The sequence below is a fragment of the Streptomyces sp. NPDC093071 genome, assembly GCF_044754545.1.
Taxonomy (GTDB): Bacteria; Actinomycetota; Actinomycetes; order Streptomycetales; family Streptomycetaceae; genus Streptomyces.
The window spans coordinates 1-225,403 of the sequence record NZ_JBIVPH010000004.1 but is presented as its reverse complement, the minus strand read 5'-3'; the positions used below and the strand labels follow the sequence as shown (position 1 = coordinate 225,403).

Below are 225,403 nucleotides of genomic sequence, written 5' to 3'. Positions count from 1 at the left end.
CAGGTGGTCCGGCCCGAGCTGCCCCTGGAGCTGGTCGCCCGGCGCGGCCCGGTCGGCCGCACGATCGTCAGCTTCCCGTCCACGGTCGTGCACACCCTGCCGCTGGCCCTGGCCGGCACGGGCGTGAAGGTCGCCGTCTGCGAGGTGGCGCCCGAGTGGCTGCGGGCCACGGCCTCGCCCCGCGCGCAGGGCTTCCTGTCCGGGGTGACGGGGACGGCGGCCCACGAGGTCGACCGGCTCACGGCGCGCAGGACCCCCTCCGTCGACCGGCTGGGATTCGGATGAGGTTTCCCGCCGCGAGGGCGGGGCAATCGGGTGAGGATACCCACATGGAGTGGTCCTTAAGCCCGGAAAATCGAGGTTCTTTCCCCTAACGGACTGAACTTTTCGTGATCAACGGGCAGTTGACCACCCTGAAGGCCTACCCTTCAAAAGGTGAACCAGTTGATGTCCCGTGAGCCAGGCTCCGCCACTCTGCCCGGAAAGCTGCCCGCAACCCTGCGCGACGAACTGATCATGTTCCGCAGGGACTTGCACATGCACCCCGAGCTCGGGAAGCAGGAGTTCCGTACGACCGCCGCGCTGAAGGCCCGCCTGGAGGCGGCCGGCCTCGCGCCGGAGGTCCTTCCGGCCGGCACCGGACTCCTCTGTGACATCGGCACGCCGGACCCGGACCGGCCCATGCTGGCGATCCGCGCCGACCTCGACGCGCTCCCCATCCCCGACGTCAAGACCGTCGCCTACCGCTCCACCGTGGCCAACCGGGCCCACGCCTGCGGACACGACGTCCACACCACCTCCGTCCTCGGCGCGGGCCTCGTCCTCGCCGAGCTCGACCGGCAGGGCCTCCTGCCCAATGCCGTGCGGCTGATCTTCCAGCCCGCCGAGGAGGTCCTCCCCGGCGGCGCCGCCGACGCCGTCGAGGCCGGCGTCCTGAACGGCGTCGGCCGGATCATCGCCGTCCACTGCGACCCGAGGGTCGACGCGGGCAAGATCGGCCTGCGCGCCGGTCCCATCACCTCCGCCTGCGACCGGCTCGAAGTCACCCTGGACGGCCCCGGCGGCCACACCGCCCGGCCGCACCTGACCACCGACCTGGTCACCGCCGCCGCCCGCGTCGCCACCGACGTCCCCGCCGTCCTGGCCCGCCGCGTCGACGCCCGCTCGGGCCTCTCGGTCACCTGGGGCCGCATCGAGTCCGGCCACGCCCCCAACGTCATCCCGCAGCACGCCGAGCTCTCCGGCACCGTCCGCTGCCTCGACCTGCCGGCCTGGCGCGACGCGCCCGACCTGGTGCACGCGGCGATCGACGAGATCGCGGCCCTGCACCGGGCCAAGTCGACCGTCACCTACGTCCGGGGCGTCCCGCCGGTCGTCAACGACGCGACCGTCGCCGAGCTGCTCCGCGACGCCATGACCGCCCGGCGCGGGGTCCACTCGATCGAGGACACCGAGCAGAGCCTCGGCGGCGAGGACTTCTCCTGGTACCTGGAGCACGTCCCCGGCGCCATGGCCCGCCTCGGCGTCCGCACGCCCGGCGACACCCGCGTCCGCGACCTGCACGCCGGCGACTTCGACGTCGACGAGGACTCCATCGAGACGGCCGTGGAACTCTTCACGGCGGCGGCGCTGCTCACCGACGTCGTCCCGGAGGCCTGAACCCGGCCGCGCCCGGGTCCGTTCGTATACCCGAGCGACGTTTTCCGGCCGGACGGCCCCCTTCAGCCGTCCGGCCCACCCCGTCCCCCGTCCGGCCCAGCGCCCGGCGTGTCAGGCGTACGCCCCCTGTCGCACCGGGCGCCCCCGCCGGTATAACCGGCGGTACCGGGCCGAACGCCCTCGGTCGCCCCGCGCGGCCGGTTCGCGACGATCCGATAACGACTCATGAACGGGTCTTTAACTGACATCTACGCGCGTTACGATCGCCGCGAAACCAGCGCCGGAAGAGGCGCTTTCGGTCAGTCTTGAAGGGACCCTCCTCTTGCGCCGGATCACCAGGATCACGACCGTGGGCATCGCCTCCGCGGCGCTCGCCCTCTCCGCCACCGCGTGTGGCAAGTCCTCGACGGACACCGGTTCCAGCTCCGCCACGGACTCGAAGAACATCACGGCCGCCATCGCGTACGACATCGGCGGCCGCGGCGACCAGTCCTTCAACGACGCCGCCTACGCGGGCCTGAAGAAGGCCGAGGACGAGCTCGGCGTCAAGGGCAAGGAGGCCGAGCCGTCGGAGGGTGAGGGCGACGCCGACAAGGTGCAGCGCCTCACCGCCCTCGCCCGCGCCGGGAACAACCCGGTCATCGGTGTCGGCTTCGCCTACGCCCCGGCGATCGCCAAGGTCGCCAAGGCCTACCCGAAGACCACCTTCGGCCTCATCGACGACACCTCGGTGACCGCCCCGAACATCGCCAACCTGGTCTTCAACGAGGAGCAGGGCTCCTACCTGGCCGGCGTCGCCGCCGCCAAGACGTCGAAGACCGGCACGGTCGGCTTCATCGGCGGCGTCGAGGTCCCGCTGATCAAGAAGTTCCAGGCGGGCTTCGAGCAGGGCGTCAAGGACACCAACCCCAAGGCGAAGGTGCTCGTCCAGTACCTGACCCAGCCGCCGAACTTCGACGGCTTCTCCAAGCCCGACCTCGGCAAGGCCGCCGCGCAGGGCCAGCTCGACAAGGGCGCCGACGTGATCTACGCCGCCGCCGGTCTGGCCGGCTCGGGCTCGATCGAGGCCGCCGCCGCCGCGGACAAGTGGGCCATCGGCGTCGACTCCGACCAGTACAACCAGGCGGGTCTGGCCTCCTACAAGGACCACATCCTGACCTCGGTCACCAAGGACGTCTCGGACTCCGTCTTCAACCTGATCAAGTCGGTCAAGGACGGCAAGCCGCAGAGCGGCGAGGTCCGCTACGGCCTGGCCCAGGACGGCGTCGGCCTGGCCGACTCCAACCCGGCGTACAAGAAGATGACCGACGTCATCGCCGCCGTGGACGAGGCGAAGAAGAACATCGTCGACGGCAAGATCACGGTCAAGACCGCTCCGTAAGGAACCGCAGGTCACCGACCTCAGGGCCCGGCGACGGTGGGACCCCCACCGGAGCCGGGCCCCGTTCCCGTACGGATTTTCACTTTCCGGCAGCGCTACGCGTGTAGATGTCTCCCTGGCACGATAGCTTCGCCCCGCCCTGCCCTCCCGCTCCCACTCCTTCCGGCCAAGGAGAGTGCGTCATCAACGCGTCCAGCCCCCCTGCCGTAGAACTGCACGGCATCACCAAGCGATTCCCCGGCGTCGTCGCCAACAAGGACATCGCCATCACGGTCCGCAAGGGCACCGTGCACGCCCTCATCGGCGAGAACGGCGCCGGCAAGTCGACCCTCATGAAGATCCTGTACGGGATGCAGAAGCCTGACGAGGGCACCATCGCCGTCGACGGCGAGCAGGTCGCCTTCTCCAGCCCCGGTGACGCCATCGCGCGCGGCATCGGCATGGTGCACCAGCACTTCATGCTCGCCGACAACCTCACCGTCCTGGAGAACGTCGTCCTCGGCGGCGAGAAGCTCTACGGCATCGGCGCCAAGGCCCGGAAGAAGATCCGCGAGATCTCCGACCAGTACGGCCTCGGGGTCCGCCCGGACGTCCTCGTCGAGGACCTCGGCGTCGCCGACCGGCAGCGCGTGGAGATCCTCAAGGTCCTCTACCGCGGCGCCCGGATCCTCATCCTCGACGAGCCCACCGCCGTCCTGGTCCCGCAGGAGGTCGACGCGCTCTTCGACAACCTGCGCGAGCTCAAGTCCGAGGGCCTGACCGTCATCTTCATCTCGCACAAGCTGGGCGAGGTCCTGAAGGTCGCCGACGACATCACCGTCATCCGCCGGGGCACCACGGTCGGCACCGCCGACCCGAAGACCGCCACCACCAAGCAGCTCGCCGAGCTGATGGTCGGCAGCGAGCTGCCCTCCCCGGAGACCCGCGAGTCGACCGTCACCGACGTGCCGATGCTCCAGGTCCGCAACCTGACCCTGTCCGAGGCCGGCGCCGTCGCCCCGCTCACCAGCGCGGCCCCGCCGGACCCGTCCAGGGCCGCCAGCGTCCCGGAGGAGGGCACCGAGGGCCGCAAGCTCCTCGACGACGTCTCCCTCACCATCCACAAGGGCGAGATCCTGGGCATCGCGGGCGTCGAGGGCAACGGCCAGACCGAGCTCATCGAGGCCCTCATGGGCATGGCCACCCCGGACTCCGGCGTGATCACCCTCGACGGGCAGGACATCTCCAGGGTCTCCGTGCGCAAGCGCCGCGAGGGCGGCATCGGCTACATCCCCGAGGACCGGCACCGCCACGGCCTGCTCCTGGAGGCCCCCCTCTGGGAGAACCGCATCCTCGGCCACGTCACCGAGGCCCCCAACTCCAAGCGCGGCATCCTCGACCCGAAGGCCGCCCGCAAGGACACCGAGCGGATCGTCCGCGAGTACGACGTGCGCACCCCCGGCATCGACGTCACCGCGGCCTCCCTCTCCGGCGGCAACCAGCAGAAGCTGATCGTCGGCCGCGAGATGAGCCACGCCCCCAAGTTCCTGATCGCCGCCCACCCCACCCGCGGCGTGGACGTCGGCGCGCAGGCGCAGATCTGGGACGCGATCAGGGACGCCCGCCGCGAGGGCCTGGCGGTGCTGCTGATCTCCGCCGACCTCGACGAGCTGATCGGCCTCTCCGACACCCTCCGGGTCATGTACCGCGGCAAGCTGGTCGCCGACGCCGACCCCGCCACCATCACGCCCGAGGAGCTGGGCTCCGCCATGACCGGCGCGGCCTCCGGCCACCTCGAAGGCACCGAAGAGCAGTCCGAAGACGGTGACGCCCGATGATGAAATTCGACAAGGACCGGCTGATCCTGGGCGCGGCGGGACCGGTGCTCGCGCTGGTCTCCTCGTTCGTGCTCACCGTGCTGGTGCTGCTCGCGACCGGACTCGACCCGATCGAGCCGATCCGGATCATGATCGAGAACGCCGGTTACGCCGACATCCAGGTCCTGATCGTCAACCAGACCGGGATCTACTACCTCGCGGCCCTCGCCGTGGCGGTCGGCTTCCGGATGAACCTCTTCAACATCGGCGTCGACGGCCAGTACCGGCTCGCCGCGATGGTCTCCGCCCTCGTGGGCGCCTCCGTCGAGCTGCCGGGCCCGCTGCACATCCTGCTCATCGTGCTCGTCGCCATGCTGACCGGCGCCTTCTGGTCCGGCATCGCCGGCATCCTCAAGACGACCCGCGGGGTCTCCGAGGTCGTCTCGACGATCATGCTCAACGCCATCGCGACCTCCCTGGTGGCCTGGCTGATCCTGCCGAAGAACTTCGGCGTCCAGCCCGAGGGCTCGAACAACCTCACCACCGGTGAGATCGCCGAGTCCGGCTGGTTCCCCGGCATCGACATGGGCCAGGGCAACGGCGTCATCTACGGCTTCACGTTCGTGGCGCTCGCGCTCGGCGTCGTCTACTGGTTCGTCCTCAACCGCACCCGGTTCGGCTTCGACCTGCGCGCCACCGGCGCCAGCGAGTCCGCCGCCCAGGCCAGCGGCGTCGACGCCAAGAAGATGATCCTCACCTCGATGCTGCTCTCGGGCGCGCTCGCCGGCCTCTCCGGCATGCCGACGCTGCTCGGCGAGTCCCACACGTACAGCCTCGACTTCCCGGTCGGCGTCGGCTTCACCGCCATCACCATCGCGCTGCTCGGCCGCAACCACCCGGTCGGCATCCTCTTCGCCGCCCTCCTCTTCGCCTTCCTCGACAAGGCGTCCTCGTCGCTCGACACCTTCGGTTACCCGAAGGAGATCACCAAGATCATGCAGGGCATCATCGTGATCGCCGTGGTCGTCTCCTACGAGCTCGTCCGCCGTTACGGCCTCCGCCGCCAGCAGCAGAAGGTCGGCGAGGAACTCGCCGCCGGCGGCGCCCTCAAGACCGACAAGGAGGTCTCGGCATGAGCACCGCCGCTGCCACCAAGCCGAGCGCCGCGCCCAAGGGCGGCGGACGCCGTAAGCTCACCCTGCCGTGGATCATGCTGATCGTCGCGGCCGGCCTCGTGCTCTTCTCCCTGGTCCGGGCCGTCTCCGGGGCCAACGACCTCACCTCCGTGGGCCAGGTCTCCGGCGCGCTCCAGCTCGCCGTCCCGATCGGCCTCGCCGGTCTCGGCGGTCTGTGGGCCGAGCGCGCGGGCGTCGTCAACATCGGCCTCGAGGGCATGATGGTCCTCGGCACCTGGTTCGGCGCCTGGGCGGGCTACCAGTGGGGCCCCTGGGTGGGCGTCCTCTTCGGCCTCCTCGGCGGCGCGCTGGGCGGTCTGCTCCACGCGATCATCACCGTCACGTTCAACGTGAACCACATCGTCTCCGGTGTGGCGATCAACATCCTCGCGGTCGGCTTCACCCAGTACCTGTCGAACTTCACGTTCGCCGAGGCCGAGGGCGGCTCCTCCAAGCAGTCCCCCCGCATCGAGGCGATCACCAAGATCACGATCCCAGGACTCTCCGACTGGTTGCAGGACCTCCAGGCCAAGCACTGGTTCCTGATCTCCGACCTGGCCGGCATCCTCGGCGGCCTGGTCACCAACCTGTCGCTGCTCACCGTCGTCGCGATCCTGCTGATCCCGGCCACCTGGTGGATCCTGTGGCGCACGGCCTTCGGCCTGCGGCTGCGCTCCTGCGGCGAGAACCCGGTCGCCGCCGAGTCCCTGGGCGTCAACGTCTACAAGTACAAGTACATCGCCGTCACCGTCTCCGGCGCCCTCGCCGGCCTCGGCGGCGCCTTCCTCGCGATCGTCGCCACCGGCATCTACCAGGAGGGCCAGACCGGCGGCCGCGGCTACATCGGTCTCGCCGCGATGATCTTCGGCAACTGGATGCCCGGCGGCATGGCGCTCGGCGCCGGACTCTTCGGCTTCACCGACAGCCTCAAGCTGCGCGGCGGCGCCGAGAACGTCCACGCGCTGCTGCTCCTGGTCGCGGTGCTCCTGGTGATCGCCGCCCTCTGGCAGCTGTACAAGAAGAAGTACGTGGTCGCGGTGGTCTCCGCCGCCTTCTCCGCCGTGTTCTTCCTCTGGTACGCGCTGACCGACGAGGTCCCGAGCCAGTTCGTCGACGCCGCCCCGTACGTCACCACCCTCCTCGTGCTCGCCCTGTCGGCGCAGCGCCTGAGGATGCCGAAGGCGGACGGACTGCCCTACCGGAAGGGCCAGGGCAAGTGACCGCGGAGCTCTCCGAGGCCGACTGGGAGGCCCTGCGGGTCACGGCCCGCGAGGCGATGTCCCGCGCGTACGCCCCGTACTCGGGCTTCCCGGTCGGCGCGGCGGCCCTCGTGGACGACGGGCGGACGGTCTCCGGCTGCAACGTGGAGAACGCCTCCTTCGGCCTCGGCCTGTGCGCGGAGTGCGGGCTCGTCTCGCAGCTCCAGGCGACCGGCGGCGGCCGGCTGACCCACTTCGTCTGCGTGGACGGCCGGGGCGAGCCCCTGGTCCCCTGCGGACGCTGCCGGCAGCTGCTGTACGAGTTCGGGGGCCCCGAGCTCGTCCTGGAGACCCCGGCCGGGCTCCTGCCCCTGGCCGACATGCTCCCGCAGGCCTTCGGCCCGGACCACCTGTCCCGGTAGCACTTCGGAGCGGCCCTTCCGGCACGATGGAAGGGCCGCTCCTCCTTTCCCCCTCTATGCGCGTAGAAAGAGGCACCACCCCATGGACGTCATCTCCGTCATCCGTACGAAGCGGGACAAGGGCGAGCTGAGCCCCGAGCAGATCGACTGGGTCATCGACGCGTACACCCGCGGCGCGGTCGCCGACGAGCAGATGTCCGCCCTGGCCATGGCGATCCTGCTGAACGGCATGAACCGCGACGAGATCGCCCGCTGGACCGCGGCCATGATCGCCTCCGGCGAGCGCATGGACTTCTCCTCGCTCTCCCGGCCCACCGCCGACAAGCACTCCACCGGCGGCGTCGGCGACAAGATCACCCTCCCGCTCGCCCCGCTCGTCGCCGCCTGCGGCGCGGCCGTGCCGCAGCTCTCCGGCCGCGGCCTCGGCCACACCGGCGGCACCCTCGACAAGCTGGAGTCCATCCCCGGCTGGCGCGCGCTGCTCTCCAACGAGGAGATGCTGCACGTCCTCGACACCACCGGCGCGGTCATCTGCGCGGCGGGCGACGGCCTGGCCCCGGCCGACAAGAAGCTGTACGCGCTCCGCGACGTGACCGGCACGGTCGAGGCGATCCCGCTGATCGCCTCCTCCATCATGTCCAAGAAGATCGCCGAGGGCACGGGCTCGCTGGTCCTGGACGTGAAGGTCGGCACCGGCGCCTTCATGAAGAACATCGAGGACGCCCGCGAGCTGGCCTCCACCATGGTGCAGCTCGGCACCGACAGCGGCGTGAAGACGGTCGCGCTCCTCACCGACATGTCGACCCCGCTCGGCCTCACCGCCGGCAACGCCCTGGAGGTCCGCGAGTCCGTCGAGGTCCTCGCGGGCGGCGGCCCGGCGGACGTCGTCGAGCTGACGATCGCGCTCGCCCGCGAGATGCTCGACGCGGCCGGGATCAAGGACGCCGACCCGGCGAAGGCCCTCGCCGACGGCTCCGCGATGGACGTCTGGCGCCGGATGATCGCGGCCCAGGGCGGCGACCCGGACGCGACCCTCCCGGTCGCCCGCGAGCAGCACGTCGTGACGGCCCCGTCCTCCGGAGTCCTGACCCGCCTCGACGCCTACGACATCGGCATCGCCGCCTGGCGCCTGGGCGCGGGCCGCGCCCGCAAGGAGGACCCGGTGCAGGCGGGCGCGGGCGTCGAGCTCCACGCCAAGCCCGGCGACACGGTCACGGCGGGCCAGCCCCTCCTGATCCTCCACACGGACACCCCGGAGAAGTTCGACTACGCCCTGGACTCCCTGCGGAACACCTGGGACATCGCCCCCACGGACACGCCCTTCACGGCGTCCCCGATCGTCCTGGACCGCATCGCCTGACGTTTGGGCATATGCGCCTGACACGTTCAGGCGAACGGGACCGGTGGACCCCCACCGGTCCCGTTCGGCGTGTTGAGGTGAGCGGGTGAACAGTTACGACGCGCCCATCGACCTGGGCGACGACTGGCCCGGTCTGGTGCGCCTCTGGGAGGTCGTCGACGCTCCCAGGAACTGCAAAGTGGAGATCGTCGCGGGACACGTCACCGTGGCACCCCCCGTCGACACCCGGCACCACCTGATCGCCGACGAGGTGCAGCGCTCCTTGTACGAGGTCATGCCGGAAGACCGGGGCGTCTACCAGACACAGGCCGTCGCCGTCCCGTCCCTGCTGGGGATGTACGTCCCCGACCTGCTGGTCGCCCCCGAGGCGGCCCTGCACGGGCCGGGCTTCTTCTTTCCCGCCTCCGACGCCGAACTCGTCGTCGAGATCACCTCGCAGAGCAACGCGAACCACGACCGCATCGTGAAGCTCCAGGCCTACGCCACCGCCGCCGTCCCCCTCTACCTGCTCATCGACCGCTGGCACTCCGGCCGCCCCACCGCCACCCTCTACGGCGAGCCGAAGAACGGTCTGTACCGGGTCCTCGACGCGGTCGAGTTCGGCAGGGAACTCCACCTCCCCGCCCCCTTCGACCTGACGATCGACACCGGCACCTTCCCCACCGGCTAGAGCCCCGTCCCCGCCAGCAGCCCCGGCAGCGTCCGCATGTCCTCGAAGACCACCGTGCCCGGGCCCGCGAGGCGGTCCGCGCGGGTCAGGCCGCCGCAGTAGCCGAAGGCGCGCATTCCGGCGGCGCGGGCCGCCTCGACGCCGTACGGGCTGTCCTCGACGACGGCGCAGCGACCGGGCGGGACGCCCATCGTGGCGGCGGCGTGCAGGAAGAGGTCCGGGGCGGGCTTGCCCCGGGCGACGTCACGGGCGCTGAAGATCCGGTCCTCGAAGCGCTCCAGGAGCCCGGTGCGGCCGAGGTTCCGCCGGATCGTGGGGTGGCTGCCGTTGGAGGCGAGGCAGTACGGGACGGACAGCGCTTCCAGGACGTCGGTGACGCCCTCGACGGCGGTCAGCTCGGCGTCGAGCGCGTCCTCGTACCGCTGCCGGAAGGGCTCGTGCCAGCCGAGCTCCAGGGGGCGCCCGATGCGCTCCTCCAGGATCGCGGTCAGGACCTCGTGGGAGGAGCCCACGAACCGCTCGACGATCTCCGCCTCGGTGAACTCCGCCCCGAGCCCGGCGAACACCTCCCGGTCCACCCGGCAGTAGATCCGCTCGCTGTCCACCAGCACGCCGTCGCAGTCGAAGATCACCAGTTCGACAGGTTCGAGAGTCATGATCGGGAGCCTAGTCAGCGGGTCCTCCGATGAGTTCCCGCCCCCGCTCCGGTCTCATCGGACGTGGACACCAGTCGGCCGGGCACCAGCCGGTCCCTCGTCGTGACCCTGACCGCCCGGCCCGGGCGGGAGGAGGTCGACCGCCTCTGCGCGGAGCTCGCCGCCGCCCCGCCGGCCGAGGTCGTCTGCGAGGCCGGCGCGCTCGCGCCCGCCGGTCTCGCCGCCGTCGACGCCCTCGCCCGCCTGAAGCTGGCGGCGACCCGGCACGGCCACCGCCTCCGCGTTCACGGAGCGGGCCCCGAGCTGCGGGCCCTGCTCCGGCTGACCGGACTCGACGAGACCCTAGGCCTCCAGCCGTGACGGCAGGTCGAAGAGCGGGAACCAGCGGTCGGTGTCCAGGAAGAAGTCCATCCCCGCCACCTTGCCCTCCCGCAGCTCCAGGACGATCAGCGCCCACGGGCCGAAGCCGCCCGCCGGGTCCGGGTGGTACTGGGCGAACGCCGGCGAGCCGTTCGCCACGGTCGGCACCAGCCTGGAGCCCGCGCAGACCTCGCCCACGCCCAGCATCCAGCCCACGATGTTCTCGTGCCCTTGGAGCCACAGGTCGTACGGCGGCATGGACATCGTCGCGTCCTCGTGGAGGAGCGCGGTCAGCGCCTTCATGTCGTAGCCCTCGAAGGCCGCCACGTACCGCTCCAGGAGCGCCTTCTGCTCCTCGTCCAGCGGGTCCGCCGGGTCGGAGGCGGCCGGCGCCTGCTCGGCCAGGGTCGCGCGGGCCCGCTGCAGAGCGCTGTTCACCGAGGCCACCGAGGTGTCGAGCAGCTCCGCGACCTCGCTCGCCCGCCACGCGAGCACCTCGCGCAGGATGAGGACCGCCCGCTGCTTGGGCGGCAGGTGCTGGAGCGCGGCCACGAACGCGAGCCGCACGGTCTCCCGGGAGACGGCCGCCTCCGCCGGGTCCGCCACCGAGGGCAGCACCCGCCCGTCCGGCACCGGCTCCAGCCAGGTGATCTCGGGCTGCTTCACCAGCTGCGCCCGCTCCACCGGCGTCGGGGAGGTCAGGTCCATCGGCCGCGCCCGCCGGTTCCCCGCGTTCAGCGCGTCGAGGCAGACGTTGGTCGCGATCCGGTACAGCCAGGACCGCAGCGAGGAGCGGCCCTCGAAGGAGTCGAGCGCCTTCCAGGCCCGCACCATGGTGTCCTGCACCGCGTCCTCCGCCTCGAAGGAGGAGCCGAGCATCCGGTAGCAGTAACCGGTCAGCTCACGGCGGTACTTGTCGAGTTCCTCGGTCGTCGCGACCACGGTGTCGCTCATCGGTCCACACCCCGCTCACCCTCATCGGCACCCGTTCGGTGCCGATGAGAGCGAAGCTACCGCAGCCCACTGACAGCCGGGGTCACGTTCCCGGCTTGCGCCCGTAGACGTAGACGTCGTCCCCGTTCCGCAGCAGGTTCCAGTACGCCTTCGCGTCGGCGGACGTCATGTTCACGCAGCCGCCCGAGCCCGGCGGGTTCCACATGGACTTGGTGGTCGAGTGGAAGGCCTGGCCGCCGTCGAAGAACTGCGAGTACGGCATGGAGACGTTGTAGAGCGTCGACCAGTGGTTGATGCTCCGCCAGTAGACCTTCTTGAGGCCGGTACGGGTCTCCGTCCCGTCCTTGCCCGTGCGCACCGGCACCGGACCGTACTTCAGCGTGGCGCCGTCCTGGATCCAGCTCAGCTGCCGGGTCAGGTCCACACAGGCGATCCGGCCCTTGTTGGTCGGACACTTGCGGTCCTTGTTCGGGTTCTTCCCGGCCGCCCGCTGCTGGAGCATCGTGTTCATGGTGCGCCAGGTGATCTCCCCCGCGTACCCGGCTGTCGGCGTGATCCCGTGCTTCTTCTGGAAGGCCTGGATGGACTTGCAGTCGGCGGACGACTGGCGCCCGTCGACCTTCAGTCCCAGGAACTTCTCCACCTGCTTCTGGTACGGGCCGGTGGTCACGTTGCAGGAGGCGGCCTCCGCCGTCCCCGCCCCGAGCGCGACCGTCAGCGGCACCACCAATGCCGTCAGACCGGCCGTGACGGCCGCCTTCCGGCCCGTCCGGCGTATGACTTCCCTCATGATCCTCTGCACCCCCTGGAGTCCTGTCCCTGAAGACGTACGGGGGAGTCTGGCGGTTGCGGGCCGTCCCGGGAAGTATGGGGCCGGGAGCACGGCCCGTCAGGCGGTCGCCGGACGGATCCGCCGGGCCTCCACGCGCGCGCTGTGCGTGCCGTACAGGGTGATCGAGACGACGCCGAGGACCGCGACCAGGCCGATCAGGACCGTGCCCGCCCAGCCGCCCGCGTGGAAGGCGACCGCGCCGAGCGTGCCGCCCGCGCTGGAGCCCAGGTAGTACGCCGACTGGTACAGCGCCGAGGCCTGCGCCCGGCCCGTCTTCGCCGTGCGGCTCACCGAGGAGGACGCGACCGCGTGGCCCGCGAAGAAGCCGGCCGTGATGAGGACGAGGCCCGCCAGGACCGCCGGGAGCGCGTCGGAGAGCGAGAGCAGCAGGCCCGCGGCCGTGGTGGAGACCGCCAGGTAGAGCGCCCCGCGCCGGCCGAGCCGCCCGACCAGCTTCCCGGCCGCCGCCGAGGAGACCGTACCGACCAGGTACACCAGGAAGATCGAGCCGATCACGCCCTGCGGCAGCGAGAACGGGGCCTCCACCAGGCGGTAGCCGATCACCGTGTACACCGCGCCGAAGACCGTCATGAACAGGGCGCCGATCGCGTAGAGCCGCATGAGCAGCGGGTCGGCGAGGTGCGTGCGGACGGTCCGGGCGAGCGCCTTCGGGTTCAGCGTGCCGGGCGTGAAGTGGCGAGCCTTCGGGAGCAGCGCCCGGAAGGCGAGCGCGCACGCCAGGGAGAGCAGGCCGACGGCGGCCAGACCCGCCCGCCAGCCCCACAGCTGGGCGATCCAGCCGGACACGATCCGGCCGCTCATCCCGCCGATGGAGTTGCCCGCCACGAAGAGGCCGATCGCGCCGATCAGCGCCTTGGGCCGCACCTCCTCGGCCAGGTACGCCATCGCGGAGGCCGGGAGCCCGGCGAGCGCCGCGCCCTGGAGGGCGCGCAGCACGACCAGGGACTCCAGGTTCGGCGCGAGCGGCACCAGGAGCGCCAGGGCGACGGCGACGGCGAGGGAGACGGTCATCAGCGTGCGCCGGCCGAAGCGCTCCGAGAGGGCGCTGAGCGGCAGGACGCACAGGGCGAGGGCGCCGGTCGCGGCGGAGACCGTCCACGAGGCGGCCGACGCGGTGGCGCCGAACCCGGCGGAGATCGCCGGGAGGAGGGCCTGCGTGGAGTAGAGGAGGGTGAAGGCGGCGAGTCCGGCGGCGAAGAGCGCGAGGCTCATGCGGCGGTAGCCGGGGGCACCGGGGGCGAGACGGGTGTCGGCGGACGCGAGGGTGGCGGCCGCCTTGGTACTGGCGGAAGGCATGTCACGAACGTAGGACGACAGGTTTCATGCGTCCAATGCACGGAACTGCTGTAATCGTTCCCATGGCGCATGAGTACAGGTCACAGCCCCGGCTGTCACCGAGTAGTAACGAAGAAGACATGGGACCGCTGCTCGCGCCCCGGCTCGCGTACTTCGCGGCCGTCGCCCGGCACGAGCACGTGACCAGGGCGGCGGCCGAGATGGGCGTCCCGCAGTCGACGCTCTCGCGGGCGATGGTCCGGCTCGAACAGGACCTCGGCGTGGCCCTCTTCGCCCGCCGGGGCCGCACGGTCTCCCTCACCCCGGCGGGCCGCCGCTTCCTCACCGCCGCCGAGCGGGCCCTCGCCGAGGTGGAGCGGGCCGCCGACACCGTACGGGCCGACGCCGACCCGGCCGCCGGGCGGGTCGCCTTCGGGTTCCTGCACACCATGGGCTCCGAGACCGTCCCCGGGCTCCTCCGCGCCTTCCGGGTCGACCACCCCCGGGTCCGCTTCACCCTCGTCCAGAACTACGGCGAGGCCATGATCGAGCGGCTGCGGGCCGGCGACCTCGACCTCTGTCTGACCTCGCCGGTGCCGGACGCCCCCGACCTGGTGGCCCGGCGCCTGGACGAGCAGCGGCTGCGGCTGGTCGTCCCGGACGACCACCGGCTCGCGGGCCGCAAGCGGGTGCGGCTCGCGGAGGCCGCCGACGAGACCTTCGTGACCCTGGAGCCGGGCTACGGGCTGCGCCGCATCACCGACGACCTGTGCGCGGAGGCCGGGTTCAGGCCCCGGGTCGCCTTCGAGGGCGAGGAGGCCGAGACCCTGCGCGGCCTGGTCGCCGCCGGTCTCGGCGTCGCCCTGCTGCCCCCGCCGGCCGTGCCCCGGCCCGGGGTCGTGGAGCTGACCGTCACCGCCCCGCGCGCGGTCCGCGAGATCGGGGTCGCCTGGCTCGACGGCCACCCGGACACGGCCCCGGTGGCCGCCTTCAAGAAGTTCCTCCTGAGCAGGCGCGGCCACCTGCTCCCGAAGGAGCCCTCGCCGCCGGCGTGAGCCCGTACCGCACGGGCCTACTTCCGGCGGGCGCCCCCGAACCCCGCCGCGAGCGGCATCCGCAGCCCGAGCGGCGGGGGCGCGGCGAAGGCGTCGGTCAGCGGGCGGGCCACCGGCCGGGCGAAGAGGGCGCCGAGGACGAAGTCGGCGGCCAGGGCCCGGACCTCGTCCGCGTACTGGCGCAGCGCGTGGCCGTCCGAGTGCACCTCGAAGCGGCAGGTGTCCCGGTTCGCCTTCTTGGCCCGCTGGGCGAAGCGGAACGACAGCTCCGGGTCCGTGCGCGCGTCGTTCGTGCCGTGCACGAGCAGCACCCGGCGCCCCGCCAGCTGCCGCACCGGCTCCGGCTCCGCCGCCACGTCGTCCTCCGGCAGCCAGGGGGCGAGCGCCAGGACCGCGCCGACCGCCTCCTCCCCGGCCGCCCGCAGCGCGGCCCGCCCGCCGAGCCCGTGCCCGGCCAGGCAGACCGGGACGTCGCCGTAGCGCCGTACGGCCTCCGCGACCGCCCAGGCGGCGTCCGCCGCGAGACCGGCGTCCGTCCCGTTCCAGCCGCGCGTCCGGTAGCGCACCACGTGCGCGACCAGCCCCTCGGACCGCCCCGCCCGCACCAGGGCGCGCCCGAGCGGCAGCATCGCCGCGTGGGCCCGCGCGGAGGCCCGGCGCCGCGACGACGGCTCGCCGTCCGGCAGGAGCAGCACCACGCCGCCCACCGTCGACGTGCCGGAACCTGCGACGGGCCGTCCGAGCCGGGGTCTCCGTGCGTCGGGCGGCCCCACGAGTGCGAAGTGCGCCATGGCAGAACAGTCTCAGAAGCCGAGGTGTACGCCAGCCGTACGCGCGGTCACTGTTACGTATCGCCGCCCGCGCTTCGAACGGACGTGCCCGGCAAGCCCGTTCGACGCCCCGGGGCATCGCGGCGAACGGAACGGGAAGGCGAGCGCCACGAGGGGCGCTCTACGCGCGTAGGGGCTAGAGTGCGGCAATGACGAGCCAGACCCACAGCGTCCCCACCACGGACCAGATCCGCCGCGCCCCGAAGGTGCTGCTCCACGACCACCTCGACGGCGGGCTGCGCCCCGGCACGATCGTCGAACTCGCCCGCGAGCAGGGCTACGAGAACCTCCCCGAGACCGAACCCGATAAGCTCGGCGCCTGGTTCCGGGAGGCCGCCGACTCCGGGTCCCTGGAGCGGTACCTGGAGACCTTCGCGCACACCTGCGCCGTCATGCAGACCCGGGAGGCCCTCTTCCGCGTCGCCGCCGAGTGCGCCGTCGACCTCGCCGAGGACGGCGTCGTGTACGCCGAGGTCCGCTACGCCCCCGAGCAGCACCTGGAGGGCGGCCTCACCCTCGAAGAGGTCGTGGAGGCCGTCAACGCGGGCTTCCGCGAGGGCGAGCGGCAGGCCAGGGCGAACGGCCACCGCATCCGGGTCGGCGCCCTGCTCACCGCCATGCGGCACGCGGCCCGCTCCCTGGAGATCGCCGAACTCGCCAACGCCTACCGCGACTCCGGCGTCGTCGGCTTCGACATCGCGGGCGCCGAGGCCGGCTACCCGCCCACCCGCCACCTCGACGCCTTCGAGTACCTCAAGCGGGAGAACAACCACTTCACGATCCACGCGGGCGAGGCCTTCGGGCTGCCCTCCATCTGGCAGGCGCTCCAGTGGTGCGGCGCCGACCGCCTCGGCCACGGCGTCCGGATCATCGACGACATCGAGGTCGCCGACGACGGTTCGGTGCGCCTCGGCCGCCTCGCCGCCTACGTCCGCGACAAGCGGATCCCGCTGGAGATGTGCCCCTCCTCCAACCTCCAGACCGGCGCCGCCGCCTCGATCGGCGAGCACCCCATCGGCCTGCTCCGCACCCTGCACTTCCGCGCCACGGTCAACACCGACAACCGCCTCATGAGCGGCACGAGCATGAGCCGGGAATTCGAGCTCCTGACCGAGGCATTCGATTACACGCTCGACGACATGCAATGGTTTTCTGTCAATGCGATGAAGTCGGCGTTCATTCCTTTCGATGAACGACTCGCCATGATCAATGAGGTCATCAAGCCCGGCTACGCCGAGCTCCGGTCCGAATGGCTGTTCCAGCAGACCGCCGCGACCAGCGGATCTTCCGGTACGGAGGACTGAACGAAGCCCTCGGACAGGGACGGAGGCGGCCGGGGAGGCGCGACACCCGGCCGCTTTCCGGTGTTTGCGGAGGGGTCCGGCGCTGGTTAGGTTGCAGAGCCGCTCTGCATTCCCCATTCCCCGGATTTCCCCGCACGGCTTTCCCGAAGCCCCCGGATTCCCCAAGGAAGATTCTCAGATGAAGCAGTCCGCCAAGAAGCTCGGTGTCGTCGCCCTCGGTGCCGCTTTCGCCGCTGCCGCCGCCGGCACGGCCTCCGCCGCCCCGGTCGCGCCCGCCGCCCCCGACGCGCTCGGCCTGGTGACCCAGACCCTGCCGCTGGGCGACGGCCTCACCGAGCTCCCCGACGGTGCCGCCGAGTCCCTCGGAGCCGGGCAGGGCGCCCTCGGCCAGGGCCTGGACCAGGGCGTGAAGACCCTCCCGGCCGCCGCCGGCCAGGCCACCCAGAACCTCCCGCTCGACGCCGCCACCGGCGGCCTCGGCGCCACCCCGCTCGGCGGCCTCCTCGGCGGCCTGCCGCTGAACGGCCTCCCCCTGAACGGCCTGCCGCTCGGCTGACCCGCCCCGTACGACTCCGTACGCACGCCGAAGGGGCGCACCCCCGGAACCTTCCCGGGGGCGCGCCCCTTCGGCGCGTGCCGGCGTCCTCTACCAGGCCTCGCGCGCCGCCTTCCGCTCCGACGGCAGCAGCAGCCACAGCGCCAGGTACAGCAGGAACTGCGGGCCCGGCAGCAGACAGGACACCAGGAAGATCACGCGCATCGTCGTCGCGGAGGTGCCGAAGCGCCGGGCGAGCGCCGCGCACACCCCGCCGATCACGCGTCCGTCACGGGGGCGGATGAGTGCGGCCATGGTGGGCTCCTTCGGAGTCGGTCCGGGAGCCGCTCCGTCGGGCTCCCGATGACTCCATACTGCCGCCGGAGAGGGGGACGAAGCGTCGGTCTACCGGGCGATCGGGACCCTGGAAATCGTCGGGGTCGCACCCTGAGAACCCTCGTTCCGCAGCAGGGCGGAACCCCGGCCGCGACCGGTCCCTCCGGAGGACCCCGGGCGGCCCGCGTCCGACCTGCGGCGCAGCCAGGTCCGCCCGGCCGGAACGAGCAGGAGGTGCGCGAGGACCACGCCCGCCGTGTTCAGGAGCACCGAGTCCACGTCCACCACCTGCCCCGGCACCGCGGTCTGCAGCAACTCCACCGCGAGCGACACCAGGGCCCCGGCGGCGGCCGTGCGGACCAGGGAGGCCCAGCCGGGGACGTCGAGCCGCCCGTCGGCCATCGGGAGCAGCACCCCGAGCGGGGCGAGCAGCAGCAGGCCCTCGCCGATCAGCCGGGCCGCCTCGGCAGAGCCCAGCGCGAGATCGGCCCGGAGGCCGTCCAGGGGGATCGTGTTCGGCGCGGTCACCCAGGCCACGTCCCGTGGACGCAGGCTGACCCAGGCGACGAGCAGCAGATGCGCGACGAGGAGGACGAACCCCGTCGCGCGGACGACCACGGCGGCACTGCCGCCCGAACCTTGACGCTGCACGCCCCCCAAGACGTCACCGGGAGCGGAATCGGTTCCGCCGGGCGGCGACTCAGCCGGTCGGGGCCGCCGGGGGCGACTCCGGGACCGGCCCCGGGGCCGAGGCCGTCGCGGTCGGCGGCGGGGCCGTCGGCGGGGCGGACTCCGGGCGCTCGCGCAGCTCCGTCGTACAGCGGTAGCGCTTCGGCGCGTACGCCCCCGGGCCGCCGAGCAGCACCGTGCGGTCGCTGGTGCCCGCCGAGCTCTCCGCGAAGGAGCAGACCAGCTGCGACAGCGCGACCGGCGCCAGGTCCTCCGGCTGTCGGCTCAGCCGCAGCGTGCCCGCCGGATCGTTCCGCTGCCCGCCGCCCACCGTCAGCGGACCGCGCACCGCGGTCGTGAACCCGGCCCGCCGCTCGCTCTCCGAGGGCGCGGCGAGCAGCTGCGTCAGCAGCAGCCGGGCCGTCCGCACCGGATCGGCGTCCGCCTTCCCCTCCGGCAGCGGCGACCGGCGCTCCACCGTCTCCAGCTGCGAGCCGCAGACCAGGAACACCCGGACCGGCACGCCCCGGGCCGCGGTCCCCGGCGTCCCCTCCTCGGCCGTGCTGCACGGCACCCGGGACGGGGCCGCGCCCGCGTCCACCGGAACCGACGTCGTCCTGATCCCGCAGCCGGTGACCAGGGCGGCCAGCACGACCGCTCCGGCCGTGCGCCCGAAGGTGCCGCGCCTCACGCTTCCTCCCCCTCGCCCCGGCCGCTGCGGGTCTTGACCTCGCTCGTGATGCCGGAGGCGTCCAGGGGCAGCCGCAGCACGAACACCGCGCCGTCCACCTCCCCGTCCTCGCCCACCGAGTTCGACGCCGTGATCGAACCGCCGTGGATCAGGGCGTTCTCCATGGCGATCGACAGACCGAGACCGCTGCCCTCGGACCGGGGCCGGGACGCGCTGGCCTTGTAGAAGCGGTCGAAGACGTGCGGCAGCACCTCCTCGGGGATGCCGGGACCGTGGTCGCGGACCGCGATGACCAGCTCCCCGTCCTCCGTCCGCACCGACACCCGCACCGGCGAACCGCCGTGCTTGAGCGCGTTCCCGATCAGGTTCGCCAGGATCACGTCGAGCCGGCGCGGATCGAGCGGCGCCACGATCCCGCGCTCGGCGTCCAGGTCCACCGCGTCCAGCCACGCGCGCGCGTCCACGCACGCCGTGATCTGGTCGGCGATGTCCACCTCGTCGAGGACCAGCCGGGCGGTGCCGGCGTCGAAGCGGGTCACCTCCATCAGGTTCTCCACCAGGTCGTTCAGCCGCCGGGTCTCGCTCACCACGAGCGCCACCGCCGGGGCGATCATCGGGTCCAGGGAGTCCTGCTCGTCCTCCAGGACCTCCGTGACGGCCGTCAGGGCGGTCAGCGGGGTCCGCAGCTCGTGCGACATGTCGGCCACGAAGCGCCGCGAGGACTCCTCCCGGGCGCTCATGTCCGCGACCTTCTTCTGCAACGACTCCGCCGCCCCGTTGAACGTCCGGGTGAGATCCGCCAGTTCGTCCGCGCCGGTCACCCGCAGCCGGGTGTCGAGCTTGCCCTCGCCGAGCTGCCGGGCCGCCTCCCCGAGCCGGTGCACCGGACGCAGCACGGTCGTCGCCGCGACCTGCGCGAGCAGCACCGAACCGGCCACCGCGAGCGCGGTCGCGATCCCGAGCGACCAGGCCAGCGAGTTCAGATCGGCCTTCTCCGCCGCCAGCGACTTGAACATGTAACCGGCCGGGCCGCCGCCGTCGATCCGCGTCCCGCCCACCAGGTACGGCGTCCCGCCCCGCTCCGTCCGCTGCCAGAACAGGTGGTACGGATACGGGTTGGCGTCCGTCACCGGCCGCCGGGTGTCCACGGCGTCCCGCAGCGCACGCGGCACGTCGGCCAGGGTGAAGTCGTCCGGGTCCGAGGCGCCCACGATCGGCTTGCCCTCGTCCCGCTCGCCGAGCAGCAGCACCTGGTAGCCCGCGCTGCCGCTCGCCATCTGCTCGGCGGTCCGCCGCAGGTCGTCCTGACCGGGCCGCAGCGGCAGCGTCGCCACCCGGTTCTGCATCTCCTGCCGGAAGTCGTTGAGCGCCCCGTCCTGGGTGCGGGTCAGCACCGCCTCGCGGTTGAGCCAGTACGCGATGCCGGAGGCGGCGACGGCCGCGGTGAGCGCGACCAGGGCGAAGACGACGACGAGCCGGAGGCGCAGGCTGGACAGGCGCAGCCGCGCGAGGATCCCCCGGCTCACGCAGGGACGTCCAGCCGGTAGCCGACGCCGCGCACGGTACGGATCAGGGTCGGCGAGGACGGCACGTCCTCCACCTTGGCGCGCAGCCGCTGCACACAGGCGTCGACGAGCCGCGAGTCGCCCAGGTAGTCGTGCTCCCACACCAGCCGCAGCAACTGCTGCCGGGAGAGCGCCTGTCCCGGCCGCCGGCTCAGCTCCAGGAGCAGCCGCAGCTCGGTCGGGGTCAGCTGGAGGTCCTCGCCGTTCTTGGTGACCGTCATCGCGGACCGGTCGATGACCAGCGAGCCGTACGTCGCCGAGTCCGTCGACTCCCGCTCCCCGCGCCGCAGTACGGCCCGGATGCGGGCGTCCAGGACCCGGCCCTGCACGGGCTTGACGACGTAGTCGTCGGCCCCGGACTCCAGGCCCACGACCACGTCGATGTCGTCGCTGCGCGCGGTCAGCAGGATGATCGGCAGCTGATCGGTCCGGCGGATCCGCCGGCACACCTCGAAGCCGTCGATGCCGGGCAGCATGACGTCGAGCACGACCAGGTCCGGTCGCTGCTCGCGCAGCAGCTGGAGGCCGTCCTCGCCCGTGGCGGCGGTGGCCACCCGGTGACCCTGCCGGGACAGGGACAGCTCCAGGGCCGTACGGATGGCGTCGTCGTCCTCGATCAGCAACAGAAAAGGCACGGCAGCATTCTGTCTCATTCGGCCGTCCGAGTTCGACCGCCAGGGACCACGCTTCCGCGACGGGCCCTGTGACACGCCTGTGACAGTCGGCGGACAACGCCATGAAGTGCCGGGGGCAAGCTTCTTGGCACACGGACCGAAACACACTCCAGCCGACGGGGGGCGCGAGATGAACGCACTGCACAGCACGAACTCCGGCGCAGTTGTCACGCGTCTCCACGATGTCGTCAGGAGCACGGAGAAGTCCGGCGCGCAGAACGGACGGGGGTGCGTTCGCGGCGTCGGACGTCAGCGCAAGGCGCCGTACATGGTGGCCGTCGCTGACGGGGGAGCGGTGTACGGGGAGGCCACGGGGGAACGCCCTGGCTGTTCGGAGGCCGAGTTCACGGCCTACGTCCAGGAGCGTCGGGCCTCCCTGTACGCCACCGCCTACCACCTCACCGGTGACCGTTTCGAGGCCGAGGACCTGCTCCAGAGCGCGCTGTTCTCCACGTACCGCGCCTGGGACCGGATCAGCGACAAGGCCGCGGTCGGCGGATACCTCCGCCGGACCATGACCAATCTGCACATCAGCGCCTGGCGCCGGCGCAAGCTCAACGAGTACCCCACCGAGGAGCTGCCGGAGACGGTCGGCGAGACGGACGCGATGCGGGGCACGGAGCTGCGCGCGGTCCTGTGGCAGGCGCTGGCCCGGCTGCCCGAGCTCCAGCGCACGATGCTGGTGCTGCGGTACTACGAGGGCCGGACCGATCCGGAGATCGCGGAGATCCTGGACATCAGTGTCGGCACGGTGAAGTCGAGCATCTGGCGCTCTCTGCGGCGACTGCGCGAGGACGAGGTGCTGAGCTTCGGCCGTGACGAGGAGGAGTCCTTCGGCGAGCTGGTGGCCTGAAGGTCGGGGGGAAGGACCCCGGGAGCCCACGGGGGAAACGGGGCTCGCGGGAGACCGACGGGGGAACGACGGGGGAACACGGGGGGGACCGTACGGGGGTACGGGGATACGGGGGAAAAGAAGAAGCGGATCGTACGGGCCCGGGGGTCTCGTACGGTCCGCTTCTCGCGTGTCGGGGAAAGTCCCTACGGGCGTTCCTAGGGGCGTTCCTATGGACGGGCGGCCGGGGTGCGGTGACGGCCCGCCGCCGCGGCGGCCAGCCGGCCCAGGGCCTCCGGCTTGGCGCAGGGATGGGCGCCCAGCTCCGCCTGGCGGGCCACGATCGCGCGCTCGGCCCGCATCAGGCGCCAGCCCCGGCGCAGCAGGAACGGCACCGACTTGCGGCCTTCCCTGAGGTCCCGGGCGAGCCGGCGGCGGAACGTCGTCGAGGGGCGGCCGCGCAGACAGATCGCGTCGGCCAGGACCCCGAGGTCGCGGCAGCGGGCCACGATCTCGGCCGCGAAGATCCCCTCCGCCACGAACAGCGGGGTCCGGCCGATGTCCAGCCCCTCCCGGCCCGTGCGGGAGCTGGTGGCGATGTCGTACACGGGGACGTCGGTCCGCCCCGTACGGCACAGCTCGACGACGGCGGAGACGGCGGCGTCCGCGTCCCAGGACTGCGGCGAGTCCCAGTCGATGTCCGCGCTGCCGTCGACGAGCGGGAGCGACGGGTCGTCGTGCTCCTTGTAGAAGTCGTCGAGGCGCAGGACCGGGAGGCCGGTGACGGCGGCGAGGGACGACTTGCCGGAGCCGGAGGGGCCCGTCAGCAGGACGACCCGAGTCGGGATCGGTTGGGAACTCACGGAACACCAGTGTGAGGCATTCCCCCGTGCAGGGGACCCTCAGGGAGGGCGTTGGTATCGGGCGTCACACCTCCACTACTGTCGGTGTCCGCCCGAACACCCCCTGGAAGGAACGCCATGGCGCGTCACGCAGCCCCCCGCACCTCCCGTCGCAGCGCCCTGCTCAAGGCCGGACTCACCGTCACGGCGGCGGGCGCCGCGTTGGTCGGCGCGGGGGCCGGGGCCCAGGCCGCCGCCCCGGTGCCGGTGCCGGTGGACTCCCTGACGCAGACCGACGCCGCGGCGGCCGGGGCGGGCGCGCTCGGCGGGGTCGGCCACGCCCTCGGCCCGCTGACCCGGCTCCAGCTGGACCCGCTGGCCAACACCGGCGTCGACCCCCTCGACAACGGACTCGGCACCCAGGTCGCCGACTTCAAGCCGGTCGGCACGAACCTGGTCACCGACCACCTCACCAAGGGCGGGGCCGTGGCGGACCTGCCGGTGGTCGGACCGCTGTCGCAGGGGCTGGTGCCGTAGCGCGGACGTGGCGAAGGGCCCCCGGGGCGATCCCCGGGGGCCCTTCGCGCGTCTCCTCGTACGAGGAGCCGGGGCTAGTACGAGGAGCCGGAGGCGCCCAGGCTGCCCGTCGGGTGCCAGACCGTCTTCGTCTCCAGGAACGCCGTCATGCGGTCCGTGCCCGGGGACGCCGTGAAGTCCTCGGTGCGGCGGCGCAGGACGCGCTTCAGGTTGTCCGCGGCCGCGATCTCCAGCTCGCGGGCGAGGTCGTCGTCGGACGCGCCCGTCAGGTCGATCGCGTTGACGTCCTGGTGGGCCGCGAGGTGCGGGCCCATCTCGGAGGCCTTGCCGGAGAGCACGTTGACCACGCCGCCCGGCAGGTCGGAGGTGGCGAGCACCTCGCCCAGGGAGAGCGCGGGCAGTGGGGCCCTCTCGCTCGCGACCACCACGACCGTGTTGCCCGTCGCGATCACCGGGGCGATCACCGAGACCAGGCCGAGGAAGGACGAGTCCTGCGGGGCCAGGACCGTGACGACACCGGTCGGCTCCGGGGTGGAGAGGTTGAAGTACGGGCCCGCGACCGGGTTGGCGCCGCCCACGACCTGGGCGATCTTGTCGGTCCAGCCCGCGTACCAGACCCAGCGGTCGATCGCGGCCTCGACGACCGCGGCCGCCTTGGACTTCGACAGGCCCTCCGCCTCCGCGACCTCGCGGACGAACTGCTCCCGGCGGCCCTCCAGCATCTCGGCGACGCGGTAGAGGATCTGGCCGCGGTTGTACGCGGTCGCGCCCGCCCAGCCGCCGAAGGCCTTGCGGGCGGCGACGACCGCGTCACGGGCGTCCTTGCGGGAGGAGAGGGGCGCGTTCGCCAGCCACTTGCCCTTGGAGTCCGTCACCTCGTACACCCGGCCGCTCTCGGAGCGGGGGAACTTGCCCCCGACGTACAGCTTGTAGGTCTTGAAGACGCTCAGACGCCCCGCGGCGGAGCCGCCGATCGAACCCTTGCCGTCAGACATCGAGGTAGGCCTCCAGACCGTGACGGCCGCCCTCGCGGCCGAAGCCCGACTCCTTGTAGCCGCCGAAGGGCGAGGTCGGGTCGAACTTGTTGAACGTGTTGGCCCAGACGACACCGGCCCGGAGCTTGTTCGCCACCGCGAGGATGCGGGAGCCCTTCTCCGTCCAGATGCCCGCCGACAGGCCGTACTGGCTGTTGTTGGCCTTCGCCACGGCCTCGTCGGGCGTACGGAAGGACAGCACCGACAGGACGGGGCCGAAGATCTCGTCGCGGGCGATGGTGTGCGCCTGCGTCACGCCCGTGAAGAGCGTCGGGGCGAACCAGTAGCCGGCGGACGGGATCTCGCAGGCGGCGGTCCAGCGCTCGGCGCCCTCCGCCTCGCCCCGCTCGACCAGGTCGGTGATGCGGGCCAGCTGCTCCGAGGAGTTGATGGCGCCGATGTCGGTGTTCTTGTCCAGCGGGTCGCCGAGGCGGAGGGTGGACAGGCGGCGCTTGAGCGCGTCGAGCAGCTCGTCCTGGACGGACTCCTGGACCAGGAGGCGGGAGCCCGCGCAGCAGACCTGGCCCTGGTTGAAGAAGATGCCGTTGACGATGCCCTCGACGGCCTGGTCGATGGGGGCGTCGTCGAAGACGATGTTGGCGCCCTTGCCGCCCAGCTCCAGGGTGACCTTCTTGCCCGTGCCCGCGACCGAGCGCGCGATGGCCTTGCCGACGGCGGTCGAGCCGGTGAAGGCGACCTTGTTCACGTCGGGGTGCTCGACGAGCGCGGCACCGGCGTCCCCGTACCCGGGAAGGATGTTGACGACGCCCTTCGGCAGCCCGGCCTGGCGGCAGATGTCCGCGAAGAACAGGGCGGTCAGCGGGGTCGTCTCGGCCGGCTTCAGGACGACCGTGTTGCCGGTGGCGAGCGCCGGGGCGATCTTCCACGCCAGCATGAGCAGCGGGAAGTTCCACGGGATGACCTGGCCGGCCACGCCCAGCGGGCGCGGGTCCGCGCCGTAGCCGGCGTGGTCGAGCTTGTCGGCCCAGCCCGCGTAGTAGAAGAAGTGCGCGGCGACCAGGGGGAGGTCCGCGTCGCGGGTCTCCTTGATCGGCTTGCCGTTGTCCAGGGTCTCCAGGACGGCCAGCTCGCGGCTGCGCTCCTGGATGATCCGGGCGATCCGGAAGAGGTACTTGGCGCGCTCGGAACCGGGCAGCGCGGACCACTTCTCGAAGGCCTTGCGGGCCGCCTTCACCGCGCGGTCGACGTCCTCGGCGCCCGCGCGGGCGACCTCGGACAGGACCTCCTCGGTGGAGGGGGAGACGGTCTTGAAGACCTTGCCCTCGGCCGCGTCGACGAACTCGCCGTCGATGAACAGGCCGTAGGAGGGGGCGATGTCGACGACGGACCGGGACTCGGGCGCCGGCGCGTACTCGAATGCAGATGCCATGTTGATCAGTCCACCGTCACGTAATCGGGGCCGGAGTAGCGGCCGGTCGCCAGCTTCTGGCGCTGCATCAGCAGGTCGTTGAGCAGGCTGGAGGCGCCGAAGCGGAACCAGTGGTTGTCCAGCCAGTCCTCGCCCACGGTCTCGTTGACGAGCACCAGGAACTTGATCGCCTCCTTGGTGTTGCGGATGCCGCCGGCCGGCTTCACGCCCACCTGCACGCCGGTCTGGGCGCGGAAGTCGCGCACGGCCTCCAGCATGAGGAGGGTGTTCGCCGGGGTGGCGTTGACCGCGACCTTGCCGGTCGAGGTCTTGATGAAGTCCGCGCCGGCCATCATGCCGAGCCAGGAGGCGCGGCGGATGTTGTCGTACGTGGACAGCTCGCCGGTCTCGAAGATCACCTTGAGGCGGGCGCGGTCGCCGCACTCCGCCTTGATCGCGGCGATCTGTTCGTACACCTCCAGGTAGCGGCCGGCGAGGAAGGCGCCACGGTCGATGACCATGTCGATCTCGTCGGCCCCGGCGGCGATGGCGTCGGCCGTGTCGGCGAGCTTCACGGGGAGCGCGGCGCGGCCGGCCGGGAAGGCGGTGGCGACCGAGGCGACCTTGACGCCGGAGCCCGCGAGGGCGGCCTTGGCGGTGGCCACCATGTCGGGGTAGACGCAGACGGCGGCGGTCGTCGGGGTCGTGCGGTCGGTCGGATCGGGGTGGACGGCCTTGGCGGCGAGCGCCCGGACCTTGCCCGGGGTGTCCGCGCCTTCGAGCGTCGTCAGGTCGATCATGGAGATGGCCAGGTCGATGGCGTACGCCTTGGCCGTGGTCTTGATCGAGCGGGTGCCGAGGGACGCGGCGCGCGCCTCCAGGCCGACGGCGTCGACGCCGGGCAGCCCGTGGAGGAAGCGGCGCAGCGCACGGTCGGACGTGGTCACGTCGGCGAATGCGAGTGTGGGGGTACCTCCCTCGCCGAAGGCCGAGGGGGAGGGTGCAGTGGTGGGCATGGTCACCAGTCGAGCATATCTACGCGCGTAGCGACCTGTACAGGGGAGGGGGTCGGCAGAGCCCGAGGTCACAGGCGGGCGGTCGGCGTGGTGGCCGGTTCCGGGACCGGTGCCGGGGCGCGGGCCGGACCGCCCGCCCGGGTCACCGAGACCGCCGCGCCCGCGCCGGGCGCCGCACCCGTCCGGACGCCGCGCCCGTCCGGCCGCCGGCGCGCTCCCTGCCCGTCCGGGTTCGGACGGCCTCCACCGGGGTCGACACCGGACCCGTCCTGGAACTGGGACTCGCCGCCGACGGCACCGTCGAGGTGCCCTCCGTCGCGGACGCCGACCGCATCGGCTGGTACGACAAGGGCGTCACGCCCGGCGAGACCGGCCCCGCCGTCCTCATCGGGCACTTCGACACCGCACGCGGCCCGGCCGTCCTCAAGGACGTCTCCCTCGCCCGGGCAGGCGACGAGATCGCCGTCACCCGCGCCGACGGGAAGACCGCCGTCTTCCGCGTCAGGGAGCTGGAGCAGGTCGACAAGGACTCCTTCCCAACCGCCAAGGTGTACGGCGACACCACCCGGCCCGAGCTGCGCCTGATCACCTGCGGCGGCGAGCTGACCGGCGGCCACCGCCCCGACAACATCATTCTGTACGCCGACCTCGTGGCCGTGCGGGCCGCCTGAGCCCCCGCCCGCCCGCTGAGGCAGAATCGGCGGCATGACGACCCCCGAGCCGACCCCCGAGCCGCGCCACGAGCCGAGCCCCGGGTCGACCCCTGAGCAGTCCTACGCCGACCGGGTCTTCCGGTCGCCCCTCGGGATCGCGAGCGGGGTGTTCCTGCTCGCGCTCGCGGCCGTGTTCGCCGGTGACGCGATGCTCCGCGGCGAGGGCCGGACCCCCTGGCTCGCGCTCGCGGGCCTCGTCCTGGCCGCGCCGCTGATCGTCGCCTTCACGATCCGGCCCGCCGTGTACGCCAACGACCGCCGGCTCCGCGTCCGCAACCCGTTCCGGTCGATCGTGCTGCCCTGGGCCTCCGTCGCCGACGTCCGCGCCGGGTACTCCAGCGAGGTCTTCACCCAGGAGGGCGAGAAGTATCAGCTCTGGGCCGTCCCCGTCTCGCTGCGCCAGCGCAAGAAGGCCGCCCGCCGGGCCGCCCGCGCCTCCCAGGACGACCCCCACGGCCGCACCTCCGTCAGCGCCGACGTGCGGCAGAGCGCCTCGCGCACCGCGCCCACCGATCAGACCGTCGCCGACCTGCGCGAGCTCGCCGAGCGGCACGCCGGGAGCCCGGAGGCGCAGGGCGAGCCGCAGGTCCGCTGGGCGTACGAGATCATCGCGCCCGCCGTCGCCGGACTGCTGCTCCTGGTGATCCTGGGCGCGACGGGCTGAGCGGCCGCCCTCCCGGACACGCGTGGGGGCCGGTACGGAAATCCCCTTCCGTACCGGCCCCCACGCGTGTGGCGGTGGCTTACAGCCCCGCTGCCTCCGACAGGTCGCGCTTGACCGCGGCGAGCAGCTCGGCGGCCGTGGCGCGGGCCGCCGGGAGCGCGTCCGCGCCGTCCACCGGGACCACGACCTCCAGGTAGCACTTGAGCTTGGGCTCGGTGCCGCTGGGGCGCACGATCACCCGGGCCTTGTAGGCGCCCTCCAGGTGGTAGCGCAGGCCGTCCGTGGGCGGCAGCGCCTCCGTGCCCTTCGTCAGGTCCTCGGCCGAGACGACCGTCAGACCGGCGAGGGCGACCGGCGGGCGCTCGCGCAGCGCGGCCATCGCGTTCGCGATGATCCCCAGGTCCTCGACCCGCACCGACAGCTGGTCCGTGGCGTGCAGCCCGTGCTCCACGGCCAGGTCGTCCAGGAGGTCGGTCAGGGTCCGGCCCTCCTCCTTGAGCACCGAGGCCAGCTCGGTGACGAGCAGCGCGGCCGTGACGCCGTCCTTGTCGCGGACGCCCTCCGGGTCGACGCAGTAGCCGAGCGCCTCCTCGTAGCCGTACCGCAGGCCCTCGACGCGGGCGATCCACTTGAAGCCGGTCAGCGTCTCCTCGTACCCGAGGCCCGCGCCCTCCGCGATCCGGCCGAGCAGCGAGGACGAGACGATCGACTCGGCGAACACGCCGGTGACGCCCCGGCGCACCAGGTGCGCGGCGAGCAGCGCGCCCACCTCGTCGCCCCGCAGCATCCGCCAGCCGCCCTCGGCGTCCGCGTCCGGCACGGCCACCGCGCAGCGGTCGGCGTCCGGGTCGTTGGCGATCACCAGGTCCGGGGCCACCGCGCGGGCCGCCTCGAAGGCGAGGTCCATCGCGCCCGGCTCCTCCGGGTTCGGGAAGGCGACCGTCGGGAAGTCCGGGTCCGGGTCGGCCTGCTCGGCCACCAGGGCGGGCGGCGGGAAGCCGGCGCGGGCGAACGCGGCCGTCAGGACGTCCTTGCCGACGCCGTGCATGGCCGTGTAGACGGTCCGCGCGGTACGGGGCGAGCCGGGGGTCAGGACCGCGTCCGTACGCTCCAGGTAGGCGTCGAGCACCTCGTCGCCGAGGGTCTCCCAGCCGTCCTCCGGGCGCGGCACGTCGTGCAGCGAGCGGACGGCCGCGATCTCGGCGGCGATCTCCGCGTCGGCGGGCGGCACGATCTGCGAGCCGTCGCCCAGGTAGACCTTGTAGCCGTTGTCGCGCGGCGGGTTGTGGCTCGCGGTCACCTCGACGCCGGCGACGGCCCCCAGGTGCCTTATGGCGTACGCGAGGACGGGCGTCGGCAGCGGGCGGGGGAGCAGCGCGGCGCGCAGCCCGGCGCCGGTCATCACGGCGGCGGTGTCGCGGGCGAAGTCGGCGGACTTGTGGCGGGCGTCGTAGCCGATGACGACCAGGCCGCCCTCCTGGCCCTTGCCCTTCAGGTACGCGGCGAGGCCGGCGGCGGCGCGGATGACCACCGAGCGGTTCATCCGCATGGGCCCGGCGCCCAGCTCGCCCCGGAGTCCGGCCGTGCCGAACTGGAGCGTGCCGGCGAAGCGGACGGCGAGCTCGTCCGTCGTACCGGCCCGGCCGTCCTCGATGAGCCGCGCGAGCTCCTCGCGGGTCTCCTGGTCGGGGTCCTCGTCGAGCCATGCCTGGGCCCGGGTGAGGAGGTCGTCGTCCTGCGTCACGGTGTGCCTTTCGGAGGGGACGGGGGCTTTTGCGGGGGCGGGGGTGGTGGGTGCCGGTGGGTGGGCGGGGGTGTGTGCCGCTGCGCGGAGCCTTTCCCCACCCCGCCCCTTCCCGTAACCGGGGCTCCGCCCCGGACCCCGCGCCTCAAACGCCGGCGAGGCCGAAGTTCAGCCCGTCCGGCGTTTGAGGACACGGCCGAAGGCCGTACGGGGGTCCGGGGGCTTGCCCCCGGTTTCGGGAAGGGGCGGGGTGGGGAACAAGCCCCGCGCAGCGGTGCGCCGCCCGTCGGATCCGGCTAGATCCGGTCCAGGACCCGCGTCAGCAGCTCGCCCATCCGCGCCGCCGAGTCGCGGCCCGCCTGGAGGACCTCCTCGTGGTTCAGGGGCTCGCCCGAGAGGCCCGCCGCCAGGTTGGTGACGAGGGAGATGCCCAGGACCTCGGCGCCGGCCTCGCGGGCCGCGATGGCCTCCAGGACGGTGGACATGCCGACGAGGTCGCCGCCCAGGACGCGGACCATGTTGATCTCGGCCGGGGTCTCGTAGTGCGGGCCGGGGAACTGCACGTAGACGCCCTCTTCGAGGGTCTCGTCGACCTCCTTGCACAGCGCGCGCAGCCGCGGCGAGTACAGGTCGGTGAGGTCCACGAAGTTCGCGCCGACGATCGGGGAGGCGGCCGTCAGGTTGATGTGGTCGCTGATCAGGACCGGCTGGCCGGGGCGCATCCCCTCGCGCAGACCGCCGCAGCCGTTGGTCAGGACGACGGTCTTGCAGCCGGCGGCGACGGCGGTGCGGACGCCGTGGGCGACGGAGGCGACGCCCCGGCCCTCGTAGAAGTGGGTGCGGCCCAGGAAGACCAGGGCGCGCTTCTCGCCGATCTTGTACGAGCGGACCGTGCCGCCGTGGCCCTCGACGGCCGGCGGCGGGAAGCCGGGGAGCTCGGTCACCGGGAACTCGGCCTCGGGGGCGCCGAGGGCGTCGACGGCGGGCGCCCAGCCCGAGCCCATGACCAGGGCGACGTCGTGGCTCTCGACTCCGGTCAGCTCGCGAAGACGCGCGGCGGCGGCCTCGGCGGCCTCGTACGGGGTGGCAGTTGCGTTCACTGACTTCTCTCGCCTCGGGGAGGGGAGTCCGAGGCGGACCCCGGACGATTTTGATACGCGAAGAAGCGTAGCCGGAGAATCCCTACGCGCGTAGATGACGGTGCTGACGGACATGCGATCGTTGTCTTGTCGTTTCCGACGAAAGCACGGCCGGGCGGGTCCGCGGGCCGCTCAGCAGGGGCGCTTGCGCAGTTCCATCACGTAGTCGTGCGGGGCGCCCGCCGACTCGGCCGCGTCCGCGACCTCGCCCAGGTAGCGGGCCGACGGGAGCCCGCCCTCGTAGCCGTTGAGGACGTACGCCCAGGCGGGCTCCTCGCCGTCCAGGGTGTGCGCCCGCACCCGCATGCGACGGTAGACGTCGAGGCCCACGCCCTCCCAGCGGTCCATGGAGTCCTCGTCCATCGGCGCGATGTCGTACAGCGCCACGAAGACCTGGGAGCGGGGGGCCTCCACGATGGTGGCGAGCGCTCCCTCCCACCCCATCTGCTCACCGCCGAAGGTGAGCCGCCAGCCGTTCAGCCAGCCCGTCCCGCGCAGCGGGGAGTGCGGTGCGCGGCGGCTCATCAGCCGCGCGTCCAGGTTGCCGGCGAAAGCGGCGTAGAGGGACATGGGACCGAGGGTACGGGAGGGGGCGGAGGGGCGGACCGCCTTCCCGGAGGGCCCCCGGACCCCTTCGGAGCCCCCGCCGCGTGACCGTGCCGGACGTGCGGGACAATGGGGTACGCACTTGAAGCGTGCGGGACAATGGCGTACGCACTGCACCCCAGCGGGGGGACCCCCCGGCAGAACGAGAGCGCGAGGCGTAGATCCCAGTGACCCGGATCGTGATCATCGGCGGCGGACCCGGCGGATACGAGGCGGCCCTGGTGGGCGCCCAACTCGGCGCGGAGGTGACCGTCGTCGACACCGACGGCCTCGGCGGCGCGTCCGTCCTGACCGACTGCGTCCCCTCCAAGACCCTGATCGCCACCGCCGAGGTGATGACCACCTTCGACTCCTCGTACGAGGAACTGGGCATCATCGTCGCGGACGACACCCCGCACATCGACCAGGCCGCCCGGGTGGTGGGCGTCGACCTCGGCAAGGTCAACCGGCGGGTGAAGCGCCTCGCGCTCGCCCAGTCGCACGACATCACCGCCTCCGTCACCCGCGCGGGCGCCCGCGTGCTGCGCGGCCGCGGCCGGCTCTCCGGCCGGCAGGCCGTGGACGGCTCCCGCCAGGTGATCGTGACCGCCGCCGACGGCACCGAGCAGACGCTGACCGCGGACGCCGTGCTGATCGCGACCGGCGGCCACCCGCGCGAGGTGCCCGACGCCAAGCCGGACGGCGAGCGGATCCTGAACTGGACCCAGGTCTACGACCTCAAGGAGCTTCCCGAGGAGCTCATCGTGGTCGGTTCCGGCGTCACCGGCGCCGAGTTCGCCGGCGCCTACCAGGCGCTCGGCTCCCGGGTCACCCTGGTCTCCAGCCGCGACCGGGTCCTCCCCGGCGAGGACCCGGACGCCGCCGCCGTCCTGGAGGACGTCTTCCGGCGCCGCGGCATGAACGTCATGGCCCGCTCCCGCGCCGAGTCCGCCAAGCGGGTCGGCGACCGGGTCGAGGTCACCCTCGCGGACGGCCGGGTCATCTCCGGCACCCACTGTCTGATGGCGGTCGGCGCGATCCCGAACTCGGCCGGCATGGGCCTGGAGGAGGCGGGCGTCCGCCTCAAGGACTCCGGGCACATCTGGACCGACCGGGTCTCCCGCACCTCCGCCCCCGGCGTCTACGCGGCCGGCGACGTCACGGGCGTCTTCGCGCTCGCCTCGGTCGCCGCCATGCAGGGCCGGATCGCGATGTACCACTTCCTGGGCGACGCGGTGACCCCGCTCAACCTGAAGACGGTCTCCTCGAACGTCTTCACCGACCCCGAGATCGCCACCGTCGGCTACACCCAGGCCGACGTGGACGCGGGCAAGATCGACGCCAAGGTCGTCAAGCTGCCGCTGCTGCGCAACCCGCGCGCGAAGATGCAGGGCATCCGGGACGGCTTCGTCAAGATCTTCTGCCGTCCGGGCACGGGGATCGTGGTCGGCGGCTGCGTCGTCGCCCCGCGGGCGAGCGAACTGATCCATCCGATCTCGATCGCGGTCGACAACAATCTGACCGTCGAACAGATCGCAAATGCTTTCACCGTGTACCCCTCCCTGTCGGGCTCGATCGCGGAAGTGGCACGGCAGTTGCAGACCCGAAAGTCGGCGGGCGACGCCTAGTCGCCGCGCCCGTCCCGGCTCCCGCCTGCGGGAACGGTTCTCCGACTCGGACAACCCCCGGCAAGCCGGGGCATAGAACGATCAATGACGGGGCCTCCCATACCACTTGGGGGCCCCGTCCGTGCGCAACTTCTGCAATTCGCCGCATACTGCTGAAAAGCATCGCGCGGCCACGTTACTGTCAGTTTCGTGTTCGCTGCAGAACGTCGCCAGTTGATCCTCGAAATGGTGCGCGCCAACGGAGCCGTGTCGCTCCGCGAGCTCGCCCGCGTCGTCCAGACCTCGGAGGTGACCGTACGGAGGGACGTACGGGCCCTGGAGGCAGAAGGACTCCTCGACCGCCGCCACGGCGGTGCGGTGTTGCCGGGCGGATTCACGCGAGAATCCGGCTTCCCGCAGAAATCCCATCTCGCGACCGCGGAGAAGACGGCCATCGCCGACGTCGCGGCGAGCCTCGTCGAAGAGGGCGAGGCCATCGTCGTCGGCGCCGGGACGACCACGCAGGAGCTGGCCCGCCGGCTCGCCCGCGTGCCCGGCCTGACCGTGGTCACCAACTCCCTGCTCGTCGCCCAGGCCCTCGCCCACGCCAACCGGGTCGAGGTCGTCATGACCGGCGGCACCCTGCGCGGCTCCAACTACGCGCTCGTGGGCAGCGGCGCCGAGCAGTCGCTCCAGGGGCTGCGGGTCTCCCGGGCCTTCCTCTCCGGGAGCGGCCTGACCGCCGAGCGCGGCCTGTCCACCTCCAACATGCTCTCCGCGAGCGTGGACCGGGCGCTGGTGCAGGCGGCCGCGGAGGTCGTGGTCCTCGCCGACCACACCAAGCTGGGCTCCGACACCATGTTCCAGACGGTGCCCACCGACGTGATCACCCGGCTCGTCACCGACGAGCCCCCCGCGCACGACGAGCGGGCCGCCACCGAGCTCCAGGCCCTCGCCGACCAGGGCGTGCAGATCGCCGTCGCGGGCACGGGCGCGGGTTCCGGACCCGCCGGCGGTGATCAGCTCCCCCCCGGGGCCCGGCCCCGCCGTGACGTGCCGCTCCCGGGCCAGCGCGGCCGGATGGTGGCGGGGCAGTTCCGGGGCCCGGGCGGCGGCATGGCCGCGGAGACGCTGGAGCGCACGGCCCGGGTGGCGGACCTGCGCCGCCGCTGAGGGGAGGCATCCGGCCCGTCACCGGGGCCCGCGCGCCCGGGGCCCGTACGGGCCTCAGGCCTTGATGCCCCGCAGCGTCAGCGCGAGCAGACGGTCCGCCAGTTCCGTGTCCTCCGGGCACTGTTCGGCCGTGAGCGCGATCGCGTTGGTCAGCTGCATCAGGTCGCCGATCGACACGTCGGCCCGCACCCGGCCCGCCTCCCGGGCCCGTGCGAGCAGCCGGTCGCCCGCCGCGCGCAGCGGGTCGCTGCACCGGGAGAGCGCCGAACTCCGGTCGTAGGACGCGGACATCAGCGCGTGCGCGAGCCCCCGGTACTCGCCCGCGTGGGCGACCAGGGCCCGCAGCCACTCCACGAGCGCCCGGCACGGATCGTCGGCTTCCGTCAGCGCGTGCGAGCGGTCGAGGAGTTCCGCCAGGGCCTCCTGGAAGACGCCGTTCAACAGGTCGGCGCGGGTGGGGAAATGGCGGTAGAGGGTGCCGATCCCCACGCCCGCGCGGCGCGCGATCTCCTCCAGGGGCGCGTCGGCGCCCTGACCGGCGAAGGCGGCGCGGGCCTCGACGAGCAGGCGTTCGTGGTTGCGGCGTGCGTCGGCGCGCATGGGTGACGGAGGCCCTCCCCTCGGCGAAGGGCCCGCAGGCGGCTGCCTGCGGGCCCTCCGTACCGTACTGGGTGCGACGGTCAGTCCTTGATGTCGCAGATGGTGGCGCCGGAGGTGACCGAGGCGCCGACCTCGGCGGTCAGGCCCTTGACGGTGCCGGAGCGGTGCGCGTTGAGCGGCTGCTCCATCTTCATGGCCTCCAGGACGACGATCAGGTCGCCCTCCTTGACCTCCTGGCCCTCCTCGACCGCGATCTTCACGATCGTGCCCTGCATCGGGGAGGCGAGGGTGTCGCCGGAGGCCGCCGGGCCGGACTTCTTGGCCGCGCGGCGCTTCGGCTTCGCACCGGCCGCCAGGCCCGTACGGGCCAGGGACATGCCCAGCGACGACGGGAGGGAGACCTCCAGGCGCTTGCCGCCGACCTCGACGACGATCGTCTCGCGGCCCGCCTCGTCCTCGTCGGCGTCCGGGCCGGCCGGGGCGAAGGGCTTGATCTCGTTGACGAACTCCGTCTCGATCCACCGGGTGTGGACCCGGAACGGGTCGGCGGTGAACGCCGGGTCGACCACGACGGCCCGGTGGAACGGGATCGCGGTGGCCATGCCCTCGACCCTGAACTCCGCCAGGGCGCGCGCGGCGCGCTGGAGGGCCTGCTCGCGGGTGGCGCCGGTGATCACCAGCTTGGCCAGGAGCGAGTCCCAGGCCGGGCCGATGACCGAGCCGGACTCCACGCCCGCGTCCAGGCGGACGCCGGGGCCGGTCGGGGGCTGGAAGAGGGTGACGGTGCCGGGCGCGGGCAGGAAGTTGCGGCCCGGGTCCTCGCCGTTGATGCGGAACTCGAAGGAGTGACCGCGCACGGCCGGGTCGCCGTAACCCAGCTCCTCGCCGTCGGCGATCCGGAACATCTCGCGGACCAGGTCGATGCCCGTGACCTCCTCGGTCACCGGGTGCTCGACCTGGAGGCGGGTGTTGACCTCCAGGAAGGAGATCGTGCCGTCCAGGCCGACGAGGAACTCGACCGTGCCGGCGCCGACGTAGCCGGCCTCCTTCAGGATCGCCTTCGACGCCGCGTACAGCTGCTTGTTCTGGTCCTCCGTCAGGAAGGGGGCCGGGGCCTCCTCGACCAGCTTCTGGTGGCGGCGCTGGAGCGAGCAGTCGCGGGTGGAGACCACGACCACGTTGCCGTGGGTGTCGGCCAGGCACTGGGTCTCGACGTGGCGCGGCTTGTCCAGGTAGCGCTCGACGAAGCACTCGCCCCGGCCGAAGGCCGCGACGGCCTCGCGGACGGCGGAGTCGTACAGCTCCGGGACCTCTTCGAGGGTGCGGGCGACCTTCAGGCCGCGACCGCCGCCGCCGAAGGCGGCCTTGATGGCGATCGGCAGGCCGTGCTCCTTCGCGAAGGCCACGACCTCCTCCGCGCCCGAGACCGGGTCGGGGGTGCCGGCGACCAGCGGGGCACCGGCGCGCTGCGCGATGTGACGGGCCGCCACCTTGTCGCCCAGGTCCCGGATCGCCTGCGGCGGCGGGCCGATCCAGATCAGGCCGGCGTCGAGGACCGCCTGCGCGAACTCGGCGTTCTCCGAGAGGAAGCCGTAGCCCGGGTGGACCGCGTCCGCGCCGGAGTCCTTCGCGGCCTGGAGGACCTTGGCCATGTCCAGGTAGCTGGTGGCCGGAGTGTCACCGCCCAGAGCGAACGCCTCGTCGGCCGCACGGACGTGCAGGGCGTCCCGGTCCGGCTCGGCGTACACGGCCACGCTGCCGATACCGGCGTCCCGGCACGCCCGGGCCACACGGACAGCGATTTCGCCACGGTTGGCGATGAGCACCTTGCGCACGATGGCTCCCTCCTGGAAACAAGCTGAGTTTAGGGACTGCCGACACGGCCTTTCGACCCGTCCCCAGTGGTGAGCTTGCCCACACGGAGGGTGACCCCGGGCCTGCTCGGGTCGTGAATTCCCTTGTCGCACCACGGTACGCAGGGTTCCTTTACGGCACAGTAGCTCCGAGGTGTGGCGCAGGTCTCTGTTCATGCGGCCAGTCGCCGTTCGGGTTTCTTTGTGGGGTCCCTACGAACGGTTCGGCGTTTCTTTGCGCGGCTCTCCGTCGTGGCCCGGCGTGTGCGCACTCTTGTCCAGGGGTTTACCGGCCAGTAGCCTTCCCGCTGTCGATCGTACTGTCGGTAACAGGCGAATCCAGGGGGTGGCCGAGGTGGCCCGCAGACCGATAGCCCTCGTGACGGCCGCGGTGCTCCTCCTGGAGGCCCCCGGCATCGTCGCGATCAACGCCGTCATGGCGCGCTTCGTGGAGGTCCAGTCGATGTCCCTCGACGGGATGGACCCCGACGCCGTGGTCACCGGCACCTGGGCCCTCGGCATCGCCTCCGGGGCGGCCCTCGTCCTCTGCGCCCTCGTCGCCCTCCTCGCGGGCCTCCGCGACCGCGCCCCGGGCCGCTTCGGCCGGGGCCTGCTCATCGGCTGCGCGATCGTGCACGGCGTCCTCGGCGCGGTCGCCGTCGGCCTCCTCGGCTGGGAGGCCTTCGCCTTCCTGATGGTGGTCCTCGGCCTGATCGTCCTCACCCTGGTGGCGTACGGGAAGCGGGCCGGGGAACCGGTCGCGAAGGAGGCGCCGGTTCCCGCGTAGCCGCCCGGGAGCCTCAGGCCCAGAGGTCCGTGATCCCCACGTCCAGCTTGCGCAGCAGCCGGCGCAGCAGCGGCAGGGACAGGCCGATCACGTTGCCCGGGTCGCCGTCGATGCCCTCGATGAACGGCGCCGAGCGCCCGTCCAGGGTGAACGCGCCCGCCACGTGCAGCGGTTCGCCGCTCGCCACGTACGCCGCCACCTCCTCGTCCGTCGGCTCGCCGAAGCGGACCACGGTGGAGGCGGTCGCCGACTCGTAGCGCTTGGCGGCCGTGTCGTACACGCAGTGACCCGTCTGGAGGATGCCGACCCTGCCGCGCATCGCCTTCCAGCGGGCCACGGCCTCCTCGGCGTCGGCGGGCTTGCCCAGGGCCTTCCCGTCCAGCTCCAGGACCGAGTCGCAGCCGATGACGAGCGCGCCGGACGCCTCCGGGCGGGCGGCCACGTGGGCGGCCTTGGCCTCCGCGAGGGCGAGCGCGAGTTCGGCCGGGGTCGGGGCGTGGACCTTGTCCTCGTCGACGCCGCTCACGATCACCTCGGGGGCGAGTCCGGCCTGCCGGAGCAGACCGAGCCGGGCGGGGGAGGCGGAGGCGAGCACGACACGGCGCGGATCAGCAGTCATGGGGGCAGCGTAGCCAGTGCGGGAGGCCCGGACCCACCGGACCGCCGGGCACGCGCGCGGGGGTCAGCGCACGCCGACCACGAACATCAGCACCACCATCGCGAGCGCCAGCAGCACGCCCGCGCGGCGGATCATCGCCTGCATCTCGCGCATGAACTTCGGCGGCTGGTTCTTCGGGTCGGACCACAGCATGTCTCCGATCCTGCGGCCGCGCGGGCCGCGGCGCCTGAGTACGGATACTCAACCGGCCCGGTGTCCCCGGACACACGCGCGTGGGGCCGGAAAACGGAAGCACGCGCGCGGAGGAATCCGGAGAAGGGAAGCACGCGCGAAGGAATCCGGAGGACGGAAGCACGCGCGCGAAGGGCCGGACCCCCCGCACACGGGGTCCGGCCCTCCGGCCCTGACGTCTCAGGCGGGCCAGTACGACCTCGCCCAGGCCCGCGGGCCCGGACGGGGCCGTACGGCCCGCGCGATGCGGGAGGGGTCCGACCACCCCTCCGGCACCGCCGGGCCGCCGTCCCCGGCGGACGCCGCCGCCGTGGCCGCGGCCCGGGCCTGGACCACCGCCAGTGCGGCGGCCAACTCCTCCGGAGTCGGGTTTCCTCGTACGACCTTGATCATGTCGGCTCCTTGAAGGTCCGGAGGGGCTGCTACAGCGGGATGTTGCCGTGCTTCTTCGGAGGCAGGGATTCCCGCTTCGTGCGGAGCTGACGCAGGCCCTTGACGATCTGCGGGCGCGTGTCGGACGGCAGGACCACGCCGTCGATGTACCCGCGCTCGGCCGCCGTGTACGGGTTGAGCAGGGTGTCCTCGTACTCCTGGATCAGCCGCGCCCGCGTGGCCTCGACGTCGTCCGCCTCGGCGATGGTGCGGCGGTGCAGGATGTTGACCGCGCCCTGCGCGCCCATGACCGCGATCTGCGCCGTCGGCCACGCCAGGTTCAGGTCCGCGCCCAGGTGCTTGGAGCCCATCACGTCGTACGCGCCGCCGAAGGCCTTGCGGGTGATGACCGTGATCAGCGGGACCGTGGCCTCCGCGTACGCGTAGATCAGCTTCGCGCCGCGCCGGATGATGCCGCCGTACTCCTGGTCCACGCCCGGCAGGAAGCCCGGCACGTCCACGAAGGTCAGGACCGGGATGTTGAACGCGTCGCAGGTGCGCACGAAGCGCGCGGCCTTCTCGGAGGCGTCGATGTCCAGACAGCCCGCGAACTGCATCGGCTGGTTGGCGACCACGCCGACCGGGAAGCCCTCGACGCGGCCGAAGCCGGTCAGGATGTTCGGCGCGAACAGCGCCTGCGTCTCCAGGAACTCGCCGTCGTCCAGGACGTGCTCGATGACCTTGTGCATGTCGTACGGCTGGTTCGCCGAGTCCGGGATCAGCACGTCCAGCTCGCGGTCCTCGTCCGACACCTCGGTGTCCGCGGACTCCGGGAAGGCCGGCGGCTCCGACAGGTTGTTCGAAGGGAGGTAGGAGAGCAGGGACTTCACGTACTCGACGGCGTCCTTCTCGTCCCCCGCCATGTGGTGCGCCACGCCCGAGGTCGCGTTGTGCGTCCGGGCGCCGCCCAGCTCCTCGAAGCCCACGTCCTCGCCGGTCACCGTCTTGATGACGTCGGGACCCGTGATGAACATGTGCGAGGTCTGGTCCACCATCACCGTGAAGTCGGTGATCGCCGGGGAGTACACCGCGCCGCCCGCACAGGGGCCGACGACCAGCGAGATCTGCGGGATCACGCCGGAGGCGTGGGTGTTGCGGCGGAAGATCTCGCCGTACATCCCGAGCGCGCTCACGCCCTCCTGGATGCGGGCGCCGCCGGAGTCGTTGATGCCGACGACCGGGCAGCCGGTCTTCAGCGCGAAGTCCATCACCTTGATGATCTTCTGGCCGTACGTCTCGCCGAGCGCCCCGCCGAAGACCGTGAAGTCCTGCGAGAACACCGCCACCGGACGCCCGTCGACCGTGCCGTAGCCGGTGACGACGCCGTCGCCGTACGGACGGTTCTTCTCCAGGCCGAAGTTGGTGGAGCGGTGCCGGGCGAACTCGTCCAGCTCGACGAACGACCCTTCGTCGAGGAGGAGGGCGATCCGCTCGCGCGCGGTCAGCTTCCCCTTCGCGTGCTGCTTCTCCACCGCACGCTCCGAGCCGGCGTGGGTGGCCTCGTCGATACGGCGCTTGAGGTCCGCGATCTTGCCCGCGGTCGTGTGAATGTCGATCTCGTGCTGCTCTGCCGGCTCGGACATCGGGATGCGGCTCCCTGCCTGGTCACGGGGGGTTCGTTGACTGCGAATGGGCTACTGCTGCCCTACTGACCCGTAGCGTATCCACGCCGATACGGTTCGGCACTGCGGTCTTTGCCACACCTACTCTGACTTGCATGACGTCCTCCCAAGGCTCCGGCGGACGCTGGTCCGACCTCGACCGGCCCCCGCTCAACGAGACCGCCCTGCGCCGCGCGCTCGTCCTCCCCGACGGACTGTGGACCTCGCTCGACGTGGTCCCCACCACGGGATCCACCAACACCGACCTCGCCGCCCGGGCCGCCGACCTGCCCGAGGGCGCGGTCCTCGTCGCCGAGGAGCAGACCTCGGGCCGGGGTCGCCTCGACCGCACCTGGAGCGCGCCCGCCCGCTCCGGGATCTTCGTCTCCGTGCTGCTCAAGCCGGACGTGCCCGCCCACCGCTGGGGCTGGCTCCCGCTGCTCACCGGCGTGGCGGCGGCCACCGGCCTCGCGAAGGCCGCCGGCGTCGACATGTCCCTCAAATGGCCCAACGACCTCCTCGTTTCCGTCAAGGGCGAGGAGCGCAAGACCGGCGGCATCCTCGCCGAGCGGGCCGGCACGGACGGCGTCGTCGTCGGCCTCGGCCTCAACGTCACCCTCCGCGAGGACGAACTCCCCGTCCCCGGCGCCGGGTCCCTCCTCCTCGCCGACGCGGTCTCCACCGACCGCGACACCCTCCTGCGGGCCGTTCTGCGCTCCCTCGCCCAGTGGTACGGGGAGTGGACGCGGGCCGGCGGCGACCCCGGGGCCTCCGGGCTCCAGGAGGCCTACGCGGCGGGCTGCGCGACCCTCGGCCGCCGGGTCAGGGCCGAGCTGCCCGGCGAGCGGACCCTGGAGGGCGAGGCGATCGCCCTGGACGGCGACGGACGCCTCGTGGTGGCCACCGAGGGCGGCGGCACGGAGGCGGTGGGCGCGGGCGACATCGTCCACGTACGGACGCCGAACGCCTGACGGCTCGACGGGGGCGTCCCGCGACGGCCGGGGGACGGGCCGCCTCGGTCGCGGGAGGGCCCCGGGCCCGGCCGCGCGGGGCCCCGTCCCCCGTCCGGGGGACGGAACGGCTCGCCTTCCGGGCGTGAGCCATTCCACACCTGTCGTATCGTGGAGCGCGATCCAGGCGACAGATCGGCAGGGCAAGTGGGCAGGGAACGGGCAGGAGGCGGCCGGTGACCGTCGACGACGAGGACTCGGGCGGCGCGCCCGAGCCTCCCGCGTACCCCACCCCCCATCACGAGGTCGACCACACGGCGGAGCCGAGCGACGACCCCCTCGCCATCCGCCTCGAACAGCTCATCCTCGGCGCGGACCGCCGCTACACCCCCTTCCAGGCCGCCCGCACCGCCGGCGTCTCCATGGAGCTGGCCTCCCGCTTCTGGCGCGCCATGGGCTTCGCCGACATCGGGCAGGCCAAGGCGCTCACCGAGGCCGACGTGCTCGCCCTGCGGCGGCTCGCGGGCCTCGTCGAGGCCGGGCTGCTCAGCGAGCCGATGGCCGTGCAGGTCGCCCGGTCCACCGGACAGACCACCGCCCGGCTCGCCGAGTGGCAGATCGACTCCTTCCTGGAGGGCCTCACCGAGCCGCCCGAGCCCGGCATGACCCGCACCGAGGTCACGTACCCCCTGGTCGAGCTGCTCCTGCCCGAGCTGGAGGAGTTCCTGATCTACGTGTGGCGCCGGCAGCTCGCCGCCGCCACCGGCCGGGTCGTGCAGGCCGCCGACGACGAGGAGATGGTCGACCGGCGGCTCGCCGTCGGCTTCGCGGACCTCGTCGGCTTCACCCGGCTCACCCGCCGCCTGGAGGAGGAGGAGCTCGGCGAGCTGGTCGAGGCCTTCGAGACCACCTGCGCCGACCTCGTCGCCGCGCACGGCGGCCGGCTCATCAAGACCCTCGGCGACGAGGTGCTCTACGCGGCGGACGACGCCGGGATCGCAGCCGAGATCGCGCTGCGCCTGATCGAGACCCTCGGCCACGACGAGACGATGCCCGCGCTGCGCGTCGGCATCGCCTTCGGCACTGTGACGACCCGGATGGGCGACGTCTTCGGCACCACCGTGAACCTCGCCAGCCGGCTCACCTCGATAGCCCCCAAGGACGCCGTCCTGGTCGACAGCGCCTTCGCGAAGGAGCTGACCAGGACCGGCGAGGCGCCCGTCTCCGAGGCGGAGGCGGCCGAGGAGGCGGCCCGTGCCGAGAAGGAGGGCCGCACGCCCGCCGCGTACCGCTTCGCGCTCCAGCCGATGTGGCAGCGCCCGGTCCGGGGCCTCGGCGTCATCGAACCCTGGCTCCTGGGCCGCCGTCCCACTTAGGATCTCCTCCGTGAACGCCGGTTAACAGCCGTTAACGGGCGGAGCCGGCTGGTGGGAGGGTGTGCGGTCATGTCCGAGCAGCGTTTCGGTGAGTACGTGGTGGTCCGGCGGGAGGGGCACGTCGCGGAGCTGGTCCTCGACCGGCCCAAGGCGATGAACGCGGTCTCCTCCGAGATGGCCCGCTCCCTCGCGGCCGCCTGCGACGCGCTCGCCGCCGACGCCGCCGTCCGCGTCACCGTCCTCACCTCCTCGAACGAGCGGGCCTTCTGCGTCGGCGCCGACCTCAAGGAGCGCAACTCCTTCACCGACGCCGAGCTGGTCCGCCAGCGCCCGACCGCCCGCGCCGCCTACACCGGCGTCCTGGAGCTGCCCATGCCGACCGTCGCCGCCGTGCACGGCTTCGCCCTCGGCGGCGGCTTCGAGCTGGCGCTCGCCTGCGACGTGATCGTGGCCGACGCGACCGCCGTCGTCGGCCTGCCCGAGGTCTCCGTGGGCGTCATCCCCGGCGGCGGCGGTACGCAGCTGCTCCCGCGCCGGGTGGGCGCGGCCCGCGCCGCCGAGCTGGTCTTCACGGCCCGTCGGGTGGAGGCGGCCGAGGCCCGCGAGCTGGGCCTGGTGGACCTCCTGGCGGAGGACGCGCGGACCGGCGCCCTGGAGCTCGCCGGGCGGATCGCGGCCAACTCCCCGGTGGGCCTGCGCGCCGCGAAGAAGGCCATGCGGCTCGGCCAGGGCCTGGACCTGCGGGCGGGCCTGGAGGTCGAGGACGCGGCCTGGCGCTCGGTGGCCTTCTCGGGCGACCGGGCCGAGGGCGTGGCGGCCTTCAACGAGAAGCGGAAGCCGGAGTGGCCGGGGGAGTGACCCCGCCGATCCGCCCGACGGGTCACTTTCCGTGACGTCCCGAAGGGGAAAACGGATCAAACCTCCCTAAGCTGGAGGAATGGGTGAGGACGGGCGGCTGCGGGCCGTAGTGGCGCTGGCGCAGGGGATGGCGGCGGCGCACACGCCACGGGAGTTCTGGCGGGCGGCGGCGCTCGGGGCCCGCGACGGGCTCGACGGGAGTTTCGCCGCGCTGTCCGTCTGGGAGCGGGACCACGGACGGCTCAAGGTCCTGGTGAACGCCGGGGAGCGGGCCGTGGGGGAGGAGGAGTTCCCGGACGCGGAGACGTATCCGGTGCACCAGTTCCCCGAGATCACCGAGTTCCTGCACGAGCGGTGGGCGGGCGGCGGCGAGCCGGACGCCTGGGTGGAGACCGCCGCCGACGCCGTCCCGACCGGCCGCGTGGCCGGTCTGCGGCGGCGCGGGCGGGGCTGCTGCGTGGTCGCCCCGATCGTGCTCCACGGGCGGGCCTGGGGCGAGCTGTACGTGGCCAGGCCGCTCCGGCAGAAACCTTTCACCCGCGCGGACGCCGGCTTCGCGACCGTCCTCGCGGCGGTCGTCGCGGCGGGCATCGCCCAGGCCGAGCGCCTGGAGGAGGTCCGCAAGCTGGCCTTCACCGACCCCCTGACGGGCCTGGCCAACCGGCGGGCCGTCGACACCCGTCTGGACGAGGCCATCGAGCGCTACCGGACGGACGGCTCCGTGGTGAGCCTGGTGGTCTGCGACCTCAACGGCCTCAAGCGGGTCAACGACACCCACGGCCACGCGGTCGGCGACCGCCTCCTCGAACGCTTCGGCTCCGTCCTCTCCCGCTGCGGCGCCCGGCTCCCCGGCGCCCTCGCGGCCCGGCTCGGCGGCGACGAGTTCTGCCTCCTGACGGTCGGCCCGGCGGCGGACGAGGTGGTCGCGGTCGCCGAGGAGCTGTGCGTACGGGCGGCGGAGCTGGAGCTGGGCGAGGGCGTGGCCTGCGGGGTGGCGTCCACGGGCGACCCCATCGGGCCCCTCAAGTCGGCCCGCCGGCTCTTCCGGCTCGCGGACGCCGCCCAGTACCAGGCCAAGGCGGGCCGCTCGGCGAAGCCGGTGGTGGCGGGGCGGGACGGCACGGTCGTGCGCCTCGCGGACGCCCCGCCGGGCGCCCGCGACCGCCGCCGCTTCCGCGACGCGCCGACGGTGGAGCTGCCGGAGCCGGGGGCGGGGGCGGTGGCGCCCGGGCCGCCGGACCCGGATCCGGCCCCGTCCCCCGGCCCCGAGTCGGCGCCCGAGCGCCCCGAGCGCCCCGGGGGCGCCGCCTGGCCCGTGGAGCCCCCGGGCGAGGAGCCGACGGAGACGGCCCTCCGGCCGGAGGAGCCTCCGGCGGAGGACGGGTGAGGGACGGGTGGCCTGTTGGAGGCGGGGGCGGCGGGACCGGAAGCTGCGGTGACAGCGGGACCGGAAGCCGCGGCGACAGCGGGACCGGCGACAGCGGGACCGGAAGCCGCAGCGGCACCGGGACCGGCGGCCGCAGGATCGCAGCAGCGGAACCGCAAGCTGCGGTGACAGCGACGTCACCCTCCCGGTAAGGGACAACCCCCGTCCGGGACGGTGACGAAATCCCCTAGTGACAGGTCGGTCTTCAATCCGTAGGGTGCTGAATATGGATATGCAGACAGTCGTCCTCGGCACGTCCGGCACGACCCCGCAGGACGTCGTCGACGTCGCCCGCCACGGCGCCCGCGTCGAGCTGTCGACCGAGGCCGTGCAGGCCCTCGCCGCCGCCCGGGAGGTCATCGACGCGCTCGCCGCCAAGCCCGAGCCCGTCTACGGGGTCTCCACCGGCTTCGGCGCCCTCGCCACCCGGCACATCAGCCACGAGCTCCGCGCACAGCTCCAGCGCAACATCGTCCGCTCGCACGCCGCCGGCATGGGCCCCCGCGTCGAGCGCGAGGTCGTGCGCGCCCTGATGTTCCTGCGCCTGAAGACCGTGGCCTCCGGCCACACCGGCGTCCGCCCCGAGGTCGCCCGGACCATGGCCGACGTCCTCAACGCCGGGATCACCCCGGTCGTGCACGAGTACGGCTCCCTCGGCTGCTCCGGCGACCTCGCCCCGCTCTCCCACTGCGCCCTCGCGCTCATGGGCGAGGGCGACGCCGAGGGCCCCGACGGGCAGGTCCGCCCGGCCGGAGAGCTGCTCGCCGAGCACGGCATCGCACCCGTCGAGCTGAAGGAGAAGGAGGGCCTCGCCCTCCTCAACGGCACCGACGGAATGCTCGGCATGCTGGTCATGGCCCTCGCCGACCTCGACACCCTCTACAAGTCGGCCGACGTCACCGCCGCGCTCTCCCTCGAAGCCCTCCTCGGCACCGAGAAGGTCCTCGAACCCGAGCTGCACGCCATCCGCCCCCACCCCGGCCAGGCCGCCTCCGCCGCCAACATGCTGGCCGTGCTCAAGGGCTCCGGCCTCACCGGCCACGCCCAGGCCGGCGAGGCCCCCCGCGTCCAGGACGCCTACTCGGTCCGCTGCGCCCCGCAGGTCGCCGGCGCCGGCCGCGACACCCTGGCCCACGCCCGCCTCGTCGCCGAGCGCGAGCTGGCCGCCGCCGTCGACAACCCGGTGGTCCTGGGCAACGGCGAGGTGCGCTCCAACGGCAACTTCCACGGCGCCCCCGTCGCGTACGTCCTCGACTTCCTCGCGATCGCCGCCGCCGACCTCGGCTCCATCGCCGAGCGCCGCACCGACCGGCTCCTCGACAAGAACCGCTCGCACGGCCTGCCGCCCTTCCTCGCCGAGGACGCCGGCGTCGACTCGGGCCTGATGATCGCCCAGTACACCCAGGCCGCCCTGGTCAGCGAGATGAAGCGGCTCGCCGTCCCGGCCTCCGCCGACTCCATCCCGTCCTCCGCGATGCAGGAGGACCACGTCTCCATGGGCTGGTCCGCCGCCCGCAAGCTGCGCACCGCGATCGGCAACCTCACCCGGATCATCGCCGTCGAGCTGTACGCCGCCACCCGGGGCGTCGAACTCCGCGCGGGCCTCACCCCGGCCCCCGCCTCGCGGGCCGTCATCACCGCCCTGCGCGAGGCCGGCGTCCAGGGCCCCGGCCCGGACCGCTTCCTCGCCCCCGACCTGGCCGCCGCCGACGCCTTCGTACGGGAGGGGAAGGTGGTCGCCGCCGTGGAGCCGGTCACCGGCCCGCTGGAGTAAGGCCGTTGGAGCACGCGCGAGGGCCCGCCCCTGCCGGGGGAATCCGGCGGGAGCGGGCCCTCACCCGCAAGTGCGCGGCGGGGGAACGCGGTTCAGGAGGCCCGGCCCCGGCGGCGCATCGCGAGCACCACGAAACTCGCCCCGACCGCGAGGAACGCCGTCCCGCCGAGCACGTACGGCACGGTGTCCCGGCCGCCGGTCTCCGCGAGGCGCCCGTCGCCCGTGGCGGGGCCGCCCCCGCTCACCCCGACCCGTACGCCGCCCCGCTGGTCGGCGGCGTTCGCGGAGGGCACGAACCACAGGGCGCACAGCAGCGTTCCCGCGACGGCGGCGGTCAGCAGGAGGCGTCGGGCGGCGGACACGGAGATCTCGATCCTCCTTGCGGAAACCACGAATTGCTCGGCGTGCAGATGCTAATGAACACAGCGGGTCGCGGGAAAGCCGAGACCCTCCGGACCCCTACGCTCCGGAGCATGAGCACTTCTGACACCGCACGCTATGTACGCCTTCGCGTCGATGTGGTCCTGGAGGTCGACGGACCCGCCGAACTGGGCGCGGCCGCCGAGGCCCGGATCGACGCCGACGAGTTCATGCCGGAGGAGGAGCGGACCCACGCCCGCGCCGCCGCGCGCGAGGACGCCGCCGAGGCCCTCGCCCATCTCGTCGAACCCTTCGACCTGATCCGCGACGTCCCCGGCATCGAGATGGTCCAGGCCTCCTGGAGCAGCGAGGAGATCGATTACGACCCCGATGCGCTGGAATGGGACCTCGGGGAGGAAGATGGGGCGGAGGAAGACGAAGACGACCGCCCCTGAGGCCGGTGTCCTGCCTGTTCACGGGCCCCGGGACACCGTCCCGGGGCCTTCCCGCGACACCGGGCGCCCGGCGGGGAACCGAACGCTCCGCCGACGCGTGTCGATCAGTGGTGTTCCCCACAAACCGTCCGGTTCCCGCACCGAACGGGTTGTCATGGGTAGGGAAGCAAGCGTGCACAGGGAATCGGCGACGATGGAGAAGCGTGTGATGACGGACGGCAAGCGCCGCAGGAGCCTGGCCGCCGCGGCTGCCCTGCTCAGCGGTGTGTTGGTGCTCTCGGCGTGCGACGACGGCGACAAGGGCGGCAGCGGCGCCTCCGGAACCGCGACCCCGCAGTCGCAGGAACAGGTCGACGAGGCGGCGGCGCAGAAGACCTCCAAGGCCCGGATCACCATCGAGCCGAAGAACGGCGCGCAGAACGCCTCCATCAACAACGACGCCAAGGTCACCGTCGCCGACGGCAAGCTCACCGAGGTCGTCATGACCTCCGCCGAGGGCGACGCCGTCAAGGGCGAGATAGCGGCCGACGGCCTCAGCTGGAAGCCGACCGTCGCGCTCAAGAGGGCCACGGTCTACAAGATCACCGCCACCGCGGCGGACGCGGCCGGCCTGGAGGCCCACGAGAACTCCTCCTTCACCACCGTCTCGCAGGCCAACAGCTTCATCGGCAACTTCACGCCCGAGGACGGCTCGACCGTCGGCGTCGGCATGCCGGTCTCGATCAACTTCAACAAGGCGATCACCGACAAGAAGGCCGTCCAGAGCGGCATCACCGTCACCTCCAGCTCCGGCCAGGAGGTCGTCGGGCACTGGTTCAGCCCCCAGCGCATCGACTTCCGCCCCGACGACTACTGGACCGAGGGCTCGACCGTCACGCTGAAGCTGGACCTCGACGGCGTCGAGGGCGCCGACGGCGTCTACGGCGTCCAGCAGAAGACCGTCACCTTCAAGATCGGCCGCAACCAGGTCTCCACCGTCGACGTCGCCACCAAGACCATGACGGTCAAGCAGGACGGCAAGACGGTCAAGACCATCCCGATCTCCGCCGGCTCCCCGGAGAACCCGACCTACAACGGTCAGATGGTGATCTCCGAGAAGTTCAAGGAGACCCGGATGAACGGCGCCACCGTCGGCTTCACCGACGACGACGGCAAGGGCGAGTACGACATCAAGGACGTGCCGCACGCCATGCGCCTGTCCAGCTCGGGCACCTTCATCCACGGCAACTACTGGGGCCCGGACTCGATCTTCGGCTCCTCGAACACCAGCCACGGCTGCGTGGGCCTCAACGACGTGAAGGGCGCCGGCGACCCCAACCAGACGGCCGCCTGGTTCTACGACCACTCGCTCATCGGCGACGTCGTGATCGTCAAGAACTCCAAGGACAAGACGATCGCCCCCAGCAACGGCCTCAACGGCTGGAACATGAACTGGTCGGAGTGGAAGGCCGGCTCGGCCGTCTGACCCGCCCGATCCGCGCGATCCGCGCACAAGAGGGCCCCTCCGGACGGAGGGGCCCTCTTGTGCGCGCGGTCCGGCCCTACCGCGCGTCCACGGCCTCGTCCACGCCCCACTGCGCGAGCAGCCGCAGCGCCTCCGCCGAGGGCGTGCCCGGCTCCGCGTGGTACGTCACGAGCACCAGGTCCGGATCGTCGCCCGACACCTTCAGCGTCTCGTACGACAGCGTCATCTCGCCCACCAGCGGATGCCGCATCCGCTTCGTGCCGTGTCCCTTGTCCGCCACCGTGTGCGCCGCCCACAGCGAGCGGAACTCCTCGCTGCGCACCGACAGCTCGCCCACGAGCGCGAGCAGCAGCGGATCGTCCGGGTAACACCCCGCGTAGAGCCGCAGCACACTCACCACCTCGGTCGCCTTGCACCCCCAGTCGAGGTAGAGCGAGCGCGCGTTCGGGTCGAGGAAGACCATCCGGGCCATGTTCCGCTCGTGCGGCTCCCAGGCGGTGAAGTCGCCGAGCAGCGCCCGCGCCATCCGGTTCCAGGCGAGCAGGTCGAGCCGGCGCCCCAGGACGACGGCGGGCACCCCGTCCATCGATTCCAGCAGGTACGAGATCCCCGGCCGCACCTGCTGCGGACGGGAGATCGCCGCCCGCTGCCGCTTCTTCACCGTCGGCTTCGCCAGGTGCGTCAGATGCGCCCGCTCGGTGTCGCTCAGGCGCAGCGCCCGCGCGATCGAGTCCAGGACCTCCATGGACACGTTGCGGCCGTTGCCCTGTTCGAGCCGGGTGTAGTACGCCACGGAGACCCCGGCCAGCTGCGCCAGCTCCTCGCGGCGCAGTCCCGGCACCCGCCGGTGCCGCCCGAACTCGGGCAGCCCCACGTCCTGCGGCTTCAGCCGGGCCCTGCGGGAGCGCAGGAATTCACTGAGTTCGGCACTGGGGTCCATACGACCCCATTATCGCCGCCGGACCGGGCCCGCGGACGTACGTTCCTGACCCTGCCAGTGGTAGGCACGGCGGTCGTACGAAGAACAGGCGCCTGGGTGGCACCGGCGTTCCCGAGCAGGCTGGGGGCATGACCACGAACGTGACCACCGTCCCCGCCTACGCCGCACCCGCCGCCGACGCCCCGCTGGAGCGCACCACCGTGCCGCGCCGCCCGGTCGGCGAGCACGACGTCCTCATCGAGATCAAGTACGCCGGCATCTGCCACTCCGACATCCACCAGGCGCGCGACGGCTGGGGCGAGGGCATCTACCCGATGGTCCCCGGCCACGAGATCGCCGGCGTCGTCGCCGAGACCGGCCCCGGCGTCACGAAGTTCCGGGTCGGCGACCGGGTCGGCGTCGGCTGTTTCGTCGACTCCTGCCGGGAGTGCGACTACTGCCGCCAGGGCCTGGAGCAGTACTGCGTCCAGGGCGGCACCGGCACGTACAACGCCCGCGACAAGGACGGCGAGCCGACCTACGGCGGCTACTCCACCCACATCGTCGTGGACGAGAACTACACCCTGCGCATCCCCGAGGGCATCGGCCTCGACGAGGCCGCCCCGCTGCTCTGCGCCGGCATCACCCTCTACTCGCCGCTCGCCCACTGGCAGGCCGGCCCCGGCAAGAAGGTCGCGATCGTCGGCCTCGGCGGCCTCGGCCACATGGGCGTCAAGATCGCGCACGCGCTCGGCGCCGAGGTGACCGTCCTCAGCCAGTCCGAGAAGAAGCGGGAGGACGCCCTGAGGCTGGGCGCCGACCACTACCACGCGACGAGCGACCCGGAGACCTTCACCGCGCTCGCCGGCACCTTCGACCTGGTGGTCTCCACCGTCTCGGCGCCGCTCGACTTCGACGCCTACCTGAGCCTGGTGCGCACGGACGGCGCCCTGGTGAACGTGGGCGCGCCCGAGGAGCCGGTCAAGATCAACCTGTTCTCCCTGATCGGCGGCCGCAAGACCCTCGCCGGCTCGATGATCGGCTCCATCGCCGAGACCCAGGAGATGCTCGACTTCTGCGCCGCGCACGGACTGGGCGCCGAGATCGAGGTGATCGCCGCGGACCGGATCAACGAGGCGTACGAGCGGGTGATCGCCAGCGACGTCCGCTACCGCTTCGTGATCGACACGTCGACCATCTGACGCGCCCGCGCACGGCCGCCGGGACCTGACGGCCGGGGCATGACCTCGGGGGTAATCGACCCGTACGCCCCGCCCCGGCACGCTGTCCCCATGACCGCATACGCCCTCGGAAACCTGCACCCGAAGCCCGTCCTCGACGAGGAGGTCCTCACGTACATGGAGCGCGTCCAGGACACCCTGGACCCCTACGGAGGCCACTTCCTCGTCCACGGCGCCCCCACCCGCGAGGTCCCGGAGGGCACCTGGCCCGGCGCCCTCGTCGTCATCGCCTTCCCCACCTACGAGCACGCCCGCGCCTGGTACGCCTCCGCCCCCTACCGGGCCCTGATCCCCCTCCGCACCCGCCACATGACCGGCGACGTCCTCCTGATCGACGGGGTCCCGGAGGGATACGACCCGGCGGCGACGGCGGCCGTGCTGCGGGCGGCGGCGACGGGGTGACGACGGCGGGCCGACCGGTCCGGAGTCACCGGTCAGGGTGCAATCCCCGGCGGCCGTGCGCGTTCGGCCGGGTCGTGGGGGGCCGTCCTCCTAGCGTGGGCCGGGAACGATTCCGGCGGGCCGCCGCCGGGGTCCGGATCCTACGGAGGTAGCCGGTCATGTCCGTCCCGCTCGCTGAGCTCACCGGGGACTACGTCCTCGACCCGACCCACACCCGGATCGGCTTCGTCGCCCGCCACGCCATGGTCACCAAGGTGCGCGGCGCCTTCCACGAGTTCGAGGGCACCGCGCACCTGGACGGCGCCGACCCGGCCCGGTCCACCGGACAGGTGGTGATCAAGACCGAGAGCATCGACACCGGGGTCGAGCAGCGCGACCAGCACCTGCGCACCAACGACTTCCTGGACGCGCCGAACTTCCCGGACATCACCTTCCGCACCACCGGGGTCGAGCAGAAGTCCGAGACCGAGTACCGGGTCACCGGCGACCTCACCATCAAGGACACCACCAAGCCGGTCACCATCGACTTCGAGTACACCGGCAACGCCGTCGACCCCTACGGCAACCTGCGCGTCGGCCTGGAGGGCTCGGTGACCGTCTCCCGCAAGGAGTTCGGCATCACCTGGAACGCCGCCCTGGAGGGCGGCGGCGTGCTGGTCGGCGACAAGATCGTCCTGGAGTTCGACGTCTCCGCGATCAAGCAGGGCTAGGGGTTTTCCGCGCCGCGCGGCCCCCGGTGCCGGGGGCCGCGCGGCACGGGCTCAGCCGTCCGCCTTCGCGACGCCGATCGGGCACGAGACGCCCGTGCCGCCGATCCCGCAGTAGCCCGCCGGGTTCTTGTCCAGGTACTGCTGGTGGTAGCCCTCCGCCGGGTAGAACGGGCGGTCGTCGGCCGGGAGGACGTGCGTGGTGATCTCGCCGTAGCCCGAGCCCGTCAGGACCTTCTGGTAGGCCTCGCGGGAGGCCTCGGCCGCGGCGGCCTGGGCGGGGGAGTGGGTGTAGACCGCCGAACGGTACTGGGTGCCCACGTCGTTGCCCTGGCGGAAGCCCTGGGTCGGGTCGTGGGACTCCCAGAACAGCTTCAGGAGCGTCTCGTACGAGACCTTCGACGGGTCGAAGACCACCCGGACGACCTCCGTGTGGCCGGTCAGGCCCGAGCAGACCTCCTCGTACGAGGGGTTGCGCGTGAAGCCGCCCTGGTAGCCGACGAGGGTCGTCCAGACGCCCTCGGTCTGCCAGAACTTGCGCTCGGCGCCCCAGAAGCAGCCCAGGGCGAAGTCGGCGACCTCCAGGCCCTCCGGGTACGGGCCGACGAGCGGGTTGCCGAGGACCGTGTGGCGCGCGGGCACGGAGAACTCCGGCTCGGCGCGGCCGGGCAGGGCCTGCTCGGGGGTGGGGAGGACGGGGGTGCGGGACAGGAACATGCTGCATCTCTCCTCGACGGTCGGCAGCCCGTACAACAAGGGTGGGGACGCGGGGATTCCCCCCCGCCCCCGCCCCGGCCCCCCGTCCCGGCCCCCGGCCTCCGCGTCAGCGCGGCAGCGTCAGCGGGCTGCCGCCGTTCGCCTCGTACCCCGCCACCGCCAGGTTCCGGAAGACCGTGTACTCCGCCGCCGGGTCCGCGCTCAGCGTCCACGGCACCGCGCCCACGTGCCCGTCCACCTTCACCAGCTGGTGCATGGCCTCCGCCCAGCGCTCGCCCCGCACCAGGAACCAGATCAGCAGATGGCGGACGTGCGCCAGCATCGGGTCGTCCGGGCGTGCCGAGTGCACCGCGTACAGCGCGCCCTCGACCGCCTTCGACACCACCGCCGTACGGAAGAAGTCCTGCACGAGCACCACGTCCGGCACGTGCTCGTACACCGCGAACAGCGGCAGCGCGGCGAGCAGCGAGCCGCGCGGGGCGCGCGCCGCGGCCGTCGTCGCGAAGTGGTCGGCCTCCTCGCGCGAACCGTGCCACTTCTCGCACCAGTAGTGCAGCGCCGCCAGGTGCGCCCCCATGTGCTCCGGCGCCCGGTCGATCACCTTCGCCCACACCTGGTCGAACCGCTCGGGCCCGTAGCCCAGGCCGCGCGCCACGGCCAGCTGCGTGATGTACGGGACGGGGTCGCCCGGGGCGAGCAGCGCCGCCTCCTCGGTGACCTTCAGCGCCTCCTCCAGGATGATCCGGAAGTCGTCGCTCCCGGCCGCCGAGGAACGCCACGCCTGCTGCACCAGGAACTCGGCGTGCACGGCCGCCCCGCCCGGGTCCTTCGGCGCGTCCGCCCGCCAGGCCCGCAGCCACGCCCCGCCGGCCCCCGGCCGCTCCTGCAGCTCCAGGGAGGCCGCGCCCGCGAAGGCCTGCACGCGCTGCCAGCGCACCTCGCCGTCCTTGCCGGTGTTGGCGAGCAGCTGCGCGGCCGCCTTCCAGTCCTGCGTGGCCTGCACCACGTTCAGCACGTCGAGCAGGTCCTCGTCCGCCCCCGGCAGCCGCACGTCCTGGTCCTCCTGCGGCACGAACCCGTACGCCGCCGGGTCCGCCGCGTCGGGCGCCCCCGGCACGGCCAGCCGGATGCCACCGCCCCTGCGGCGCAGCAGATAGGGGCCGAGGACGCCGAACAGCAGCCCGAGCGCGATGAGGAACCAGAGAATGTCCATGTGTCCATTGTCCAGGACACCCCATGAGACGAACGCGGCACCGGACGTCCCGCGGCACTACGCTCCTGAGCATGAGCGACCAGCACATCCACCAGAGCTTCGAGACCCGCGCGATCCACGCGGGCAACACCGCCGACCCGCTGACCGGCGCGGTCGTGCCGCCCATCTACCAGGTGTCCACGTACAAGCAGGACGGCGTGGGCGGGCTGCGCGGCGGTTACGAGTACAGCCGCAGCGCCAACCCGACCCGTACCGCCCTGGAGGAGAACCTGGCGGCGCTGGAGGGCGGCCGGCGCGGTCTCGCCTTCGCGTCCGGTCTCGCCGCAGAGGACTGCCTGCTGCGTGCCCTGCTGGTCCCCGGCGACCACGTCGTCATCCCGAACGACGCCTACGGCGGCACCTTCCGGCTCTTCGCCAAGGTCGCGCAGCGCTGGGGCGTGGAGTTCTCGGTCGCGGACACCTCCGACGTCGCCGCCGTGCGGGACGCGATCAACGACCGTACGAAGCTGATCTGGGTCGAGACCCCCTCGAACCCGCTCCTGGGGATCACCGACATCGAGGCCGTCGCGGGCGTCGCCCGTCAGGCCGGGGTGAAGCTCGTCGTCGACAACACCTTCGCCTCGCCCTACCTCCAGCAGCCGCTGGCGCTCGGCGCGGACATCGTCGTGCACTCGCTCACCAAGTACATGGGCGGCCACTCGGACGTCGTCGGCGGCGCCCTGGTGACGGCCGACGCGGCGCTCGGCGAGGAGCTGGCGTACCACCAGAACGCGATGGGCGCGGTCGCCGGGCCGTTCGACTCGTGGATCGTGCTGCGCGGCATCAAGACCCTCGCCGTGCGCATGGACCGCCACGGCGAGAACGCCGAGAAGGTCGCCGAGATGCTGACCCAGCACCCGAAGGTCACCCGGGTCCTCTACCCGGGCCTCCCGGAGCACCCGGGCCACGAGATCGCCGTCAAGCAGATGCGGTCCTTCGGCGGCATGGTCTCCTTCCGCGTCGAGGGCGGCGAGGAGGCGGCGGTCGAGGTCTGCAACCGCGCGAAGCTCTTCACCCTGGGCGAGTCCCTGGGCGGCGTCGAGTCCCTCATCGAGCACCCGGGCCGGATGACCCACGCGAGCGTCGCGGGCTCCGCCCTGGAGGTCCCGGCCGACCTCGTCCGCCTCTCGGTCGGCATCGAGAACGCCGACGACCTGCTCGCCGACCTGCGCCAGGCGCTGGGCTAGGAGGACGGGAGAACGGCCGGGCGGGACCCTGAACGGTCCCGCCCGGCCGTTCCCCTTTCTCAGGCCGGGACCTTCTCGTCCTCCAGGTCCGCGCGGACCATGGCCCGCAGCTCGGGGGTGTCCTCGTGGCCGTGGACCGAGACCGCGTGCTCGGCGGCGGCCCGGACCACTTCCTCCTCCTCACCGGTGATGGTGAGGGTGCAGTTCATGACGCTCGGCGTCCTGCGGCAGTCGGCGACTTTCCTGGTCATGACAGCCTCCTCGGCACCCGTGCGCGTGCCGTCTCCCTCCAGCGTAGGCCCGTCCTCACCAGGCTTCGAGCGGCGGGTGCGGGGAGTGGACGAGCCGCTCCAGGGGGCCCGGCGCGGCGAGGACGCCGCCGCGTACGGGTTCCGGGCGCGGGTCCCGGCCGTCAGGAGGGTCGCGACGTGCGGCGGCCGCCCCGCCGCCCCGGCCGCGAACGCTTCGAACTCCCGGGTGCGGGAGGCGCGTCGGACGTCCCGGCCGCTCCGCCGCTCTCGCCCCCCCATCCGGCGACAGCGCGCGGACGGGGTCAAGAGGCCGGGGCCGGCTCGCTTCCGCCCGCGGTGCCCGGCTCGGCCGGGAGCTGTCCCGCGTGCGCCGACTGGCGTGCGGACAGGGCGGTGTTGAAGCGGGTGAGCAGGGTGCAGAAGGCCTCGCGCTCGTCCGGCGTCCAGCCCTCCGTGACCTCGACCATCAGCTGGCGGCGCGAGGCGCGGACCTCCTCCAGGCGCGCGAGCCCGCGCGGCGAGAGCTGGAGGACGACCGCCCGCCCGTCCTCCGGGTGCGAGGTGCGCTTCACCAGGCCGGTGTCCACCAGCGGGGCGACCTGGCGGGTCACGGTCGAGGAGTCGATCCCCATGCCCGCCGCGAGCGCCTTGACGCCCATCGGGCCTTCCTGGTCGAGCCGGTTGAGGAGCAGGTACGCGGCCCGGTCCATGGAGTTGCGGAGCTGGCCGGTGCCGCCGAGGCGGGTCTGCTCGGCCCGGCGGGCGAAGACGGCCACCTGGTGCTGGAGGGCGTCGAGGAGACCGGGGTCGAGAGCGGTCGTCATGTCCTGGGACGGGGGCATGGCTGGGGGTCTCTCTCGTGCGGGAGCGGTCGGACGGTGGGGGACAGAGTACGCGGACCCGGGGGGGTCCGTACCGGGCCCGTCCAAACCCGTCGGGGCGCCCGTCCGCCGGGCGGTCACCAGGGCCGTGAGCTGCGAGACTTGCTGTCATGAGCTTCCGTACACCACACCCCTTGCACCGGCTGATGCTCGACGACGTGCGCGGGGCGCAGAAGATGCTGTCCGGGGTGGCCCGCGTGACGGCGATGGAGGGCAGCCGGCACCTGTCGTCCCTGGTGGGGGCGCCGGTCCACCTCAAGTGCGAGAACCTCCAGCGGACCGGCTCCTTCAAACTGCGCGGGGCGTACGTGCGGATCGCCGGGCTGCGGCCCGAGGAGAAGGCCGCCGGGGTCGTCGCCGCCTCCGCCGGGAACCACGCGCAGGGCGTCGCGCTCGCCTCGAAGCTGCTCGGGGTGCGGGCCACCGTCTTCATGCCGGTCGGCGCCCCGCTGCCGAAGGTCGCGGCGACCCGCGACTACGGCGCCGAGGTCCGCCTCCAGGGGCAGGTCGTGGACGAGACGCTCGCGGCGGCGGAGGAGTACGCGCGGGAGACCGGCGCCGTCCTCATCCACCCCTTCGACCACCCCGACGTCATCGTCGGGCAGGGCACGGTCGGCCTGGAGGTCCTGGAGCAGTGCCCGGAGGTCCGCACGATCGTGGTCGGCGTCGGCGGCGGCGGTCTCGCGGCCGGCATCGGGCTCGCGGTGAAGTCGCTGCGCCCGGACGTGAAGGTGATCGGCGTGCAGGCCGAGGGCGCCGCCGCCTATCCGCCCTCGCTGGCGGCCGGGCATCCGGTGGTCGTCGAGTCGCCGGTGACGATGGCCGACGGCATCCGGGTGGGACGCCCCGGCGACGTGCCGTTCGACCTGGTCAGGGAGTACGTGGACGAGGTCCGCACGGTCTCCGAGGACGCGCTGTCCTCCGCGCTGCTGCTCTGCCTGGAGCGCGCCAAGCTGGTCGTGGAACCGGCGGGCGCCAGCCCGGTCGCGGCCCTGCTCTCCGACCCGGAGTCCTTCCGGGGCCCGGTGGTCGCGGTCCTCTCCGGCGGGAACGTCGACCCGCTCCTCCTCCAGCGCGTCCTGCGGCACGGCATGGCCGCCGGGGGCCGCTACCTGAGCCTGCGGCTGCGCGTGACGGACCGGCCGGGGGTGCTCGCGTCGCTCCTCGCGGCCCTGACGGTGGTCGACGCCAACGTCCTGGACGTCAGTCACGTACGGACCGATCCGAGGCTCGGGCTGACCGAGGCGGAGGTCGAACTGCACCTGGAGACGAAGGGCCCGGAGCACTGCCGGGAGGTGACGGAGGCGCTGCGCGACGCCGGATACACGGTGCTCGGCTGACCCCGCACGCCCCTGACCTCGGCTTGTGGCGCGGATCACTTATTCGCTGGGCGCGGGCCGCCCCCCAAACCTAGGATCGGTGGGAAAAAGTCCCGATCCATGGGGAGTATCCACATGCCAGGCGCGATCTACGCCGAGGGTCTGGTGAAGACCTTCGGTGACGTACGAGCTCTGGACGGGGTGGACCTCGACGTGCCCGAGGGCACCGTCCTGGGCCTGCTCGGCCCGAACGGCGCGGGGAAGACCACCACCGTGCGCGTCCTGACGACCCTCCTGCGGCCCGACAGCGGACGGGCGGTCGTCGCCGGGATCGACGTCCTCGAACACCCCAACGAGGTCCGCCGGTCGATCGGCCTCTCCGGCCAGTTCGCGGCCGTCGACGAGTACCTCACCGGCCGCGAGAACCTCCAGATGGTCGGACAGCTCTACCAGATGAAGGCGAAGGCGGCGAAGGCGCGGGCGGGCGAGCTGCTCGACCGGTTCCACCTCGCCGAGGCCGCCGACCGCCCCGCCAAGACGTACTCGGGCGGCATGAGGCGCCGGCTCGACCTCGCGGCGGCCCTCGTGGTCTCCCCGCCGGTCATGTTCATGGACGAGCCGACCACCGGCCTCGACCCGCGCAACCGGCAGGAGCTCTGGGAGGTCATCAAGGAGCTGGTCGCCGGCGGTACGACCCTGCTCCTCACCACCCAGTACCTGGAGGAGGCCGACCACCTCGCCCACGACATCTGCGTCGTCGACCACGGCCGGGTCATCGCGCGCGGCACCTCCGACCAGCTCAAGGCCCGGACGGGCGGCGAGCGCGTCGAGGTCGTGGTCCGCGAGCGCGAGATGCTCACCGGCGCCCGGGAGGTCCTCGGCCGCTACGGCGCCGAGGGCACCGGGGGCGCCGCCCGCGGCGAGGTCTCCGTCGAGGAGCACACCCGGAGGCTGACCGTCCCCGTCACCGGCGGCGCCAAGCTGCTCGCCGAGGTCATCCGCGACCTGGACGCCGTCGGCGTCGAGATCGACGACATCGGCCTGCGCCGCCCGACCCTCGACGACGTCTTCATCTCCCTCACCGGCCACGCGGCCGAGCAGGAGGAGCCGGAGGGGGACGGCGCCCCGGACCGGCAGGGCGGCCGCGGCCGCAAGCGCCCCGTGAAGGAGGAGGCGAAGTGAGCACCGTGACCACCGAGGCCCCGAACCGGGCCCCGCGGCCGCGCGGCGGCATCGCCCAGTCCGTGGGCGACTCCCTGGTCATCGCGCGCAGGAACCTCATTCGCATGTCGCGGATCCCCGAGATGCTGCTGTTCGGCATCGTGCAACCGGTGATGTTCGTGGTGCTGTTCACGTACGTCTTCGGCGGATCCATGCGGATCGGCGACAGCACCGATCCGGAGGACTACAAGAACTTCCTGATGGCGGGCATCTTCGCGCAGACCGTCACCTTCGCCACGGCGGGCTCGGCCGCCGGCATCGCAGACGACATGCAGAAGGGGATCATCGACCGCTTCCGTTCCCTGCCGATGACGCGGGGGGCGGTGCTCACCGGCCGCACGGTCGCGGATCTCGTGCAGACCTGCGTCACCCTGTTCGTCCTGGCGGTCGTCGCTCTGCTCGTCGGCTGGCGCACCGGCTCCGCCGCGCCGACCGATGCCGGGCGGGTGATGGCCGCCTTCGGCCTGCTCCTCCTGCTGGGGTACGCCTTCACGTGGATCGGCGCGCTGATCGGACTGTCCGTCCGGACGCCGGAGGCCGCGACCTCGGGCGGAATCATCTGGTTGTTCCCGGTCACCTTCTTGTCCAACGCGTTCGTGGACTCCAGCCAGATGACACCGTGGGTCCGGCACATCGCCGACTGGAACCCCTTCAGCGCGACCGTGCAGGCATGTCGTGAGCTCTTCGGGAATCCGGGTGTCTCATCGTCGTCCGCGTGGCCGATGCAGCACGCGGTCTGGGCATCGCTGATCTACTCGGTGGTCATCGCGGTCGTCTTCCGGACCCTGGCGGTCCGTAAATACCGCAAGGCTTCCTGAAAACGTCCCCGACGCGTGTCCCTCGTCCAGGCGAGGGACACGCGTGCGCATACCGCCCTTCCCGGCTCACAGGGGCATCGCCGAGTGCGCGGAATTCTCAGCAGATGGTGTGGTAGTGGCTCGACTCCGCCGGCCCCCACGTGACCCGTCCGTCGTACGTGGCATAGGCGTAGGTCTTGTAGTTGCCGCACGCGGGCTTGCGCACCGACCACGACACGGTTCCGGCGGACATCGTCTTGCAGGCGCCTCCGAGGTCGATGTCGGGAGTGTAGGGGTGCTGGGCGTGGAGCGTGACGCAGACTTTCGTCGCGATCGGGTTGGGGCCGTGCAGGGTTGCCGAGACGTGAATCCTGCCGTCCTTGAGGGTCGGATTCGTGATGGTTCCCGATGCCCTGACGTCGGCGGACGCCCCGCTCGCGGTCCCGAACGTCAAAGCGAGCCCGATGCCGACCACGGCGAAGAGCTTTTGGGGCTTGCGCACGGCGAATCCTCGAATTCTCCACCGGTTGATGTGCCGACTTCATTCCATGGGCGGGTGAAGTCGAAGGCAGGCTAATCGCCGTGCACGGCAACGGGGCGACGGACAGGCCGGAAGGCGCCGATCGAGTCGGACGCCCGGCCGGTGCGGCACCCGGTCAGGGCAGGTAGCCCGAGACGACGAGGCCGTCCGGGAGGGGCACGAAGGCGGCGCCCCCGGCGGCCAGCAGCTCTCCGGCGACCTGCGCGGTGAAGCCCCGGGGCAGGCCGAAGCGGTAGGACGCGCCGTCCTCCGCCTCGGCGGGTCCCGCGGCCGGATAGGACCGGACCTCCGCCTCGTCCGCGACCACGACCCGGTCGCCCGCGAAGTAGACCCGGTCCGCCGGGACGCCCGACACCCGCCACCGCTCCCGGCCGCTCTCCAGGTCGTACACGACGAGCGCGCCGCGCCCGGTCACCGGAGCGCCCTCCCCGTCCCCGACGATCACGGCGACGAGTCCGTCCGCGCGCACGGCCGGCCCGGCCGCGACCCCGGTGCCCAGGGTGCGCAGCGGCCGCAGCAGCGCGGAGTCGAGCACGGCGACGGAACCGTCCTCGCGGATCCGGCAGAGCACCCGGCCACTCTTCTCGTGGACGGTGAACCCGCCGCAGTACTCCGTCCCGCGCGCGGTCTCCTTCCCGGTGCGGGCATCGAGGGACACCGGCGCGGTGCCCACCGGGACGAGCACCCGGCCCGCCCCCGCGACCGGCTCCTCCGGCAGGCCGTCGAGCGGCGAGCGCCACAGCTCCTTCCCGTCGCGCAGGCGCACGGCCGTGACCAGACCGGTCCGCTCGTCGCGCACGTTGACGTACGTGGAGTAGAGGACCCCGTCCCCCAGGTCGGTGCCCTTCACGGCCCAGTCGCGGCCGGGCCCGGGGACACGGCGCCGCTCCTTCCCGTCCGCGATCCCGTACGCGACGACCCCGTCGGGCCCCGTGACGTACGCGGTGTCGCCGACGACCGCCGGGTACTGCGGCGCGCTGCGCAGCCCCTCGCCCCGGGCCGGCACCTTCCACAGCTCCTTGCCGTCCGCCGCGCCCAGGGCGGTGACCCCGCCGCCCTCGCCCGGGCAGACCAGCGCCTTCGGGGAGAGCGCGCAGGCGCCGGTGCCCCGCTCCACCTCGGCCGTCCAGGGCGACCAGCCCGCCGGGCGGTGCGCCCGGTCCGTGCCCGCCGTGCCGAAGTCGCGGGCGCGGCCCGTCCCGCCGTACGGCAGGACGACCCGGTCGAGTACGGCCGGTGCCGGTGCCGGTGCCGTGGAGGCGCCCGGGGCGGTGCCCCCGTTCCCGCCGGGTTCGCCGCCCCCGCCGTCCGACAGCACCACGCCCGCCGTCGCCAGGACGGCCACCGCCACCGCGCCCGCCGCCAGGGCGCCCCACCGGCGCCGCCACGCCGGGACGGCCGCCGGGGCGACCGGCCGGTCCGTCACCGCCGTGGGGGAGTACGGCACCACGGGGCCGAGCGTCGGCAGGTCCGCCACGCCCGCGCCCGAGGCCGCCGCCTCCCCGGCCGTCCGGGCCGCCTCCCCGTACTCCGCGAGCAGCGAGAGGACCCCGCCGGGCCACGGAAAGGCCCCGGGCGCACCCCCGCCGTCCTCCTTCAGGAGCGCCGCCAGTTCGGCCGCCGTGGGCCGCTCCGCCGGGTCGAGCCGCAGGCAGCGCTCCAGTACGGGCGCCAACTCCTCCGGAACACCGTCCAGTTCGGCCTCCGCCCGGCTGATCCGGTAGATCACGGCGGCCATCTCGTCGTCGTGGAACGGGCCCCGGCCGCTCGCCGCGAACGCGAGCACCGCCCCCAGGCAGAACACGTCCGACGCGGGCACCACCGCCCGGCTCCCCACCAGGTGCTCCGGCGACATGAACCCCGGCGAGCCCACCACCAGGCCGGTCGACGTCAGCGCCGTCGCCTCGAAGGCCTGGGCGATCCCGAAGTCGATCAGCTTCGGCCCGGCCGCGCCGAGCAGCACGTTCGCCGGCTTCAGGTCCCGGTGCAGCACCTGCACGCCGTGCACGGCCGCCAGGGCCCGGGCGAGCGCGGCCCCCAGGGCCCGTACGGCCGCGACGGGCAGCGGCCCGGTCCGTACGACGGCCTCCGCGAGCGACGGACCCGGCACGTACTCCGTCGCCAGCCACGGCGAGGGCGCGTCCGCGTCGGCGTCCACGAGCCGCGCCACCCCCGGTCCGTCCACGGTCCGCGCCGCCGCGATCTCCCGCCGGAAACGGGTCCGGAAGTCCCCGTCGACCTCCAGGTCCCCCCGCACGGTCTTCACGGCGACCATCCGGTACGGATCGGCCGTCGGCGCGTCCGTGCGGCAGGCGAGGTGCACCTCGCCCATGCCGCCCGCGCCGAGCCGGGCGAGCAGCCGGTAGGGGCCGACGAGCCGGGGCGGCCGTCCCGGGAGCAGGGCTTCCAGCAAGGGACTACTCCTTCTCTCCGGCGGCGGGGGCCCCGCTGAGGGCCTCGCGGGGAAGCCCGACGGAGACGACGACCCCGGTGTCGTACACGACGTGGGCCACCCCGCCCAGCGGCAGCACCTGGGGCGGCCGGACCTCGCGGTCCAGGTACGTCCCGGCCGGGCGGTCGTACTCCTCCTCGGCGCGCGGTCCGGGCGCGCCCGGCACCGGCACGACCCGCTCCTTCCCCGGCCTGCCGTCCGCGCCGAGCGGCACCACCCGCAGGGCCGAGAAGTCCGCGTACACCAGCGCGCTCCCCGTGATCAGCGGGTTGGAGACGAGCTGGCGGCGGCCGTCCGCCGTGGTGAGCGGGGGGAGCGGGTAGTGGCCGAGGCCCTTGCCGGTGGCCGGGTCGAGGACGTACACCCCGCCGGGCTCGCCCGTGTTCCCGCTGTTCGCCCAGCGCATGGGGCCCGCGTCGAGGACGACGGCGGCCCGGTCGGACACGGCGGCGGGCCAGGCGCCCGACTCGGCGATCCCGGCGGGCACCGGGAGCCGCCCCGGACCGACGGGGGAGAGCGTCACGGCGTCCAGGCGGTGGAGCACGAGCGGGCTCTCGTTCGTCGCGTCGAGCGGCGCGCAGTACGCGTACCGGCCCCGGACGAGCAGGGCGTCGCACGTCTTGGCCTCCGAAGGCACCTGCCCCCGCTGGTCGCCGGTCCTCGCGTCGTACGCCACGAAACCGGCGTCGCTCATCGCGTACACGAGCCCGTTCGCGGCGGCGACCGGCTCGAAGTCGCGGTACTCCACCCGCGCGAGATCGGCGTTGGTGAGCGCCTTGGACCACAGCTCGCGCCCGTCGGCGAGGGCGAAGGCCGTCATCCGGCCGCCCGCGTCGTCACCGGTCGGGACGAAGACCGCGCCCTCGGCCACGACGGGCCGGGTCGCGAGTCCGCCGCCCGACGGGCCCTCCTTCTCCCAGCGGACCGTGCCGCTCCGGGCGTCCCGGACCTGGAGGCGCCCGCCGGAGAGCAGGACGGCGTACGGGCCGTGGACGGCGGGCACGCCGGTGCCGCCCGCCACGAAGACGCCGCCGGTCGGGCCGATGAAGCTCTGGTCGTCGCGCGGGTCCTCGACCAGGTCGGCGGCCCACAGCCGCTTCCCGTCCGCCGGGTCGAGCGCCTCGTACCGCCCGTCCGTCGTCCGGCAGACGACCGCCGCCTCGCCGGCCGAGCAGCCGAACGTCGGCGCGCCCAGCTTCGCCCGCCAGGGCCGCCACCCGGCCGGGCGCTGGGCCGCGTTCTGCGCGACGACCCCGGACGCGTCGGCGGGGCCCCGGTCGTCGACGCCCGGCACGCGGGGCCCGGCGGCCTTCGCGGGCGCCTTCCCCTCCCCGTCGCCCTCCGGCCACAGCAGGTACGCGCCGGTGCCGCCGGCCGCGACCGCCAGGGCCAGGGCGGCGGCGAGCGGCCGCCACCGGCGCGGGCGCCGCCGCGCGGGGGCGGTGGACGGGGACGCGGGGGCGAGCGTCGGTACGGAGTGCAGGCCCTGGGAGGCCGGGGCGACGACCGGCCCGAACCCGGCCGGTGCCGCCAGGAGCGGCCCGCCCGAGGCGACGAGCTGGGCCAGCTCCCCGCCGTACTCCCCGATGTGCTCCCGTACGCCCTCCGGCCACGGGAAGACCTTCGCGGGCGCCGGTTCGAGGAGCTCCACGAGCCGCTCCGGGGCCGGCCGGGCCGCCGGGTCCACGGCCAGACAGGCGGCGACCGTCCCGCGCAGCTCCTCCGGGACCCGGGACAGGTCGGCCTCGGCGCGCGAGACCCGGTAGAGGACGGCGGCGAGGGGCCCGTCGCCGAAGGGCTCCTCGCCGGTCGCCGCGTAGCAGAGCAGCGAGCCGAGGCAGAAGACGTCGGAGGCGGCCGTGACGCGCCGGGCCCCGGCCACGTGCTCGGGGGACATGAAGGAGGGGGAGCCGACCATCACGCCGGTGGCGGTCATGGTGGTGGCGGTGCTGCTGCGGGCGATGCCGAAGTCGATGAGGCGGGGGCCGTCGACGGAGAGCATGACGTTCCCCGGCTTGAGGTCCCGGTGCAGCACCCCCGCCCGGTGCAGGTCGGCCAGGGCGCGGGCGACCCCGGCCCCGAGCGCGCGCACGGCGGCGACGGGCAGCGCCCCGCCGCGCCGCACCGCCTGCGAGAGGCTGGGCCCGGGGACGTACGCGGTCGCCAGCCAGGGCGGCTCCGCGTCGGCGTCCCCGCCGACGGGCGCGGCGGCGTACGGGCTGTCGACGAGCGAGGCGACCTTGATCTCCCGCCGGAACCGGTCCCGGAACGCGGGATCCCCGGCGACGTCCCGCCGCACGGTCTTGACGGCGACGAAGACGTCCTGAACGGGCGCGGAGGCGCGGACGGGGCCGGGGACGCGCGGGGGGCCGTCGGGTCCGGCGCCCGGGGCATCGCCGGTCCCGGCGCCCGGGGGACCAGCCGTTCCAGCGCCCGAGGGACCAGCCGTCCCGGCGTCCCGGGCCCCGCTGGTCCCGGCGCCCCTGGCCAGGAACACCTCCCCCATGCCGCCCGCTCCGAGCCGGGCGAGGACCTCGTACGGGCCGATCCGGCGTGGCGCGTCCTCGCGCAGTGGTCCCAGCATCTCGTCGTCCCCCCTGTGACGCGTCCCCCTGTGACGCCGCTCCGGGACGTCCTCCTGCGACGTCCCCCTGGGACATCCCCCTGCGACGCCCCTGCGTGACGTCCCTGCGTGACGCGAACGTGACGCGACGTCAGCGCCGCATCATCGCACGCGCACCCGCACGTATGTGCGTACGGGTGCGTGCTTACGGGCGCGTGCGTACGGGCGTGTGCGTACGACGGAGGGCCGGACCCCGCGGGGTCCGGCCCTCCGTGGAAGAGCGGGGGGCTCAGCCGGTGTACGGCTTCGCGCTGAGGATCTTCACCGCGGCCTTCTTGCCGTTCGGCAGCTCGTACTCGGCGTCGTCACCGGCCTTCTTGCCGTTGACGCCGACGCCCAGCGGGGACTGCGGCGAGTAGGTCTCGATGTCACCGCTCGCGTACTCGCGGGAGGCGAGGAGGAAGGTCAGGGTGTCGTCCTCGTCGCCGTCGAAGGCGATCGTGACGACCATGCCGGGCTCGACGACGCCGTCGTCCGCCGGGGCCTCGCCCACCTTGGCGTGCTGGAGCAGCTGGGTGAGCTGACGGACCCGGAGCTCCTGCTTGCCCTGCTCCTCCTTGGCCGCGTGGTACCCGCCGTTCTCGCGCAGATCGCCCTCTTCGCGCGCGGCGGCGATCTTGGCGGCGATCTCGGTACGCGCGGGACCAGACAGGTACTCAAGCTCGTCCTTGAGCTTGTTGTACGCCTCCTGGGTGAGCCAGGTGACGTTGTCGCTGGTCTGGGTCACAGGTGCTCCTCGTAGGTACTGGGAATACAAAGCATCGCCCTACACGGGAATGCTGTGCTGTCCCGGGTGGGCGAAACCACGAGCCTAACAATGAGTGGCGAAAAGCGGGAGGACATAAACCACGGAATGGCGTCACCCCAGGTCACGGTGGTGACCCGCCGGGACTCGTCACCGGCTCCCTACCCACCGCTACCGGGTCATACACCCGATCAGTTCGGCGCTCGTCGCGCGCGCGGTGGTGCGCAGCGAGAAGACCTGGTCGACCCGGGCGGCCGGGTCGTCGATCCGCACGTCCTTGCGGGCCACCTCGGCCCCGTCCTCGGAGCGGGAGCGCAGCGTGCAGACGCCCTCGACGCCCTCGTCCTTGCGGACCTCCAGGTGCACCTGGACCTCGGTGGCGCTCACCACGTCGAACTTGATCATCTCGGCGCTGATCTTGCTGTCGACCACGTAGTACCAGCCGAACCAGCCGAGCAGACCGAGGAAGAGGACCCCGAGGACCGACCCGACGACCTTGAGCCTGCGGTCGGCCCGCTCGTCCGCGGAGCGCCCGTAGCGCCCCTCGGGAAGCTGCTCTCGCACCGCGCTCATGATCGATCCTCTCGAAGCCGGGGGGTGGCGGAATTTTCGGCCCCCCGATTCCGTCACTATAGAGACCTCCCTCCACGACCAATCACTGAGGATCGAGTCTTGACTGACCAGCTGCGACTGATGGCCGTGCACGCCCACCCCGACGACGAGTCGAGCAAGGGCGCGGCCACGATGGCCAAGTACGTGTCCGAGGGGGTGGACGTCCTGGTGGTGACGTGCACGGGCGGTGAACGCGGCTCGGTCCTCAACCCCAAGCTCCAGGGCGACGCTTCCATCGAGGAGAACATCCACGAGGTGCGCCGCAAGGAGATGGACGCGGCCCGCGAGATCCTGGGCGTCTCCCAGGAGTGGCTGGGCTTCGTCGACTCCGGCCTGCCCGAGGGCGATCCGCTGCCCCCGCTCCCCGAGGGCTGCTTCGCCCTCCAGGACGTCGACGAGGCGGCCGGACGGCTGGTCCGCAGCATCCGCTCCTTCCGTCCGCAGGTCATCACGACCTACGACGAGAACGGCGGCTACCCGCACCCCGACCACATCATGACCCACAAGATCACGATGGTGGCCTTCGACGGGGCGGGCGACCCCGAGGCGTTCCCCGAGGACGAGTTCGGCCCGGTCTGGCAGCCCCTGAAGCTCTACTACAACCAGGGCTTCAACCGCCCCCGGACCGAGGCCCTGCACCAGGCGCTCCTCGACCAGGGCCTGGAGTCCCCCTACGGGGAGTGGCTGGAGCGCTGGAAGGAGTTCGAGCGCAAGGAGCGGACCCTGACCACCTTCGTGCCCTGCGCCGACTTCTTCGAGACCCGGGACCGGGCGCTGATCGCCCACGCCACCCAGATCGACCCGGACGGCGGCTGGTTCCGCGTCCCCATGGAGATCCAGAAGAAGGTCTGGCCGACGGAGGAGTACGAGCTCAGCAAGGCGCTGGTGCCGACCTCCCTCCCCGAGGAAGATCTCTTCGCGGGCATCCGCGACAATGCCTGACATGAGCGCACACCTGGCACTGACCCAGCTTGTCCCCTTCGCCGCCGAAGAGCTGGACAAGAACAAGGTGACCCCCGGCGTCCTCGGCTTCGTCGTCTTCGCGGTCCTGGCCCTGGCGGTCTGGATGCTGATGAAGTCGATGAACCGCCACATGGGCCGGGTCTCCTTCGAGGAGGCCCCGGACCCGGCGGCCGCGCCGGCGACGCCGGCGGAGACCCCGAAGAAGTAGCGGCTCCCGGCTTACGGGCGCCCCGCCCCGCCCTCCGGGCCGTACCCCCGCGGTACGCCCCGGAGGGCGTCCGCGCGTGCGGACGCGTGCGGGGGTTGGCGGGAGCGGGCGGGCGGTTCGCGGGGACGAGTGCCCGTGCCTTCGCACGCCCGCGCGTACGGGGAGCCCGCTCGCCCGGTGCTGTCACGCGGGCGAGCGGGGAGCCGTACGGATCGGGGCACGGCCCGGCGGGCGAGGCCTCGACGCCCCGGAGGCCCTACGCCCCCGGGACCTCCGATGCCTCCGGCACTCCGGGTGTCCCCGGCACTCCGGGTGTCCCCGGCACCCCCGGTGTCCCCAGTACCTCCCGGGAGCGGCGGTTCGGGACCAGGCCCAGGTCCCAGGCCTGCCACGGCGTGCCCGTGGCCACGCCGCGCGCCAGGACCGCCCCGTACGCCTCGGCGCAGTCGTCCAGGCGCGGGTCGCGCGCCGGGTGCCGGTCCGCGACCAGGGCCGCCAGCTCCTCGCGGGCCGTCGCCGTCCCCGGCTCCGGGGAGCCCGGGACGGCGTGCGGGAGCAGGGTGCAGCGCAGGAAACGGGCCCAGTCCGCGCCGCGCAGGTCGCCGTACGAGGCGAACAGCGCCCGCGCCTCGTCGCACAGGCCCAGCGCCTGCGGCACGCGCGCGTTGCCCGCGTCGACCACCGCCAGCTCCAGGCAGGTCCAGGCCTCCCCGTGGGCCACCCCGATCCGGTGGTAGTCCGCCCGCGCGTCCACGAGCAGCTGACGGGCGAAGCCCGAGTTCCGCAGGCCCCCCGTACGGGCGGCCGCCTGGTCGCGGGTGACCCGGCCCGAGTGGTGCCGGGCGCCGGCCAGCCCGTACACGTCCCGCATCCGGGAGAACATCGTCCGCGCCCGCCCCAGCTCCCGCACCGCCTCGTCGCGGTCGCCGCGCTCCTCCAGGGCGTGCCCCAGGTGGTACAGCGTCCACGCCTCGCCGCGCGCGTCCTCCTGCTCCCGGTGGCGGGCGAGCGCCCCGCGCAGCCCCTCCACGGCCGGCTCGGCGTCCCCGGCGGCGAGCCGGGCCCGGGCCAGCTGGGTCAGCGCCCAGGCCTCGCCGCGCCCGTCGTGGATCCGCCCGTACCCGTCGAGGGCCGCCCGCAGCTCGGTCTCGGCGCCCGGCACGTCGCCGCGCAGCAGCAGCACCTGGCCGCGCTGGAAGTGCGCCCACGCCTCGCCGTGCGGGGACTCGTGCGCCCGGTGCAGCGCGAGGGACCGGTCGAGCAGCTCCGCCGCCTCCGCGAGCCGCCCCCGGTCCCGCTCCACGGCCGCGAGCGCGTGCAGCGTCCAGGCCCGGTCGGCGGCCAGCGCCTCCGGCTCCTGGAGCGCGAGCGCCTCCCGCAGCCGGTCCGCCGCCTCCGCCAGCTTCCCCTGGTGGTGCAGCGTGATCCCGAGCGAGCAGAGCGCGAGCGCCGCCCCCGGGTCCTGACGCTCCTCCCGGTACGAGGAGACGACCGAGGTCAGGGTGGTGCGGGCCCGGTCGAGGTCACCGATCTGCCGGGCCGCGATGCCGGTCCGCCAGCGCACCGAGCGGGACAGCGGCCCCTGCCCGAGGGACGCGGCCAGCTCGTCGATCTCGCCGAGCCGGTAGAGGTCGCCGCGCAGCAGGCAGTAGTCGCAGAGCGCGCCGAGCAGGTCCAGGACGGTCTGCTGGTCGGCGCCCCGGTGGTGCCGCAGCGCCGCCGTGATGAAGCTGGTCTCCTCGTCGAGCCAGCTCAGGGCCGCCTCCAGGGAACCGAAGCCGTGCCCGCCGAACCGGTCGGCGCGGGTCGACATCTTGCCGTCGACCATCCGGATCACCGCGTCCGCCAGCTCCGCGTAGTTGCGGACGAGCCGCTCCTGCGCCGCGGCGATCTCCGCCGCGTCCTCCTCGTCGAGGAGCCGGGCCGCCGCGAAGCCGCGCACCGCTTCGTGCAGCCGGTACCGCTCCCCTCGCACGTGGTCCAGGAGCCCCGCGCCCGCGAGGCCGCGCAGCAGCCGCGCGCCCTCGGCGCCGTCCGCGCCGAGCAGCGCCCCGGCCGCCGCCGCGCCCAGCGAGGCACGCCCGGCGAGCGCGAGCCGCCGCAGGAGCCGCCGGGAGTCGTCGTCGAGGTCGAGGAAGTAGCGGGCGTTCAGGGCGCGTTCGACGGGGCCGGGGCCCCAGCCGGGCCGGCCGAGCAGCTCCGCCACCTCGGCCGCCGTACGCCGCCCGAGCAGCGAGCCCGCGGCCCGCAGCGCCAGCGGGAGCCCGCCGGACAGCTCCCGGATCCGCCCGGCGGCCTCCGCGTCGTACGGCCCGGGGCCGTCCGTCCCGCCCGCCGCCCGCAGCAGCTCCTCCGCCCCGGCCGCGTCGAGCGCCGCCACCTCCAGGGCGTGCACGGCGGCCGGCACGTCCGGGCCGAGGTCCAGCGGCTCCCGGCAGGTCACCAGGACCAGGCTCTCGGAGCGGCCGGGCAGCAGGGCCCGCACCTGGGCCGCGTCCACGGCGTCGTCCAGGACCACGGTCACCGGCGTCCCGGCCAGCTGCCGGTGATACAGCTCGGTGAGCCTCCGCACCTGTTGCTCCACCGAAGCGCCCTCCCGGAAGAGCAGCCGCTCGCGCGGGGCGCCGAGCCGGTTCAGCAGGTGCAGCAGCGCCTCCCGGGTCGCGACCGGCCCCTCGCCCGCCGTACCCGGCAGGGCCGTGACGTTCCCCCGCAGGTCCACCACGCAGGCCCCGCGGAACCGGTCGCGCAGCGCGTGCGCGGCCCTGACCGCGAGCGCGGTCCGCCCCGAGCCCGGCTCGCCGTGCAGCAGCACCACCGTGGGCCGGGTCTCCACCGAGGCCCTGCCCTCCCGCACCCACCCGGCGATCCGCTCCAGCTCCTCCCGCCGCCCCGCGAACACCCCGCCGGGGTCCGGCAGTTGCCCGAAGGACCGCTCGAGCACCGTACGACTCCGGGCCGCCGCGCTCCGATCGACACCGCGCAGAGGCGGGGTGACCGGGGCGGCCCGCTCCCGCTCCCGCTCCAGGAACGGCCGCACCCCACGACTCTCCAGGGCCGCCAACCACCGCGCCCGCGCCTCCTCGACGCCCCCGCCATCCCCTGCCCGGCCCCCGGACGTGGCCTTCAGCACGGTCGCGGCCGCCCCGGCCACCGCCACCACGGCACCCGCGCCGAGCGCCGTCCCCGCCGACGTACCGAGCACCAGGTCCGCCCCGACGGCGGCGACGGCCGCGACCCCGACGACCACCCCGGGCGCCCCGGCCCGCCCACCTCCCGCCTCCCCGGCTTCCCCGGCCTCCACCGCCCGCAGGAACTCCGCGTACTCCGCCCCCACCCCCGCCGCCATCACGTCCAACTCGGCACGCCCCCGCGCGAGCAGCACCCCGGCGTCCCCCCGGCCCCCACCGCGCACCTCCTCCGCCACGACCCGCTCCAACAGCCCCTCGGCCTCGGCCCGGTGACTCTCCCTCATCCGCGTTCCCCCTCCGCACACACCCGACGAAACGGCCCTGGAGCCCGTCCGGCATCTCATGGCCGAGGCCACGACGCCCGGTGTGGTGCATCGCAAGGCACCGGACGCCGCGTCCTGCTCGACCCTGATCCGCCGGACGGGCCCCAGTCTCCTGCGTGACGCGCCCGGACGCGAGGGCACGGGGGCTGAGGTGAGGAGACGGCACCTGGGGCGGGGAATGAGGAAAAGCGGTCTCGTATTTCGCTCGCCTTCACCTTGAATTAACCCTTCATTGCGTTATTCGCTCCGCACCGCCTTTCCTGTCTCCGCGAGGAAAAGAAATCATTGACCATGCGCGTTCAAGAAGGGCATAGTCGGCAGCCGCTGTGATGATCGTGTACATCCCGGGGGGAAGTTGTGCTGTCGATGTCGGCGCGCCGTGCCGAGCGCAGGGCCTGTCGCAGAGTGGGCAGAGCGCGCGGAACGGCCGCGTTCGCCGTGGTCGTGGCCGTGTGCGGGACCACCGTCCTGGCGGGTGTCCCGGCCCCGGTCCCGGCGGCGCACGCGCAGCCCTCCACCGCCCGGGCCGCGGAATCCGGAGAACCGCCGTCCGAGGCCGAAAAGGCCTCGGAAAAGGCCGCGGAAACCGGCGAGCGCGTCGAAATCGTCGGAGAGCGCACGCCGTACGAAACGACCTACGCCAATCCGGACGGCGACACCTATTCCCTGTCGATGTCCACCGTGCCGGTGCGGGCGCGGGCCGGGAACGGCTCCTGGACCGAACCGGACGCCTCGCTGGAGCGCCGGCCCGACGGCACGGCGGGCCCCAGGGCGGCCGTCGTCGACGTGTCCTTCTCCGGCGGCGGCGACGGCGCGGACCTGGTGAGCGTGACCGACGGAGACCGCGCGCTGACGATCGGCTGGCCCGGCGAGCTGCCCGCGCCGACCCTGGACGGCCCCACCGCCCTGTACCCGGAGGTGCTGCCGGGCGTCGACCTGCGACTCACCGCCACCACGCAGGGCTACCGCCAGGTGCTGGTGGTGAAGTCGGCCGAGGCGGCCGCCAACCCGGCACTGAGGGAACTGGAGTTCCCCGTCGACGCCGACGGCCTCACCCTCCGCGGAGGCACGGGTGGCGGCCTGGAGGCCGTGGACACCGACGGAAATCCGGTCTTCCGCACCCCGGCCGCCCGGCAGTGGGACTCGGCGGGCGACGCCCCCGCCGACCGGGCCTCCGACACAGCGGCCCGGCCGCTCGCGCTCCCCGGGAAGAGCACCGCCGCCCCGGTCGACGCGGACGGCGAGCCGGAAGCCGACCCGGCCACCGGGCCGGGCGACGGCGACGTGACGGCGGTGCTCCCCGTCACCGTCGGCGCGGACTCGATCACCGTCGTCCCGGACGCCGGGCAGCTCGCCGACACCGGCACCGTCTACCCCTTGTACATCGACCCCGACGTCTCCTGGGGCGAGGCCGAGCGCACCCTGCTCTCCTCCGACGGAGACACCTTCTACAACTTCTCCGGCGGCGACGACGGCAAGGGCGTCGGCTACTGCGGGACCTACGTAACCGGCGGCTACGCCTACGTCTGCGGCTCCGGCTACAAGCAGCGCATGTACTTCGAGTTCGCGCCCACGGCCCTGCGCGGCAAGCGCGTCCTGGACGCCACCTTCCGGGTCACCGAGCGCTGGTCGATGTCCTGCACGAAGACCCCCGTACAGCTGGTCCGCACCCCCAACATCTCCTCCGGCACCAAGTGGCCGGGGCCCACCACCAACTGGGACGTCATGGGCGACCGCACGGTGTCGGCCGGCCGGGGCACGGCCTGCTCCCCGAGCCAGCCCGACGCGCCCATCGAGTTCAACGACGACCCGGCGCAGAGCTACGAGAACCTCACCCCGACCGTGCGGGCCTTCGCGAACGGCGACTTCTCCCGGTTGACCCTCATGCTGAAGGCCGCCGACGAGTCCGACCCGAACGGCTGGAAGCGGTTCGACGACGACGCCGTCCTCGATGTCGACTTCGTCGGCGTCCCGGCCCCGCCGACCAGCCCCGGAGTGCTCTCCGGCGAGGTCTCCTCGTGCGAGACCGACGCGAGCGCCCCCGACGTCCTGTCCGACCCCACCCCCACCTTCACCGCCGTCGCGCAGACCGCCCCGGGCGGTGAGAGCGGTGCCGACCTGCGCCTCCGCTTCTACGTGCAGCGGCTCAACGGCAGCAGCTGGGAAGTGGCGACCGAACCGGTGCGGCCGTTCAGCCCCGCCTACGTCAACGACGGACAGAAGGTGTCGGAGAGCTCACCGGTCACCCTGGCCAACGGCGGGACCTACCGGATGGCGGTCTTCACCCGCTCCTACTACAACGGCGGCGGAAGCCACCTGGAGTCGCACAGCACCCTCACCACCAAGGGCTGGTGCTACTTCAAGGTCGACACCACCGCACCCAAGGCCCCGGTGATCACCTTCAACGGCCCGTACTCGCCGTGCACCGCCAACGACTGCGCGGCGGCCGGCGGCCCCGGGGTCAAGGGCTCGTTCACCTTCTCCCCGGCGTCCGGCGACGCGAGCACGGTCGTCGCCTACCGGTACAAGCTCGCCTCCGCCTCCGCCTGGTCGGCACCGGTCAGCGGCACCACGGTCACCCGGGCCATCGCACCCGACCTGGCCGGCACCCAGGTCCTGCAGGTGCGCGCGCTGGACAACGTGGGCAGCGGGCGCTGGGGAGCCGTCGCCGGCGTGCGGTTCAACGTACGGGAGGGACAGGGCGCCACCGGCCGCTGGACCTTCCTGGACGGCGCCGCGAACCCGGCCTCGAAGACCGCCTCCGACACCGCCACCGCCCCCGGCATTCGGCACCCGGCGACCCTGTACCCCTCCGGCTCCGGCTGGTCCGCGCTGGCCCGGCGCGGCGCGGGCGACCGCTCGCTGTGGCTGAACGACACCTCCGACAGCACCCTGCAGACCGGTTACGCCGCCACCTCGGCGCCCGTGGTCAACACCCAGTCCTCCTACACCGTGTCGGCCTGGGCCTACCTCACCGACACCTCCGCCTACCGGGCGGTGCTCTCCCAGACCGGCACCGACCACTCGGGCTTCGTCCTCTACTACTCCGCGGGCGTCAAGCGCTGGGTGTTCCGCTACAACTGGCTCGACGGCTCGGGCACCCGGCAGATGGTCACCATGAACGCGGCGGCCGAGGGCCCCCCGCTCAAGGTGTGGACCCACCTCGCCGCCGTCTACGACGCCGAGGCGCGGACCATCCGGCTCTACGTCAACGGCCGCCCGCAGGGCGCCGGGGTCACGGTGCCCGCCGGCGGCGAGAAGCAGACTCCCGACGGCGCCTTCCAGATCGGCCGCGCCAGCTACGTGTACGGCGACTTCACCCAGTACTGGAAGGGCCGGATCGACGAGGTCGCCGTGTTCCAGGAGGCCCTGACACCGGCCGAGGTCGCCAAGGAGGCCCGGCTGCTCGATGCCGACAGCACCGCCACGGCCACCGAACTGGTCGCCGCCTGGAACCCGGACGGTGCCACCGGCACCTCCCTGACCGACACCCTGACCGGCTACAACCGCGTGCTCGCCCTGTCCGGCGGCGCCTCGCTGGACGGCGAGGCGATCGTCCTGGACGGCACCGACGACGCCGCCGTCACCGCCGGACCGGTCGTCGACGGGACGGGGTCGTTCACCGTCACCACCGAGGTCGAGCTGGACCAGGCGCGGCTCAACGCCAAGGGGACCGGATTCATCGGCCAGGTCCTCGGCCAGCGCTCCGCCGACGGCTCCGCCTGGGGCCTGTGGTACGAGACGACCGGCACCGAGACCCGGTTCGACGACGAGGACAACCCCTACGAAGTGCCCGTCGGATTCTGGCGGTTCGGCCGCCTGGACGCCTCCGGCACCTTCACGGCCGTCGACTCCGACAGCGCGGCGGTGGTGGGCAGCCGGGTGCGGCTCACCGGCGTGTACGACGCGCAGGCGGGGACCATCGCCCTCTACCTGGACTCCACCCAGAACGACACGGACACCCCGTACACCGCGACGGCGGGATCCGGCGACTTCGCCGTCGGCAAGGCCTACGTGGGCGGCTCCTGGGGCCGCCACCTGCCCGCACGTGTCTCCGACATCCGGATCTGGGCGGGCGCGGCGGCGAGCGGCACCCAGGTGGACTCCCTCGTCAACGGCTGAACCCCGGCGGACGGTGCCCTCCGGCCGACCCCGGACGGGCACCGCCCGCCTCCTCCGGCTCCTTTCCATCCTCCTCCGGCCGTACGCGGCCGTGCCTCGACAGGGGTGTGTCGTGAAAACCGGTACAACAACACCGCGCTGGAAGCGCGGCGGACGGGCCGGGGCGGTCGCCGCCCTGGTGCTCGCGCTGGCCTCGGGCGCGCTGCCCGCCGCCGGGCCCGCCTCCGCGGCGCCCGGCGGCGGCCTCGGCCGCCCCCAGGTACCCGAGCAGCGGGACAGCGACGTGAGGGCCGTCACCGGCCCGGGCGCGGAGAGGACCAGAGCCGCGGTGGCCGCCGTACGGGCGGACAACGAGAGCCGGGTGCGCCGGGCGGCCGCCGAACGGCACGTCGCCTGGCCCGCCGCGGGCCGTGCCTCCCTCACCCTGTCCGGGGGGCGCTCCCGGTCCGCGACCGCGGCGCCCGGCGGGCTGCCCGTCACCGTCGTCGCGTCCGGCGATCCGAAGGCCGCCGCGGGCGCCTCCGACGTCCGGGTCCTGGACCGGTCGTCCGCCGAGGCGGCCGGGGTGCGCGGCCTCCTGCTCACCGCCTCCGCCGAGCGGCCCGGCCGGGCACGCCTCACCGTCGACTACGGCGCCTTCGCCTCCGCGTACGGCGGCGGCTGGTCGGGCCGGCTCGGTCTGACCCGCCTGCCGGCCTGCGCCCTGACCACCCCCGGCCGGGCGGAGTGCCGCACCGGCACCCCGCTCGCCACCACCAACGACCCCGCCGCGCGGACCGTCTCCGCCGACGTCCCGCTCGGCACGGCCGCGGCGGGCGCCACCGTCCTCGCGCTCGCCGCCACCTCGCCCTCCTCGGCGACCGGCGCCGGGACGTACGCCGCCACCCCGCTGTCGTCCTCCTCCACCTGGCAGGCGGGCGGCAGCGCCGGATCGTTCACCTGGTCGTACCCGATGAGCGTGCCCCCGGCGGGCGCCGGTCCGGCACCAGTCCTGCAGCTCGCCTACGACTCCGGTGCGATCGACGGACGCACCGCCTCCACCAACAACCAGACCACGCAGATCGGCGAGGGCTTCGACCTGTCGACCTCGTCCTACGTCGAACGCTCCTACGGAAGCTGCGACAAGGACGGCCAGAACGACAAGCACGACCTGTGCTGGAAGTACGACAACGCCTCGCTCGTCCTCAACGGCAAGGCGAGCGAACTCGTCAAGGACGACACCACGGGCACCTGGCGGCTGGCCGACGACGACGCCTCCACCGTCACCCACCTCACCGGCGGGGCCAACGGCGACGGCGACGGCGAGCACTGGACGGTGACCACCGGCGACGGCACCCGGTACTGGTTCGGCCTGGACAAGCTCCCCGGTGCCGGGACCGAGCGCACCGAGTCGGTGTGGACCGTCCCGGTCTACGGCGACGACAGCGGCGAACCCGGCCACGCCCAGGGCTCCTCCTTCGCCGACCGCTCCACCGTGCAGGCCTGGCGGTGGAACCTGGACTACGTCGAGGACCTCTCCGGCAACGCGGCCAGCTACTGGTACACCAAGGAGACCAACGCCTACGGCGCGAACGGGGCGGAGAAGGCCACCACCGAGTACGTCCGCGGCGGACACCTCGACAGGATCCTCTACGGCCAGCGCAAGGACTCCCTGTTCACCGGCGTCACCGCCGACAAGATCACCTTCACCTACGCCGAGCGCTGCACCGCCGCCGACTGCTCGGAGCTGAAGGAGTCCACCGCCTCCGACTGGCCGGACGTGCCCTTCGACGCGATCTGCCGGAAGGCCGCCGACTGCGACGCCCACAGCCCGGCGTTCTTCACCCGCAAGCGGCTCACCCGGATCGACACGTGGGCCTGGTCCGCCACCGCGTCGGCCTTCGCCCCCGTCGACTCGTGGGCGTTCGCCCAGGAGTACCTGGACGGCGGTGACATCGGCGACAGCTCCGACCAGACCCTGACGCTGAAGAGCGTCCGGCGCACCGGGAAGAACGGCACCGCGATCACCCTCGACCCGATCGCGTTCACGTATCAGATGCGCGAGAACCGGGTCGACGCCACCGACGACATCCTGCCTCTGAGCCGCCCCCGCGTGGAGAGCGTCACCTCCGAGACCGGGTCGATCACCCGGGTCTCCCTCTCGCAGCCGGAGTGCGTGCGCGGCACGAACATGCCGGCGGCCGAGGACGACAACGCCCGCCCGTGCTACCCGCAGTTCTGGGGGATCAACGGCGCCGCCGAGTCCACGATCGACTGGTTCCACAAGTACCGCGTCCTCGCGGTCACGGTCTCCGACCCGACCGGCGACAACGACGCCACCCAGACCTCCTACGCCTACGCCGACCCCGCCTGGCACTACAACGACAGCCCGCTGGTCGCCCCCGACGAACGGACCTGGTCCGTCTGGCGCGGCTACGGACGGGTCACCACCACCAAGGGCGCCGGAACCTCCGCCGTCAAAACGGTCACCGTGTACCGGCAGGGCATGGACGGGGACCGGGTCCTGGGGCCCGACGGCGAACTCGACCCCACCGCCCGCCGCTCGGCCACCGTCCGGGGCATCGGCTTCACCGGCCTGACGGTGCCCGCCCAGACCGACAGCGACCAGTACGCGGGCATGGTGCGCCAGCAGATCTCCTACAACGGCTCCGTCCCGGTCGGCGTCACCGTCCTCGACCCCTGGTCGAAGCGGACCGCCACCCAGCACAAGTCGTACGCCGACACCGAGGCGTACTTCGTCCGCACCGCGAAGACCTCCACCCACACCCATCTGACGGCCACCGGCGGCTGGCGCACCACGACCACCGCCACCACCTACGACGACTACGGCATGGCCGCCACCGTCGACACCACCGGGGACACGGCCAAGACCGGCGACGAGACCTGCACCCGCACCTGGTACGCCCGCAACGACGCGGCGGGCATCAACTCGCTGGTCTCCCGCACCCGCACGGTCGGCCGCCCCTGCTCCGTCGCGGAGAGCGCGCTGAACCTCCCGGCGTCCTCCGCCGTCCGCGGCGACGTCCTGTCGGACACGGCCACGTCCTACGACGACCCCGCCGCGACCGCGTGGAGCGCGCACCAGACCCCGACCAGGGGCTTGAAGACCTGGGGCGGACGGGCCTCGGCCTACCCGGCGGCCGCGACCGGCGGCGAGCGCCACCCCACGGCCTGGCAGACCACCGGCAGCAGCGCCTTCGACGCCCTGGGCCGGGTGACCACCTCCACGGACGGCGCCGGCCGGTCCACCACCATCGCCTACACGCCCGTCGCCGCGGGCCCGATGACCCGCATGGTCCTCACCAATCCCAGGACGCAGAAGTCGTACACCTACCACGACCCGGGCAACGGCCAGGTCACCAAGGTCTACGACGTCAACACCCGCCTCACCGAGACCACGTACGACGCCCTGGGCCGCACCACCGCCGTCTGGCTGCCCAACCGCAGCCGGTCGGGCGGACAGAGTGCCAACTACGTGTACGGCTACTCCGTCGGCAACGACCGGCCGTCCTGGACCTCGGCCGGGTCGCTCAAGGCCGACGGCGACACCTACAGCACCTCCTACACCGTCTACGACTCGCTGCTGCGCACGCTGCAGACCCAGTCGCCGACCGCGCTCGGCGGACGGCTGCTGACCGACACCCGCTACGACAGCCGCGGCCTGGTCCACGAGACGTACGCGGACGTCTTCGACGCGGACCACACCCCGAACGGCACGTACACGCGCGCCGAGTACGGCGAGGCGCCCAAGCAGACGGAGACCTCCTTCGACGCGGCGGGCCGTCCCGTCACCACCACCCTGTACGTGTACGGCGTCAAGCGCTGGACCACCCGCACCGGCTACACCGGCGACTCCACCGCCACCACCGCCCTGTCCGGCGGCTCCGGCGTCCGGGACGTCATCGACGCCCTCGGCCGCACCGTGGAGCGCCGCGAGTACGCCGGGACCGCCACCACCGACGCCGCCTACGACGGGGTCGCCGGCACCTCCTACACCAGCACCAGGTTCACCTACACCCCCGACGGCAAGCAGTCCACGGTGACCGGCCCGGACGGGGCCACCTGGAGCTACGGCTACGACCTGTACGGCCGCCAGGTCGCGGCGACCGACCCGGACAAGGGCACCACGACCACTGCCTGGACCGTGCTCGACCAGGTCGCCCGGGTCGGCGACGCCCGCGGTGCCGCCCTGCTCTACGAGTACGACGTGCTGGGCCGCAAGACGGGGGAGTGGTCGGGCTCCAAGACGGACGCCAACAAGCTGACCGCCTGGGCCTACGACACCCTCGCCAAGGGGCAGCTGGACTCCACCACGCGTTACCAGGGCGGTGTGACGGGCACCGCGTACACCAAGAAGGTCACCGCCTACGACGCGCTGTACCGGGCGACAGGCAACCAGCTGGTGCTGCCCGCGGGCGACCCGCTGGTCACCTCCGGCGCCGTGAAGTCCACCCTCGACTTCTCCACCGCCTACAACCTCGACGGCACCCAGCAGTACATCAACGAGCCGGCTGCCGCCGGGCTGGCGGCGGAGAAGGTGGAGGCCTCGTTCAACGACGTCGGCCTGCCCACCGCACTCTCCGGCAAGAGCGGCTACGTCCTCGGCGCCTCCTACTCCGCACTCGGCGAGAACAACCAGCTCACCCTGGGCGTCTCGCAGGCGACCGGAGTCAAGAAGGCCTATCTCACCCAGACCTGGGAGGAGGGCACCGGACGGCTCGCCCAGTCGGTGCTCACCGACCAGACGCACCCCTACGAACTCCAGGAGCTCAACTACACCTACGACGACTCCGGGAACGTCACCTCCATCAAGGACCCGACCACCCTGGGCGGAACCTCCGCCGCCGACAACCAGTGCTTCGCCTACGACGGCCACCGCCGCCTGACCGAGGCCTGGACCCCCGCGGGCGGCGACTGCGCCGCCCCCCGCACCGCCTCCGGCCTGGGCGGCCCCAGCCCCTACTGGACCTCCTACACCTACACCGACGCCGGACTGCGGGCCACGGAGACCAACCGGTCCGCCACCGCCTCCACCACCCGCACCTACTGCTACGGCTCCGCCAGACCGCACGCCCTGACCGCGACCACCACCGCCGCCTCCTGCACCGGCGTCGCCGCGGCCTACACCTACGACGAGGCGGGCAACACCAGGACCCGGCCCGACGGCGCCGCCGCCCAGACCCTCTCCTGGTCGCCCGAGGGCAAGCTGGCCGAGGTGAAGGAGGGCGCGTCCGCCACCGGCTACCTCTACGACGCCGACGGCAACCTGCTCGTCCGCCGCAACGCCTCCGGGGAGACCGTCCTCTACCTCGGCACCACCGAGGTCCACCTGGACGGCACCACCGGAAAGTTCTGGGCCCAGCGCTACTACGGGTTCGACGGCAACGCGATCGCCCTGCGCAGCAACAAGTCCGGCACGGACACGCTGTGCTGGCTGGCCGCCGACCGCCACGGCACCTCCACGGTCGCCGTGGACGCCACCACCCAGGCCGTCGCCAAGCGCTACACCACCCCGTTCGGCGCCCCCCGCACGGGCGGCACCGGAAACTGGCCCGACGACAAGGGCTTCCTCGGCAAGACGGCCGACGCCTCCACGGGGCTGACCCACGTCGGGGCCCGCGAGTACGACCCGCTGACCGGCCGGTTCATCAGCGTCGACCCGCTCCTCGAAACGGACAAGCAGCAGACCCTCAACGGATACACCTACGCCGCCAACAACCCGGTCACCTTCTCCGACCCGACCGGCAACGCCGTACCCGAATGCCTGACCGGACAGATCAAGTGCCGGGCCGGCATCCCCGTCTCCACCGTCAAGGACCCCGGATCCGGCGACAAGGGCAAGGGCAACGGCAACGGCGGCGGGGGAGGCAACGGGAACGGGAGCGGCGGCAACGGCAACGGCGGCGCCACCGTCGTCCGCAACGGCGGCGAGAGCAACGTCGGCAGCGCCTGCGCCCTCACCTTCGGGATGAGCGGCCACGACGCCGCCGTCTGCCAGTCCGGCTACGCGGCGCAGGTGTGGGCCATGGAGTACAAGGTCGAGGGCTACGTGACCGTCGACGTCGGCGACGGCGGCACCACCGCCAACTCCGTCCCGAACGCCAGCGGCAACGCCACCGGCAACGACGGCGCCGCGGACGTCATCCTGTGGACCAAGGACAAGGTCTACATCTGGGAGGTCAAGCCGGGCAACGAATACGGCAAGAAGGACGGGCCCAAGGACCTGACCCGGTACGTCGAGGGAATGAAGGACCACTTCGAGGACGTGGGCGACGGCCGGGAGGTCGAGCGGGGCAGGGACCTGCTGCCCGGCAAGGCGGCTTCCCGCGAGGGCCTGATGAACGTCTGGTCCAAGGCGGACTACCCGGGTATGCGTTTCTACGGGCGCTCCGACCGGCGCAAGCCCACGCCCAAGCCCAGCCCGCTGCCCAGGCCCGGCGCGACCGCCCAGAAGCCGGTGCAGGAGCCCGCACCCGGCACCGTCGACGCCCCGATGCCCGAACCCGCACCCGGCCTGACCGGTTCGCCCACCGGCAGCAACTCGGGCAACGGCGGGTTCGAGATCTCCCCGGGCACCCAGAAGGCGGGGGCCGGCGCGGCCGTGTTCGCGGGCGTGCTGTTCACGGTCGGCTTCTTCATCAACGGCCTGACCGGGGGAGCCTTCGCCTGACCCGGTCCGCCGCCCGGCCCGATAGGGTCGGGCGGCGGCGAGCCCCAGCACGACGAGGAAAGGAAACCACCGGTGGACGACGAGACCCCCAGCACGGACGTCACCCTCCGGGCCACGCTCGACGAACAGGCCGCCGCGCCCCGCGGCGAACTCCTCGTCCACTGGTTCCGCACCGCGACCGACCTCCTCTTCCCCACCGGGAAAAGGGAGTTCTCCGACTCCTGGGCACTGGTTACGGAGTCGATCGACGGCGCCCGGGAGGTCCGTGTGCGCGACGTGCGCGCCCACTGGCAGCACCTGGCCGACGCGCTGCGGCCCTCGCCGTTCTACGCCGCGGCGGGCTTCCACGAGCCGTCCCCCGGCGACGGCGACGACTGGATCGACGACTCCGGCCGGATCGGCGGTGCGCGAGCGGGCCGCGGCGGCAGCCACACCGAACTGTCGGCACAGCTACGGGGCGGCGAGCGCATCGCCGACGCCGCCTGGTGCGCGCACCTGGTCGACTTCCTCGCCACCGCCCTGGACGGCGCCGACCCCGCCTTCGCGCGGATCGACCACCTCTCCTTCGAGGAGACTACCGACCTGGAGGCGGCCCTGAAACGCCCCCAACGCCAGGCGCTGCGCGAATCCCGGACCCTTCTGCGCGGCTACTCCTGGGTCACCGGCCTCCCCGCCGAACTGGCCGCCCGCCTCGGCGGCCCGACCGCCCTGAAAGCCACCGGCGCCTTCCACGCGGTCCACGAACTCCACGCCGGCGGCCTCCTGCTCCAGGCCACCGAAACCCTCGCCGACTACGACCACCCGCACATGAAGGCGGTGTTCCACGCCCTGGCCCCGGTACTCCCACCGGGCACCCCCGAAGAGGCCCCCGACCGCCCCACCCCCCGAATCGTCTTCGAGGACGCGAGCGCTCCCCGGCCCGACAGCGGTTCATGACCTCCATGGCCCCACGCACGACGGTGCCCGTACGAGCCGCTCGGCCAGAAAAGGGATGGAGGCGCCCACACGTGCCGGCGCGCACGCGCAATCCGGCCAAGCGAGGCAGGCTCGCGGGGTTTCGCCGGTCGCGCCGGCCGCTGTGAGAGGCTGGATCACATGAACCGGCTGGCTGGTGTGACCTCCCCGTATCTGCTTCAGCACGCTGACAACCCGGTCGACTGGTGGCCGTGGGGACCCGAGGCGTTCGAGGAGGCGCGGCGGCGCGACGTGCCCGTCCTCCTGAGCGTCGGTTACTCCGCGTGTCACTGGTGCCACGTCATGGCCCACGAGTCCTTCGAGGACGAGACCACCGCCGCCCTGGTCAACGACAACTTCGTCGCCGTCAAGGTCGACCGGGAGGAGCGGCCGGACGTCGACGCCGTCTACATGGAGGCCGTTCAGGCGGCCACCGGGCAGGGGGGCTGGCCGATGACCGTCTTCCTCACGCCGGATGCCGCGCCGTTCTACTTCGGGACGTACTTCCCGCCCGAGCCCCGTCACGGAATGCCCTCCTTCAGCGAGGTCCTGGTGGGGGTCCGGGACGCCTGGGCCGGGCGGCGGGGGGAGGTGGACGAGGTCGCGGAGCGGATCGTCAAGGACCTCGCCGGCCGCTCCCTCGCGTACGGCGGCGACGGCGTCCCCGGCGAGGAGGACCTCGCGCAGGCCCTGCTCGGCCTCACCCGCGAGTACGACGCCACCCGCGGCGGCTTCGGCGGCGCGCCCAAGTTCCCGCCGTCGATGGTCCTGGAGTTCCTGCTCCGCCACCACGCCCGCACGGGCTCCGAAGGTGCCCTCCAGATGGCCTCCGACACCTGCGAGGCGATGGCCCGCGGCGGCATCTACGACCAGCTCGGCGGCGGCTTCGCCCGCTACGCCGTCGACCGCACCTGGACGGTCCCGCACTTCGAGAAGATGCTGTACGACAACGCCCTGCTCTGCCGGGTGTACGCGCACCTCTGGAAGGCCACCGGCAGCGACCTGGCCCGCCGGATCGCCCTGGAGACCGCCGACTTCCTGGTACGGGAACTGCGCACCCCCGAGGGCGGTTTCGCCTCCGCGCTCGACGCCGACTCCGACGACGGCACCGGAAAGCACGTCGAGGGCGCCTACTACGTCTGGACCCCCGCGCAGCTCTCCGAGGTGCTCGGTCCCGAGGACGCCGCCGTCGCCGCCGCCCACTACGGCGTCACCGAGGACGGCACCTTCGAGGAGGGCAGCTCCGTCCTCCAGCTCCCGCAGGACACGGGCGTCGCCGACGCCGGGCGGATCGCCTCGATCGCGGACCGGCTCCGCGCCGCCCGCGACGAGCGCCCGCGCCCGGGCCGGGACGACAAGGTCGTCGCCGCCTGGAACGGCCTCGCCGTCGCCGCCCTCGCCGAGACCGGCGCCCTCTTCGACCGCCCCGACCTGGTCGAGCGCGCCACCGAGGCCGCCGACCTGCTCGTCCGGGTCCACATGGACGAGGGCGCCCGCCTCACCCGTACGTCCAAGGACGGCCGGGCCGGGGCCAACGCGGGCGTCCTGGAGGACTACGCCGACGTCGCCGAGGGCTTCCTCGCCCTCGCCGCCGTCACCGGCGAAGGCGTCTGGCTGGAGTTCGCCGGCTTCCTCCTCGACCTCGTCCTCGACCGCTTCACCGCCGAGGGCGGCGCGCTGTACGACACGGCCCACGACGCCGAGGTCCTCATCCGGCGCCCCCAGGACCCCACCGACAACGCCACCCCGTCCGGCTGGACCGCCGCCGCCGGAGCCCTGCTCTCGTACGCGGCCCACACCGGCTCCGAGGCCCACCGGGCCGCCGCCGAAGGGGCCCTCGGCGTCGTCAAGGCCCTCGGCCCGCGCGCGCCCCGCTTCATCGGCTGGGGCCTGGCCGTCGCCGAGGCCCTCCTCGACGGCCCCCGCGAGATCGCCGTCGTGGGCGACCCCGGCGACGAGGCCTTCCGGGAGCTGCGCCGTACCGCCCTCCTCGCCACCGCCCCCGGCGCCGTCCTCGCCGCCGGCGCCCCCGGCGGCGAGGAGTTCCCGCTCCTGGAGGACCGGCCGCTGGTGGCCGGGGGGCCCGCCGCGTACGTCTGCCGCCACTTCACCTGCGACGCCCCCGTCACCGACCCGGACGCGCTGCGCCGGAAGCTCTGAGAAGGGCCGGGAACGGGGACGGCCCCGCCACCCCTCCGAAGAGGGGCGGCGGGGCCGCTCCGGAACCGGGGCCGGTCGCTCAGCCGTTGCCGGCGCCGTTGCCCGACAGGACCGGGATGTCGCTGAGGATGTGCGACAGCGGCTCGTCACCCTTGGCCTGGGTGGAGTTCTCGACGCACTGCTGGTTCTGCGGGGAGGACAGGACGTTGATGTCCTGGACCGTGATCGGGACGAGGCCGATCAGCGAACCGGCGTTGACCTTGGCCGGCAGGCCCACGCACGGCTTGTTCAGCGAGCCCTGGACCAGCGCCAGCTGCGGGCTCATGTTGCCGTAGGTCGCGGAGTTGCCGTACACCTGGCTGGCACCGTTGCCGCTGAGCGAGGTGGTGCCCCCGTCGTCGGCGATCGCGAGCGCCTGCCCGGCACCCGTCGCCGTCACGCCGAGGACGGACGCGGCCACAGCAGCCGTAGCGAACAGCTTCTTCATCAGTTCAGGCCTTTCGGATACTGGCCCGCCGATTGCCGGGCCGTACTGATCAACCGGTCAAAATCCCGGAGGTTCCGGGAAGTCCACCGGACGGACTACGGGCAGATGAGCGAAATACCCTCGTCCGCACCGTGTTTCGAGCCGCTCGCACACAGGTGCGCGACGCGACATGAAGAGGGTGAATCACCCTTCCGCGGCCTTTGTGTAATGATGCGGGAATCGCAGCGGAAGGAGCGAAGATGGCGCCGGACCCCGGGAAATGGGAACGGATGGCCTTCATTCCGAAGAGCCGGTACGTGAGCGACCCGACCCCCGCCGACCGCACCCCTTTCCCCGTCTATTCCGCCCTGGTGACGCAGTGGACGCAGGCGGGCCGCGCGGTGCCGGGGATGCCGGACCGCGAGTGGGAGCGCCTGATGGCGGCCCCGGTCTGGCCTCGCTGAGCAGCGGAGGCCGGTGGGCCGGGGCCGAGAGGCCGAAGCCGGGCAGCGAAAGGGGCCGCTCCCGAGGGAGCGGCCCCTGACGCGTGGAACGCGAACGTCAGTTGTTGCCGACGCCGTTGCCCGACAGGATCGGGATGTCCTCCAGGATGTGCGACAGCGGCTCGTCGCCCTTGGCCTGGGTGGAGTTCTCGACGCACTGCTGGTTCTGCGGGGACGACAGGACGTTGATGTCCTGGACGGTGATCGGGACGAGACCGATCAGCGAACCGGCGTTGACCTTGGCCGGCAGGCCGATGCAGGGCTTGTTCAGCGAGCCCTGGACCAGCGCCATCTGCGGGCTCATGTTGCCGTAGGTGGCGGAGTTGCCGAACGCCTGGGTGGCACCGTTGCCGCTGAGCGAGGTGGTGCCGCCGTCGTTGCTGATGGCGAGGGCCGGGGAGGCCACAGCGGCGATGGAGACGGCCGCGGCCGCGGTGGCCATAACCTTCTTGAACACGGGAGTTCCCTTCTAGAACCGGCTCCGTGCAGGGAGCCACCCGATCAACAGGGAGCCGGACGCCGGGGTTCCGCCGTGTCACCCTCTTGGCGGAGCGCGCGCGGCAGCGCGAAACGGGACCCCAGTCGAACGGGTGAAGAGCCGGAACCAAACCCTCCGACGGCAGTTGAGCCGGTCGCATCAATCAGGTCGATTGGTGGGAACAGGAACGGAATCACCGTGATCAAGAAGATTGTGGCGGCTGCGGCTGTTGCGGCCTCCGTCGTCGGCGCTTCTGCCGCGGCGGCCTCCCCGGCGCTGGCCATCGCCGACGACGGCGGCACCACCTCGCTCAGCGGCAACGGTGCCATCTCGGCGTTCGGAAACTCGGAGACCGCGGGCGACCAGAGCCCGCAGCTCACCCTGATTCAGGGCACGCTGAACAAGCCCTGCCTCGGTATTCCGGTCAAGGGCAACCTCGGCTCCCTCGTCGGCGTCGTCCCGATCACCGTCCAGGACGTCAACGTGCTGTCCTCCCCGCAGAACCAGCAGTGCGCGGAGAACTCCACCCAGGCCAAGGGCGACGAGCCGCTGTCGCACCTCCTCAGCGACATCCCGGTCCTCTCCGGGAACGGCATCGGCAACAGCTGATCCGGAGCGCGTACGACCGGTTCGCCGTGACGGGGCCGGAAGGGAACCCCGTGTTCCCTTCCGGCCCCGTCCGTTTCCGGAACCGTTTCGTGTTCATCCGTCCTTGTGCCGTGCGGGCGATTCCCTACGGGCAATGGGGTGAAACAATCCCCTCCGGTGTTATTCCGGTTTCCTTTGTGCGGGATGTTCGTTGTGTTGTGTACAGCGGAGGCCGGGGAACTTCCCTCCCCGGGCATCACGAGATCCGTGAGAATTCTTCCGCCAAGGAAAGGATCCAGACGAAATGAACTGTAAGAAGGCTGCGGCCGTCGTCGCCGGAATCGTCCTGGCCATGGGTGTGGCGTCGCCCGCCTTCGCGGACGCCGACGCGGAGGGTGCGGCCGTCGGCTCGCCCGGCGTCCTGTCCGGCAACGTCATCCAGGTCCCGATCCACATCCCGGTCAACGTCTGCGGCAACAGCGTGAACGTCATCGCGCTGCTGAACCCGGCCCTCGGCAACGTCTGCGTCAACGACTGACCCGACGCGGTACGCGGACAGGCACGGGGCCGGCCCCGGGGAGCACGCGCTCCCCGGGGCCGGCCCTTCGTCGTGCCGCCACCGCGTTCAGCGGGGGGTGAGCCGGTCGGAGGAGGCCTCCGGGGCGCTCCGGGGCGCCGGCGGCGCGGCGGTGAGCGCCGGGCGCGCCCCGCCGGACGTCCACCGCCCGCGCAGCGCCGCCAGGGCCTTGCGCAGCAGGTGGGCGAGCCAGGTGCGGCCCATGGCGAGCGCGGGCAGCGGATCGTCGGCCGCCCACCACGCCCACTCGGTCCGCCGCCGCACCCCGCCGGTCTCGGCCGCGTACCTCCGGCGCGGGACGGCGAGCAGCGAGAGCAGCGCGTAGTTCTCGGCCACGAACCGGCGCCCGTACGCGGGGGAGGGCGGGGGTACGGGGCGCCCGGTGAGGTCCAGGTGGAGCGCCCGGACCGCGTCCAGGCCGTCCTGGTCGGCGAAGAGCCGGAACTGCGCGCCGGGCCGGGGGTTGAAGTCGAGCAGGTGGTACGCGCCGGTCGTCCGGTCGAGCCGGAAGTCCAGGTCGCACACGCCCCGGTAGCCCAGCGCGTCGAGCAGGGCGCGGGCCGTCCGGTCCACGGCCGGGTTCACCGTCCAGCGGCCCGTGGCGGTGAGCCCGGCCCCGGTGGGCCAGGAGCGCTCCTTGCGGCCGGTCGCCCCGGTCGGGCAGCGGCCCGCGGAGTCCACGTACCCCTGGAAGAACCAGTCCAGGTCGCGGCCGGCCGGGAGGAGCTCCTGGAGCAGCAGGCGGCTGCCGGCCTCCGGGGAGCGGGCGTATAGCTCCCGGACCTCGGCGAGCGAGCGCACGATCGACGTGCTGCGCAGCCCGGCGCCGGCCGGCAGCAGCCAGGGCCTGCTCCACTTGGCGACCACCGGCAGGCCGAGCGCCCAGGCCATGGCGGCGGCCTCGTCGGCACCGGTGGGGAGTGCGGTACGGGGGTGGGGGAGGCCCAGGGCCGCGCAGGTCTCGGCGAGCGCCGCCTTGTCGGCGACCCGCAGCAGTTGCGCCTCGGTCTGCTCGGGCAGCAGGAAGCGCGGGGCGAGTTCGGCGCGGCGGCGGGCCAGGGCGAGCGCGGTGACGTCGTCCAGCGGGACGGCGAGCAGGGGCGCCGAGGGCCCGTCGGAGACCTCGTCCCCGACCCGGAGCAGGAAGTCGGCCAGCTCGGCGGAGGTGGTGGCGGCGGGGCCGGGGCGGGCCGACCGGAGGTGGCGGGAGCGGGCCACCGGACTCGTCCGCGATTCGACGACGGCGTGGACCGGGATTCCCGCCCGGCCCAGGGAGCGGACCGCCCCGAGGGTGCCGTGGTGAAAGGGGTTCCGGTCGAGCCGCACGAGGACGGCCGGGACGCGGGTGTCAAAACTCGGCACGTCGTGCCCTTCGTCTCGGTGCACCAACCGGGCGATCAAATCCTCTAATGGACTAGCGAGCAGAGGAAAGTCGAGTTCACGGACGGCTTATTAGGAATACTTTCAGAACATCGGATTGACGATCCATCACCTGTCGCACGACGTGGAGGAGCGGCCATGAAAGCTGCATGTCGGAGAAGTTCGAGAGCGTGGCTGGGGGTGTTCACCGCCGGCCTTCTCGCCTCGGGTTCCCTCGCGCTGTCGCCCCCCGCCGGTGCCGCCGAATCCGCCACGGAACGGGAGGCGGAAGGAACGGGAAGGACGCGGGAGGCACGGGAGACCGCGCCCACGGTCGCCGGTGCCATGGGCGCCTTCCTCTCCTCGGGCGCGTACGGGGTCGCCCGCATCGCCGAGCTCGAACGCTGGCTCGGCGGCCGCGAACTCCGCGTCGGCCACACCTACCTGCCCGGCGACCGCTGGAAGAACATCGAGGGCCCCCCGGGCTTCCTCGACGCCTGGGCGGACTGGCGCAACGAGAAGGCCGACCGCCTCTTCGTCCTCAACGTCCCCATGATGGAGCGCAACGAGGCCCGCGTCCCCGACGCCGAGGTCCGCCGCCTGCTCCGGCTCGGCGCGTCCGGCGCCTACGACCACCACTTCAGGACCCTCGCCCGGCGCCTGGTCGAGCTGGACGCGAAGGACACCGTCCTCGTCCTCGGCTGGGAGATGAACGGCACCACCTACACCCACCGGTGCGGCCCGGACCCCGAGGCCTGGAAGGCGTACTGGAACCGCATCGTCGCCGCGATGCGGTCCGTCCCCGGCCAGGAGTTCCGCTTCGACTTCAACCCGAGCCGCGGCCGCGACGCCGTTCCGTGGACCGAGTGCTACCCGGGTGACGGCGTCGTCGACATCATCGGCATGGATTCGTACGACCAGCCGCCGGGGAGCAGTTTCGACGAGCACGTCAACGAGCCGTACGGCCTCCGGAAGCAGGTCGAATTCGCCGCCGAGCACGGAAAACTGATCTCCTATCCGGAATGGGGGCTCTTCCGGAACGGCGACAACCCGGAATACATGCGGCGGATGCTCGAATGGATGAATCAGCACAAGCCGCTGTACCACACGATCACCGATTACTGCCCGCACGGCGTCTGGCAGTGCGACGACAACCCGCGCTCCTCGCTGGTGTTCCGCCAGATGCTGTACGGGAAGGAGCCGGAACTCCCGACGCAGCCGGAGCCGCAGCCGACACCCACGCAGCCGACATCCGAGCCGACGCCCGTACCGACGCAGCCCACGCCGACGGAGCCCGTCCCGACGGAGCCCACGCAGCCGGAGCCGAAGCCCGAAGCGACTCCGATCCCGACGCAGCCGACCCCGACCCCGACGCCGACCCCGACTGCGACGCAGCCGACTCCGGTCCCGACGCCCACCCCCACGCCGACTCCGACGCAGTCCGAGCCCAAACCCGCGCCCACCCCGACTCCCACCCCGACACCGACCCCCACTCCCACCCCGACCCCGACACAGCCGAAGCCGGAACCGGAGCCCACTCCGACCCCGACCCCCACCCCCACGCAGCCCGAGCCCAAGCCCGCGCCGACCCCCGTGCCCGAGCCCACGCCCGTACCCCTGCCCACCCCCGCCCCGAGCTGCTGGGCCGTCAACCTCGGTTCCTGGGTCGAGAGCTGGATCGGCGAGCCCGTCTGCGTCCAGAAGGACTCCTGGAAGAAGGAGGCCGACCTCGGCTGGAAGGACGCGCTTAAGGGCGTCTGGCCCTTCTGACCGGAGCGGAGCTCATCCGCCGCCGTGGGGCGGGCGCCCCTTGACCCGGTCGAGCGCCCGCCCCGCCCAGGCCCGTTCCCGCGCCTGGCGAGCCGCCCAGCTCCGCGCGCCGGCCGCGCCCGCGCGGAGCCAGAGCAGCGGGGCCGTACCGGGCCCGGCGAGGAGCAGCCGGCGGTTGCGCACGGGCTCCGGACGCCAGTGCTGCTTGTACGGTTCGCTGCCCCGCAACATGCTCAGCGTGGCCCGCCCGCCCGCACTGGTCTCGCGGGCCCCGTGCCGCAGCAGCATCGTCGCCACGTCGACCTTGCGGGCCCGCAGCTCGGGGTCGGCCCCGTACAGGTAACCGCCGGCCAGGCGCGGCGACATCAGGGTCAGGTCGGCGGCGACCACGTCCCCGGCCAGCCGGAACTCGGTGACCATCGCGTCCCCCCGCTCCACCATGGGCCGCACGGCCCGGTTCAGGTGCTGGGCGAAGCGCTCGCTGGTGTGCTCGGCGGTGACGCCCCGCCCCTGCCACTGGAGCCGGTGCAGCGCCAGGAGCCGGTCCAGGGCGGCCGGAACCTCCTCGCCGGTCACCACGCGCGCGTCGATGCCGAGCGCGTCCAGCTTCCGCAGCTTGGCCCGCACCCGCTGGGCCTTCCCGGAGGGGATCCGTTCGAGCAGGCCCTCCATCGGGACGGCGGGCAGCTCCAGGCACAGCGAGTCGGGCAGCCGTCGGCGCGGCCCCCGCCAGTGCGCGAAGACCCGCTCGCCGGCCGCGCCGGGCCGGACCTCCCGCAGGTCCACCACCGCGCCCCGGGCGGCCCGCGCGACCGCCCGGGCCAGCGCGGGGGCCGCCTCCGGGCAGCCGTCGTCGAGGAGCACGTCCGTGAAGTCGGTGATCGAGCCGCCGAGCAGGGTGAGCACGGGCAGCGGACCCCGGACCCGCGTCAGGGGCGCGGCGGCGACCAGCGCGCCGTCCCCGCGCCGTACGAGCACCACCCGCAGCGCACCGGGCCGCCCGTACGAGAGCCACCAGGAGTGCAGCCAGGAGTGGGACTGGAAGGGGGTGGCGGAGGAGCAGCGGCCGTACAGCGCCGTCCACTCGGCCGCGAGCCGCCCGAACCCCTCCTCGTCACGGCAGACCTCCGTCCGCAGGGCGCCCGCGCTCACACCGTCTCCGGCTGGTGCGCGGCCGCCGCCGGGGCGGGCACCGAGGTCCCGGCCCGGCGGGAGCGGCGGGACTCGCCGCGCGCGGCGGGGCGCTTCGGGCGGACGAGCAGGCCCAGGCCGCCGAGCAGACCGCCCGCGCAGCCGCCGACGAGCGCGGAGAGCGGCGCGGACGGGGAGACCGGGTCGACGGGCTTCGTGGCGCGGGAGAACTGCACGACCTTCACGCCCGTGCTGGCCGCCACGTGCGAGCTGTCGAGGATGAGCGCGCGGGCCACCCCGTCGGCCATGGACACGGCCTTCGACGGCCGCTCGGCCCGTGCGGTGATCGAGATCATCGGGGCGTCCGGGGAGGTCTCCGCCGTCACCTTCTTCCGCAGCGTCGCGGCGGTCACCCCGGCCCACACCTGGGCGTCGCCGGTCACCGCGATGTCGGTGGCGACCCGCCCGTACGCCTGGGCGAAGCCGAGCGCCCCCGCCGGGTCGGACTTCCCGGCCGGTACGACGATGACGTAGCTGGTCGCCGCGTACTCCGGGGTCTTCAGGGCCCCGTAGCCGCCGCCGAGCACGGCCCCGGCGAGGACGGCGGCGGGCAGCACGGCCCAGCGGCCGGGGAGGCGGAGCCCGGCGGACGGGAAGGCGCGGGACGGTGTGGTGGTCTTCATGGGTCGGGCTTCTCTCAGTTCACGCGGGTCGATGGGGTGGGGACGGCCTGGTCGTAGAGGGACAGCAACTGCCGTGCGCTGCGCGCGATGTCGTAGTGGCGGGCGGCCTCCGGCACCGGGAGCCGGGCGGGCCGGGCCTCCCCGAGGTCGCGGAGGGCGGCGGCCAGCCCGGGGGCGCCCCCGCCGGTCCGGCGCGCACCCGGGGCCGCGTCCGCCGGCAGGTCCTCGATCGCCGGGCAGGCCGCGTACAGGACGGGGAGGCCCGCCGCGAGCGCCTCGACGACCGCGAGCCCGAAGGCCTCGTCGGGGGAGGCGGAGACGAAGACGTCCATCGCGGCGAGCAGCCCGGGCAGCGAGGGCCCGGCCGACCCGGCGAGCGGCGGGTCCTCGCACGCCCCGGGGAGCAGCACCCGGTCGGCCGCCCCGAGCGCGCGGGCGAGCCGCAGCAGCTCCGCCCGCTCGCCGCCCTCCCCGACGAGCAGCAGCCGGGCCTCCGGGACCGCCGCCACCGCCCGTACGAGCAGGTCGAAGCGCTTCCCGGGGGCCAGCCGCCCCACCCCGCCGACGACGTACGCGTCCTCGGGGAGGCCGAGCGCCGCCCGGGTCCGGCGGCGGGCGTCCGGGTCGAAGGCGAACCGGGCGGTCTCGATGCCGTTCGGCACCACCCGGATGCGCTCCTCGGGCACCCCCCAGTCCGCGAGCCGGCGGGCCACGCTGGGCGAGACGGCGACCGTGGAGGTGCCGAGCCGCTCGGACGCCAGGTACAGGGCGCGGGTGCCCGCCGACAGCGGCCGGCCCTCGATCTGGTGCTCGCCGAGCGAGTGCTCGGTGGCGACGATCCGGCGCACCCCGGCGATCCTGGCCGCCGTCCTGCCGTACACGCACGCCCGGTACAGATGCGTGTGCACGAGGTCGTAGCGGCCCTGCCGGACGATCCGGGCGAGCCGGGGGAGCGCCCCGAGGTCGCGGTTGCCGGTCATGCCGAGGTGGGTGACGGGGGTGCCGTCCGCCTCGATGCCCGCGGCGACCGCGCCCGGGTTGGTGAGCGTCACCACCCGCCCCTGGACGGGGAGGTGGCGCAGCAGGAGCCGCAGCTGCTGCTCGGCGCCGCCGATGCCGAGCCCGGTGATGACGTGCAGGACCCTCATCGCGCGCCCACCACGGCCGGGCCGTACGCGACGGGGACCTCCAGGTCGTCGGGCCGGCGGCGGCGCAGCGGGTGCAGCAGGCGCTTGGCGGCGAGCCGCCAGGAGGTGTCGTTCTCGCCGATGTGGATCCGGGGCAGGGCGTACGCGCCGGTGTACGGGCCCGGGTCGATCGCGCAGGCGTAGCGGTAGCCGGCCCGGCGCACGGCCCGCATCGCGCGCGGGTCGACCCGCCCGTACGGGTAGCAGAAGCCCTCCACCGGACGGCCCGTCATCTCCTCCAGGAGCTCGCGGCTGCGCCGGGTCTCGGCGGCGAGCGTCCGGTCGTCGGCCTCGGGCAGCGCCACGTGCGTCAGGCCGTGCGAGCCGATCTCCATCCCGGAGCGGGAGATCCGCCGGATCTCCGCCCCGGAGAGCAGCCGCTTGCGCGGACCGGCCGCGTCCCAGCCGTTCTCGCCGCCGAGCCGGCCCGGCAGGACGTACACCGTGGCCGTGAAGCCGTGCCGCCGGAGCAGCGGCAGCGCCGAGTCGACGAAGTCGGCGTAGCCGTCGTCGAAGGTCAGGCCCACCAGGCCCTTGGCGCGGCCCTCGGCGGTGGCGGCGAGCAGCTCCCGCACCGACACCCCGCGCAGCCCCCGGTCGCCCAGCCAGCGCAGCTGCCGGGCGAAGCGCGCCGGGGAGACGGTCACCCGGTACGGATCATCGGCGGCGTCCGCGATCGAGTGGTACATCGCCACCCACAGGGGCGCCCTCCCTCGCGGGGGCAGGGTGTTTCGCGGGAGCAGGCTCCCCGGCGGAGGAAGGCTCCCACGCCGGGTTCGCAGGGGCGGCTTCGGCAGCAGACGGCTCAGCGCGGTGACGGCGGGCATGGGGGGTCCTCCGATAGGCGGAGCGGGGCAGGGACGGAAGGCCGGACGCCTCGGGGGCGCAGGCGAGGAGGAGCAGGAAGACGCCGCCGACGGCGAGGGCGGCGACGGCGACGGCGAGCACGGCGGGGCCGATCGCGACCGAGCAGAGCCAGCCGGCCCCGGTGGCGGCCGCGCCGGCGGCGGCGAGCCGGAGCAGACCCGTGCCGAGCCGGCCGGCCCGGACCGGGACGGACTGGCGGTGCGCGCCCCGCAGGAGCAGGACGGCGGTCAGGGTGATGCCCAGCGCGTTCGCGGCGGCGATGCCGACCGCGCCCCAGTACTGGGCGCCGGGCACGCCCGCGACACCGGTCGCGACGAGCCCGGCGCCCATGGCGGCGGCCGGGTACCAGAGCGGGCGGGCGGCGGAGAAGTAGCAGCGGACCAGGGCGCCGACCATCGTCTGGCCCAGCAGGCCGAGGGCGTACACCCGCATGACGGCGGCGGTCGCGGTGGTGTCCGCCCCGCCGAACTCCCCCCGCTCGAAGAGGATCTCGACGATCCGGGGGGCGGCGGCGATCACCGTCGCGGCGCCCAGGAGCACGACGACGGCGGCGAGCAGCAGGTCCCGTTCGACCCGGTGGCGGGCCGTCTCCTCGTCGCCCGCCGCGAGGGCGCGGGCGACCACCGGGAAGCTGACCGTGCACAGCATCAGGGAGAGGATCATCGGCATCTGCGCGACCTTCTGCGCGTAGTTCAGGTGCGAGATGGCCCCGGCGGGCAGCGGCGAGGCGAGGAAGCGCTCGATCAGCGTCTGGGACTGGCGGCACAGCGAGAACGCGACGACCGGGGCGATCAGGCCGAGCACCAGGATCCGGCCGTCCTGCCCGCCCCGGGACGCCCGGGGCCGGAGCCGGGGCGGGGGCGGCGGGGGTACGGCCCCGGAGCGCAGCTCCCGTACGAGGGAGGGCGCCTGGACGAGCACCATCAGGACCCCGCCGACCGCGACCCCGACGGCGGCCGACCGCACCCCCCAGGGCTCGCGCAGGACCAGGATCGTGCCGATGATCCCCACGTTGTACGCCGTGTAGATCATGGCCGGCGGCAGGAAGCGGCCGTGCGCCCGCAGCGCGGCCGAGCAGTAGCCGACCAGGGCGAAGGAGAGCACGCAGGTCGCGGTGAGCCGCGTGCAGTCGACCGCGAGCGCCGGGTCGGGGAGGCCGGGCGCGAGGGCCGTGACGATCAGCGGGGCGGCGACGACGAGGAGGACGGCGGCGAGCCCCACGGTGAGGGTGAGCCGGGGGAGCGTCCCGCGCACGAGCGCCCGCACCGGGTCGTCGAGCGCGCCGTCGCCGCGCCGGGCCAGGGCCCGGGAGAACGCGGGCACCAGGATCAGCGCCATGGCGTCCTCGATGAGCAGCGTCGAGGCGAACTCGGGCACCGTCCACGCCACCAGGAACGCGTCGGTGGCGGCCCCGGCCCCGAAGTACCCGGCCAGGATCTGGTCCCGTACGAGCCCGAGCACCGCCCCGACGGCGGTGAGCCCGGCCGTCACGGCCGCCGCCTTCGCCAGGAACCCCCGGCCCTGCGCCTCCCCGGCCCGCGCCCGGCGGCCACGCGCGCGCGTCCGTGCGTGGGCCCGGCGGCCGGGGCGGGGGGCCGGGGGCGGTGTCGTCGTCGGCGGCGGTGCGGAAGTCGCGGGCGAGGGCGTGGCTGCGGGCGTGGAAGTGGACGAGCTCGTGGCTGTGGTCGTGGTCGTGGTCGTGCTCCCGGACCGGCTCCGTACGGCCACAGGCCGGGCCCCGGCGAGGCCGCCCGCGGGTGCGGCGGCCCCCGGGGCCCACGGGGAGTCCGTGGGGCTCAGGGGCGAGGCCGACCAGGGGTCGGCCAGGGGGGTGCCGCACGGCCGTCGGGGCGACCACGGCGCGGGGCGCGGCCCGTCGGACCGTGACGGGTCCGCGGGTCCCGCGTCCGTGGGCTCGGGTTCCCCGGCCCACGGGTCACGCACGTCTCGCCCCCACCAGCGACCACCAGGCCGCCAGGCCGAGCACGACCGACATCAGGACCGTCGAGGGCCCGCCGATGTCGGCGTAGAAGAAGTCGACGAGCTGCCAGACGAGCAGGCCGGTGGCGACGAGCGCGCAGTCCGCGCCCGAAACGGGCTTGGAACCGGGACCGGAGTTGACGCGGCAGCCCCGCAGCGCGCCCACCAGCAGCGCCGACCAGCTGCCGACCAGGGCGAGCAGCCCCAGCAGGCCCTGCTCGCTCAGGACCAGCAGGTACATGTTGTGCGGGGAGAGCAGCGGCTGCCGCTGGAAGGCGGCGCCCGCGCCCGCCGTGTCGCTGCCCGAGGACAGCGCGACCGAGGCGTGCGCGTCGCGGTACTGCGGGAAGCCCTTCAGGCCGACGCCGGTGAGCGGCTCCGCGCGCCACATCTCCCCGGCCGCCGCCCACATCGTGTACCGGTCGGTCACCGACTGGTCCGGCGCCGCCGTCACCCGCGTGATGCTGGCGACCCGCTGCTCCACCAGGTCCGAGCCGATCCCGAGGCCGCCGACGAGGACCACCCCGAGCGCCCCCGCCGCGAGCCCGACCCGCACCGCCCGGAGCGGCCCCGCCAGGACCAGCTGAAGCGCGCAGGCGAGCACGGTCGCGATCCACGCGCCCCGGCTGAAGGAGAGGACCAGCGGGAGGAACAGCAGCCCCGCGCAGACCAGGGCGGCCGTCCGGGCCCGCCCCGGACCGCTGCCGAGCGCGATCCCGGTGACGACGACCAGACCGTACGAGACGACGGTCGCCATGCCCATCACGTCGGTGGCGCCGAAGGTGCCGACCGCCCGGATGTCCTCGCCCTGGTACGAGGCGCCCGTGCCGGTCAGGTACTGGGCGACGCCCACCGCGCCCTGGAGCAGCGCCAGCCCGACCAGGGTCCAGGCGACCACGGCGAAGTCCCGCCGGTCGCGGACCGTCAGGAGGACGGCCGCCGGGACCAGGACGAAGACCTGCACGTAGCGGGCGACGCCCGGCAGGCTCGACGCCGGGTCGTTCGAGGTGATCGCGGCCAGACAGATCCCGAGGACCGGGAGGCCGAGGACGACGGCCGCCGTGCGGGTCAGCGGCCGGGCCCCGCCGCGCACCACCCGCACCAGGCAGATCAGGACGAGCAGCCCGGAGGCCGCGTCCGCGACCGTGCCCGTGCCGCCGGTGCCGCCCTGCGCCCCGCCGCCGCCCGGGACGAGCAGCAGCGCGATCACGGCGAGGACCGGGGCGAGCGCCCCGGCCCTGCGGAGCCGGTCCCGCGCCGCCGGGCCGGCCACGGGCGGCGTCGCGGCCGTGGCCATCCTCAGCTCCCCGTGGGTCGGACGAGCTCGGCGGCCGTGCGCAGCAGGATGCAGACGTCCTGCCACAGCGACCAGTGGTCGATGTAGTGGTTGTCGAAGCGGCAGCGGTCCTCGATCGAGGTGTCGCCGCGCAGCCCGTGCACCTGGGCGAGCCCGGTGAGCCCCACCGGCATCCGGTGGCGGGCCGCGTAACCGGCGTGGATCTTGCTGAACTGGGCGACGAAGTACGGGCGTTCCGGCCGGGGCCCGACCAGGCTCATGTCGCCGCGCAGCACGTTCCACAGCTGCGGCAGCTCGTCCAGGGAGGACTTCCGCAGGAAGCTCCCGGCCGCGCTCATCCGCCGGTCGCCCGCCACGTTCCAGCGGGTCGCCGACTCGGTGTCGTCCGAGGGGCGGAGCGTACGGAACTTGAGCAGCGTGAAGTGGCGCCCGTGCTGGCCCACCCGCTCCTGCCGGAAGAGGATCCCGGGGCCGTCCGAGAGGCGCACGGCCAGCGCGCAGAGCAGCAGCACGGGCAGCGCGAGCAGCAGCGCGGGGGCGGCGAGGACGATGTCGAGGGCCCGCTTGGCGGTCAGGCCGCGCCGCTCGTCCAGCGGGACGATCCGGTGCCAGGCGTACCCCCACATGTGCTCGCCCATCGGGCCGTCCTGGTGCCGGCCGCCGACCCGCCAGGTGGTGCAGCCGTACTGCTGGAAGAGCGTCACCAGACCCGGGTCGTCGTCGAGGAACACCGCGTCGCGCACGGTGTTCTGGATGACGGCCCGGTGGATCTCCTCGGTCGTGGTGAGCACCGGGAGCCCGGCCTCCCCGGCCGTCCGGGTGCCGCCCTGCTCCGGCACGCCGACGATCCCGACCGGCAGCACCCCGTACTCGGGGTGCTGGACGGCCGCCGCCGCGAACCGGCGCGCGTCCCCCGTCCCGCCGACGACCAGCGCCGACCGGGGGCGCGCCCGCGCCACCCGGCGCCGCCGCCCGATGACCAGGGCGCGGACCGCGCAGACGAGGAGGACGTGGACGGCGTACGCGGCGCACAGCCGCAGCGGTCCGATGGCCAGGTGCGGGGAGTGCGCGGCGACGCCCGCCGCCGCCAGGCACCAGGCGACCCCGGCGCGGGAGGCGAGCGCGGGCAGCTCGTCCAGGGCCCGGACGTGCGCGGCGGGCCGGTAGAGCCCGGCGTGCCCGTCGAGGACCAGGACGACCGCCAGGACCGGCAGGACGAGCCGGGCGTCGTGGTGCGCCGCGCTCAGGACCGAGGCGGCGGCGACGACCGCCAGCGCGTCGACCGCCACGAGCGGCGCGACCCCGGACCGCGGCCGGGACCGGGGGCGGCGGTGGCGCGGCAGCGCGAGCCGGCCGGAGGCGCGGCGGGGCGGCGCGAGGGAGGCGAGGCCGGAGGCCCGGCCCTGGTTCGCCGCGGGCCAGGGGCCCGGCGAGGAGGGGACGCTGGTGCTTTCCGTGGTCACTGTGCGATCGGCTCTCTGTGCTCGGCCCCCCGCACTCCGGCCAGCTCGCGGTAGACGTCCGCGACGGCCGCGCCGGTGCGCCGGACATCGAAACTGCTGAGTACGTGTTCGTGGGCCTCCCGGCCCAGGCGGTGCCGCAGCTCCGGCCTGCCGAGGAGGCGGCCGAGAGCGGCGGCGAGCGCGGCCGGGTCCTCGGGCGGGACCAGGCACAGGGGTTCGTGGGCGGGCGGCAGGCTCTCCCGGGCCCCGTCGACGTCGCTGACGACGACGGGCCGGCCGCTGGCCATGGCCTCCAGGGGCGCGAGCGCCATGCCCTCCCAGCGGGACGGCAGGACGACCACGTCGGCGGCCCGGTACCAGGGGACGGTGTCCCCGACGGCCCCGGCGAACCGCACCGAGGGTCCGGCGGCGGCCCGCAGGCCCTCCGCGTCCGGGCCGTCGCCGACCAGGACGAGCCGGGCGGCGGGCACCTCCGCGAGGACGGTGGGCCAGGCGGCGAGCAGGACGTCCTGCCCCTTCTGGCGGCAGAGCCGGCCCACGCAGACGACCGTGGGGGCCGGATTGCGGGGCGGGCCGTCGTTCGCGAACCGGGCGGTGTCCACGCCGTTGTGGACGACCGACCAGTCCGCCTCGACCCCGGCCGCCTCGCCGGTGCGCCGCTCGGCCTCGCTCACGCAGAGGATCCGGTCGGTCCAGCGGGCGCCGAAGCGCTCCCAGCGCCGGGCGAGCGCGGCGGTCGTCCCCCGGACCGCCTCGAAGGACCAGGCGTGCGGCTGGTACACCGTGGGGATCCGGCCCCGCAGGACGAGCCGGGCGCACAGCCCCGCCTTGGCGCTGTGCGCGTGCACGAGGTCGGGCTCGACCGCACGGACGAGGCGGGCCAGGGACGCGGTCTCGCGGACGAGGGCGGGACCCGGGTCGCGGCCGGCCCGCCAGTCGTGGACCTCGGCGCCCTCGGCGCGGACGGCGGCGGACAGGACGGTGCCGGGCGGGCAGGCGACCGCGACCCGCAGGCCGGCGGCGCGCTGGGCGCGGACGAGGTCCACGACGACGCGGGCGACCCCGCCGTCGCCGGGCTGGACCGCGTGCAGGACGGTGACGGACCCCGGGTCCGTGTCGAATGGTGACGTCACGTCAGCGCCGGACGTCCGCCCGGGCGGCCGACATGCCGCGGGGCACGGCAAGAACCGCTGAATTCCGCATACAGGTTCTCCGCTTTGATGAGAGGAGGAAGGGAAGACCCGCGAAGGCCGGGAGGGGAGAAGGTGTCGTCCGCACGAAATGGGTGAACGCGCGGCCGTCCCGGAAGCAACGTTCGGGAAAGTTATAACCCCGAAGCGGGGCGATAGTAAGCATGAGATGCCCGGTAGTGCTAACTCCCGTATCCACGTGGCCCGTTCCTCGTTGTGCGTGTTGCGCCATTCCGTACCCGGATGCCACCGGGCCCCCCTTTCGGCCCAAACGACGGCCGGACGTCACCCGTTCGGGAGAGCAACCGATGGAAATCGGGGGCGTTGTTGAAGGAGTCGGGCCGACCAGTCCGCGCAGTCCGATCCGTATGAATTCGATCGAGGAGTACTTCTCCATGTCCCGTATCGCCAAGGCCGTTGTCCTGTCCATGGGTGCCGCCGCCGCCGTCGCCGGTACCGCCGGTGCCGCCGTCGCCGACGCCGGCGCCGAGGCTGCGGCCGTGAAGTCCCCCGGTGTCCTCTCCGGCAACATCGCGCAGGTCCCGGTCCACATCCCGGTCAACGTCTGCGGCAACACCGTCAACGTCATCGGCGTGCTGAACCCCGCCTTCGGCAACACCTGCGCCAACGTCTGATCCGGCACGCCTGATCGGTCCTTTCGAGGCCGGTGCGCCCGCTTCCCGCGAGGGAGGGGCGCACCGGCTTTTCGTTTGTCGTCATGGGCCGTCATGGGTGCTCATGGGCCGGCACTCGCTCGGGCGCACTCCCGCGCGCCGCCCGGTGCAACGGCGTACGCCCCTTTCCGGAGCAGGGCGCGAGGGGGGATTCACCCGAACGGATGCGTGGCGCTCCGTAGTTCCATGGTCGCGGAGGGCTATGGCCGCAGGCCTCGCGGGGTGACGGCCGACCGGGCCGCGGGGAGGGGGGAACGCGTGTGCGGTCGGCAAATAGCACCGGTCTCATCGATCGGGTGCAGTGTCGAGAAATCCTTCCTCCCGGAGTTTCCGGAAAGCGGACTTCTCGTTACAGAAGGAGAACGACGCACAGGATTCCCCCAAGAACCCTGTGCGAGAAGTGACTTGAAAGCACATCGGAAGGATTCACCCCATGAAGCCCACCAAGGTCGCCGCGGTCGTCGCCGGTTCGCTGATGGCCCTGGGTGCCGCCGCGCCCGCCATGGCCACGGAGGCGCTCACCCCCACCAGCCTGAACGGCGGCCTGGAGGCGATCGCGGCCAACGGTCTGAAGACGGACGTGCTGAGCAGCACCACGGAGGGCTCCCCGGTGAAGACCGTGACGGACACGGCGACCCAGCTGAACGAGACCACCAAGGGCGCGCCGCTGCTCGGCGGCCTCCCGCTCCCCGCCGGCCTTCCGCTGGGCGGCTGACCCCACATCAGTACGGGCTGCCCCCACGGGCATTCCGGAGGCCTTCGCGCCCCGTTCCCCACGGTCGGCTGATCGAATGATTTTCAGATCATCTGCCGTGTGGCCCATGCTCCACGCCCCGCTCCGGCTCCTACTCTCTCGCCAGTCCCACGCGCACGTCGGTGGGTACCAGGCCGGTCGGAGCGAGGGGGGAGCCTCGTCGGCCTCTCCTTTTCTCAGAGGAAGAGCGGTATGCGGTCCATCATCAGCAGGAAAGTACTCACCGCGGCGGCAGCGACCGGAATCCTGTCGCTGAGCGGCGGATTCGCCCTTGCCGCGAGCTCCCACCCCGGCGCGGGCGACGGACCGGGCCCGGGTGCGGCCGGCCACGTCCAGGGTCCCCTGACGGCGGACGTCTGCGGCAGGATCGCGGAGAAGGGCGCCGCCGCCGCGGCGGCCGTCGGGCACCTCTGCGGCCACGCGGGAGGCCAGAACGACGGCTACGGCCAGGACGACGGCGGTTACGGCGGGGACGACGACGGCGGTTACGGCGAGGAGCCCTCGCACCCGCCGACGAAGCCGCCCACCACCCCGCCGACGAAGCCGCCGACCACTCCGCCGACGACTCCGCCGACGACGCCTCCCACCACTCCGCCGACGACTCCCCCCACCACCCCGCCCACGACGCCGCCGACCACTCCGCCCACCACACCCCCCACGACGCCTCCCACGACGCCGCCGACCACGCCCCCCACCACCCCGCCGACGACGCCTCCCACGACGCCGCCGACCACCCCGCCGACCACTCCGCCGACGAAGCCTCCCACGACGCCGCCGACGAAGCCCCCGACCACTCCGCCGACGAAGCCGCCGACGACACCTCCCACCACGCCGCCGACGACTCCGCCGACCACCCCTCCCACCACTCCGCCGCCGACGACGACCACGCCGCCGACGACGCCTCCCACCACCCCGCCGACGAAGCCCCCCACCACCCCGCCGCAGCTCCCCGAGACCGGTAGCGAGCCGGCGCTCATGGGGGCGGCCGCGGTCAGCGCCGCGCTCGTCATCGGCGGTGCCGTGGTCTACGCCCGCGCCGGACGACGGTTCGCGCGCCGGCACTGACCCCCGTACGGACACCGCGTCAACCGAGGCCCCCGCCTTCACCGGTGGGGGCCTCGCGCGTTGCTGCACACAGGGGAAACCCGCCACGTTCTCCCCGAGACCTCGTTGTCAGAACATGAATCCGCGTTCTCACGCCGGCATGGGTCTCCTCATGACCGCACTCGCCTCCGCCGCCCTGGCCGCGCCGGCCTCCGCCGTCGAGGCGCCGGTGATCGTCCCGCTCGAAGGGCTCGAGCCCGTCCTCCCCATGGACGCTCCCACGGTGGCCACCGGCGTTCCCGTCCCGGTGCCCGGCGCCCCCACCGGCTTCCAGGAGGGCACCGGGACCCTGCCCGGCGTCACCCTGCCCGCCGTGCCGCTCGCCGGCACCCTCCCGAAGACCGTGGTGGACGCCCCGCTGTCCGAGCTGCTGCGCGGCAGCGAGCCCGGCCACGCCCTCCTCACCACCCCGCACTCGGAGATGGCGGCGACCACCCCGGGGGCCACCGTCGGAAACCCGATGGAAGCGCCCCGCGGCAACGGCCTCGACGGGCTGCCCGACCTCACCCTGCCGCGCGTCGGCCTGCTCGCCCCGGCGCTGAGCGGCGCCCTGGACTCCCGGCTCGGCCTGGCGCCCGAGGGGCACTGACCGGGCGGGTGCAGGGACGATTCTTCCCGGCACCCGTCACCCGGCGCCCCTCACTTGGCACCCGTCGTCCCCCACCCGTCACCCGGTGGGCCGTCGATCGTTGCAAGAGAAGGCTCGTCGCATGGCCGAGGCCCGCGGACCGATTCCGTCCCGTCGTATCCGGCGGCGGACGGAATTCCGGTCCGCGGGCCATTTTTTCCTTTTTCCTCTTCCCGTTCGGCCCAATGGCCGTGACCCGTACCGCCGACCGGCGTTGAACCGGCATGACGGCCGTGATTCCTGCGGTCGCTTTCCACGTCCAAGGAGTTCTTGATGTCTCGCATCGCGAAGGCTGCCGCTGTTCTCGCCGGCACGGGTGCCGTTGCCCTCAGCGGAGCCGGCCTGGCCGTCGCCGACTCGGGCGCCGAGGCCGTCGCCGCCCACTCGCCCGGTGTCGCCTCCGGCAACGTCCTGCAGGTCCCGGTCCACGTCCCGGTCAACCTCTGCGGCAACACCGTCAACGTCATCGGTCTGCTGAACCCGGCGTTCGGCAACACCTGCATCAACGCCGACGGCGGCGAGGACCGCGAGGACGACGGCGGCTACGGCGGCTGATCCCTCTCGCTCCACGCGCGTGTCCCCCCGGCCCGACAGGACCGGGGGGACACGCGCGTACGGGCCCGGGTGCGGGGACCCGCGTGCGGACCCGGGCGGGACGGCTCAGGCGTACCGGTAGATCCGGCTGTGGTCGAACATCGAGGCCGGGGTCACCCCCCAGGGCGCCATCGGCTGGTGCCGGGCCACCACCTTGCGGTACTGGGCGTCGCCCAGCGGCGGCGGCTCCGCCGGCAGGTAGGCGGACCGGGGGTTCCGCTGCTGCCAGCGCGACCAGACCAGGTCCACGAAGGCGTGGTGCAGCCAGAAGACCGGATCGTTCACCGAGCCGCCGCCGAGCATCAGGCCGCCGACCCAGCGGTGCACCCGGTTGTGGATCCGGAACCGGTCGTTGCCCTGCCCCGGCGACCAGCCTTCGAGGCGGTTGCGGAAGCCGGACGGGCTCGTCGAGTTCCAGGGCGTCACGTCGTACACCCGTTCCCGCAGCACCTCCTCCAGCTGGGCCTGGGTGGGGAGCGTGATCGGGTCCCGGGGGCGCCCGAAGTCCCTGGTCAGGAAACGGCCTTCGGACATCGACTGGGTGACGGTCCAGCGGCCGGAGGAGTGCGCGAAGGGGCCGGTCATCACCTGGAGGTCGGACCGGCGCCCGTTGCCGCCCATGAAGTCCTCGCCCCAGATCGACGAGGCCGGGCTGTTGTCCCGGGTCCAGTCCCAGTAAGGGACGGTCACCGAGGGGTTGATCCGGCGCAGCGCCGTCTCGAACTCCAGCAGGAACTTCCGGTGCCAGGGCAGGAAGCTCGGCGTCATGTGCGCGATCCGCAGCCTGCCCTCCCCGTCGGCCACGTAGTGGTCGATGTGGGTGCGGACGAAGCGGTCGTACGCCCCGCTGCGCTTGAGCTCCAGGACGGCGGCGACGAACGCGCGGCGTTCGGCGGCGGTCAGGTCGCGCTGGTTCTTACGCGTGTACACCACGCGGACTCCCTCCCGTCGGGTCCGTGGGGACGCCGTGGGCGCCCGCGAGGGGGGAGAGCGGGGCGGTGCCCAGCTCGTCCACGGCCGCGCGGACCGCCGCCAGGGGCGTCGGGCAGGACCCGTAGTGGTCGATCGGGGTGACGTAGCCGCCGTCGGCACAGCGCATCAGGTGCAGCGGGCGGCCGTCGACGAGGGCGGCCGGTTCGCCGCCGGGGCCGGAGAAGCCCAGGATGTGGCGGCCCCCGTACATCTCGTCGAAGGCGTGCGGGTCTTCGGCCCGCGGGTCGTCCGGCCCTCCGTCCGGGGCGCGGAGCGCGACGCGGCCGAGGGCACCGCCCGTGAAGGCGGTGACGGCCAGGGCGAAGAGGGACCGCAGTGCGAAGCGGCGCGAGACGATCATCAGTGGTCTCCAGATGGTCGGCTGGGGGTCCCCCGCCGCGGGTTAGGGGGAGCCCTCAGGGGCACAACGATGAAAACCCGGGTTCGTTGCGGCGGAAATGCCAGCGGCGTGAATGTCGGCCGTTCGGGTGAAAGGGGCGTGGGGAACGGGCGGTTGGAGCACTAGCATCCGATTCATGACCACTTCCAACGTCGTTTCCTCGGCCCGCAGCGCCTCTCCGCTGGGAACCCTCACGGTGATCCCGTGGTCCAGCGAGCCCACCGCCGAGTCGGCGGGCACGCCGTTCCTGATGGCGTACTCGCTCGGCGACGGCCGGGACGGCCCGGAGGCCGGTCAGCAGGCGATGCGGGCGGCCCTGGAGGCCATGGGCCTCTCGGTCGGCGACCGGCTCTTCGACCTGGAGACGGACACCGGGATCAACGCCTCGCTGCTCGTCGAGGGCGGCTCGGCCGTGCTCGCCCTGCCCTTCCTGAAGGTGCAGTGCCCGGTGCCGGACGAGTGGCAGGCGGCCGCCCGCGAGAGCGGCAAGGCGTATCTGATCTGCTCGGTGCGGCCCTGGCCCGAGGCGGTTCCCGGCCGGCCCGTCGACGAGGCGCGGCTGCGGGCCTTCGTGTCGGACGAGGAGATGCTCGCGGACAGCGCCCACGTCCTGCTGCCGGTCCGCCGCGTCCAGGGCTGAGCGGGAAGAACCGGGAAGAGGGGTCGCGCCATGGCGACGGTGGACGTACGCGGCGGGGTGCCGGGCCAGCGGCGCCAGGAGGCGCCCCGGGAGGCCGGCGGCCCGGTCGGGGCGGGCCGGGCCCTCGCCTGGCTCCTGGTGGTCACCGGCGCGGCGGGCGCCCTGGCCGGCTGGGTGATCACGCTCGACAAGTTCAAGCTCCTGGAGGACCCCGGCTTCACCCCCGGGTGCAGCCTGAACCCGGTGGTCTCCTGCGGCAGCGTCATGAAGAGCGAGCAGGCGGCGGTGTTCGGGTTCCCCAACCCGATGCTGGGGCTCGTCACGTACGCCGTCGTCGTCGCGATCGGGGCCGGGCTGCTGGCCGGGGCCCGCTACCGGGGCTGGTTCTGGCTCGGCCTGAACGCCGGGACCCTCTTCGGGGTCGGCTTCTGCACCTGGCTGATGCACCAGTCGCTGTACGAGATCAACGCGCTCTGCCTGTGGTGCTGTCTGGCCTGGGCCGCGACGATCCTGATGTTCTGGTCCGTCACCGCGCACAACGTCCGGACCGGGGTGCTGCCCGCGCCGGCGGGGGTGCGGACCTTCTTCGGCGAGTTCGCCTTCGCCCCGCCGCTGCTGCACGTCGGGATCGTCGGGATGCTGATCCTGACGCGGTGGTGGGACTTCTGGACGAGCTGACGTGAGCCGCTCCTCTCTTCGGCCGCGGGCCGCACTGACCGTGCTGTTCGCGGCCGTTCTCGTCCTCTTCCCGTCGTCCGACCGGCTCGCGCCCGGCGGGCGGCACGCCGGGGAGCGGCCGCCGGAGGTGCCCTCGGGCTTCTTCACCGGCTCGGACGAGGCGGGGGTGCGCCGGATCGCCCAGGTGCAGGCCTGGCTCGGCGGCGGGGCGCTGACCGTCGGGCACACGTACCTGCCGGGGGACCGCTGGTCCAACATCGAGGGGCATCCGGCGCTGTTCGGGCCGTGGGCGCGCTGGAAGGAGGAGCGGCCGGGGCGGCTCTTCGTGCTCAACGTGCCGCTGCTCGACCGCAGCGAGGCGGGCCTGCCGGACGCCGAGGTGCGGGAGGGGCTGCGGCGGGGTGCGGAGGGCGCGTACGACGGGCACTTCCGGGCCCTGGGGGAGCGGCTGGTGGAACACCGGCTCGGGGACGCGGTCCTGGTCCTGGGCTGGGAGATGAACGGCACCACGTACAGCCACCGCTGCGGCCCGGACCCGGAGGCGTGGAAGGCGTACTGGCGGCGGACGGTGGAGGTGCTGCGGGCGGTGCCGGGACAGCGCTTCCGCTTCGACTTCACGCCGAGCCGGGGGCGCGACGCCGTGCCGTGGCCGCTCTGCTACCCCGGGGACGACGTCGTCGACATCATCGGCATGGACGCCTACGACCAGCCCGAGGGCCTCTCCTTCGAGGACCAGGTGAACGAGGAGTACGGCCTCGCCCACCACGTCCGCTTCGCGGCGGAACACGGCAAGCCCGTCTCGTACCCGGAGTGGGGCCTCTTCCGCAACGGCGACAACCCGGCGTACGTCCGCGGGATGCTCGACTGGTTCACCGTCCACCGCCCGGTCTACCAGACGGTGACGGACTACTGCCCGCACGGGGTGTGGGAGTGCCCGGACAATCCGGAGTCGGCGCGGGTGGTCAGGGGGGCGTTGGGAGCGCGGGGCCGCCCTTAGAGGCCCGTCTATCGTTCTCGACATGCGACGCACGGATGTCTTCGGGGACGACGGCGCCTGGACGGGGCTGGTCCTGGAGGTGGAGTCCCGGCGGCGGCCCGGACTGTGCCTGTTCGCCGCCGAGGGACGGCTGCTGCTCGCCCAGGGGGAGCGGCCGGTGCTGCTGGCCTCCGTCGACGACGACCACTGCGGGGTCGAGTTCCGGCGCACCGACGCCTACCGCTCCGTCGTTCCGCCGGTGCGGGCCGCGGCCGCGCGGGAGGCGGTCGGGCGGCCGGACCGGTGGGCGTACCGCTTCGCGGAACACCTGGCGGGGGCGCCGGGCGGGCCGCTGCACGACGGGCGGTGGCTGCTCTCGCGCGAGAGCCCGCTGCTGCGCTGGAACCACGGGAACCGGTCGGCCTCCGCGTACTGGGGCGAGATGATCGTCGAGGGTCATCCCGACGGGTACGTCGACTGGTTCGTCCACGACGGCTCGTGGGAGATCCTGCCGCTGCGGCCGATGCCGGACCACCGCGACGCACGGGTCAAGGCGTACCGCAAGCAGGCCCGTGACGGGGTCCTTCCGCCCGTCCTGCTGTGGTGGGTCAGCGGTCTGGACTGCCATGTGGTCCTGGACGGCCACGCCCGGCTGGCCGCCGCGGTCGCCGAGTCGGTTGCGCCCCCGCTGCTGCACCTGCACCGCACCGCGCCCGGTGACGAGGTGGCGGCGGGGACGGGGCGGGCGGTGGAGGAGTACGAGGCGGAGTTGGCGCGGTTCGCGGAGCTGCGCGTGCGGCACGGTGCCGCCGTTCCCGACGGGGCCGGGATCGCGGGGGCCTCGCTGGTCCGCCGTCTCGCGGAGCTGCGCACGGGGGCGCGGCCCACCTGGGCCTGGCCGCTGCCCGGCGGGCGGGACGGGTGGAGCCGTATCGCCCGTGAGGTGGCGGGCGGGGAGGGCGGCCCGTCGGCGTGACCGGCGTCAGGGCAGGGCCGGGCCGCCCTTGAGGGTGTCGAGGGTGCGGTCGAGGAGGGGGAGGAGGTCGGTGGTGCGGTCGTGTTCGGCCCAGTAGGCGGTCGTTTCGCGGAGGGCGCCGAGGACGGCGGCGGTGAAGACGCGGACCTCCAGGGCGTCGGGGGCGCGGCCGGTGCGGGCGGCGAGGACGCGGGTGAGGCGGCGGCCGGTCTCGGTGGTGGTCTCGGTGAGGCGGGCGCGCACGGCGGGGATCTCGACCATGAGGCGGGCGCGCAGCCGGGTCTCCTCCGGCTGTTCGGCGAAGGCGGTGCGGACCGCTTCGAGGAGGACCGCGCGCAGGGATTCCAGGGGGTCCTCGCCGGCGGGGCGGGCGCGGAGCCGGGCTTCGAGGAGGGCGTCGTCCTCGTCGGTGAGGAGGATGTCCTCGCGGACCGGGAAGTAGCGGGCGACGGTCGAGGGGGAGACCTCGGCCGCCGCCGCGATCCGGTCGGTGGTGGCGGCCTCCCAGCCGTGCTCGGCGGCGAGCCGGTAGGCGGCCTTCCGGATCGCCGCGCGGGTCTTCGCCTTCTTGCGCTCGCGCAGGCTGGGACGGGTGGGGGCATCGGCGGCCATGCCGCCATTCTTCCAGGTCAGGCGTGCTGGTACGCGACCAGCGAGATGCCGACGTAGTGGACGATGAAGGCCGCCAGGGTCAGCGTGTGGAAGACCTCGTGGAAGCCGAACCAGCGCGGGGAGGGGTTCGGGCGCTTGATGCCGTAGATGATTCCGCCCGCGCTGTAGAGCAGGCCGCCGACGACGACCAGGACGAGGACGGCGATGCCGCCCGTGCGCAGGAAGTCGGGCAGGAAGAAGACGGCGGCCCAGCCCATCGCGATGTAGCAGGGGGTGTAGAGCCAGCGGGGCGCGCCGACCCAGAAGACGCGGAAGGCGATGCCGGCGAGGGCCGCCGCCCAGACCGCCCACAGGAGCGGCTTCGCCGTGGAGTCGGGGAGCAGGAGCAGGGTGAGCGGGGTGTAGGTGCCCGCGATGATCAGGAAGATGTTGGCGTGGTCGAGGCGCCGGAGGACGGCCTCGCCGCGCGGGCCCCAGGTGCCGCGGTGGTAGAGCGCGCTGATGCCGAAGAGCAGGCACGCGGTGAGGACGTAGATCCCGCAGGCGACGCGGGCGCGGGGCGAGTCGGAGAGGGCGACCAGGACCAGGCCCGCGACGATCACGGCGGGGAACATGCCCGCGTGCAGCCAGCCTCTCAGCATGGGCTTCAGCGGGAGCGCCGGGGCGGGGGCGGCCGGGGTCACGTCCGGTGCTGCTGCAGTCATGACGGAATCGTACCTACGGGCCCGTAGGTCCCGGATACGAGTGGCGATGCTCACGTGTGCGGCCCCCTGGACAGATGGGCGGATCCATCGGATGATCAAATGAGTGCGGTCGGCACCGGATGAGCAAGCTACGAAGCATCCGGGTCGTGGCCCCCACGGGGCAGACATCTAAAAAACCCCTCAAAAGGAGCAATCGTGGCGCGCGACAACGCGGCTCCCACCACCGTCCCCACCCAGCACCAGGAGCTCGTCTCCTGGGTGAACGAGATCGCCGAGATCACCCAGCCGGACAGCATCGTCTGGTGCGACGGCTCCGAGGCCGAGTACGAGCGCCTGTGCGAGGAGCTCGTCGCCAAGGGGACCTTCAAGAAGCTCGACCCGACCCTGCGCCCGAACTCCTACTACGCCGCCTCCGACCCCTCCGACGTCGCGCGCGTCGAGGACCGCACCTTCATCTGCTCCGAGAAGGAGGAGGACGCGGGCCCGACCAATCACTGGAAGGCCCCGGCGGAGATGAAGGCCATCTTCGCGGGCGAGGACGGCATCTTCCGCGGGTCGATGCGCGGCCGCACCATGTACGTCGTGCCCTTCTGCATGGGCCCGGTCGGCTCCCCGCTCTCCGCCATCGGCGTCGAGATCACCGACTCCGCGTACGTCGCCGTCTCCATGCGCACCATGACCCGCATGGGGCAGGCCGTCCTCGACGAGCTGGGCGACGACGGCTTCTTCGTCAAGGCCGTCCACACCCTCGGCGCCCCCCTCGCGGAGGGCGAGCAGGACGTCCCGTGGCCCTGCAACTCCACCAAGTACATCTCGCACTTCCCCGAGACCCGCGAGATCTGGTCGTACGGCTCCGGCTACGGCGGCAACGCCCTGCTCGGCAAGAAGTGCTACGCGCTCCGCATCGCCTCCGTCATGGCGCGTGACGAGGGCTGGCTCGCCGAGCACATGCTCATCCTGAAGCTCACCCCGCCGCAGGGAGAGGCCAAGTACGTCGCCGCCGCCTTCCCCTCGGCCTGCGGCAAGACCAACCTGGCCATGCTGGAGCCCACGATCTCCGGCTGGACCGTCGAGACCATCGGCGACGACATCGCCTGGATGCGCTTCGGCGAGGACGGTCGCCTGTACGCGATCAACCCCGAGGCCGGCTTCTTCGGCGTCGCGCCCGGCACCGGCGAGCACACCAACGCCAACGCCATGAAGACCCTCTGGGGCAACTCCGTCTTCACCAACGTCGCCCTCACCGACGACGGCGACGTGTGGTGGGAGGGCATGACCGAGGAGGCCCCGGCCCACCTCACGGACTGGAAGGGCAACGACTGGACGCCCGCGTCCGGGACGCCCGCCGCCCACCCCAACGCCCGCTTCACCGTCCCCGCCGGACAGTGTCCGACCATCGCGCCGGAGTGGGAGGACCCGAAGGGCGTGCCGATCTCGGCCATCCTCTTCGGCGGCCGCCGCGCCTCCGCCGTCCCGCTGGTCACCGAGTCCTTCGACTGGAACCACGGCGTCTTCCTCGGCGCGAACGTCGCCTCCGAGAAGACCGCCGCCGCCGAGGGCAAGGTCGGCGAGCTGCGCCGCGACCCCTTCGCCATGCTGCCGTTCTGCGGCTACAACATGGGCGACTACATGGCCCACTGGGTCAAGGTCGGGGCCGACGCGGACCAGGCGAAGCTGCCGAAGATCTACTACGTGAACTGGTTCCGCAAGAACGACGCCGGCAAGTTCGTCTGGCCCGGCTTCGGCGAGAACAGCCGCGTCCTCAAGTGGATCGTCGAGCGCCTCGACGGCAAGGCCGAGGGCGTCGAGACCCCGATCGGCATCCTGCCGACCGCGGAGTCCCTCGACACCGACGGCCTGGACCTGCCGGCCGAGGACCTGGAGTTCCTGCTCAAGGTCGACCGTGACGTGTGGCGCGAGGAGGCCGCCCTCGTCCCCGACCACCTCAACACCTTCGGCGACCACACGCCGAAGGAACTGTGGGACGAGTACCGCGCGCTCGTGGAGCGCCTCGGCTGATCCCGCACCCCGAACTCGTGGTGGGTTGCCCCGAAATTCCGCCCTGACCAGTGGGGTCACGACGGCCCACCACGATCCGCCCGGCCCCCGGAGCCCCCTCAGGCTCCGGGGGCCGGCGCATGGGCCCCGACCGGAGCGGGAGGTACCGTGAGCCCGTCGTGAGGGGGGTGGCCGCGTGCCGCGCTGGGTGATCGTGCTGCTGGTGGCGACGGGTGCGCTGGTCGTGCTCGTGCCGGTCGGAGGCATCGCCGCGTACATCTACGCGGTCGGGGAGAACCACAAGGACCTGAGGTTCCCGTCCGAGGACGTGACGGTGGCACGGTGCGCCCTCGACCCGGCCACCGGGCGGCCGGTGGCGGAGCTGTCGGTCACCAGCCGGGCCGCCCGCGAGGGCACCTACCGGGTGACGGTGGAGTTCCTGGACGAGGGCGGGAAGGCGGTCGACCGGGGGACCGGGACCGTCGGGGACCTCGCGGTCGGCGCGACCGGCCGGACGGTGGCGAAGGGCGCGAAGGCGTACGGGGGCGGCGCGCCGGTGTGCGTCGTGGAGTACGCGGAGTTCGAGTCGACCGTACCCGTGGCGACCGCCACCGGGTGAACGCGTCCCCGCGCGGGGGTGGTTGGCACCCGGTCCGCGCGGTTCGTGCCGCGCGGACCGGGGCCGTCAGGGGGCGGCGACCAGGGCGGGTTCCCCGGCCAGTGCCGCGGTGTGCGCGTCCATCCGCTCGGCGGAGAGGATCGCGGCGGCCGTGTCGGCCCGGGAGGCGGCGACGACCAGGGCGCGGCCCGCGAGGGCGTGCGCCTTCGTGTGCAGCTCCCGCGCGGACGAGCCGCTCAGGGCCGCGTGCCGTGCGGGCGGTGCGCCGCGCAGCCGCGCCACCTGCCGGGCGATGAGCTCGCCGGCCTCCGTGTCGCCCAGCTCGTCGGTGACGGCGAGCAGGGCCGCGAGGTGTCCGGCGAGCTGGATGTCCAGCTCCTCCTCGCGGGAGCGGTGCGGGTACGCGTCGTGGTCGTCGTCGGCCATCCGGTGGACCGACTTGGTGCGGATCGGTTCGTACATGGGACGGCCTCCTGAGGTGCTCTGGAGCCATCCTAGCTTAGATTCAGTCTAAAGTTGAGCGAGGTCCGGGAGTGGGGGCCTCCGGGGCGCGGAGGGGCTACGGCTGGCTGTAGCCGTCCAGGAACCGCCCGATCCGCGTCACCGCGTCCGCCAGGTCCGCCGCCGCCGGCAGCGTCACGATCCGGAAGTGGTCCGGCTCGTGCCAGTTGAAGCCCGTCCCGTGCACCACCATGATCTTCTCGGCCCGCAGCAGGTCCAGGACCATCTGCCGGTCGTCCTTGATCTTGTAGACGTTCGGATCGAGCCGGGGGAAGAGGTACAGCGCCCCCTTCGGCTTCACACACGTCACGCCCGGGATTTGGGTCAGCAGCTCGTACGCCGTGTCCCGCTGCTCCAGGAGCCGCCCGCCCGGCAGGACCAGGTCCTCGATCGACTGCCGGCCCTGGAGGGCGGCGGCCACCGCGTGCTGCGCCGGCATGTTCGCGCAGAGGCGCATGTTGGCGAGGATCGTCAGGCCCTCGATGTACGAGGACGCGTGGTGCTTCGGACCGCAGACCGCGAGCCAGCCGGAGCGGAAGCCGGCCACCCGGTAGTTCTTGCTCATCCCGTTGAAGGTGAGGCAGAGCAGGTCGGGGGCGAGGGCGGCGGTCGGGGTGTGCGTGGCGCCGTCGTAGAGGATCTTGTCGTAGATCTCGTCCGAGCAGACGACCAGGCCGTGCCGGCGGGCGATCTCCGTCAGGGAGCGGAGCATCTCGTCGTCGTAGACGGCGCCCGTCGGGTTGTTCGGGTTGATGATCACGATCGCCTTGGTGCGGTCGGTGATCTTCCGCTCGATGTCCGCGAGGTCCGGCATCCAGTCGGCCTGCTCGTCGCAGCGGTAGTGCACGGCCGTGCCGCCCGCGAGCGACACCGAGGCCGTCCACAGCGGATAGTCCGGCGCCGGGACGAGGACCTCGTCGCCGTCGTCGAGGAGCGCCTGCATCGCCATCTGGATCAGCTCGGAGACGCCGTTGCCGAGGTAGATGTCCTCGACGGAGAGCGGGATGCCCTTGGTCTCGTAGTGGCTCATGATCGCCCGGCGGGCCGAGAGCAGCCCCTTCGCGTCCCCGTAGCCGTGCGCGTCCGCGAGGTTGCGCAGCACGTCTTCCAGGATGGCGGGCGGGCACTCGAAGCCGAAGGCGGCCGGATTGCCCGTGTTGAGCTTGAGGATGCGATGACCCGCGGCTTCGAGCCGCATCGCCTCTTCGAGCACCGGACCCCGGATTTCGTAACAGACGTTGGCGAGCTTCGTGGACTGGATCACCTGCATGACGAGAGCTTACGGCCGGGGCGGCCGGGGCGCTTCGTGTTTTGGGCCACGTCGGGGGTGGCGCGGTTCCCGGCGGCCGGGTGCGGTGCGGCCCGGCGCGGCCGGATAGGTTGGCACGCCATGTGGGTTTTCAGCGCCTCCGGATGCCGGTGGCTGGGTGCGGGCGGGGCGCTCGCCGTCGCCGTGGGCGGATGGTTCGCCGGGACGCTGCCGGTGCGCGGCGGCGGGGGGCTGTGGGAGCGGCACGGCACGGCGCCCGCGGTCGCCGGGGCCGTCCTCGCGTACCTCGGCCTGACCCTGCTCGTCGCCGCGTGGTGGCGCTACGGCGTGCTGCTCGTCCGGGGCGCCGGAGCCGCGCGGGACGGGGTCCTCAAGACCCTCGCCCTCTGGACCGCGCCGCTGCTCCTCGCCCCGCCGCTGCACAGCGCCGACGTGTACAGCTACATCGCCCAGGGCGCGATGGTCCTCGAAGGACACGACGTGTACGGCGCCGGGCCCTCCGTCCTCGGCCCCGGCGAACTCGGCGCCGAGGCGGCGGCGAGCGTCGGCGGCCACTGGACCGACACCCCCGCCCCGTACGGGCCGGTCTTCCTGGTCCTCGCGGCGGCGGTCGTGAAGGTCACCGGCGGGGCGGTCGTGCCCGCCGTCCTCGGGATGCGCCTGATCGCCCTCGGCGCGCTCGCGCTCACCGCGTGGGCCGTACGGGGGCTCGGCGGCGGGCCCGGCGGCCGGGCGGGCGCGCTGTGGCTGGCCGTCCTCAACCCGCTCTTCCTGATCCACGTCGTCGGCGGCACCCACAACGACGGCCTGATGATCGGGCTCGTCCTCGCCGGGGTCCTGCTCGCGACGCGGGGGCGGTGGGTGCTCGGCTCCGTCCTCGTCGGCCTCGCGCTGACGGTGAAGTCCCCGGCGGCGGTCGCCCTGCTCTTCATCGGGGTGATGGTCGCCCGCCGGGCCGGGGGCGGCGCCCGCGGCACGGCGAAGGGCCTGGTGCTTCCCGGGGCCGTCGCGGGGGCCGTGGCGGCGGGGGCGACCGTGCTCGCCGGGACCGGGTTCGGGTGGCTGCGCACGCAGAGCGTGGCCGGGACCATCCACACCGCCCTGTCCCTGACCAGCGACCTGGGACTCGGGCTCGGACTGCTCCTCGCGGACGACCCCGACCCGGTCAAGGACCTCGTGCAGAAGCTGGGCCTCGCCGCCGCGCTCGTCCTCATCGCGGTCCTCGCGTGGCGGGCCTGGCGGGGACTCCTCGACCCGGTCCTCGGCCTCGGCCTCTCCCTGGTGGCCCTGGTCGCGCTCTCGCCGATGGTCCAGCCCTGGTACCTGCTGTGGGGGACGGCCGTCGTCGCGTCGGCGGCCTGGTACGGCCGGGCGGGACAGGTCCTCGCGGTGCTGTCGGCGGCCCTCGTGTACGAGACGGCGCCGTCGGGACGTACGCCGTGGTACGGGTTCGTGGCGGCGGGGGTCGTGGCCGCGCTCGGTCTGGTGTGGGCGCGGCGGGAGCCGTGGCGGGCCGGCGCCCCGGAGGACGCCGGCCCCGTGGACGCGCCTAGCGGGAGACCGGCGTCCTCCTGATCGCGCGGCCCGCCAGGACGTCCGTGCGCCGGCCGTCCTCGATCACGAACCTCCCCCCGACCAGGACGTGCGGGATGCCCGTCGGGAGGGTCCTGGGGTGCTCGTACGTCGCGCCCGAGGCGACCGTCGCCGGGTCGAAGAGGACCAGGTCGGCCACGTACCCCTCGCGGACCAGGCCCCGGTCGGGGAGCCGGAGGCGGGCGGCCGGGCGGGAGGTCAGATGGGCGACGCACTCCTCCAGGGACAGGACGCCCAGGTCGCGCGCGTACCGCCCCAGGTACTCGGGGAACGTGCCGTACGCGCGCGGGTGCGGCTTGAGGCCCTGGAGGATGCCGTCCGAGCCGCCCGTGTGCACCCGGTGGCGCATGATCGTCCGGACGTTCTCCTCGTGGCCCACGTGCTGGAGGATCGTCGTGCCGAGCCGGTCCTCGACCAGGAGCCGGCGGGCCGTGGCCCAGCCGTCGACGCGGCGGCCGACGAACTCCGCGAGCCCGGGCCCGGTCACCCCCGAGACCTCGATCGTGGACCAGTCGACCGGGACGCCGTGGCAGCCGTCCGAGCCGACCTCCTCCAGGTGGTGCCGGATCCGCTCGGCCGTCGCGTCGTCCCGGAGCCGCGCGAGCACCGCCTCCGGGCCGCCCTCGCTCGCCCAGCTCGGCAGCACGGCCACCAGGGTCGTGCAGCCGGGGGTGTACGGGTACGTGTCGAGGCTGATGTCCGCGCCCGCGTCCAGGGCCCCGTCCAGGAGGGCGAGCAGCTCGGGGGCCCGGCCCTCGTTCACGCCGAAGTTCATGGTGGCGTGGGCCAGGTGCAGGGCGCACCCGGCCTCCCGGGCCAGGGCGATCATCTCCGCGTACGCGTCGAGGGCCCCGGCCCCGTACGAGCGGTGGTGCGGGCAGTAGTAGCCGCCGTACTCCGCGACGACCCGGCACAGCTCGGTCAGCTCGGCGTCCGGCGCGTACATCCCCGGGGTGTACGTCAGGCCGGAGGACATGCCGACCGCGCCCTGCTCCAGGCCCTCGGCGACGAGCCGCCGCATCAGGTCCAGCTCGGCGTCCGTCGCCGGGCGGTCCTCCCAGCCGACCGCCCGCATCCGGACCGTCCCCTGGGGGACGAGGTAGGCGGCGTTGACGGCGATGCCCCGGCCGCCGTGCGCGCCGTCGAGCCGGTCGAGGTACTCGCCGACCGTGCGCCAGTCCAGGTCCAGGTCGGAGCCGTCGCCGTTCCAGCCGGTGATCGCCCGCCGCACCTCCGCGCGCGTGCGGTCGTCCACCGGCGCGTACGACAGGCCGTCCTGGCCCAGGACCTCCAGGGTCACGCCCTGCGCGGCCTTCGCGGAGTGGTCCGGGTCGCGGAGCAGCGCGAGGTCGCTGTGGGCGTGCATGTCGACGAAGCCGGGGGAGAGGACGAGCCCCTCGGCGTCCAGGATCCGGCGGCCGGTGGGCCGCTGGCAGCCGGCGGCGGCCGCCTCCTGGACGATCGTGGTGATCCGGCCGTCCTCGACGCCGACGTCGGCCCGGTAGGAGGGGCCGCCGCCGCCGTCGACGACCTCGGCGTCGCGGATGACGAGTTCCAGCACTGTTCCGGCTCCCCGGTGCCTAGAAGAAGGTGCGGATGTGGTCGACCACCGTGCCGTCGGCCTCGACCAGCGGGATGAGCTGCCACTTGTCGAACGACGTGCACGGGTGGGAGAGGCCCATCCCCACCCAGTCCCCGACCTCCAGGTCCGCGCCCGGCTCCGTGCGCAGCCAGGCGTGCTGGTCGGAGAGGCCCGTCACGGTGATGCCCTCGGCGGGGCGGATCTCGCCCGTGCGGGCGTCGCGGACCACCTGGGCCTCGGGGAGGTGCAGGTCGTGGGCGGCGTCGCGCTTGCCCGCGTTGGTGAAGGCCTGCTCGGCGGTGGGCCGGGAGACGACCTGCGACCAGAGCCGGAACGCCGGCTGGAGCGCGCCCTCCGCCGGGACCCGGTTGAAGGGGGTGAGGCGCCGGTAGTGGCCGTCGTCGTGCGAGACGTACGCGCCGGAGCGCAGCAGCCTCAGGACCGGGAGGGAGAGGGCGGGGATCTCCGCGAAGACCTCCGCGACCGTGTCGAACCAGGCGCTGCCGCCCGCGCTCACCACGATCTCGCCGATCCCGGCGTCGAAGCGGCCCTCCGCGTCGAAGGCGGCGGCCAGGCCGGTGAGCCGCAGCAGCCAGGCGCGGACCCGCCCGGGGTCGGCCTCCGGCACCTCGCCCTCGTACCCGGCGACGCCGACGAGCCGCAGGGCGGCGGTGGCGGCGACCGCGTCCGCGACGGCGGCGCACTCGGCCTCCGTACGGGCGCCGGTACGGGCCCCCTCGCCCGCGCCCAGCTCGACGACGACGTCCACCGGGCGCACCGCCCCGGCGGCGCGCAGGGCCTCGTCCATCAGCTCGACGCCGCGCACGGAGTCGACGTAGCAGACGAAGCGGAAGTCCGGGTCGGCGTCCAGCTCGGCGGCGAGCCAGCGCAGGGCGACGGGGTCGACCAGCTCGTTCGCGAGGAAGATCCGGCCGATGCCGTGGGCGCGGTAGACGCGGGCCTGGTGGGGCACGGCGGCGGTGATGCCCCAGGCGCCGTGCGCCAGCTGCCGCTCGAAGAGCCGGGGGGCCATGGAGGTCTTGCCGTGCGGGGCGAAGGCGAGGCCGTGGCGCTCGGCGTACGTCTCCAGGAGGCGCAGGTTGTGCGCGACGGACTCGGCGGAGAGGGCGAGGACGGGGGTGGTGTAGCCGCCGGTGAAGAGGTCGCGGCGCTGGGCGGAGAGCTCGCCGACGGTCAGGCCCTCGGCGTCCGGGGGGAGGGCCTTGAAGCGGTGGTCGACGCGTTCGGCGGCGAGGTCGGGGACCTCGTGCGCCTTCCGCGCGGGCGTCTCGTTCACCGGGCCGGGCATGGGGCTCCTCCTCGTGGGTGTTGCATGATGTGCAACAGTCATTGCGCACCTTGCTCATGGCTGTCTAACATCCGGGCCAAGGCCGGGTCAATGGACCCGTGGGACTCGCAGGGAGCACGAGCAGTGAGCGGACACGCGCCCCCGCCGCCGGACGCGGTGCCGGATGTGGTCCGCGCGGTGGATGCCGCCCTGCCTGCCGACACCGTCCGGCCCGTTGACGCCGTCGACGTCGTCTGTCTCGGTGAGTCCATGGTCACCTTCCTGCCCTCCCGGCCGGGCCGCCTCGCGGACGTGCCCTCCTTCACCCGGGCGATCGGCGGTGCCGAGTCCAACGTCGCCTGCGCCCTGGCCGCCGCCGGGCACCGGGCCAAGTGGGTCGGCCGGGTCGGCCGCGACGGCTTCGGCGACCACCTGGTCGACGTCATCGGCGGCCACGGCGTCGACGTCACCGCCGTCGGCCGCGACCCGCGCCGGCCGACCGGGATCTACTTCCGCACGGACGAGGACCGGGCCACCGACGCCCACGAGGTGGTCTACTACCGGGCCGGTTCCGCCGCCTCGGCCATGTCGCCCGCGACCGTTCCGTACGAGAGCGTCGCCGGGGCCCGGATCCTGCACCTCACCGGCATCACCGCCGCCCTCTCCGGGGACTGCCTGGCCCTGGTGCGGGAGCTCACCGCCCCGCGCCCCGGCCGGCCGGTGGTCTCCTTCGACGTCAACCACCGGCCGGCCCTGTGGCACGACGGCGACGCCTCCGGCGTGCTCCTCGGTCTGGCCCGCCGCGCCGACGTCGTCTTCGTCGGGGCGGACGAGGCGGAGCGGCTGTGGGGCCTGGGGGACCCCCGCGCGGTCTTCGAGGCGCTCCCCGAACCGGGGACCGTCGTGGTCAAGCTGGGCGGGACCGGGGCCGTCGCCGTCGACCGGGGGACGCGCGAGCACGCGGAGGACGGGCTCTTCGTGCCCGCCCCCCGCGTCGACGTCGTCTCCCCGATCGGCGCCGGGGACGCCTTCGCCGCCGGTTTCCTCTCCGCGACCCTGCGCGGCCTCGGCCTCGGGGCGCGGCTCCGGCACGGGCACCTCGCGGCCGCCGCCGCCCTCACCGTCCCCGGCGACCTGGCCGCCCCGCCCCGCCGCGACCGCGCCGACCGCCTGGCCGCGCTCGGCGACGCGGCCTGGGGGACACTTCACCTCGGCCCCGGCTGGACGGAGGCCGACGAGAGGGACCCCGGGCGGACGGGCGACGGCCCGGACGGCCCCGGCCGCGCGGGGGACGACCAGGAGGTACGTACGCCATGAGCCAGACCGTCGACCGGGCGCTCAGCATCCTGCCGCTGCTCGCGCGGGGCCCCGCCGACCTCGGGCAGGTCGCCGAGAGCCTCGGCGTCCACAAGTCCACGGCCCTGCGGCTGCTGCGCACGCTCCACGAGCACGGTCTCGTCCACCGCCAGCAGGACCAGCGCTACCGCCTCGGCGCCCGGCTCTTCGCGCTCGCGCAGGAGGCCGTCGAGAACCTCGACGTCCGGGAGATCGCCCACCCCTACCTCACCGCGCTCAACGAGCGGATCGGGCACACGATCCACCTCGCGGTGTACGAGGAGGGCGAGGTCCTCTACATCGACAAGGTCGAGAGCCGCTACCCGGTCCGGATGTACTCGCGCATCGGCAGGCCCGTCGCGATCACCGTCGCCGCCGTCGCCAAGCTGCTCCTGGCCGACCTGCCCGAGGCCGAGCGGCGCGCGGTCGCCGCGAAGCTCGACTACCCCCCGTACACGCCCCGTTCGACGCCGAACGCCGCCGCCTTCCTCAAGGAGCTGGCGACCGTGCGCGAGCAGGGGTGGGCCACCGACCTCGGCGGCCACGAGGAGTCCATCAACTGCGTCGGCGCCCCCATCCGCGGCGCCGACGGACGGGTCGTCGCGGCCATGTCGGTCTCGGCGCCCAACGTGGTCGTCACGGCCGAGGAACTCCTCACCCTCCTCCCGCAGGTGCGCCGCACCGCGGACGCCATCAGCCGGGAGTACTCCGGCACCGCCCCGACGAAGGACACCGCATGAGCGACCGGCCGACCGAGAAGATCGCCCTGACCCCCGCCACCCACACCACCCCGCCCGCGAAGTTCTCGCACGGCGTGAAGAAGGGCAACATCCTGCAGGTCGCCGGCCAGGTCGGCTTCCTGCCCGCCGTCGAGGGCCAGGCCCCGACCGTGGCGGGCCCGACCCTGCGCGAGCAGACCCTCCAGACCTTCGCCAACGTCAAGGCGATCCTGGAGGAGGGCGGCGCGACCTGGGACGACGTCCTGATGACGCGCGTCTACCTGACGGACGTGGACCACTTCGCCGAGATGAACGAGATCTACAACCAGTACTTCGAGGAGCAGGGCCTCAAGGCCCCCGCCTCCGCCCGCACCACCGTCTACGTCGGCCTCCCCGCCGGCCTCCTCATCGAGATCGACGCGCTGGCGGTCCTGGGCTGAAAAGCCCTTCCGTGTGCGACGGTTGACCCCCGAGACCACAGGGGGACCTCACATGGGACGCGCGAAAAGAACGAAACCGTTCGGCACCGGCGTCGGCATCGGCCTGCCGGTCGCGGCCGCGCTGTGCGCGGGGCTGCTGGCGGGCTGCGGCGGGGCGCAGGAGAAGCCGGACCTGGCGGACCAGGACCGGTTCCTCGGCCGGTACGTGACGCTGCTCAACGCCTCGGACGAGGCCGGCCTCGCCGACCTCCTCGCCGCCCACCCGCACGGCAGGGACGACGCCCGCGCCCGGATCGAGGAGTACGGCGGCCAGGACTGGGACGTGACGTGGAAGCGCACCTCCGAGTTCCCGGACGTCTGGAGCGTCCGGCTGACCGGCACCGCCGGGGAGCGGAAGCGTCCGGTCGCGGTCGTGGAGACCGTGAGCCGGGAGGACGGGCACTGGCTGCTGACCCCGCTGGACGGGGTGGTCCCGAAGCCGTCCGGCGCGGCGGACACGGCGCGCCCCCGGTGACGGGAGCGGGCCCGTACCCCCGGAGGAGTACGGGCCCGCACCGGGCGTTCCGGATCACGCCGCGCAGTACTGCCCCTGCTTGCCGATCGAGCGGTACATGCAGTCCGCGTTCTCCAGGAGTTGGAGGACCGCGTCCCGGTTGCGGGCGGTTTCGCGTTCGATGACCTCGTCGGGCGGGTAGAAGCCGCCGTTCCAGGAGGACGTCGGGTACATCTCGAAGGTGTACGCGAAGATCCTCTGCGCGCCCCACAGGTAGTCGTCGATCGAGCCGTCCGTGACGTACAGGTCGCTGGACTGCTCGGGCGTGTAGCCGTTGCTCGCGGCCATCTTCTTGCCCACCGCCGCGAAGGCGTTCCGGTCGTCCTGGGTCATGCCCGGGGCGGTGTCGGCGGTGGTCCAGCCGAACGGCCACAGCACCAGTTCGCTGTACGTGTGGAAGTCGATCGACGCCTTGATCTGCTGCTTCCCGCCGATCACGCGGGAGCGGACGAAGTCGGCGACGACCTTCACCTCGGGAGCGGACTCGGGGGCCGTGCCCCGGTAGGTCTCGGAGCTCTTGGTGCCGGAGGAGCCGCCGCAGCAGCCCCACTTGTAGTCCCAGTTCCGGTTCGTGTCCGTACCGACGTACGAGGAGCCGGAGTTGGGCTGGCGGTTCTTGCGCCAGCTGCGGTAGGAGCCGGACGCGATGTCGTACTCGCCGCCGTCCGGGTTGAGGTCCGGGACGATCCAGATCTCGCGCCCGTTCACCGCGTTGGTGACCCTGCTGTCCGTGCCGTAGCCCGCGCCGAGTTCGCGCAGCAGGTAGAGCGCCATCTCGACGGTGAGGTGCTCGCGGGCGTGCTGGTGGTGGGTGAAGAGGACCTCGGGCTCGTTCTCGTCGACGGCCACGTTGTCGCTGACCTTGATCGCGACGATGTCCCGGCCCTCGTACGACTTCCCGATCACCCGCTTGCTCATGATCGAGGGGTACTGGGCGAGCCGCTGGTTGATCTCCGCGGTCGCCTCGGCGTAGTTGTGGTAGCGGGAGTCCGCCGACGGGAAGTCCAGTGGGCCGAGCGCGGACCGGGCAGCCTCGCCCCGGTCCGGCGGGCCCGGCAGGGCCACGGGCCGGTAGCCCAGGGCCCGGACGCGCCCGAGCTGCCGGGCGTTCGCGCTGATCACGACCGCGCGGGCGTCGACCTCGTCGATCGAGACCCCGGTGGCGGCGAGCGCGGTGCGGGCGGCCGGGGTGGCGGGCCCGGCCACCTCGTACTGCCGGACCACCTCCTCGTCCGCGGCGGAACGGGCGGCGGTGCCGGCGGCGGCCGACGCCGGGTCGGCCCCGGCGGGCGTCGAGAGCGCGGAGAGGGGCGCCACGAGGGCGAGCGCCACGAGGGTCGCGAGGAGGGCCGGCCTCCTGCCGGGCCTCCTCGCGCGGAGGGAACGTCGCATGGTGTCTCCTGGGTGGGGAGTGTGGGGGGTGCGACAACGACGAAGCGGAACGGGGGTGGGGCGAGGGGGTGATGCGGGTCGTGCGGGATCGTGCGGGGTGTTCCGGACATGGTGGAGTCATGTCATGGACCGGTCAAGGTACGGACTTCGGCCATACTGTCCCGCGTGGGGACCCTCATCGGCAGATACGTCATCGAGCACAAGCTGGGCGAAGGCGGCATGGGCACCGTCTACCTTGCCCGATCGCGCGGCGGCCGCGCCGTCGCCGTCAAAGTGGCGCGGCCGGAACTCGCCTCCGATCCCTCCTTCCGCGCACGCTTCCGCGCCGAGGTCGCCGCCGCCCGGCAGGTCGGCGGCTTCCACACCGCACAGGTCGTCGACGCCGACCCCGACGCCGAGGCGCCCTGGCTCGCCACCGCCTACGTCCCCGGCCCCACCCTCGCCGCGCTCGTCACCGACGAGGGCCCGATGGACGAGGCGCGGCTGCGCGCGCTCGGGGCCGCGCTCGCGGAGGCCCTGGAGGCCATCCACGCCTGCGGGCTCGTCCACCGCGACCTCAAGCCCGGGAACATCGTCATGGCCCCCGACGGGCCGCGCGTCCTCGACTTCGGGATCGCCCGCGCCCTGGAGTCGACCCGGCTCACCGCCACCGGCTCCGCCTTCGGCACCCCCGGCTACCTCGCCCCCGAACAGGCCCTCGGAGAGGAGGTGACGGGCGCCGCCGACGTCTTCGCCCTCGGTGCCGTCCTCGTCGCCGCCGCGGGCGGCCGCCCCTTCGGGGAGGGGACGCCGATGGGCCTCATGTACCGCTCGGTCCACGAGGCCCCGGACCTGGCCTCCGTCCCGGAGTCCCTGCGCGGCCTGATCGGCCGCTGCCTCGCCAAGGACCCGGCCGAACGCCCCACGCCGGACGAGATCCTGGACGCGCTGGGGGAGGGGGAACCGCACCCCGCCACGCTGGTCGTACCGGCGGCCCCCGCCTACGGACCTCCGCAGGGACAGACGCCCCCGCAAGGACAGACGCCCCCGCCGGGACAGACGCCGCCACCGGGGCTCGTACTCCCGCACGTACCGCCCCAGGGGTTCGGGCCCCCGCAGGGCTTCGGGCCGCCGGGCGCCTTCGCCGTACCGCCACCGCCTTCCGTCGCGCCCGGTTTCGTACCGGAGTTCGTGGCCGCCGACCGGGTGTCCGGGATCGTCGTCGACGGCTCCGGCGTGCACCTCCAGCTCTACGGCGAGGAGGTCGACTTCGGCTGGGAGGAGATCTCCGGCGTGGACCTGCTGCGCACCCGCCGCGGCCGGGGGCTGCGCGTCGTCGTCTCGCTCCACGAGGGCGGCGCCTACACCTGCGAGCTCGACGGCCGCCGCGCCGCCCGGGTCGAGGAGTGGGTGGCGCGGCTCGACCCGGTCCTGGCCACGTTCCTGCCCCGCCGCTGACGGGCCCCGTACGGCCCCGGGAACGACGCAGCGCCGCCGGGGGAGCGGCGGCGCTGCGGAGCCCGTACGGGGACGGGGAAGGGTCCCGTTACGGGAGGCCGTGCACGTGCGGACCGACCGCGTTCGACCAGGCGTTGCCGGCCGTCGCGTCCCAGTTGGTGGACCAGGTCATGGCGCCGCGCAGGGACGGCCAGGCCTGGGCCGGCTTGAAGGAGCCGCAGTTGGTGAGCTTGGTCAGGCAGTCGAGCGCGTTGTTCACGATCTGCGGGGACACGTAGCCGCTGCCCGCGCCCCGGGTGGAGGCGGGGACGCCCAGGCCGACCTGGGACGGGTCGAGACCGCCCTGGATCTGGATGCAGGCGAGCGCGGTGAGGAAGTCCACCGAGCCCTGGCTGTAGACCTTGCCGTCGCAGCCCAGCATCGAACCGCTGTTGTAGTACTGGGTGTTGATCACCGTGAGGATGTCCTTCACGGCGAGCGCGGTCTTGAAGTACTCCGTGCCCGTGGACTGCATGTCGATGGTCTGCGGGGCCATCGTCAGGACCAGGCTCGAACCCGCCTTCGCGGAGAGCTGGCGCAGCGCCTTGGTGAGGTACGTGGAGTTGATGCCGTGCTCGAGGTCGATGTCGACGCCGTTGAAGCCGTACTCCTGCATCAGGGCGTACGTGCTGTTGGCGAAGGCGGTCGCGCTCGCGTCACTGTTGATCGTGACGTTGCCCTTCTCGCCGCCGACGGAGATGATCACGGACTTGCCGGCCGCCTTCTTGGCCGCGACGTCCGACTTGAACTCGGCGACCGAGGAGTAGCCGACGGCCGGGTCGAGGTTGAAGACGATCTGGCCGGGCGTGGCCGTCGAGTCGGCGAAGGAGACGGCGATGATGTCGTACGCCGCCTGCACGTCCCGCAGCTTCTGCTTGGCCGCGCCGTTGTCGAAGTTCTGCCAGTAGCCGGTCACGGCGTGCTTGGGCACGGCCGGGCCGGGGCCCGTCTGGTTCTTGGCGGTGCGCGCCGTCACGGCGGTGGACTTCGCGGACTCGCCCGCGGAGTTCGTCGCGGCGACCTGGAACTGGTAGGCGGTGTCGGCGGTGAGCCCGGTGACCGTGGTGGAGGTGCCGCTCACGGTCTGCGGGTTGGCGCCGTCCCGGTACACCTTGTAGGCCGTCGCGCCGGAGACCGCGCCCCAGCTCAGGTCGACGGAGGAGGAGGTGACGGTGCCCGCCGCGAGGCCGGCCGGGGTGGCCGGGACGACCGGGTCGGGGTCCTGGCCGCCGCCCCCGTCGGGCCCGAAGACGCTCACGTCGTCGACGAGGTAGGGGGAGGTGCCGTACCAGCCGTGGGTGTAGATCTGCACCGAGGTGGTGGAGGCGCCCGTGGTGAAGGTGGTGGTCAGCTGCTTCCAGGACGGGGAGTCCGGCGTCCAGGTGGAGACCGAGCCGGTGCCGGTCCCGGTGCCGCTCGCGCCGAGGTAGGCGTAGCCGCCCTGGACCCAGGCGCTCAGCGTGTACGTCGAGTTGGGCTTCACGGCCACGGTCTGCACGCACTTGGCGTTGTCGAGACCGGCCGGGGTGGCCTTCAGGGCGCCGGCGCCGGTGCGGACCGGCGAGGAGACGGCGGCGCCGCTCCCGGCGGAACAGGCCCAGTTGGCGAGCCCGTTCTCGAAGCCCGCGTTCTTGGCGACGTTGACGTCCGCCGCCTGGGCGGTGCCGGCTCCGCCGACGAGGACGAGCCCGGAGCCGACGGCGAGCGCGAGGGCTCCGCCGAGCCATCTGCGCCCGCGCGGGCGGGTGGTGGTGCGGTCCACGTGCATCCTCCGTGGGGGAGTTGGGGATGTGGAGGTGCCGTACGTCGTCGTACGGAGGGGGTTCGTACGGGGGTACGAGGCGGTACGAGGGGTACGGGTACGGACGGTGGCCACCGTTGTGCGAACAAGCTGGTCCAGACCAATCGTGTTGTCAAGACCTCTGACGACAAGCGGTGTTCGGGCGGCGGGGGGATTCCGGGACGGAAAGGGCCGTGGGGCCCAGGCTCCGGGCCCAAGGGCGGGGCCCGGAGGTGGGTCCGGACGCCCCGGGCGCCCGGGCCCAAATAAATGGGGGCAGCTTGGCGGATTGTGTGTTCACCACCCCGGGGGACGTGGATAAGGTGCAGAGGCGGCCGCACCCCGGTGTGACGCCGTGAACGCGGTAAGTGAGCCGTGACCCCCGTGACCCCGGGGGCCGGAGGGGACGGGGGCCCGACGTGCCGACAGCGATCGCGGTCACCAGCGCCGACCTGGTGCTGCCGCCGACCGACCCCGGGACCCCGCGCGCCGCCGTGCTCCCGCCTCCCGAGGGACGCCCGCTGGACGCCTCGGTCGCGGACCTGCAACAGCTCCTCGCCCGGTACGGACACGTGGTCGTCGTCTGCCCCACCTCCGCCCCGGCCGCCGTCGAGCGCCGCCTGCACGCCGTCCGCTCCCTCCTGGAGAGCGACCGGATCGCCCTGGTCAGGACCGACCTGCCGCCGCTCGGCGCGGCCGTCCTCGTCCGCCAGCTGTGCCTCCTCGCCGGGTACGACTTCAGCCCCGGAGTCCTCGCCTCCGCCGCCCGGCTGCTCGCCCACTACATCTACGCGGGCGCCGTCCTCGGCTCCGTCTCCCGGCTCGACCGCGTCCCCGTCGGCCTCGGCTCCCACCTCAAGGGCTGGCTGCCCGGCGCCCACTTCGCCGTCCTCGCCGGACCCACCCCGCAGATGGTCCGCGTCGGCGACGGCGGAGAGGCCCTCGCGGGACCGGAGTTCACCACCGAACTCCTCCTCGCCCGGGGCCGCCTCCAGACCGACTGGCCCGCCACCGTCCTCGTACCCCGCTGGCGGATCCCCGGCCCGGTCCAGGAGACCGCGCTGCCCGCCGCCTCACCCGGCTGGTGGGGCACCGGAAAGCTCGTCGAGTTCGCCGCGTACCTCCCCGACCCGGCCGTCCTCCACCAACTCGTCTCCTCCGTACGGCGCGAGACCTGCCACTGGTGCGGCATGGACCTCATCGGCGACCGCTGCGGCTTCTGCGCGGCACCCCTGACCCACCCGGAACCCGGGGGCCGCGGGTACGGATACGGGGACGGGGGCGGGGACGGCGGTACGTACGGGGAGGCGGGGGGCGCGGATCCGCGCGCGGGCGCGCACCCGACCGCGTACCCGGACGGGCCCGGCACGGACCCGCGTGCGGTGGGCCCGGCGGACCCCCGTGCCCTGGACCCCGCGGACACTCCCGCCACCCACGCCCTGGGGCCCGCCGTCCCGCACCCGACCCGGGCCCTCGGACCCGGCGCGCACACCCCCCGCGCCCTGCCGTGAACCGCGCCCGTGACCCCCGCCCCCGTACGCCCGTCCCCGTCCCCGTACACCCGCTCCCGCCCGCCCACCGTCTCCGTCCGTCCGGACCCACGTCTCCGATCGAGGTAGTACGGCCATGAACTCCCGCCAGCGCCGCGGCGTGATCCTGCTGCTGCTCTCCGTCCTGTGCGCCCTCGGCGCCTTCGTCGGCGTGCTCGCCGTCATCGGGGACGTGAACTCCAAGGTCGGCCCGGAGACCACCGCGTACCGGATCAAGAGCGCCGTGGAGCCCTACCAGCCCCTGAAGGCGGACCAGTTCGAGAAGATCACCATGCCGAAGCGCTGGCTCTCGGAGACCGCCGTCACCGACCTCGCGCGGATCCGGGGCAAGATCGCCGTCACCCGGCTCAAGGAGGGCTCGCTCCTCCAGGAGGACATGATCGTCGACCGGCCCGCGCTCCAGCCGGGCCAGCAGGAGATCGCCATCATGATCGACGCCGGCACCGGCGTCGCCGGCAAGATCACCGCCGGCGCCACCGTCAACATCTACGCCACCTTCGCCGGCGAGAAGAAGGGCGACCCCGACCAGTCCCGCATGATCGTCTCCGGCGCCCGCGTCCTCGACGTCGGCAAGCTCACCCCGGCCTCCGAACGCTCCGACCGCGCCGACCGGGCCACCTCCACCGTCCCGATCACCTTCGCGCTCTCCACCCTCGACACCCAGCGCGTCGCCTACGCCGAGTCCTTCGCCGAACACGTACGCCTCGCCCTCGTCGCCCCCTCCACGGGCGGCGCCCCCGTCGACCAGCGCGACCGCACCTACACGCTCGACAAGGACAAGTGAGGCCGGTATGACCACGAGGATCCTGCCGGCCGTCGGCGACCCCGACGCGGCGCGGGCCGTCAGCACGCTGCTCAGTCAGCTGCCCGACGCCGAGCCCGCGCCGCCGGTCGCCGACTCCACCCAGCTCGTCGACACCCTCGCCCGGCTCGCCGCCGCCTCCCTCGACGAACTCCCCGAGGTCGTCCTCGTCCACGAGCGGATCGGGCCCGTCCCCGCGCTCGAACTCGTCCGCGAGGTCGCCCTCCGCTTCCCCGCCGTCGGCGTCGTCCTCATCACCGGCGACGCCGGGCCCGTCCTGTTCTCCGCCGCCATGGACTCCGGCGCCCGCGGCCTCGTCACCCTGCCCCTGGGGTACGAGGAGCTCGCCAGCCGCGTCCAGGCCGCCGCCCAGTGGTCCGCCGGGGTCCGCCGCCACCTCGGCACCGGGCCCGACCAGGGCACCGGACCCGGCGGCACCGTCGTCACCGTCGCCGGTGCCAAGGGCGGCGTCGGCACCACCGTCACCGCCGTCCACCTCGCCCTCGCCGCCCGCGCCTCGGGCCGGAGCGTCGCCCTCGTCGACATGGACCTCCAGAACGGCGACGTCGCCTCGTACCTCGACGTCCAGTTCCGGCGCTCCGTCGCCGACCTCGCCGCCATCACCGACATCTCGCACCGCGTCCTCCAGGACGCCGTCTTCGTCCACGAGACCGGCCTCTCGCTGCTCCTCTCCCCGGCCGAGGGCGAACGCGGCGAGGAGGTCACCGACCGCGCCGCCCGCCAGGTCGTCAGCGCCCTGCGCGGCCGCCACGAGGTCGTCGTCGTCGACTGCGGCTCCCGGCTCGACGGCGCCAACGCCGCCGTGATCGAGATGGCCGACACCGCCCTCCTCGTCACCACCCCCGACGTGGTCGCCGTCCGGGCCGCCAAACGGACCGTACGCATGTGGGAACGGCTCCAGGTCCGCAAGGCCGAGGAGACGGTCACCCTCGTCAACCGGCAGCACCGCTCCAGCGAGATCCAGCCACCCCTCGTCCAGAAGATCACCGGCACCCGCGTCGCCGGCGTCTCCGTCCCCGCCCACTTCAAGGAGCTCCAGGCCGTCGTCGACGCCGGCCGCCTCCACGAACTCGACGCCAAGTCCACCGTCAAGCAGGCCCTCTGGACCCTCGCCGGCGAACTGGGCCTCGTCCACGCGCCCCGGGCCGCGGGCGCGGGACAGCCCGGCAAGCAGCTCGCCCGCACCGGCGACCGGGGCTCCCTCGGCCTGCGCCGCCGCACCGGAGGCCGCTGACCCATGCGTGTCCACCGGGACGACGACAAGGGGCAGGTGGCGGTCGAGTTCCTCGGCATGGTCCCCCTGATCCTGCTCACCCTCGCCCTGCTCTGGCAGGTCGTCCTGGTGGGGTACACGTACAGCCTGGCGGGGAACGCGGCGGACGAGGGGGCGCGGGCGTGCGCGGTCGACGACGACTGGGGCGCCGCCGCCCGCCGCCACATCGACGGCGCCTGGAACGTCTCCGAGGTGAGCTGCACCCCGAGCGGCGGCATGGTCGCCGTTCGGGTCCAGGTCGACGTGCCCGCTCTCGTCCCGGGCCTGGGGGGCCTCTTCCCGGTCACGGCGGAGGCGGGCGCGGTACGGGAGGAGCCGACACCATGAGCCGACAGCCGCGCGCGAGGGCCCGCGCCACGGACGAACGGCGGCCCGCACGGGCCCGCGCCACGCACGCGCGGCCGCGGCTCGGACGGGCCCGCGACCGCGGTCAGGCCGCCGTCGAGTACCTGGGCTTTCTGCCGATCCTGCTCCTCGTCGGCCTCGCCGGCCTCCAACTCGGCGTCGCCGCGTACGCCGCCCAGCAGGCGGGCACGGCGGCGCGGGCGGCGGCGCGGGCGGCGACCAGCGACGCGGAGGAGCGGCCCGACGCCACGGCGGCCGGCTACGCCGCCGCCGACTGGGTCACCGGCGTCGACGTCGACCGGGGCGGCGGCGAGGCCGTCGCCACCGTCACCGTGCGCATCCCCTCCGTCGTCCCCTTCTGGACCTTCGACGACGTGCAGAAGACCGCCACCATGCCGATGCCCGACGAGGAGGACCTGCCGTGAGCCTGCGCGCCCGCATCAACGCCCCCGAGGACCGAGGCGGCAGCGCCGCCGCCCGCGAGGACGGGCACCTCGTCGCCGCCTTCCGCGCCAAGCTCCTGGAGGAGATCGACCTCACGGAGATGTCCGCGCTCGCCGCCGCCGAGCGGCGCGCCCGCCTGGAGCGCGTCCTCGGGCACATCATCAGCCGCGAGGGCCCGGTCCTCTCCACCGCCGAGCGCTCCCGGCTGATCCGCCGGGTCGTCGACGAGGCCCTCGGCCTCGGCGTCCTCGAACCGCTCCTCGAAGACGCCTCGATCACCGAGATCATGGTCAACGGCCCCGACCAGATCTTCATCGAGCGGGGCGGCCGCGTCGAACTCCTGCCGCTCCGCTTCGCCTCCCACGACCAGCTCATGCAGACGATCGAGCGGATCGTGTCGACGGTCAACCGGCGCGTGGACGAGTCGAACCCGATGGTCGACGCCCGCCTCCCCTCCGGCGAGCGCGTCAACGTCATCATCCCGCCGCTCTCCCTCACCGGCGCGACCCTCACCATCCGCCGCTTCCCGCGCGCGTACACGCTCCACGAGATGCTCGGGCTCGGCTCCCTGGACGAGCAGATGCTGCTGCTGCTCTCCGGGCTCGTGCAGGCCAAGTTCAACCTGATCGTCTCCGGCGCCACCGGCACCGGGAAGACCACCCTCCTCAACGCGCTCTCCGGGCTCGTCCCGGACGGCGAGCGGATCATCACCATCGAGGACTCGGCCGAGCTCCAGCTCCAGCAGTCCCACGTCATCCGCCTGGAGGCCCGGCCGCCCAACATCGAGGGCCGCGGCGCCATCTCCATCCGCGACCTGGTCCGCAACTCCCTCCGGATGCGCCCCGACCGCATCATCGTCGGAGAGGTGCGCGGCGGCGAGACGCTCGACATGCTCCAGGCGATGTCCACCGGCCACGACGGCTCGCTCGCCACCGTGCACGCCAACTCCGCCGAGGACGCCCTGATGCGGCTCCAGACCCTCGCCTCGATGTCGGAGGTGAAGGTGCCGTTCGAGGCGCTGCGCGACCAGATCAACAGCGCGGTCGACGTCCTCGTCCAGCTGACCCGGCACCCCGACGGCACCCGCCGGATCACCGAGATCGCCGTCCTCGCCTCGCACGGCCGCGAGCGCTTCCTGCTCGCCACCGTCTGCCGCTTCCACGCCGAGCCGCTCGCCGCCGACGGAAGGGTGTACGGGCGGTTCACGTACCACCCGCTGCCGCGCCGGGTCGCCGAGCGCCTCTACCTGGCCGGGCAGCCCCTTCCGCAGGCCTTCGGCGTGGCCCCGACCGACGCACACCTGGCCGTCCGGGAGGCGGAATGACGACCGGCGGGTACGGCAGGCACGACAGACACGCGTCCGTCCGGGAGGCGGAATGACGACCGACCCCTTCTGGCTGACGATCGGCGTCGCGCTGCTCTGCTGCGTCCTGGGCGTGACCGGCGTCCAGCTGTACGCGAGCGGGGCCCGCCGCCACGCGGCCCTCGTCGCCCGGCTCGACGAGACGGCCGGACCCGAGACCCCCGGCCGCCGCAGGCGCCGCTTCCGGGGCGTCGACCGGCGGGTGCGCGCGACCGCGCTCGGCCGGAAGCTGGAGCTGCGGATCGCGGCCACCGGCCTGGACGTCACCCCCGGCGAGTTCACGGTCGCCCTCACGGCGACCGTGGCGGTCCTGTGGGCCGTGGGGCAGGCGGCGCTGTCCTCCTTCTTCGGCCCGATCTGCGGCTTCCTCGGGATCTGGGTGGCCCTCGGCTACCTCAACTGGCAGCGCCAGAAGCGCATCGAGAAGTTCATCAACCAGCTTCCCGAGCTCTCCCGCATCCTGGCCAACGCCACCCAGGCCGGACTCGCGCTCCGGATGGCGCTCAGCCTGGCGGCCGACGAGCTGGAGGCCCCGGCGGGCGTCGAGCTGGAGAAGGTCGCCCAGCAGCTGTCCGTCGGCACCTCGCTCGACGACGCCCTCGGCGAGCTCGCCGAACGCCTCCCCTCCCGGGAGCTCGTCGTCCTGGTCACCACCCTGGTCCTCGCCAACCGGGCCGGCGGCACCGTCGTCTCCTCGCTGCGCAACCTCACGGAGACGCTGGAGGAGCGCAAGGAGACCCGGCGCGAGGTCCGCACCCAGCTCTCGCAGGTGAGCATGACGGCGTACTCGGTCCCCGTCATCGGGATCGGTTCGCTGCTGCTCATCGACAACATGCAGCCGGGGGCCCTGGACCGGATGACGGGTTCGGGCCTCGGACAGGCCGCCGTGATCGCGGCGTTCGCCCTGTACGCGGTCGGCTTCGTCATCATCCGCCGCTTCTCGAAGATCGACGTGTAGGGACGGCCGCCGTGGACCTCCTCCTCGCCCTCCTGGCCGGCCTCGCGGTCGCCGGTGCCTGCTACGGCGTCCGGCTCTACCGGGCCGACGCCAAGCTCCCCGACGACCTCCGGCTGGCCCTGGAGGTCGGCGCGACCCGTACCGGCGCGGTCGACTCGGCGGTCGACCGCCTGGGGATGCGCTGGTCGCCGGCCGTGCTGCGCCTGATGGGCCCCCAGCGGGTCAACGCGGTGCGCCGCCGCATCGACCTGGCCGGGAACCCCGGCGGCCTGACGATCGACCGGTACGGGGCGAGGCGGGCGGTGTACGGCTTCCTGGGCGCCCTGGGAGCCCTCCTGATGCTGTCGAAGGGCTCGTACCTCACCGCACTGCTCCTGCTGGCCTTCGGGGCGTTCTGGACCGAGGTGGGGATCTGGTCGGCGGTCCGGATCCGCAAGGACCAGATCGAGCGCACGCTGCCGGACTTCCTGGACGTCCTCGCCGTCGTCGTGTCGGCGGGCCTCGGCTTCCGGCAGGCGCTCGAACGGGTCGCGGAGAAGTACGAGGGGCCGTGGTCCGACGAACTGCGCATCACCCTGCGGCAGATGGACATGGGCGTCAGCCGCCGCCAGGCCTTCGACGAGCTGCGCCGCCGCAACGACTCGGAACAGGTGGCGCAGTTCGTGACGGCGCTCCAGCAGGGCGAGGAGCTGGGCGCCCCGATCGTGGACACGCTCATCCAGATCGCGAACGACATGCGGCGCACGGACGCGCAGAACGCCCGCCGGAAGGCGGCGAAGGCGGTCCCGAAGGCGACGATGGTGATCACGACCCTGATGGTCCCGGCGACGATGATCCTCCTCGGCGCGGGCCTGTTCCTGGGCACGGGGACGGACTTCGGCTCGGTGACGGGCGAGTGAGCCGCTGATGCCGACGCTCCTCACGGTCCTGGTGGTGGACGGCGACCCGGTCGTACGGGCGGGCCTGCGCGCGCTCCTCGGCGGCCGGCCCGGCTTCGAGGTCGTCGCGGAGGCGGCGGACGACCGCGAGGCCCTCCGGGAGACCCTCCGCGTCCGCCCCCACGTGGTCCTCCTCGACGGCCTGACGGCCCTCCCGCGCCTCGCCCGCCTGTCCCGCGTCCTGATGCTCACCCACAGCCGGGAGCCGGAGACCGTGGAGGAGGCGCTGCGCCGGGGCGCGGGCGGCTACCTGGTGCACGGCGAGTTCACGACGGAGGAGCTGGTGAGCGCGGTCAGGGACGTGGGGGAGGGGAGGGCGCGGTTCACGGCGACGGCGTCGGGGGTCCTGCTGAGGTCACTGCGTGCGACGCGTGCGACTGCACACGGGGTGATGCCGCCAACTGCCAAAAACCGGCCTTTCTTCGAGAACCCCTCTTCGCAAGTGCAACCCGATCTGCCACAGTGTGGACTGAGTGCGAGGGAGGCGGAGGTGATGGACCTGATCGCCACGGGTCTGAACAACCGGCAGATCGCCGCGGCCTGTTTCATTACGGAGAAGACGGTCAAGAACCACATCAACCGAATCTTCGCCAAACTCCACACCAACACCCGCGCCGAGGCCATAGCCTCCTGGCTGGGCACGAGGTCCCTCCCATGACCCGACCTGACGAATGGGCCCCGGGACCCTGTGCCCCCACGGCTCCATCGGCATACCGTGCCGGAGCGCAGGCGTCTGAACGCGGAGGGGACCACGATGAACGACGCGATGCTGAAGGCTCTGATCAAGGCCAGGCTGGAATTGACCACTCGCGTGCTGTCCAGGGACCGGGGGCAGACGGCGGTGGAGTACCTGGGGATCATTGTGGTGGTGGTGGCGATTGTGGTGGCGATCACCGGTACGGACATCGGGCAGTCGATCAAGACGGCGATCACGGACAAGATCGCCGATCTGATCGGCGGTTGACGGCCGGCTCTCGAAGCGATTCCGGACAGGCGTTCCCTGTCTACATCGCAGCCATAGCAGGCCTTTTGTTCCTGGCTTTCGTCTATTTCGTGGTCGGGCAGGCCGCCACCACGCGAAACGGTGCCCAGACCGCTGCGGACGCGGCGGCACTCGCGGCTGCCCAGGACGCCCGGGAGCAGCTGCGTGAGGGATGGCTTGAGGTGATTCTCGACCCCACGCAGTGGGACAGGTTCCTCGAGGGCGAGGAGTACACCGAGTCCTCCGCGTGTCAGCAGGCAGCCGTCTTCGCCGCCAGGAATGGGGCGACCCTCGAGGGTGGCACATGCGATCGCCTTGCCGGGGAGGACGAGGGTTTCAGCGTCACGGTGCGTACGACAGGAACTGTCGGCCGTTCCCTCATCCCGGGAACGGAGTCGCAACATGCCACCGCGTCCGCGAAGGCTGTGATCGAGCCGAAGTGCAGGTTCTTGCCCCCGGAGCCCTCGGAACCACCGGAGCCTTCGGAACCTCCGGAGTCACCGGCCCCTGAGGAACCGGGTGAGGAGCCGACAGAGGAGCCGACTGAGGATCCGGAACCAGAGCCGATCACCGGGCTCACCTGTGATGAAGAAGCCTGGACGATCGACCCCGACGACCCGGAACTCCCCAGTGTCACCGACCTTTTCACCGTTCGACTGACCGGCGACGACGAGTAAAGGAAGCGCGCTTCATGAACGTTCGGTATGCACGAAGAGGGCTGGCCTCCCTCGCGGTCGCATCAGTGGCCCTCCTCGTAGTCGGCTGTGGGGCCGAGGAGAAGACGAAGGCGGACAAGCCGGCAGCGACGGCCACCTCTTCTCAGAAGCCCCGAACGGGCCAAGAACAGCCGAGTGCCGAGGAGCCGGCGGAAGAGCTGGCCACCCTCAGGGGGCGCAAGGGGCTGGAACTCGTCATCAACTCGCTGGAGCGGGACGCGGGCGGCTTCCTCACCATAAAGGGGCGGCTCAGCAACACCGGGGGCTCCGGGACTTCCGTTCCCGCTCAGGTCAGTGGTGACGAGACAGAGGTCATGAAGCACGGAACCTCTTTGGGCGGCGCCACGCTCGTCGATTCCGTGGGGAAGAAGAGGTACTACGTACTCCGGGACACCGATGGGCGCCCGCTGACCACATCAGGCCTCGGCATTCTTTCGGCCGACGACTCGGTCGAGGTCTTCCTCCAGTTCCCCGCGCCCCCCACCTCCACCACCGAAGTCTCCTTCCAACTCCCCACCTTCGAACCCGCCACCCTCAAGCTCTCCTGAGGCGACGCCATGACGACGACACACCGCCGCCTCGCCGCAATCGCCCTCGTCTCCGCGGTCCTGTGGCCCGCCGCGCCCCTCGCCCACGCCGACGACCCGCCCGGCTCCGCCGGCAGCGCCTCCCCCGTGCCCGTCATCGACGAGACCGCGCCGGGGCTGATGCTGCCCGACGGCGCCGTCCTCGCGCCCCCGAAGGTCCTCGACATCAAGCAGATCGTCGAGGAGGAGGGCGGGGCGCAGCGCCGGCAGGACACCAACGTGGACGTGACGTTCGCGCTCCAGGCCGAGGTCCTGTTCCCCAAGGACAGCGCCAAGCTCGGAGCCGCCGCCACCAGCCGGATCGCCGCGATCGCCGCCGAGATCGACAAGCAGGGCTCCGGCCGCGTCCGGATCTTCGGCTTCACCGACAACCTCGGCACGTACGAACACGGCCTGAAGCTCTCGAAGCAGCGCGCCGTCGCCGTCCAGCAGGTGCTCGCCCGGAGCCTGGGCCCCGGCACCACCTTCGACATCCGCGGCTACAGCGAGGACTACCCGATCGCCGACAACGCCACCGAAGAGGGCCGCAAGAAGAACCGGCGGGTCGAGATCTCCTTCCCCCGCACCACCCCGCCGCCCGCCACCCCCTGACCGGCGCGGCTCTAGCCGCGCGACGCCTCCAGGCGCCCCCGCACGGCGGCCGCCCGGTTCCGCACCTCCGCGGCCGGGAGGCCGCGGGGCCCGGGGACCACGGGACGTTCGCCCCGGCAGGCCCCGCAGTCGCCGTCCACGAGCGCGTCCGCGTACCCCGGCGCCCCGCAGGTGCCGCATTCGAGGATCCGGAGCGGGGCGGGGTCGCGCCGGACGGGGAGGGGCGGCAGCTTGTCGCCGAGCCGACGCCGCACGAGGCCCGCGGGGTGGTGGACGGACCGGGGCAGACCGGTGGTGAGGGCCCGCAGGACGTCCTCCTCCCCGGCGTCCCGGTCGAACCACTCCTCCACCAGCGGGACGAGCGCCCGGCACTCGGCGTGGGACAGGGACAGAACGGAGTTCGTACGGCCGAGCGCGGCGAGCAGCACGTAGGCCCGGGAACGCTTCGGCGCCCGCGCCTCCCGGGGGACGTCGCCCTGCTGGAAGGCGGCCCACCAGACGCTGTCGCGCGGCGTACGGGTGAACCACGTACGGGTGATCCACCGCCCGCCCAGGCACTCGCGGCCCCGCCGCAGGTGACCGGCGCGCTGGATGCGGTTGAGGGAGGTCCGGAGGGCGCACTGCCCGTACGGCAGGTGCTTGGCCAGCGTCTTCACCGAGATGTCGCTGCCTTCGGGCAGCCGGTCGATGTACGCGGCGACGGCGGCCTCACGGGCCGGAAGGTGCGCGAAGTCCTGACGCCCACGCGCTTCCTGCTGCGGCGCGGAACGCTTTCCGTACCCCGGGCTGGCCATGGGGTGGAGGGCATCACTAAAATCGGCGTCAGCCATGAGGATCGGTTCCTTTGCGAGTGTTCGATCTTGATGGTGAGACCCCCGCGAGGTGTTGCTGCACCTTGATGGGGGTCGTCTGTTTTCACACTTCTGCCGCTCACGCTAGAGGCATATGACACTGCGTGGCAAGTCGACGACGCTCCGTCAACACAGGGGGTGGGTGGGCGGGTTCATCCAGACCCGACCCCCTTCCGTAGAAGAGCGCCCGAACCCCGAAACTTAAGCTTCGGGCCCACCAGCCGGCTTCCGCCGGAACCAGCGCCGCCATCCCCGCCGCGTCTCGGCCAGGGTCATGTCGAGGGCTTGCTGAGCTTGGTCCTTGCCGTACTGGTCGTTCAACTCGTCCAATATGGAGATGGCTTGGGTGTGAGCGCGAACGGCCTCGTCGAAGCGCCGTACCTCTTGGAGGGCGGTGCCGAGGTTGATGAGGGCTACGCCTTCGCCGTGGCGGTTGCCGAGTTCGCGGCAGATGCCTACGGCTTGGGTGTGGGCCTGGATAGCGTCGTCGAATCGTCGCACTTCGCAGAGGGCGGAGCCGAGGCCGTCGAGCACGGTGCCTTCGGCATGGCGATCGCCGAGTGCACGGGCGACGGCGAGGGCGCGCTCGTTGATGCTCAGGGCGTCATGGAAGTGACGTCCCTGGTGCAAGTAGATGTTCAGAGCTCCGGACATGCGCAGGGCGATTCATGGGCGCGCCAGCGGCCGGAGCGGGGTGGCTGTTCGTTGATCAGACCGGCGCGGGCGAGGGCAGCCAGGCCGGTGCGGGTCTCCCGTTCCTCCTGACCGGTTCAGTACGGCGGCTGCCTTGGTGGACAGATCGGGGCCCGGGTTCAGGGACAGCAGACGGAACAGCCGGGCTTCCTGGGGCTTGAGACGCCGGTAGGACAGGTCGAAGGCCGCCCGGACGGCCAGGGAACGCCCGTCGCCGTCCTCGTGCTGGAGCCGCTTCAGGCGGGTGCGGGCGTCCGCGAGGTCGTCGGCCAGGGCGGTGATCGGGAGGCCGGGGTCGTCGGTCAGCAGTGCGGCGGCGATCGTCAGGGCCAGGGGGAGACGGCCGCAGTATTCGGCCACTCGCTCCAGGGCCCCGGCCTCCTCCCCGGCGCGGGGGTCGCCGGGGCTGACCCGGGCCAGAGCGACGGCGATCAGCTCGGTGGCCGACTCGGTGTCGAGTTCGTCCAGGGAGACGAGTCGGGCCGGGAAGTCGGGTGCGGACAACGCGTCGCGCGAGGTGGCGAGGAGCCGGTGGGCGGGATGCGCGGGTACGAGGTGACGCAGCTGGCCCGGGGAAGACGCGTCGTCGGCGACGATCAGGACCGCCCCGTGCCTCTCGGCGCGCCGGTTCAGCTCCGACCGGTACAGGCCCGCCTGCTCCTCGACCGTCGGCGGCAGGTCCTCGTCGCGTACGCCGAGCGCCCGCAGCAGGGACTCCAGGGCCTGTTCGGGGCCGACCGCGCCGGCCGGGTCGTAGCCGCGCAGGTGTACGTAGAGCGTGCCGCCGGGGAAGCGGCCCCGCTCGACGGCCCGGTGCGCCGCGTGCAGGGCCAGGACGGTCTTGCCGACCCCGGGGAGGCCGGTCACCACCGTCGTGCCCGCCCCGTCGGGCGCCAGGGCGGCGAGGAGCGTGTCGGTCCGCTCCTTCCGGCCGGTCAGCGCCCCGTCGGGTGGCAGGGAGGCCGTGGCCTGGGGGCGGGGCCGGAGCCCCAGAAGTGCTGGTCCCGGCCCGCCTGATGGACCTGGCCGTGGTCGGACGCATGGGCCCACTGCCGGACGCCGCCGTACGGGTCCTGTCCGTCCGGCTCCCCGGAGCCGTACCGCTCGCCCAACGCCTCAGGGCCCCTGGACCGGCTGGTCGCCGCCGGTCTGTGCGATGTTCCCGCGGCCGGACGCCTTCGCGCGCTGTTCCAGCCGCTCGGCGCCGCCGCCCGTCTGGGAGACGGTCGCGTCGTCGGAGGCCTCGGCGTGCTGGTCGACCCGGGAGGGGGTGCCTGCGGCGGGTGGCGGGCCGCCCGCCTGGGTGACCCGGGCGTTCTCGGAGGCCGTCGCCTCCTGCGTCACCGTACGGAGGGGCGGCGGCGGGCTCGGCGGCTGTTCCCGCGAGGCCCACCAGATGCCCACCGCCAGCACCGCCCCGGCCGTCACCGTGCCGAAGGCGAGGGCCGTGTCGAGCCGGGGGCCCTCGCCCTGGGGCAGCCACCCCCACGACACCGCCCGCACCACCCACACGCACACCCCGAACGTGGCGGCTGCCGCCACCACGGTCACCAGCCACCGCATCGCGCGAGTCATCCCCGTCCCCCTCCACGAGATCCTTCCGCCCGGTCGCGTCACGGGCCGCTCCCCTGGTCCCGGACGGAGGCCGTGCCCGTCACGCCGTACACCGGATCGGGACGACCGGCACGCGCAGCGCGTTCAGCCGCGCGGCTTCCACAGGGTGACCAGGAGGCCGATCTGCGTGGGCGGTTCCCCGATCTCGCCGGAGTCGCCCCCGATGAAGCCGGTGATCACGACCCGGGCGATGTTGCCCTTGTCGGTCACGACGCAGAGGACGGTCTTCGCGGGAAGGTCCCACTCGTGCATCTTGACCTCGGTGAAGCCGCCGACCCGGGCCGCCCCGGCGCAGTCCCCGGCCTTCTCCGAGGGGTCCGTGGGCTGGAGCTGGGCGGCGTTGCGGCCGTTCTGCAGGGTGAGGAAGCCGTTGAAGTAATGCCGGTACGTCAGATCGGCCTCCACCGGGGTCCCGGACTCGTCGGCCTTCTCCTTCAGGGCCGTCCACTCGTCCTCGGTGTACCGGCGGGTGCCCGGCGCGTCGAAGTCGATGGAGCCGAGGTCGGAACCGGGAGGCAGGCCCAGGGCCATGGTCTGCTTGTCGTAGAAGACCTCGTACGACTCGCTCGCCGGCGGCGCGGAGTCGGAGTCGGCGTCGGCCGACGGGTCCCCGGACTCCCCGGACGCCCGGGGCGTCGGGGACGGCCCGTCCGAGGAGACCTGCGAAGGGGGCTCCGAGGCGGTGGTCGGCGCGGTGGACGGCCGTACGGACGACTGCGCGGACGGCTTGGCGTCCGACGGATCGTCACCCCGGTCCGTGAGGGCCGCGGTCAGGACGGCGCCCCCCAGCGAGAAGACGCCGGCGATGACCGCGCCGATGATCGTGATGCGGACGCCCTCGCTCTGCCGGGCGAACCAGCCCCGCCGCCGGGGCGGTCGCGGGGGAGGCGGCGGGAACGGGCCCATGGGCGCACCGGGGCCCGGCTGCGGGTGGCTGCTCGGAGGCGGGGGAGCCGTGGACACCGGAAGACCTTTTCCTCTCGGCCACTGAAGGTGGTGTTCGAACGTGGTCAACGGACCTTACCGTGAGCCCCGTTGCCGTCACCCGGCCATATGTGCGGCGACCAGCCCCGCCTCCATTCGTACGCGCGTCCGACTCCGCACGAAAGGGGGACACCAGGGGCCTTCTGAGGAAAACCTCGCGAAAGTCATTCCCGGGAAAGTGCAAAAGGGGCGGGACGCGGTCGCCGGACAGGAGCATTCTGGACGGATGACGCCGACGCCGAGCGTGACGCCGAGTGTGCAGTTGGTCAGTGACCTCGTCGCCCGGATCCCCGAGTTCCGCGAGGCCTACGAGACCCATCTGCTCCACCAGGGCGGCGTGTTGCCGCACGTGTTCTTCTGGTCCGTCGTCCAGGACACCGTCCGCTCCTTCCTCGGCGAGGACCCGGCCGCCCCCGACTGGCGCCGCACCCTCGCCTTCCTGGAGGAGGAGAGCCGGCGCGGCGTCCTCGGCGTCGACGAGGTCATCGTCACCTCCTTCCTGGCCGACCTGCCCTCCCCGCACGAGCCGGGCCACGCGATCGTCCACCGGCTCGGCCCCGTCATGGCCGGCAAGTTCGCCCGCATGAGACCCCGAGGCTGATCCGCGCGACCCCCGCCCCGAACCTCAACCTCCTTGTTCGGCGCACCCGTTGGGTATCGTTCTGCGGATACGCCGGGGGGCTACGCCTTCCGGCGCGAACCGGGGGGTGGCGGAAGCGTGCTGAGCGACGAGGACGTCCTGGCAGCCGTGCGGCGCAGTGTCCAGGAGCGCGGCGAGACCGGCCAGGTGCTTCCGGAGGAGGCCGACATCGGCCGGCACCTGCTGATCGAAGGGGAGATCCTGCGCTCCGTCGAGACCCGCACGGAGGAGGAGCGGTTCCACCAGGGCTTCATAGACCTGTCGGACCGGCCCGTGTACCGCTCCGGCCTCGACTGGCACCGCATACCGCCGCCCGAGGACCCCGGGGCCGAGACGACCCTGTTCCTGGTGCGGCGCGGTTCGGTGGACGACCGGGCCTGCGACTGCGGCAACGGCACGGTGGCCTGCGAACGCTGCAAGGCGACCGGTGAGCTGTCGTGCCCCCCTGCCAAGGCCTGCGGCGACTGCCAGGGCGTCGCCGCCTGCCTGTGGTGCGACGGCACCGGCCGCCGCAGCCGTCCGTCGCGTGACCGGGTGGGCGCGGGACAGGTGGGAAGGGAGGGGCGCGTCACCTGCGGCCAGTGCGGCACCAGGGAAGCGGCGTGCGCCGGATGCGGCGGGCGCGGCAGGACCACCTGAGCCCGCTGCGGCGGATCGGGGTCCCGGGCCTGCCCCGACTGCGACCGGGCGGGCACCGTCCCCCACCTGCGCTGCGGTGGCACCGCGAGGACCGTGACGTGGACCGAGGGGGTCATCACCAGGCGCCCGGTCGTCGAGAAGGTCAAGGTCTCCACCCCCGTCCTGCCGTACGGGGCGTGGCGGAGCGCCCGCGCGCACGGGGACTGGACCGACGTCCGCGTCGTCGGCGAACGCGCCTCCCTGGCGCGCGACGTCGACACGCGCGTGGCCGCGATCCTGGAGCCGCGGCTCCTCCCGTGCGAGGACGAGGTGGGCCGCCGGGTCACCCTGCGCCATCTGTCCCTGGCCCGCGTCACCCTCGCCTCGCACCCCCACCGGGTGTACTTCGTCGTCCCCGCGCCCGGCGGGCCGCCGCACGTCGCCGTGTGGCCCTCCGAGAAGCGGGCCCGGCTGATCGGCGCCGTCGCGCTGGCGGCCCTGGTGGCCCTCGTCGTGGTGTGGCGCCTCCTGGCCTGACCCGGGCGGGAACGGAGCACCCACCTGGGCCTCCGCGTCCCGGCCGCCGGGATAATCGCCCCCATGCCCCCGCCCCGTCCCACCTGCCCCGCCCATCCCACCCGCCCCCTCCTCCTCGCCCTAGGCGGCTACGCCGCCACCCGTGTCATCGGCCTCGTCGTCCTCGCGGTCGCCGCCGCCGCGACCGGTGAGGACGGGCTGCACCGGCTCAAGGGGCGCTGGGACTCCGTCTGGTACGTGCGGATCGCCGAGCACGGGTACGGGTACGAGGTCACCCTCCCGAACGGCGACGTCCACTCCGACCTGGCCTTCTTCCCGCTCCTCCCGGCCCTGGAGCGCGGCCTGTCCGCCGTGCTGCCGCTCGACGCGGCCGGTGCCGGACTCCTCGTCTCCTGGACGGCGGGGCTCGCCGCCGCCTGGGGCGTCTTCCGGTGCGGCGCCCACGCCTTCGGGCCGAGGACCGGGGTCCTGCTGGCCGTCCTGTGGGGCGTGTACCCGACCGCGTTCGTCCAGTCCATGGCGTACACGGAGACCCTCTTCACCGCCCTCGCCGCCTGGTCCCTGTACGCGGTCCTGCGCGACCGCTGGATCCTCGCCGGCCTCCTCTGCGTCGCCGCCGGGCTCACCCGGCCCACCGCCGCCGCCCTGATCGCCGCGCTCGGGATCACCGCCCTCGCCGCCCTCGTACGGGACCGCCGCCTGCCCGCCCGCACGGTGGCCGGCGTGCTGATCGCCCCCCTGGGCTGGCTCGGGTACGTCGTGTACGTGGGCATACGGGAGGACAGCCCCACCGCCTACTTCGAGGTCCAGGCCGCCTGGGGCAACTCCATCGACGGCGGCCTCGCGCTCGCCCGGTTCGTCGCGGGCCTGCCCTGGCCCGCCGCCCTCGGCCTGACCGCCGCGCTCGCCCTGCTCGCCTGGCTCGTCGTCCTCTGCGTGCGGCAGCGGCAGCCGCTGCCCCTGCTCGTCTACACGATCGGCGTCGTCCTGGTCTCCCTCGTCGGCGCCGCGTACTTCGGCTCCCGGCCGCGCCTGATGATGCCCGCGTTCGGGCTGCTGCTCCCGCCCGCCGCCGCCCTCGCGCGGCTCCGGACCCGCGCCGCCGTCCCGGTCCTGGCCGGACTCGCCCTCGCCTCCGCCGCGTACGGCGCCTTCACCCTCCTGGGGTCGGGGCCTCCGTAAGGCCCGGGGAGTGTCCGGTCTCCACGCGCACGCGTACCCCCGCCCGTACCCCCCATCCCGCCATCGCGCCCGCCTCCGCCTCCAGGACGTGCCGGCCGCGCGGCCGGACCATGCCCAGCCGTCCCGGCCGCATCGTGACCACGGACAGGACCCGGAACGAGCGGTCCAGGTACGCCACGTCGATCGCGAACCGCATCCCGAAGGTGTGCACGCTGTTCGTCCGGACGATCAGCAGCGCCCCCGCGACCCCGTCCCGCCCGAGCAGCCCCCGCCGCCGCGCCCGGTACGACGCGGCCACCTCCAGCGGAACCTCCAGCGAAACCTCCGCCAGTTCCCCCGGCACCACCAGCGACCCCGCCCCGTCCGTCCATTTCCCCATGCACCAGACCGTAGCCCCCTCCTCTCTCCTAGGGGGTGTCTCGCCGATCGTGCCGGGCTCGCGGGGTCCGGTGCCGCACCTCGCCGCGTTGTCGTCACTCGCCATGACTCCGTCATGCCTCCCTCCTCCGCCTTGCGATGCACGGCACCGGACCCCGCTCCCTGATCCGGCCCGATCGGCGAGACACCCCCTAGGGTCTGCCCGTGGACGTCTTGCTGCTGATCACCGTCGCCGCCCTGTGGGGCGCCGCCGCCGGGCTGCTCGTCCCGCGGGCCGCCCACCGGCTCGCTGTGGAGCCGGAGGAGCCCTGGCGGGACCGCTGTCCCGCCGGGCACGTGCTCGTGGGGCCCGCGCGCGGCTGGCTCGGCGGGCCCGGCCGGGGGGAGTGCGCCACCGCCGCCCCGGTCGCCGCGCCCCTGCTCACCGCCCTGGTCTGCGCCGCGCTCGCCGCCGCCACCGGCACGCCCCGGCCCGAGCTGGCCGTCTGGCTGCTCGCCGCCCCCTTCGCCGTCCTCCTCGCCTGCGTCGACGCCCGCGTCCACCGGCTGCCGGACGGACTGACCCTGCCGCTCGCCGCCGCTCTGCCGCTGCTCCTCGGGGCCGCCGCCCTCCTGCCGTACGACGCCGGTTCCTGGCTCCACGCGCTGCTCGGCGCGCTCGCCCTCGGCGGCGGCTACCTGGTGCTCTTCCTGGTGAACCCCAGCGGCCTCGGCTTCGGCGACGTGAAGCTGGCGCTCCCGCTGGGCGCGGCCCTCGGCTGGTACGGCTGGGGGATCCTCTTCGCCGGGGCGTTCGCGGGCTTCCTGCTCGGCGCGGTGTACGGCCTCGGTCTGGTCCTGCTGCGGCGGGCCGGCCGCTCCTCGGCGATCCCCTTCGGGCCCTTCATGCTCGCGGGCGGGCTGCTCGGCCTCCTCCTCGGCGCGTTCACCGCCGTGCCCTGACGGCTCCCCGGAGACCCCCGCGTCAACGTCGCGCCCCCGCCCCCGCGTCCCCCCTGGGAGGGACGGAACCCCGCCGCCACGCCGGGGCGTAAACCCGCCACGGGGCCCCACAGCCCTTGTCCCGCACGGGATCCGGGGGATTCCGTGCGGGACATCGGGCGGAGGTGGCGCGCGGGACGACTATCGAAGGGTTATGGTGGAAACCCCCCCTCGGGCCGGTCCGTATCCCCCCCACGGACCGGCCCGTTTTCTTTCCGGCGCGAGCCCCGAGCCGCGTCAGCCCCGGCCGGCCCAGATGTTCGCGCCCGCCGTGTCCACCGCGAACGAGTCGATCTCCGTCAGCTCCTCGTCCGTCAGCGGAGCGCCGGCCAGCGCGGCCACGTTCTCCTCCAGCTGGGCGACGCTGGACGCGCCGATCAGCGCCGACGTCATCCGCGGGTCCCGCAGCACCCACGCCAGCGCCAGCTGCGCCAGGGACTGGCCCCGCCGCTCCGCGATGTCCGCGAGGCCCCGCAGGCGCCGCAGCACCTCGTCGGAGAGCAGGTTCGGGTCGAGGGACTTGCCCTGGGTGGCCCGCGAGCCCTCCGGGATGCCCTTCAGGTACTTGTTGGTGAGCAGGCCCTGCGCCAGCGGCACGAAGGAGATGCAGCCCATGCCGGCCGCCTCCAGGGTGTCGAGGAGCCGGTCCTCCTCGGTCCAGCGGTTGATCATCGAGTACGAGGGCTGGTGGATCAGGGCCGGGACGCCCATCTCCTTCAGGATCCGCGCGGCCTCGGCGGTCTGCTCGCTCGTGTAGGAGGAGACGCCGACGTACAGCGCCTTGCCCTGCTGGACGGCGGAGGCCAGGGCCCCCATCGTCTCCTCCAGCGGGGTCTCCGGGTCGAAGCGGTGCGAGTAGAAGATGTCGACGTGGTCGAGGCCCATCCGGTCCAGGGAGGCGTCGAGCGAGGACAGCAGGTACTTGCGGGAGCCCCACTCGCCGTACGGCCCGGGGTGCATCAGATAGCCGGCCTTGGTCGAGATGACCAGTTCGTTCCGGTAGGGGGCGAAGTCCTGGGAGAAGAGCTTGCCGAAGTTCAGCTCGGCCGAGCCGGGCGGCGGCCCGTAGTTGTTCGCCAGGTCGAAGTGGGTGACGCCCAGGTCGAAGGCGCGGCGCAGGATCGCGCGCTGCGAGTCCAGCGCGCGGTCGTCGCCGAAGTTGTGCCAGAGGCCGAGCGAGACCGCCGGGAGCTTGAGGCCGCTGCGGCCCGTGCGGCGGTACTCCATGGTGTCGTAACGGTCCGCGGAAGCGCGGTACGGGGAGGAATCAGTCACGTATCTCTGCTTATCACGGACTTGTGACCGTCCCGGGCTGGGAGCCCGCAGCCCCCGCGCAGTAGTGTGGCCGCCTGCGGACCGCCGATGCCTGGGGTCCGTCGCTGCACAGAGGGGTAAAGAACGGTGAACCTGCGCGACCTGGTGTACGGGCTCTACGCACGCCGGGTGGAGGGCCGTCTCGACCACGCCCAGGTGCCCAAGCACATCGGGGTCATCCTCGACGGGAACCGGCGCTGGGCCAAGGCGTCCGGCGGGACCCCCGAGCAGGGACACAAGGCCGGTGCGGACAAGATCCAGGAGCTGCTCGGCTGGTGCGCCGAGACCGACGTCGAGGTCGTCACGCTCTGGATGCTCTCCACGGACAACCTGAACCGGCCCGAGGAGCAGCTCGTCCCGCTGCTCGGCATCATCGAGAACGCCGTGCGCGCGCTGGCCTCCGACGGCCGCTGGCGGGTCCACCACGTCGGCACCATGGACCTGCTGCCCGCCCGCACCCAGTCCGTCCTGAAGGAGGCCCAGGAGGCCACCCGGGGCAACACGGGGATACTCGTGAACGTCGCCGTGGGCTACGGCGGCCGCCAGGAGATCGCCGACGCGGTCCGCTCGCTGCTCCTGGAGCACGCCGAGCGGGGCACGAGCTTCGAGGAGCTCGCCGAGATCGTCGACGTCGAGCACATCTCCGAGCACCTCTACACGCGCGGCCAGCCCGACCCGGACCTGGTGATCCGCACCAGCGGCGAGCAGCGGCTCTCCGGGTTCATGCTGTGGCAGAGCGCCCACTCCGAGTACTACTTCTGCGAGGTCCACTGGCCGGCCTTCCGCAAGGTCGACTTCCTGCGGGCGCTGCGCGACTACGCCGCCCGGCACCGGCGCTACGGCACCTGAGGCGCCCCCGGCACCGCGGCCGGAACCGATCACCTCGTGTTCACGAACACGTCGTCATATGCCCTGGCATGGCGGGGCTCGTTCGAGGGCATATCCCTGGTGAAGTGAGCGGCACGGAGTCCGCCACCCGGGAGGCCCCTTGCACCAGGACGACCGTGCGGGACACGCACGGGAGAAGCGGAGGGCCGTGGTTCGGCCCGCGCATCGTGGCCTGAACCCGGTCCCATCCCGCAGCGACACCGGTTCCGTCGCGCCCCGACCTCGCAAGGGTCTTCAGAGGGGGTCTGTCCTTCCGTGGTGACCAGCACGAAGCGCCGCCTTTCCGACCGGCGCACCTATGTTCTCGACACCAGCGTCCTGCTGGCCGACCCCAACGCCGTGTCCCGTTTCGAGGAGCACGAGGTGGTGCTCCCGATCGTCGTGGTCACGGAGCTGGAGGCCAAGCGGCACCATCCGGAGCTCGGCTACTTCGCCCGGCAGGCCCTGCGCCTGCTCGACGACTTCCGGGTCCGGTACGGACGCCTCGACGCCCCCCTCCCCATCGGGGACCTGGGCGGCACCCTGCGTGTCGAACTCAACCATTCCGACCCCGGCGTCCTGCCCGCCGGCTACCGGTTGGGGGACAACGACTCACGGATCCTCGCGGTCGCGCGGAACCTCCAGGCCGAGGGGTACGACGTCACGGTCGTCTCCAAGGACCTGCCGCTGCGCATCAAGGCCTCCTCGGTCGGGCTCCTCGCCGAGGAGTACCGGGCCGAGCTCGCCATCACGGACGCCAACGGCTGGACCGGGATGTCCGAGCTCGGACTCTCCGCCGACCAGGTGGACCTGCTCTACGACCAGGAGACGCTGTACGTGCCGGAGGCCGCCGAGCTCCCGGTGCACACGGGCCTGGTGCTCCAGTCCGAGCGCGGCAAGGCGCTCGGCCGGATCACCGCCGAGGGGAACGTGCGGCTCGTCCGGGGCGACCGGGAGGCCTTCGGGCTGCGCGGCCGCAGCGCCGAGCAGCGGATCGCGCTCGATCTGCTCCTCGACCCGGACGTCGGCATCATCTCCATGGGCGGCCGGGCCGGCACCGGCAAGTCCGCGCTCGCGCTCTGCGCGGGCCTGGAGGCGGTCCTGGAGCGCCGCCAGCACCAGAAGGTGATGGTGTTCCGTCCGCTGTACGCGGTCGGCGGCCAGGAGCTCGGCTACCTGCCGGGCAGCGAGGCCGAGAAGATGAGCCCGTGGGCGCAGGCCGTCTTCGACACGCTGTCCTCGGTCGCGAGCCGCGAGGTCGTCGAGGAGGTGCTCGGCCGGGGGATGCTGGAGGTCCTGCCGCTCACCCACATCCGGGGCCGCTCCCTCCACGACGCGTTCGTCATCGTGGACGAGGCCCAGTCCCTGGAGCGGAACGTCCTGCTGACCGTTCTGTCCCGGATCGGGGCGAATTCACGGGTGGTGCTCACCCATGACGTCGCCCAGCGCGACAACCTCCGGGTGGGCCGGTACGACGGAGTCGTCGCCGTCATCGAGAAACTGAAGGGGCATCCGCTCTTCGCCCACGTCACCCTCACCCGTTCCGAGCGCTCCCCGATCGCCGCGCTGGTGACGGAGATGCTGGAGGACGTTCAGATCTGACCGTTTCGTACCTTTCTGTATCGGTACGGAAGTTGACGCCGCCCGGCGAAGCGCAGGAGCTTAGCCGGGCGGCGTCGCCATGTCCGCCACATCCGCCAAAACACCTGCCCCATTCGCGATGTGAGCTTTCACACGCAACACAGAATTGCCTTGCGGCATCGCCGTCCGGCAAAGTCTTGCTTCCGTCAGGCCCCGCATACGGCACCCGTGCACCCTCGGGAGCACACACCGCACAACTCAACAGCCGTCCGCCGTATGCCGCCCACAGCACCACGGGCCCGTGTCTCCTGTGACCCCGTACGTCGGAGACCAGTGCCAGGGGCAAGATTTCGCCCGTGTGGTCACCTGTGCGGGCGATGCTGGAAGGAAACCGTGTGAGCCGGATCTCGGTCCGGGGATTCGCGGTGGCTTCGGCCACTGCGGTCACCACCGTCGGCGCCGTCGTCGGCGTCGCCTCGGGCAACGCCGCGCAGCCCGCCGAGGACAACTTCGAGGCCGCTGCCGCCGACACCACGCTGCTCGCGGACATTCCCGCGGGCGAGCAGGCGCAGGTGCAGGTCTCGTCCCTCGCGGAGCAGGCCTCCGTCCAGGCCGCCGCGGCCGACTCGGCCGCGAAGAAGTCCGCCGAGGAAGCGGCCCGCATCCGCGCCGCCAAGGACGCCGAGGCCAAGAAGGACGCGGCCGACAAGGCGGCGGCCGAGGCCGAGGCGAAGGCCAAGGCGGAGAAGGAGCGCAAGGCCAAGGAGGAGGCGGAGCGCGCCAGCCGTTCCTCGGCCCGCGACATCTCGTCCTTCGCCGCCCAGGGCTCGTACACCATCGCCGAGGTCAAGGCGATCGCCCGCCAGATCGTGCCGGCCTCGCAGTTCCAGTGCTTCAGCAACATCGTGGACCACGAGTCCAGCTGGAACTACCGCGCGACCAACCCGTCCTCGGGCGCCTACGGTCTCGTGCAGGCGCTGCCGGGCACCAAGATGTCCTCGGCCGGCGCCGACTGGCGGACCAACCCCGCCACCCAGATCAAGTGGGGCCTCAACTACATGGACAGCCGCTACGGCAGCCCGTGCGGTGCCTGGTCCTTCTGGCAGGCCAACCACTGGTACTAGAAAAACCGCTCCGCGACCCGCCCCCGTGCGGGTCGCGGACCGCGCACGGCACGGATGCCGGGCGCTCCGGCACGGCCGCGTCCCGTACGCGGCCCGTCCGGGGCGCCCGGCTCCGTCGTTTCCGCGCCGGGTCCGGGCGGGCGCGCCGCCGGTGACCTCCCGTCAGGGACGCCCTCCCCCGTAGAGGCCGATCCGCTCGATGGACCGGATCAGCCGGTAGTCCTCCTCGACCGCGCGGGCGGCGCCGGTCAGCACGAGTTCACCGGGTGACGAGGCGCGGTCGAGGGTCTTGCGCAGCGGGCGGCCCGGCCGCGCGAACCGGATGACGTGGGCGAGGGTCGGCAGGGCCGCGATGGTCCGCAGCAGGGCGGCGTCGAGCGCGCAGCCGTCGGCGGGGGCCGCCAGGGAGACCCGCATCACGGCCCGTTCCCCGCTCGCCGAGGCCCGGCCGAGGCCCTCGGTCGTCGCCGCCCGGGCCGCCGCGGCGATGTGGCTGACCGAGGGGGAGTAGTCGTCGGCCGGGGACGGCTGCGCGAAGGCGCGCGCCGACAGCAGGACCGGCCCGCGCCGCTCGCACCACGCGATCCGGAGCCGGGCGGCGCCGTGGACGATCCCGAGGACGGGCAGGACCCGCAGGGCGTAGGGGGCCAGCGCGCGGAAGAGCGGCGCGCGGTGGTCGAGCAGTTCGGAGCGGTCGTGCACCTGCGTGCCCGTCCGCCTCTCGGCCCAGATCGCGGACACCAGGTGCTCGCCGGGCGCGGTGCCGCTGACGGTCTGGACGAGGTACTGCGGGCCCGGAACGCGCTCCTGGACCACCACTTCGCCCGATCCGGTCTGGTACCGGGCGGCCCGGTGCGCCCGGCACCAGGCCGCCGCGATCTCCTCCGGCGTGGAGCAGACGGCGGGCCGCGCCGTCACCGAACTGTCGGCCGCCGCGACGACGTAGGACGGGAAGCGGACCATCTCGGCCCACCGCAGGGCGTCCGTCACGTCGGTGGAGTACACCGAAGGGACCGAGGCGATCCCCGAATCGCCCAGCGCGGCGGCCTGGATCGCCCGGTTGGTCCGGACGAACGTCGTGCCGGGGTCGTTCCCCGGGAGGCCGAGGAGCTGGGAGAGGCGGTCGGCGAGCTCCACCCCCAGACCGCTGCCGGCGACCACCCGGTCGACGCCCCGGCCCGCGAGCTTCCGGACCGTGCGCCGCATCCCGGTGTGCGCGACGGTGCCGGAGCGGTCGGGGGCGTCCGCGGCGCGGTGGGCGGCGGGCCGCTCGTGGTCCGGCAGGGTGACGGTGACGCACTCCCAGCCGAGGCGGGAGTACTCGCGGAGGTGGCCGTCGTCGTCCCCGTACGGCGCGACGACGGCGACGGTGCCGGGAACGGGCCGGCGGGCGGAGGGGGCGTCCGGTGCGCGAGACATGACTGGGCTCCCTCGGGCGGGCAGGGGGCCGGCCGGACCGGGCCGCGACCAGGAGCGCTGGTGTCCGGGGCGGTGGCCGAGAGCCGTTCCCGGGCGGCGCGGTCGCACCGCGCCGGCCGCGGAGCACCCCTGCGGTTCGGGTCGATCTTCGTACGGGCGGCGCGGACCCGGACCGATCGCCGGCGGCCGCGGACCGGCGACGCCGCGTCCCGTCCGGACGGACCCCCCGCGCCCGTCCCGCCGGAACCCCGCGTGCCGGCCCGCGCGCCGCCGCGCGAGGTCACCATGCGAAGTCCCCGGAGGGACAAGCACGTTCACCGATCCTGCTGCACGCGCCCGGCGGTGTCAACAATTGTGAACTTCCTGGCCGGAGTTGCTCCCCGGAACGGCCGGAGCCCGTGACTCGGGCGGAGACGGGCGGCTAACCTGCACCCAACCGACCGTCCCCGCCCCGCTGGAGACCGCCTCGCATGAACGCCGTCGACCCGCCGCAGGACGACCTCGCGGCGCTGATCACGGCGATCAACGGACTGCTCCCCTGCACGGCGATGACCCACGAGGACCTGGAACTCGACTCGGTGGCCCGCCGGACCGGCATCCCGGAGGACGTCGTCCTCGCCCTCCTCCGGGGCGAGCCGGTCCCGGACGACGCGCTGAACCCGGGCTTCACCGACCGCCTCGCCTTCCTCCTCGACACCCGGCGCGCACCGGACGGCAAGCCCTACCGGCAGGTCGACATCGCGGACGCCCTCGGCCTCTCCCGGGGCATGGTCTCCGCCCTCCTGTCGGGCAACCGCGAGGCGGGCAGGGCCGTGACGGCCTCCCTGGAGGAGTTCTTCGACGTGGACCCCGGCTTCCTGAGCACGAGCGGCCGCCGGGCCCTCGCCCGGGCGCTGCGCCCCGTCTACGCGAGCCTCCTCACGCTGAGCACCCTCCGCGGGGAGCGCGTCAGCGGCCTCGCGCTGCGCGGCGGCGTCGACGTCGCGGACATCCGGCTGGCCGACCAGCTCAGGGAGGCCCTCGCGGCGGTCCTCACCCGGCCCCCGCCGGAACCCGAGGCGGACCCGCACGAGCGGGAACTCCGGGAGATCGCCGACCAGGTCCGCGCCCTCGCCCCGCCCTCCCGCACCCGCCTCATGGGCAAGATCCGGGGCCTGCTGCGGCAGCCGTGACGGCCCGCTGGGGCCTGTCCGGCCATGATCCGCCGGACAGGCCCTACGCCCCGCCCCGCCGGTCGCGGCCGGCGCCCCGGCGCGCCAGCTCCCGGAGCAGTACGGCGGCGCACCCGGCCGGCGGGGGACCGCACGGGCGGGACACGAGTGACGCCCCGGCCTTCCGCACCGCCGCCGCCCGCAGCTCCTGCACCCCCAGGACGGCGCGCAGGAACGGGCGGTGCGCCCCGGCCGCGAGGCCGACGACCGGCCGCGCCTCCTCCAGGAAGGCGGCGGCGACATCGGCCTGAGCGGCGACGAGCGCCGCGACCCCGTCCGCGCGCCCCGTGTCCGGACGCAGGTCCCGGACCGTCAGGCCGTGCCGGGCCAGGGCCTCGTCCGAGACGCCGATCCTCCCCTCCTCGACGTCCTGCGCGAGGTCCTCCAGGAAGTCGAGCCGCTGCATGGCCGTGATGAGCGCCAGGCAGGCCCGCTCGAACGCGTCCGCCTCCGCCCCGCCGCCGGGCGCCAGCAGGCCCATGGACAGCATCAGGGCGGGCAGCGAGTACCCCTCGACGTACCGCTCGACCTCGGCCTCCGTGCCGAACCGCTCCCAGGCCACCTCCTGGACGGCCCCGTCGAGGAACGCCCGCACGCGCCCGCGCAGCACCGGATGCCGGGCGACCGTCCACGCGAGCGCCCGGAGCACCGGGTGCGGGGACGCGCCGGAGGCCAGGGCCCCGTCCGTGAGCGCCCGCCACCGCCGGAGCGCCTCCTCGCGCTCCGGCAGGGCGCCGCGGTCGATCCGGTCGTCGGTCTCGTGCATGAAGGCGACCAGGACGACGACGTCGGGCTGGAGCGGCGCCGGCAGCAGCAGTCGCGCCGCCGTGTACTCGGCCGGCGCGAACCGGCGCACCTCCCGGCGCAGTTCGGTGTATCCCCGGCGGGCCTCCGGCTCCCGGATTCCCGCACGGTCGAGGACGCGCTTCCACATGCCGGGCTCCCCTCAGCCGTTGATCAGGACGCGGGCGGCCCGGGCCAGGAACCGCACGTCGGTCAGGGCCTTCGGCGGCAGCTCCATGTTCACGACCCCCATGTACCGCGCGTTCACGGCGGAATCGAGCACGGACGCCTCGGTGAGCCGGTCGGCGACCCACCTCCGCACGCGGTGGCCGCGGGGGTACGGACCGGTGACGTGAGGCTGCGCCAGGTCGGCCGCCGTGGAGAGCTCCCAGGCCCCGTCCACGACCGCCTCGGCGAGACGGAAGTAGTCCCGGGCCGGGACGTGCGGGGACGGGGCCGCGCGCAGGTGGGCGCCCAGGGCGTTCGCCGCCAGCGCCGCCAGCGTCAGGCCCTGCCCGTAGACCGGGTTGACGCTGGCCAGGGCGTCCCCCACCACGACGAGCCCGCCGGGGAACCGGTCCAGACGGGTGTGGACCCGGCGGCGGCTCTCGACGAAGCGGTACGTCCTGACGCCGCCGATCATCGGGGAGGCGTCCGCCACCGTCCGGAGCGGGTCGACGCAGCGCCGCATCCGCCGCAGGAACTCCTCGGGGTCGGACCCGGGGCGGTGCCCGGCGTAACCGGCCAGGACGACCGACCAGCGGTCGCCCTCCACCGCGGTCAGGGCGCCGGGCTCCGTCACCGTGGGCAGGTAGCCGCTCGCGGGCCCCGGGCTGGAGTGGGCGACGACCGTGCCGCCCAGCTCGTCCCCGCGCCGGAACAGGGCGGTGGCGTACCCGAGGTCGACCCTCATGGCCTCGACGGGCGCCCGGTCCCAGCCCTGCCGGACGAGCCAGTCCTCCAGCGGGCTGTTCCGCCCCATCGCGTCCACCGCGACATCGGCGTCGAACGTCTCCCCGGCACCGCCGCCGGGCGCCTCCGTGGTCACGCCGGCCACCCGGTCGCCCCGGAACACGAGGCCGGTGGCCCGCGCCCGGACGGACCGCACGTTCCCCAGCCCCTCGACCCGGCGCCGCAGGTGGCCCTCCAGGAACGGCCGGGTGGCGCCGAGCATCCGCGCCCCGGGCACCGGGGCCTTCAGCCGCCCGTCCAGGTAGAACCGCACGTCGTCGCCCTCGCCCAGGCGCGCGCCGCCCTCCACCAGCTCGTCGGTGATCCCGGGGAACCAGCGCTCCAGCTGCGTGTGCCCCATGGACAGCAGGGCGTGGAGCTGGTGCCGCTGCGGGGTCAGCCGCCCGAGGCCGTCGGGCCCGATCGCGTCGGGCTCCACCACCACGACGTCCTCGGCGTGGTCGCTCAGTACCCGGGCGGCGAAAAGCCCGGCGTAGCTCCCGCCCATGACGACGGCCCGCTTCATGTGCCCCCCGTTTCGGCGCAACGGCCGAGTCGTCGAACGCTGTTGGCGGCGCCGTGCCGCGCGCCGGCCGGTCAGGACATTACCGCGCGGTCACCCGAGGCCCCGCGCGGGCCGGCGTCCCCGGGCCACAGCTCCCGCAGCGCCGAGGCGACGAGGGGATGGTCCAGATGGGCGGCGACGAGCAGGAGTCGGCCCCGCTCGTCGGACGCGGCCGTGTCCTCCCCGGGAAGCGGGGCGACCGGCCCGTCCGGCGGAACCGGACGCCCCCGCCGCGCCCGCGCCGCCCGGAGCCGCGCCTCCCGCAGCCGGAGCCCGGCGTCGCGCAGCACGGCCGCCGTCACGACCGCCTGCCGCTCCGCCGCCGGGAGGGGCGGGACGGCCGCCGCCGCGTGACGTCCGGCGGCCTCGGCCGCGCCGGCCGACGACCAGGCCCGCAGCACGCGCATCCCGTCGAGGATCTCGACCACCCGGCGGTGCAGCGTGAACCTCACGCGGGTGAGGCGCAGCCCGGCGCCGCCCGGATCCAGCGCGAGCCTCTCGTCCACGTCCCGCACCGTCAGCTCCCACAGCGGCTGCAGGGCCTTGACGTCCCGCCGCTCCCGCAGCCACGCGCTCACGGCGGCACCGGTCATCCCGTAACTGGTGAGGACCGCCGCGACGGTGCCGAAGAACGACCCCAGGGTGCCCACGTCGTCGAGGGCGTGGCCGCCCAGGCTCGCGACGAGGACGGCCGGGGCGTTGCACACCACGTACCCGAAGCAGATCACCATCGCCACGCCGAAGTACCGGACCGCGTGCCGCAGGTCCGGATCCGCCGGGACCGTGCGGCGGGCCAGCCGGGCGGTGCTGAGCGTGGCGCAGGACAGCGCCGCCAGGAACAGGACCAGGAAGACGAGCACGAGGGGCTGTCCGGCGAAGTCCGTGTTGAAGCGCAGCGGGTCCGCGGGCCGTCCGTCCAGGTCCGCCGACCAGAAGGCGGCCCCCATGGCCACGATCACCACCCCGTACGCCCCGGCCCACGCCCGGGCCCTCCGGTGCGTCCCGGCGCGCCCGCCGGGCGACGGGGGCACGGTCCAGAGCACCGTGAGGACGTGCGTGATCGCGTAGCACACGACGATCCCCGCGTAGACGGGAAGGGTCGCGGCGCTGGGGCGCCCCGTGGCCTCGCCGAGACCGCGGTAGCCGGCCGGGCTGGCCGCCGCGTACACCAGGACCGACACGGCGAAGCTGAGGGTGATCAGGGCCAGGGTGACCGTCCGCTCCCGCAGGAGGGCCGCGCCCTTCCAGAGGCTGATGAGCAGGTTGACCGCCGCCACGAAGAGGTAGACGGCCGTGGTCGTGCGCTCAGACACCGGCGCTCCGGTGCGCGAGGGCGGACGAGACGGGCTCGTCCCCGCGCGCCCCGGAGAGGCGCAGCCGCTGGAGCATGAGCGTCGCGAACGTCTCCGCGCCCAGCTCGGCCCGCTGGGCGTAGTGGGACCTGGTCAGGACCTTCAGTACGGCCCCTGGTTTGAGGCCGGGCAGCAGCAGGCGGATCGTGGCCTCGTCCATCCCCGGGGCGTGACCGCCCTCCTCGGCGGGGTGGTCCTCCCAGAGGTGGAAGAGCTCGTGCAGGGTGGCGTGCGCCCGGGTCAGCTCACCGGCCTGCGCGTCGACGACGACGTAGTCCCGGTCGTGGCCGCGGACGCAGAAGGCGGACACCTCCGGCGGGAGCGGGACCCCGACCATCACGATCCGCCGGCCCCGCTTCTCCTCGACGGCCCCGACCACCGCCGCCATGTCACCGGCGCCCGCGAGGCCCGGATCGCGGTGGATGAGCCGTCTGGCCCGCCGGGCCGCCGCCCACAGGTGTCCCCGCTCGCGCACGGCGGCCCACCGGCCGCCCGCCCGCCGCCCGCGTGCGCCCGCGGGGCGCGGCTCCTTCAGCGGCATCCTGGACTCCTCCTCGTGATCGCGTCCGTCCCGGCGCGGCCCGACCGCGCGGCGGCGATCAGTCCCAGTCGGGCTCCCCGGGCGCGGCCGGCCCCGACGACGGGAGCGGCGCGGCCCGGTCGGGACCGGCCGAGACCACGGACCGGGTCGCGGACTCCCCGGCGGACACGACCGTCACCACCCCGAAGGACAGGGCGGCGAGGGCCGCGGTTCCGGCGAGTACGGCGAGGACCCTGCTCGCGGTGCGCATGAAGCTGCTCCTTCGTCCCGGTGGCCCTGCCGACGGCACGGCGCGCCGCGCCGCCCCACGGGGGCGTTCCGCACGTCTCGTCATGTCTCGTCATCCGGCCGGGAGTTAGGCTTCCGTACCGGTCCGGCGCTCGCAAGGAATCGAGGATGCCCATCGGCGCATTGCGCGGATGGGCGGGGAGGGACTGTGGACGAACGCGGCGAAGAGGCCCCCGAGGCCGGCGACCTCGGCCTTTCCGAGGCTGATGTGCGGCTCTACTGGGAGGTCCGGCGCGGGAACGAGGACCTGGAGGCGGACGATCCGCGCCTCGAGAACCTCCGGAGCGCCGGGGTCGTCTTCACCGAGCCCCTCACCGACCGGCCCGGCACGAGGCCGCTGCCCCACGTCGAGCGGGAGCTGATCCGCAGGGAACTTGACGAAGTCGAACGCCGCCTCCGGCGCATCCGGCGGATCCCGTCGGTCCTGGGCACCCTGGACCGGGCCGTGACCGAAGGCCGCTCCGACAGCGACGCCGTCGAGATCGTCACCTCCCCGAAGGCCGTCCACCCCCTCCTCCACAACGCGATCGAGACCTCCACCGCCGTCTGGTCGTCCCAGACGCGGCCGCGGCACGCGGAGCGGATGGCGGCGTCGACCGTCCGCGACGTCGCCCTCCTGCGCAGGGGAGGCGTCCGCTACCGGGACCTCTATCCGGCGAGCGCCCGGACCCGGGCCCCCGAGACCGACCACGCCAGGAGGACCGCCGAGACCGGGGCCGCCGAGAGCAGGACCTCCTCGCGCAGGTTCCCCCGCATGATCATCACCGACACGCTGGGACTGATCTCGGACCGCCGGGTGGGCGAGGGGGGCGGCGAACCCGCCATCGTCGTCCGGGACCCGGCGCTGCTCGCCTGGCTGAGGGAGGAGTACGAGCTGCACTGGGAGGCGTCGGACCCCTGGTTCCCGGCCCCGGCCGACGGCCCCGGCGACCGCGAGCTCGTCGAACGCGACATCCTGCGGATGCTCTCCGAGGGGAGCACCCGCGAGGCCATCACCCGGACGCTCGCCATCAGCCCGCGCACCTACACGACCTACATGGCGGCCTTGCGCGACCGCCTCGGGGCCAGGACCAACGAACAGCTGATGTACGAGCTCGGCAGGCAGGGGCGCGCGGCCGTCGGCGGATGATCCCGCGCCCCCGCCGGCCGCCGTCCGGCACCGGCGTCTCAACCCCGGAAAGCCCCCCGCCGTCCTGTGGTGGGGGGCTTCCCGGCACGGGCGTGTAGGTTCGGGGATCCAGGGGCACCCGGGGAGTCACCGGCAAGAGCAGGTGGGGGAAAGAGGGAAGAACATGTCGAGAGTGCCAGGGTGGCTGAACCGGCTGGGCGAGGGTCTGAGCCGCGCGGGCCGACGACTCGACGAGCGCAGAGCCGAGGCGGAGCGGGACGAGGAGCTCGACCTGCCGTACGGGAGACCCGCCGGCCGCCCCCGCGCGGCCGCGACCGTCCCCGCCCGGCCCGGGGACGACCCGGACACCGCCGCGCCCCTGCCGGACCCGGAGGACGCCCCCGGCGACGACGCGTCCGCGGACTCCGGCCTCTCCGTCCCCGCGCCCCCCTCGTACGCCCCGGCCGTCGCCGCCCGCCCCGACCCCGCCGCCGCCATTCCCTGGGGGATGCGGGTGGCCGCCGAGGCGGGCTGGCGCCTGCTCGTCCTCGCCGGGACGGTCTGGGTCCTGATGAAGGTGATCAGCTCCGTGCAGCTGGTCGTCCTCGCCTTCGTCGCCGCGCTCCTCGTCACCGCCCTGCTCCAGCCCACCGTGGCCATGCTGCGCCGCAAGGGCCTGCCCCGGGGACTCGCCACCGCCGTCACCGCCGTCTCCGGCTTCGTCGTGATGGGCCTGGTCGGCTGGTTCGTGGTGTGGCAGGTCATGGACAACATCGACAACCTGTCCGACCAGGTCAAGAACGGCATCGAGGAGCTCAAGCGCTGGCTCCTCAACAGCCCCTTCCACGTCACCGAGCAGCAGATCAACGGCATCGCCAAGAACCTCAGCGACTCCGTCGGCACCAACGCCGAGCAGATCACCCAGGTCGGCCTCCAGGGCGTCACGGTCGTGGTCGAGACGATGACCGGCGTCCTCCTCGCCATGTTCTCGACGCTCTTCCTGCTGTACGACGGGAAGAAGGTCTGGGAGTGGACGCTGAAGCTGGTCCCCGCCCAGGCCCGCCCGGGCGTCGCCGGCGCCGGGCCGCGCGCCTGGCGCACCCTCACCGCCTACGTGCGGGGCACGGTCCTCGTCGCCCTCATCGACGCCGTCTTCATCGGCATCGGCCTCTACTTCCTCGACGTGCCGATGGCCGTGCCGCTGGCCGTCTTCATCTTCCTCTTCGCCTTCATCCCGATGGTCGGCGCCGTCTTCTCCGGCGCCCTGGCGGTCGTCGTCGCCCTCGTCACCAACGGGGTGTTCACCGCCCTGATGGTGCTCGTCGTCGTCCTCGCCGTGCAGCAGATCGAGGGCCACGTCCTCCAGCCCTTCATCCTCGGTCGCGCGGTCCGGGTCCACCCGCTGGCCGTGGTCCTCGCCGTCGCCGCGGGCGGCCTGACCGCCGGCATCGGCGGCGCCGTCGTCGCCGTCCCGCTGGTCGCCGTCGCCAACACGGCGGTCGGCTACCTGCGCGCGTACAGCACCGAACAGGCCCTGCGCAGCACACCGGAGCCGCGCGGGGCGACCGCGTACGAAGTGGCCCCGACGCCGGCTCCCGGCTCGGCGCGGGGCAAGGGGGAGGACATGTGATATCGGAACCGGAGCTGGTGGGCGGCGGGGGATTCGAGAGACCCGAGGTGCTCACCGAGGCGCCACCGCCCCGGCCGCCCCGGGCCCACCGCCCCGGCCGCCCCGGGCCCACCGCCCCTGGCTGTGGGCCCTCGGCGGCGCGGTGCTCGCCTCGGCGGTCTGGGGCGGCGGGCTCTACGCGTACGAGCGGGGGAAGCCGGCGGGACCGGACCTCCAGGGGTACCGGCACGTGGAGGACCTCTGCGAGGTGGTGGACTTCGAGGCGCTCGCCGGGGCCCTGGGCAAGCGCCGGGAGAGCGGCTCGTCCCCCGTGGTGAACGAGCCGGCGATCAGCGAGACCTCGTGCTCGGTCGCCTTCGGCCCGCAGGAGGGCGGACAGAGCGTCGACATCACGTACACCCTGCACAAGGTGGTCGACCCGGGGCCCGAGTTCGAGGCGCGCGCGCAGCAGTTCGGCCTCCTGCGGAAGGTCGACGGCATCGGCGAGACGGCCTTCTTCGACGACATGGAGGAGGAGGGGGGCCGGCTCCGGGTCCTCGACGGCCAGGCCGAGTTCCAGGTCGACATCTTCAGCCAGGACTACGCGTTGGACGGGGAGGAGATCTCGTCGTCGATCGACCTTTCCGGGATCGAGGTCCCGATGACCCAGGACGTACTGGCCCTGATGGCCGCGCTCAAGAAGTGACGGACGCGCGGAAGGGCCCCGGGGCGGAAAGCCCCGGGGCCCTTCTCGTACGGCGCGCGGTCAGGCCTGCTCGGCGAGGACCGCTTCCGCGTCGAGGGTGACGCCGACCGCCTGGATGACGGCGGCGATCTTCACGGCCTCCTGGATGGTGGCGCGGTCGAGACCGGCCTGGCGCAGGACCTGCTCGTGCGAGTCCAGGCACTGGCCGCAGCCGTTGATCGCGGAGACGGCCAGCGACCACAGCTCGAAGTCGACCTTCTCCACGCCCGGGTTGCCGATGACGTTCATCCGCAGACCAGCGCGCAGCGTCCCGTACTCGGGGTCCGACAGGAGGTGCCGGGTCCGGTAGAAGACGTTGTTCATCGCCATGATCGCGGCGGCGGACTTGGCGGCCTGGTACGCCTCGGGCTTCAGGTTCTCCCGGGCCTCCGGCTCCAGCTCCTGGAGCACCTTCGGCGAGCGCGAGGCGATCGCGCAGGCCAGGACGGTGCCCCAGAGCTGCTGCTGGGGGAGGTCGCTGTTGCCGATGACCGAGCCCAGGTTGAGCTTCAGGTCCTTGGCGAAGTCCGGTATGGCGGCCTTGAGTTCATCGAGAGCCATGGCGGATCACTCGCCCGAGAGGAGCTTGACGGGGTCGAGGGTGTTCTCGCCCTTGCTCCAGTTGCACGGGCACAGCTCGTCGGTCTGCAGGGCGTCCAGGACCCGCAGGACCTCCTTGGGGTTACGGCCGACGGAGCCGGCGGTCACCATGGTGAACTGGATCTCGTTGTTCGGGTCCACGATGAAGACGGCGCGCTGGGCGAAGCCGTCCTCGCCCTCGACGCCGCAGTCACGCATCAGGTCGTGCTTGGAGTCCGCGAGCATCGGGAAGGGCAGGTCGCGCAGGTCGTCGTGGTCCTTGCGCCAGGCGTGGTGCACGAACTCGGAGTCGCCGGAGACGCCGAGGATCTGGGCGTCGCGGTCCGCGAACTCGTCGTTCAGCTTGCCGAACGCGGCGATCTCGGTCGGGCAGACGAAGGTGAAGTCCTTCGGCCAGAAGAACACCACGCGCCACTTGCCCTCGTAGGACTTGTGGTCGATCTGCTCGAACTCCTTGCCGCTCTCCAGCGACACGCAGGCGGTCAGGTCGTAGGTGGGGAACTGGTCACCGACAGTGAGCACGCGCTCTCCTTGCAGCGGGGAAGCGCCCCTTTTGAGGGGCTTCCTTGGGGGTTGGACGGATCACCAGCATGGCACGGAGTGCATTGATCAGTGAAATAGCTAGAGTGGGTCGTGTTGATCGAAGGTGGTTATCAGTGGCATCCCCGTACAGCCCCCCGCACGGCCCGCACCGCACCAAGCAGCCGAGCCTCTCCCAGCTCAGAGCGTTCGCGGCGGTCGCCGAGCATCTGCACTTCCGTGACGCGGCGGCCGCCATCGGCATGAGCCAGCCCGCGCTCTCGGGCGCGGTTTCGGCACTCGAAGAGGCACTCGGTGTCCAGCTCCTCGAGCGTACGACGCGGAAGGTGCTGCTCTCGCCCGCCGGGGAGCGGCTGGCGGTGCGCACGCGGACGGTCCTCGACGCGGTGGGCGAGCTGATGGAGGAGGCGGAGGCGGCCCGGGCGCCCTTCACCGGGGCGCTGCGGCTCGGGGTGATCCCGACCGTCGCGCCCTATCTGCTGCCCACCGTCCTGCGCCTGGTCCACCGGCGCTACCCGGAGCTCGACCTCCAGGTCCACGAGGAGCAGACCTCCTCGCTCCTGGAGGGGCTCGCGGCCGGACGGCTCGACCTGCTGCTCCTCGCCGTCCCGCTCGGGATGCCCGGCGTCACCGAACTGCCGCTCTTCGACGAGGACTTCGTCCTGGTCACCCCGGCCGGGCATCCGCTGGCCGGACGGGACGACATCCCGCGCGAGGCCCTGAGGGAGCTGCGGCTGCTGCTCCTGGACGAGGGGCACTGCCTGCGCGACCAGGCCCTCGACATCTGCCGCGAGGCCGGGCGCTCGGACGGCGCCGAGGTCACCACCACCGCGGCCGGCCTCGCCACCCTGGTCCAGCTCGTCGCCGGGGGACTCGGCGTGACCCTGCTGCCGCGCACCGCCGTCACCGTCGAGACCGCCCGCAACACCGCCCTGTGGACCGGCCTCTTCACCGAACCGGCCCCCTCCCGGCGCATCGCCCTCGCGATGCGGACGGGCGCGGCCCGCCAGGCCGAGTTCCAGGAACTGGCGGAGGCGCTGCGGGGAGCGATGAGGGGCCTGCCGGTACGGGTGGTGGGCGACGGGTCCTGAGGCCCCTGGCATCGGCCGCGCGTGAGGGGCGACGGGTCCTGAAAAGCCCCGGCGACGGCTGTCGGAACCCATGGCGCGGCGGCTCCCGGAGCCCCCCGGCACCAGGAACCGCCGCCCGTATCCGTACGTGTGCTCGACGGGTTACTCCGTGCGCAGCCCGTCCGCGCGCATCAGCCGCCACAGGACCGGCATGCTCAGCAGCGTCACCAGCCCGATCAGGGCGGCGCCGATGCCGACGACGGGCAGGAACACCCACCAGTCCTGGACCTGTTGCCCGCCCATCCTCAGGAGGACGAGCCCGAGCGCGAGCCCGCCCGCCACGGCGAGGGCCAGGCCGAGGGCGATCGGCACCGCCGTCTGCCACAGCACCGACCAGCTCAGGGTGGAGCGCCGGGTGCCGAAGGCGACCAGCGAGGACAGCAGCCGCTTGCGGTCCCTGAGCTGCTCCAGGGTGGTCACCAGGAGCGAGGCCGCCACCAGGAGCATCGTCAGGGTGGAGCCGACGAGGATGCCGGTGCGGACGCTGGAGAAGGCCGCGTCGCGCTCGGTGTCCTTCAGGTCCTTCACCCAGACGGTCGGGTCGATCGCCGCCGCCGTGTTCCGCACGTGCTCGGCGGCGTCGGGCAGGGCCGGGTCGATCCGGATCATGCTCTGCGCGTAGGGCGCGTCGAGCAGGGCGGAGTCGATCGCCGACGGGGTGACGAGGACGCCGTACCGGTACATGCCCGTCGGGTCGGGGCGGGAGTCCACGACCTTCGCCTGCGCGGGGATCCTCCACCGCGGCGGCGGGCCGTCCGCGGGCCGCTCCGGCCCGCCCTCCGGCGGGTGCGGGTCGCGCAGGGCGACCGTGGCGCCCGGCCGCGCGACCGCGGTGATCCGCGCGTCGTCCGGGGCGCCCTGCGCGCCGTGCGCGAGGGCGACGAAGACGTCGCCGTCCCGGCAGGAGGGCAGGGCGGCGAACTCCCGCAGGGCGGAGCAGTCCCCGACCCGGACCGAGGCCGACGGGGCGAAGTCCCTGTCCTTCTCCAGGGGGCCGGGCCGCCACGCGTTCGACTCCAGGACGGACATCGCCTCGACGACGCCCTCGGTCCGCGCGAAGCGGGCGGTGATGTCGTGGGCCTCGGCGGCGGTCCTGCCCTGGAAGCCGACGGCGATCTGGCTGCGGGACGGGTCCTCGCCGGTCGGCAGCGTGAAGTCGTTCTCCATCGCCTGGAAGAGCATCTGGAGCGCGATGGCGCCGGTGGCCGCGACGACGATGCCGCTGACCGCGCGGGCCGCCGTGCCGCTGCTCAGCTGGAGCCTGCGGACGGCGAGCTGCCAGGCCACCGGGCCCGCGTGCAGCCGCTTCACCCCGGCCTCGACCAGCCACGGGAGCAGCGTGGTCAGACCGACGAGGAAGAGGACGGTGCCGGTCACGACGGGCACGGTGTCGATGCTGGTCTCGGTCACCTCGACCCGGCCCATCAGCGGGGCGAGCAGGGCGGCGCCGGCCGCCAGGAGCAGCAGCCGCCACCACAGCCGGCGGCGGCGCGGCACGGCGGCCCGGACGACGCCGAGCGGCTCGATCGCCACCCCGCGCAGCGCGACGAGGGTGACCACGACCGAGGCGACCGGGACCACGACGAGGGCGAGGGCGGCGAGCGCGGGCATCGGCACGACGTCGGAGGGGAAGGCGTTGGCGTCCCAGATGGTGACGGATCCGGCGAACCGCCGGGCCACCGCGAAGAGTCCGGCGCCGACCAGGAGGCCGAGGAGCGCGCCCGCGAGGGACTCGCCGGCCGCGATCCGCCGGGTCGTGGGGACGTCCGCGCCGACCAGCCGGAGCGCCGCGAGCCGCCGGTCGCGCTGCTCGCCGCCGAAGCGGACGGCGGTCGCGATGAAGACGAGCACGGGCAGCAGCAGGACGACGCAGGCGACGACCACGAGCAGGATCATGAAGGCGTTCATCGGCTCTTCGGGCACCGACCAGCCGAAGCGCTGGCCGCGCCCGTCGAAGTTGTCGGTGTCCAGGAAGTCGGCGTGGGCGACGTACCGCAGGTCGGCCGGGCCGATGAGCCCGTCCTTGCCGAGGGTCCCGACCGCCTCGTAGGGGAGCCGTTCCCTGAGCAGGGCGCCCTCGGGGGAGTCGAGCAGGTCGCGGAGCGCGGGGGAGACCAGCATCTCGCCGGCCCGGGGGAACGCGGTCGCGCCCGGGGGGACCGGGGGCGCGTCGCCCTCGGGGCGCAGCAGCAGCCCGGAGACGACGTCGTCCCGGTAGACGGTGGCGCGGGTGAGGTGGAGAAAGGTGTCGGGCCCGGGGGCGGTGACCTCCCGGCTCCCGTCGACGGCGCGGACCGCCTCCCGCACCTCCCGCTGGAAGAGGATGTTCGGCAGCGAGGCGGCGAGCAGCAGCAGGGCCACCCCGAAGCCGACGCCGGTGGCGGTCAGCAGGGTGCGCAGCAGGCCGGGGCGGCCGCCGGTGACGGCGAACCGGGCGCCGAGCGCCAGGTCGCGGGCCCAGGTGCGGAGCTTCACGCGGCCCACTCCGCGTCCCGCACCCGGCCGTCGCGCACGACGATCTCGCGGTCCGAGTAGGCGGCGACCCTGGCCTCGTGGGTGACGAGGACGACGGCGGCGCCGGTGTCCCGGGAGGCCTCGGTGAGCAGGCTCATGACCCGCTCGCCGTTGAGGGAGTCGAGGGCGCCGGTCGGCTCGTCGGCGAAGATCACCCGGGGGGCGGTGACGAGCGCGCGGGCGACGGCGACGCGCTGGCCCTGGCCGCCGGAGATCTCGCCGGGGCGCTTGGCCGCGACGCCGTCGACCTCCAGGCGGGCGAGCCACTCGACGGCCCTGGCCTCGGCGGCCTTCCGCTTCTCGCCGTCGAGGCGCAGCGGGAGGGCCACGTTCTCCACGCAGGTCAGCTCGGGGACGAGCTGGCCGAACTGGAAGACGAAGCCGAAGTCGGTGCGGCGCAGGGAGCTGCGCGCGGCGTCGGAAAGGGCGGTGAGGTCCCGCCCGTCGTAGGTGATGGTGCCCGCGTCGGGGCGGACGATCCCGGCCAGGCAGTGCAGCAGCGTGGACTTGCCGGAGCCGGAGGGGCCCATGACGGCGACGACCTCGCCGGCCCGCAGCGAGAAGTCGGCGCCCGCGAGCGCCGGGGTCGGCCCGTAGGCCTTGTCGAGGCCGGTGGCCCTCAGGAGCGGTGCGGAGGTCATCGGCGGGCCCTTCGTCCGTGGTGTCCCGGGAGGCGGGTGGTCATCGGCGGACCTCCTCGGCGAGCCGGTCGAGCCGGGCGGCGGTCAGTTCCAGCCAGCGCAGGTCCGCTTCCAGGTGGAAGAGGGCGTGGTCGCAGATGAGCTGGTCGGCGAGGTCGCCGTCCTTCTTGCGCCGGGTGAGCTCGCGCATCAGACGCAGGTGCTCGGAGCGCTGGGCGTCGAGGATCTCGTCGGCCCCGCGGCCGGTCAGCAGGGCCAGGACGACCTTGGTGTAGAGCGTGGACTGGAGGTACGGCTCCGGCTTCTCGGGGGTGGCGAGCCACTGGGCGACATCGGTGATGCCGGCCTCGGTGATGGCGTACCGCTTCCGCTCGGGACCGCCGCCCGCCTCGACGCCGTCGACGACCACGAGGCCGTTCTTCAGGAGCCGGGACATGGTCGAGTAGACCTGTCCGTAGTGGAGCGGCCGGTCGTGGCCGAATCTGTCGTCGAAGGCGCGCTTGAGGTCGTAGCCGTGGCGCGGGCCGGACTCCAGGAGCCCGAGGAGGGTGTGACCGATGGACATGCCGGTCACTGTACATGGTGTGTATACGCGCGATGTATAGCGGAGGGGAGGTAAGCGGAATGGTCCCTTCATGCAACCGTTCGACGGATTTGCGCGTCGGTTCCTCTGGGCGTGGGTGCTGATTCTCACGTCATGAAAAGACGTGATCGGTCTCCTTTGTCCGTCCTGCCGGTGTTAGCTTGCTGAGCTGATCCGGGGCGCGCGGGCATACGCCGGAGTGCCGGGACACACGACGAGCGGAGCGACGGGACACATGGGCCGACCTGACACGGGCAAGGCGAAGAAGAGCGGCATACGCCGCCTCTTCTCCTGGAAGAAGCTCCTGGGCACCTTCATCGTGTGCTGCCTGCTCGGCATGGGCGCCCTGTACGTGGTCTACCTGATGGTCCCGGTGCCGACGGCCAACGCCGAGGCGACGATGCAGAGCAACATCTACAAGTACGCCAACGGCAAGATCCTCGGCCGCACCGGCGAGGTCAACCGCGAGATCGTCGGCCTCGACAAGATCCCCGAGCAGGTCCAGAAGGCGTTCGTCGCCGCCGAGAACAAGAGCTTCTACAAGGACAACGGCGTCGACATCAAGGGCACTACCCGCGCCGCCTGGTCCACCGTCACCGGCAAGGGCAAGCAGGGCGGCTCGACCATCACCCAGCAGTACGTCAAGAACTACTACCTGAGCCAGGACCAGACGGCGACCCGCAAGCTCAAGGAAATGGTCATCGCCCTCAAGGTCGACCAGAACATGAGCAAGAACGAGATCCTCGCCGGGTACATGAACACCAGCTACTACGGGCGCAGCGCCTACGGCGTCCAGGCCGCCGCCCGCTCGTACTACGGCGTCGACGCCTCCCGGCTCACCACCGCCCAGGGCGCCTACCTCGCCTCCCTGCTCCAGGCGCCCAACCAGTACGACTGGACCTCCGCGAACGCCACCGGCCGCAAGCTCGTCGAGGAGCGCTGGAACTACGTCCTCGACAACATGGTCGAGGAGGGCTGGCTCCCGGCGTCCGAGCGCGCCGGCATGAAGTTCCCCGTGCCGCAGAAGCCCAAGCCCCTCCCCGGCATGGAGGGCCAGACCGGCTACATCGTCGAGGCCGCCAACCAGGAGCTGATGCGCCAGGGCGTCAGCGAGGAGGACATCAAGGCCGGCGGCTGGACGATCACCCTCACCATCGACGAGAAGAAGCAGAAGGACCTCGTCAAGGCCGTCGACGAGCAGCTGGAGTCCAAGCTCGACCGCAAGGGCAACAAGAAGCACGCCGTCGTCCAGGCCGGCGCCACCTCCGTCGACCCGAAGACCGGCGCGGTCGTCGCGATGTACGGCGGCGTCGGCGCCACCGAGCACTGGATCTCCAACGCGACCCGCCGCGACTACCAGCCCGCCTCCACCTTCAAGCCGCTCGTCCTCGCCTCCGCCGTCGAGAACCACGCGAAGACCCAGGACGGACGCCACATCGGCCTCGGCACGATCTACGACGGCACCAGCGGCCGCGACGTCGTGGGCAGCGACATCCCCTTCAGCCCGGAGAACGAGGACGACCGCAGCTACGGCCCCGTCACCGTCCAGCGGGCCACCAACAGCTCGATCAACTCGGTCTACGCCCAGATGATCGTCGACGTCGGCCCCGACAAGGTGAAGAAGACCGCCCTCGCCCTCGGCATGAAGGACGGCAAGGACTTCCCCGAGGCCCCCGCCATCTCCCTCGGCGTCATGAACGCCTCCACCCTGGACATGGCCGGCGTCTACGCCACGCTCGACAACCACGGCAAGCGGGTCTCCCCGACCCTGGTGAAGTCCGCCCAGCACAAGGACCGCACGGTCCGGGGCGCCGACGCGATCGGCGACCAGGTCATCACCCGCGAGGCCGCCGACACCGCCACCAAGGCCATGACCGGCGTGGTGCGCAGCGGCTCCGGCACCCGCGCCGCCGGGGACTACGCGGCCGCCGGCAAGACCGGCACCTCCGAGAACAACCGCTCCGCCTGGTTCGTCGGCTACACCCCCGAACTCGTCACCGCCGTCGGCCTCTTCGGCGAGGACGCCAAGGGCAACCAGGTCACCCTGACGAACACCATCAACCCGGGCCGCGCCAACGGCGGCCGGACGCCCGCGAAGATCTGGGGCGACTACACGACCCGCGCCCTGAACGGCGGCTCCGACGCGACGTTCGACCTGGAGACCGAGGGCACCGACCCGGTCGAGCCCGCCCCGGACCCCACCCCCACCACCGAGGCCCCCGAGGAGCCGACGGAAGAGCCGACCACGGCCACGCCGAGCACCACGCCCCCGACGACGAGCGACCCCGTCACCACCCCGCCGGCCCCGACGACCGACCCGGTCACCACTCCGCCGGAGCCCACCGAGGAGCCGACGACCGACGAGCCGTCCCCGCCGCCCTCGATCGACCCGCCGGACGGCGGTGACGGCACCGACCCCGGCGAGAGCGGCGGCGACACCGGAAAGCCCCGCAACGGCCTGCCGGTGCCCCGGTGACCCCGTACTGACGTCTCGGCGCCGGTACGGAGACGCGCGGAAGGGCCGGACCCCCGAGGGGGTCCGGCCCTTCCGGCCGTCCGGGCGCGGCCCGCTCAGGTACGGGTCGCCAGCTCGAACCAGACCACCTTGCCGCCCGAGAGCCGGGTCGCCCCCCAGCGCCGGGCCAGCCGGTTCACCAGGAAGAGCCCGCGCCCGCCCTCGTCCGTGTCCCGCGCCCGCCGCTGCCGGGGCAGCTGCGGCGAGTCGTCGCCGACCTCGCAGCGCAGCACGTCCGTACGGAGCAGCCGCAGGGTCACCGGCCGCTCCGCGTACCGCACGGCGTTCGTCACGACCTCGCTGATCAGCAGCTCCACCGAGTCCGTCAGGTCCTCCAGGTCCCAGCGGGCCAGCGCCCGCCGGGCGAGCCGCCGGGCCCGGCCCGGGGCCGCATCCTCCGGGTCCAGGAACCAGTACGCCACGTCGCTCGGCGCGATCCCGTCGAACCGGGCCGCCAGCAGCGCGATGTCGTCGTCCCGGTCGCCCGGACCCAGCATGTCCAGGACGTCGTCGCAGAGCGCCTCCAGCGGCGGCGAGTGGTCCGGCCCGGTCAGCTGCGCGGTCGCCGCCAGGCGCTCCCGCAGCTGCTCGATGCCCGTCCACACGTCCCGCAGCCGCGACTCCACCAGGCCGTCGGTGTAGAGCAGCAGCGTGGCACCGGCCGGGGCGTCCAGCTCGACCGCCTCGAAGTCCACCCCGCCCACCCCGATCGGGGCGCCCGGCGGCACCCGGAGGACCTCCGCACGCCCGCCCAGGTGGAGCAGTATCGGCGGCGGATGGCCGGCGTTCGCCACCGTGATCCGGTGCGAGACCGGGTCGTACACCGCGTACATGCAGGTGGCCATCCGGTTCTCGCCGAGCCGCTGCGCCTGCTCGTCCAGGTGGTGCAGGACCTCCTGCGGCGGCAGGTCGAGCCCGGCCAGGGTCTGCGCGGTGGTGCGCAACTGGCCCATGATCGCCGCCGAGGTCATGGAGTGGCCCATGACGTCCCCGACGACCAGGGCGACCCGGCTGCCGGGCAGCGGGATCGCGTCGTACCAGTCGCCGCCGACCCGGGCCGTCTCGGCCGCCGGCAGGTAGCGCGAGGCGAGCCGGACGCCGGTCGGCTGCGGCAGCGAGTCCGGCAGCATCGTCCGCTGGAGCTCGTCCGCGATGTACGCCTCCCGGCCGTACAGGACCGCCTTGTCGATGCCGAGCGCCGTGTGGGTGGCCAGCTGGGCCGCCACGAGCAGGTCGTTCGGCTCGAAGCCGGACCGCTCCGGGCGGCGCAGGAACACGGCCGCGCCGATCACCCGGCGCCGGCCGCGCAGCGGAGCCAGTATCGCCCGCAGTCCGCCGGGCAGCGGATGGTCGGTGCCGAGCAGCTCGGACAGCGCCTCCCGGGCGGCGGCGGAGTCGCCGAAGACCGGCCGCACCCCGCGCAGCACCTCGGCCAGCGCCCCGCCGGACCGCACCTCGCAGAGTTCGGCCGCGGGGGTCGGATCCGGATCGGGCACGAGGACGAGCTCCTCGGACTCCGGGTCCGTTAACCGCAGCCGGTCCGTCCGCCGCAGCCGCAGCACGAACGGCGCCACCGGCCGCTCGTCGCCCACCGGCAGCGGATCGCGCAGGTAGACCAGGATCTCGTCGGAGAAGGTGGGCACGGTCGCCCGGCACAGGCCGAGGACGATCTCGTCCAGGTCGATGCCGCGGGCGATCCGGCGGGTGGCCGCCCCGACGAACCGCAGCCGCTCGCCCTCCCGCCGCGCCGAGGTGCCCCCGGCGCCGCCGGACGGCTGCGGGGAGACGGCGACGGCCACGGCGCCGGAGCCGCCCGGGGCACCGGCCCCGAGGGGCGCCGAAGGTGCGCCGGGCGCCGCCGGGGACTCCGTACCGGGGGGCGCCGCCCCGCCCGGCTGGGCGGGCACGTCGGGCAGGCCGGCCGCCGCCTCCTGGCGGGGTCGCGCACGTTCCTGCGGCCGGGCAGCCAGGGGCTGCCGGCCTTCGTGGGAGGTGGGATGCTCCGTCACGCGTGGGATTCCGTCCGTCCGGGCCGGTGGTGCGATGCACTCGCTCTTCTCGCCGATGCCGCGCCTTCGGCGGGGATAAACCCCTCGTATGCAGCGGATGTGGACGCTCCGCGAGTCGCGGCGACGACGGGGGTCGGAACACCCGGGCAGACGTCCGGCACTGCTCTCCCCCTCGTGGGTGACTGGCGGTCAGGTCCAGTGTGCTATTCGGTCGCTGACGTACTGTTCGGTAGGTCTGACGTGCTGTGCGGTCCCTCTCCGACGCGCGGAGGACGATCCTACGTTTGAACCCCGGGGGTGCATCAAGGGTCTCACGGCCCGGTGCGGGCCGGGGTGCGGTCCCAGTCCGCCGGCAGTTCCGGAACCCGCCACGCCGGATCCGGCCGCCAGTGCTCCCAGCCGTCCGCGAACGGTGCGCCCCACGCCCGGATCAGCTCCACCGCCCGCCGCCCGGCGGCCCGCACCTCCGCCGCCTGCTCCGGACCCATCAGCCCGGACCGCTGGGCCTGCGCGAACTCGTCCTCGTCCCGCCACAGCCAGCTGCGGTCGGGGTAGACGGAGATGTCGAGGAAGTGGTCCTCGGAGTCGACGCCGCCGGACCAGCGGGTCCGGGGCTCCTCCAGGTTCACGTACCAGCTGCGGAAGCGCCAGCCGCGCTCCCAGAACAGCCACACCGACCACGGCTCGCCGGGCCGGGCCAGCTTCAGCACCCCGCTGCCGGCCCAGCGGGCCCGCTCGGTGGTGCGGGGAGCGGTGTAGCGGGTGGCGAGCGGCTCGTCGTGGACGGGGGTGCCGTCGGCGAGCACGGGCCGGACGCACTCGGTGCCGGGCGCCATCCAGACCGCGAGCAGCTCGGGCGTGTCCCGGACGACCGTCACCGGCCGGCAGATGTGCACCGCTCCGGTGCCGTTGCCGCGGTAGCGCCAGAGGACGTGGTCCCCCGGCGCCCAGTGCTGGGAGCCGCCCGATCCTGTCATGCGCAGATCTTAGGGGCGCGTTCCCACCGCCGCTGCGATCCGGGTCACGGAACCGGACGGCCCCGGCCTACGGGTGCGTCATCCGCAGCACGTCCAGCGCCTCGTCCAGCTGTTCCACCGTGAGGTCGCCCCGCTCGACGTAGCCGGACTCCAGGACCACCTCGCGGATGGTCTTGCGCTCCGCGAGGGACTTCTTGGCGACCTTCGCGGCCTCCTCGTAGCCGATGTACTTGTTCAGCGGGGTGACCACGGACGGCGAGGACTCGGCGTACTCGCGGGCGCGCTCGACGTTGGCCGTGATCCCGTCGACCGTGCGGTCCGCGAGCAGCCGGGAGGCGTTGGCCAGAAGCCGTACGGATTCCAGCAGGTTCTTGGCCATCACCGGCAGCATCACGTTGAGCTCGAAGTTCCCGGCCGCGCCCGCCACCGCCACCGTGGTGTCGTTTCCGGTCACCTGCGCGGCGACCATCAGGACCGCCTCGGGGATCACCGGGTTCACCTTGCCCGGCATGATCGAGGAGCCGGGCTGGAGGTCGGGGAGGTTGATCTCGGCGAGGCCCGTGCGCGGCCCGCTGGCCATCCAGCGCAGATCGTTGGCGATCTTGGTGAGGGAGACGGCGATGGTCCTGAGCTGTCCGGACGTCTCCACCAGGCCGTCGCGGGCGCCCTGCGCCTCGAAGTGGTCGCGGGCCTCGGTCAGCGGCAGTCCGGTGGTCCGGGCGACCTCCGCGATGACGGCCGCCGAGAAGCCGGCCGGGGTGTTGATGCCGGTGCCCACCGCCGTTCCGCCGAGGGGGAGTTCGGCGAGCCGGAGGAGCGCGCCGCGCAGCCGCTCGACCCCGTACCTGACCTGCGCCGCGTAGCCGCCGAACTCCTGGCCGAGGGTGACCGGGGTGGCGTCCATCAGATGCGTGCGGCCGGACTTCACGACCTTCGCGAATTCGGCCGATTTTCGCTCCAGGGAGGCGGCCAGGTGCTCCAGGGCGGGGACCAGGTCGTGGGCGACGGCGCCGGTCGCCGCGATGTGGATGGAGGACGGGAAGACGTCGTTGGAGGACTGCGAGGCGTTCACGTGGTCGTTGGGGTGCACCTCCCGGCCCTCCGGCAGCCGCTCGGTGGCGAGGGTGGCGATCACCTCGTTGGTGTTCATGTTGGACGAGGTGCCCGAGCCGGTCTGGAAGACGTCCACCGGGAAGTGCGCGTCCCAGCGCCCCTCCGCGACCTCCTCCGCCGCCGAGACGATCGCCTCCGCGCGGTCCTGGTCGATCACCCCGAGCCGGGCGTTGACCTTGGCGGCGGCCGCCTTGATCCGGGCCAGGGCCTCGATGTGGGCGCGCTCCAGGCGCTGGCCCGAGATCGGGAAGTTCTCCACCGCCCGCTGGGTCTGGGCCCGCCACTTGGCGTGCGCGGGGACCCGCACCTCGCCCATGGAGTCGTGCTCGATCCGGAAGTCCCCGGCCCGCTCGCTGTCGTTCATCTTCTTCAACCTCCCGCAAAAGTTGAGCACTTGTCTTGTTCGATGTATTCCCAAGGCGCGTACCGGCCAGTAAAAACCGTGGGTAACCCCACTTCCAGGAGGCGCAATGACGCGCACCAGGTACAGATTCCGCCGGCCCGTCGCCGCCGTCGCCACGGCCGCGGCGGTCCTCGGAACGATGATCGCGGCCGCCGCCCCCGCCGGCGCGGCAGACACGACCGCACGTACGAGGGCCGCCGCCACCTCCGTACCCCTGCCCCCGGCCCTGGAGTCCATCCGGGCGGCCGAGGCCGTCAAGATCTACGGAAGCCCCGAGGAGCGCCCGCTCGACCAGCGCAAGAGCGGCCTGATCTCGCTCGGCGACAGCGAGATCTCCGGCGAGGGCGTCGGCACCTACGAACCCCCCACCAACGGTCCCGCCAACTGGTGCCACCGCTCGCCCGACGCCGCCGTCCACCGCACCGGGATCCCCGCGGACCTCACGTTCAACGTGTCCTGCTCCGGCGCGTACAGCGGAAACATCAAGATCGGCGGATCCAGGCAGTACGCCGACGAACTCGTCCAGAGCGACAACCTCGCGATCAAGGCCCGCAACACCCGGATCAAGATGGTCCTGCTCGTCGCCGGGGCCAACGACGACCTCCAGTTCGGCCCGGTCATGACCGACTGCGTCACCCGCTACCTGCTCAGCCAGGGCGCCTGCGAGCCCAAGTACGCCCCCGGCTGGCAGGCCCGCGTCGACGGACTCGTCCCCAAGGTCGAGCAGACCGTCCGCGACCTCAGGACCGTCATGCGCGACGCCGGATACGCCGACGGCGACTACAAGCTCGTCCTCATGGGCTACCCGAGCCCGATCGGCCCCGACTTCCGCGACAACCCGAACTTCCCCGGCAAGCTGGTCTGCGGCGGCCTGGGCTACGACTCCGACACCGTCTGGGGCCGCGACACCGCCGTCCCCGCCTTCGAGCGCGGGATGCGGAGGGCCGCCGCGTCCACCGGCGCCACCTACCTCGACAACTCCCGCCTCTTCCACGGCCACGAGGTCTGCATGGAGGACCCCTGGGCCCGGGGCCTCTACATCGACCTCTCCAAGCCCGGCCTCCCGGACGAGAACTCGGTCCGGCAGTCCTTCCACCCCAACGCGCGCGGGCACGCCGCCTTCGCGTCCTGCCTCACCCAGCTCTACGCCTCCGGCCTCCGCGAGGCGAGCTGCGCCGACGTCGACTCCACCGGGAAGCCCACCCTCTTCCCGCTCGCCTGGGACGACGCCTACCGGCCGCTGAAGAACCAGGCGACCGGCAACTGCCTGGACGCCGACGCCGCCACCAGCGCCAACGGCACCCGGGTCCTCGGCTGGGACTGCCACGACGGCCGCAACCAGACCTGGTGGTACGACTCCGCCCGGAAGACCGTCCACACCGGCCTCACCCAGGACCGCTGCCTGGACGTGCCCGACCTCCAGTACCGCGCCGGCACGGGCCTGATCCTCTGGAACTGCCACGGCGGCGCGAACCAGAAGTTCGTCCGCGACGGCGCCACCCTCCGGCCCGCCGCCGCGACCGGCATGTGCCTCACCCAGGGCGCGGCGAAGGAGCAGATCAGGCTCCGGGCCTGCGACGGCTCCGCGCAGCAGAAGTTCGCGTAGTACCAGGAGTTCGCGTAGCCCGTACCCCGCCGGGAACGCCGTGGCCCCCGTCCGGTGCGGGACGGGGGCCACGGCTCAGCGGAGCTTCAGCGTCGTGCGGGCCAGCTCGTACGCCGGGAGCATCGCGCGGTGCTCCCCGGTGTCCATCCCGGCGAGGTGGACGACGACCACCCCCTCGGGGACGGCGACGGCGAAGGCCCGCTCCTCCTTGTCCTCGTCGAGGAGTGCGCTGCGCACCGTGTAGGTCACCTCGACGGCGGGCAGCGCGCCCGCCGTCGTCTCCCGGTACGAGGCCCCGGAGCTCCCCTTCTCCGCCTTCACGAACCCTTCGAGGGCGGTCCGGGCCGGGCCCTTCCCCGCCGTCCACACCCGCAGGAAGCCGACGTGCCCGGCCGGCTTGGCGTCCACCTCGCAGCGGACGGTGGCCGGCCCCTGCCGGGTGAGCTCCGCGAAGTCCGGGTCCTCGGGGTCCTCGACCGCCTCCGGCTCCCAGGCCTTCGCGAGGGAGAAGGAGACCGGCAGCGCGCAGGCCGTCCCCGGCCCGCCGAGGGAGGCCGCCGCGACGGGCTTCGCGGCGGAGGCCTCCGCCGTCGGCCGGGCCCCAGGGGTGACCTCCGGGAGCGGCTCGGGACCGCCGCAGCCGGTCAGCAGCGCTCCCGCCGCGAGGAGGGCGGGGACCAGGGGCCGTATCGGACGTCGCATGATCGTCAGCGTAACCGCGTACGGCCCCCGCGACCGACTCAGGAGAGCTTGCCGTTGTAGTCCGGCAGCTTGAAGGTGCGCTCGGCGTGACCGCCGACGAGGTCGGTGGTGTTGTTGCCGATGTTCGCGATGATCGTGTAGCCCTTGGCCTCGATCTCCGCGCGCTTCTCCGTCTTGTACGCGCCGACCTCGGCGAACAGGTCGGGCAGCGAGCGCACGTACAGGCCGTCGACCGGGTAGCCGGCCTTCTTCAGGTTCCAGTCGGTGAGCGAGTGGATGATCCCGGGGCGCGCGGTGACGAAGAAGACGGCCACCCCGCGCGCGTGGGCGTCGCGGACGAGGGCGCGGACCTCCGCGATGGCCGGGGTGGGCAGCTCCCAGAACGGGTGGAAGTCCGTCTCCAGGGAGCTGTTGTCGATGTCGAGGACGAGGGCCTGCTTCTCGCGCCCGGCGTCCTTCGCGCGCTCCTCGACGTACGGACGGGCCTCGGCGACGACGGCCGCCACGTCCCGGCGCCAGGTGGCGTAGTCGACGCCCGCGAGCGCGGCGGTCGACACCAGGTGGGCGTCCGGGTCGGAGGCGGTGGCGGCGGACGCGGCCGGCGCGGGCCCGACGACGAGGGCGGCGGAGAGCGCGAGGACGGCGGTGGAACCGGCGGCGGCGCGCCGGTGGCGGGGGGTGGAGGGCATGGGGGGCTCCCGAGAGGTCGACCGACTCAGTGGTTGACATGCTCACGGCCCATACTGACGGGTAGGTGACGGGAGGACTACCGGTCGGTAGCGACTTTCTGAGCGCCCGTCATCAAGAGGTGGCACCGCTTCCGGCGGGGTGACGTGCGTCCCGTTGTGGACGCGGGCCGGGGCCCCCGATGATCGGAGGACCGAACCGGAGGGAGCGCCATGCGGTACGCCGAGGGGCCAAGCGTCCACTGCGACATCCACGTCGGGGCGGCCGTGCCGCTGGTCTGGGAGCTGGTGACCGACATCCTGCTGCCCGCTCGCTTCAGCCCCGAACTGCGCCGCGCCGCCTGGCTCGACGGCGCGGACGGCCCCCGGGTGGGCGCCCGCTTCGAGGGCCACAACCACCACCGGCTGCTCGGCGAGTGGCGGACCGTCTCGTACGTGACCGAGCTGGAGGACGCGGGCGAGCGGCGGGTGTTCGCCTGGGCCGTCACGGACGCGGACGGCCGCTTCGGCGGCCCGGCACCGGACCCGGCGAGGCCCATGGCGGCCTGGCGCTACGAGCTCGCCCCCGAGGACGGCGGCACCCGGCTCCGCCAGTCGGCCCGCCTCGGCCCGGCCCGCAGCGGCGTCTCCCTGACCCTCGACCGCCGGCCGGACCGCGAGGAGGAGATCGTCGCCACCCGCCTGGAGGAACTGCGCACGGGGATGGGCGAGACCCTCGCGGGCATCAAGTCCCTGGCGGAACGGGGCGCGTGAAGGGAGGAGCCCCCGGCCGCTGAAGGCCGGGGGCTCTCCGGGGGTGCCGCCGAGGGCTCAGGCGAGCCCGGGACCGCGCACCGGGATGTGCGTGAACGTCGGCTCCGGGGCCGGGTTCTGGAAGAAGTCGTTGCCCTTGTCGTCCACGACGACGAACGCCGGGAAGTCCTCGACCTCGATCTTCCAGACCGCCTCCATGCCGAGCTCCTCGTACTCGACGACCTCGACCTTCTTGATGCAGTCCTGCGCCAGGCGCGCCGCCGGGCCGCCGATCGAGCCGAGGTAGAAGCCGCCGTGCGCGCCGCACGCGTCCGTGACCTGCTTCGAGCGGTTGCCCTTGGCCAGCATGACCTTCGAGCCGCCCGCCGCCTGGAACTGCTCCACGTACGAGTCCATGCGGCCGGCCGTCGTCGGGCCGAAGGAGCCGGAGGCGTACCCCTCGGGGGTCTTCGCCGGGCCCGCGTAGTACACCGGGTGGTCCTTCAGGTACTGCGGCATCTCCTCGCCCGCGTCCAGGCGCTCCTTGATCTTGGCGTGCGCGATGTCGCGCGCCACGACCAGCGGGCCGGTCAGCGAGAGCCGGGTCTTGACCGGGTGCCTGGTCAGCTCGGCGAGGATGTCGTCCATCGGCTGGTTGAGGTCGATCCGCACCACGTCGGAGGCCTCGTCGAGGTGCTCGTCGGTGGTCTCCGGCAGGAACCGCGCCGGGTCCGTCTCCAGCTGCTCCAGGAAGACGCCCTCGGCGGTGATCTTCGCGACGGCCTGGCGGTCGGCCGAGCAGGAGACGGCGATGGCGACGGGCAGCGAGGCGCCGTGGCGCGGCAGGCGCACCACGCGCACGTCGTGGCAGAAGTACTTGCCGCCGAACTGCGCCCCGATGCCGATCCTCTGCGTCAGCTCGAAGACCTTCTCCTCCAGCTCCTTGTCGCGGAAGCCGTGGCCGGTCTCGGCCGAGCCCTCGGTGGGCAGCTCGTCCAGGTAGTGCGCGGAGGCGTACTTCGCGGTCTTCAGCGCGAACTCGGCGCTGGTGCCGCCGACGACGATCGCCAGGTGGTACGGCGGGCAGGCGGCCGTGCCGAGCGAGCGGATCTTCTCCTCCAGGAACTTCATCATGGAGGCCTCGTTGAGGACCGCCTTGGTCTCCTGGTAGAGGAAGGACTTGTTGGCGGAGCCGCCGCCCTTGGCCATGAAGAGGAACTTGTACGCGCCGCCGTCGGTCGCGTACAGCTCGATCTGCGCGGGCAGGTTCGAGCCGGTGTTCTTCTCCTCCCACATGGTCACCGGGGCCATCTGCGAGTACCGCAGGTTCAGCTTGGTGTACGCGTCGTAGACGCCCTTGGACAGGGCCTCCTCGTCGCGGCCGGAGGTCAGCACGTTCTGGCCGCGCTTGCCCATGACGATCGCGGTGCCGGTGTCCTGGCACATCGGCAGGACGCCGGCGGCGGCGATGTTCGCGTTCTTCAGGAGGTCGAGCGCGACGAACTTGTCGTTGCCCGAGGCCTCCGGGTCGTCGATGATCCGGCGCAGCTGCGCCAGGTGGGCCGGGCGCAGGAAGTGCTGGATGTCGTGGATCGCCTCGGCGGCCAGCCGCCGCAGCGCCTCGGGCTCCACCTTGAGGAACGTACGCCCGTCGGCCTCGAAGGTGGAGACGCCTTCGGCGGTCACCAGGCGGTAGGGCGTGGTGTCCTCTCCCAGGGGGAGCAGATCGGAGTACGAAAACTCTGGCATGACGGCGGTCATTCCTCACTCGGCGGGCGGCGGCGCCGCCTCCGTTGGCAACGCGCCCTCCAGCGTAGAACGCCTCCGTTTCGACGGTCCTGTGAGGTAAGGCTCACTTGTCGCGCGCCCTGTCGGATCCGGTCTCGTCCACAGGTCCCGGCCCCGCCCCCTGGTCGCGATCTATCGCGTTTCGCTAGGCTGGCTCCGTGGACCTCGAAAAGCAGCCCGAACCCGAGAAGCAGCCGCAGCCGCAGCGGTCGGCCGCACCCGCCGAGACCGCCCCCGCGGGGCCCGCCTTCGCCGATCCGCAGGGCTCGCTGCGGGCCTCGGACGCGGACCGGGACCGGATCGCCGACATCCTCAGGGACGCCCTGGCCGAGGGGCGGCTCGACGCCGAGGAGCACTCGGACCGGATCGACGCGGTCTACCGGGCCAAGACGGTCGGGGAGCTGGAGCCGATCGTCCGCGACCTGCCGGCCGCCCGGACCTCCCGTCCCGAGCCCGAGCCGGCGTACTCCTACGGTCCCGACGACCAGGACGGCGCCCCGGACAACCTCGTCGCGATCTTCTCCAGCACCACCCGCAAGGGCCGCTGGCGGGTCAGCCGCCGGACGAACGCCTTCGCGCTCTTCGGCAACATCGAGATCGACCTGACCGAGGCGATCTTCGCCCAGCGCCTGACCACGATCAACGCCACCTCCATCTTCGGCAACGTCGAGGTGCGGGTCCCGGAGAACATCAGCCTGCGCGGCAACGGCAGCGGGATCTTCGGGAACTTCGAGGTCGTGACCCTGGAGGGCGTCGACCCGCAGGCCCCGGTCGTCGTCATCAACGGCTACTCGGTCTTCGGGAACGTCGAGGCGCGGCCCAAGCGCGGTAAGTGGATCACGGACCTCCAGGGCAAGCTGCGCAAACACCTCGGCCACTGACGGGCGTTCGCGAGCGGGGAGCCCCTCCGGGCCGGTGACCGGAATGCGTCTCCGGGCCTCCGCAGTGCGGAACGGCGCGGCACCCAGTGCATAGGCGCGCGCACAGCGGGTAAGGCTCGTGGCATCGCCTCTCGCTCGCGAAGTCGTCGTCAGTCGTCAGGAGTAGACCGTGCTGCAACTGCCGCATCAGCCCCTCCAGGCCGTCGCCGTCCCCCCTCCCCGCACCCCGGCCCGCGAGGACGAGGGCGGCCCGTGGCACGCGGAGGCGGTGTGCCGCCGTGACGAGGCAGGACTCTTCTTCGCCCCCTCCAAGGAGCCGACGGCCGCGCGCCTCGCCCGCGAGGAGGCCGCCAAGCGGGTCTGCGCGCGCTGTCCCGTGATGGTCGAGTGCCGCGAGCACGCGCTGCTCCAGCCTGAGCCGTACGGAGTGTGGGGCGGGCTCACGGCGGCCGAGCGCCGCGTCGTCCTCGCCCGGCGCCGGCGGCGCGAGGTGGAGCTGAGGAAGGCGGCCGCGACGGAGCGGATCGCCCAGGCGGGCTGACGGGGGAGCGGAGCCGGGACGCCGGGACCGGACGACGGGACCGGGGCCGGGCACGGAGACCTCCGCCGGCCCGTACGGGAAGGGGCGCCCCCACCGCACATGGGGGCGCCCCTCTTCGTACCGTCCGGCGGGCGGGCGACCGCCCCCGGCCCTACTTGGCGCGGTCGAAGTCGATCTTGCTGTACGCGCGCAGCTTCGAGAGCCGGTGCGTGGAGTCGATCTGGCGGATCGTGCCGGACTTCGAGCGCATCACGAGGGACTGCGTGGTCGCCGTCTCGGCGCGGTACCGCACGCCGCGCAGCAGCTCGCCGTCCGTGATGCCGGTCGCGACGAAGAAGACGTTGTCGCCGCTGACGAGGTCGTCCGTGGAGAGGACCCGGTCCAGGTCGTGGCCCGCGTCGAGCGCCTTCTGCCGCTCGGCCTCGTCCTTCGGCCACAGCTTGCCCTGGATCACGCCGCCGAGACACTTGATGGCGCAGGCGGAGATGATGCCCTCGGGGGTGCCGCCGATGCCCATGAGCATGTCGACGCCGGTGCCCTCGCGGACGGCCATGATCGAACCGGCGACGTCGCCGTCCGAGATGAACTTGATCCGGGCTCCGGTCTCGCGGATCTCCTTGACGATGCCCTCGTGACGGGGGCGGTCCAGGATGACGACCGTGATGTCCTCGGGCGAGGAGTTCTTCGCCTTGGCGACCCGGCGGATGTTGACCGAGACGGGGGCGTTGATGTCGACGAAGTCGGCGGCCTCCGGGCCGGTGACCAGCTTGTCCATGTAGAAGACCGCGGACGGGTCGAACATGGTGCCGCGGTCGGCGGCGGCCAGGACGGCGATCGCGTTCGGCATCCCCTTGGCGTTCAGGGTGGTGCCGTCGATCGGGTCGACCGCGATGTCGACCTCGGCGCCGGTGCCGTCGCCGACCCGCTCGCCGTTGAACAGCATGGGCGCTTCGTCCTTCTCTCCCTCGCCGATGACGACGACGCCGTCCATCGAGACGGTGGAGATCAGGGTCCGCATGGCGTTGACCGCCGCGCCGTCCGCGCCGATCTTGTCGCCCCGGCCGACCCAGCGTCCCGCGGCCATGGCGGCGGCCTCGGTGACGCGCACCAGTTCGAGGGCGAGGTTGCGGTCGGGGGCCTCGGGAGAGACCTCCAGTTCGGGCGGGAGGGTGTGCTCGGTCATCGTTGCGCACCTTTCTGTACGGCGACGGCCGGAAAATAAGAGGGTGCTGCGACTCTATCGTCAGGTCGACAAATTGAGCAGAGGGGCCCACGTATGAGCGCGGGACCGTGATGCGACCATGGGGGGCGTGGCAGGTATGCGAGGCAGGCAGACGGTACGCGGGATGTTCCAGTCCCTCGGTGTGATCATGGTCGCCGCGGGCGTGATGTATCTCTTCATCCCGCACGACGAGCACGCGGACCCGGTGAAGGCGAAGGACTACCGGGTCGAGCTCCTGACGGCCCAGCGGGCGGCGCCGTACCCGGTGCTGGCCCCCGAGGGCCTCGAAGACGGCTGGAAGGCGACGGTCGTCTCGTACAAGCGCGAGAACGCCGACGCCTGGCAGCTCGGCTTCCTCTCCCCGGACACGCAGTACGTGGCCGTCCACCAGTCGACGGCGGAGCCGGGCACGTTCGTGCCCAAGGTGACGCAGAAGGCGAAGGACACCGGGAAGACCCAGACGGTGGCCGGCCAGGTCTGGCAGCGCTGGGAGGGCCCGAAGTACGACGCGCTCGTGCGGACGGAGGGCGGCGCGACGACCGTGGTGACCGGCACGGCGTCCTTCGAGCGGCTGGCCGAGATGGCGGGCTCGCTCCGGTCGCAGAAGGTCTGAGCGGTACGCGAGGACGTACGGCGCACGGCGTTACGGCGCGCGGCGTACGGAAAGGGCCCCGCACTCGTGGAGTGCGGGGCCCTTCGCCGTGCCCATACGGGCCGTGGTCACCGGTCTCAGACGGTGGTGACGACCTCGTCGAAGGAGAGGCGCGGGGAGCGCGGGAACCAGGCGTCCTCGCCCGGCTTGCCGATGTTGACGACCATCAGCGGGGTGTGGTCGGCGTCGAGGAACTCCTTCTGGACGCCGGCGAAGTCCAGGCCGGTCATCGGGCCGGCGGCCAGGCCGGCGGCGCGGACGCCGACGATGAAGTACGCGGCCTGGAGGGCGGCGTTCAGCAGGGCGGACTGCTCGCGGACCGGGCGCTCGGCGAAGAACATGTCCTTGGCCTGCGGGAAGTGCGGGAGCAGCGCCGGGAGTTCCTCGTGGAACTCGTTGTCGGCGGAGAGGATCGCGACGAGCGGCGCGGTGGCGGTCTTGGGACGGTTGCCCTCGGCCATGTGCTTGACCAGGCGCTCGCGGGCCTCGGGGGAGCGGACCAGGGTGATGCGCAGCGGGGTCTGGTTGAAGGCGGTGGGGCCGTACTTCACCAGGTCGTAGATCGCCTGGACCTGCTCGTCGGTCACCGGCTCGTCGGTGAACGTGTTGGCGGTGCGGGCCTCGCGGAAGAGGAGGTCCTGGGCGGCGGGGTCAAGGGCGAGAGACATGCTGCGTACCTTCCGGACTGCACAAAACTGCACAAGGTGGGGGTTGCTCGTACAAAGTTCGAGCGACGTCCCCGACAGTACGCCCATGATTGGTGAAAGTTCAACTATCCAATCCGGATAGTGATCCGGTTCACTCGTGAGTCTACGCCAGGGCGGGTGCGGCCGGAAAGGCCACCGCCGGGTGCCGGGTGCCGGGTGCCGGGTGCCGTCCGCCGCTGCCGTCCGCGTCCCCTCGGGTCACTCCCCGTCGCCGGTGCCGTCCTCGCCGTCCGCGTCCGCCGCCAGCGCCGCGTCCAGGCGGGCCCGGGCGCCCTCCAGGCGGAGCCGGCAGACCTTCGCCAGCTCCTCGCCGCGCTCCCAGAGAGCGAGGGAGTCCTCCAGGGTGGTCCCGCCCGCTTCGAGCCGCCGGACGACCTCGATCAGCTCGTCCCGCGCCTGCTCGTAGCCGAGCGCCGCCTCGTCCGTGTCCTTCGTGTCCCTGCCCGTGCCCGTTGCCATGTGCGTCCTTCCGTCGATGTGCTGGTGGATGAAGAGGGGGCCGCGGCCGCTCAGCCGGAGTCCGCCACGCGCCGTACCGCGAAGTCGCCCTCCGCGACCCGGGCCCGCAGCTCCTCGTTCCCGGCGACCTCCTCCGGGGAGCGGACCACCGTGCCGTCCGCCCGCTGGAGCACCGCGTACCCCCGGTCGAGCGTCGCCGCGGGCGACAGCGCCCGGACCCGCGCCCGGGTGTGCGAGAGCTCCGAGTCGGCCCGGTCGAGGAGGTGGCCGAGGACCCGCCGGCTCCGGGCGAGCAGCGCGGACACCTCGTCCTCGCGGACCTCGACCATCCGCAGCGGCTGCTCCATGACGGGCCGGGCCAGCGCGTGCGCCAGGCCGCGCTCCTCCCGGTCCAGGAGCCCCTGCACGGTCCGCAGCGCCCGGTCGCGCAGGCCGCGCACCCGCTCCAGCTCCTCCCCGACGTCCGGGACGACCTTCTTGGCCGCGTCCGTCGGCGTCGAGGCGCGCAGATCGGCCACCAGGTCGAGCAGGGGCGAGTCCGGCTCGTGCCCGATCGCGGAGACCACCGGCGTACGGCAGTCGGCCACGGTCCGGACGAGCTGCTCGTCCGAGAACGGCAGCAGGTCCTCGACGCTGCCGCCGCCCCGGGCCACGATGATCACGTCGACGTCCCCGTCCGCGTCGAGCTCCCGGACGGCCTGGACGACCTGCGGGACCGCCTTCACGCCCTGCACCGCGACGTTCCGCACCTCGAAGGCGACGGCGGGCCAGCGGCGCCGCGCGTTCTCCAGGACGTCCCGCTCGGCCGCCGACGCGCGACCGCAGACCAGGCCGATCCGGCGCGGCAGGAACGGCAGCGGCTTCTTCCGGTCGAGCGCGAACAGCCCCTCGGCCGCCAGGGACCGCTTCAGCTGTTCGAGCCGGGCGAGCAGCTCCCCGATCCCGACCGGCTTGATCTCGGCGGCCCGCAGCGACAGCTGCCCGCGCGGCGCGTACCACTCGGGCTTGGCGTGCACGACGACCCTGGCCCCCTCCGACACGACGTCCGCGACCGCGTCGAAGACCTGCCGGTAGCAGGTGACGCCGACGGAGACGTCGTGCGAGGGGTCCCGGAGCGTCAGGAAGACGACCCCGGCGCCGGGGCGCCGCGACAGCTGCGTGATCTGCCCCTCGACCCAGGCGGCCCCGAGCCGGTCGATCCAGCCCCCGATCATCCGGGAGACCTCACCGACGGGAAGCGGCGTTTCGGCGGACGTAGTCAGAGCCATGGACCGAGCGTAACGGCGCGGTACGACAACGTCAGGACGGCGGACGGGGGCGGGACGGCCGTACGGGGCGGCTGTACGGGGCGGGGCGGGGTCCCGTGTGCCCCCTGCGTGCTCACCGCGTCCGCGAAGCCCCCTGGACGGCCAGGACCACCAGGCCGACGCCCAGCCACACCACGCCCACCACCTGGGCCGCCGCCGAGGCCTCGACGATCACCGCGACCAGGATCGCGGCGCCGACGACCGGCGCCACCACGTGCTTCAGCACGTGCGGCGGCCCCTCCGCCCTCCGTACGGCGAACCAGCCCACCACGCTCGCGTGCAGCAGGACGAAGGCCGTGAGCGCGCCGACGTCGACCACCGACACCAGGTGGTCGAGGCCGTCGTCCCGCCGGGCCGCCCACACCGCCGCGACCATCGTCACCGTGGCCGACACCAGCAGCGCCACGCGCGGCACGCCCCCGTCCGTGCGGGCCAGCAGGTGCGGCAGCCGCCGGTCGCGGCCCATCGCGAAGAGCAGCCGCCCGCCAGCCGCCTGCCCCGCCAGCGCCGCGAAGGCCGCGCCGATCGCCTTGGAGGCGGCCACCAGGTCGTGCAGCCAGTCTCCGACCGAGGCGTCCACGGCGTCGTAGAAGGCGGACCCCTGCTTGCCGGGGTCGGCGGCGAGCTCGGCCGAGGAGACCGGTTCGAGCAGCGCCACCAGCCAGGTCTGCGCCACGAAGAGCACGCCCGCGAGCGCCAGGCAGAAGAGCAGCGCCCGCGCCACCTTCGCCGAGCCGCCCGTGACCTCCTCCGCGAAGGAGGCGATCGCGTCGAAGCCCAGGTAGGAGAGGACGGCGACCGAGACCGCGCCGAACACCGCCGCGAGCGAGAACGACGCGTCGCCGGTCAGCGGCGACCACCAGTCGCGCTGCGCCCCGTCCCGTACGAGCACCACCACGGCCGACACGACGAAGACGAGCAGGACGGCGATCTCCATCGCGAGCACGGCGAAGCCGACGCGGGCCGCCGCCCGGACGCCCCACAGGTTGAGCAGGGTGGTGAGGACCACCGCGATCCCGGTCCACACCCACCGGTCGACCGCCGGGACCAGCGCCTCCATGGCGATGCCCGCGAAGAGGTAGGCGACGGCGGGGATCAGCAGGTAGTCGAGCATCGCCATCCACCCGGCGACGAAGCCCGGCCCCTCCCCGAGGCCCTTGCGGGCGTACGTGAAGACGGAACCGGCCTGCGGGGCGACCCGCACCATCTGGGCGTAGCTGAACGCCGTGAACGCCATGGCGACCGTCGCCACCACGTACACGAGCGCGACCGCGCCGTGCGACTTGGCGTCGAGCGTCCCGAAGACGCCGACCGGCGCCATGGGCGCGATGAAGAGCAGTCCGTAGACGACCAGGTCGCGGAACCCGAGGTTCCGACGGAGCCCCGTGTGGTCCGTACCGCCACCACCACCGTTACCGCCGCCGCCACCGTCGCCGTTCCCGCCCGCCGCCACCTGCGATTCCTCGGCCATGGGGTCAGTTTCGGCCACGACGGCGGCCGAACCGCTGAGCGACGCGGCCGTGGCGGAGACGGGGGGCGTGGCGGATACGGGGACGTGGCGGAGACGGGGACGTGGCGGAGACGGGGGGCGCGGAGCCCGTCCGGGGCGCCCGCCGACGCGGGCGCGCGGGGACGCGGCCTTACGATGGGACGCATGACTGCAACGCCCGCGCCGACGCCCGATTCCGCCTCCGCGACGAACCGCCCGAAGCGTGTCCTGCTCGCCGCTCCCCGCGGCTACTGCGCGGGCGTGGACCGTGCCGTGATCGCGGTGGAGAAGGCCCTGGAGCAGTACGGGGCCCCGATCTACGTCCGGCACGAGATCGTCCACAACAAGTACGTCGTCCAGACCCTGGAGCGGAAGGGCGCGATCTTCGTCGACCAGGCGACCGAGGTGCCGCCGGGCAACATCGTGATGTTCTCCGCGCACGGCGTCGCCCCGACCGTCCACGAGGAGGCCCGCCAGGGCCGGCTCGCGACCATCGACGCCACCTGCCCGCTGGTCACCAAGGTCCACAAGGAGGCCGTCCGCTTCGCCAAGGAGGACTTCGACATCCTCCTCATCGGCCACGAGGGCCACGAGGAGGTCATCGGCACCTCCGGCGAGGCCCCCGACCACATCCAGCTGGTCGACGGCCCCGAGGACGTCGCCAAGGTCGAGGTCCGCGACCCCTCCCGGGTCGTCTGGCTCTCCCAGACCACGCTGTCGGTGAGCGAGACGATGGAGACGGTCGACGCGCTGAAGGAGAAGTTCCCGCAGCTGATCTCCCCGCCGTCCGACGACATCTGCTACGCCACGCAGAACCGCCAGACCGCGATCAAGGAGCTGGCCGGGCAGGCCGACCTGGTGATCGTCGTCGGCTCGAAGAACTCCTCGAACTCGATCCGCATGGTCGAGGTCGCCAAGCAGGCCGGCGTGCCCGCCGCGTACCTCGTGGACTTCGCGAGCGAGATCGACGAGGCCTGGCTGGAGGGCGTGACCAGCGTCGGCCTCTCCTCCGGCGCCTCCGTCCCGGACGTCCTGGTGCAGGAGGTCCTGGAGTGGCTGGCCGAGCGCGGCTACGCGGACGTCGAGATCGTCAAGACGGCCGACGAGTCCCTGACCTTCTCGCTCCCCAAGGAGCTCCGCGACAAGGACCTGCGGGCGGTGGCGGAGCGCCTCGGCGCGGGCGACCCGGCCGAGAAGTAGGCCGGCCGGCCGGTCGCGCGCCGACCCGGTCGGGGAGTAACGGGCCGCCCCAGCCCTTACGGTGGGTCCATGAACGTCTTCGGAGTGGACATCGGCGGCTCGGGCATCAAGGGCGCTCCCGTGGACCTGGAGCGCGGCGCGCTCGCCGAGGAGCGCCACAAGGTACTGACCCCGCAGCCCGCCACACCCGACGGTGTGGCGGGCTGCGTCGCGGAGGTCGTGGCGCACTTCGGCTGGACCGGCCCGGTGGGGGTGACCTTCCCCGGCGTGGTGACGGGCTCCACGATCCGTACCGCCGCGAACGTGGACAAGTCCTGGATCGACGTCGACGCGGGCGCGCTCATCGGCGAACGCGTCGGGGGCCTTCCGGTGACCGTCCTGAACGACGCGGACGCGGCCGGGATCGCGGAGATGACCTTCGGCGCGGGCCGGGGCCGCAAGGGCACGGTGATCGTGCTGACCCTGGGCACGGGCATCGGCTCGGCCCTCTTCGTGGACGGCCGGCTCGTCCCGAACACGGAGCTGGGGCACCTGGAGCTCAAGGGCCACGACGCGGAGAAGCGGGCCTCGACGAAGGCCAAGGAGGACGAGGACCTCAGCTGGGAGCACTGGGCGACCAAGCGGGTCCAGAAGTACCTCGCGCACGTGGAGATGCTGTTCTCGCCGGAGCTCTTCATCATCGGCGGCGGCGTCAGCCGCAAGGCGGACAAGTTCCTGCCGCTGATCGAGGGCATCCGCGCGGAGATCGTCCCGGCGGAGCTGGAGAACAACGCGGGGATCGTGGGGGCAGCGATGGCGGCGGCAGGAAGGGCGTAGGGGCGCGGGGGCTCGCCGCGGCCCCGGCGGCTCACCGGGCCTTGGCGGCCTTGGCGCTCTTCGTGCTCTTGGCGACGGGGGCGACGGGGGTGACGGCCGCGGTGGTCCCGGTGGACTTGACGGTTCCGGTGGTCCCGGTGGTCCCGGTGGCGGTCCGGGCGCGCCGCTGTCGCCGCCCCATGTCCCGCACCTTCCGGACGCTGGCGATGACGCCGGCGACCAGGGTGCCGCCGTACAGCCACCCGGCGTGCACGGCGAGGGCGGTCACGACGGCCATGGCCTGGCCGCCGAGGCCGCCCGTGCCGCCCGCGATGGGCAGGACGCCGACGGCGAAGGCGATGGGGACGGAGATGGGGGCGGTGACCAGGTCGGCGGTACGGACCCAGAGCGCAGTCAGGGCGCTGACCGGCAGGAACAGCAGCCCGTAGGCGGCGGGGGAGCCGTCCAGGAGCAGCAGGTCGAGGAAGCCGACCGTCAGCATGACGGCGGAGGCGAAGAGCCCGGCGCCGAGCCCGGTGAGGCGGGGCGCGGGCAGCCGCCGCAGGGCGAGGACGACGGGGGGCACGGGCCGGCCGCCGGGCCGCCGGCCGGGGGCGGACCCCGGGGCGCGGCCGGGGGCACGTCCGGGAGCGCCCGGCGCCGGGGCCCGCTCGACGCGGGCGCCGCCGGGGGTACGGGGGGCTCTGCCGGTCACGCGGTACACGGCGGCGCCCTCCACGAGGGGTCCGGAGGGCGCGGCGGGCGGCGGGGCGGCGGCCGGCGAACCGGACGTTTTCGGCCGTCGGCGCCCCTGGGGCTGACTTGTCCTGTGCTGCTCCACCCGACCAACGTAGGTCGGGAGGGGGCGGGAACCGGGTCCGGGACACGCCCTTTGGGTGACCTTGCCCCCGAGAACGACCGAAGGCGGGCGTCACTGGCCGGTTCGCCCCGCCCGTAAACTGGGGGATCGGCCCACCATCCACACTTCAGGAAGTCGCCACCGTGTCGCTCACGATCGGAATCGTCGGTCTGCCGAATGTCGGCAAGTCGACCCTGTTCAACGCCCTGACCAAGAACGACGTGCTGGCGGCCAACTACCCGTTCGCCACGATCGAGCCCAACGTCGGCGTCGTCGGCGTCCCGGACGCCCGGCTGACCAAGCTGGCGGAGATCTTCGGCTCGCAGCGCGTGCTCCCGGCGACGGTCGACTTCGTCGACATCGCGGGCATCGTGCGCGGCGCGAGCGAGGGCGAGGGACTGGGCAACAAGTTCCTCGCGAACATCCGCGAGTCGGACGCGATCTGCCAGGTCATCCGCGCCTTCAAGGACGAGAACGTCGTGCACGTCGACGGCAAGGTCTCGCCGAAGGACGACATCGAGACGATCAACACGGAGCTGATCCTCGCGGACCTCCAGACGATCGAGAAGGTCCTGCCGCGCCTCCAGAAGGAGATGCGGATCAAGAAGGACACGGCACCCAAGGTCGCTGCCGTCGAGGCCGCCCAGGCGATCCTGGAGAAGGGCGACACCCTCTTCTCGCAGGGCATCGTCCAGGGCTCGGAGAAGGCGGAGCTCCTCCACGACCTGCACCTGCTGACGACGAAGCCGTTCCTCTACGTCTTCAACGTGGACGAGGACGAGCTGACGGACGACGCCTTCAAGGCGGAGCAGAGCGCCCTGGTCGCCCCGGCGGAGGCGATCTTCCTGAACGCCAAGCTGGAGCAGGACCTGGCGGAGCTGGACGAGGAGGACGCCATGGAGCTCCTCCAGTCCGTCGGCGCCGAGGAGCCCGGCCTCGCCACCCTCGCCCGCGTCGGCTTCGACACCCTCGGCCTCCAGACCTACCTGACGGCCGGCCCCAAGGAATCCCGCGCCTGGACGATCAAGAAGGGCGCCACGGCCCCCGAGGCGGCCGGCGTCATCCACACCGACTTCCAGAAGGGCTTCATCAAGGCCGAGGTCATCTCCTTCACCGACCTCGTCGAAACGGGCTCGGTCGCCGACGCCCGCGCGGCGGGCAAGGCGCGGATGGAGGGCAAGGAGTACGTGATGCAGGACGGGGACGTGGTGGAGTTCCGCTTCAACGTCTAATGCGTCCGGCAAAAGGCCGTCCGACCCGCTCCGCAGCGGGTCGGACGGCCTTTTTGTTCCGTACGGAGGCCCCGCAGTGCATCCTGACGTCCTCACCGCTCGTGGCGGTGAGGACATCAGCCGTCAGGCGGCGTGAGCCGCGGGCACCTGCAGTCCCCACGTCGTGAGGTCGGCCAGGTGCTCGGGCTGCAGCCCTTGGTGCGGGTCGGGCTGTACGAGGAGGGTCGGCATTCCCTTGGCAGTGCGTTCCATGGCCCAGACGTGGTCGAGATCGGTGAAGTCGTCGTCGATCCAGACGACGGGGGCGTCGCCCAGCCAGTCGTCGACGTGGTCGCGTTTCCAGAGGTAGCCGTTGGGGTGGCTGGTGGTGATGCGGGGGCGCGGCAGGTCGATGTACGGCAGGTTCGTGAGGCCCAGGAGGGGTCCGATGAGCGTGGCGGCGTCCTGCCGCCAGCTGGTGCACCAGACGGGGGTGACCAGGCCGGTGCGGATGATGTCCATGAGCAGGCGGCCGTGGTCGGGGTTGAGCCAGACGGTGACCGGGGCGTCGGCGCTCCGGCCGGTGGGGACGACGTCGTGGCGGGTGTGGGTGGCCGGGGTCGAGCCGTGCTCGTCGGGGAAGGGGATAAGGACGCCGTCGATGTTGAGGAGCAGGTAGGGCGGGCGCATCGGTTCCTCCGGGAAGCCGGGGCGAATGGCTGGTCAGAGCTTGCGGGCGCGGATCAGCAGGGTGGTGGGCCAGTGGCCCATGCGGGGGTCGTGGAACTCCTGGGCCGAGGTGAGCCAGAAGCCAGCCTGGCTGAGGTGCTTCTCCCACCGGTCCGTGGAGAACTCCCATCGGGCGATGGGGAGCCGGGTGCGGTCGGGAAGGGTGACGTGGTCGCGGCGGGGCCGGTCGTCGCCCGAGGGGCTCCGGCCGCCGCGCTGCGGGTGGGGGATGGAGAAGGCGAGAACTCGTCCGGGCGTGAGGCATTGGGCGATGGTCGGCAGCAGGAGTTCAGGGGCGACCAGGCCGACGGCGCCGAAGACGGAGTAGATCGCGTCGAACTGCTCGTACTCGTCGGGGGCGTGCAGGTAGTGCAGGGCGTGGCCGGCGACGAAGGTGAGGTTGTTCAACCGTCCGTAGTGGGAGCGGGCGCGGCGGACTTGCAGGCCGACCAGGTCGACGCCGGTGACGTGGGCGCCGTGGCGGGCGGCGAGGTGGGCGGCGTTGTGGCCGGGGCCGCAGCCGAGCTCCAGGAGTCGCTTGCCGCGCAGGTCGGGGCCGAGGACGTCGGCTCCGGGCCCTTGGCCGGGCCTCGTGGTCCATTCCATCCGGGCGGGTACGGAGAGGGGTTCGGCGAGTCTTGCGGCGGTGCGCTGGGCGGCGTGGACGTGCCAGGGGGATGCCTGGGCGAGCACGTCAGATCCCCAGGAGGTGAAGGACATCGGTGAGGTGGCGGCGGACGGCCTTGAGGTAGGCGGGGTCGGTGGCCGGGTCGTCGATCCAGCGGACGGCCTGCTCCAGGAACCACTCGACGGCCCACATGCGGTGCCAGCCCAGGGCCCAGTTCTCGGCGGTGAGCCCGCCGCGCGGGGCGAGGGCGTCGGGGGTGCCGCCGGCGGTGACGTACTGCTCCAGGAAGACGCGCAGGCGTACGGGGTGCGGAGGCTCGATGGTCCCGTGCCAGCTGGCGAGGTCGAGCAGGCCGGGGCCGGTGAAGGCGCGGGCGAAGTCGAGCAGCCGCCAGCCACGCTCGCCGATGTGAAGGCTGGTGGGGTGGAACTCGGAGTGCACCCAGCCGAACGGTTCCAGCGTCGCTCCGGCCGAGCGGGCCTCGGCGGCCTGGGCGACCTGGTCGAGCGCGTCCTTGACGTCGTCGGCGTCCTGCCACCGACCGTTCTTGCGGAGCAGTTCGAGATGCTCCAGCGCCCGGGTCGGCAGCGTGCGCAGCTGCTCCTGGTCGAGGAGGAGCAGGGGCGGAGCCGTACGGGTGCCGTGCAGGACCACGGCCGCGGCGACGCCGTCGAGGTCGTCGGCCTCGCGGACGGACGGTCCGAGGTCCTCCAGGAGCATGCCGAGCCAGCCGTCCAGGACTGCGGAGGCGTGGACCTGGGGGACGGGGACGCCGAGGGTGTGGGCCAGGCGGAGGGCCTGGTCCTCGCTGTCGAAGGGCTTCTTGGCGTACTTGAAGATGGCGGTGGAGCCGTCGGGGAAGGTCACGCGCTCGACGCCGGACATGGACCACACGCGTACCTCCTCCCGTACGGCAGTGGTCTGGCCGGTCGCGGTGAGCAGGTTGTCGAGGAGTTCGGCGCTGGGGTTCGTGGTCACGTGAGGGCTCCGGGGAGGGGTGGTGGCGTCCGGGGCGGGCGAGGGATGCCGGCCCGCCCCGGAGCCTGATCGGGTGGTGGTTACGCGGCGGGGTTCACGCGGTGGGCGTAGACCTGCTCGATCCAGCCCGCCTTGAAGGCCGCGAGGTCGTCGCGGAAGTTCGCCATCGAGGCACCGTAGGGCGCGACCACGCCGCCGGACTGGTCCGGCACGGACTGGCAGCCGTGCACGAGCCGGCCGCCGAGGGCGGCGTGGGCCTTGATGGACTTGATGCGGCGGTGCTCGTTGAACCAGCCGCCGTGGTAGACCTCGTCGAGCATCCCGCCCGTCTCGTCGTCCAGGTCGAAGACGACGGAGGTGGCGGCGGGGAAGAACCAGCACGGGCCGACGTTGGAGATGTGCCCGTCGAGCTCGACCTTGTTGAGTGCCATGAGCGTGGCGGCCTCGCGCAGCATCCGCAGGTGGTCGGCGGTGATCTGCGGCAGGCCGAGGCCGGCCAGGTGCTCGTCGCGGAACAGGTAGGCGTACACCTCGTACGCGGTGGCCACGACGCGGGCGGCGTCGGAGGTGGAGTCGCTGTGCTGCTTGATGAAGTCGAGCGCGAGCTGCTCGACCGCGCTCTCGGTCGTCTCGTCCACGTCGAGGAGCTGGGCCTTGACCAGCTCCCAGTCGGCGACGAGCCAGGTGTTGGACTCGAAGCGGAAGAAGTACTCGGCCGGGTCGATCGTGATGCGTCGGCCGTCGACCTGGATGCCGGGCAGGCGGCTCCAGCGTGGGTCGAACGCCTCGGGCAGCTCGACCGTGATGGCCGTGGTGTTGATGGTGGTCACCGTGTCTCCGTCTCTGATTGGCCGGTCTCGGGCACAGGAATGCCCGAGCCTGGTGTGGGCGTACGGAACTTCGGGGTGCCGCCTGGACCAAGGGGGAGCCTGGATCACGGTCGCGCCGTTCCGGGCGGCTGCTGACAAGTGAACCGGTGGTCACGCTCAGTGGGTACGGTGGAAGGCAGTTGAAGCGGTATACGCGGTTTACAGCTCCAGGACGGAGGCGATCGTGACGGCGCAGCGAGAACCCAACTCCCGTCTGCGCGACGTCATCGCGGCGGTCGACTGCACCTACGAGGCCCTCGCCCGAGACGTGCGGCGCATCGCCGCCGAGAACGGCGAGATCCTCCAGACCAACAAGTCGGCCATCTCGCACTGGGCGAACGGCACCCGCGTCCCGTCGGGCCGGGTAGGCCAGTACCTGACCGAGGCACTGTCCCGCCGAGCGGGGCGCACGGTCACCCAGACCGAGATCGGCCTCCAGGCCAGCGATGACGAAGCGCCGGCGGAATCCGACCCCGTCCTTGCCGCCACCGACCTGGGCCGCGCCGACGTCGAGCGCCGTCGCTTCCTCGCCATCGCGGCCTTCACCACCGCCGGCGTCGCCATGCCGCTCGGATACGACCACGAAGCCACCGCCCGCATGCTCCGCGCCCGCGCCGGCACGTCCTTGGTCGGGGCAGAGGACGTGGACGTCGTACGGCAGATCACGGCGGCCTTCAGCGCCGCCGACGAGCGCCTCGGCGGCGGGCACGGACTGACCACCGTCACCGCGTACCTCGCCGACACCGCCGCCCCCATGCTGCGCGGACGCTTCCCCAATGAAGCCTTACGCCGGGCCGCCTTCGGCGCCGTCGCCGAACTCGCCTACCTCGCAGGGTGGAAGCACCACGACCTCGGCCAGGAAGGCGCCGCCCAGCGCTACTACCAGGTCGGCTACAAGCTCGCCTGCGAAGCCGACCCCCAGGGCCACGCCGCCTGGATGATGCGCGCCCTCGCCCACCAGGCCCTCAGCCTCAAACAGCCCCACCACTGCGTCGACCTCGTCGAAGGCGCCCTCCGCACAGGTCTCGGCCACGTCGACGGCCAGACCGAAGCGCTCCTCCACATCACGCACGCCCGCGCCTACGCCGCGGTCAACGAGAACCCCTTGGCCGCGCGCGCCCTACTCGCCGCCGAGGACGCCCTCCTACGAGACGACGGCCCCCAGCCCAGCTACTCCCGCGTGAGCGGCCCCGCCGATGGCACCGTGGCCAGCCACACCGCCCGCACCCTGACCGACCTCGCCGACCACATCGGCACGGAGCAGCAGCACCGGGACGCCCTCACCCGCTGGGACCCCCAGAAGTACAAGCGCGTCCACGCCCTCACCCACGCCGACCTCGGCGACAGCCTCGCCGCCCAGGCCCGCGCCGACGAAGCCGTCGCCGCCTGGACCCAGGCCCTGGTCCTCATGGGGGGGGCATGACCTCCGACCGGACCCGGAAGGCGATCACGTCGATCCGCTCCACTCTCGCGATCTACCAGCGCCGCCGCGTTCCCGGCGCCGCAGATCTCGCCCGCCGCGCCTGCGAGGCCCTCGCCTAACATGCCCAACAACCCGCCCGACGAAGGGAACCCCGTGGCCCAGCAGACCGACGACCGCTCCCGAGCCCTCGAGCCGGCGCTCGAGTCGATGACCCTGCTGGTCGCGGCCGTCATCGTCCATGACAAGGCGACCAACCGCGTCGTCCTCCTCCAGCGCAGCGAAAACGCGAAGTTTGCCCAGGGCATGTGGGACCTCCCGGTCGGCAAGAGCGAGCCGGGCGAGCCCATCACCGAAACCGCAGTCCGCGAGCTCTACGAGGAGACCGGCCTCACGGTGAAGCCCGAGTCCCTCAAGGTCGCCCACATCATCCACGGCGCCTGGGGCGTCGAAGCCCCCAACGGCTTCCTCACGGTCGTGTTCGCCGCCCACGAATGGACCGGCGAACCCGAAAACCGCGAACCCCGCAAGCACTCCCAGGTCCGCTGGGTCGACGCCAACGCCATTCCCGAAGCCTTTGTCGATACCACTGCCAGCGCTCTAGCCCGGTACCTAAAGGGAAGCCAAGAGGTCTCGCTCGACGGATGGCAGTGATTCGCTATTCCTGGTCAATTATGCATGGTGGAGTCCATATTTTCGTTAAGGGTCCTGTGCTGCATGCCTAAAGGGGACTTCGCCGTGAAACATCAAGAGCGATCAACTCTCGACTTGCTGAAGATTCCGTTCGTTTTCACGCAGGATGAACTCCTCGACACGGGTTCGTTTATACGGAAGGCGAAAGAGCGAGGCCATCACCTGCGCCTGGATACCCTGCGGGCTCTCCATAATAGTGGCCTGCTCGTGCCCCTTTATAGGGTGAGTGACACGCCGGTAGAGGGCCGTCAGGTGGATGTCGGCAATGTTTTTCTCGAACGGAACCCGCGAGGTTGGGTGATGAGTGCCGCGCAAGAGGGGCGCTTGCGTGACCCAAGGCAAGAAGGGTATAGCGCGGCCTGGCCTTATATGCGCCCTGACGGTGTGGACGCCAGGAGCTGGTGGAACGGTTTCATCTATTCGTCTTGGCAATTGATTGGCCTGAATGAAGCGCTGGTGCGGTATAGAATCGTTCGACAGAACGATATTTGGCCGATCCGTCGTCCGGCCAGCGGAATTCGCCCGATGGTGCTTGCCCTCGCTGCCTTGTCGCCGCGCTACCTCGCCGGCATTCTCGGTCGGATTAATCTTCCGGGCGGGGTAGAGGAGCAGGAGCTATGGCGATTTCGTTCGGGTTTCGCCGCGGAAGATCTTCTTAGTCTCAGCGGGTTCAACCCAGCTGGCCTTCGGGGGCACGCCGAGACCCTTCTCGCGCAAGCGCACTCTCGTGACCCTCTGATCAAGTGGTTGCCGCTGGTTCGCCATACCAGCTACTCGGGTTGGTCGAAGTTGAAGGCTGATCCGCTTGACTGTATGTGGAAGCGAGTGGCCGCCGAAGTGCTCTTGCAGGCCCACGATGACCTAGCCGAGGACAGGTTGGTTGAGCCGCTGCCTGACCTAACCGGGGAGGGGTGGTGGACGCCGCTTCACGACCGCTTGAATCCGAGATACGAGGAAGCTGCGACTCTGGAGCGGGCACTCGGAGATTTCGGCCTGTCCCCCCACCCCAGAGTTATCGTGCTAGTCGAGGGTGAGACTGAACTTATTCACGTTCCGCGCCTGCTTGCCGAACTCGGACTTACGGACCCTCAGCAGGTGCGGGTGCAGCGCTGCAAAGGGTCGAAGGTTAGCCCTCAGCTGATTGCTAGATACGGCGTTACGCCGCGAGTCGGCCGGCGGGTAGGTGAAGTCTGGCTTCTGGACGCTACCCCTACGGCACTGGTTATTGCGATGGATGCCGAGAATAAATGGGCGACGCCTGAGAAGTGCGAGGCGGAGCGTCAGGCGTTGCTTGCAGCGGTGCAGGAAGAGGCTCGAAGTCAAGGAGCAGAAATTCCCGAGGACTACCTCGACTTCCTGGTGACTGTGCACGTCTGGGGTGAAGATAAGTACGAACTGGCCAATTTTACGGACGATGAGCTGATTCCTGTCATCGCCCATGTTGCTGATCGCGAGCCTAAGGCAGACTCGCTGGAGTGGCGAGCGAGAATGCGCCAATTCCTTGAGGAGGCTCGCGCGGCACATCACGACATTAAGGTCCCCATCGGTCGAATGAGGATCAAGGTCGATAAAGTCGCCATGGCTGAAGCTCTTTGGCCGGTGCTTCGAGGGAAGCTTGAGAGCGAATTTTCAGAGCCTGCTCCCGTCACGCCTGTGATCGATCTCGCGAAGCGAGTATATGACGTCTGTCAACGAATTTCTGGTATCCGTGCGATGAGGGTGCCAGATGGGTTCGGCGGTTCGTCGTAGCTGGGTCACGGGGGCTCGTCAGATTGTTCAACGCATTATTCTGGGGGACCAGATGGCTCAAAAGACTTTCGGCACCTCAAGGGATGACTTCTCCAAGGCAGTGAAGGATGCTCTCGCCCGGAGGGTCGCTTCCAGGTGCAGCAACCCTGATTGCCGGGCGGCTACGTCAGGGCCCAAGCTGCAGTCAAGCGGCGCTGTCAATGTAGGTGTCGCCGCGCACATCACGGCCGCTAGCCCGGGTGGCCCGCGCTACGATCCTGTCCTCACTCCGGTTGAGCGTGCGTCCGAGCATAATGGCATTTGGCTGTGCCAGAACTGCGGGAAGCTCATTGACAGTGACGTTCTTCGCTACACCGCGTCGGCACTTCGGCAGTGGAAGAATGAGGCCGAGCGTAAAACCCTCAAGATGCTTGAGGCCGGCGTCGGGGAATCAGACGACTCCCTTCTGCTGGCCTTGCCGCAGCTTGCCTCGTCTGAGTCTCTTCTCGCATTCGCCAACACGACCATCGCTAGTGTCGGTCGGGATGCTGAAATTCGAGAATTGAAAGAATTCCTGCAGGCAGACCAAGCTTTCTCGTGGTGGCTTTGGACTGGATCTGCCGGCGCAGGTAAAAGTCGCCTGGCGATCGAACTGTGCCGGGCGGTGGCAGGAGAATGGTATGCAGGATTCCTTCGCGATGATTTCCAGTCGGCATTGGGAAGCCTCCAACCGACGCGTCCAACACTCGTAGTAGTCGACTACGCCGCTCAGCGCAGTGAATGGCTCTCAGAGGCACTTTTCCGCCTCAGTCAGCGACCCCTGAGCGCACCCGTGCGCGTACTTGTTCTCGAACGCCAGGCTGCGGGTGCATGGTGGGAGACACTGCAGCGCACACACCGCATGGAGGAGTCCTTCCACGTACAGGCGAGCCAGTACGGCCTACCACGCGAGCTTGGCGGCCTGTCTAGCCCAGACATTCGCAGGCTGATCAAGGCTGTAGCCACGTATGCCGGAGCCGAACTGTCGTCAACGAATGTCGAGGACATCGCTGATCACGCTGAAAAGATCGATGCCGAGCGCCGTCCACTCTTTGCGCTCGTTGCGACGATGGACTGGCTCGATGGGAACGGCGTGAGCGTCGACCGGGACGCGGCATTGAGGCGCCTCAATGCACGCGTGGATGGTCAGACGGTGCAGAGCATCGGTGGATTCTCTCCAGCCCGCCGTGCGCGAAACGTGAGAACCCTGGCGACAGCGCTCGGTGGTGTCTCGGCTGATGCGTATGCCCGCCTCCTGCTGACGTTGTCGCCTCCAGCAGGGCTTCTGCCTGACTTGTATGACGACTTTCTTGCGGTGTCGCTCGATGATCTGCTGGACGGGGTGCGTCCCGATATCCTCGGCGAGCTATACGTCCTTGACCGGTTGGCCGCAATTGGCACAGAGCGCGCTGCTGCGGTGGGCCTGCTGCAGCTTGCATGGCGGGCCGACCAGCAGGCGTACCGAGCCTTCGTTGAACGTGCCGCCGGCGACCATAGCGAGCACGAGCAGTTGGTGCACCTGCTCGATGCCGGAGACTGGCTCGAGTCGCCAGTGTCGTGTGCGCGAATGGTGGTGGACACCGTGCCACTCCTTCAACGCAGCGACCATCCTGCGCTCGATTGGATCTTCTCCTGGTTCGACACATTGCGGGAATCGATCTCTGGGCAGAGCATTGATGAACTCGCCGTGACCGCACGCTTCCGCTTCGCAAATCTCGTTCTTAAAGAGGGCGACGCTCACAGGGCCAATGAACTCTTCACGAAGGCGCTTGCTGACTGCGACCCGTGTTGGTCGGTCCGCTCGGGCATCCTGAACAACCGCGGCATCACGCGGCTGGATATCGGTGATCGGGACGCCGCGATGGCGGATTTCACGGCCGTCATCGAGGACTCTTCCGCGGAGGACGAGGCACGTGCCTGCGCGCTCAATAACCGGGCAGACCTCCACGATGACGACGGCGATGTGCCCTCCGCCGTCGCGGATCGCACGGCGGTGCTTGGTCTCGCAGAGACGACTTACAACCGCCGTTACATCGCACTGGCTCGCAGGGCGCGTGCTCTTTGGGCGAGCGGGGACCGCGCTGGTGCCCACCTGGACATCGAGTCGATTCTCGCGACGAGCGACATCGTGATGGAGCAGAAGATGGCGGCACGTCTGCAGAGAGCGGAATAGGCTGTTGGCAGTGGCTCACCATCGGAAGCACGGCCTGACCTGGAGGCGGTGATCGCCTCTGCGCGAAACTTCGACAGCGTGGAACGTCGCGCTCGCGAACTTCTCTCCCCTGCGAAGGGCGATGGCTAGGCGCATGATGCCCGCCGAGGCCCCGTGTGGACGGTGGAAAGATGCGGGGAGGGCCAGAGAGGGGCGGGAAGCGTGGGGCGTGGCGAGCGGGACACAGTCGCAAGGGGAACGCGACTGTACGAGGCGGCGCAGGCAGTGGTCGGTGACCATGGAAGGGCAGTGGAGGCGGCACGGGCGGCACTGAAGCCGATCCATGATGCGGCGGTGATGCGGGAGCTCGACGCCATTCCCGTCGCCCGGCTGCAGGACGTCACCGAAGGGCGGCTGCGGCTGGGGAGCGTCGAGAAGAGCGGACTGCGCACCCTGGGCAGTGTTCTCGAAGCGGGCCCCTACCGGCTGCGGCAGATTCCCGGTGTCGGGCAGCGCACCGTCGACCAGATGCTCGCCGCCGCCCGCCGGCTCTCCGAGGCCGTGCACGAGACCGTGGCCGTCCACATCGACGTGGACCGGCCGGAACCGAGCACCACCGCGCTCGTCATGGCCCTGCATGTCCTGGTGGAGGCCGGCCCTGACGCCCGGCGTGCGGTCGACAAGGCCACCGTCCTGGCGGAACGGCTAGGTCCGCTGCTGGCCGACGCTAGGCCCGCCGCCGGAAGGGTCCGGATGCTGCTGGCCGGCCGGGAGAAGAAGGCTCGCGCGTGGGCGGCGGTCGCCGAGGTCCGGTCGCTGGTGGACGAGGCGGAGCAGGCCGGCCTGCCAGAGCTGCTCGCCCAGGCGTCGGTGGACCTGCTCCGGGGGCTCTCGTCCGACGTCGCGGCCTGGGTGGACTTCGAACTCCGCTCCGCCGAGTACTACAGCCTGCTCGCCGAGATTTCCGGGCGGCTGCCGGACGCGGCTGCCGCAGAGGGCTTTCTGCCGGACGAGATTGCGGAGCGGGTACGGACCCAGCACCTCGACGACACGCACCGGCGGGTCTCCCTGCGCGGTTACCAGTCGTTCGGCGCACGGTTCGCGCTTGCGCAGCGCAAGGTGATACTCGGCGACGAGATGGGCCTCGGGAAGACCATCCAGGCGATCGCCGTCCTCGCGCACCTGGCCGCCGAGGGGCAGAGTCACTTCATGGTCGTCTGCCCGGCGAGCGTCCTCGTGAACTGGACACGGGAGATCGAGGCCCGCAGCGCCCTGCGCGTCATGGTGCTACATGGTCCCGACCGGCACTACGCGTTTGCCGACTGGAAAGGGCGGGGCGGCGTTGGGGTGACCACGTTCGACGCGCTGCGCGGCTTTCCGGCACCGGGCGGCGGGGAGGTCGGGCTGCTGGTCGTCGACGAAGCGCACTCCGTGAAGAACCCGAAGACCAAACGGTCTCAGTCGGTCGCCCTGTGGACGGAGCGTTGTGAGCGCAGCCTCTTCATGACCGGAACCCCGATGGAGAACCGGGTGGTGGAGTTCCGCAACTTGGTCCGGATGCTCGATGGCGACGTCGCGGACTCCCTCGGTGAACGGGACGCGTTGGCCGGATCGGTCGCCTTCCGTAAGGCGGTGGCCCCGGTCTACCTGCGGCGCAACCAGGAGGACGTGCTGACGGAACTCCCGAGCCTTCAGCAGACCGACGAGTGGGAGGAGCTGAGCGCTTTGGACGAGGAGGCGTACCGCGAAGCCGTGCGCGCGGGTAACTTCATGGCCATGCGCAGGGCCGCGTACATGCGCCCCGAGAAGTCGGCCAAGCTGGACCGGCTCCGGGAGATCGTTCAGGAGGCCGGCGAGAACGGGCAGAAGACGGTGGTCTTCTCCAACTTCAAGGACGTACTGGGCGTGGTGAAGGAGGCCCTCGCGGCCGGAACCGCCAGGGCCACTCCGGTGTTCGGTCCGCTGACCGGCGGCGTCCCGGCCCAGCGTCGCCAGGAGATCGTCGACGACTTCGCCGGTGTCCAGGGCCCGGCGGTGCTCCTGGGGCAGATCCAGGCAGCGGGCGTCGGCCTCAACATGCAGGCCGCCTCCGTCGTCGTCATCTGCGAACCCCAGATCAAGCCGACAATCGAACATCAGGCGGTGGCCCGGGCCCACCGTATGGGCCAGGTCAGGCCGGTTCGTGTGCACCGCCTCCTCGCCACCGGAGGCGTGGACGAACGCATGGTGAAGATGCTGGAAGCCAAGACGCGCCTGTTCGATGCCTATGCCCGCCGCAGCGCCGTGGCCGAAGCCACCCCGGACGCGGTCGACGTGTCGGACACCGAGCTGGCACGTCGGATCGTCGAGGAGGAACAGGCACGTCTGGGTATGACGGACGAGAGGCTCATGTCGGCCGAGTGAGGGTGTCCTCCGGTCCGCAGCCAGTCCGCAGGACACCCGTAAACGGCCGTCGGGAGCCAACGCGCGCCAACCGGGAAATCCCAAGTCAGAGCCCTGGATGGGGCTCCGCCGCAGGTCAGGATCAGCCCTCAGACATTCCGCTTCAACGTGTGATCGTCCCCCCGGAGGGGCCCTGACCTGCGACGACGTCGGGCGGGGTCCCTTGCTGTCCGCAGCAGTCCGCAGCGCCGGATGCCTCGTTCACGCGTGTGGATCGGTAGCGGCTGCCAGGGTGGCGGAGGTGGCGAGTACCCGCGCGAATCTGGCTATCGCCGCTTCGTCCAAGCGTGTGAGCACCCCACCGAGGTGCTCCTCCCAGTCGAGGTGGAACTCGTACGCGAGCAGATACCCCTCTCGATGAGTGGCGGGTCTGAAACCGAGCAGAGCGTTCAACCCAGGCGCCGGTAGAACGGCAGGCGCCCGGAAGATCTCATGCTCTGCGGCGCCAGGGCCGAATCGGCTCTGGCCAAGGAGCAGCGATGGGTCCACCAGTCGACCGGCGTCTTCGCACCAGACGACCATGTGCCCCAAGATCTCCCCATTCGCTGTGACAGTTGGCGGAAGCCGCCACTCGGGTAGGGGCAGGGGCTCATCGTCGCCGCGGATCACTCGCAACATCGACGGGATTACGCGACCCTCCAGACCCATGGAGCGCAAGGCCGTGGCGAAGGCCTGGCAAAGGAAGGCAGGGGAGGGAGCCTCTTGGCCACCCAGGTGGTAGGCGGTGGCTCCGATCAGGCCGTACAGCAGGCGCGCCTCCGGCGGAGCAGCCTGGGCAAGCGCCACTACTCTGGGCCAGGAGAACTCGGAGATTCGGTGCGTGCCGCCCCCACCCGAGGACTGCAGCGGGTAAATCGCCGGGGCATCAGCGCTGATGTGCCCCGAAGGCTTGTCCTGGGCTTCTTGTTCCATTAGCTCCATGTACCGGCGTGCCGTGGTCGCGAGTGCTACGTGGCCCTGCCCTGCCGCTTCAAACAGGTCGAGGCTCTGTCGCATCAAGGTGCGGCACCTCTCGGTCCCCCCGTCCGAATGCCCAATCAGATGTCGGGTCATTTCCAGAACTGCGCGCCGCTGCAAGACAGGGGCCAACATGTCTGGCCCAGCTGGGGTATGTGCTCGCAGTATGGCCTCACCCCGGTCGATCATCGACTCTGCGGCCTGAAGAACCCAGGCTTCCGTAGTGAGCCCCTTCTCGTGACGAGTCAGACTGCCGACCATCACGGCGTGCGCCGCCTCAATCACGTGGTCCGCGTGATGCTCACGACCGTTCGCTCGGTGGGCTCGGGAATGGTAGCGGTGATGCTGAGGCCCTCTTCCACGCGGCCCATGGAAGCTTTGATGGTGGCGTCCAGGAAACGAAGCTCCGTGTTCGTCTCGGCCTCTGTCGGAGCCTCGGCTCTGGCCTGGTTGATGACCATTGCTGCGCTGTCCCAGTACTGGATCCACACCAGCACTTGCGCTTGTTGGAGTCGAGTTCGAAGGGCAATCGCCGGCGGCACTTCCTCGCGCTGCAGCACCTCTTCGATCCGAGTACTGGCGCGAGCGACATCGGCAAACTGGTCCTGAGCGACGGCCGCGCGCATGTCGGACTCGTGGGCCAGGAGAAGATGCTCCACACCCTCCGTACTGAGTGAACGCATACCTTCCAGCAGGGTCCAGCTGGTTCGCGCGGCCTCCGCCGCCTCCTCAAACCGTGACTGATTGAGAAGGCACTGAGCCAACGTGCATGTCGTCGCGGCTCGGCGGTAGACCGGATTGTCCACACCTCCTTCCTTCGTGATCTCCAACGCTTCGCGCAACAACGCCTCACTGCGCAGGAGATCGCTCTGTACGTTCATGATGGCTCCAGCCACATTGGCCAACAGGGCGACGGTGTTGCCGTTTCCGTAGCCGCTGTTCCGCACGTTGTGCGCGACATGGACCGCGTGTTCAATCAAGACGGCGGCCTCCGTCCAGGTGTGCTGCTTCTGGCACTCCACTAGCCGCCTCACCAGCTCGTACTGGAAGCGACCTTGCATCTCGTTCACGGCATCGCCGTCCAGCATCGCGCGGATGACCTCTTGGACGATGCGGTGGATCGCCAGTACGCCATCTCGAGGGTCGACCAAGGAGTATCTGCGCAGCTCCGCTACGGCCCCGTAGACGGCAGATCCAGTCGGAAGGTCGAGTGTCGCGAGATGGAGCGGAATGGAGTCCGGTGCGAGCAGGGAGCATCGAGCGAGCAGTTCCGCGGCGAGATGCTGTCCCGTGCCCTCGGATGCCCGCAGCGCCTGATCGAGCACCTTCCCCACGCTCAGGGCCACCGCCGCGGTCAGCGTCACACCCTGCCGATAGTCGAGCTGCACGAAGCCGGAATCGTCAAGCAATCGGGTTCGGCATTTGGCGAGCTCTGCTAGGTAGGTGCCGACCGGGCACTGGGTCGCTGCGATGTAGCCGGTGGCCTGGGCGATGGCGAGCGGGATGCCTTCCACTGCGTCGACCAGCGTGGTCACCTCGGTGTCGGAGACCGCAGGCAGCCGCTCTCCGGCCCAGGCGGTGGCCTCGTCGGCCGTCATCCGTTCGACAATCAGTCCGCCGTCCGCCGCGCTCCAGGCCGAGTCACGGGTGGTGACAAGTACATGCGCGCCGTCGCAGGAGGGCAGCAGCCCATGCAGATGCTGCCGGTCCGCGACGTTGTCGTAGACCAGCAGCAGACGGGATCCCAGGTTCGCCAGGCGAACGCCGACCTGGGCAATGGTCTCCTCCTCGGTCGCCGTCCCGGCTTCCTGCTGCTCCTCGGCGACCATTCGTCGATATGCGGCAAGGACGTCCTCCCGGGTGTCGGATGGGATCCACCAAACAAACTCGTACATGCCTCGGTACCGATGGGCGTACAGCCGGGCGATGCTCGACTTGCCGATCCCCCCGAGACCGGACACCACAGCTCGGACCATTCCCGCATCGTGCTCGCCCAGGAACCGCTCCCTGAGAGCCGTTAGCTCGCGGTCTCGGCCACGCACGCCGGCTGCCGAGGGGACGTCACGTAACAGCGCGCGGCCAGGCCCGGGCGGCGTATCCGCGCCTGCCTCCAGCCTGCCCCGGCGGCCTCGCAGGATCCGGGGAAGCTCGTCCAGCTGGACCGTGCGCTGGGCGAGCCGACGGTCCCCGGACCACTGGAACATCTTCACGAACAGTGCATCGACGGTGCCGTCGACCTCGGCTGCCGCCATGGCGACGGGGGACAGTCGCAGCAACTCCAGCCGGGCTTGATCGAGGATCTGCTCCCAGGGGCCAATCCGGGTCTCAATCTCCAGTCGTCGCAGCAACTTGTGGCCCTCGACGGTGAGCCCCACCGAGGCCGGCACCTCATCCTCGCACTCCGCCAGCCACCGGTTGGGGTCCGGCACTGCCCGGGCTCTTGTTACAGCGTCCCGCAGGGCTTGGCCCGACGGGTGCACGGGGGCGTCCGAGAGAAACCGCAGCACTGCCGTGCCGCCGGGATCGGCGGCCCCCCACCGGCGGGCCAGCCGCACCAGCTCCGGACCGGACCATGATCCCGGCTCGATGCGGGTTTTCGCCTGCGCGAGCAGCAGCGGCCGCCCCTGCGCGTCGCGTACCTCGAAGTCGATGGCCTCGTCGGCGCCCTCCACCCGGAAGATCTCCGCTTCCGGGTACTCCTCCGTGGTACGGATGAGCTGCAGAATGGCGCACGCTGTCTGGAACCCCATGCCCCGTGCCGTATCGACTCCACCCATGTGGTGCATCCCCTTTGGCCTCGGCTCGCCCCTAGCATGCAGGGCGCCACTGACAGTCCCCTGCCGCAACCCTTCATAAACTGCCGTGTAGGCGCCCTCTGGACATGACAGAAGGTGCTTTGTGTCCGCCTGAGTTACGCGCCCCTGCGCGCGCGGCGAGGCGCGGGGCACGTCGCCGGCTCAGCGCTGGGCGTGAGTAGTCCGTGTCAGATCGATGGGGCGCCAGGCGGGGTCTAGCTGCTCGTCCCCGGCTGGCGGGCGGACGTACCGCGGCCGTGCTCGTCGCAGGCGCGAAGTCCTGGTGGTTGTGCTGGGCCTCGATCAGGGAGACCTTGTTCGCACGGCCGCCCATGGTCGGTCAGCGGAACTGGACTCCGTCGTCCGCCCAGGAGCAGACGGGGCCGGTCTCGTACGAGCCGGGCATGGCGTCGAGCACGCGGTGCCCGCAGCAGGGACAGGGGTAGCGGTTGCTCACCTTCGCAGTCTCGTTGCAGGTCCGGCCGGTGCGTCATGGATTTCTCTGCCTCGGCACGCCCGGCCAGTCCGCAGCCAGTCCGCAGGACACCCGTAAACGGTAGGCGGGAGCCAACGCGTATCAACCAGGAAAACCCAGGTCAGGGCCCTGGAGGGGCTCCGCCGCAGGTCAGGATCAGGCCGCAGGCATTCCGCTTCAATGTGTAGCCATACACTTACTGCGCGTTAGGGGTGGAATGAAACGCGCAGGCCAGAAGGGGTCGGGCTCTGTCGAGTCCGACCCCTTGCGTATTCCCGTACCGGCTCGGCGCAGACTTTTCAGCTGCTTCGGGGAGGTGTGAGGCTGTCGAGGTCCAGGTTGATCTCGAAGGGCACCGGGCGCTGGAGGGTGCCCCGGAAGATACCCGCGGGCGCGTAGGCGCCAGTGGGTTCGTCGAGCTCGTAGACGTGGACGACGGGTGCTCCGTCCTCATCTTCGACGCACCAGTAGTGCGGGATGCCGGCCTCTGCGTACTTGCGAAGTTTTACGGTGCGATCGCGGTGGGCGGACTCGGGAGAGACGGCCTCGACGACGAGCTTCACGTTCTCCGGGGCGTACCAGGTGCGGTCGGGGTCGTAGGGCAGGTCCGTCAGCAAGAGGTCCGGCTCGGGGCGGTTGCGGGCGTCGAGGCGGATCGTCATCTCCCGTTCGACCTCGAAGCCGACCGGCGCCTGCGCCATGAGTGTGGTGGTCAGGGCGGTGACGAGGCGGCCGTGCCAGGCACGCTGGGGCGACATCATGAAGACGAGTGCTCCGTCGATGAGCTCGGTGTGGCGGGGCGCCTCGGGGAGGCGGTCCAGATCCTCCGCGAACCAGCCCTCCGCGCGTGGCGGACGCATCCAGTCGGGCAGTGCGGTCATGGGACAACCCTAGCGATCGTGGCTGTCATGGAGAGGTGTAGTACTGCTCATCCATGGAGATGTTCCGGTGCGCTCCGGTCCTTGAGCTGGGCATGGGGAAGAGGGGCGGAGCGTGTGGGGCGGGATGTGCGGGAGGGGCGCGGCTGTATGCGGCGGCTCAGGCGGTGTGCGGTGATCACGGCAGGGCCGTCGAGGCGGTACAGGAGGCGCTGAAGCCGCTCCAGGACGAGGTGGTGGCGCGGGAGCTCGATGCCACCCCCGTTGCGCGGCTCCAGCAGGTCACTGAGGGCCGGCTGCGCTTGGAGGGCATCGAGCGGAGCGGACTGGGGACGGTCGGCCGCGTGCTCGAAGCGGGCCCCTACCGCTTGCGGCAGATTCCCGGGATCGGCCAACGGACCGCGGACCAGATCCTCGCGGCCGCCCGGCGCCTGTCCGAGGCCGTGCATGATGCCGTTGCCGTTCGCATCGACGTGGACCGGCCGGAGCCGCGGACCACCGCACTCGTCATCGCCCTGAACCTCTTGGTGGAGGCAGGGCCGGACGGGCGACGGGCGGTCGGGACGGTCGAAGGCCTGTCGCGACGACTCGGTCCGCTGCTGGCCGACGCCAGACCGGCAGCCGGACGGTTCCGGATGTTCCTGGCCGGCCGGGAGAAGCGGTCCCGGGCGCTCGCGGCCGTCGACGGCATCCGGTCGCTGGTGGAGGACGCGGATCGGGCTGGGGTGCTCGAGCTGCTCACCCAGGCATCGGTGGATCTGCTGCGTGGGCCCGCGACCGACATCGCGGCCTGGGTCGACTTCGAGCTGCGCTCCGCCGAGTACTGCAGCCTGCTCGCCGAGATCCCCGGTCGGGCGCCGGACGTGGACGCTGCCCAGGGATTCCTGCCCGACGAGCTCGCCCAGCGGGTACGGCGCCGGCGCCTCGACGACTCCGGCCTTGCGTGTCTCACTGCGCGGGTACCAGGAGTTCGGTGCGAGGTTCGTCCTTGCCCAACGCAAAGTGGTGCTCGGCGACGAGATGGGGCTCGGCAAGACCATCCAGGCGATCGCGGCGCTGACGCATGCGGCGACCAAGGGACAGAGCCACTTCATGGTCGTCTGTCCGCCGAGCGTGCTGGTGAACTGGGTACGCGAGGTCGAGGCCCGCAGCACGCTGCGGTGCGTGCTCCTGCACGGCCCCGACCGCCACGAAGCGTTCGCCGGCTGGAAGGGGCGGGGCGGGGTCGGGGCGACCACCTTCGACGCGCTCCGCGGATTCCCCGCCCCGGGTGGCGGCGAGATCGTCCGGGAGGCCGGCGAGAACGGGCAGAAGATCGTGGTCTTCTCGCAGGTCCCGCCCGCGTGCCATGGATTTGCCGCCTCGGTGCCCCCGACCAGTCCGCGGACATTCCGCTTCAACGTCTGACGTGTCCGGCGCAAGGCCGCCCGCCCGCGACGGAGCGGGTCGGGCGGTCTTGCGCCGGACCGGTCTCTCCTTCGCGACGAGGTCAGTCGTCGTCCACGCCTCCCCGTAGCCCCCACTCGTCGAGGCCGGAGTAGATCATCGCGGTGCGGCCCCGGGGGAAGTCGAGGGCCGTGGCCTCTCCGTCGTAGAGGGCGATCAGCGAGTCGGGCCCTCGCCACCAGGTGTCGGTCAGGCCCCTCACCTCGCGTACCGGTGCGTAGCCGGTCAGGTCGATGCCGTCGGCGTCGTCGCCGACGAGTTTGGTGACCTGTCGGGCCCACATGGACGCGTGGTGGGCCAGGGCGAGCGATTCCACCCAGCCCTCGACGGTCGCGTGGAGGGGAGCCCATTTTCCCGCGTGGATGCCGAACTCGCCGGACGGGCTGATCATGAAGGAGTAGGGGACCGCGGTCCGCTGCATCCCGGCTTCGAACCACCACCCCGCGGAGTCCGCTTCGGGCGCGTCCGGATCGAGGTACTTGGGGCCTCCGTCGTACTTCGGCCCGGGTGGCAGGAGCAGGCCGCCCCATCGCTCCTGGTAGGCCGCCATCCGGTCGATCGCCGAGGCCGGGACGTCCCGGTCGAGCCACCACTGCCTGTGCCCCTCGACGGGGCGGACGTCGACTTTGACGCCGTGCGTGGAGACGAAGGACCGCGCTCGTAGGGTCAGGCCGTCGGGCACGTTGCCGATGAGGTGGAGCTGCATCCGGGGGATGCTACCCAGTGGGCGCGGGGGGAGCGGGATCGGGGCGGCGCCGGCCCTCCACGTGCCGGGCGAGCGCGTGTATCGCGAGCTTCGCCCGGAAGAGGTCCCGGCGCTGTTCGTGCGTCAGGTGCGCGGGGAGGAGATCGACCTGCTCCCAAGCCGCGCTTCTCAGTCGGCGGGCCAAGCCGAGCTGCCGGTGCCTCAGGGCGGCCTTCAGGCCGAGGAGGCTCGCATCCAACTGCTTGAGGGCGTCCCGCTGTTTCCTCGCCAGCTTCTTCCGGGGCGTCGGCTGCGTCGCGGATCGCCGCTCTTCCCAGGCCGGACCCCCGGTGAGCAGATGAACTCGAGGTCGACCCCTGTGCGTCATGAACTCTCCTGGCGGGCCGCGCGGCATGTTCCGAGACCACAGTGTCTCCCGTACCGGACGGCAAGGGCGGGTCACGCGGAGGACGAGGAAGACGTCCCTATCGCCAGCAGTCAAGAGCCGTGGGTGAGGCCGGCCCCGGCGGTGTCGCGGATTCGTTTGGTGCGGCCGCGTTGGGCGAGGATCGCGACGGCCTCGGTGTTCGTTCCGGCGGCGGTCTTCAGCCGGAGCCAGTCGGACGGGGCGAGGAGGTCGTCCGGCTGCCGGGGCAGCCCGAGCGCGACGGCGCGGAAGAGGGACCACTCCCGCAGGCGCCGGACCAGGAAGGGGTGGTCGGCCGTGGCCTCGGTCATCGCCCGTGCCCACTCCTCGTAGGCGGGGCCGGGGTGGAGGTCGGCGGCTCGGCGGTCCAGGTGCCGCAGTACGGCGGACCGGGCCATGGTCCTGTCCGGATCGGTGAGGACGTCGCCGACCAGGGCGGCCTCGTGCGGCTCGGCGACGTGCCTCAGCCTGTCGAGGTGGGCCGCGAAGCGGACGTGTTCGTCCGGGTGCCACGGGATGTCGTGGGCGTTCACGCGGTCGGCTCCTCGTGCTCGGCCCAGGGGTGGCGCGCGTAGGAGGGCTCGGGTGCCGTGAAGTCCAGGCCGTTCTCGTCGAGCGCGTTGAAGACGGTGACCCGGCCGTGCGGGAAGACGAAGCCGACGGCCACCATCCCCCGGGCCGCGTCGTCGCCGCGCCACTCCAGGAGCTCGACGTCCTGGAGCACTTGGCCCTGGAGCGAGGTCAGAGCCGGCACCGCGTCGTGGCGCCAGCGCAGGTCGAACCCCGGCCAGTGGGCGGACCCGCGGGGAGCGAGGGAGTTCCAGCTCACCGCGAGGTCGTCGAACTTCCGGTGCTGGATCTCGACCTGCTCCCCGCCGAAGTCGAGCAGAACGGGACCGTCGGCGAACCACGTGTCGTCCGCGACGTCCCAGAGCAGCCAGGCCCGCACCAGCGTCCTCCCCACGAGCGCGCGCAGACGGTCGCCGTGAAGGGCGGCGATCGCGGCGCGGCCGCACAGCCACTCGGGGGCGTAGGTCTCGATGTCGAAGTCGAACACCCGGGCATTGTGCCAAGCGCGTGACGGGGCGGTCCGTCGGTGGACGGTCCTCGCCGGGCCCGCCCCCTCCCTACAGATCCAACGTCAGACGCGCACTCCTGGAGCGGCCCACGCAGATCATCATCGTCGTGCCCGTCTCCCGTTCCTCGTCCGTGAGGAGCATGTCCCGGTGGTCCGGGGTGCCCGCGAGGACCTTTGTTTCGCAGGTGCCGCAGAGGCCCTGTTCGCAGGAGGACGGGACGTTCGGGACCGCCTCGCGGATCACGTCGAGGAGGGTGCGGTCGGTGGGGACGTGGAGGGTCGTTCCGGTGCGGTGGAGTTCCACCTCGAAGCCTCCGTCCGCCGGGGGGAGGTCGGGCCGGTCCGGGGCGCGGAAGCGCTCCAGGTGCAGGGAGCCCGGCGGCAGCAGGCGGTCCGTGTGGTTTCGTACCGCCTCCAGGAGGCCTTCCGGGCCGCAGCAGTAGACCGCCGTGTCCGGTGGGAGGCCCGTCAGCGCGCGGTCCAGGTCCGGCAGGCCGTGGCTGTCCTGCGGCCACAGGACGACCTCCCCGCCGCGCAGCGCGGACAGTTCCGGCCGGAAGGCCATGGTGTCCAGGGAGCGGCCGCCGTAGAGGAGTGACCAGGCGGGGGCGTCGGGGCGTTCGGACAGTTCGCGGAGCATCGGCAGGACGGGGGTGATGCCGATCCCGCCCGCCACGAACACGTACCGCGAGGCCGGCACCAGCGGGAAGTGGTTGCGCGGGCCGCGCACCGTCAGCCTCCGGCCGGTCAGCCCCGTCGTGTGCAGCTCCTCCGACCCGCCCCGGCCGTCCGCGACGCGCAGCACCGCGATCCGGTACGCGTCGCGGTCCCCGGGCCGGCCGCACAGCGAGTACGAGCGGACGAGGCCCGACGGCAGCTCGACGTCGACGTGCGCCCCCGGCGTCCACTCCGGCAGCGGGCCGCCGCCCGGGTCCGCCAGCGTGATCCCCAGGACCCCCTCGGCCTCCGGCTCCGCGCGGACGACCGTCAGCTCGCGCACCGGTTCTGCGGTGTTCATCGACGTACTGCCTCTCCTCGGCGTTCGTGGGCGACGGGCACCCATCCTGCGCCGCCCCGCCGGGCCGCGCCACGCCTCCTCCCCGGCACGAAAGTGCATCGCACGAAACTGCCGCGACAACCGCCTCCACCAGTGGTTTTCCCGGTCGCCGGGGCGCTTTCTGGCACACCCGTGCCATGCATCTTCGTGGCACCCGAGAAGCGGTGACAGGCGGCCCGGACCGCGTGAAGCTGAGTTCCGCCGCAGTACGCCGAGTACGCCGGGCGGCCCCGACATCCCGAGAGGAACACCGTGCCGACACAGCTGCATCCGGAGACCCAGGCGATCCATGTAGGGATTCCCGATCTGGGTGGGGCCCGGCCGCTGAACACGCCGCTCTACCAGACCGCCAACTTCGGCTACGACGACCCCGAGGACCTGGCCGAGGCCATCAACAGCCCGGAGTCGTTCGCCTACCTGCGCAACTCCAACCCCACGGTGCGCGCCCTGGAGGACGCCGTCTCCGCCCTCGAAGGCGCCGCCGCCAGCCTCGCCGCCTCCAGCGGCATGGGCGCGATCCACACGGTGCTGCACACCCTGCTCGGCAGCGGCGACCACGTCATCGTCCAGAAGCACCTGTACGGCGGGACGTTCGCCCTGCTGCGCGACCTCTCCGCCCGCTACGGCGTGGACGTCACCTACGTCGACGGACGCGACGCGGCCGAGGTCGCCGAGGCCCTGCGGCCGACCACCAAGGTCCTGTACCTGGAGACCCTCTCCAACCCCACCGCCCAGGTCACCGACCTGCCCGCCTTCTTCGCCGCCGGCCGGGCCGCCGGGCTGACCTGCGTGGTCGACAACACCTTCGCCACCCCGATCGGCTGCCGGCCGATCTCCCTCGGCGCCGACGTCGTGGTGCACTCCTCCACCAAGTTCCTCTCCGGCCACTGCGACGTCCTCGGCGGCATCGCCTCCTTCGCCGACGCGGACCTGCACCGCCGGGTGTGGTCCCGCTCGCTGGAGACCGGCACCGTCGCCGACCCGTTCGCCGCCTGGCTGACCCTGCGCGGACTCGCCACCCTGGGGCTGCGGATGCGCCGCCACCACGAGAACGCCGACGGGCTCGCCGCGTTCCTGTCCGGCCACCCCCGGATCGCCGAGGTCCACTGGCCCGGACTCCCCGGCCACCCCGGCCACGAACTGGCCCGGCGCCTGCTCCCCGACGGGTACGGCGGCGTCCTGGCCATCGACGTCGAGGGCGGCCGCAAGGAGACCGTCGAGTTCACCCGGCGGCTGCGGCTCGCCGACCGCGCCGTCTCCCTCGGCGGCTTCAAGACCCTCGTGCAGCAGCCCTCCGCCACCTCCCACCGCTCGATGGACGCCGAGGGACTGCGCGCCATCGGGATCACGGAGGGGACGGTCCGCATCGCCGTCGGCCTCGAACACCTCGACGACCTGAAGGCGGACTTCGCCCAGGCGCTGGACTGACCCCCCCGATCCCGGACCACCGATCCCGGACTCCCGCACACGCCGATCCGCCGCACGCACCGCACCCGTAAGGAGCACCCCGCACATGTCCCACCGCGCCACCCTGACCCCGCAGATGCTGCAGTACTCCGAGAAGTTCGACGACCGCGGCGACATCCGCTGGATGCCGTACCTCATGTACTTCCACGCCGCCGGCCACCGCTCCGACGTCGTCAACACCGACCGGCTCGGCTTCCGCCTCTCCCACGGCCCGGACGGGCAGACCGCCTCGGTCGGCGGGCCGCTCCCCGAGGGGCCGGTCCGGCTGTTCGCCGGCAGCTCCACCTCGTTCGGCATCGGCGCCAGCGCCGACCGCCACACCCTGCCCTCGCGGCTGTGGAGCGAGCACGCCCCGTCCCTGCCGTGGCTCAACTTCGCCGGCCGCAGCCACAACTCCACCCAGGAACTGCTCCTCTTCACCCTCTACCGCCACCTGCTCCCGAAGGTCGACGAGATCGTCCTCTTCTCCGGCTTCAACGACCTCGGCCTGAGCCGACTGCCCTCCTCCGTACGCGGCGACAGCGGCGCGTTCTTCAACTGCAACGACTTCTACGGGCAGATGGAGGAGCTGCGCACCCGCAACCGCAAGGCGTCCGGCGGGCGCGGCCTGTTCGGCGGGCGCGGCCGGCCGGCCCCCGAGCCCGTCGACACCCGGGTCCCGGACCTCTCGGAGCAGATCGACATCGGCTCCGACACGACCCTGCGCCACCTGGACGGCTGGCGGCTGCTGGCCGAGGGTATGGGCGCGAAGCTGACCTTCGTGCTCCAGCCGCTGGCCACCTGGGTCCGCGAGGAGCCCGCCCCGCAGGAGAAGCTGATCTTCGAGGAGCTCGACAGGATCTCCAACTTCGGCGCGGTCTACGGCGACATCTCGTCGATGGACGCCCGGGAGACGTACTCCAAGGCGCTCCAGGCCGGCTGCGAGCGGATGGGCGTGCGCTACCTCGACAGCAACCCGGTCATCGCCGACGCGATCGGCAAGGACGACTGGCTCTTCGTCGACCGCATCCACTTCACCGACGAGGGCCACGACCTCGTCGCGGGGCTCCTCGCCAAGGAGCTCGGCCTCAGCTAGTGCGCCGGGGCCGCAAGCCCGTACCCCGGCCCCGTACCTGCACCCCGCACCCGTACCCGGCCTCGCAGCCCGTACTCCGGCCCCGCATTCAGTGCCCATCCGTCTCCGGCACCCCACCCACCCCACCCACCCCACTCCAAGGACACCCTCATGGCCTTCCTGCGCAACCTCGTCAACAAGCTCCTCGGTCGTCAGCCGAAGCCGAAGAACGACGCCTCCATCTACCCGATGTTCTGACCGATGTTCTGACCGATGTCCTGACCGGTCACCGACCGGAAACCCCGCACCCGAGAGACCCGAGAGAGAGGAACGACGTGGCAGCGCCCACCGTGGCCGCGGCACCGACCCGCCCCACCGGCCCGGACCCCACCCCCGCCGCCGAACCCGCCAGGGCCGTCTACGGCAGAGCCGTGGACCCCGAGGCGGCCCTGCCCGCAGGCCGTCTGCCCGGCCAGATCCGCGCCGAGCTCACCGCGGACCGGGACCCGGACGGCAGCCTGGACGACCTGCGGCAGCGGGCGGCCGACTGGTCGGCGACGGAGGCCCTGCGGTTCCAGGAGCTCACCGGCCCGCTCGACCCCGGCACCCGGGCCGTGCTCGTCCGGCGCGCCGCACTGGCCTGCGCGCCGCTCGCGCTGATGTCCGGCGCCTGGCTGCAGTGGCTGAGCTCCCCGGGCAACGGGGACGACCCCGCCGTCCTGGCCGTCCTCGCGCTGTACGCGTCGGACCTGGGCGTCGGCGACCCCCGCGCCTCGCGCGGCGACGCCTACCTGCCGGTGCTCCGGCACCTGGGCGTCTCCGAGAACGCCGTGCCCGCCGGCCGGCTCGCCGCCGACCAGCGCCTGGACGACGGCCACTTCCGCCTCCCGGCCCTGCTGCTCGCCATGAGCCGCCGCCCGGACGACTTCCTGCCGGAGATCCTCGGCGCCGACCTGTGCCTGCGGTCGGCGGGCCTGCTGCCGGCCCTCACGCCGGTACGGGCCGAGCTGCCGGCGGTCACCCGCTGGGAGACCGTCGACCCCGCCACCGGGCGCGGCACGGGACCCGCCGGCGCCGACCTGGCCCTGACCGCCGTGCGGCGGGTCGTCGAGCGGGACGGCGAGGACGCCCGCGTACGGGTCGCCACCGGCTTCCGCTGGGCGCTGGGCGCCCTCCGGGAGTGGACGCGGCGGCTGTACGACGAGCTGGCCGCCGCCGTCGACCCGGCGTTCGAGATGGCCGAGCTGATGCGGCAGCGGGCCCGCGAGGGCGCGGTGTACCACCACGGGTTCCCCCTGGAGGGACGGCCGCTCGCCGACTGGCTGAAGGAGTGCCAGACCGACCCGCGGCCCATGCTGGGGGCGCTGTCCCGCAGCCGCCTGGTGCGCCCCGGCGACCCGGGGAAGAGCATGCTGGTCAACGGCCTGGTGGGGGAGAACGGCCAGATGTTCCGGGTGTTCTCGCCCGAGGACCTGGACGTGGTGCGCCGGTGGATCGACTCCCTGCCCGGGCCCGCCGTCGGCACCCCCGAGGGCGGCGCGGCCCTCGCCCCGTCCCGGCCGCTCGGCCTCACCGCCTGGCGGGCCGAGTCCGACGGGCGGCCCCCGGCGGACCTGCGGGAGGCCTACCACCTGCTCCTGAACCGCACCGACACGCCCGCCGTGCGCGCCTGGGCCCACGAGTACGCCCACGGCTGGCTCGGCCGGTCGCGGCACGGCATGGACGAGGCGGAGATGCCGCTGCCGCAGCGGTGGACCCCGAGGGGCCTGCGGCCCTGGCTGGTGGACATGCACGACCGGCACAGCGAGGCGTTCGAGCAGGGCACCGCGCAGGAGCTGCCCAGCCGCGAGGCGCTCGTCGACTCCACCGTGCAGCTCGCCCCGCTGACCCTGATCGACGGGGCCTGGATCATGGGCTTCACCGACTACGAGCACGCCTCGTCGGAGATCGGGCACTCCCTCTTCGACACCTACTGGGACGAGCTGGGCAACGGCGAGGCGGACCTGAACCACCCGCTCATCTACCGCGAGGTGCTCGCCGAGATGGGCGCCGACCTGCCGCCCACCGCCGACCGCGCGTTCGCGGAGTGGGAGGGCTTCCGGGACTCCTCCTTCGAGCTGCCGGTGTACTGGCTGAGCATCGGCCGGTTCCCGCAGACCTTCATGCCCGAGGTGCTCGGCCTGAACCTGGCGATGGAGCTCTCCGGCGTCGGCGGCACCTACCGGCGGGCCCGGCTCGCCCTGAAGAAGTACGGGTTCAGCACCCGCTTCGTCGACATCCACAACACCGTGGACAACGTGGCCACCGGCCACTCCGCGTGGGCCGCCGACGCCATCGACACCTACCTCTCGTCCCTCACGGTCTCCCAGGGCGCGGGCGCGCTGGACGCCGCCTGGGCGCGCGTGCGCACCGGATACCGCTCGCTCAACCCGCCGACGGGCTTCCGGGCCCGCCAGGCCGCGCGCCGGGCCGTCCGCTCGGCGGGCAAGCCCCGCTGACCCGTCCGCCCCGTCCCGCAGGTCCCGAACCCACCGACGCACCCACCCCGAGGAGCACTCCCATGCCCGATCTGATCCTGGGCATAGCCGCCTACTACCACGACAGCGCGGCTGCCCTGATCGTCGACGGCGTCCCCGTGGCCGCCGCCCAGGAGGAGCGGTTCAGCCGCGTCCGGCACGACTCGGCCTTCCCCGCCAACGCCATCCGCTACTGCCTGGACGAGGCGGGCGTCACCCTCGACGACGTCTCCGCCGTCGCCTACTACGAGGACCCGGAGCTGAAGTGGCGCCGCGTCCTCACCACCTTCGCCGGCGCCGCGCCGGGCGGCTTCCCCTCCTTCCGCGACACCCTCCCCGGCTGGCTGAAGTGGAAGCGCCGCACCGCCGACGTGGTCCGGGGCGAGCTGGCCGACCTGGGCCTCGGCCGGGTCCCCGAGCTGCACGTCCGCCGGCACCACGAGTCGCACGCCGCCTCGGCGTTCTACCCGAGCCCCTACGAGTCCGCCGCCGTCCTGTGCATCGACGGGGTCGGCGAATGGGCCACCACCACCCTGTGGCACGGCCGCGGCACCGAGCTGAAGGCGGTCTCCGAGATCCGCTTCCCGCACTCCCTCGGCCTGCTGTACTCGGCGTTCACCTACTTCTGCGGCTTCAAGGTCGACTCGGGCGAGTACAAGCTGATGGGCCTCGCCCCCTACGGCAAGCCCCGCTACGCCCAGCTGATCCGCGAGAAGCTGATCGACATCAAGCCGGACGGCTCCTTCCGGCTCGACATGGAGTACTTCGAGTACCTGCGCGGCCAGGTGATGACCGGGCGCGGCTTCGAGAAGCTCTTCGGCGGACCCCGGCGCGCCCCCGAAGGCCCGCTCACCGAGCGGGAGTTCGACCTCGCGGCCTCGGTGCAGCAGGTCACCGAGGAGGTCGTCCTGCTCCTCGCGAAGCACGCCCGCGAGGTCACGGGCGAGCGCCATCTGGTGATGGCCGGCGGGGTGGCCCTGAACTGCGTCTCCAACGGAAAGATCATCAACGCGGGGATCTTCGACGAGGTGTGGGTCCAGCCCGCGGCCGGCGACGCGGGCGGCGCGCTCGGCGCGGCCCTCGCCGTCGCCTCGGACCGGGGCGCCGGGCGCGACCACCTCGGCAACGGCACGGACGGCATGTCCGGCTCGCTGCTCGGCCCGGAGTTCGACGACGAGGCGATCGCCGCCTACCTGGACGGCCAGGGCGTCCCGTACACCCGTCTCACCCCCGGGGAGCTGGCCCGGCAGACCGCGGCGGAGCTGGCCGACGGGAAGATCGTCGGCTGGTTCCAGGGCCGGATGGAGTTCGGGCCCCGGGCGCTGGGCGCCCGGTCGATCATCGGCGACCCGCGCGACCCGGTCATGCAGTCCGCCATGAACCTCAAGATCAAGTTCCGGGAGTCGTTCCGGCCCTTCGCCCCCTCGGTGCTCGCCGAGGACGCCAAGGACTACTTCGAACTCCACCAGGAGAGCCCGTACATGCTGGTGGTCACCGGCGTCTCGCCCGCCCAGCGGATCGAGACCGAGGAGGGGGACGAGGGCGTCAGCGGACTCGACCTGCTCAAGGTGCAGCGCTCCACCATCCCGGCCGTCACCCACGTCGACCACTCGGCCCGGGTGCAGACCGTCACCGCCGAGCGGAACGCCCCGTACCACCGCCTGCTCACCGAGTTCAAGGAGCGGACCGGCTGCTCCGTCCTGGTCAACACCTCCTTCAACGTGCGCGGCGAACCGATCGTCGCCAGCCCCGCCGAGGCGTACGCCTGCTTCATGCGGACCAACATCGACCGCCTCGCCGTCGGCAACTTCCTGCTCCGCAAGGAGGACCAGCCGGTCTGGCAGGAAGAGACCGACTGGCGAGACGAGATCCCCCTCGACTGACCGGAAAAGCGTCAGAAACCGTCGGAAAGCTACAGAAAGGGCGTGCGAGCCGTGCGTACCGTACTCCTGGCCATCGTCTACTACCTGGTGGTCACCCCCATCGGCCTCCTGGCGAGGGTGGTCCGCGACCCGCTCACCCGGGCCGTCGACCCCAAGGCCGCCAGTTACTGGGCCGATCCCATCCCGTCAGCGGTCTGAGTCCCGCCGGCGACCGGGGGGAGAGGGACCACCGAAACCCCTCTCCCCCCGGACGCCCGGGCCCCCCACGAACACGAACTCGCAGGAGAGACCATGCGCGCATCGCCGCCCCCCACAGAACGGACGGACCACCGGCAGCCGGAAGGAGGCTTCGGGGAGGCCGTCCGGCTCACCGTGCCCGTCGCCATGGCGTACATCCCGCTGGGAGTGGCGTTCGGCGTGCTGCTGACCGCGAGCGGCATCAACTGGTACTGGGCCCCGCTCTCCACCCTGCTGATCTACGCGGGATCCATCGAATTCCTCGCCGTCGGCTTCATGGTGGCCGGACTGCCGCTCTACCAGGTCGCGTTCACCTCGCTGATCGTGAACTTCCGGCACATCTTCTACGGCCTGTCCTTCCCGATCGACCGGCTGCGCGGGAAGACGCGGAAGGCGTACGGCGTCTTCGCCCTGACCGACGAGACCTACGGCATCACCTCCGCCGGCCCCGGAATGCACCTGACCGGCCGGCAGATCACCGTCCTCCAAGTGGTCAGCCACGTCTGGTGGTTCCTCGGCGCGCTGCTCGGCGCCCTGCTCGGCCAGGTGATCCCGGAGAGCGTGAAGGGCTTCGAGTTCGCCCTCACCGCCATGTTCCTGACCCTCGCGGTCAACGCGGTCCGCACCAGCCGGAGCGCGACCCTCGTCCTGCTCGCCCTGGGCGCCGGAGCGATCGGCTACCTCGTGGACCGGTACATGGTCGGGGAGTCGTTCCTCATCGTGAGCCTGCTGCTCTACGTGGTCGTCATCAGCGCCATGTACCGGAAGGACCGGGGCAGGAGCACGGACACCGAAGGCCCCGCGGGCACCGACGGGCTCACGGACACCGACGAGAACAACAAGGAGCAGGCGAAGTGAACACCCTCTCCGACGCGCACGCCTTCGCCGTCGTCGGCGTGATCGCCCTGGTGACCCTGGCCCTCCGGGCCGCCCCCTTCGTCGTCCTGGGGAAGCTCGCCGCGAACGGCTACCTGCGCTACCTCGGCGAGAAGATGCCGACCGGCGTGATGGTGCTCCTCGTGGCGTACACCATCAAGGACCTCGACGTGACCGTCTACCCCTTCGGACTGCCGAAGCTGGTCTCGCTCGCCGTGGCGGCGGTCATGTACTGGAAGACGGACAACGCCCTGCTGTCGATCGGCGGCGGCGTCGCGCTGTACATGGTTCTCGTCAACGGGGTGATCTGACGTGGGAACACGACGACAGGCCGGCGGAGCCGGGGGCGCGGTCCTCGTCCTGGAGGACGGCCGCAGCTTCCGGGGCCGCGCCTACGGGGCCGTGGGGGAGACCTTCGGCGAGGCCGTGTTCTCCACCGGCATGACCGGCTACCAGGAGACCCTGACCGACCCGTCGTACCACCGCCAGGTCGTGGTCATGACCGCCCCGCACGTCGGCAACACCGGCGTCAACGACGAGGACCCCGAGTCCGGCCGCATCTGGGTCTCCGGCTACGTCGTCCGCGACCCCGCCCGGGTGCCGTCCAACTGGCGGTCGAAGCGCTCCCTGGACGAGGAGCTGGAGCGCCAGGGCGTCGTCGGGATCTCCGGCGTCGACACCCGCGCCCTCACCCGCCACCTGCGCGAGCGCGGCGCCATGCGCGTCGGCATCTTCTCCGGCGAGACGGTCGGGGACGAGGCGGCGCTCCTCGAACGGGTGCGGCAGTCCCCGCCGATGAAGGGCGCGGACCTCTCCGCCGAGGTCGCCACGGCCGAGCCGTACGTCGTCCCGGCTGTCGGGAGGAAGCGGTTCACGGTCGCGGCGATCGACCTCGGCATCAAGGGCATGACCCCGCACCGGATGGCCGAGCGCGGCATCGAGGTCCACGTCCTGCCCGCCACCGCCACGCTGGACCAGGTGTACGGGGTGGCCCCGGACGGGGTCTTCGTGTCCAACGGCCCCGGGGACCCCGCCACGGCGGACCTGACGGTGGTCAGGGGAGTACTGGAACGCGGAACGCCGCTGTTCGGCATCTGCTTCGGACACCAGCTGTTCGGCCGGGCGCTCGGCTTCGGCACGTACAAGCTGAAGTACGGCCACCGGGGCGTCAACCAGCCGGTCCAGGACCGCACCACCGGCAAGGTCGAGGTCACCGCGCACAACCACGGCTTCGCCGTGGACGCGCCGCTGGACGGCCCGGTGGACACGCCGTTCGGCCGGGCGGAGGTCACCCACGTGTGCCTGAACGACCGGGTGGTCGAGGGCCTGCGCCTCCTCGACCGGCCGGCCTTCTCGGTCCAGTACCACCCCGAGGCGGCAGCGGGCCCGCACGACGCCGCGTACCTCTTCGACCGCTTCACGTCTCTGATGGAGACCGCCCTCATGGAGGCCGAGCGTGCCTAAGCGCACCGATATCCAGTCCGTCCTGGTCATCGGCTCCGGCCCGATCGTGATCGGCCAGGCCGCCGAGTTCGACTATTCGGGTACGCAGGCGTGCCGGGTGCTGAAGGCCGAGGGCCTGCGGGTGATCCTGGTCAACTCCAACCCGGCCACGATCATGACCGACCCGGAGATCGCCGACGCCACGTACGTCGAGCCGATCACTCCGGAGTTCGTGGAGAAGATCATCGCCAAGGAGCGCCCGGACGCGCTGTTGCCGACGCTGGGCGGCCAGACCGCGCTGAACACCGCGATCTCCATGCACGAGCAGGGCGTCCTGGAGAAGTACGGGGTGGAGCTGATCGGCGCGAACGTCGAGGCGATCCACAAGGGCGAGGACCGCGACCTGTTCAAGGGCGTGGTGGAGGCGGTGAAGGCCAAGATCGGGCACGGCGAGTCCGCCCGCTCGGTCATCTGCCACTCCATGGACGACGTCCTCCAGGGAGTGGAGACGCTGGGTGGGTATCCGGTGGTGGTCCGTCCTTCCTTCACCATGGGTGGCGCCGGCTCCGGCTTCGCGCACGACGAGGAGGAGCTGCGCCGGATCGCGGGGCAGGGCCTGACACTTTCGCCGACGACCGAGGTGCTTCTGGAGGAGTCCATCCTCGGCTGGAAGGAGTACGAGCTGGAGCTGATGCGCGACAAGAACGACAACGTCGTGGTCGTCTGCTCCATCGAGAACTTCGACCCGATGGGCGTGCACACCGGCGACTCGATCACCGTCGCCCCGGCGATGACGCTGACCGACCGCGAGTACCAGGTCCTCCGTGACATCGGCATCGCGATCATCCGCGAGGTCGGCGTGGACACCGGTGGGTGCAACATCCAGTTCGCGGTCAACCCGGACGACGGCCGGATCATCGTCATCGAGATGAATCCGCGTGTGTCCCGGTCGAGTGCTCTGGCGTCGAAGGCGACGGGTTTCCCGATCGCCAAGATCGCGGCCCGTCTGGCCGTGGGGTACACGCTGGACGAGATCCCGAACGACATCACGGAGAAGACCCCGGCGTCCTTCGAGCCCACCCTCGACTACGTCGTCGTCAAGGTGCCGCGGTTCGCCTTCGAGAAGTTCCCGTCCGCCGATTCGACGCTGACGACCACGATGAAGTCGGTGGGCGAGGCGATGGCGATCGGCCGGAACTTCACCGAGGCCCTGCAGAAGGCCCTGCGGTCGGTGGAGCGGAAGGGCTCGCCGTTCGCTTTCACCGGGGAGCCGGGGGGCAAGGCGGAGCTGCTGCGTGAGTCGGTCCGTCCGACCGACGGGCGGATCAACACCGTCATGCAGTCGATCCGCGCGGGTGCCACCCCGGAGGAGGTCTTCGACGCGACGAGGATCGACCCGTGGTTCGTGGACCAGCTCTTCCTGATCCACGAGGTGGCCGGGGAACTCGCGGACGCGCACGAGATCACCCCGGAACTGCTGGCGTACGCGAAGCGGCACGGTTTCTCCGACGCCCAGATCGCGGAGATCCGGGGTCTGCGCGAGGACGTCGTCCGTGAGGTCCGGCACGCCCTCGGTGTCCGGCCGGTGTACAAGACGGTGGACACCTGTGCGGCGGAGTTCGCGGCGAAGACGCCGTACTTCTACTCCTCCTACGACGAGGAGTCGGAGGTCGCGCCGCGCGAGAAGCCGGCCGTGATCATCCTCGGCTCGGGTCCGAACCGGATCGGGCAGGGCATCGAGTTCGACTACTCCTGCGTCCACGCCTCCTTCGCGCTGAGCGAGGCGGGCTACGAGACCGTGATGGTCAACTGCAACCCCGAGACCGTCTCGACGGACTACGACACCTCCGACCGGCTGTACTTCGAGCCGCTGACGCTGGAGGACGTGCTGGAGATCGTCCACGCCGAGACCCTCGCCGGTCCGGTCGCGGGCGTCGTCGTGCAGCTCGGCGGCCAGACCCCGCTCGGTCTGGCGCAGGCGCTCAAGGACAACGGCGTGCCGATTCTGGGTACTTCTCCGGAGGCGATCCACGCGGCCGAGGACCGGGGCGCCTTCGGGCAGGTCCTGGCCGAGGCCGGGCTGCCCGCGCCCAAGTACGGCACCGCGTTCTCCTTCGAGGAGGCCGCGCGGATCGCCGGGGAGATCGGCTACCCGGTGATGGTGCGCCCGTCGTACGTGCTCGGCGGCCGCGGGATGCAGATCGTGTACGACGAGCCGTCGCTCGCCGCCTACCTGCGGCAGCACGCCGGGCTGATAGCCGAGCACCCGGTGCTGGTCGACCGCTTCCTCGACGACGCGATCGAGATCGACGTGGACGCGCTCTACGACGGCGAGGAGCTGTACCTCGGCGGCGTGATGGAGCACAT

General features: G+C 72.6%; 207 protein-coding genes and 3 pseudogenes (1 of these 210 cut by a window edge). 110 read left to right on the top strand and 100 right to left on the bottom strand.

The window, feature by feature from the left end; translation table 11 throughout:
• The 9 genes from ACIQD7_RS17915 to ACIQD7_RS17875 form a co-directional block, all read left to right on the top strand.
• A protein-coding gene (locus tag ACIQD7_RS17915; RefSeq protein WP_402442631.1) for a hypothetical protein crosses the window boundary here: on the top strand, window positions 1–285 show its final stretch. It extends 846 nt beyond the left edge of the window; only the last 285 of its 1,131 coding nucleotides appear in the window; the start codon falls outside the window, past its left edge; it ends in the stop codon at window positions 283–285.
• A 162-nt stretch (window positions 286–447) separates the two neighbouring features.
• On the top strand, window positions 448–1,659 hold the full coding sequence (locus ACIQD7_RS17910; RefSeq protein ID WP_402442629.1) for an amidohydrolase: 1,212 nt from the start codon (window positions 448–450) through the stop codon (window positions 1,657–1,659).
• A 322-nt stretch (window positions 1,660–1,981) separates the two neighbouring features.
• Window positions 1,982–3,040, top strand: coding sequence for a BMP family protein (locus ACIQD7_RS17905; RefSeq protein WP_161374874.1), 1,059 nt, complete (start codon window positions 1,982–1,984; stop codon window positions 3,038–3,040).
• 107 nt (window positions 3,041–3,147) lie between these two features.
• Window positions 3,148–4,857, top strand: a complete 1,710-nt coding sequence (locus tag ACIQD7_RS17900) for an ABC transporter ATP-binding protein (RefSeq protein WP_402442627.1) — start codon at window positions 3,148–3,150, stop codon at window positions 4,855–4,857.
• A complete protein-coding gene (locus ACIQD7_RS17895; protein ID WP_121829499.1) occupies window positions 4,854–5,972 on the top strand; it encodes an ABC transporter permease in 1,119 nt (372 codons plus the stop codon). Before ACIQD7_RS17900 ends, ACIQD7_RS17895 begins: the two co-directional genes overlap by 4 nt.
• A complete protein-coding gene (locus ACIQD7_RS17890) occupies window positions 5,969–7,231 on the top strand; it encodes an ABC transporter permease (RefSeq protein WP_121829500.1) in 1,263 nt (420 codons plus the stop codon). The genes ACIQD7_RS17895 and ACIQD7_RS17890 overlap by 4 nt, the downstream gene beginning before the upstream one ends.
• Window positions 7,228–7,632 (top strand): cytidine deaminase, encoded by a 405-nt coding sequence (locus ACIQD7_RS17885; protein ID WP_121829501.1) that lies wholly within the window; start codon window positions 7,228–7,230, stop codon window positions 7,630–7,632. Before ACIQD7_RS17890 ends, ACIQD7_RS17885 begins: the two co-directional genes overlap by 4 nt.
• 82 nt (window positions 7,633–7,714) lie before the next feature.
• A complete protein-coding gene (locus ACIQD7_RS17880) occupies window positions 7,715–8,992 on the top strand; it encodes a thymidine phosphorylase (RefSeq protein ID WP_402442624.1) in 1,278 nt (425 codons plus the stop codon).
• A gap of 85 nt (window positions 8,993–9,077) precedes the next feature.
• Window positions 9,078–9,662, top strand: coding sequence for a Uma2 family endonuclease (locus ACIQD7_RS17875; protein ID WP_402442622.1), 585 nt, complete (start codon window positions 9,078–9,080; stop codon window positions 9,660–9,662).
• Here the strand turns inward: ACIQD7_RS17875 and ACIQD7_RS17870 are convergent.
• A complete protein-coding gene (locus tag ACIQD7_RS17870) occupies window positions 9,659–10,318 on the bottom strand; it encodes an HAD family hydrolase (RefSeq protein ID WP_402442620.1) in 660 nt (219 codons plus the stop codon). The two genes, ACIQD7_RS17875 and ACIQD7_RS17870, sit on opposite strands and share 4 nt — an antisense overlap.
• A gap of 63 nt (window positions 10,319–10,381) precedes the next feature.
• Here ACIQD7_RS17870 and ACIQD7_RS17865 point away from each other — a divergent pair, with 63 nt between their 5' ends.
• Window positions 10,382–10,678 (top strand): STAS domain-containing protein, encoded by a 297-nt coding sequence (locus ACIQD7_RS17865; protein ID WP_402442618.1) that lies wholly within the window; start codon window positions 10,382–10,384, stop codon window positions 10,676–10,678.
• Here ACIQD7_RS17865 and ACIQD7_RS17860 read toward each other — a convergent pair.
• The 3 genes from ACIQD7_RS17860 to ACIQD7_RS17850 all read right to left on the bottom strand — a co-directional run bounded on the left by ACIQD7_RS17860 (window position 10,661) and on the right by ACIQD7_RS17850 (window position 13,781).
• The gene (locus tag ACIQD7_RS17860; RefSeq protein WP_161374872.1) at window positions 10,661–11,632 is read right to left on the bottom strand and encodes a sigma-70 family RNA polymerase sigma factor; all 972 of its coding nucleotides are present in this window, start codon (window positions 11,630–11,632) and stop codon (window positions 10,661–10,663) included. The genes ACIQD7_RS17865 and ACIQD7_RS17860 overlap by 18 nt on opposite strands.
• Before the next feature lie 82 nt (window positions 11,633–11,714).
• The gene (locus ACIQD7_RS17855) at window positions 11,715–12,422 is read right to left on the bottom strand and encodes a L,D-transpeptidase (protein WP_121829540.1); all 708 of its coding nucleotides are present in this window, start codon (window positions 12,420–12,422) and stop codon (window positions 11,715–11,717) included.
• 99 nt (window positions 12,423–12,521) lie between these two features.
• The gene (locus ACIQD7_RS17850) at window positions 12,522–13,781 is read right to left on the bottom strand and encodes an MFS transporter (RefSeq protein ID WP_402442616.1); all 1,260 of its coding nucleotides are present in this window, start codon (window positions 13,779–13,781) and stop codon (window positions 12,522–12,524) included.
• Window positions 13,782–13,843: 62 nt separating this feature from the next.
• Between ACIQD7_RS17850 and ACIQD7_RS17845 the strand changes: the two genes are divergently transcribed.
• Entirely contained in the window at window positions 13,844–14,815 is a 972-nt protein-coding gene (locus ACIQD7_RS17845; protein WP_121829507.1) for a LysR family transcriptional regulator, read from the top strand.
• Window positions 14,816–14,832: 17 nt separating this feature from the next.
• Here ACIQD7_RS17845 and ACIQD7_RS17840 read toward each other — a convergent pair whose 3' ends face one another.
• On the bottom strand, window positions 14,833–15,606 hold the full coding sequence (locus ACIQD7_RS17840) for an alpha/beta hydrolase (protein WP_121829508.1): 774 nt from the start codon (window positions 15,604–15,606) through the stop codon (window positions 14,833–14,835).
• 188 nt (window positions 15,607–15,794) lie between these two features.
• On the opposite strand from ACIQD7_RS17840, the gene ACIQD7_RS17835 reads away from it, so the two are divergent.
• Entirely contained in the window at window positions 15,795–16,949 is a 1,155-nt protein-coding gene (locus tag ACIQD7_RS17835; RefSeq protein ID WP_402442614.1) for an adenosine deaminase, read from the top strand.
• A 178-nt stretch (window positions 16,950–17,127) separates the two neighbouring features.
• The gene (locus ACIQD7_RS17830) at window positions 17,128–17,505 is read left to right on the top strand and encodes a hypothetical protein (protein ID WP_351969195.1); all 378 of its coding nucleotides are present in this window, start codon (window positions 17,128–17,130) and stop codon (window positions 17,503–17,505) included.
• Window positions 17,506–17,595: 90 nt separating this feature from the next.
• Here ACIQD7_RS17830 and ACIQD7_RS17825 read toward each other — a convergent pair whose 3' ends face one another.
• The 5 genes from ACIQD7_RS17825 to afsQ1 form a co-directional block, all read right to left on the bottom strand.
• A complete protein-coding gene (locus ACIQD7_RS17825) occupies window positions 17,596–17,799 on the bottom strand; it encodes a PspC domain-containing protein (RefSeq protein ID WP_121829511.1) in 204 nt (67 codons plus the stop codon).
• A 90-nt stretch (window positions 17,800–17,889) separates the two neighbouring features.
• A complete protein-coding gene (locus ACIQD7_RS17820; protein ID WP_121829512.1) occupies window positions 17,890–18,471 on the bottom strand; it encodes a VanZ family protein in 582 nt (193 codons plus the stop codon).
• Between the two features lie 49 nt (window positions 18,472–18,520).
• Window positions 18,521–19,180, bottom strand: a complete 660-nt coding sequence (locus ACIQD7_RS17815) for a hypothetical protein (RefSeq protein WP_402442611.1) — start codon at window positions 19,178–19,180, stop codon at window positions 18,521–18,523.
• Window positions 19,177–20,706 carry a HAMP domain-containing sensor histidine kinase gene (locus tag ACIQD7_RS17810; protein ID WP_121829514.1) on the bottom strand — a complete coding sequence of 510 codons (1,530 nt, stop codon included), beginning with the start codon at window positions 20,704–20,706 and terminating at the stop codon, window positions 19,177–19,179. The genes ACIQD7_RS17815 and ACIQD7_RS17810 overlap by 4 nt, the downstream gene beginning before the upstream one ends.
• On the bottom strand, window positions 20,703–21,380 hold the full coding sequence (gene afsQ1, locus ACIQD7_RS17805; RefSeq protein ID WP_017239746.1) for a two-component system response regulator AfsQ1: 678 nt from the start codon (window positions 21,378–21,380) through the stop codon (window positions 20,703–20,705). Before afsQ1 ends, ACIQD7_RS17810 begins: the two co-directional genes overlap by 4 nt.
• Window positions 21,381–21,549: 169 nt before the next feature.
• On the opposite strand from afsQ1, the gene ACIQD7_RS17800 reads away from it, so the two are divergent.
• On the top strand, window positions 21,550–22,272 hold the full coding sequence (locus tag ACIQD7_RS17800; protein WP_381398949.1) for a SigE family RNA polymerase sigma factor: 723 nt from the start codon (window positions 21,550–21,552) through the stop codon (window positions 22,270–22,272).
• Window positions 22,273–22,481: 209 nt separating this feature from the next.
• Here ACIQD7_RS17800 and ACIQD7_RS17795 read toward each other — a convergent pair whose 3' ends face one another.
• On the bottom strand, window positions 22,482–23,114 hold the full coding sequence (locus ACIQD7_RS17795; RefSeq protein ID WP_121829516.1) for a uridine kinase: 633 nt from the start codon (window positions 23,112–23,114) through the stop codon (window positions 22,482–22,484).
• Window positions 23,115–23,231: 117 nt separating this feature from the next.
• On the opposite strand from ACIQD7_RS17795, the gene ACIQD7_RS17790 reads away from it, so the two are divergent.
• Window positions 23,232–23,630, top strand: a complete 399-nt coding sequence (locus ACIQD7_RS17790) for a hypothetical protein (protein WP_121829517.1) — start codon at window positions 23,232–23,234, stop codon at window positions 23,628–23,630.
• Between the two features lie 74 nt (window positions 23,631–23,704).
• Here the strand turns inward: ACIQD7_RS17790 and ACIQD7_RS17785 are convergent, their stop codons facing one another.
• The 3 genes from ACIQD7_RS17785 to deoC are packed head-to-tail and all read right to left on the bottom strand — an operon-like array spanning window position 23,705 to window position 27,049.
• The gene (locus tag ACIQD7_RS17785) at window positions 23,705–24,625 is read right to left on the bottom strand and encodes an aldehyde dehydrogenase family protein (protein WP_402442608.1); all 921 of its coding nucleotides are present in this window, start codon (window positions 24,623–24,625) and stop codon (window positions 23,705–23,707) included.
• Window positions 24,618–26,054: an aldehyde dehydrogenase family protein gene (locus ACIQD7_RS17780; protein WP_402442606.1), complete on the bottom strand. Its 1,437-nt coding sequence runs from the start codon at window positions 26,052–26,054 to the stop codon at window positions 24,618–24,620. Before ACIQD7_RS17780 ends, ACIQD7_RS17785 begins: the two co-directional genes overlap by 8 nt.
• Window positions 26,055–26,059: 5 nt before the next feature.
• Window positions 26,060–27,049, bottom strand: a complete 990-nt coding sequence (gene deoC / locus ACIQD7_RS17775) for a deoxyribose-phosphate aldolase (RefSeq protein WP_402442604.1) — start codon at window positions 27,047–27,049, stop codon at window positions 26,060–26,062.
• On the opposite strand from deoC, the gene ACIQD7_RS17770 reads away from it, so the two are divergent.
• Both ACIQD7_RS17770 and ACIQD7_RS17765 read left to right on the top strand, forming a co-directional pair.
• Window positions 26,989–27,720: a class F sortase gene (locus ACIQD7_RS17770; protein ID WP_402442602.1), complete on the top strand. Its 732-nt coding sequence runs from the start codon at window positions 26,989–26,991 to the stop codon at window positions 27,718–27,720. The two genes, deoC and ACIQD7_RS17770, sit on opposite strands and share 61 nt — an antisense overlap.
• A gap of 34 nt (window positions 27,721–27,754) precedes the next feature.
• Window positions 27,755–28,426: a PH domain-containing protein gene (locus ACIQD7_RS17765; RefSeq protein WP_121829522.1), complete on the top strand. Its 672-nt coding sequence runs from the start codon at window positions 27,755–27,757 to the stop codon at window positions 28,424–28,426.
• 79 nt (window positions 28,427–28,505) lie between these two features.
• On the opposite strand, the gene ACIQD7_RS17760 is transcribed toward ACIQD7_RS17765, so the two are convergent.
• The 3 genes from ACIQD7_RS17760 to ACIQD7_RS17750 all read right to left on the bottom strand — a co-directional run bounded on the left by ACIQD7_RS17760 (window position 28,506) and on the right by ACIQD7_RS17750 (window position 31,879).
• A complete protein-coding gene (locus ACIQD7_RS17760; protein ID WP_402442600.1) occupies window positions 28,506–30,170 on the bottom strand; it encodes a phospho-sugar mutase in 1,665 nt (554 codons plus the stop codon).
• A 296-nt stretch (window positions 30,171–30,466) separates the two neighbouring features.
• The gene (locus ACIQD7_RS17755; RefSeq protein WP_121829524.1) at window positions 30,467–31,270 is read right to left on the bottom strand and encodes a purine-nucleoside phosphorylase; all 804 of its coding nucleotides are present in this window, start codon (window positions 31,268–31,270) and stop codon (window positions 30,467–30,469) included.
• A 171-nt stretch (window positions 31,271–31,441) separates the two neighbouring features.
• Window positions 31,442–31,879, bottom strand: a complete 438-nt coding sequence (locus ACIQD7_RS17750) for a gamma-glutamylcyclotransferase (RefSeq protein ID WP_121829525.1) — start codon at window positions 31,877–31,879, stop codon at window positions 31,442–31,444.
• A gap of 203 nt (window positions 31,880–32,082) precedes the next feature.
• On the opposite strand from ACIQD7_RS17750, the gene ACIQD7_RS17745 reads away from it, so the two are divergent.
• Both ACIQD7_RS17745 and ACIQD7_RS17740 read left to right on the top strand, forming a co-directional pair.
• Window positions 32,083–33,522 (top strand): NAD(P)H-quinone dehydrogenase, encoded by a 1,440-nt coding sequence (locus tag ACIQD7_RS17745; RefSeq protein WP_121829526.1) that lies wholly within the window; start codon window positions 32,083–32,085, stop codon window positions 33,520–33,522.
• A gap of 225 nt (window positions 33,523–33,747) precedes the next feature.
• Window positions 33,748–34,674: a DeoR/GlpR family DNA-binding transcription regulator gene (locus ACIQD7_RS17740; RefSeq protein ID WP_121829527.1), complete on the top strand. Its 927-nt coding sequence runs from the start codon at window positions 33,748–33,750 to the stop codon at window positions 34,672–34,674.
• A gap of 54 nt (window positions 34,675–34,728) precedes the next feature.
• Here ACIQD7_RS17740 and ACIQD7_RS17735 read toward each other — a convergent pair whose 3' ends face one another.
• Both ACIQD7_RS17735 and ACIQD7_RS17730 read right to left on the bottom strand, forming a co-directional pair.
• Complete coding sequence (locus ACIQD7_RS17735) at window positions 34,729–35,274, bottom strand: TetR/AcrR family transcriptional regulator (protein ID WP_402442597.1); 546 nt, start codon at window positions 35,272–35,274, stop codon at window positions 34,729–34,731.
• A gap of 80 nt (window positions 35,275–35,354) precedes the next feature.
• The gene (locus ACIQD7_RS17730) at window positions 35,355–37,109 is read right to left on the bottom strand and encodes an acetyl/propionyl/methylcrotonyl-CoA carboxylase subunit alpha (RefSeq protein ID WP_402442595.1); all 1,755 of its coding nucleotides are present in this window, start codon (window positions 37,107–37,109) and stop codon (window positions 35,355–35,357) included.
• Window positions 37,110–37,473: 364 nt separating this feature from the next.
• Here ACIQD7_RS17730 and ACIQD7_RS17725 point away from each other — a divergent pair, with 364 nt between their 5' ends.
• On the top strand, window positions 37,474–37,914 hold the full coding sequence (locus ACIQD7_RS17725) for a hypothetical protein (RefSeq protein ID WP_121829530.1): 441 nt from the start codon (window positions 37,474–37,476) through the stop codon (window positions 37,912–37,914).
• A gap of 13 nt (window positions 37,915–37,927) precedes the next feature.
• Here ACIQD7_RS17725 and ACIQD7_RS17720 read toward each other — a convergent pair whose 3' ends face one another.
• The 4 genes from ACIQD7_RS17720 to ACIQD7_RS17705 form a co-directional block, all read right to left on the bottom strand.
• A complete protein-coding gene (locus ACIQD7_RS17720; RefSeq protein WP_121829531.1) occupies window positions 37,928–38,533 on the bottom strand; it encodes a nucleoside triphosphate pyrophosphatase in 606 nt (201 codons plus the stop codon).
• A gap of 63 nt (window positions 38,534–38,596) precedes the next feature.
• Entirely contained in the window at window positions 38,597–38,725 is a 129-nt protein-coding gene (gene mmpB / locus ACIQD7_RS17715) for a morphogenic membrane protein MmpB (protein WP_272922277.1), read from the bottom strand.
• 219 nt (window positions 38,726–38,944) lie between these two features.
• Complete coding sequence (locus ACIQD7_RS17710) at window positions 38,945–39,157, bottom strand: acyl-CoA carboxylase epsilon subunit (protein WP_402442593.1); 213 nt, start codon at window positions 39,155–39,157, stop codon at window positions 38,945–38,947.
• A gap of 29 nt (window positions 39,158–39,186) precedes the next feature.
• Complete coding sequence (locus ACIQD7_RS17705; protein ID WP_121829533.1) at window positions 39,187–40,779, bottom strand: acyl-CoA carboxylase subunit beta; 1,593 nt, start codon at window positions 40,777–40,779, stop codon at window positions 39,187–39,189.
• Window positions 40,780–40,913: 134 nt separating this feature from the next.
• On the opposite strand from ACIQD7_RS17705, the gene ACIQD7_RS17700 reads away from it, so the two are divergent.
• The 5 genes and pseudogenes from ACIQD7_RS17700 to hutH all read left to right on the top strand — a co-directional run bounded on the left by ACIQD7_RS17700 (window position 40,914) and on the right by hutH (window position 47,181).
• On the top strand, window positions 40,914–41,768 hold the full coding sequence (locus ACIQD7_RS17700) for a biotin--[acetyl-CoA-carboxylase] ligase (RefSeq protein WP_121829534.1): 855 nt from the start codon (window positions 40,914–40,916) through the stop codon (window positions 41,766–41,768).
• A gap of 215 nt (window positions 41,769–41,983) precedes the next feature.
• Window positions 41,984–43,123, top strand: coding sequence for an adenylate/guanylate cyclase domain-containing protein (locus tag ACIQD7_RS17695; protein ID WP_121829535.1), 1,140 nt, complete (start codon window positions 41,984–41,986; stop codon window positions 43,121–43,123).
• Window positions 43,124–43,192: 69 nt separating this feature from the next.
• Window positions 43,193–43,981, top strand: a complete 789-nt coding sequence (locus ACIQD7_RS17690) for an enoyl-CoA hydratase/isomerase family protein (RefSeq protein ID WP_161373957.1) — start codon at window positions 43,193–43,195, stop codon at window positions 43,979–43,981.
• 79 nt (window positions 43,982–44,060) lie between these two features.
• Window positions 44,061–45,158 (top strand): annotated as a pseudogene (locus ACIQD7_RS17685) (diguanylate cyclase domain-containing protein); the annotation flags it as partial.
• A gap of 481 nt (window positions 45,159–45,639) precedes the next feature.
• Window positions 45,640–47,181: a histidine ammonia-lyase gene (gene hutH, locus ACIQD7_RS17680; RefSeq protein ID WP_402443273.1), complete on the top strand. Its 1,542-nt coding sequence runs from the start codon at window positions 45,640–45,642 to the stop codon at window positions 47,179–47,181.
• 92 nt (window positions 47,182–47,273) lie between these two features.
• On the opposite strand, the gene ACIQD7_RS17675 is transcribed toward hutH, so the two are convergent.
• The gene (locus ACIQD7_RS17675; RefSeq protein WP_121833022.1) at window positions 47,274–47,543 is read right to left on the bottom strand and encodes a hypothetical protein; all 270 of its coding nucleotides are present in this window, start codon (window positions 47,541–47,543) and stop codon (window positions 47,274–47,276) included.
• Between the two features lie 111 nt (window positions 47,544–47,654).
• Between ACIQD7_RS17675 and ACIQD7_RS17670 the strand changes: the two genes are divergently transcribed.
• Both ACIQD7_RS17670 and ACIQD7_RS17665 read left to right on the top strand, forming a co-directional pair.
• Window positions 47,655–47,996 (top strand): hypothetical protein, encoded by a 342-nt coding sequence (locus ACIQD7_RS17670; RefSeq protein WP_402442589.1) that lies wholly within the window; start codon window positions 47,655–47,657, stop codon window positions 47,994–47,996.
• 193 nt (window positions 47,997–48,189) lie between these two features.
• Window positions 48,190–49,461 (top strand): Ig-like domain-containing protein, encoded by a 1,272-nt coding sequence (locus ACIQD7_RS17665; protein ID WP_402442587.1) that lies wholly within the window; start codon window positions 48,190–48,192, stop codon window positions 49,459–49,461.
• A 76-nt stretch (window positions 49,462–49,537) separates the two neighbouring features.
• On the opposite strand, the gene ACIQD7_RS17660 is transcribed toward ACIQD7_RS17665, so the two are convergent.
• Window positions 49,538–50,401: a helix-turn-helix domain-containing protein gene (locus ACIQD7_RS17660; RefSeq protein WP_402442585.1), complete on the bottom strand. Its 864-nt coding sequence runs from the start codon at window positions 50,399–50,401 to the stop codon at window positions 49,538–49,540.
• A gap of 128 nt (window positions 50,402–50,529) precedes the next feature.
• Here ACIQD7_RS17660 and ACIQD7_RS17655 point away from each other — a divergent pair, with 128 nt between their 5' ends.
• The 3 genes from ACIQD7_RS17655 to ACIQD7_RS17645 all read left to right on the top strand — a co-directional run bounded on the left by ACIQD7_RS17655 (window position 50,530) and on the right by ACIQD7_RS17645 (window position 52,733).
• A complete protein-coding gene (locus ACIQD7_RS17655; RefSeq protein ID WP_402442583.1) occupies window positions 50,530–51,582 on the top strand; it encodes an NAD(P)-dependent alcohol dehydrogenase in 1,053 nt (350 codons plus the stop codon).
• Between the two features lie 90 nt (window positions 51,583–51,672).
• A complete protein-coding gene (locus ACIQD7_RS17650) occupies window positions 51,673–52,023 on the top strand; it encodes a DUF1330 domain-containing protein (RefSeq protein WP_402442581.1) in 351 nt (116 codons plus the stop codon).
• Between the two features lie 158 nt (window positions 52,024–52,181).
• The gene (locus tag ACIQD7_RS17645; protein ID WP_402442579.1) at window positions 52,182–52,733 is read left to right on the top strand and encodes a YceI family protein; all 552 of its coding nucleotides are present in this window, start codon (window positions 52,182–52,184) and stop codon (window positions 52,731–52,733) included.
• A 51-nt stretch (window positions 52,734–52,784) separates the two neighbouring features.
• Here ACIQD7_RS17645 and msrA read toward each other — a convergent pair whose 3' ends face one another.
• Window positions 52,785–53,447: a peptide-methionine (S)-S-oxide reductase MsrA gene (msrA, locus tag ACIQD7_RS17640; RefSeq protein WP_121833018.1), complete on the bottom strand. Its 663-nt coding sequence runs from the start codon at window positions 53,445–53,447 to the stop codon at window positions 52,785–52,787.
• Window positions 53,448–53,553: 106 nt separating this feature from the next.
• Window positions 53,554–54,660, bottom strand: coding sequence for a hypothetical protein (locus ACIQD7_RS17635; RefSeq protein WP_121833017.1), 1,107 nt, complete (start codon window positions 54,658–54,660; stop codon window positions 53,554–53,556).
• 71 nt (window positions 54,661–54,731) lie between these two features.
• Between ACIQD7_RS17635 and ACIQD7_RS17630 the strand changes: the two genes are divergently transcribed.
• A complete protein-coding gene (locus ACIQD7_RS17630; RefSeq protein ID WP_402442577.1) occupies window positions 54,732–55,886 on the top strand; it encodes a cystathionine gamma-synthase in 1,155 nt (384 codons plus the stop codon).
• 59 nt (window positions 55,887–55,945) lie between these two features.
• Here the strand turns inward: ACIQD7_RS17630 and ACIQD7_RS17625 are convergent, their stop codons facing one another.
• Complete coding sequence (locus ACIQD7_RS17625; protein ID WP_402442575.1) at window positions 55,946–56,137, bottom strand: DUF1059 domain-containing protein; 192 nt, start codon at window positions 56,135–56,137, stop codon at window positions 55,946–55,948.
• A gap of 302 nt (window positions 56,138–56,439) precedes the next feature.
• Window positions 56,440–56,979 carry a MarR family winged helix-turn-helix transcriptional regulator gene (locus ACIQD7_RS17620; protein WP_163013959.1) on the bottom strand — a complete coding sequence of 180 codons (540 nt, stop codon included), beginning with the start codon at window positions 56,977–56,979 and terminating at the stop codon, window positions 56,440–56,442.
• A gap of 149 nt (window positions 56,980–57,128) precedes the next feature.
• On the opposite strand from ACIQD7_RS17620, the gene ilvA reads away from it, so the two are divergent.
• The 3 genes from ilvA (at window position 57,129) to ACIQD7_RS17605 (ending at window position 60,376) form a co-directional block, all read left to right on the top strand.
• Entirely contained in the window at window positions 57,129–58,358 is a 1,230-nt protein-coding gene (gene ilvA, locus ACIQD7_RS17615; protein ID WP_121833015.1) for a threonine ammonia-lyase, read from the top strand.
• A 114-nt stretch (window positions 58,359–58,472) separates the two neighbouring features.
• Window positions 58,473–59,519 (top strand): ATP-binding cassette domain-containing protein, encoded by a 1,047-nt coding sequence (locus ACIQD7_RS17610; protein ID WP_402442573.1) that lies wholly within the window; start codon window positions 58,473–58,475, stop codon window positions 59,517–59,519.
• A gap of 104 nt (window positions 59,520–59,623) precedes the next feature.
• On the top strand, window positions 59,624–60,376 hold the full coding sequence (locus tag ACIQD7_RS17605; protein WP_402443271.1) for an ABC transporter permease: 753 nt from the start codon (window positions 59,624–59,626) through the stop codon (window positions 60,374–60,376).
• 97 nt (window positions 60,377–60,473) lie between these two features.
• Here the strand turns inward: ACIQD7_RS17605 and ACIQD7_RS17600 are convergent, their stop codons facing one another.
• The 5 genes from ACIQD7_RS17600 to ACIQD7_RS17580 form a co-directional block, all read right to left on the bottom strand.
• Window positions 60,474–60,857, bottom strand: coding sequence for a hypothetical protein (locus ACIQD7_RS17600; protein WP_402442572.1), 384 nt, complete (start codon window positions 60,855–60,857; stop codon window positions 60,474–60,476).
• Window positions 60,858–61,011: 154 nt separating this feature from the next.
• Complete coding sequence (locus tag ACIQD7_RS17595) at window positions 61,012–63,309, bottom strand: protein kinase (protein WP_402442570.1); 2,298 nt, start codon at window positions 63,307–63,309, stop codon at window positions 61,012–61,014.
• 4 nt (window positions 63,310–63,313) lie between these two features.
• Window positions 63,314–65,932, bottom strand: a complete 2,619-nt coding sequence (locus ACIQD7_RS17590) for a PQQ-binding-like beta-propeller repeat protein (RefSeq protein ID WP_402442568.1) — start codon at window positions 65,930–65,932, stop codon at window positions 63,314–63,316.
• 268 nt (window positions 65,933–66,200) lie between these two features.
• Entirely contained in the window at window positions 66,201–66,698 is a 498-nt protein-coding gene (greA, locus tag ACIQD7_RS17585; protein ID WP_121833827.1) for a transcription elongation factor GreA, read from the bottom strand.
• A gap of 189 nt (window positions 66,699–66,887) precedes the next feature.
• Window positions 66,888–67,289: a DUF4307 domain-containing protein gene (locus ACIQD7_RS17580; protein WP_402442566.1), complete on the bottom strand. Its 402-nt coding sequence runs from the start codon at window positions 67,287–67,289 to the stop codon at window positions 66,888–66,890.
• Window positions 67,290–67,388: 99 nt separating this feature from the next.
• On the opposite strand from ACIQD7_RS17580, the gene mca reads away from it, so the two are divergent.
• On the top strand, window positions 67,389–68,270 hold the full coding sequence (gene mca, locus ACIQD7_RS17575) for a mycothiol conjugate amidase Mca (protein WP_121833825.1): 882 nt from the start codon (window positions 67,389–67,391) through the stop codon (window positions 68,268–68,270).
• Window positions 68,263–68,499 carry a hypothetical protein gene (locus ACIQD7_RS17570; RefSeq protein WP_383417740.1) on the top strand — a complete coding sequence of 79 codons (237 nt, stop codon included), beginning with the start codon at window positions 68,263–68,265 and terminating at the stop codon, window positions 68,497–68,499. The genes mca and ACIQD7_RS17570 overlap by 8 nt, the downstream gene beginning before the upstream one ends.
• Window positions 68,500–68,755: 256 nt before the next feature.
• On the opposite strand, the gene ACIQD7_RS17565 is transcribed toward ACIQD7_RS17570, so the two are convergent.
• Window positions 68,756–71,974 (bottom strand): tetratricopeptide repeat protein, encoded by a 3,219-nt coding sequence (locus tag ACIQD7_RS17565; RefSeq protein ID WP_402442564.1) that lies wholly within the window; start codon window positions 71,972–71,974, stop codon window positions 68,756–68,758.
• Between the two features lie 444 nt (window positions 71,975–72,418).
• Between ACIQD7_RS17565 and ACIQD7_RS17560 the strand changes: the two genes are divergently transcribed.
• The 4 genes from ACIQD7_RS17560 to ACIQD7_RS17545 all read left to right on the top strand — a co-directional run bounded on the left by ACIQD7_RS17560 (window position 72,419) and on the right by ACIQD7_RS17545 (window position 85,919).
• A complete protein-coding gene (locus tag ACIQD7_RS17560) occupies window positions 72,419–76,135 on the top strand; it encodes a LamG domain-containing protein (protein ID WP_402442562.1) in 3,717 nt (1,238 codons plus the stop codon).
• Window positions 76,136–76,247: 112 nt separating this feature from the next.
• The gene (locus ACIQD7_RS17555; protein ID WP_402442560.1) at window positions 76,248–82,805 is read left to right on the top strand and encodes an RHS repeat-associated core domain-containing protein; all 6,558 of its coding nucleotides are present in this window, start codon (window positions 76,248–76,250) and stop codon (window positions 82,803–82,805) included.
• Window positions 82,806–82,877: 72 nt separating this feature from the next.
• Complete coding sequence (locus ACIQD7_RS17550; RefSeq protein WP_402442559.1) at window positions 82,878–83,741, top strand: hypothetical protein; 864 nt, start codon at window positions 82,878–82,880, stop codon at window positions 83,739–83,741.
• A gap of 159 nt (window positions 83,742–83,900) precedes the next feature.
• Complete coding sequence (locus ACIQD7_RS17545; protein ID WP_402442557.1) at window positions 83,901–85,919, top strand: thioredoxin domain-containing protein; 2,019 nt, start codon at window positions 83,901–83,903, stop codon at window positions 85,917–85,919.
• A 79-nt stretch (window positions 85,920–85,998) separates the two neighbouring features.
• Here the strand turns inward: ACIQD7_RS17545 and ACIQD7_RS17540 are convergent, their stop codons facing one another.
• On the bottom strand, window positions 85,999–86,406 hold the full coding sequence (locus ACIQD7_RS17540) for a rodlin (RefSeq protein ID WP_053640312.1): 408 nt from the start codon (window positions 86,404–86,406) through the stop codon (window positions 85,999–86,001).
• A 296-nt stretch (window positions 86,407–86,702) separates the two neighbouring features.
• On the opposite strand from ACIQD7_RS17540, the gene ACIQD7_RS17535 reads away from it, so the two are divergent.
• Window positions 86,703–86,849 carry a hypothetical protein gene (locus ACIQD7_RS17535; protein ID WP_163013977.1) on the top strand — a complete coding sequence of 49 codons (147 nt, stop codon included), beginning with the start codon at window positions 86,703–86,705 and terminating at the stop codon, window positions 86,847–86,849.
• 97 nt (window positions 86,850–86,946) lie between these two features.
• Here ACIQD7_RS17535 and ACIQD7_RS17530 read toward each other — a convergent pair whose 3' ends face one another.
• Window positions 86,947–87,345: a rodlin gene (locus ACIQD7_RS17530; protein WP_383417734.1), complete on the bottom strand. Its 399-nt coding sequence runs from the start codon at window positions 87,343–87,345 to the stop codon at window positions 86,947–86,949.
• A gap of 219 nt (window positions 87,346–87,564) precedes the next feature.
• Here ACIQD7_RS17530 and ACIQD7_RS17525 point away from each other — a divergent pair, with 219 nt between their 5' ends.
• Both ACIQD7_RS17525 and ACIQD7_RS17520 read left to right on the top strand, forming a co-directional pair.
• Window positions 87,565–87,975: a rodlin gene (locus ACIQD7_RS17525; protein ID WP_383417731.1), complete on the top strand. Its 411-nt coding sequence runs from the start codon at window positions 87,565–87,567 to the stop codon at window positions 87,973–87,975.
• Between the two features lie 283 nt (window positions 87,976–88,258).
• Complete coding sequence (locus ACIQD7_RS17520) at window positions 88,259–88,492, top strand: chaplin (RefSeq protein WP_121833284.1); 234 nt, start codon at window positions 88,259–88,261, stop codon at window positions 88,490–88,492.
• An 87-nt stretch (window positions 88,493–88,579) separates the two neighbouring features.
• Here ACIQD7_RS17520 and ACIQD7_RS17515 read toward each other — a convergent pair whose 3' ends face one another.
• Window positions 88,580–89,893, bottom strand: a complete 1,314-nt coding sequence (locus tag ACIQD7_RS17515; protein WP_402442553.1) for an ATP-grasp domain-containing protein — start codon at window positions 89,891–89,893, stop codon at window positions 88,580–88,582.
• Window positions 89,894–90,049: 156 nt separating this feature from the next.
• Here ACIQD7_RS17515 and ACIQD7_RS17510 point away from each other — a divergent pair, with 156 nt between their 5' ends.
• Window positions 90,050–91,660 (top strand): glycoside hydrolase family 26 protein, encoded by a 1,611-nt coding sequence (locus ACIQD7_RS17510; protein WP_402442551.1) that lies wholly within the window; start codon window positions 90,050–90,052, stop codon window positions 91,658–91,660.
• 12 nt (window positions 91,661–91,672) lie between these two features.
• Here ACIQD7_RS17510 and ACIQD7_RS17505 read toward each other — a convergent pair whose 3' ends face one another.
• The 8 genes from ACIQD7_RS17505 to ACIQD7_RS17470 form a co-directional block, all read right to left on the bottom strand.
• A complete protein-coding gene (locus ACIQD7_RS17505) occupies window positions 91,673–92,812 on the bottom strand; it encodes a GNAT family N-acetyltransferase (protein WP_121833281.1) in 1,140 nt (379 codons plus the stop codon).
• Window positions 92,809–93,474 (bottom strand): lipopolysaccharide biosynthesis protein, encoded by a 666-nt coding sequence (locus tag ACIQD7_RS17500; RefSeq protein WP_402442549.1) that lies wholly within the window; start codon window positions 93,472–93,474, stop codon window positions 92,809–92,811. Before ACIQD7_RS17500 ends, ACIQD7_RS17505 begins: the two co-directional genes overlap by 4 nt.
• A 14-nt stretch (window positions 93,475–93,488) precedes the next feature.
• Window positions 93,489–94,622, bottom strand: coding sequence for a glycosyltransferase (locus ACIQD7_RS17495; RefSeq protein ID WP_402442547.1), 1,134 nt, complete (start codon window positions 94,620–94,622; stop codon window positions 93,489–93,491).
• A complete protein-coding gene (locus tag ACIQD7_RS17490; RefSeq protein WP_402443269.1) occupies window positions 94,619–95,350 on the bottom strand; it encodes a polysaccharide deacetylase family protein in 732 nt (243 codons plus the stop codon). The genes ACIQD7_RS17495 and ACIQD7_RS17490 overlap by 4 nt, the downstream gene beginning before the upstream one ends.
• Window positions 95,319–97,019 carry a murein biosynthesis integral membrane protein MurJ gene (gene murJ, locus ACIQD7_RS17485; RefSeq protein WP_402442545.1) on the bottom strand — a complete coding sequence of 567 codons (1,701 nt, stop codon included), beginning with the start codon at window positions 97,017–97,019 and terminating at the stop codon, window positions 95,319–95,321. The genes ACIQD7_RS17490 and murJ overlap by 32 nt, the downstream gene beginning before the upstream one ends.
• Window positions 97,020–97,464: 445 nt before the next feature.
• Window positions 97,465–98,805 (bottom strand): O-antigen ligase family protein, encoded by a 1,341-nt coding sequence (locus tag ACIQD7_RS17480; protein ID WP_402442543.1) that lies wholly within the window; start codon window positions 98,803–98,805, stop codon window positions 97,465–97,467.
• A gap of 2 nt (window positions 98,806–98,807) precedes the next feature.
• Window positions 98,808–100,268 carry a sugar transferase gene (locus ACIQD7_RS17475; RefSeq protein ID WP_402442541.1) on the bottom strand — a complete coding sequence of 487 codons (1,461 nt, stop codon included), beginning with the start codon at window positions 100,266–100,268 and terminating at the stop codon, window positions 98,808–98,810.
• Window positions 100,265–101,401 (bottom strand): glycosyltransferase, encoded by a 1,137-nt coding sequence (locus ACIQD7_RS17470; protein ID WP_121832128.1) that lies wholly within the window; start codon window positions 101,399–101,401, stop codon window positions 100,265–100,267. Before ACIQD7_RS17470 ends, ACIQD7_RS17475 begins: the two co-directional genes overlap by 4 nt.
• A 452-nt stretch (window positions 101,402–101,853) precedes the next feature.
• On the opposite strand from ACIQD7_RS17470, the gene ACIQD7_RS17465 reads away from it, so the two are divergent.
• Both ACIQD7_RS17465 and ACIQD7_RS17460 read left to right on the top strand, forming a co-directional pair.
• Window positions 101,854–102,093: a chaplin gene (locus ACIQD7_RS17465; RefSeq protein WP_402442539.1), complete on the top strand. Its 240-nt coding sequence runs from the start codon at window positions 101,854–101,856 to the stop codon at window positions 102,091–102,093.
• Between the two features lie 472 nt (window positions 102,094–102,565).
• Window positions 102,566–102,847: a hypothetical protein gene (locus tag ACIQD7_RS17460; RefSeq protein WP_030217143.1), complete on the top strand. Its 282-nt coding sequence runs from the start codon at window positions 102,566–102,568 to the stop codon at window positions 102,845–102,847.
• A 524-nt stretch (window positions 102,848–103,371) separates the two neighbouring features.
• Here ACIQD7_RS17460 and ACIQD7_RS17455 read toward each other — a convergent pair.
• A complete protein-coding gene (locus ACIQD7_RS17455) occupies window positions 103,372–103,896 on the bottom strand; it encodes a hypothetical protein (RefSeq protein WP_402442537.1) in 525 nt (174 codons plus the stop codon).
• 206 nt (window positions 103,897–104,102) lie between these two features.
• On the opposite strand from ACIQD7_RS17455, the gene ACIQD7_RS17450 reads away from it, so the two are divergent.
• Window positions 104,103–104,579 carry a hypothetical protein gene (locus ACIQD7_RS17450; RefSeq protein WP_402442535.1) on the top strand — a complete coding sequence of 159 codons (477 nt, stop codon included), beginning with the start codon at window positions 104,103–104,105 and terminating at the stop codon, window positions 104,577–104,579.
• Between the two features lie 312 nt (window positions 104,580–104,891).
• Window positions 104,892–105,173 (top strand): chaplin, encoded by a 282-nt coding sequence (locus ACIQD7_RS17445; protein WP_121832135.1) that lies wholly within the window; start codon window positions 104,892–104,894, stop codon window positions 105,171–105,173.
• A 105-nt stretch (window positions 105,174–105,278) separates the two neighbouring features.
• Here ACIQD7_RS17445 and ACIQD7_RS17440 read toward each other — a convergent pair whose 3' ends face one another.
• Window positions 105,279–106,145, bottom strand: a complete 867-nt coding sequence (locus ACIQD7_RS17440; protein WP_402442534.1) for a tyrosinase family protein — start codon at window positions 106,143–106,145, stop codon at window positions 105,279–105,281.
• Entirely contained in the window at window positions 106,129–106,545 is a 417-nt protein-coding gene (locus tag ACIQD7_RS17435; protein WP_401418936.1) for a tyrosinase family oxidase copper chaperone, read from the bottom strand. The genes ACIQD7_RS17440 and ACIQD7_RS17435 overlap by 17 nt, the downstream gene beginning before the upstream one ends.
• Before the next feature lie 175 nt (window positions 106,546–106,720).
• Here ACIQD7_RS17435 and ACIQD7_RS17430 point away from each other — a divergent pair, with 175 nt between their 5' ends.
• Genes ACIQD7_RS17430 through ACIQD7_RS17415 form a run of 4 tightly spaced genes read left to right on the top strand, consistent with a single transcriptional unit; the run spans window position 106,721 to window position 109,854 of the window.
• Window positions 106,721–107,224, top strand: a complete 504-nt coding sequence (locus ACIQD7_RS17430; protein ID WP_202527370.1) for a DUF5949 family protein — start codon at window positions 106,721–106,723, stop codon at window positions 107,222–107,224.
• A 30-nt stretch (window positions 107,225–107,254) separates the two neighbouring features.
• A complete protein-coding gene (locus tag ACIQD7_RS17425) occupies window positions 107,255–107,902 on the top strand; it encodes a vitamin K epoxide reductase family protein (RefSeq protein WP_121832142.1) in 648 nt (215 codons plus the stop codon).
• A 1-nt stretch (window position 107,903) separates the two neighbouring features.
• Complete coding sequence (locus ACIQD7_RS17420) at window positions 107,904–108,899, top strand: glycoside hydrolase family 26 protein (RefSeq protein ID WP_402442531.1); 996 nt, start codon at window positions 107,904–107,906, stop codon at window positions 108,897–108,899.
• Between the two features lie 22 nt (window positions 108,900–108,921).
• The gene (locus ACIQD7_RS17415; protein WP_402442530.1) at window positions 108,922–109,854 is read left to right on the top strand and encodes a hypothetical protein; all 933 of its coding nucleotides are present in this window, start codon (window positions 108,922–108,924) and stop codon (window positions 109,852–109,854) included.
• Window positions 109,855–109,860: 6 nt separating this feature from the next.
• On the opposite strand, the gene ACIQD7_RS17410 is transcribed toward ACIQD7_RS17415, so the two are convergent.
• Entirely contained in the window at window positions 109,861–110,466 is a 606-nt protein-coding gene (locus ACIQD7_RS17410) for a TetR/AcrR family transcriptional regulator (protein WP_121832148.1), read from the bottom strand.
• Window positions 110,467–110,483: 17 nt separating this feature from the next.
• Window positions 110,484–111,170, bottom strand: coding sequence for a hemolysin III family protein (locus ACIQD7_RS17405; protein ID WP_402442528.1), 687 nt, complete (start codon window positions 111,168–111,170; stop codon window positions 110,484–110,486).
• Between the two features lie 195 nt (window positions 111,171–111,365).
• Between ACIQD7_RS17405 and ACIQD7_RS17400 the strand changes: the two genes are divergently transcribed.
• Together ACIQD7_RS17400 and ACIQD7_RS17395 are read left to right on the top strand one after the other, a co-directional pair.
• Window positions 111,366–113,189 carry a phosphoenolpyruvate carboxykinase (GTP) gene (locus ACIQD7_RS17400; protein ID WP_402442526.1) on the top strand — a complete coding sequence of 608 codons (1,824 nt, stop codon included), beginning with the start codon at window positions 111,366–111,368 and terminating at the stop codon, window positions 113,187–113,189.
• Between the two features lie 175 nt (window positions 113,190–113,364).
• A complete protein-coding gene (locus ACIQD7_RS17395; protein WP_402442524.1) occupies window positions 113,365–113,787 on the top strand; it encodes a hypothetical protein in 423 nt (140 codons plus the stop codon).
• A 66-nt stretch (window positions 113,788–113,853) separates the two neighbouring features.
• Here ACIQD7_RS17395 and ACIQD7_RS17390 read toward each other — a convergent pair whose 3' ends face one another.
• Together ACIQD7_RS17390 and ACIQD7_RS17385 are read right to left on the bottom strand one after the other, a co-directional pair.
• Complete coding sequence (locus ACIQD7_RS17390; protein WP_121832156.1) at window positions 113,854–114,249, bottom strand: hypothetical protein; 396 nt, start codon at window positions 114,247–114,249, stop codon at window positions 113,854–113,856.
• 97 nt (window positions 114,250–114,346) lie between these two features.
• Window positions 114,347–115,558, bottom strand: a complete 1,212-nt coding sequence (locus ACIQD7_RS17385) for a pyridoxal phosphate-dependent aminotransferase (protein WP_121832158.1) — start codon at window positions 115,556–115,558, stop codon at window positions 114,347–114,349.
• 120 nt (window positions 115,559–115,678) lie between these two features.
• Between ACIQD7_RS17385 and mptB the strand changes: the two genes are divergently transcribed.
• Window positions 115,679–117,133, top strand: coding sequence for a polyprenol phosphomannose-dependent alpha 1,6 mannosyltransferase MptB (mptB, locus tag ACIQD7_RS17380; protein WP_402442521.1), 1,455 nt, complete (start codon window positions 115,679–115,681; stop codon window positions 117,131–117,133).
• Here the strand turns inward: mptB and ACIQD7_RS17375 are convergent.
• Window positions 117,108–118,712 (bottom strand): amidohydrolase family protein, encoded by a 1,605-nt coding sequence (locus ACIQD7_RS17375; protein WP_402442519.1) that lies wholly within the window; start codon window positions 118,710–118,712, stop codon window positions 117,108–117,110. The two genes, mptB and ACIQD7_RS17375, sit on opposite strands and share 26 nt — an antisense overlap.
• A gap of 19 nt (window positions 118,713–118,731) precedes the next feature.
• Window positions 118,732–120,042, bottom strand: a complete 1,311-nt coding sequence (locus ACIQD7_RS17370) for an alanine racemase (RefSeq protein WP_402442517.1) — start codon at window positions 120,040–120,042, stop codon at window positions 118,732–118,734.
• Between the two features lie 249 nt (window positions 120,043–120,291).
• Here ACIQD7_RS17370 and ACIQD7_RS17365 point away from each other — a divergent pair, with 249 nt between their 5' ends.
• The 4 genes from ACIQD7_RS17365 to ACIQD7_RS17350 are packed head-to-tail and all read left to right on the top strand — an operon-like array spanning window position 120,292 to window position 123,029.
• The gene (locus ACIQD7_RS17365) at window positions 120,292–121,338 is read left to right on the top strand and encodes a sugar kinase (RefSeq protein ID WP_402443267.1); all 1,047 of its coding nucleotides are present in this window, start codon (window positions 120,292–120,294) and stop codon (window positions 121,336–121,338) included.
• Window positions 121,335–122,096: an IclR family transcriptional regulator gene (locus ACIQD7_RS17360; protein ID WP_121833998.1), complete on the top strand. Its 762-nt coding sequence runs from the start codon at window positions 121,335–121,337 to the stop codon at window positions 122,094–122,096. Before ACIQD7_RS17365 ends, ACIQD7_RS17360 begins: the two co-directional genes overlap by 4 nt.
• Complete coding sequence (locus ACIQD7_RS17355) at window positions 122,093–122,515, top strand: RidA family protein (RefSeq protein WP_121833997.1); 423 nt, start codon at window positions 122,093–122,095, stop codon at window positions 122,513–122,515. The genes ACIQD7_RS17360 and ACIQD7_RS17355 overlap by 4 nt, the downstream gene beginning before the upstream one ends.
• Window positions 122,516–122,567: 52 nt before the next feature.
• Window positions 122,568–123,029: a hypothetical protein gene (locus ACIQD7_RS17350; RefSeq protein WP_402442514.1), complete on the top strand. Its 462-nt coding sequence runs from the start codon at window positions 122,568–122,570 to the stop codon at window positions 123,027–123,029.
• Between the two features lie 54 nt (window positions 123,030–123,083).
• On the opposite strand, the gene ACIQD7_RS17345 is transcribed toward ACIQD7_RS17350, so the two are convergent.
• Window positions 123,084–124,460, bottom strand: coding sequence for a M14 family metallopeptidase (locus ACIQD7_RS17345; RefSeq protein WP_402442512.1), 1,377 nt, complete (start codon window positions 124,458–124,460; stop codon window positions 123,084–123,086).
• A gap of 165 nt (window positions 124,461–124,625) precedes the next feature.
• On the opposite strand from ACIQD7_RS17345, the gene ACIQD7_RS17340 reads away from it, so the two are divergent.
• Complete coding sequence (locus ACIQD7_RS17340) at window positions 124,626–125,897, top strand: serine/threonine-protein kinase (RefSeq protein ID WP_402442510.1); 1,272 nt, start codon at window positions 124,626–124,628, stop codon at window positions 125,895–125,897.
• An 88-nt stretch (window positions 125,898–125,985) separates the two neighbouring features.
• Here ACIQD7_RS17340 and ACIQD7_RS17335 read toward each other — a convergent pair whose 3' ends face one another.
• On the bottom strand, window positions 125,986–127,704 hold the full coding sequence (locus ACIQD7_RS17335; protein WP_205613971.1) for a glycoside hydrolase family 18 protein: 1,719 nt from the start codon (window positions 127,702–127,704) through the stop codon (window positions 125,986–125,988).
• A 431-nt stretch (window positions 127,705–128,135) separates the two neighbouring features.
• Here ACIQD7_RS17335 and ACIQD7_RS17330 point away from each other — a divergent pair, with 431 nt between their 5' ends.
• The 13 genes from ACIQD7_RS17330 (at window position 128,136) to ACIQD7_RS17270 (ending at window position 138,286) form a co-directional block, all read left to right on the top strand.
• Window positions 128,136–129,227 (top strand): hypothetical protein, encoded by a 1,092-nt coding sequence (locus tag ACIQD7_RS17330; RefSeq protein ID WP_402442508.1) that lies wholly within the window; start codon window positions 128,136–128,138, stop codon window positions 129,225–129,227.
• A 115-nt stretch (window positions 129,228–129,342) separates the two neighbouring features.
• The gene (gene cpaB, locus ACIQD7_RS17325) at window positions 129,343–130,050 is read left to right on the top strand and encodes a Flp pilus assembly protein CpaB (RefSeq protein WP_402442506.1); all 708 of its coding nucleotides are present in this window, start codon (window positions 129,343–129,345) and stop codon (window positions 130,048–130,050) included.
• Between the two features lie 7 nt (window positions 130,051–130,057).
• On the top strand, window positions 130,058–131,323 hold the full coding sequence (locus tag ACIQD7_RS17320) for a CpaE family protein (protein WP_402442504.1): 1,266 nt from the start codon (window positions 130,058–130,060) through the stop codon (window positions 131,321–131,323).
• A gap of 3 nt (window positions 131,324–131,326) precedes the next feature.
• Window positions 131,327–131,689 carry a TadE/TadG family type IV pilus assembly protein gene (locus ACIQD7_RS17315; protein ID WP_402442502.1) on the top strand — a complete coding sequence of 121 codons (363 nt, stop codon included), beginning with the start codon at window positions 131,327–131,329 and terminating at the stop codon, window positions 131,687–131,689.
• Entirely contained in the window at window positions 131,686–132,132 is a 447-nt protein-coding gene (locus ACIQD7_RS17310; RefSeq protein ID WP_402442500.1) for a TadE/TadG family type IV pilus assembly protein, read from the top strand. Before ACIQD7_RS17315 ends, ACIQD7_RS17310 begins: the two co-directional genes overlap by 4 nt.
• Window positions 132,129–133,475 carry a CpaF family protein gene (locus ACIQD7_RS17305; RefSeq protein WP_121832973.1) on the top strand — a complete coding sequence of 449 codons (1,347 nt, stop codon included), beginning with the start codon at window positions 132,129–132,131 and terminating at the stop codon, window positions 133,473–133,475. Before ACIQD7_RS17310 ends, ACIQD7_RS17305 begins: the two co-directional genes overlap by 4 nt.
• 52 nt (window positions 133,476–133,527) lie before the next feature.
• Window positions 133,528–134,472: a type II secretion system F family protein gene (locus ACIQD7_RS17300; RefSeq protein ID WP_402442497.1), complete on the top strand. Its 945-nt coding sequence runs from the start codon at window positions 133,528–133,530 to the stop codon at window positions 134,470–134,472.
• Between the two features lie 11 nt (window positions 134,473–134,483).
• Window positions 134,484–135,371 (top strand): DUF5936 domain-containing protein, encoded by an 888-nt coding sequence (locus tag ACIQD7_RS17295; protein ID WP_121832975.1) that lies wholly within the window; start codon window positions 134,484–134,486, stop codon window positions 135,369–135,371.
• Between the two features lie 7 nt (window positions 135,372–135,378).
• Window positions 135,379–136,068, top strand: a complete 690-nt coding sequence (locus ACIQD7_RS17290) for a LuxR C-terminal-related transcriptional regulator (RefSeq protein WP_402442495.1) — start codon at window positions 135,379–135,381, stop codon at window positions 136,066–136,068.
• Window positions 136,069–136,164: 96 nt separating this feature from the next.
• Window positions 136,165–136,374 carry a Flp family type IVb pilin gene (locus ACIQD7_RS17285; protein ID WP_402442493.1) on the top strand — a complete coding sequence of 70 codons (210 nt, stop codon included), beginning with the start codon at window positions 136,165–136,167 and terminating at the stop codon, window positions 136,372–136,374.
• Window positions 136,371–137,069, top strand: a complete 699-nt coding sequence (locus ACIQD7_RS17280) for a pilus assembly protein TadG-related protein (RefSeq protein ID WP_402442491.1) — start codon at window positions 136,371–136,373, stop codon at window positions 137,067–137,069. Before ACIQD7_RS17285 ends, ACIQD7_RS17280 begins: the two co-directional genes overlap by 4 nt.
• A 14-nt stretch (window positions 137,070–137,083) precedes the next feature.
• Window positions 137,084–137,656 carry a hypothetical protein gene (locus tag ACIQD7_RS17275; RefSeq protein ID WP_402442489.1) on the top strand — a complete coding sequence of 191 codons (573 nt, stop codon included), beginning with the start codon at window positions 137,084–137,086 and terminating at the stop codon, window positions 137,654–137,656.
• Window positions 137,657–137,665: 9 nt separating this feature from the next.
• Entirely contained in the window at window positions 137,666–138,286 is a 621-nt protein-coding gene (locus ACIQD7_RS17270) for an OmpA family protein (protein WP_402442487.1), read from the top strand.
• An 11-nt stretch (window positions 138,287–138,297) separates the two neighbouring features.
• Here the strand turns inward: ACIQD7_RS17270 and ACIQD7_RS17265 are convergent, their stop codons facing one another.
• From ACIQD7_RS17265 to ACIQD7_RS17245, 5 genes are all read right to left on the bottom strand, one after another.
• Window positions 138,298–139,080: a hypothetical protein gene (locus ACIQD7_RS17265; RefSeq protein ID WP_402442485.1), complete on the bottom strand. Its 783-nt coding sequence runs from the start codon at window positions 139,078–139,080 to the stop codon at window positions 138,298–138,300.
• A 258-nt stretch (window positions 139,081–139,338) separates the two neighbouring features.
• On the bottom strand, window positions 139,339–139,791 hold the full coding sequence (locus ACIQD7_RS17260) for a tetratricopeptide repeat protein (protein ID WP_402442483.1): 453 nt from the start codon (window positions 139,789–139,791) through the stop codon (window positions 139,339–139,341).
• 12 nt (window positions 139,792–139,803) lie between these two features.
• Complete coding sequence (locus ACIQD7_RS17255) at window positions 139,804–140,880, bottom strand: AAA family ATPase (protein ID WP_402442481.1); 1,077 nt, start codon at window positions 140,878–140,880, stop codon at window positions 139,804–139,806.
• Window positions 140,881–140,946: 66 nt separating this feature from the next.
• Window positions 140,947–141,405 carry a hypothetical protein gene (locus tag ACIQD7_RS17250; RefSeq protein WP_402442478.1) on the bottom strand — a complete coding sequence of 153 codons (459 nt, stop codon included), beginning with the start codon at window positions 141,403–141,405 and terminating at the stop codon, window positions 140,947–140,949.
• Window positions 141,406–141,528: 123 nt separating this feature from the next.
• A complete protein-coding gene (locus ACIQD7_RS17245; RefSeq protein WP_402442477.1) occupies window positions 141,529–142,407 on the bottom strand; it encodes a hypothetical protein in 879 nt (292 codons plus the stop codon).
• A 247-nt stretch (window positions 142,408–142,654) separates the two neighbouring features.
• Between ACIQD7_RS17245 and ACIQD7_RS17240 the strand changes: the two genes are divergently transcribed.
• The 4 genes from ACIQD7_RS17240 (at window position 142,655) to ACIQD7_RS17225 (ending at window position 145,405) form a co-directional block, all read left to right on the top strand.
• Window positions 142,655–143,029, top strand: coding sequence for a hypothetical protein (locus ACIQD7_RS17240; protein WP_402442476.1), 375 nt, complete (start codon window positions 142,655–142,657; stop codon window positions 143,027–143,029).
• Window positions 143,030–143,146: 117 nt separating this feature from the next.
• A complete protein-coding gene (locus tag ACIQD7_RS17235; protein WP_402442474.1) occupies window positions 143,147–143,707 on the top strand; it encodes a hypothetical protein in 561 nt (186 codons plus the stop codon).
• A gap of 93 nt (window positions 143,708–143,800) precedes the next feature.
• On the top strand, window positions 143,801–144,223 hold the full coding sequence (locus ACIQD7_RS17230; RefSeq protein WP_402442472.1) for a hypothetical protein: 423 nt from the start codon (window positions 143,801–143,803) through the stop codon (window positions 144,221–144,223).
• A 63-nt stretch (window positions 144,224–144,286) separates the two neighbouring features.
• A complete protein-coding gene (locus tag ACIQD7_RS17225) occupies window positions 144,287–145,405 on the top strand; it encodes a hypothetical protein (RefSeq protein ID WP_402442471.1) in 1,119 nt (372 codons plus the stop codon).
• Here ACIQD7_RS17225 and ACIQD7_RS17220 read toward each other — a convergent pair.
• Window positions 145,377–145,784: a DUF192 domain-containing protein gene (locus tag ACIQD7_RS17220; protein WP_402442469.1), complete on the bottom strand. Its 408-nt coding sequence runs from the start codon at window positions 145,782–145,784 to the stop codon at window positions 145,377–145,379. The genes ACIQD7_RS17225 and ACIQD7_RS17220 overlap by 29 nt on opposite strands.
• 203 nt (window positions 145,785–145,987) lie before the next feature.
• Here ACIQD7_RS17220 and ACIQD7_RS17215 point away from each other — a divergent pair, with 203 nt between their 5' ends.
• Window positions 145,988–146,725 carry a prepilin peptidase gene (locus ACIQD7_RS17215; RefSeq protein WP_390755043.1) on the top strand — a complete coding sequence of 246 codons (738 nt, stop codon included), beginning with the start codon at window positions 145,988–145,990 and terminating at the stop codon, window positions 146,723–146,725.
• A 276-nt stretch (window positions 146,726–147,001) separates the two neighbouring features.
• Here the strand turns inward: ACIQD7_RS17215 and mgrA are convergent, their stop codons facing one another.
• On the bottom strand, window positions 147,002–148,039 hold the full coding sequence (gene mgrA / locus ACIQD7_RS17210; RefSeq protein WP_402442466.1) for an L-glyceraldehyde 3-phosphate reductase: 1,038 nt from the start codon (window positions 148,037–148,039) through the stop codon (window positions 147,002–147,004).
• Window positions 148,040–148,165: 126 nt separating this feature from the next.
• Between mgrA and ACIQD7_RS17205 the strand changes: the two genes are divergently transcribed.
• From ACIQD7_RS17205 to ACIQD7_RS17195, 3 genes are all read left to right on the top strand, one after another.
• Window positions 148,166–148,927 carry an isoprenyl transferase gene (locus tag ACIQD7_RS17205; RefSeq protein WP_121831547.1) on the top strand — a complete coding sequence of 254 codons (762 nt, stop codon included), beginning with the start codon at window positions 148,166–148,168 and terminating at the stop codon, window positions 148,925–148,927.
• A gap of 294 nt (window positions 148,928–149,221) precedes the next feature.
• The gene (locus ACIQD7_RS17200) at window positions 149,222–150,547 is read left to right on the top strand and encodes a PhoH family protein (protein WP_402442464.1); all 1,326 of its coding nucleotides are present in this window, start codon (window positions 149,222–149,224) and stop codon (window positions 150,545–150,547) included.
• Window positions 150,548–150,903: 356 nt separating this feature from the next.
• Window positions 150,904–151,650, top strand: coding sequence for a transglycosylase SLT domain-containing protein (locus ACIQD7_RS17195; RefSeq protein ID WP_121831548.1), 747 nt, complete (start codon window positions 150,904–150,906; stop codon window positions 151,648–151,650).
• 162 nt (window positions 151,651–151,812) lie between these two features.
• On the opposite strand, the gene ACIQD7_RS17190 is transcribed toward ACIQD7_RS17195, so the two are convergent.
• Window positions 151,813–153,069, bottom strand: coding sequence for a hypothetical protein (locus tag ACIQD7_RS17190; RefSeq protein ID WP_402442462.1), 1,257 nt, complete (start codon window positions 153,067–153,069; stop codon window positions 151,813–151,815).
• 470 nt (window positions 153,070–153,539) lie between these two features.
• Between ACIQD7_RS17190 and ACIQD7_RS17185 the strand changes: the two genes are divergently transcribed.
• Window positions 153,540–154,241 carry a helix-turn-helix transcriptional regulator gene (locus tag ACIQD7_RS17185; RefSeq protein WP_121831550.1) on the top strand — a complete coding sequence of 234 codons (702 nt, stop codon included), beginning with the start codon at window positions 153,540–153,542 and terminating at the stop codon, window positions 154,239–154,241.
• A 43-nt stretch (window positions 154,242–154,284) separates the two neighbouring features.
• On the opposite strand, the gene ACIQD7_RS17180 is transcribed toward ACIQD7_RS17185, so the two are convergent.
• From ACIQD7_RS17180 to ACIQD7_RS17160, 5 genes are all read right to left on the bottom strand, one after another.
• Complete coding sequence (locus ACIQD7_RS17180; RefSeq protein WP_402442460.1) at window positions 154,285–155,214, bottom strand: phytoene/squalene synthase family protein; 930 nt, start codon at window positions 155,212–155,214, stop codon at window positions 154,285–154,287.
• A 12-nt stretch (window positions 155,215–155,226) separates the two neighbouring features.
• On the bottom strand, window positions 155,227–156,540 hold the full coding sequence (locus tag ACIQD7_RS17175) for an FAD-dependent oxidoreductase (protein WP_402442459.1): 1,314 nt from the start codon (window positions 156,538–156,540) through the stop codon (window positions 155,227–155,229).
• Between the two features lie 71 nt (window positions 156,541–156,611).
• Window positions 156,612–157,892, bottom strand: a complete 1,281-nt coding sequence (locus ACIQD7_RS17170; protein ID WP_402442458.1) for an MAB_1171c family putative transporter — start codon at window positions 157,890–157,892, stop codon at window positions 156,612–156,614.
• Entirely contained in the window at window positions 157,885–158,472 is a 588-nt protein-coding gene (locus ACIQD7_RS17165) for a hypothetical protein (protein WP_402442456.1), read from the bottom strand. Before ACIQD7_RS17165 ends, ACIQD7_RS17170 begins: the two co-directional genes overlap by 8 nt.
• Window positions 158,473–158,530: 58 nt before the next feature.
• Window positions 158,531–158,722 (bottom strand): hypothetical protein, encoded by a 192-nt coding sequence (locus ACIQD7_RS17160; RefSeq protein WP_402442454.1) that lies wholly within the window; start codon window positions 158,720–158,722, stop codon window positions 158,531–158,533.
• Between the two features lie 186 nt (window positions 158,723–158,908).
• Here ACIQD7_RS17160 and ACIQD7_RS17155 point away from each other — a divergent pair, with 186 nt between their 5' ends.
• The 3 genes from ACIQD7_RS17155 (at window position 158,909) to ACIQD7_RS17145 (ending at window position 162,183) form a co-directional block, all read left to right on the top strand.
• Entirely contained in the window at window positions 158,909–159,889 is a 981-nt protein-coding gene (locus tag ACIQD7_RS17155) for a LuxR C-terminal-related transcriptional regulator (RefSeq protein ID WP_402442452.1), read from the top strand.
• Between the two features lie 163 nt (window positions 159,890–160,052).
• Complete coding sequence (locus ACIQD7_RS17150) at window positions 160,053–161,498, top strand: AI-2E family transporter (protein ID WP_402442450.1); 1,446 nt, start codon at window positions 160,053–160,055, stop codon at window positions 161,496–161,498.
• A gap of 142 nt (window positions 161,499–161,640) precedes the next feature.
• Window positions 161,641–162,183, top strand: coding sequence for a hypothetical protein (locus ACIQD7_RS17145; RefSeq protein WP_402442448.1), 543 nt, complete (start codon window positions 161,641–161,643; stop codon window positions 162,181–162,183).
• Between the two features lie 60 nt (window positions 162,184–162,243).
• Here the strand turns inward: ACIQD7_RS17145 and ACIQD7_RS17140 are convergent, their stop codons facing one another.
• Window positions 162,244–162,783, bottom strand: a complete 540-nt coding sequence (locus ACIQD7_RS17140; protein ID WP_121831558.1) for an alkyl hydroperoxide reductase — start codon at window positions 162,781–162,783, stop codon at window positions 162,244–162,246.
• 6 nt (window positions 162,784–162,789) lie between these two features.
• On the bottom strand, window positions 162,790–163,344 hold the full coding sequence (locus tag ACIQD7_RS17135; RefSeq protein WP_121831559.1) for a peroxiredoxin: 555 nt from the start codon (window positions 163,342–163,344) through the stop codon (window positions 162,790–162,792).
• Window positions 163,345–163,478: 134 nt separating this feature from the next.
• Between ACIQD7_RS17135 and ACIQD7_RS17130 the strand changes: the two genes are divergently transcribed.
• Window positions 163,479–164,453, top strand: a complete 975-nt coding sequence (locus tag ACIQD7_RS17130; protein ID WP_402442445.1) for a LysR substrate-binding domain-containing protein — start codon at window positions 163,479–163,481, stop codon at window positions 164,451–164,453.
• Between the two features lie 141 nt (window positions 164,454–164,594).
• Here ACIQD7_RS17130 and ACIQD7_RS17125 read toward each other — a convergent pair whose 3' ends face one another.
• From ACIQD7_RS17125 to ACIQD7_RS17115, 3 genes are read right to left on the bottom strand one after another with little or no spacing between them, the layout of a single operon-like run.
• Entirely contained in the window at window positions 164,595–166,967 is a 2,373-nt protein-coding gene (locus ACIQD7_RS17125) for an FtsX-like permease family protein (protein ID WP_402442443.1), read from the bottom strand.
• Window positions 166,964–167,647, bottom strand: a complete 684-nt coding sequence (locus ACIQD7_RS17120; protein ID WP_161374203.1) for an ABC transporter ATP-binding protein — start codon at window positions 167,645–167,647, stop codon at window positions 166,964–166,966. Before ACIQD7_RS17120 ends, ACIQD7_RS17125 begins: the two co-directional genes overlap by 4 nt.
• Window positions 167,648–167,687: 40 nt before the next feature.
• Window positions 167,688–168,212, bottom strand: coding sequence for a PadR family transcriptional regulator (locus tag ACIQD7_RS17115; protein WP_121831562.1), 525 nt, complete (start codon window positions 168,210–168,212; stop codon window positions 167,688–167,690).
• A gap of 253 nt (window positions 168,213–168,465) precedes the next feature.
• Here ACIQD7_RS17115 and ACIQD7_RS17110 point away from each other — a divergent pair, with 253 nt between their 5' ends.
• On the top strand, window positions 168,466–170,706 hold the full coding sequence (locus ACIQD7_RS17110) for a transglycosylase domain-containing protein (RefSeq protein WP_402442440.1): 2,241 nt from the start codon (window positions 168,466–168,468) through the stop codon (window positions 170,704–170,706).
• 95 nt (window positions 170,707–170,801) lie between these two features.
• Here ACIQD7_RS17110 and ACIQD7_RS17105 read toward each other — a convergent pair whose 3' ends face one another.
• From ACIQD7_RS17105 to ACIQD7_RS17095, 3 genes are all read right to left on the bottom strand, one after another.
• Window positions 170,802–172,754 (bottom strand): SpoIIE family protein phosphatase, encoded by a 1,953-nt coding sequence (locus ACIQD7_RS17105; RefSeq protein ID WP_390755044.1) that lies wholly within the window; start codon window positions 172,752–172,754, stop codon window positions 170,802–170,804.
• 311 nt (window positions 172,755–173,065) lie between these two features.
• Window positions 173,066–173,731: a DUF402 domain-containing protein gene (locus ACIQD7_RS17100; RefSeq protein WP_402442438.1), complete on the bottom strand. Its 666-nt coding sequence runs from the start codon at window positions 173,729–173,731 to the stop codon at window positions 173,066–173,068.
• 67 nt (window positions 173,732–173,798) lie between these two features.
• Window positions 173,799–175,208 (bottom strand): class II fumarate hydratase, encoded by a 1,410-nt coding sequence (locus ACIQD7_RS17095; protein ID WP_390755045.1) that lies wholly within the window; start codon window positions 175,206–175,208, stop codon window positions 173,799–173,801.
• A 106-nt stretch (window positions 175,209–175,314) separates the two neighbouring features.
• On the opposite strand from ACIQD7_RS17095, the gene ACIQD7_RS17090 reads away from it, so the two are divergent.
• Entirely contained in the window at window positions 175,315–176,853 is a 1,539-nt protein-coding gene (locus tag ACIQD7_RS17090) for a ricin-type beta-trefoil lectin domain protein (protein ID WP_402442436.1), read from the top strand.
• A gap of 75 nt (window positions 176,854–176,928) precedes the next feature.
• Here the strand turns inward: ACIQD7_RS17090 and ACIQD7_RS17085 are convergent, their stop codons facing one another.
• Window positions 176,929–177,555, bottom strand: coding sequence for a lipoprotein (locus ACIQD7_RS17085; RefSeq protein ID WP_402442434.1), 627 nt, complete (start codon window positions 177,553–177,555; stop codon window positions 176,929–176,931).
• A gap of 38 nt (window positions 177,556–177,593) precedes the next feature.
• A complete protein-coding gene (locus ACIQD7_RS17080; protein WP_402442433.1) occupies window positions 177,594–178,244 on the bottom strand; it encodes an HAD family acid phosphatase in 651 nt (216 codons plus the stop codon).
• Window positions 178,245–178,454: 210 nt separating this feature from the next.
• Here ACIQD7_RS17080 and ACIQD7_RS17075 point away from each other — a divergent pair, with 210 nt between their 5' ends.
• On the top strand, window positions 178,455–178,994 hold the full coding sequence (locus tag ACIQD7_RS17075) for an SRPBCC family protein (RefSeq protein WP_402442431.1): 540 nt from the start codon (window positions 178,455–178,457) through the stop codon (window positions 178,992–178,994).
• Between the two features lie 57 nt (window positions 178,995–179,051).
• Here ACIQD7_RS17075 and ACIQD7_RS17070 read toward each other — a convergent pair whose 3' ends face one another.
• Complete coding sequence (locus tag ACIQD7_RS17070) at window positions 179,052–180,722, bottom strand: fumarate hydratase (RefSeq protein WP_402442429.1); 1,671 nt, start codon at window positions 180,720–180,722, stop codon at window positions 179,052–179,054.
• Window positions 180,723–180,919: 197 nt separating this feature from the next.
• Between ACIQD7_RS17070 and ACIQD7_RS17065 the strand changes: the two genes are divergently transcribed.
• Entirely contained in the window at window positions 180,920–181,642 is a 723-nt protein-coding gene (locus tag ACIQD7_RS17065; protein ID WP_351970286.1) for a DUF1707 domain-containing protein, read from the top strand.
• 169 nt (window positions 181,643–181,811) lie between these two features.
• The gene (locus ACIQD7_RS17060; RefSeq protein WP_351970287.1) at window positions 181,812–182,183 is read left to right on the top strand and encodes a WhiB family transcriptional regulator; all 372 of its coding nucleotides are present in this window, start codon (window positions 181,812–181,814) and stop codon (window positions 182,181–182,183) included.
• Between the two features lie 151 nt (window positions 182,184–182,334).
• On the opposite strand, the gene glpX is transcribed toward ACIQD7_RS17060, so the two are convergent.
• Complete coding sequence (gene glpX / locus ACIQD7_RS17055; RefSeq protein WP_161372180.1) at window positions 182,335–183,366, bottom strand: class II fructose-bisphosphatase; 1,032 nt, start codon at window positions 183,364–183,366, stop codon at window positions 182,335–182,337.
• 118 nt (window positions 183,367–183,484) lie between these two features.
• Here glpX and ACIQD7_RS17050 point away from each other — a divergent pair, with 118 nt between their 5' ends.
• Window positions 183,485–184,018: a DUF4245 domain-containing protein gene (locus ACIQD7_RS17050; RefSeq protein ID WP_202527243.1), complete on the top strand. Its 534-nt coding sequence runs from the start codon at window positions 183,485–183,487 to the stop codon at window positions 184,016–184,018.
• A gap of 116 nt (window positions 184,019–184,134) precedes the next feature.
• On the opposite strand, the gene ACIQD7_RS17045 is transcribed toward ACIQD7_RS17050, so the two are convergent.
• The 4 genes from ACIQD7_RS17045 to ACIQD7_RS17030 form a co-directional block, all read right to left on the bottom strand.
• Complete coding sequence (locus tag ACIQD7_RS17045) at window positions 184,135–184,725, bottom strand: malonic semialdehyde reductase (protein ID WP_121832571.1); 591 nt, start codon at window positions 184,723–184,725, stop codon at window positions 184,135–184,137.
• Window positions 184,726–184,962: 237 nt separating this feature from the next.
• A complete protein-coding gene (locus ACIQD7_RS17040; RefSeq protein WP_402442426.1) occupies window positions 184,963–185,223 on the bottom strand; it encodes an exodeoxyribonuclease VII small subunit in 261 nt (86 codons plus the stop codon).
• A gap of 50 nt (window positions 185,224–185,273) precedes the next feature.
• Window positions 185,274–186,491: an exodeoxyribonuclease VII large subunit gene (gene xseA, locus ACIQD7_RS17035; RefSeq protein ID WP_402442424.1), complete on the bottom strand. Its 1,218-nt coding sequence runs from the start codon at window positions 186,489–186,491 to the stop codon at window positions 185,274–185,276.
• 112 nt (window positions 186,492–186,603) lie between these two features.
• A complete protein-coding gene (locus ACIQD7_RS17030; RefSeq protein ID WP_402442422.1) occupies window positions 186,604–188,001 on the bottom strand; it encodes an APC family permease in 1,398 nt (465 codons plus the stop codon).
• A gap of 174 nt (window positions 188,002–188,175) precedes the next feature.
• Between ACIQD7_RS17030 and ACIQD7_RS17025 the strand changes: the two genes are divergently transcribed.
• A complete protein-coding gene (locus ACIQD7_RS17025; protein ID WP_202527247.1) occupies window positions 188,176–189,219 on the top strand; it encodes a 4-hydroxy-3-methylbut-2-enyl diphosphate reductase in 1,044 nt (347 codons plus the stop codon).
• Window positions 189,220–189,288: 69 nt separating this feature from the next.
• A complete protein-coding gene (ppgK, locus tag ACIQD7_RS17020) occupies window positions 189,289–190,035 on the top strand; it encodes a polyphosphate--glucose phosphotransferase (protein WP_402442419.1) in 747 nt (248 codons plus the stop codon).
• A 31-nt stretch (window positions 190,036–190,066) separates the two neighbouring features.
• On the opposite strand, the gene ACIQD7_RS17015 is transcribed toward ppgK, so the two are convergent.
• Window positions 190,067–190,729, bottom strand: a complete 663-nt coding sequence (locus tag ACIQD7_RS17015) for a DUF6542 domain-containing protein (protein WP_402442417.1) — start codon at window positions 190,727–190,729, stop codon at window positions 190,067–190,069.
• Between the two features lie 287 nt (window positions 190,730–191,016).
• Here ACIQD7_RS17015 and ychF point away from each other — a divergent pair, with 287 nt between their 5' ends.
• Window positions 191,017–192,105, top strand: coding sequence for a redox-regulated ATPase YchF (ychF, locus tag ACIQD7_RS17010; protein ID WP_121833549.1), 1,089 nt, complete (start codon window positions 191,017–191,019; stop codon window positions 192,103–192,105).
• A gap of 123 nt (window positions 192,106–192,228) precedes the next feature.
• Here the strand turns inward: ychF and ACIQD7_RS17005 are convergent, their stop codons facing one another.
• The 4 genes from ACIQD7_RS17005 to ACIQD7_RS16990 all read right to left on the bottom strand — a co-directional run bounded on the left by ACIQD7_RS17005 (window position 192,229) and on the right by ACIQD7_RS16990 (window position 195,249).
• The gene (locus ACIQD7_RS17005) at window positions 192,229–192,774 is read right to left on the bottom strand and encodes an HAD domain-containing protein (protein ID WP_402442415.1); all 546 of its coding nucleotides are present in this window, start codon (window positions 192,772–192,774) and stop codon (window positions 192,229–192,231) included.
• A gap of 33 nt (window positions 192,775–192,807) precedes the next feature.
• Entirely contained in the window at window positions 192,808–193,506 is a 699-nt protein-coding gene (locus tag ACIQD7_RS17000) for a class I SAM-dependent methyltransferase (RefSeq protein ID WP_402442413.1), read from the bottom strand.
• A gap of 1 nt (window position 193,507) precedes the next feature.
• Window positions 193,508–194,419, bottom strand: a complete 912-nt coding sequence (locus tag ACIQD7_RS16995) for an aminoglycoside phosphotransferase family protein (RefSeq protein WP_402442411.1) — start codon at window positions 194,417–194,419, stop codon at window positions 193,508–193,510.
• 80 nt (window positions 194,420–194,499) lie between these two features.
• Window positions 194,500–195,249, bottom strand: a complete 750-nt coding sequence (locus ACIQD7_RS16990) for a hypothetical protein (protein WP_402442409.1) — start codon at window positions 195,247–195,249, stop codon at window positions 194,500–194,502.
• A gap of 223 nt (window positions 195,250–195,472) precedes the next feature.
• Between ACIQD7_RS16990 and ACIQD7_RS16985 the strand changes: the two are divergent.
• From ACIQD7_RS16985 to ACIQD7_RS16965, 5 genes and pseudogenes are all read left to right on the top strand, one after another.
• Window positions 195,473–196,830, top strand: a pseudogene (locus ACIQD7_RS16985) (tetratricopeptide repeat protein).
• A gap of 1 nt (window position 196,831) precedes the next feature.
• Window positions 196,832–197,362, top strand: coding sequence for an NUDIX domain-containing protein (locus ACIQD7_RS16980; protein WP_402442407.1), 531 nt, complete (start codon window positions 196,832–196,834; stop codon window positions 197,360–197,362).
• 63 nt (window positions 197,363–197,425) lie between these two features.
• The gene (locus tag ACIQD7_RS16975) at window positions 197,426–199,150 is read left to right on the top strand and encodes a hypothetical protein (RefSeq protein ID WP_402442406.1); all 1,725 of its coding nucleotides are present in this window, start codon (window positions 197,426–197,428) and stop codon (window positions 199,148–199,150) included.
• 406 nt (window positions 199,151–199,556) lie between these two features.
• A complete protein-coding gene (locus ACIQD7_RS16970) occupies window positions 199,557–201,341 on the top strand; it encodes a hypothetical protein (RefSeq protein WP_402442404.1) in 1,785 nt (594 codons plus the stop codon).
• 288 nt (window positions 201,342–201,629) lie between these two features.
• Window positions 201,630–203,723, top strand: a complete 2,094-nt coding sequence (locus ACIQD7_RS16965; protein WP_402442402.1) for a DEAD/DEAH box helicase — start codon at window positions 201,630–201,632, stop codon at window positions 203,721–203,723.
• Between the two features lie 240 nt (window positions 203,724–203,963).
• On the opposite strand, the gene ACIQD7_RS16960 is transcribed toward ACIQD7_RS16965, so the two are convergent.
• From ACIQD7_RS16960 to ACIQD7_RS16945, 4 genes are all read right to left on the bottom strand, one after another.
• Window positions 203,964–204,758 (bottom strand): hypothetical protein, encoded by a 795-nt coding sequence (locus tag ACIQD7_RS16960; RefSeq protein ID WP_402442400.1) that lies wholly within the window; start codon window positions 204,756–204,758, stop codon window positions 203,964–203,966.
• A gap of 242 nt (window positions 204,759–205,000) precedes the next feature.
• Window positions 205,001–207,469: an NB-ARC domain-containing protein gene (locus tag ACIQD7_RS16955; RefSeq protein ID WP_402442398.1), complete on the bottom strand. Its 2,469-nt coding sequence runs from the start codon at window positions 207,467–207,469 to the stop codon at window positions 205,001–205,003.
• Window positions 207,470–207,854: 385 nt separating this feature from the next.
• Window positions 207,855–207,971 carry a CPCC family cysteine-rich protein gene (locus ACIQD7_RS16950; RefSeq protein WP_381419017.1) on the bottom strand — a complete coding sequence of 39 codons (117 nt, stop codon included), beginning with the start codon at window positions 207,969–207,971 and terminating at the stop codon, window positions 207,855–207,857.
• A gap of 317 nt (window positions 207,972–208,288) precedes the next feature.
• On the bottom strand, window positions 208,289–208,870 hold the full coding sequence (locus ACIQD7_RS16945) for a Uma2 family endonuclease (RefSeq protein ID WP_402442396.1): 582 nt from the start codon (window positions 208,868–208,870) through the stop codon (window positions 208,289–208,291).
• A 92-nt stretch (window positions 208,871–208,962) separates the two neighbouring features.
• On the opposite strand from ACIQD7_RS16945, the pseudogene ACIQD7_RS16940 reads away from it, so the two are divergent.
• Window positions 208,963–210,151 (top strand): annotated as a pseudogene (locus ACIQD7_RS16940) (SNF2-related protein); the annotation flags it as partial.
• 205 nt (window positions 210,152–210,356) lie between these two features.
• Here the strand turns inward: ACIQD7_RS16940 and ACIQD7_RS16935 are convergent.
• The 5 genes from ACIQD7_RS16935 to ACIQD7_RS16915 form a co-directional block, all read right to left on the bottom strand.
• Complete coding sequence (locus tag ACIQD7_RS16935; protein ID WP_402442394.1) at window positions 210,357–211,019, bottom strand: hypothetical protein; 663 nt, start codon at window positions 211,017–211,019, stop codon at window positions 210,357–210,359.
• A 10-nt stretch (window positions 211,020–211,029) separates the two neighbouring features.
• The gene (locus ACIQD7_RS16930) at window positions 211,030–211,386 is read right to left on the bottom strand and encodes a hypothetical protein (protein WP_402442392.1); all 357 of its coding nucleotides are present in this window, start codon (window positions 211,384–211,386) and stop codon (window positions 211,030–211,032) included.
• A gap of 110 nt (window positions 211,387–211,496) precedes the next feature.
• On the bottom strand, window positions 211,497–211,958 hold the full coding sequence (locus ACIQD7_RS16925; protein WP_402442390.1) for a hypothetical protein: 462 nt from the start codon (window positions 211,956–211,958) through the stop codon (window positions 211,497–211,499).
• The gene (locus ACIQD7_RS16920) at window positions 211,955–212,482 is read right to left on the bottom strand and encodes a hypothetical protein (protein WP_402442388.1); all 528 of its coding nucleotides are present in this window, start codon (window positions 212,480–212,482) and stop codon (window positions 211,955–211,957) included. Before ACIQD7_RS16920 ends, ACIQD7_RS16925 begins: the two co-directional genes overlap by 4 nt.
• A gap of 70 nt (window positions 212,483–212,552) precedes the next feature.
• Window positions 212,553–213,521 (bottom strand): PDR/VanB family oxidoreductase, encoded by a 969-nt coding sequence (locus ACIQD7_RS16915; protein WP_402442386.1) that lies wholly within the window; start codon window positions 213,519–213,521, stop codon window positions 212,553–212,555.
• 291 nt (window positions 213,522–213,812) lie between these two features.
• Between ACIQD7_RS16915 and ACIQD7_RS16910 the strand changes: the two genes are divergently transcribed.
• The 9 genes from ACIQD7_RS16910 to carB all read left to right on the top strand — a co-directional run.
• Complete coding sequence (locus tag ACIQD7_RS16910; RefSeq protein ID WP_383412832.1) at window positions 213,813–214,988, top strand: trans-sulfuration enzyme family protein; 1,176 nt, start codon at window positions 213,813–213,815, stop codon at window positions 214,986–214,988.
• Between the two features lie 85 nt (window positions 214,989–215,073).
• Window positions 215,074–216,102 carry an SGNH/GDSL hydrolase family protein gene (locus ACIQD7_RS16905; protein ID WP_383412830.1) on the top strand — a complete coding sequence of 343 codons (1,029 nt, stop codon included), beginning with the start codon at window positions 215,074–215,076 and terminating at the stop codon, window positions 216,100–216,102.
• A gap of 314 nt (window positions 216,103–216,416) precedes the next feature.
• A complete protein-coding gene (locus tag ACIQD7_RS16900; protein ID WP_402442384.1) occupies window positions 216,417–218,579 on the top strand; it encodes an iron-containing redox enzyme family protein in 2,163 nt (720 codons plus the stop codon).
• Between the two features lie 62 nt (window positions 218,580–218,641).
• A complete protein-coding gene (locus ACIQD7_RS16895; protein ID WP_402442383.1) occupies window positions 218,642–220,480 on the top strand; it encodes a carbamoyltransferase in 1,839 nt (612 codons plus the stop codon).
• A gap of 51 nt (window positions 220,481–220,531) precedes the next feature.
• Complete coding sequence (locus ACIQD7_RS16890; RefSeq protein WP_383412822.1) at window positions 220,532–220,678, top strand: hypothetical protein; 147 nt, start codon at window positions 220,532–220,534, stop codon at window positions 220,676–220,678.
• A gap of 93 nt (window positions 220,679–220,771) precedes the next feature.
• Complete coding sequence (locus ACIQD7_RS16885) at window positions 220,772–221,575, top strand: AzlC family ABC transporter permease (RefSeq protein WP_402442382.1); 804 nt, start codon at window positions 220,772–220,774, stop codon at window positions 221,573–221,575.
• Window positions 221,572–221,904 (top strand): AzlD domain-containing protein, encoded by a 333-nt coding sequence (locus ACIQD7_RS16880; RefSeq protein ID WP_351970307.1) that lies wholly within the window; start codon window positions 221,572–221,574, stop codon window positions 221,902–221,904. Before ACIQD7_RS16885 ends, ACIQD7_RS16880 begins: the two co-directional genes overlap by 4 nt.
• Window position 221,905: 1 nt before the next feature.
• Window positions 221,906–223,057 (top strand): glutamine-hydrolyzing carbamoyl-phosphate synthase small subunit, encoded by a 1,152-nt coding sequence (carA, locus tag ACIQD7_RS16875; RefSeq protein ID WP_402442380.1) that lies wholly within the window; start codon window positions 221,906–221,908, stop codon window positions 223,055–223,057.
• The coding region (carB, locus tag ACIQD7_RS16870) for a carbamoyl-phosphate synthase large subunit (RefSeq protein WP_402442378.1) at window positions 223,050–225,403 on the top strand (2,354 nt) is incomplete at its 3' end. The genes carA and carB, both read left to right, overlap by 8 nt.

What these genes read in the sequence shown, in the direction of transcription:
- ACIQD7_RS17720 (WP_121829531.1), bottom strand. Translation starts at nt 38,533, where the DNA reads ATGACTGCTGATCCGCGCCGTGTCGTGCTCGCCTCCGCCTCCCCCGCC.
- ACIQD7_RS17655 (WP_402442583.1), top strand. Translation starts at nt 50,530, where the DNA reads ATGACCACGAACGTGACCACCGTCCCCGCCTACGCCGCACCCGCCGCC.
- ACIQD7_RS17250 (WP_402442478.1), bottom strand. Translation starts at nt 141,405, where the DNA reads ATGACTCGCGCGATGCGGTGGCTGGTGACCGTGGTGGCGGCAGCCGCC.
- ACIQD7_RS17510 (WP_402442551.1), top strand. Translation starts at nt 90,050, where the DNA reads ATGAAAGCTGCATGTCGGAGAAGTTCGAGAGCGTGGCTGGGGGTGTTC.
- ACIQD7_RS17895 (WP_121829499.1), top strand. Translation starts at nt 4,854, where the DNA reads ATGATGAAATTCGACAAGGACCGGCTGATCCTGGGCGCGGCGGGACCG.
- ACIQD7_RS17495 (WP_402442547.1), bottom strand. Translation starts at nt 94,622, where the DNA reads ATGAGGGTCCTGCACGTCATCACCGGGCTCGGCATCGGCGGCGCCGAG.
- ACIQD7_RS17445 (WP_121832135.1), top strand. Translation starts at nt 104,892, where the DNA reads ATGTCTCGCATCGCGAAGGCTGCCGCTGTTCTCGCCGGCACGGGTGCC.
- ACIQD7_RS17005 (WP_402442415.1), bottom strand. Translation starts at nt 192,774, where the DNA reads ATGCGCCCGCCCTACCTGCTCCTCAACATCGACGGCGTCCTTATCCCC.
- ACIQD7_RS17465 (WP_402442539.1), top strand. Translation starts at nt 101,854, where the DNA reads ATGTCCCGTATCGCCAAGGCCGTTGTCCTGTCCATGGGTGCCGCCGCC.
- ACIQD7_RS17610 (WP_402442573.1), top strand. Translation starts at nt 58,473, where the DNA reads ATGCCAGGCGCGATCTACGCCGAGGGTCTGGTGAAGACCTTCGGTGAC.
- mmpB (WP_272922277.1), bottom strand. Translation starts at nt 38,725, where the DNA reads ATGCTGTGGTCCGACCCGAAGAACCAGCCGCCGAAGTTCATGCGCGAG.
- ACIQD7_RS17180 (WP_402442460.1), bottom strand. Translation starts at nt 155,214, where the DNA reads ATGTGGAAGCGCGTCCTCGACCGTGCGGGAATCCGGGAGCCGGAGGCC.
- ACIQD7_RS16930 (WP_402442392.1), bottom strand. Translation starts at nt 211,386, where the DNA reads ATGACGCACAGGGGTCGACCTCGAGTTCATCTGCTCACCGGGGGTCCG.
- ACIQD7_RS17705 (WP_121829533.1), bottom strand. Translation starts at nt 40,779, where the DNA reads ATGTCCGAGCCGGCAGAGCAGCACGAGATCGACATTCACACGACCGCG.
- ACIQD7_RS17355 (WP_121833997.1), top strand. Translation starts at nt 122,093, where the DNA reads ATGAGCGACCGGCCGACCGAGAAGATCGCCCTGACCCCCGCCACCCAC.
- ACIQD7_RS17080 (WP_402442433.1), bottom strand. Translation starts at nt 178,244, where the DNA reads ATGCCCTCCACCCCCCGCCACCGGCGCGCCGCCGCCGGTTCCACCGCC.
- ACIQD7_RS17840 (WP_121829508.1), bottom strand. Translation starts at nt 15,606, where the DNA reads ATGGCGCACTTCGCACTCGTGGGGCCGCCCGACGCACGGAGACCCCGG.
- ACIQD7_RS17690 (WP_161373957.1), top strand. Translation starts at nt 43,193, where the DNA reads ATGTCCGAGCAGCGTTTCGGTGAGTACGTGGTGGTCCGGCGGGAGGGG.
- ACIQD7_RS17645 (WP_402442579.1), top strand. Translation starts at nt 52,182, where the DNA reads ATGTCCGTCCCGCTCGCTGAGCTCACCGGGGACTACGTCCTCGACCCG.
- ACIQD7_RS17370 (WP_402442517.1), bottom strand. Translation starts at nt 120,042, where the DNA reads ATGCCCGGCCCGGTGAACGAGACGCCCGCGCGGAAGGCGCACGAGGTC.
- deoC (WP_402442604.1), bottom strand. Translation starts at nt 27,049, where the DNA reads ATGCCCACCACTGCACCCTCCCCCTCGGCCTTCGGCGAGGGAGGTACC.
- ACIQD7_RS17800 (WP_381398949.1), top strand. Translation starts at nt 21,550, where the DNA reads ATGAACGCACTGCACAGCACGAACTCCGGCGCAGTTGTCACGCGTCTC.
- ACIQD7_RS17540 (WP_053640312.1), bottom strand. Translation starts at nt 86,406, where the DNA reads ATGAAGAAGCTGTTCGCTACGGCTGCTGTGGCCGCGTCCGTCCTCGGC.
- ACIQD7_RS17710 (WP_402442593.1), bottom strand. Translation starts at nt 39,157, where the DNA reads ATGATCAAGGTCGTACGAGGAAACCCGACTCCGGAGGAGTTGGCCGCC.
- msrA (WP_121833018.1), bottom strand. Translation starts at nt 53,447, where the DNA reads ATGTTCCTGTCCCGCACCCCCGTCCTCCCCACCCCCGAGCAGGCCCTG.
- ACIQD7_RS17360 (WP_121833998.1), top strand. Translation starts at nt 121,335, where the DNA reads ATGAGCCAGACCGTCGACCGGGCGCTCAGCATCCTGCCGCTGCTCGCG.
- ACIQD7_RS17175 (WP_402442459.1), bottom strand. Translation starts at nt 156,540, where the DNA reads ATGAAGCGGGCCGTCGTCATGGGCGGGAGCTACGCCGGGCTTTTCGCC.
- ACIQD7_RS17165 (WP_402442456.1), bottom strand. Translation starts at nt 158,472, where the DNA reads ATGCCGCTGAAGGAGCCGCGCCCCGCGGGCGCACGCGGGCGGCGGGCG.
- xseA (WP_402442424.1), bottom strand. Translation starts at nt 186,491, where the DNA reads ATGGCTCTGACTACGTCCGCCGAAACGCCGCTTCCCGTCGGTGAGGTC.
- ACIQD7_RS17660 (WP_402442585.1), bottom strand. Translation starts at nt 50,401, where the DNA reads ATGGACCCCAGTGCCGAACTCAGTGAATTCCTGCGCTCCCGCAGGGCC.
- ACIQD7_RS17670 (WP_402442589.1), top strand. Translation starts at nt 47,655, where the DNA reads ATGAGCACTTCTGACACCGCACGCTATGTACGCCTTCGCGTCGATGTG.
- ACIQD7_RS17490 (WP_402443269.1), bottom strand. Translation starts at nt 95,350, where the DNA reads ATGTACCACTCGATCGCGGACGCCGCCGATGATCCGTACCGGGTGACC.
- ACIQD7_RS17520 (WP_121833284.1), top strand. Translation starts at nt 88,259, where the DNA reads ATGAACTGTAAGAAGGCTGCGGCCGTCGTCGCCGGAATCGTCCTGGCC.
- ACIQD7_RS17220 (WP_402442469.1), bottom strand. Translation starts at nt 145,784, where the DNA reads ATGGGGAAATGGACGGACGGGGCGGGGTCGCTGGTGGTGCCGGGGGAA.
- ACIQD7_RS17310 (WP_402442500.1), top strand. Translation starts at nt 131,686, where the DNA reads ATGAGCCGACAGCCGCGCGCGAGGGCCCGCGCCACGGACGAACGGCGG.
- ACIQD7_RS16935 (WP_402442394.1), bottom strand. Translation starts at nt 211,019, where the DNA reads ATGCAGCTCCACCTCATCGGCAACGTGCCCGACGGCCTGACCCTACGA.
- glpX (WP_161372180.1), bottom strand. Translation starts at nt 183,366, where the DNA reads ATGACCGAGCACACCCTCCCGCCCGAACTGGAGGTCTCTCCCGAGGCC.
- ACIQD7_RS17825 (WP_121829511.1), bottom strand. Translation starts at nt 17,799, where the DNA reads ATGGCCGCACTCATCCGCCCCCGTGACGGACGCGTGATCGGCGGGGTG.
- ACIQD7_RS17335 (WP_205613971.1), bottom strand. Translation starts at nt 127,704, where the DNA reads ATGCACGTGGACCGCACCACCACCCGCCCGCGCGGGCGCAGATGGCTC.
- ACIQD7_RS17770 (WP_402442602.1), top strand. Translation starts at nt 26,989, where the DNA reads ATGCGAGTGTGGGGGTACCTCCCTCGCCGAAGGCCGAGGGGGAGGGTG.
- ilvA (WP_121833015.1), top strand. Translation starts at nt 57,129, where the DNA reads ATGAGCTTCCGTACACCACACCCCTTGCACCGGCTGATGCTCGACGAC.
- ACIQD7_RS17900 (WP_402442627.1), top strand. Translation starts at nt 3,148, where the DNA reads ATGTCTCCCTGGCACGATAGCTTCGCCCCGCCCTGCCCTCCCGCTCCC.
- ACIQD7_RS17100 (WP_402442438.1), bottom strand. Translation starts at nt 173,731, where the DNA reads ATGACAGGATCGGGCGGCTCCCAGCACTGGGCGCCGGGGGACCACGTC.
- ACIQD7_RS17160 (WP_402442454.1), bottom strand. Translation starts at nt 158,722, where the DNA reads ATGCGCACCGCGAGCAGGGTCCTCGCCGTACTCGCCGGAACCGCGGCC.
- ACIQD7_RS17120 (WP_161374203.1), bottom strand. Translation starts at nt 167,647, where the DNA reads ATGACCTCCGCACCGCTCCTGAGGGCCACCGGCCTCGACAAGGCCTAC.
- ACIQD7_RS17275 (WP_402442489.1), top strand. Translation starts at nt 137,084, where the DNA reads ATGAACGTTCGGTATGCACGAAGAGGGCTGGCCTCCCTCGCGGTCGCA.
- ACIQD7_RS17735 (WP_402442597.1), bottom strand. Translation starts at nt 35,274, where the DNA reads ATGCGCGCCGACGCACGCCGCAACCACGAACGCCTGCTCGTCGAGGCC.
- ACIQD7_RS17385 (WP_121832158.1), bottom strand. Translation starts at nt 115,558, where the DNA reads ATGCAGGTGATCCAGTCCACGAAGCTCGCCAACGTCTGTTACGAAATC.
- ACIQD7_RS17320 (WP_402442504.1), top strand. Translation starts at nt 130,058, where the DNA reads ATGACCACGAGGATCCTGCCGGCCGTCGGCGACCCCGACGCGGCGCGG.
- ACIQD7_RS17740 (WP_121829527.1), top strand. Translation starts at nt 33,748, where the DNA reads ATGGTGCGCGCCAACGGAGCCGTGTCGCTCCGCGAGCTCGCCCGCGTC.
- ACIQD7_RS16980 (WP_402442407.1), top strand. Translation starts at nt 196,832, where the DNA reads ATGCCCAACAACCCGCCCGACGAAGGGAACCCCGTGGCCCAGCAGACC.
- ACIQD7_RS16970 (WP_402442404.1), top strand. Translation starts at nt 199,557, where the DNA reads ATGCTTGAGGCCGGCGTCGGGGAATCAGACGACTCCCTTCTGCTGGCC.
- ppgK (WP_402442419.1), top strand. Translation starts at nt 189,289, where the DNA reads ATGAACGTCTTCGGAGTGGACATCGGCGGCTCGGGCATCAAGGGCGCT.
- ACIQD7_RS17700 (WP_121829534.1), top strand. Translation starts at nt 40,914, where the DNA reads ATGACGTCCTCCCAAGGCTCCGGCGGACGCTGGTCCGACCTCGACCGG.
- hutH (WP_402443273.1), top strand. Translation starts at nt 45,640, where the DNA reads ATGCAGACAGTCGTCCTCGGCACGTCCGGCACGACCCCGCAGGACGTC.
- ACIQD7_RS17750 (WP_121829525.1), bottom strand. Translation starts at nt 31,879, where the DNA reads ATGTCCCTCTACGCCGCTTTCGCCGGCAACCTGGACGCGCGGCTGATG.
- ACIQD7_RS17315 (WP_402442502.1), top strand. Translation starts at nt 131,327, where the DNA reads ATGCGTGTCCACCGGGACGACGACAAGGGGCAGGTGGCGGTCGAGTTC.
- ACIQD7_RS17240 (WP_402442476.1), top strand. Translation starts at nt 142,655, where the DNA reads ATGACGCCGACGCCGAGCGTGACGCCGAGTGTGCAGTTGGTCAGTGAC.
- ACIQD7_RS17270 (WP_402442487.1), top strand. Translation starts at nt 137,666, where the DNA reads ATGACGACGACACACCGCCGCCTCGCCGCAATCGCCCTCGTCTCCGCG.
- ACIQD7_RS17090 (WP_402442436.1), top strand. Translation starts at nt 175,315, where the DNA reads ATGACGCGCACCAGGTACAGATTCCGCCGGCCCGTCGCCGCCGTCGCC.
- ACIQD7_RS17095 (WP_390755045.1), bottom strand. Translation starts at nt 175,208, where the DNA reads ATGAACGACAGCGAGCGGGCCGGGGACTTCCGGATCGAGCACGACTCC.
- ACIQD7_RS17580 (WP_402442566.1), bottom strand. Translation starts at nt 67,289, where the DNA reads ATGAGCGCGGTGCGAGAGCAGCTTCCCGAGGGGCGCTACGGGCGCTCC.
- ACIQD7_RS17345 (WP_402442512.1), bottom strand. Translation starts at nt 124,460, where the DNA reads ATGCGACGTTCCCTCCGCGCGAGGAGGCCCGGCAGGAGGCCGGCCCTC.
- ACIQD7_RS16915 (WP_402442386.1), bottom strand. Translation starts at nt 213,521, where the DNA reads ATGAACACCGCAGAACCGGTGCGCGAGCTGACGGTCGTCCGCGCGGAG.
- ACIQD7_RS17850 (WP_402442616.1), bottom strand. Translation starts at nt 13,781, where the DNA reads ATGCCTTCCGCCAGTACCAAGGCGGCCGCCACCCTCGCGTCCGCCGAC.
- ACIQD7_RS17350 (WP_402442514.1), top strand. Translation starts at nt 122,568, where the DNA reads ATGGGACGCGCGAAAAGAACGAAACCGTTCGGCACCGGCGTCGGCATC.
- ACIQD7_RS17030 (WP_402442422.1), bottom strand. Translation starts at nt 188,001, where the DNA reads ATGGCCGAGGAATCGCAGGTGGCGGCGGGCGGGAACGGCGACGGTGGC.
- ACIQD7_RS17115 (WP_121831562.1), bottom strand. Translation starts at nt 168,212, where the DNA reads ATGTCCATCGGTCACACCCTCCTCGGGCTCCTGGAGTCCGGCCCGCGC.
- ACIQD7_RS17070 (WP_402442429.1), bottom strand. Translation starts at nt 180,722, where the DNA reads ATGCCAGAGTTTTCGTACTCCGATCTGCTCCCCCTGGGAGAGGACACC.
- ACIQD7_RS17405 (WP_402442528.1), bottom strand. Translation starts at nt 111,170, where the DNA reads ATGACTGCAGCAGCACCGGACGTGACCCCGGCCGCCCCCGCCCCGGCG.
- ACIQD7_RS17590 (WP_402442568.1), bottom strand. Translation starts at nt 65,932, where the DNA reads ATGCTGGGACCACTGCGCGAGGACGCGCCACGCCGGATCGGCCCGTAC.
- ACIQD7_RS17150 (WP_402442450.1), top strand. Translation starts at nt 160,053, where the DNA reads ATGTCGAGAGTGCCAGGGTGGCTGAACCGGCTGGGCGAGGGTCTGAGC.
- ACIQD7_RS17290 (WP_402442495.1), top strand. Translation starts at nt 135,379, where the DNA reads ATGCCGACGCTCCTCACGGTCCTGGTGGTGGACGGCGACCCGGTCGTA.
- ACIQD7_RS17780 (WP_402442606.1), bottom strand. Translation starts at nt 26,054, where the DNA reads ATGGCATCTGCATTCGAGTACGCGCCGGCGCCCGAGTCCCGGTCCGTC.
- ACIQD7_RS16955 (WP_402442398.1), bottom strand. Translation starts at nt 207,469, where the DNA reads ATGGGGTTCCAGACAGCGTGCGCCATTCTGCAGCTCATCCGTACCACG.
- ACIQD7_RS16975 (WP_402442406.1), top strand. Translation starts at nt 197,426, where the DNA reads ATGCCTAAAGGGGACTTCGCCGTGAAACATCAAGAGCGATCAACTCTC.
- ACIQD7_RS17050 (WP_202527243.1), top strand. Translation starts at nt 183,485, where the DNA reads ATGGGGGGCGTGGCAGGTATGCGAGGCAGGCAGACGGTACGCGGGATG.
- ACIQD7_RS17415 (WP_402442530.1), top strand. Translation starts at nt 108,922, where the DNA reads ATGCGACGCACGGATGTCTTCGGGGACGACGGCGCCTGGACGGGGCTG.
- ACIQD7_RS17765 (WP_121829522.1), top strand. Translation starts at nt 27,755, where the DNA reads ATGACGACCCCCGAGCCGACCCCCGAGCCGCGCCACGAGCCGAGCCCC.
- ACIQD7_RS17860 (WP_161374872.1), bottom strand. Translation starts at nt 11,632, where the DNA reads ATGAGCGACACCGTGGTCGCGACGACCGAGGAACTCGACAAGTACCGC.
- ACIQD7_RS17410 (WP_121832148.1), bottom strand. Translation starts at nt 110,466, where the DNA reads ATGGCCGCCGATGCCCCCACCCGTCCCAGCCTGCGCGAGCGCAAGAAG.
- ACIQD7_RS17225 (WP_402442471.1), top strand. Translation starts at nt 144,287, where the DNA reads ATGCCCCCGCCCCGTCCCACCTGCCCCGCCCATCCCACCCGCCCCCTC.
- ACIQD7_RS17650 (WP_402442581.1), top strand. Translation starts at nt 51,673, where the DNA reads ATGACCGCATACGCCCTCGGAAACCTGCACCCGAAGCCCGTCCTCGAC.
- ACIQD7_RS17855 (WP_121829540.1), bottom strand. Translation starts at nt 12,422, where the DNA reads ATGAGGGAAGTCATACGCCGGACGGGCCGGAAGGCGGCCGTCACGGCC.
- ACIQD7_RS17625 (WP_402442575.1), bottom strand. Translation starts at nt 56,137, where the DNA reads ATGACCAGGAAAGTCGCCGACTGCCGCAGGACGCCGAGCGTCATGAAC.
- ACIQD7_RS17845 (WP_121829507.1), top strand. Translation starts at nt 13,844, where the DNA reads ATGGCGCATGAGTACAGGTCACAGCCCCGGCTGTCACCGAGTAGTAAC.
- cpaB (WP_402442506.1), top strand. Translation starts at nt 129,343, where the DNA reads ATGAACTCCCGCCAGCGCCGCGGCGTGATCCTGCTGCTGCTCTCCGTC.
- ACIQD7_RS17500 (WP_402442549.1), bottom strand. Translation starts at nt 93,474, where the DNA reads ATGAAGACCACCACACCGTCCCGCGCCTTCCCGTCCGCCGGGCTCCGC.
- ACIQD7_RS16895 (WP_402442383.1), top strand. Translation starts at nt 218,642, where the DNA reads ATGCCCGATCTGATCCTGGGCATAGCCGCCTACTACCACGACAGCGCG.
- ACIQD7_RS17790 (WP_121829517.1), top strand. Translation starts at nt 23,232, where the DNA reads ATGGCGCGTCACGCAGCCCCCCGCACCTCCCGTCGCAGCGCCCTGCTC.
- ACIQD7_RS17890 (WP_121829500.1), top strand. Translation starts at nt 5,969, where the DNA reads ATGAGCACCGCCGCTGCCACCAAGCCGAGCGCCGCGCCCAAGGGCGGC.
- ACIQD7_RS17450 (WP_402442535.1), top strand. Translation starts at nt 104,103, where the DNA reads ATGACCGCACTCGCCTCCGCCGCCCTGGCCGCGCCGGCCTCCGCCGTC.
- ACIQD7_RS17830 (WP_351969195.1), top strand. Translation starts at nt 17,128, where the DNA reads ATGAAGCAGTCCGCCAAGAAGCTCGGTGTCGTCGCCCTCGGTGCCGCT.
- ACIQD7_RS17140 (WP_121831558.1), bottom strand. Translation starts at nt 162,783, where the DNA reads ATGGCTCTCGATGAACTCAAGGCCGCCATACCGGACTTCGCCAAGGAC.
- ACIQD7_RS17910 (WP_402442629.1), top strand. Translation starts at nt 448, where the DNA reads ATGTCCCGTGAGCCAGGCTCCGCCACTCTGCCCGGAAAGCTGCCCGCA.
- ACIQD7_RS17185 (WP_121831550.1), top strand. Translation starts at nt 153,540, where the DNA reads ATGAACGCCGTCGACCCGCCGCAGGACGACCTCGCGGCGCTGATCACG.
- ACIQD7_RS17565 (WP_402442564.1), bottom strand. Translation starts at nt 71,974, where the DNA reads ATGAGGGAGAGTCACCGGGCCGAGGCCGAGGGGCTGTTGGAGCGGGTC.
- ACIQD7_RS17195 (WP_121831548.1), top strand. Translation starts at nt 150,904, where the DNA reads ATGCTGGAAGGAAACCGTGTGAGCCGGATCTCGGTCCGGGGATTCGCG.
- ACIQD7_RS16960 (WP_402442400.1), bottom strand. Translation starts at nt 204,758, where the DNA reads ATGCGACAGAGCCTCGACCTGTTTGAAGCGGCAGGGCAGGGCCACGTA.
- ACIQD7_RS17265 (WP_402442485.1), bottom strand. Translation starts at nt 139,080, where the DNA reads ATGGCCAGCCCGGGGTACGGAAAGCGTTCCGCGCCGCAGCAGGAAGCG.
- ACIQD7_RS17190 (WP_402442462.1), bottom strand. Translation starts at nt 153,069, where the DNA reads ATGTCTCGCGCACCGGACGCCCCCTCCGCCCGCCGGCCCGTTCCCGGC.
- mptB (WP_402442521.1), top strand. Translation starts at nt 115,679, where the DNA reads ATGTGGGTTTTCAGCGCCTCCGGATGCCGGTGGCTGGGTGCGGGCGGG.
- ACIQD7_RS17835 (WP_402442614.1), top strand. Translation starts at nt 15,795, where the DNA reads ATGACGAGCCAGACCCACAGCGTCCCCACCACGGACCAGATCCGCCGC.
- ACIQD7_RS17365 (WP_402443267.1), top strand. Translation starts at nt 120,292, where the DNA reads ATGGTCACCTTCCTGCCCTCCCGGCCGGGCCGCCTCGCGGACGTGCCC.
- ACIQD7_RS17785 (WP_402442608.1), bottom strand. Translation starts at nt 24,625, where the DNA reads ATGTCTGACGGCAAGGGTTCGATCGGCGGCTCCGCCGCGGGGCGTCTG.
- ACIQD7_RS17620 (WP_163013959.1), bottom strand. Translation starts at nt 56,979, where the DNA reads ATGCCCCCGTCCCAGGACATGACGACCGCTCTCGACCCCGGTCTCCTC.
- ACIQD7_RS17300 (WP_402442497.1), top strand. Translation starts at nt 133,528, where the DNA reads ATGACGACCGACCCCTTCTGGCTGACGATCGGCGTCGCGCTGCTCTGC.
- ACIQD7_RS17085 (WP_402442434.1), bottom strand. Translation starts at nt 177,555, where the DNA reads ATGCGACGTCCGATACGGCCCCTGGTCCCCGCCCTCCTCGCGGCGGGA.
- ACIQD7_RS16905 (WP_383412830.1), top strand. Translation starts at nt 215,074, where the DNA reads ATGTCCCACCGCGCCACCCTGACCCCGCAGATGCTGCAGTACTCCGAG.
- ACIQD7_RS16945 (WP_402442396.1), bottom strand. Translation starts at nt 208,870, where the DNA reads ATGACCGCACTGCCCGACTGGATGCGTCCGCCACGCGCGGAGGGCTGG.
- ACIQD7_RS17110 (WP_402442440.1), top strand. Translation starts at nt 168,466, where the DNA reads ATGGGCCGACCTGACACGGGCAAGGCGAAGAAGAGCGGCATACGCCGC.
- ACIQD7_RS17605 (WP_402443271.1), top strand. Translation starts at nt 59,624, where the DNA reads ATGTCGCGGATCCCCGAGATGCTGCTGTTCGGCATCGTGCAACCGGTG.
- ACIQD7_RS17260 (WP_402442483.1), bottom strand. Translation starts at nt 139,791, where the DNA reads ATGTCCGGAGCTCTGAACATCTACTTGCACCAGGGACGTCACTTCCAT.
- ACIQD7_RS17025 (WP_202527247.1), top strand. Translation starts at nt 188,176, where the DNA reads ATGGGACGCATGACTGCAACGCCCGCGCCGACGCCCGATTCCGCCTCC.
- ACIQD7_RS17045 (WP_121832571.1), bottom strand. Translation starts at nt 184,725, where the DNA reads ATGTCTCTCGCCCTTGACCCCGCCGCCCAGGACCTCCTCTTCCGCGAG.
- ACIQD7_RS17460 (WP_030217143.1), top strand. Translation starts at nt 102,566, where the DNA reads ATGAAGCCCACCAAGGTCGCCGCGGTCGTCGCCGGTTCGCTGATGGCC.
- ACIQD7_RS17880 (WP_402442624.1), top strand. Translation starts at nt 7,715, where the DNA reads ATGGACGTCATCTCCGTCATCCGTACGAAGCGGGACAAGGGCGAGCTG.
- ACIQD7_RS17425 (WP_121832142.1), top strand. Translation starts at nt 107,255, where the DNA reads ATGGCGACGGTGGACGTACGCGGCGGGGTGCCGGGCCAGCGGCGCCAG.
- ACIQD7_RS17665 (WP_402442587.1), top strand. Translation starts at nt 48,190, where the DNA reads ATGGAGAAGCGTGTGATGACGGACGGCAAGCGCCGCAGGAGCCTGGCC.
- ACIQD7_RS17870 (WP_402442620.1), bottom strand. Translation starts at nt 10,318, where the DNA reads ATGACTCTCGAACCTGTCGAACTGGTGATCTTCGACTGCGACGGCGTG.
- ACIQD7_RS17630 (WP_402442577.1), top strand. Translation starts at nt 54,732, where the DNA reads ATGAGCGACCAGCACATCCACCAGAGCTTCGAGACCCGCGCGATCCAC.
- ACIQD7_RS17635 (WP_121833017.1), bottom strand. Translation starts at nt 54,660, where the DNA reads ATGGACATTCTCTGGTTCCTCATCGCGCTCGGGCTGCTGTTCGGCGTC.
- ACIQD7_RS16885 (WP_402442382.1), top strand. Translation starts at nt 220,772, where the DNA reads ATGCGCGCATCGCCGCCCCCCACAGAACGGACGGACCACCGGCAGCCG.
- ACIQD7_RS17285 (WP_402442493.1), top strand. Translation starts at nt 136,165, where the DNA reads ATGAACGACGCGATGCTGAAGGCTCTGATCAAGGCCAGGCTGGAATTG.
- ACIQD7_RS17430 (WP_202527370.1), top strand. Translation starts at nt 106,721, where the DNA reads ATGACCACTTCCAACGTCGTTTCCTCGGCCCGCAGCGCCTCTCCGCTG.
- ACIQD7_RS17075 (WP_402442431.1), top strand. Translation starts at nt 178,455, where the DNA reads ATGCGGTACGCCGAGGGGCCAAGCGTCCACTGCGACATCCACGTCGGG.
- ACIQD7_RS17455 (WP_402442537.1), bottom strand. Translation starts at nt 103,896, where the DNA reads ATGACGAGCGCGGCGCTGACCGCGGCCGCCCCCATGAGCGCCGGCTCG.
- ACIQD7_RS17545 (WP_402442557.1), top strand. Translation starts at nt 83,901, where the DNA reads ATGAACCGGCTGGCTGGTGTGACCTCCCCGTATCTGCTTCAGCACGCT.
- ACIQD7_RS17390 (WP_121832156.1), bottom strand. Translation starts at nt 114,249, where the DNA reads ATGTACGAACCGATCCGCACCAAGTCGGTCCACCGGATGGCCGACGAC.
- ACIQD7_RS17435 (WP_401418936.1), bottom strand. Translation starts at nt 106,545, where the DNA reads ATGATCGTCTCGCGCCGCTTCGCACTGCGGTCCCTCTTCGCCCTGGCC.
- ACIQD7_RS17040 (WP_402442426.1), bottom strand. Translation starts at nt 185,223, where the DNA reads ATGGCAACGGGCACGGGCAGGGACACGAAGGACACGGACGAGGCGGCG.
- ACIQD7_RS17570 (WP_383417740.1), top strand. Translation starts at nt 68,263, where the DNA reads ATGCCTGACATGAGCGCACACCTGGCACTGACCCAGCTTGTCCCCTTC.
- ACIQD7_RS17480 (WP_402442543.1), bottom strand. Translation starts at nt 98,805, where the DNA reads ATGGCCACGGCCGCGACGCCGCCCGTGGCCGGCCCGGCGGCGCGGGAC.